This is a genomic window from Carbonatibacter coralli, assembly GCF_039592655.1.
Taxonomy (GTDB): Bacteria; Pseudomonadota; Alphaproteobacteria; order Kiloniellales; family Kiloniellaceae; genus Carbonatibacter; species Carbonatibacter coralli.
In genome coordinates, this window is the sequence record NZ_JBBUTJ010000001.1 from 741,687 (window position 1) to 972,372 (window position 230,686).

At 55.3% G+C, this 230,686-nt stretch carries 207 protein-coding genes, 4 tRNA genes, 1 other RNA gene and 1 riboswitch (2 of these 213 only partly in view); of the genes, 79 read left to right on the forward strand and 133 right to left on the reverse strand.

The features are described from left to right. The 3 genes from atpA to AAAH10_RS03415 form a co-directional block, all read right to left on the reverse strand. A protein-coding gene (gene atpA, locus AAAH10_RS03405) for a F0F1 ATP synthase subunit alpha (protein ID WP_343560543.1) crosses the window boundary here: on the reverse strand, window positions 1–161 show its start. Its footprint begins 1,372 nt before the window's first position; only the first 161 of its 1,533 coding nucleotides appear in the window; it begins with the start codon at window positions 159–161; its stop codon lies beyond the left edge, outside the window. After that, the gene (locus AAAH10_RS03410; RefSeq protein WP_343560545.1) at window positions 161–700 is read right to left on the reverse strand and encodes a F0F1 ATP synthase subunit delta; all 540 of its coding nucleotides are present in this window, start codon (window positions 698–700) and stop codon (window positions 161–163) included. Before AAAH10_RS03410 ends, atpA begins: the two co-directional genes overlap by 1 nt. Before the next feature lie 419 nt (window positions 701–1,119). Beyond that, on the reverse strand, window positions 1,120–3,402 hold the full coding sequence (locus AAAH10_RS03415; protein WP_343560547.1) for a primosomal protein N': 2,283 nt from the start codon (window positions 3,400–3,402) through the stop codon (window positions 1,120–1,122). 218 nt (window positions 3,403–3,620) lie between these two features. Between AAAH10_RS03415 and fsa the strand changes: the two genes are divergently transcribed. The 3 genes from fsa to AAAH10_RS03430 all read left to right on the forward strand — a co-directional run bounded on the left by fsa (window position 3,621) and on the right by AAAH10_RS03430 (window position 6,206). After that, window positions 3,621–4,277: a fructose-6-phosphate aldolase gene (gene fsa / locus AAAH10_RS03420; RefSeq protein ID WP_343560549.1), complete on the forward strand. Its 657-nt coding sequence runs from the start codon at window positions 3,621–3,623 to the stop codon at window positions 4,275–4,277. 151 nt (window positions 4,278–4,428) lie between these two features. Then, entirely contained in the window at window positions 4,429–5,184 is a 756-nt protein-coding gene (locus AAAH10_RS03425; protein WP_343560551.1) for a DUF484 family protein, read from the forward strand. A gap of 29 nt (window positions 5,185–5,213) precedes the next feature. After that, entirely contained in the window at window positions 5,214–6,206 is a 993-nt protein-coding gene (locus tag AAAH10_RS03430; RefSeq protein WP_343560553.1) for a tyrosine recombinase XerC, read from the forward strand. On the opposite strand, the gene AAAH10_RS03435 is transcribed toward AAAH10_RS03430, so the two are convergent. The 3 genes from AAAH10_RS03435 to AAAH10_RS03445 form a co-directional block, all read right to left on the reverse strand. Continuing rightward, window positions 6,176–7,507, reverse strand: a complete 1,332-nt coding sequence (locus AAAH10_RS03435) for an MFS transporter (protein ID WP_343561332.1) — start codon at window positions 7,505–7,507, stop codon at window positions 6,176–6,178. The two genes, AAAH10_RS03430 and AAAH10_RS03435, sit on opposite strands and share 31 nt — an antisense overlap. Before the next feature lie 12 nt (window positions 7,508–7,519). Beyond that, on the reverse strand, window positions 7,520–8,455 hold the full coding sequence (locus AAAH10_RS03440; protein ID WP_343560555.1) for a pseudouridine-5'-phosphate glycosidase: 936 nt from the start codon (window positions 8,453–8,455) through the stop codon (window positions 7,520–7,522). Window positions 8,456–8,517: 62 nt separating this feature from the next. Next, complete coding sequence (locus tag AAAH10_RS03445) at window positions 8,518–9,429, reverse strand: carbohydrate kinase family protein (protein ID WP_343560557.1); 912 nt, start codon at window positions 9,427–9,429, stop codon at window positions 8,518–8,520. A gap of 264 nt (window positions 9,430–9,693) precedes the next feature. On the opposite strand from AAAH10_RS03445, the gene AAAH10_RS03450 reads away from it, so the two are divergent. Continuing rightward, window positions 9,694–10,482 carry a formate/nitrite transporter family protein gene (locus tag AAAH10_RS03450; RefSeq protein WP_343560559.1) on the forward strand — a complete coding sequence of 263 codons (789 nt, stop codon included), beginning with the start codon at window positions 9,694–9,696 and terminating at the stop codon, window positions 10,480–10,482. 61 nt (window positions 10,483–10,543) lie between these two features. On the opposite strand, the gene lpdA is transcribed toward AAAH10_RS03450, so the two are convergent. The 15 genes from lpdA to AAAH10_RS03525 form a co-directional block, all read right to left on the reverse strand. Continuing rightward, on the reverse strand, window positions 10,544–11,947 hold the full coding sequence (lpdA, locus tag AAAH10_RS03455) for a dihydrolipoyl dehydrogenase (RefSeq protein ID WP_343560560.1): 1,404 nt from the start codon (window positions 11,945–11,947) through the stop codon (window positions 10,544–10,546). A 139-nt stretch (window positions 11,948–12,086) separates the two neighbouring features. Next, window positions 12,087–12,455, reverse strand: coding sequence for a hypothetical protein (locus AAAH10_RS03460; RefSeq protein WP_343560562.1), 369 nt, complete (start codon window positions 12,453–12,455; stop codon window positions 12,087–12,089). A gap of 114 nt (window positions 12,456–12,569) precedes the next feature. Then, complete coding sequence (odhB, locus tag AAAH10_RS03465; protein WP_343560564.1) at window positions 12,570–14,237, reverse strand: 2-oxoglutarate dehydrogenase complex dihydrolipoyllysine-residue succinyltransferase; 1,668 nt, start codon at window positions 14,235–14,237, stop codon at window positions 12,570–12,572. A gap of 103 nt (window positions 14,238–14,340) precedes the next feature. Beyond that, window positions 14,341–17,277, reverse strand: coding sequence for a 2-oxoglutarate dehydrogenase E1 component (locus tag AAAH10_RS03470; protein ID WP_343560566.1), 2,937 nt, complete (start codon window positions 17,275–17,277; stop codon window positions 14,341–14,343). Window positions 17,278–17,332: 55 nt separating this feature from the next. Then, window positions 17,333–18,208, reverse strand: a complete 876-nt coding sequence (gene sucD, locus AAAH10_RS03475) for a succinate--CoA ligase subunit alpha (protein WP_343560567.1) — start codon at window positions 18,206–18,208, stop codon at window positions 17,333–17,335. Window position 18,209: 1 nt separating this feature from the next. After that, entirely contained in the window at window positions 18,210–19,406 is a 1,197-nt protein-coding gene (sucC, locus tag AAAH10_RS03480; RefSeq protein ID WP_343560569.1) for an ADP-forming succinate--CoA ligase subunit beta, read from the reverse strand. A 293-nt stretch (window positions 19,407–19,699) separates the two neighbouring features. Continuing rightward, window positions 19,700–20,659 carry a malate dehydrogenase gene (mdh, locus tag AAAH10_RS03485; protein ID WP_343560570.1) on the reverse strand — a complete coding sequence of 320 codons (960 nt, stop codon included), beginning with the start codon at window positions 20,657–20,659 and terminating at the stop codon, window positions 19,700–19,702. 156 nt (window positions 20,660–20,815) lie between these two features. Next, the gene (locus AAAH10_RS03490) at window positions 20,816–21,142 is read right to left on the reverse strand and encodes a TraR/DksA family transcriptional regulator (RefSeq protein ID WP_343560572.1); all 327 of its coding nucleotides are present in this window, start codon (window positions 21,140–21,142) and stop codon (window positions 20,816–20,818) included. 93 nt (window positions 21,143–21,235) lie between these two features. After that, the gene (gene zapE / locus AAAH10_RS03495; protein ID WP_343560573.1) at window positions 21,236–22,351 is read right to left on the reverse strand and encodes a cell division protein ZapE; all 1,116 of its coding nucleotides are present in this window, start codon (window positions 22,349–22,351) and stop codon (window positions 21,236–21,238) included. A 115-nt stretch (window positions 22,352–22,466) separates the two neighbouring features. Then, window positions 22,467–24,545: a sensor histidine kinase gene (locus AAAH10_RS03500; RefSeq protein WP_343560574.1), complete on the reverse strand. Its 2,079-nt coding sequence runs from the start codon at window positions 24,543–24,545 to the stop codon at window positions 22,467–22,469. 278 nt (window positions 24,546–24,823) lie between these two features. Further along, window positions 24,824–25,606 carry a succinate dehydrogenase iron-sulfur subunit gene (locus AAAH10_RS03505; RefSeq protein WP_343560575.1) on the reverse strand — a complete coding sequence of 261 codons (783 nt, stop codon included), beginning with the start codon at window positions 25,604–25,606 and terminating at the stop codon, window positions 24,824–24,826. A 107-nt stretch (window positions 25,607–25,713) separates the two neighbouring features. After that, entirely contained in the window at window positions 25,714–27,522 is a 1,809-nt protein-coding gene (sdhA, locus tag AAAH10_RS03510; protein WP_343560576.1) for a succinate dehydrogenase flavoprotein subunit, read from the reverse strand. 5 nt (window positions 27,523–27,527) lie between these two features. Then, on the reverse strand, window positions 27,528–27,908 hold the full coding sequence (gene sdhD, locus AAAH10_RS03515; protein ID WP_343560578.1) for a succinate dehydrogenase, hydrophobic membrane anchor protein: 381 nt from the start codon (window positions 27,906–27,908) through the stop codon (window positions 27,528–27,530). A 1-nt stretch (window position 27,909) separates the two neighbouring features. Continuing rightward, window positions 27,910–28,302: a succinate dehydrogenase, cytochrome b556 subunit gene (gene sdhC, locus AAAH10_RS03520; RefSeq protein ID WP_343560580.1), complete on the reverse strand. Its 393-nt coding sequence runs from the start codon at window positions 28,300–28,302 to the stop codon at window positions 27,910–27,912. A gap of 514 nt (window positions 28,303–28,816) precedes the next feature. Next, entirely contained in the window at window positions 28,817–29,305 is a 489-nt protein-coding gene (locus AAAH10_RS03525; protein ID WP_343560581.1) for a MaoC family dehydratase, read from the reverse strand. Window positions 29,306–29,406: 101 nt separating this feature from the next. Here AAAH10_RS03525 and AAAH10_RS03530 point away from each other — a divergent pair, with 101 nt between their 5' ends. Then, the gene (locus AAAH10_RS03530; protein ID WP_343560583.1) at window positions 29,407–30,177 is read left to right on the forward strand and encodes a GNAT family N-acetyltransferase; all 771 of its coding nucleotides are present in this window, start codon (window positions 29,407–29,409) and stop codon (window positions 30,175–30,177) included. A 55-nt stretch (window positions 30,178–30,232) separates the two neighbouring features. On the opposite strand, the gene AAAH10_RS03535 is transcribed toward AAAH10_RS03530, so the two are convergent. From AAAH10_RS03535 to AAAH10_RS03580, 10 genes are all read right to left on the reverse strand, one after another. Continuing rightward, the gene (locus tag AAAH10_RS03535) at window positions 30,233–31,252 is read right to left on the reverse strand and encodes an aspartate-semialdehyde dehydrogenase (protein ID WP_343560585.1); all 1,020 of its coding nucleotides are present in this window, start codon (window positions 31,250–31,252) and stop codon (window positions 30,233–30,235) included. 76 nt (window positions 31,253–31,328) lie between these two features. Next, window positions 31,329–31,517, reverse strand: a complete 189-nt coding sequence (locus AAAH10_RS03540) for a hypothetical protein (RefSeq protein ID WP_343560587.1) — start codon at window positions 31,515–31,517, stop codon at window positions 31,329–31,331. A 322-nt stretch (window positions 31,518–31,839) separates the two neighbouring features. Continuing rightward, a complete protein-coding gene (gene leuB / locus AAAH10_RS03545; protein ID WP_343560588.1) occupies window positions 31,840–32,952 on the reverse strand; it encodes a 3-isopropylmalate dehydrogenase in 1,113 nt (370 codons plus the stop codon). Window positions 32,953–33,022: 70 nt separating this feature from the next. Further along, window positions 33,023–33,625, reverse strand: a complete 603-nt coding sequence (leuD, locus tag AAAH10_RS03550) for a 3-isopropylmalate dehydratase small subunit (protein ID WP_343560590.1) — start codon at window positions 33,623–33,625, stop codon at window positions 33,023–33,025. Between the two features lie 18 nt (window positions 33,626–33,643). Then, complete coding sequence (gene leuC / locus AAAH10_RS03555; RefSeq protein ID WP_343560591.1) at window positions 33,644–35,050, reverse strand: 3-isopropylmalate dehydratase large subunit; 1,407 nt, start codon at window positions 35,048–35,050, stop codon at window positions 33,644–33,646. Between the two features lie 138 nt (window positions 35,051–35,188). Next, entirely contained in the window at window positions 35,189–35,473 is a 285-nt protein-coding gene (locus AAAH10_RS03560; protein WP_343560593.1) for an ArsR/SmtB family transcription factor, read from the reverse strand. Between the two features lie 258 nt (window positions 35,474–35,731). Beyond that, window positions 35,732–37,174, reverse strand: coding sequence for a pyruvate kinase (pyk, locus tag AAAH10_RS03565; RefSeq protein ID WP_343560595.1), 1,443 nt, complete (start codon window positions 37,172–37,174; stop codon window positions 35,732–35,734). 116 nt (window positions 37,175–37,290) lie between these two features. Further along, window positions 37,291–38,811: a glycerol-3-phosphate dehydrogenase gene (glpD, locus tag AAAH10_RS03570; RefSeq protein ID WP_343560597.1), complete on the reverse strand. Its 1,521-nt coding sequence runs from the start codon at window positions 38,809–38,811 to the stop codon at window positions 37,291–37,293. 153 nt (window positions 38,812–38,964) lie between these two features. Continuing rightward, a complete protein-coding gene (gap, locus tag AAAH10_RS03575; protein WP_343560599.1) occupies window positions 38,965–39,990 on the reverse strand; it encodes a type I glyceraldehyde-3-phosphate dehydrogenase in 1,026 nt (341 codons plus the stop codon). Window positions 39,991–40,197: 207 nt separating this feature from the next. Next, complete coding sequence (locus tag AAAH10_RS03580; protein ID WP_442490260.1) at window positions 40,198–40,965, reverse strand: DeoR/GlpR family DNA-binding transcription regulator; 768 nt, start codon at window positions 40,963–40,965, stop codon at window positions 40,198–40,200. 239 nt (window positions 40,966–41,204) lie between these two features. On the opposite strand from AAAH10_RS03580, the gene glpK reads away from it, so the two are divergent. Continuing rightward, window positions 41,205–42,737, forward strand: coding sequence for a glycerol kinase GlpK (gene glpK, locus AAAH10_RS03585; RefSeq protein WP_343560603.1), 1,533 nt, complete (start codon window positions 41,205–41,207; stop codon window positions 42,735–42,737). A gap of 77 nt (window positions 42,738–42,814) precedes the next feature. Here glpK and AAAH10_RS03590 read toward each other — a convergent pair whose 3' ends face one another. From AAAH10_RS03590 to AAAH10_RS03615, 6 genes are all read right to left on the reverse strand, one after another. Beyond that, on the reverse strand, window positions 42,815–44,938 hold the full coding sequence (locus tag AAAH10_RS03590) for an RNA degradosome polyphosphate kinase (RefSeq protein ID WP_343561334.1): 2,124 nt from the start codon (window positions 44,936–44,938) through the stop codon (window positions 42,815–42,817). 246 nt (window positions 44,939–45,184) lie between these two features. Further along, a complete protein-coding gene (locus AAAH10_RS03595; RefSeq protein ID WP_343560605.1) occupies window positions 45,185–46,771 on the reverse strand; it encodes a CYTH and CHAD domain-containing protein in 1,587 nt (528 codons plus the stop codon). Window positions 46,772–47,115: 344 nt separating this feature from the next. Beyond that, window positions 47,116–47,472 carry a YdbL family probable chaperone protein gene (locus AAAH10_RS03600; RefSeq protein ID WP_343560607.1) on the reverse strand — a complete coding sequence of 119 codons (357 nt, stop codon included), beginning with the start codon at window positions 47,470–47,472 and terminating at the stop codon, window positions 47,116–47,118. A gap of 52 nt (window positions 47,473–47,524) precedes the next feature. After that, window positions 47,525–47,755, reverse strand: a complete 231-nt coding sequence (locus AAAH10_RS03605; protein ID WP_343560609.1) for a YnbE family lipoprotein — start codon at window positions 47,753–47,755, stop codon at window positions 47,525–47,527. Window positions 47,756–47,833: 78 nt separating this feature from the next. After that, window positions 47,834–50,467, reverse strand: coding sequence for an intermembrane phospholipid transport protein YdbH family protein (locus tag AAAH10_RS03610; protein ID WP_343560611.1), 2,634 nt, complete (start codon window positions 50,465–50,467; stop codon window positions 47,834–47,836). Window positions 50,468–50,577: 110 nt separating this feature from the next. Further along, entirely contained in the window at window positions 50,578–51,237 is a 660-nt protein-coding gene (locus AAAH10_RS03615) for an O-methyltransferase (RefSeq protein WP_343560613.1), read from the reverse strand. 175 nt (window positions 51,238–51,412) lie between these two features. Between AAAH10_RS03615 and AAAH10_RS03620 the strand changes: the two genes are divergently transcribed. Continuing rightward, the gene (locus AAAH10_RS03620) at window positions 51,413–52,258 is read left to right on the forward strand and encodes a fumarylacetoacetate hydrolase family protein (RefSeq protein WP_343560615.1); all 846 of its coding nucleotides are present in this window, start codon (window positions 51,413–51,415) and stop codon (window positions 52,256–52,258) included. A 68-nt stretch (window positions 52,259–52,326) separates the two neighbouring features. Here the strand turns inward: AAAH10_RS03620 and queF are convergent, their stop codons facing one another. Genes queF through queC form a run of 4 tightly spaced genes read right to left on the reverse strand, consistent with a single transcriptional unit; the run spans window position 52,327 to window position 54,705 of the window. Continuing rightward, window positions 52,327–52,794 (reverse strand): preQ(1) synthase, encoded by a 468-nt coding sequence (gene queF, locus AAAH10_RS03625; RefSeq protein WP_343560617.1) that lies wholly within the window; start codon window positions 52,792–52,794, stop codon window positions 52,327–52,329. A 39-nt stretch (window positions 52,795–52,833) separates the two neighbouring features. Beyond that, a complete protein-coding gene (gene queE / locus AAAH10_RS03630; RefSeq protein ID WP_343560619.1) occupies window positions 52,834–53,598 on the reverse strand; it encodes a 7-carboxy-7-deazaguanine synthase QueE in 765 nt (254 codons plus the stop codon). 3 nt (window positions 53,599–53,601) lie between these two features. Further along, entirely contained in the window at window positions 53,602–53,973 is a 372-nt protein-coding gene (queD, locus tag AAAH10_RS03635) for a 6-carboxytetrahydropterin synthase QueD (protein ID WP_343560621.1), read from the reverse strand. Between the two features lie 3 nt (window positions 53,974–53,976). Then, window positions 53,977–54,705: a 7-cyano-7-deazaguanine synthase QueC gene (gene queC / locus AAAH10_RS03640; RefSeq protein ID WP_343560622.1), complete on the reverse strand. Its 729-nt coding sequence runs from the start codon at window positions 54,703–54,705 to the stop codon at window positions 53,977–53,979. A gap of 223 nt (window positions 54,706–54,928) precedes the next feature. On the opposite strand from queC, the gene dapF reads away from it, so the two are divergent. Continuing rightward, window positions 54,929–55,771 (forward strand): diaminopimelate epimerase, encoded by an 843-nt coding sequence (dapF, locus tag AAAH10_RS03645; RefSeq protein ID WP_343560623.1) that lies wholly within the window; start codon window positions 54,929–54,931, stop codon window positions 55,769–55,771. A 145-nt stretch (window positions 55,772–55,916) separates the two neighbouring features. Then, window positions 55,917–57,194, forward strand: a complete 1,278-nt coding sequence (gene mtaB, locus AAAH10_RS03650) for a tRNA (N(6)-L-threonylcarbamoyladenosine(37)-C(2))-methylthiotransferase MtaB (protein WP_343561336.1) — start codon at window positions 55,917–55,919, stop codon at window positions 57,192–57,194. 39 nt (window positions 57,195–57,233) lie between these two features. On the opposite strand, the gene AAAH10_RS03655 is transcribed toward mtaB, so the two are convergent. Next, entirely contained in the window at window positions 57,234–57,590 is a 357-nt protein-coding gene (locus AAAH10_RS03655; RefSeq protein WP_343560625.1) for a hypothetical protein, read from the reverse strand. Window positions 57,591–57,798: 208 nt separating this feature from the next. On the opposite strand from AAAH10_RS03655, the gene ftsY reads away from it, so the two are divergent. Next, a complete protein-coding gene (gene ftsY, locus AAAH10_RS03660; protein WP_343560627.1) occupies window positions 57,799–58,737 on the forward strand; it encodes a signal recognition particle-docking protein FtsY in 939 nt (312 codons plus the stop codon). Here ftsY and AAAH10_RS03665 read toward each other — a convergent pair. From AAAH10_RS03665 to AAAH10_RS03680, 4 genes are all read right to left on the reverse strand, one after another. Continuing rightward, window positions 58,734–59,186, reverse strand: a complete 453-nt coding sequence (locus AAAH10_RS03665) for a YHS domain-containing (seleno)protein (protein ID WP_343560629.1) — start codon at window positions 59,184–59,186, stop codon at window positions 58,734–58,736. The two genes, ftsY and AAAH10_RS03665, sit on opposite strands and share 4 nt — an antisense overlap. 161 nt (window positions 59,187–59,347) lie before the next feature. Then, complete coding sequence (locus AAAH10_RS03670; protein WP_343560631.1) at window positions 59,348–59,806, reverse strand: YHS domain-containing (seleno)protein; 459 nt, start codon at window positions 59,804–59,806, stop codon at window positions 59,348–59,350. Window positions 59,807–60,072: 266 nt separating this feature from the next. Continuing rightward, the gene (locus AAAH10_RS03675) at window positions 60,073–60,645 is read right to left on the reverse strand and encodes a TetR/AcrR family transcriptional regulator (RefSeq protein ID WP_343560633.1); all 573 of its coding nucleotides are present in this window, start codon (window positions 60,643–60,645) and stop codon (window positions 60,073–60,075) included. A 45-nt stretch (window positions 60,646–60,690) separates the two neighbouring features. After that, on the reverse strand, window positions 60,691–61,887 hold the full coding sequence (locus tag AAAH10_RS03680) for a phosphoglycerate kinase (RefSeq protein WP_343560635.1): 1,197 nt from the start codon (window positions 61,885–61,887) through the stop codon (window positions 60,691–60,693). Window positions 61,888–62,049: 162 nt separating this feature from the next. On the opposite strand from AAAH10_RS03680, the gene AAAH10_RS03685 reads away from it, so the two are divergent. Further along, window positions 62,050–62,427 (forward strand): hypothetical protein, encoded by a 378-nt coding sequence (locus AAAH10_RS03685; protein WP_343560637.1) that lies wholly within the window; start codon window positions 62,050–62,052, stop codon window positions 62,425–62,427. Window positions 62,428–62,433: 6 nt separating this feature from the next. On the opposite strand, the gene AAAH10_RS03690 is transcribed toward AAAH10_RS03685, so the two are convergent. The 3 genes from AAAH10_RS03690 to mntR form a co-directional block, all read right to left on the reverse strand. Next, window positions 62,434–64,413 carry a hypothetical protein gene (locus AAAH10_RS03690; protein WP_343560639.1) on the reverse strand — a complete coding sequence of 660 codons (1,980 nt, stop codon included), beginning with the start codon at window positions 64,411–64,413 and terminating at the stop codon, window positions 62,434–62,436. A 218-nt stretch (window positions 64,414–64,631) separates the two neighbouring features. Next, on the reverse strand, window positions 64,632–65,237 hold the full coding sequence (locus AAAH10_RS03695) for a superoxide dismutase (protein WP_343560641.1): 606 nt from the start codon (window positions 65,235–65,237) through the stop codon (window positions 64,632–64,634). A 223-nt stretch (window positions 65,238–65,460) separates the two neighbouring features. Beyond that, window positions 65,461–65,910 carry a manganese-binding transcriptional regulator MntR gene (gene mntR, locus AAAH10_RS03700; RefSeq protein ID WP_343560643.1) on the reverse strand — a complete coding sequence of 150 codons (450 nt, stop codon included), beginning with the start codon at window positions 65,908–65,910 and terminating at the stop codon, window positions 65,461–65,463. A gap of 200 nt (window positions 65,911–66,110) precedes the next feature. On the opposite strand from mntR, the gene AAAH10_RS03705 reads away from it, so the two are divergent. Genes AAAH10_RS03705 through AAAH10_RS03720 form a run of 4 tightly spaced genes read left to right on the forward strand, consistent with a single transcriptional unit; the run spans window position 66,111 to window position 70,086 of the window. Then, window positions 66,111–67,136, forward strand: a complete 1,026-nt coding sequence (locus AAAH10_RS03705) for a metal ABC transporter solute-binding protein, Zn/Mn family (protein ID WP_343560645.1) — start codon at window positions 66,111–66,113, stop codon at window positions 67,134–67,136. Window positions 67,137–67,139: 3 nt separating this feature from the next. Beyond that, on the forward strand, window positions 67,140–68,009 hold the full coding sequence (locus AAAH10_RS03710; protein WP_343560646.1) for a metal ABC transporter ATP-binding protein: 870 nt from the start codon (window positions 67,140–67,142) through the stop codon (window positions 68,007–68,009). Further along, entirely contained in the window at window positions 68,006–69,109 is a 1,104-nt protein-coding gene (locus AAAH10_RS03715; protein ID WP_343560647.1) for a metal ABC transporter permease, read from the forward strand. Before AAAH10_RS03710 ends, AAAH10_RS03715 begins: the two co-directional genes overlap by 4 nt. Continuing rightward, window positions 69,109–70,086, forward strand: a complete 978-nt coding sequence (locus AAAH10_RS03720; RefSeq protein ID WP_343560648.1) for a metal ABC transporter permease — start codon at window positions 69,109–69,111, stop codon at window positions 70,084–70,086. The genes AAAH10_RS03715 and AAAH10_RS03720 overlap by 1 nt, the downstream gene beginning before the upstream one ends. A 36-nt stretch (window positions 70,087–70,122) precedes the next feature. Here the strand turns inward: AAAH10_RS03720 and AAAH10_RS03725 are convergent, their stop codons facing one another. Further along, window positions 70,123–71,073, reverse strand: a complete 951-nt coding sequence (locus AAAH10_RS03725) for a GlxA family transcriptional regulator (protein ID WP_343560650.1) — start codon at window positions 71,071–71,073, stop codon at window positions 70,123–70,125. Between the two features lie 277 nt (window positions 71,074–71,350). Between AAAH10_RS03725 and AAAH10_RS03730 the strand changes: the two genes are divergently transcribed. Further along, window positions 71,351–72,886 carry a trimethylamine methyltransferase family protein gene (locus AAAH10_RS03730; RefSeq protein WP_343560651.1) on the forward strand — a complete coding sequence of 512 codons (1,536 nt, stop codon included), beginning with the start codon at window positions 71,351–71,353 and terminating at the stop codon, window positions 72,884–72,886. A gap of 52 nt (window positions 72,887–72,938) precedes the next feature. Here the strand turns inward: AAAH10_RS03730 and AAAH10_RS03735 are convergent, their stop codons facing one another. Together AAAH10_RS03735 and AAAH10_RS03740 are read right to left on the reverse strand one after the other, a co-directional pair. Beyond that, complete coding sequence (locus AAAH10_RS03735) at window positions 72,939–73,532, reverse strand: LysE family translocator (protein ID WP_343560652.1); 594 nt, start codon at window positions 73,530–73,532, stop codon at window positions 72,939–72,941. A gap of 106 nt (window positions 73,533–73,638) precedes the next feature. Continuing rightward, on the reverse strand, window positions 73,639–74,859 hold the full coding sequence (locus tag AAAH10_RS03740) for an NAD(P)/FAD-dependent oxidoreductase (RefSeq protein WP_343560654.1): 1,221 nt from the start codon (window positions 74,857–74,859) through the stop codon (window positions 73,639–73,641). Between the two features lie 301 nt (window positions 74,860–75,160). On the opposite strand from AAAH10_RS03740, the gene AAAH10_RS03745 reads away from it, so the two are divergent. Continuing rightward, the gene (locus tag AAAH10_RS03745) at window positions 75,161–75,859 is read left to right on the forward strand and encodes a GntR family transcriptional regulator (RefSeq protein ID WP_343560657.1); all 699 of its coding nucleotides are present in this window, start codon (window positions 75,161–75,163) and stop codon (window positions 75,857–75,859) included. Between the two features lie 17 nt (window positions 75,860–75,876). On the opposite strand, the gene AAAH10_RS03750 is transcribed toward AAAH10_RS03745, so the two are convergent. Together AAAH10_RS03750 and AAAH10_RS03755 are read right to left on the reverse strand one after the other, a co-directional pair. Further along, window positions 75,877–76,938: a quinone-dependent dihydroorotate dehydrogenase gene (locus tag AAAH10_RS03750; protein WP_343560659.1), complete on the reverse strand. Its 1,062-nt coding sequence runs from the start codon at window positions 76,936–76,938 to the stop codon at window positions 75,877–75,879. Between the two features lie 45 nt (window positions 76,939–76,983). Further along, window positions 76,984–77,376 carry a DUF952 domain-containing protein gene (locus AAAH10_RS03755; RefSeq protein WP_343560661.1) on the reverse strand — a complete coding sequence of 131 codons (393 nt, stop codon included), beginning with the start codon at window positions 77,374–77,376 and terminating at the stop codon, window positions 76,984–76,986. A 384-nt stretch (window positions 77,377–77,760) separates the two neighbouring features. On the opposite strand from AAAH10_RS03755, the gene AAAH10_RS03760 reads away from it, so the two are divergent. Continuing rightward, window positions 77,761–77,970 carry a hypothetical protein gene (locus tag AAAH10_RS03760; RefSeq protein ID WP_343560663.1) on the forward strand — a complete coding sequence of 70 codons (210 nt, stop codon included), beginning with the start codon at window positions 77,761–77,763 and terminating at the stop codon, window positions 77,968–77,970. Window positions 77,971–78,035: 65 nt separating this feature from the next. Here AAAH10_RS03760 and AAAH10_RS03765 read toward each other — a convergent pair whose 3' ends face one another. Then, window positions 78,036–78,797: a pseudouridine synthase gene (locus AAAH10_RS03765; protein ID WP_343560665.1), complete on the reverse strand. Its 762-nt coding sequence runs from the start codon at window positions 78,795–78,797 to the stop codon at window positions 78,036–78,038. Between the two features lie 96 nt (window positions 78,798–78,893). Further along, window positions 78,894–80,489 (reverse strand): lysine--tRNA ligase, encoded by a 1,596-nt coding sequence (locus AAAH10_RS03770; RefSeq protein ID WP_343560667.1) that lies wholly within the window; start codon window positions 80,487–80,489, stop codon window positions 78,894–78,896. A 238-nt stretch (window positions 80,490–80,727) separates the two neighbouring features. Here AAAH10_RS03770 and AAAH10_RS03775 point away from each other — a divergent pair, with 238 nt between their 5' ends. Beyond that, complete coding sequence (locus tag AAAH10_RS03775) at window positions 80,728–83,601, forward strand: ATP-dependent DNA helicase (protein ID WP_343560669.1); 2,874 nt, start codon at window positions 80,728–80,730, stop codon at window positions 83,599–83,601. 8 nt (window positions 83,602–83,609) lie between these two features. Here AAAH10_RS03775 and AAAH10_RS03780 read toward each other — a convergent pair whose 3' ends face one another. Further along, window positions 83,610–84,275 (reverse strand): ankyrin repeat domain-containing protein, encoded by a 666-nt coding sequence (locus tag AAAH10_RS03780; protein WP_343560671.1) that lies wholly within the window; start codon window positions 84,273–84,275, stop codon window positions 83,610–83,612. A 209-nt stretch (window positions 84,276–84,484) separates the two neighbouring features. Here AAAH10_RS03780 and AAAH10_RS03785 point away from each other — a divergent pair. Beyond that, window positions 84,485–84,561: transfer RNA gene (locus AAAH10_RS03785), tRNA-Pro, on the forward strand. Between the two features lie 45 nt (window positions 84,562–84,606). Here the strand turns inward: AAAH10_RS03785 and AAAH10_RS03790 are convergent. Continuing rightward, window positions 84,607–85,497, reverse strand: coding sequence for a LysR family transcriptional regulator (locus tag AAAH10_RS03790; RefSeq protein WP_343560673.1), 891 nt, complete (start codon window positions 85,495–85,497; stop codon window positions 84,607–84,609). A 93-nt stretch (window positions 85,498–85,590) separates the two neighbouring features. Here AAAH10_RS03790 and AAAH10_RS03795 point away from each other — a divergent pair, with 93 nt between their 5' ends. The 5 genes from AAAH10_RS03795 (at window position 85,591) to AAAH10_RS03815 (ending at window position 91,300) form a co-directional block, all read left to right on the forward strand. Continuing rightward, window positions 85,591–86,094 (forward strand): lactoylglutathione lyase family protein, encoded by a 504-nt coding sequence (locus AAAH10_RS03795; RefSeq protein ID WP_343560675.1) that lies wholly within the window; start codon window positions 85,591–85,593, stop codon window positions 86,092–86,094. 175 nt (window positions 86,095–86,269) lie between these two features. Beyond that, the gene (locus tag AAAH10_RS03800; protein WP_343560678.1) at window positions 86,270–88,339 is read left to right on the forward strand and encodes a methyl-accepting chemotaxis protein; all 2,070 of its coding nucleotides are present in this window, start codon (window positions 86,270–86,272) and stop codon (window positions 88,337–88,339) included. A 182-nt stretch (window positions 88,340–88,521) separates the two neighbouring features. Further along, window positions 88,522–88,926 carry a tellurite resistance TerB family protein gene (locus AAAH10_RS03805; protein ID WP_343560680.1) on the forward strand — a complete coding sequence of 135 codons (405 nt, stop codon included), beginning with the start codon at window positions 88,522–88,524 and terminating at the stop codon, window positions 88,924–88,926. 99 nt (window positions 88,927–89,025) lie between these two features. Beyond that, the gene (locus AAAH10_RS03810; RefSeq protein WP_343560682.1) at window positions 89,026–90,105 is read left to right on the forward strand and encodes a COX15/CtaA family protein; all 1,080 of its coding nucleotides are present in this window, start codon (window positions 89,026–89,028) and stop codon (window positions 90,103–90,105) included. 61 nt (window positions 90,106–90,166) lie between these two features. Continuing rightward, the gene (locus AAAH10_RS03815; protein WP_343560684.1) at window positions 90,167–91,300 is read left to right on the forward strand and encodes a CobW family GTP-binding protein; all 1,134 of its coding nucleotides are present in this window, start codon (window positions 90,167–90,169) and stop codon (window positions 91,298–91,300) included. Window positions 91,301–91,367: 67 nt separating this feature from the next. Here AAAH10_RS03815 and AAAH10_RS03820 read toward each other — a convergent pair whose 3' ends face one another. The 3 genes from AAAH10_RS03820 to AAAH10_RS03830 form a co-directional block, all read right to left on the reverse strand. Next, window positions 91,368–93,539, reverse strand: a complete 2,172-nt coding sequence (locus AAAH10_RS03820) for a sensor domain-containing protein (protein WP_343560687.1) — start codon at window positions 93,537–93,539, stop codon at window positions 91,368–91,370. A 239-nt stretch (window positions 93,540–93,778) separates the two neighbouring features. Beyond that, window positions 93,779–94,021: a hypothetical protein gene (locus AAAH10_RS03825; protein ID WP_343560688.1), complete on the reverse strand. Its 243-nt coding sequence runs from the start codon at window positions 94,019–94,021 to the stop codon at window positions 93,779–93,781. 33 nt (window positions 94,022–94,054) lie between these two features. Beyond that, a tRNA-Gly gene (locus AAAH10_RS03830) sits at window positions 94,055–94,128 on the reverse strand. Between the two features lie 199 nt (window positions 94,129–94,327). On the opposite strand from AAAH10_RS03830, the gene AAAH10_RS03835 reads away from it, so the two are divergent. The 6 genes from AAAH10_RS03835 to AAAH10_RS03860 all read left to right on the forward strand — a co-directional run bounded on the left by AAAH10_RS03835 (window position 94,328) and on the right by AAAH10_RS03860 (window position 100,811). After that, window positions 94,328–95,560, forward strand: coding sequence for an ABC transporter substrate-binding protein (locus AAAH10_RS03835; RefSeq protein WP_343560690.1), 1,233 nt, complete (start codon window positions 94,328–94,330; stop codon window positions 95,558–95,560). Further along, window positions 95,536–97,359 (forward strand): ABC transporter permease, encoded by a 1,824-nt coding sequence (locus AAAH10_RS03840; RefSeq protein ID WP_343560692.1) that lies wholly within the window; start codon window positions 95,536–95,538, stop codon window positions 97,357–97,359. The genes AAAH10_RS03835 and AAAH10_RS03840 overlap by 25 nt, the downstream gene beginning before the upstream one ends. Beyond that, window positions 97,346–98,050 carry an ATP-binding cassette domain-containing protein gene (locus AAAH10_RS03845; RefSeq protein ID WP_343560694.1) on the forward strand — a complete coding sequence of 235 codons (705 nt, stop codon included), beginning with the start codon at window positions 97,346–97,348 and terminating at the stop codon, window positions 98,048–98,050. The genes AAAH10_RS03840 and AAAH10_RS03845 overlap by 14 nt, the downstream gene beginning before the upstream one ends. Before the next feature lie 116 nt (window positions 98,051–98,166). Further along, on the forward strand, window positions 98,167–98,604 hold the full coding sequence (gene apaG / locus AAAH10_RS03850) for a Co2+/Mg2+ efflux facilitator ApaG/CorD (protein ID WP_343560696.1): 438 nt from the start codon (window positions 98,167–98,169) through the stop codon (window positions 98,602–98,604). 35 nt (window positions 98,605–98,639) lie between these two features. Continuing rightward, window positions 98,640–99,254: a GTP cyclohydrolase I FolE gene (gene folE / locus AAAH10_RS03855; protein WP_343560698.1), complete on the forward strand. Its 615-nt coding sequence runs from the start codon at window positions 98,640–98,642 to the stop codon at window positions 99,252–99,254. Window positions 99,255–99,365: 111 nt separating this feature from the next. Continuing rightward, on the forward strand, window positions 99,366–100,811 hold the full coding sequence (locus AAAH10_RS03860; RefSeq protein ID WP_343560700.1) for a TrkH family potassium uptake protein: 1,446 nt from the start codon (window positions 99,366–99,368) through the stop codon (window positions 100,809–100,811). Between the two features lie 36 nt (window positions 100,812–100,847). Here the strand turns inward: AAAH10_RS03860 and AAAH10_RS03865 are convergent, their stop codons facing one another. The 6 genes from AAAH10_RS03865 to AAAH10_RS03890 form a co-directional block, all read right to left on the reverse strand. Continuing rightward, window positions 100,848–101,486 (reverse strand): hypothetical protein, encoded by a 639-nt coding sequence (locus AAAH10_RS03865; protein ID WP_343560702.1) that lies wholly within the window; start codon window positions 101,484–101,486, stop codon window positions 100,848–100,850. A gap of 119 nt (window positions 101,487–101,605) precedes the next feature. After that, a complete protein-coding gene (gene hslO, locus AAAH10_RS03870; protein WP_343560704.1) occupies window positions 101,606–102,670 on the reverse strand; it encodes an Hsp33 family molecular chaperone HslO in 1,065 nt (354 codons plus the stop codon). 138 nt (window positions 102,671–102,808) lie between these two features. After that, complete coding sequence (gene argF, locus AAAH10_RS03875; protein WP_343560706.1) at window positions 102,809–103,720, reverse strand: ornithine carbamoyltransferase; 912 nt, start codon at window positions 103,718–103,720, stop codon at window positions 102,809–102,811. Between the two features lie 63 nt (window positions 103,721–103,783). Further along, a complete protein-coding gene (locus tag AAAH10_RS03880) occupies window positions 103,784–104,989 on the reverse strand; it encodes an aspartate aminotransferase family protein (protein WP_343560708.1) in 1,206 nt (401 codons plus the stop codon). Window positions 104,990–105,186: 197 nt separating this feature from the next. Beyond that, entirely contained in the window at window positions 105,187–106,143 is a 957-nt protein-coding gene (locus AAAH10_RS03885; protein ID WP_343560710.1) for a TraB/GumN family protein, read from the reverse strand. A 20-nt stretch (window positions 106,144–106,163) separates the two neighbouring features. Continuing rightward, window positions 106,164–107,039, reverse strand: coding sequence for an ABC transporter permease (locus AAAH10_RS03890; RefSeq protein ID WP_343560712.1), 876 nt, complete (start codon window positions 107,037–107,039; stop codon window positions 106,164–106,166). A 112-nt stretch (window positions 107,040–107,151) separates the two neighbouring features. Here AAAH10_RS03890 and AAAH10_RS03895 point away from each other — a divergent pair, with 112 nt between their 5' ends. The 5 genes from AAAH10_RS03895 to AAAH10_RS03915 all read left to right on the forward strand — a co-directional run bounded on the left by AAAH10_RS03895 (window position 107,152) and on the right by AAAH10_RS03915 (window position 112,702). Then, on the forward strand, window positions 107,152–107,811 hold the full coding sequence (locus tag AAAH10_RS03895) for a regulatory protein RecX (RefSeq protein ID WP_343560714.1): 660 nt from the start codon (window positions 107,152–107,154) through the stop codon (window positions 107,809–107,811). A gap of 83 nt (window positions 107,812–107,894) precedes the next feature. Further along, window positions 107,895–109,175 carry a threonine ammonia-lyase IlvA gene (gene ilvA / locus AAAH10_RS03900; RefSeq protein ID WP_343560716.1) on the forward strand — a complete coding sequence of 427 codons (1,281 nt, stop codon included), beginning with the start codon at window positions 107,895–107,897 and terminating at the stop codon, window positions 109,173–109,175. Between the two features lie 181 nt (window positions 109,176–109,356). Further along, window positions 109,357–109,629, forward strand: coding sequence for a DUF1289 domain-containing protein (locus AAAH10_RS03905; RefSeq protein WP_343560718.1), 273 nt, complete (start codon window positions 109,357–109,359; stop codon window positions 109,627–109,629). A 205-nt stretch (window positions 109,630–109,834) separates the two neighbouring features. Next, window positions 109,835–111,610: a U32 family peptidase gene (locus AAAH10_RS03910; RefSeq protein WP_343560719.1), complete on the forward strand. Its 1,776-nt coding sequence runs from the start codon at window positions 109,835–109,837 to the stop codon at window positions 111,608–111,610. 144 nt (window positions 111,611–111,754) lie between these two features. Beyond that, window positions 111,755–112,702: a DMT family transporter gene (locus AAAH10_RS03915; protein ID WP_343560721.1), complete on the forward strand. Its 948-nt coding sequence runs from the start codon at window positions 111,755–111,757 to the stop codon at window positions 112,700–112,702. A 13-nt stretch (window positions 112,703–112,715) separates the two neighbouring features. On the opposite strand, the gene AAAH10_RS03920 is transcribed toward AAAH10_RS03915, so the two are convergent. Continuing rightward, on the reverse strand, window positions 112,716–113,177 hold the full coding sequence (locus AAAH10_RS03920; RefSeq protein ID WP_343560723.1) for an Lrp/AsnC family transcriptional regulator: 462 nt from the start codon (window positions 113,175–113,177) through the stop codon (window positions 112,716–112,718). A 129-nt stretch (window positions 113,178–113,306) separates the two neighbouring features. Between AAAH10_RS03920 and AAAH10_RS03925 the strand changes: the two genes are divergently transcribed. From AAAH10_RS03925 to AAAH10_RS03935, 3 genes are all read left to right on the forward strand, one after another. Then, complete coding sequence (locus AAAH10_RS03925; RefSeq protein ID WP_343560725.1) at window positions 113,307–114,461, forward strand: amidohydrolase; 1,155 nt, start codon at window positions 113,307–113,309, stop codon at window positions 114,459–114,461. Between the two features lie 223 nt (window positions 114,462–114,684). Continuing rightward, window positions 114,685–115,221: a rhodanese family protein gene (locus tag AAAH10_RS03930; RefSeq protein WP_343560727.1), complete on the forward strand. Its 537-nt coding sequence runs from the start codon at window positions 114,685–114,687 to the stop codon at window positions 115,219–115,221. Between the two features lie 93 nt (window positions 115,222–115,314). Further along, complete coding sequence (locus tag AAAH10_RS03935) at window positions 115,315–116,115, forward strand: NAD(P)-binding domain-containing protein (protein WP_343560729.1); 801 nt, start codon at window positions 115,315–115,317, stop codon at window positions 116,113–116,115. Between the two features lie 51 nt (window positions 116,116–116,166). On the opposite strand, the gene AAAH10_RS03940 is transcribed toward AAAH10_RS03935, so the two are convergent. Genes AAAH10_RS03940 through AAAH10_RS03950 form a run of 3 tightly spaced genes read right to left on the reverse strand, consistent with a single transcriptional unit; the run spans window position 116,167 to window position 118,691 of the window. After that, entirely contained in the window at window positions 116,167–116,640 is a 474-nt protein-coding gene (locus AAAH10_RS03940) for a flavodoxin family protein (protein WP_343560731.1), read from the reverse strand. Between the two features lie 36 nt (window positions 116,641–116,676). Continuing rightward, window positions 116,677–117,909, reverse strand: a complete 1,233-nt coding sequence (locus AAAH10_RS03945) for an MFS transporter (protein WP_343560733.1) — start codon at window positions 117,907–117,909, stop codon at window positions 116,677–116,679. A 2-nt stretch (window positions 117,910–117,911) separates the two neighbouring features. Then, complete coding sequence (locus tag AAAH10_RS03950; protein ID WP_343560735.1) at window positions 117,912–118,691, reverse strand: class I SAM-dependent methyltransferase; 780 nt, start codon at window positions 118,689–118,691, stop codon at window positions 117,912–117,914. Between the two features lie 175 nt (window positions 118,692–118,866). Here AAAH10_RS03950 and gloB point away from each other — a divergent pair, with 175 nt between their 5' ends. From gloB to AAAH10_RS03965, 3 genes are read left to right on the forward strand one after another with little or no spacing between them, the layout of a single operon-like run. Further along, a complete protein-coding gene (gene gloB, locus AAAH10_RS03955) occupies window positions 118,867–119,721 on the forward strand; it encodes a hydroxyacylglutathione hydrolase (RefSeq protein ID WP_343560737.1) in 855 nt (284 codons plus the stop codon). A 30-nt stretch (window positions 119,722–119,751) separates the two neighbouring features. Further along, window positions 119,752–120,369 carry a glutathione S-transferase N-terminal domain-containing protein gene (locus AAAH10_RS03960; RefSeq protein ID WP_343560739.1) on the forward strand — a complete coding sequence of 206 codons (618 nt, stop codon included), beginning with the start codon at window positions 119,752–119,754 and terminating at the stop codon, window positions 120,367–120,369. A 1-nt stretch (window position 120,370) separates the two neighbouring features. Next, window positions 120,371–120,820 (forward strand): cupin domain-containing protein, encoded by a 450-nt coding sequence (locus tag AAAH10_RS03965; protein ID WP_343560742.1) that lies wholly within the window; start codon window positions 120,371–120,373, stop codon window positions 120,818–120,820. A gap of 43 nt (window positions 120,821–120,863) precedes the next feature. Here the strand turns inward: AAAH10_RS03965 and AAAH10_RS03970 are convergent, their stop codons facing one another. The 8 genes from AAAH10_RS03970 to AAAH10_RS04005 all read right to left on the reverse strand — a co-directional run bounded on the left by AAAH10_RS03970 (window position 120,864) and on the right by AAAH10_RS04005 (window position 127,893). After that, window positions 120,864–121,283, reverse strand: coding sequence for a VOC family protein (locus AAAH10_RS03970; RefSeq protein WP_343560744.1), 420 nt, complete (start codon window positions 121,281–121,283; stop codon window positions 120,864–120,866). Between the two features lie 32 nt (window positions 121,284–121,315). Then, the gene (locus AAAH10_RS03975) at window positions 121,316–121,990 is read right to left on the reverse strand and encodes an HAD family hydrolase (RefSeq protein WP_343560746.1); all 675 of its coding nucleotides are present in this window, start codon (window positions 121,988–121,990) and stop codon (window positions 121,316–121,318) included. Between the two features lie 219 nt (window positions 121,991–122,209). Beyond that, a complete protein-coding gene (locus AAAH10_RS03980) occupies window positions 122,210–123,388 on the reverse strand; it encodes an acetyl-CoA C-acetyltransferase (RefSeq protein WP_343560749.1) in 1,179 nt (392 codons plus the stop codon). Between the two features lie 162 nt (window positions 123,389–123,550). Then, a complete protein-coding gene (locus tag AAAH10_RS03985) occupies window positions 123,551–125,254 on the reverse strand; it encodes a putative bifunctional diguanylate cyclase/phosphodiesterase (RefSeq protein ID WP_343560751.1) in 1,704 nt (567 codons plus the stop codon). A 345-nt stretch (window positions 125,255–125,599) separates the two neighbouring features. Then, window positions 125,600–126,109: a response regulator gene (locus AAAH10_RS03990; RefSeq protein WP_343560753.1), complete on the reverse strand. Its 510-nt coding sequence runs from the start codon at window positions 126,107–126,109 to the stop codon at window positions 125,600–125,602. 223 nt (window positions 126,110–126,332) lie between these two features. Further along, window positions 126,333–126,409: transfer RNA gene (locus AAAH10_RS03995), tRNA-Arg, on the reverse strand. Between the two features lie 158 nt (window positions 126,410–126,567). Continuing rightward, window positions 126,568–126,855, reverse strand: a complete 288-nt coding sequence (locus AAAH10_RS04000) for a putative quinol monooxygenase (protein ID WP_343560755.1) — start codon at window positions 126,853–126,855, stop codon at window positions 126,568–126,570. Window positions 126,856–126,879: 24 nt separating this feature from the next. Beyond that, window positions 126,880–127,893 carry a zinc-binding alcohol dehydrogenase family protein gene (locus tag AAAH10_RS04005; protein WP_343560757.1) on the reverse strand — a complete coding sequence of 338 codons (1,014 nt, stop codon included), beginning with the start codon at window positions 127,891–127,893 and terminating at the stop codon, window positions 126,880–126,882. A gap of 138 nt (window positions 127,894–128,031) precedes the next feature. On the opposite strand from AAAH10_RS04005, the gene AAAH10_RS04010 reads away from it, so the two are divergent. Further along, complete coding sequence (locus AAAH10_RS04010; protein WP_343560759.1) at window positions 128,032–128,922, forward strand: LysR family transcriptional regulator; 891 nt, start codon at window positions 128,032–128,034, stop codon at window positions 128,920–128,922. A 67-nt stretch (window positions 128,923–128,989) separates the two neighbouring features. On the opposite strand, the gene AAAH10_RS04015 is transcribed toward AAAH10_RS04010, so the two are convergent. Next, a tRNA-Arg gene (locus tag AAAH10_RS04015) sits at window positions 128,990–129,066 on the reverse strand. Window positions 129,067–129,421: 355 nt separating this feature from the next. Between AAAH10_RS04015 and AAAH10_RS04020 the strand changes: the two genes are divergently transcribed. The 3 genes from AAAH10_RS04020 (at window position 129,422) to gpt (ending at window position 132,142) form a co-directional block, all read left to right on the forward strand. Continuing rightward, on the forward strand, window positions 129,422–130,615 hold the full coding sequence (locus AAAH10_RS04020; protein ID WP_343560761.1) for a hypothetical protein: 1,194 nt from the start codon (window positions 129,422–129,424) through the stop codon (window positions 130,613–130,615). 108 nt (window positions 130,616–130,723) lie between these two features. Beyond that, window positions 130,724–131,500 carry a TSUP family transporter gene (locus AAAH10_RS04025; protein WP_343560763.1) on the forward strand — a complete coding sequence of 259 codons (777 nt, stop codon included), beginning with the start codon at window positions 130,724–130,726 and terminating at the stop codon, window positions 131,498–131,500. A 162-nt stretch (window positions 131,501–131,662) separates the two neighbouring features. Continuing rightward, window positions 131,663–132,142 carry a xanthine phosphoribosyltransferase gene (gene gpt, locus AAAH10_RS04030; RefSeq protein WP_343560765.1) on the forward strand — a complete coding sequence of 160 codons (480 nt, stop codon included), beginning with the start codon at window positions 131,663–131,665 and terminating at the stop codon, window positions 132,140–132,142. A 57-nt stretch (window positions 132,143–132,199) separates the two neighbouring features. Here gpt and panC read toward each other — a convergent pair whose 3' ends face one another. Next, window positions 132,200–133,090, reverse strand: a complete 891-nt coding sequence (gene panC / locus AAAH10_RS04035) for a pantoate--beta-alanine ligase (RefSeq protein WP_343560767.1) — start codon at window positions 133,088–133,090, stop codon at window positions 132,200–132,202. Between the two features lie 86 nt (window positions 133,091–133,176). Here panC and ggt point away from each other — a divergent pair, with 86 nt between their 5' ends. Next, entirely contained in the window at window positions 133,177–134,931 is a 1,755-nt protein-coding gene (ggt, locus tag AAAH10_RS04040; RefSeq protein ID WP_343560769.1) for a gamma-glutamyltransferase, read from the forward strand. 91 nt (window positions 134,932–135,022) lie between these two features. Then, entirely contained in the window at window positions 135,023–136,270 is a 1,248-nt protein-coding gene (locus AAAH10_RS04045; protein WP_343560771.1) for a class I SAM-dependent rRNA methyltransferase, read from the forward strand. 178 nt (window positions 136,271–136,448) lie between these two features. On the opposite strand, the gene AAAH10_RS04050 is transcribed toward AAAH10_RS04045, so the two are convergent. From AAAH10_RS04050 to AAAH10_RS04060, 3 genes are all read right to left on the reverse strand, one after another. Beyond that, window positions 136,449–137,882, reverse strand: coding sequence for a sensor histidine kinase (locus AAAH10_RS04050; protein WP_343560773.1), 1,434 nt, complete (start codon window positions 137,880–137,882; stop codon window positions 136,449–136,451). Between the two features lie 39 nt (window positions 137,883–137,921). Then, complete coding sequence (locus AAAH10_RS04055) at window positions 137,922–139,337, reverse strand: dihydrolipoyl dehydrogenase family protein (RefSeq protein WP_343560775.1); 1,416 nt, start codon at window positions 139,335–139,337, stop codon at window positions 137,922–137,924. Between the two features lie 97 nt (window positions 139,338–139,434). After that, the gene (locus tag AAAH10_RS04060) at window positions 139,435–140,211 is read right to left on the reverse strand and encodes a TVP38/TMEM64 family protein (RefSeq protein ID WP_343560777.1); all 777 of its coding nucleotides are present in this window, start codon (window positions 140,209–140,211) and stop codon (window positions 139,435–139,437) included. Between the two features lie 394 nt (window positions 140,212–140,605). On the opposite strand from AAAH10_RS04060, the gene rpmH reads away from it, so the two are divergent. From rpmH to AAAH10_RS04095, 7 genes are all read left to right on the forward strand, one after another. After that, window positions 140,606–140,740, forward strand: a complete 135-nt coding sequence (gene rpmH / locus AAAH10_RS04065) for a 50S ribosomal protein L34 (RefSeq protein ID WP_343560779.1) — start codon at window positions 140,606–140,608, stop codon at window positions 140,738–140,740. 5 nt (window positions 140,741–140,745) lie between these two features. Further along, entirely contained in the window at window positions 140,746–141,183 is a 438-nt protein-coding gene (gene rnpA, locus AAAH10_RS04070) for a ribonuclease P protein component (RefSeq protein ID WP_343560781.1), read from the forward strand. Window positions 141,184–141,263: 80 nt separating this feature from the next. Then, a complete protein-coding gene (gene yidD, locus AAAH10_RS04075; protein ID WP_343560783.1) occupies window positions 141,264–141,551 on the forward strand; it encodes a membrane protein insertion efficiency factor YidD in 288 nt (95 codons plus the stop codon). A 225-nt stretch (window positions 141,552–141,776) separates the two neighbouring features. Next, entirely contained in the window at window positions 141,777–143,564 is a 1,788-nt protein-coding gene (yidC, locus tag AAAH10_RS04080) for a membrane protein insertase YidC (protein WP_343560784.1), read from the forward strand. A 74-nt stretch (window positions 143,565–143,638) separates the two neighbouring features. Further along, on the forward strand, window positions 143,639–144,292 hold the full coding sequence (yihA, locus tag AAAH10_RS04085) for a ribosome biogenesis GTP-binding protein YihA/YsxC (protein WP_343560786.1): 654 nt from the start codon (window positions 143,639–143,641) through the stop codon (window positions 144,290–144,292). An 84-nt stretch (window positions 144,293–144,376) separates the two neighbouring features. Then, window positions 144,377–145,282 (forward strand): acetylglutamate kinase, encoded by a 906-nt coding sequence (gene argB, locus AAAH10_RS04090; RefSeq protein WP_343560788.1) that lies wholly within the window; start codon window positions 144,377–144,379, stop codon window positions 145,280–145,282. Window positions 145,283–145,299: 17 nt separating this feature from the next. Beyond that, window positions 145,300–145,947: a LysE family translocator gene (locus AAAH10_RS04095; RefSeq protein ID WP_343560790.1), complete on the forward strand. Its 648-nt coding sequence runs from the start codon at window positions 145,300–145,302 to the stop codon at window positions 145,945–145,947. A 21-nt stretch (window positions 145,948–145,968) separates the two neighbouring features. On the opposite strand, the gene AAAH10_RS04100 is transcribed toward AAAH10_RS04095, so the two are convergent. Then, entirely contained in the window at window positions 145,969–147,294 is a 1,326-nt protein-coding gene (locus tag AAAH10_RS04100; protein WP_343560792.1) for a DUF2336 domain-containing protein, read from the reverse strand. Further along, window positions 147,291–149,111 carry a diguanylate cyclase domain-containing protein gene (locus tag AAAH10_RS04105; RefSeq protein ID WP_343560794.1) on the reverse strand — a complete coding sequence of 607 codons (1,821 nt, stop codon included), beginning with the start codon at window positions 149,109–149,111 and terminating at the stop codon, window positions 147,291–147,293. Before AAAH10_RS04105 ends, AAAH10_RS04100 begins: the two co-directional genes overlap by 4 nt. Window positions 149,112–149,329: 218 nt before the next feature. Here AAAH10_RS04105 and AAAH10_RS04110 point away from each other — a divergent pair, with 218 nt between their 5' ends. From AAAH10_RS04110 to dapE, 3 genes are all read left to right on the forward strand, one after another. Next, window positions 149,330–150,046: a pyrimidine 5'-nucleotidase gene (locus tag AAAH10_RS04110; protein WP_343560796.1), complete on the forward strand. Its 717-nt coding sequence runs from the start codon at window positions 149,330–149,332 to the stop codon at window positions 150,044–150,046. A gap of 152 nt (window positions 150,047–150,198) precedes the next feature. Next, entirely contained in the window at window positions 150,199–151,041 is an 843-nt protein-coding gene (gene dapD / locus AAAH10_RS04115; protein WP_343560798.1) for a 2,3,4,5-tetrahydropyridine-2,6-dicarboxylate N-succinyltransferase, read from the forward strand. Window positions 151,042–151,158: 117 nt separating this feature from the next. After that, the gene (gene dapE / locus AAAH10_RS04120; RefSeq protein WP_343560800.1) at window positions 151,159–152,340 is read left to right on the forward strand and encodes a succinyl-diaminopimelate desuccinylase; all 1,182 of its coding nucleotides are present in this window, start codon (window positions 151,159–151,161) and stop codon (window positions 152,338–152,340) included. A 16-nt stretch (window positions 152,341–152,356) separates the two neighbouring features. On the opposite strand, the gene truA is transcribed toward dapE, so the two are convergent. From truA to def, 3 genes are read right to left on the reverse strand one after another with little or no spacing between them, the layout of a single operon-like run. After that, complete coding sequence (gene truA / locus AAAH10_RS04125) at window positions 152,357–153,196, reverse strand: tRNA pseudouridine(38-40) synthase TruA (RefSeq protein WP_343560802.1); 840 nt, start codon at window positions 153,194–153,196, stop codon at window positions 152,357–152,359. A gap of 5 nt (window positions 153,197–153,201) precedes the next feature. Then, on the reverse strand, window positions 153,202–154,146 hold the full coding sequence (gene fmt / locus AAAH10_RS04130) for a methionyl-tRNA formyltransferase (RefSeq protein ID WP_343560804.1): 945 nt from the start codon (window positions 154,144–154,146) through the stop codon (window positions 153,202–153,204). A 32-nt stretch (window positions 154,147–154,178) separates the two neighbouring features. Beyond that, on the reverse strand, window positions 154,179–154,703 hold the full coding sequence (gene def, locus AAAH10_RS04135; protein ID WP_343560806.1) for a peptide deformylase: 525 nt from the start codon (window positions 154,701–154,703) through the stop codon (window positions 154,179–154,181). A gap of 237 nt (window positions 154,704–154,940) precedes the next feature. On the opposite strand from def, the gene AAAH10_RS04140 reads away from it, so the two are divergent. Continuing rightward, entirely contained in the window at window positions 154,941–156,446 is a 1,506-nt protein-coding gene (locus tag AAAH10_RS04140) for a DNA recombination protein RmuC (protein WP_343560808.1), read from the forward strand. Window positions 156,447–156,556: 110 nt separating this feature from the next. Here AAAH10_RS04140 and AAAH10_RS04145 read toward each other — a convergent pair whose 3' ends face one another. From AAAH10_RS04145 to ffs, 5 genes are all read right to left on the reverse strand, one after another. Beyond that, complete coding sequence (locus AAAH10_RS04145; protein WP_343560810.1) at window positions 156,557–158,020, reverse strand: DUF4139 domain-containing protein; 1,464 nt, start codon at window positions 158,018–158,020, stop codon at window positions 156,557–156,559. 134 nt (window positions 158,021–158,154) lie between these two features. Next, window positions 158,155–158,751, reverse strand: coding sequence for a recombination mediator RecR (gene recR / locus AAAH10_RS04150; RefSeq protein ID WP_343560812.1), 597 nt, complete (start codon window positions 158,749–158,751; stop codon window positions 158,155–158,157). A 45-nt stretch (window positions 158,752–158,796) separates the two neighbouring features. Next, window positions 158,797–159,120 carry a YbaB/EbfC family nucleoid-associated protein gene (locus AAAH10_RS04155; RefSeq protein WP_343560814.1) on the reverse strand — a complete coding sequence of 108 codons (324 nt, stop codon included), beginning with the start codon at window positions 159,118–159,120 and terminating at the stop codon, window positions 158,797–158,799. Window positions 159,121–159,144: 24 nt separating this feature from the next. Continuing rightward, window positions 159,145–161,097, reverse strand: coding sequence for a DNA polymerase III subunit gamma/tau (locus AAAH10_RS04160; RefSeq protein ID WP_343560816.1), 1,953 nt, complete (start codon window positions 161,095–161,097; stop codon window positions 159,145–159,147). Between the two features lie 126 nt (window positions 161,098–161,223). Beyond that, an RNA gene (gene ffs, locus AAAH10_RS04165) (signal recognition particle sRNA small type) lies at window positions 161,224–161,321 on the reverse strand. Between the two features lie 128 nt (window positions 161,322–161,449). Between ffs and nudC the strand changes: the two genes are divergently transcribed. Then, window positions 161,450–162,364, forward strand: a complete 915-nt coding sequence (nudC, locus tag AAAH10_RS04170; protein ID WP_343560818.1) for an NAD(+) diphosphatase — start codon at window positions 161,450–161,452, stop codon at window positions 162,362–162,364. An 8-nt stretch (window positions 162,365–162,372) separates the two neighbouring features. Here nudC and AAAH10_RS04175 read toward each other — a convergent pair whose 3' ends face one another. Then, window positions 162,373–163,245 (reverse strand): prephenate dehydratase, encoded by an 873-nt coding sequence (locus tag AAAH10_RS04175; protein ID WP_343560820.1) that lies wholly within the window; start codon window positions 163,243–163,245, stop codon window positions 162,373–162,375. A 47-nt stretch (window positions 163,246–163,292) separates the two neighbouring features. Next, window positions 163,293–164,081 (reverse strand): 3-deoxy-manno-octulosonate cytidylyltransferase, encoded by a 789-nt coding sequence (locus AAAH10_RS04180; RefSeq protein WP_343560822.1) that lies wholly within the window; start codon window positions 164,079–164,081, stop codon window positions 163,293–163,295. Between the two features lie 336 nt (window positions 164,082–164,417). Between AAAH10_RS04180 and AAAH10_RS04185 the strand changes: the two genes are divergently transcribed. Continuing rightward, window positions 164,418–164,960 (forward strand): c-type cytochrome, encoded by a 543-nt coding sequence (locus AAAH10_RS04185; RefSeq protein WP_343560824.1) that lies wholly within the window; start codon window positions 164,418–164,420, stop codon window positions 164,958–164,960. A 182-nt stretch (window positions 164,961–165,142) separates the two neighbouring features. Next, the gene (hisN, locus tag AAAH10_RS04190; RefSeq protein ID WP_343560826.1) at window positions 165,143–165,940 is read left to right on the forward strand and encodes a histidinol-phosphatase; all 798 of its coding nucleotides are present in this window, start codon (window positions 165,143–165,145) and stop codon (window positions 165,938–165,940) included. Window positions 165,941–166,026: 86 nt separating this feature from the next. On the opposite strand, the gene AAAH10_RS04195 is transcribed toward hisN, so the two are convergent. From AAAH10_RS04195 to AAAH10_RS04250, 12 genes are all read right to left on the reverse strand, one after another. Beyond that, window positions 166,027–166,374, reverse strand: a complete 348-nt coding sequence (locus AAAH10_RS04195) for a MarR family winged helix-turn-helix transcriptional regulator (protein WP_343560828.1) — start codon at window positions 166,372–166,374, stop codon at window positions 166,027–166,029. A gap of 142 nt (window positions 166,375–166,516) precedes the next feature. After that, window positions 166,517–166,963 (reverse strand): universal stress protein, encoded by a 447-nt coding sequence (locus AAAH10_RS04200; protein WP_343560830.1) that lies wholly within the window; start codon window positions 166,961–166,963, stop codon window positions 166,517–166,519. A gap of 105 nt (window positions 166,964–167,068) precedes the next feature. Beyond that, the gene (locus AAAH10_RS04205; protein WP_343560832.1) at window positions 167,069–168,493 is read right to left on the reverse strand and encodes a leucyl aminopeptidase family protein; all 1,425 of its coding nucleotides are present in this window, start codon (window positions 168,491–168,493) and stop codon (window positions 167,069–167,071) included. A gap of 133 nt (window positions 168,494–168,626) precedes the next feature. Next, on the reverse strand, window positions 168,627–169,766 hold the full coding sequence (locus AAAH10_RS04210; protein WP_343560834.1) for a TAXI family TRAP transporter solute-binding subunit: 1,140 nt from the start codon (window positions 169,764–169,766) through the stop codon (window positions 168,627–168,629). A 191-nt stretch (window positions 169,767–169,957) separates the two neighbouring features. Continuing rightward, window positions 169,958–170,653 (reverse strand): energy-coupling factor ABC transporter ATP-binding protein, encoded by a 696-nt coding sequence (locus AAAH10_RS04215; RefSeq protein WP_343560836.1) that lies wholly within the window; start codon window positions 170,651–170,653, stop codon window positions 169,958–169,960. Further along, on the reverse strand, window positions 170,650–171,435 hold the full coding sequence (gene cbiQ / locus AAAH10_RS04220) for a cobalt ECF transporter T component CbiQ (protein ID WP_343560838.1): 786 nt from the start codon (window positions 171,433–171,435) through the stop codon (window positions 170,650–170,652). The genes AAAH10_RS04215 and cbiQ overlap by 4 nt, the downstream gene beginning before the upstream one ends. Window positions 171,436–171,464: 29 nt before the next feature. Continuing rightward, on the reverse strand, window positions 171,465–172,067 hold the full coding sequence (locus AAAH10_RS04225; RefSeq protein ID WP_343560840.1) for a NikL family nickel/cobalt ECF transporter subunit: 603 nt from the start codon (window positions 172,065–172,067) through the stop codon (window positions 171,465–171,467). Continuing rightward, entirely contained in the window at window positions 172,051–172,851 is an 801-nt protein-coding gene (gene cbiM, locus AAAH10_RS04230; protein WP_343560842.1) for a cobalt transporter CbiM, read from the reverse strand. The genes AAAH10_RS04225 and cbiM overlap by 17 nt, the downstream gene beginning before the upstream one ends. Before the next feature lie 63 nt (window positions 172,852–172,914). Next, window positions 172,915–173,703, reverse strand: coding sequence for a DUF4198 domain-containing protein (locus tag AAAH10_RS04235; RefSeq protein WP_343560844.1), 789 nt, complete (start codon window positions 173,701–173,703; stop codon window positions 172,915–172,917). A gap of 218 nt (window positions 173,704–173,921) precedes the next feature. Beyond that, a riboswitch (cobalamin riboswitch) is annotated at window positions 173,922–174,143 on the reverse strand. Between the two features lie 103 nt (window positions 174,144–174,246). Further along, complete coding sequence (locus AAAH10_RS04240) at window positions 174,247–176,721, reverse strand: GcvT family protein (RefSeq protein ID WP_343560847.1); 2,475 nt, start codon at window positions 176,719–176,721, stop codon at window positions 174,247–174,249. A gap of 53 nt (window positions 176,722–176,774) precedes the next feature. After that, entirely contained in the window at window positions 176,775–178,367 is a 1,593-nt protein-coding gene (locus tag AAAH10_RS04245; RefSeq protein WP_343560849.1) for a trimethylamine methyltransferase family protein, read from the reverse strand. A gap of 120 nt (window positions 178,368–178,487) precedes the next feature. Further along, window positions 178,488–179,870: an MmgE/PrpD family protein gene (locus AAAH10_RS04250; protein WP_343560851.1), complete on the reverse strand. Its 1,383-nt coding sequence runs from the start codon at window positions 179,868–179,870 to the stop codon at window positions 178,488–178,490. A 174-nt stretch (window positions 179,871–180,044) separates the two neighbouring features. Between AAAH10_RS04250 and AAAH10_RS04255 the strand changes: the two genes are divergently transcribed. Next, the gene (locus AAAH10_RS04255) at window positions 180,045–180,938 is read left to right on the forward strand and encodes a LysR substrate-binding domain-containing protein (protein ID WP_343560853.1); all 894 of its coding nucleotides are present in this window, start codon (window positions 180,045–180,047) and stop codon (window positions 180,936–180,938) included. Window positions 180,939–181,061: 123 nt separating this feature from the next. Continuing rightward, window positions 181,062–181,634, forward strand: a complete 573-nt coding sequence (locus AAAH10_RS04260; RefSeq protein ID WP_343560855.1) for a TetR/AcrR family transcriptional regulator — start codon at window positions 181,062–181,064, stop codon at window positions 181,632–181,634. 65 nt (window positions 181,635–181,699) lie between these two features. Here AAAH10_RS04260 and gyrB read toward each other — a convergent pair whose 3' ends face one another. The 7 genes from gyrB to mutM form a co-directional block, all read right to left on the reverse strand. Then, entirely contained in the window at window positions 181,700–184,138 is a 2,439-nt protein-coding gene (gene gyrB, locus AAAH10_RS04265) for a DNA topoisomerase (ATP-hydrolyzing) subunit B (RefSeq protein ID WP_343560857.1), read from the reverse strand. A 271-nt stretch (window positions 184,139–184,409) separates the two neighbouring features. Further along, window positions 184,410–185,597, reverse strand: a complete 1,188-nt coding sequence (recF, locus tag AAAH10_RS04270; protein WP_343560859.1) for a DNA replication/repair protein RecF — start codon at window positions 185,595–185,597, stop codon at window positions 184,410–184,412. Between the two features lie 101 nt (window positions 185,598–185,698). After that, window positions 185,699–186,814 carry a DNA polymerase III subunit beta gene (gene dnaN / locus AAAH10_RS04275; protein WP_343560861.1) on the reverse strand — a complete coding sequence of 372 codons (1,116 nt, stop codon included), beginning with the start codon at window positions 186,812–186,814 and terminating at the stop codon, window positions 185,699–185,701. A gap of 262 nt (window positions 186,815–187,076) precedes the next feature. Further along, window positions 187,077–188,597 carry a chromosomal replication initiator protein DnaA gene (gene dnaA / locus AAAH10_RS04280; RefSeq protein WP_343560863.1) on the reverse strand — a complete coding sequence of 507 codons (1,521 nt, stop codon included), beginning with the start codon at window positions 188,595–188,597 and terminating at the stop codon, window positions 187,077–187,079. A gap of 517 nt (window positions 188,598–189,114) precedes the next feature. Next, on the reverse strand, window positions 189,115–189,378 hold the full coding sequence (gene rpsT, locus AAAH10_RS04285; RefSeq protein ID WP_343560865.1) for a 30S ribosomal protein S20: 264 nt from the start codon (window positions 189,376–189,378) through the stop codon (window positions 189,115–189,117). A gap of 183 nt (window positions 189,379–189,561) precedes the next feature. Beyond that, window positions 189,562–190,338 carry an enoyl-CoA hydratase-related protein gene (locus AAAH10_RS04290; RefSeq protein WP_343560867.1) on the reverse strand — a complete coding sequence of 259 codons (777 nt, stop codon included), beginning with the start codon at window positions 190,336–190,338 and terminating at the stop codon, window positions 189,562–189,564. A gap of 62 nt (window positions 190,339–190,400) precedes the next feature. Continuing rightward, entirely contained in the window at window positions 190,401–191,261 is an 861-nt protein-coding gene (gene mutM / locus AAAH10_RS04295; protein ID WP_343560869.1) for a bifunctional DNA-formamidopyrimidine glycosylase/DNA-(apurinic or apyrimidinic site) lyase, read from the reverse strand. Window positions 191,262–191,394: 133 nt separating this feature from the next. Here mutM and ubiE point away from each other — a divergent pair, with 133 nt between their 5' ends. The 8 genes from ubiE to AAAH10_RS04335 all read left to right on the forward strand — a co-directional run bounded on the left by ubiE (window position 191,395) and on the right by AAAH10_RS04335 (window position 198,810). Beyond that, window positions 191,395–192,171, forward strand: coding sequence for a bifunctional demethylmenaquinone methyltransferase/2-methoxy-6-polyprenyl-1,4-benzoquinol methylase UbiE (gene ubiE, locus AAAH10_RS04300; RefSeq protein WP_343560871.1), 777 nt, complete (start codon window positions 191,395–191,397; stop codon window positions 192,169–192,171). Between the two features lie 30 nt (window positions 192,172–192,201). Next, on the forward strand, window positions 192,202–193,749 hold the full coding sequence (gene ubiB, locus AAAH10_RS04305; RefSeq protein WP_343560873.1) for a 2-polyprenylphenol 6-hydroxylase: 1,548 nt from the start codon (window positions 192,202–192,204) through the stop codon (window positions 193,747–193,749). Window positions 193,750–193,968: 219 nt separating this feature from the next. Beyond that, on the forward strand, window positions 193,969–195,246 hold the full coding sequence (gene coaBC / locus AAAH10_RS04310; protein ID WP_343560875.1) for a bifunctional phosphopantothenoylcysteine decarboxylase/phosphopantothenate--cysteine ligase CoaBC: 1,278 nt from the start codon (window positions 193,969–193,971) through the stop codon (window positions 195,244–195,246). Then, entirely contained in the window at window positions 195,243–195,815 is a 573-nt protein-coding gene (gene dut / locus AAAH10_RS04315) for a dUTP diphosphatase (RefSeq protein ID WP_343560876.1), read from the forward strand. Before coaBC ends, dut begins: the two co-directional genes overlap by 4 nt. 42 nt (window positions 195,816–195,857) lie before the next feature. Next, window positions 195,858–196,316, forward strand: a complete 459-nt coding sequence (locus tag AAAH10_RS04320) for an RrF2 family transcriptional regulator (protein ID WP_343560878.1) — start codon at window positions 195,858–195,860, stop codon at window positions 196,314–196,316. Window positions 196,317–196,423: 107 nt separating this feature from the next. Next, the gene (gene cysK, locus AAAH10_RS04325; RefSeq protein WP_343560880.1) at window positions 196,424–197,386 is read left to right on the forward strand and encodes a cysteine synthase A; all 963 of its coding nucleotides are present in this window, start codon (window positions 196,424–196,426) and stop codon (window positions 197,384–197,386) included. Window positions 197,387–197,422: 36 nt separating this feature from the next. Continuing rightward, window positions 197,423–198,196 carry a HesA/MoeB/ThiF family protein gene (locus tag AAAH10_RS04330; protein WP_343560882.1) on the forward strand — a complete coding sequence of 258 codons (774 nt, stop codon included), beginning with the start codon at window positions 197,423–197,425 and terminating at the stop codon, window positions 198,194–198,196. 101 nt (window positions 198,197–198,297) lie between these two features. Further along, entirely contained in the window at window positions 198,298–198,810 is a 513-nt protein-coding gene (locus AAAH10_RS04335; protein ID WP_343560885.1) for a hypothetical protein, read from the forward strand. Between the two features lie 66 nt (window positions 198,811–198,876). On the opposite strand, the gene AAAH10_RS04340 is transcribed toward AAAH10_RS04335, so the two are convergent. The 16 genes from AAAH10_RS04340 to AAAH10_RS04415 all read right to left on the reverse strand — a co-directional run bounded on the left by AAAH10_RS04340 (window position 198,877) and on the right by AAAH10_RS04415 (window position 218,599). Beyond that, window positions 198,877–200,061 carry an ABC transporter permease gene (locus AAAH10_RS04340; protein WP_343560887.1) on the reverse strand — a complete coding sequence of 395 codons (1,185 nt, stop codon included), beginning with the start codon at window positions 200,059–200,061 and terminating at the stop codon, window positions 198,877–198,879. Beyond that, the gene (locus AAAH10_RS04345; RefSeq protein WP_343560889.1) at window positions 200,058–201,056 is read right to left on the reverse strand and encodes an ABC transporter permease; all 999 of its coding nucleotides are present in this window, start codon (window positions 201,054–201,056) and stop codon (window positions 200,058–200,060) included. The genes AAAH10_RS04340 and AAAH10_RS04345 overlap by 4 nt, the downstream gene beginning before the upstream one ends. Continuing rightward, entirely contained in the window at window positions 201,056–203,056 is a 2,001-nt protein-coding gene (locus tag AAAH10_RS04350) for an ABC transporter ATP-binding protein (protein WP_343560892.1), read from the reverse strand. Before AAAH10_RS04350 ends, AAAH10_RS04345 begins: the two co-directional genes overlap by 1 nt. A 163-nt stretch (window positions 203,057–203,219) precedes the next feature. Further along, on the reverse strand, window positions 203,220–204,194 hold the full coding sequence (locus AAAH10_RS04355; protein WP_343560894.1) for an ABC transporter ATP-binding protein: 975 nt from the start codon (window positions 204,192–204,194) through the stop codon (window positions 203,220–203,222). Beyond that, window positions 204,191–205,171, reverse strand: coding sequence for an ABC transporter ATP-binding protein (locus AAAH10_RS04360; RefSeq protein WP_343560896.1), 981 nt, complete (start codon window positions 205,169–205,171; stop codon window positions 204,191–204,193). The genes AAAH10_RS04355 and AAAH10_RS04360 overlap by 4 nt, the downstream gene beginning before the upstream one ends. A gap of 12 nt (window positions 205,172–205,183) precedes the next feature. After that, window positions 205,184–206,092, reverse strand: a complete 909-nt coding sequence (locus AAAH10_RS04365; protein WP_343560898.1) for an ABC transporter permease subunit — start codon at window positions 206,090–206,092, stop codon at window positions 205,184–205,186. Continuing rightward, entirely contained in the window at window positions 206,092–207,012 is a 921-nt protein-coding gene (oppB, locus tag AAAH10_RS04370) for an oligopeptide ABC transporter permease OppB (protein ID WP_343560901.1), read from the reverse strand. The genes AAAH10_RS04365 and oppB overlap by 1 nt, the downstream gene beginning before the upstream one ends. Window positions 207,013–207,082: 70 nt before the next feature. Continuing rightward, window positions 207,083–208,729 (reverse strand): peptide ABC transporter substrate-binding protein, encoded by a 1,647-nt coding sequence (locus AAAH10_RS04375; RefSeq protein ID WP_343560903.1) that lies wholly within the window; start codon window positions 208,727–208,729, stop codon window positions 207,083–207,085. A gap of 367 nt (window positions 208,730–209,096) precedes the next feature. Next, a complete protein-coding gene (locus tag AAAH10_RS04380) occupies window positions 209,097–210,836 on the reverse strand; it encodes a peptide ABC transporter substrate-binding protein (RefSeq protein ID WP_343560905.1) in 1,740 nt (579 codons plus the stop codon). A gap of 314 nt (window positions 210,837–211,150) precedes the next feature. Beyond that, a complete protein-coding gene (locus AAAH10_RS04385; protein ID WP_343560907.1) occupies window positions 211,151–211,792 on the reverse strand; it encodes a hypothetical protein in 642 nt (213 codons plus the stop codon). A 20-nt stretch (window positions 211,793–211,812) separates the two neighbouring features. Continuing rightward, entirely contained in the window at window positions 211,813–212,985 is a 1,173-nt protein-coding gene (locus AAAH10_RS04390) for a glycosyltransferase family protein (protein ID WP_343560909.1), read from the reverse strand. After that, a complete protein-coding gene (locus tag AAAH10_RS04395; RefSeq protein ID WP_343560911.1) occupies window positions 212,978–213,619 on the reverse strand; it encodes a histidine phosphatase family protein in 642 nt (213 codons plus the stop codon). The genes AAAH10_RS04390 and AAAH10_RS04395 overlap by 8 nt, the downstream gene beginning before the upstream one ends. Then, window positions 213,616–214,821, reverse strand: coding sequence for a glycosyltransferase family protein (locus AAAH10_RS04400; RefSeq protein WP_343560913.1), 1,206 nt, complete (start codon window positions 214,819–214,821; stop codon window positions 213,616–213,618). Before AAAH10_RS04400 ends, AAAH10_RS04395 begins: the two co-directional genes overlap by 4 nt. Next, window positions 214,818–216,017, reverse strand: coding sequence for a glycosyltransferase family 4 protein (locus tag AAAH10_RS04405; RefSeq protein WP_343560915.1), 1,200 nt, complete (start codon window positions 216,015–216,017; stop codon window positions 214,818–214,820). The genes AAAH10_RS04400 and AAAH10_RS04405 overlap by 4 nt, the downstream gene beginning before the upstream one ends. An 8-nt stretch (window positions 216,018–216,025) precedes the next feature. Then, window positions 216,026–217,252, reverse strand: a complete 1,227-nt coding sequence (locus AAAH10_RS04410) for a glycosyltransferase family 4 protein (protein WP_343560917.1) — start codon at window positions 217,250–217,252, stop codon at window positions 216,026–216,028. Between the two features lie 21 nt (window positions 217,253–217,273). Then, window positions 217,274–218,599 carry a glycosyltransferase family protein gene (locus AAAH10_RS04415; RefSeq protein ID WP_343560919.1) on the reverse strand — a complete coding sequence of 442 codons (1,326 nt, stop codon included), beginning with the start codon at window positions 218,597–218,599 and terminating at the stop codon, window positions 217,274–217,276. A 318-nt stretch (window positions 218,600–218,917) separates the two neighbouring features. Here AAAH10_RS04415 and AAAH10_RS04420 point away from each other — a divergent pair, with 318 nt between their 5' ends. The 4 genes from AAAH10_RS04420 to AAAH10_RS04435 all read left to right on the forward strand — a co-directional run bounded on the left by AAAH10_RS04420 (window position 218,918) and on the right by AAAH10_RS04435 (window position 226,230). After that, entirely contained in the window at window positions 218,918–221,638 is a 2,721-nt protein-coding gene (locus tag AAAH10_RS04420) for an ATP-binding cassette domain-containing protein (RefSeq protein ID WP_343560921.1), read from the forward strand. A 44-nt stretch (window positions 221,639–221,682) separates the two neighbouring features. Beyond that, complete coding sequence (locus tag AAAH10_RS04425) at window positions 221,683–222,144, forward strand: cyclic nucleotide-binding domain-containing protein (protein ID WP_343560923.1); 462 nt, start codon at window positions 221,683–221,685, stop codon at window positions 222,142–222,144. A gap of 253 nt (window positions 222,145–222,397) precedes the next feature. Further along, window positions 222,398–223,954 (forward strand): trimethylamine methyltransferase family protein, encoded by a 1,557-nt coding sequence (locus AAAH10_RS04430; protein ID WP_343560926.1) that lies wholly within the window; start codon window positions 222,398–222,400, stop codon window positions 223,952–223,954. Window positions 223,955–224,181: 227 nt separating this feature from the next. Beyond that, complete coding sequence (locus AAAH10_RS04435) at window positions 224,182–226,230, forward strand: oxidoreductase (RefSeq protein WP_343560928.1); 2,049 nt, start codon at window positions 224,182–224,184, stop codon at window positions 226,228–226,230. Window positions 226,231–226,243: 13 nt separating this feature from the next. On the opposite strand, the gene AAAH10_RS04440 is transcribed toward AAAH10_RS04435, so the two are convergent. Together AAAH10_RS04440 and AAAH10_RS04445 are read right to left on the reverse strand one after the other, a co-directional pair. Continuing rightward, on the reverse strand, window positions 226,244–227,143 hold the full coding sequence (locus AAAH10_RS04440; protein ID WP_343560929.1) for a LysR family transcriptional regulator ArgP: 900 nt from the start codon (window positions 227,141–227,143) through the stop codon (window positions 226,244–226,246). Between the two features lie 44 nt (window positions 227,144–227,187). After that, window positions 227,188–227,946, reverse strand: coding sequence for an SDR family oxidoreductase (locus AAAH10_RS04445; RefSeq protein ID WP_343560931.1), 759 nt, complete (start codon window positions 227,944–227,946; stop codon window positions 227,188–227,190). 155 nt (window positions 227,947–228,101) lie between these two features. Between AAAH10_RS04445 and AAAH10_RS04450 the strand changes: the two genes are divergently transcribed. The 3 genes from AAAH10_RS04450 to AAAH10_RS04460 form a co-directional block, all read left to right on the forward strand. Beyond that, window positions 228,102–228,734 carry a LysE/ArgO family amino acid transporter gene (locus AAAH10_RS04450; RefSeq protein WP_343560933.1) on the forward strand — a complete coding sequence of 211 codons (633 nt, stop codon included), beginning with the start codon at window positions 228,102–228,104 and terminating at the stop codon, window positions 228,732–228,734. Between the two features lie 155 nt (window positions 228,735–228,889). Further along, complete coding sequence (locus AAAH10_RS04455) at window positions 228,890–230,092, forward strand: argininosuccinate synthase (protein ID WP_343560935.1); 1,203 nt, start codon at window positions 228,890–228,892, stop codon at window positions 230,090–230,092. 163 nt (window positions 230,093–230,255) lie between these two features. Further along, window positions 230,256–230,686, forward strand: partial view of a class I SAM-dependent methyltransferase gene (locus AAAH10_RS04460; protein WP_343560937.1) — the 5' portion only. The gene runs 85 nt beyond the window's last position; only the first 431 of its 516 coding nucleotides appear in the window; the start codon lies at window positions 230,256–230,258; its stop codon lies off the right edge, out of view.

A 230,686-nucleotide genomic window follows, 5' to 3' on the forward strand; every position in this document is an offset into this window, starting at 1 on the left:
ACAACCATCTCACCAGCCTGAACATTGTCCAAACCATAAACGCGTGCCACGCCATCCCCGACAGAAAGAACCTGGCCAACTTCAGCTACATCAGCTTCAGCACCAAAATTTTCGATCTGACTTTTGAGAATGGCAGAGATTTCAGCGGCGCGGATGTCCATCACCCAACCCCTTTCATCACCAGTTCAAGTCTTTGAAGTTTAGTACGAACGGAGCTGTCAAGCATCTGACTGCCGATCTGAACGATCATGCCCCCGATCAGTGATTCGTCAACGGTCACATCAACCTCGACCTTGTCGCCAAACTTGCCAACCAACGCATTGGCGACAGCTTTTTGCTGGGTCGCGGTCAATTCATGTGCCGCAGTAACTGTGGCGCGAACTTCACCGCGGCGGCGGGAAAGTTCGACCAGAAATGTCTTCGCAATGTCTGAAAGTGCAGCCAGACGACGATTTTCGGAAACAACCAGAACAAAATTGCGGGTGATCTCGTGAGCACCGAATTTGTCCAGCATTTCGGAAAGAGCTTTCGCCTGTTCTTCGTGGCTGTAACGAGGAGACTCAAGCAGCTGGCGCAAGTCAGCATTCTCCTCAATCGCGGCATCAAGGCCCCTGAGGTCTTCTGCGACTGCATCCAGCGCGGATTTGTCATCGGCAATATCAAGTAGCGCAGAAGCGTAGCGCCCTGCCAAGCCGTTCAAGCTAGTGTTTACGCCTGCCAAGCTGATAGCCCCCAAATAAATTAAGGCTGAACAGAAACGCCGAAAAGGTGGAGTTCTTCCGGCATCCTCGTCTGTTCTGAAAGCCAAACAACGATCATGATGTAAGACAAGACAGTTCGAACAAACTGTCTCAAGCGCGGGTTTCGTATCACAGACCCATAGGGGTTTCAAGCCGAGTCCGTCGCTTTTCAGCTTTTCTTTGCCGTCTACCTGCGGTTTTTGACAAAAGAAAAAGACCAAGAGCCCTGATCAGGCTTTGGCTGACAGAAACACACGCACCAAACTTTTATTTATCTGCGCTACGAAACGGGGCAACCTTACACAGTTCCCCCCTGTCAGATCAAGTCCGATCAGGTCCTCTTTGCCATTGTTCCCGAAATGTTTTGCAAAACCGCTATCTAGAAGAAGGAATAGGGGTCAACATCCACAGTGACACGAATGGATGAGGGAATCTTTTCCAGATCCAGCCACTGCCTGACCAGCCCCTGTACCGGAACCGAACGGCGGGCCTGCAGCAGGAATCGGCGCCTGTGTTTTCCGCGCAGCATCGCAATGGGTGCAGGGACAGGGCCCAGAACGCGATAGTCCTGTCCTTCCGGTGCTTTCCGTCTCAGCTTCAGACAAAAGTCATCCAGCGCCTGCGGATCTGCTCCACTGACAATCAGCGCCACCATACGCCCGTAGGGCGGAAGACCGCCTCTGGACCTGTTGTCCGCCTCCTCCGCCAGGAAGCGATCGCGATCACCGGAGGCAAGAGCCTGCATCACAGCCTGATCCGGGTCGTGAGTCTGTAAAAGAACACGCCCCTTTTTCTCCGCGCGTCCGGCCCGCCCGGCCACCTGGTGCATCAACTGGAATGTCCGTTCAGCCGCTCTGGGGTCGCCTCCGAACAGCCCGAGGTCCGCATCGACAACCCCCACCAGGGTCAGATCGGGAAAGTGATAGCCCTTGGCAACAACCTGTGTCCCGATCAGGAGATTGACGTCACCCGACTGAACTCTCTCGACCATTGTCCGGGTCATGGCCGGAGACGTCAGGCTGTCACTGGTCATCAGAGCCAGTCGGGATTCCGGAAAAAGCAGAGCTGCCTCTTCCGCGATTCGCTCCACACCCGGACCACAGGGCACAAGCGTGTCCTCGGCTTCACAGGACGGGCAGGTCTCCGGCCGGGCAACCTGATACCCGCAGTGGTGACACTGCAGCCGCCCCCATTGACGATGCTCCACAAGCCAGGTCGCACAGTGGGGACACTGGAAACGGTGCCCGCAGGTTCTGCAAAGCGTCAGAGGCGCATAACCGCGGCGGTTCAGAAACAGCATGGCCTGCTCACCCGCATCCAGCGTCTGCCTGACAGCTTCACGCAGTGTCGGAGACAGAAACGCAGCGGCGCGCCCCTCCCTGGGAGGCTTGTCCACCCGCAGGTCCACAAGCCCCACATCCGGCAATCCCGCACCGCCATGGCGCCCGGGCAGGACCAGATGCTCATAGCGTCCGTTTTGCGCATTGGTGATGGTTTCCAGCGCCGGTGTCGCAGATGCCATGACAATGGCTATTCCCGCCTCCTTTGCCCGCACCACAGCCATATCCCGCCCGTGATAGTGCACTCCATCCTCCTGTTTGAAGCTGGATTCGTGCTCCTCGTCCACCACAATCAGGCCAAGATCGGGGAAAGGCAGAAAAAGCGCCGAACGCGCACCGATCACCACAGGCGCACGCCCCGAGGCAACCGCCCGCCAGGTCTTGCGTCGCTGTGACGGTGTCAGATCGGAATGCCACTGGGCCGGCTCGACACCGAACCTGCTTTTGAAACGACCGAGCCATTGCGCGGAAAGGGCGATCTCCGGCAGAAGAACCAGAACCTGTTTCTGCTTTTCGAAAGCCCTGAACATCGCTTCGAAATAAACTTCGGTCTTGCCTGAACCTGTCACACCATCCAGAAGAATCGGCCGAAACCCCTCTTCATCAAGCGCAGCAACAATGGAGCGTGCAGCACTGTCCTGATCCGGCGACAGCGTCGGACCTGTCATGGAAAGATCCGGCAGGGGAAAGGCGGGTTCACTCTGTTCCTCGTAACGGGTCAGAACCGCTGTCTTTTCCAGTCCCTTTACAACCGAGGGAGATACCCCTGCTTCACGGGCCAGATCTCCCGGAGACCAGCCTCCTCCCTTTTGCAGAACCGAAACAACCTTTCTTCTCGCATCTGTCAGTTTCACAGAAGAATCAAAGGCATCAGAAAGCCTGAGCTGCTGCAACCCCTTCTCCGGAGCAAAGGCCGCCGGAACAGACAGCGCCATCTTCAGGACTGCACCAAGCGGAGCCAGGGTATAATCGGCAACCCACTCAATGGTTTTCATAAGCTCTTCAGTCAGCGGGGGAACATCCCGGACAGACAGAACAGAGCGAAGGCGGGAAAGTGCATAGGCCTCCCCCTTTCCCGTTCGCGTTTTTTCAAACCAGACAACGCCTGTGAGCTTGCGCGGACCTACGGGAACCTCGACCAGCGCACCCGGCACAAGCCCCATGGCCAGACCGTTCGGATCGAGTGGAGCCAGATAGTCATAGGGCTCCTCAACCGGAAGCGGCAGCAAAACACGACAGCGCTCTTCCCGGGGAGGATTCCCTGACGGGAACGCCTCCTGCGAAGCAAAAAGATCTTCTGGGGATTGTTGTCTGGAAGTCACCGCCAATCCAATTCGCCTGTTTTTTCCGGATTCCTGTATCGACAGACTCCCTTTTAGCAGAAAAAGGCTGATCCATAACAAGGCTTTGGAAAACAAAAACAGGGAAGCCGGACCGTCTCCACAGAGGACCTTGACGATTCGGCCCCGGCCCCTCAGTCTGTGCAGGATTCGATTGCCCTCCGGCAATCCCTGCTTTCCCTGTTATCTGGAGCCCTGTAATGGAATTCTTTATTGATACAGCTGACATCGATGAAATTCGCGATCTGGCCAGCACCGGCCTTGTGGATGGCGTGACAACGAATCCGTCACTGATTGCCAAATCCGGCCGCGACATTCTGGAAGTCACCAAGGAGATTGCAGAAACAGTCTCCGGTCCGGTGAGCGCCGAGGTCACTGCTCTGGATTATGACGGCATGATCGCCGAAGGTCGCAAGCTGGCAAAGATTGCCGACAACATCGTCGTCAAACTGCCTCTGACAGAAGACGGCCTGAAAGCCTGCAAGACCTTCAGCGACGAGGGCATCAAAACCAACGTGACACTGTGCTTCTCTGCAGCGCAGGCCCTTCTGGCTGCCAAGGCCGGCGCCACCTATGTTTCCCCCTTTGTCGGTCGCTTGGATGATATTGGCCAGGACGGTCTGGAACTGATCGCGGACATTGTGGAAATCTTCGAAAACTTCGAGGCTCTGGAAACCAAGGTGCTGGTTGCTTCAACCAGAAACCCCTACCACATCGTCGAGGCAGCAAAGCTGGGTGCCCATGTTGCAACGATCCCTCCAAAGGTGCTGCGCAGCATGTACAGCCACCACCTGACAGACAAGGGGCTCGACACCTTCATGAAGGACTGGGCCTCTACAGGCCAATCCATCCTGTAACAGTCCAGGACGGAAAAACAGGGCGATCCCGTCGGGGGATCGCCTTTTTTGTTGGCAAAACAAGGATCAAAAAGGCAGCAGCAAATCCTTAAGATTTATCTGACATAGTTGCTGCTCTCGTTTCCTTGATCCCCGGAAGTGCTTCAGGCCAATGACCAACGATTCTCACCCCCAGCCCATTGACAATGAAGCACAAATCTCCTCTGCCACACCTGAAGACAAAACCGTTTCCCCGCAGGATGTTCTCGCCTTTTTGCAAAGGAACCCCGATTTCCTGATTGCCCATCCCGACCTCCTGCTGAAGCTCGATCTGCCTGGGCGCAGCCAGGAGGACAGACAGGGCAAGGGAAGCGATCTGGCTCTGGTCGATTTTCAAACCGTCCGCATCGAGCGCCTGAAACACGAGATTGCCCTGCTTCAGAAAGAACGCGATCTGGTGATCTCCCGCTCGCATCACAACAAGCTGACACAGGATCGGGCTCACAGGGCTGTTCTCGCCCTGATGCAAACCCAGAGTCTCGAGGACTTCTTCGTCTGCCTTTCCGAAGACCTGCCCCTGCTGCTGTCGATGGACACAGTCGTTATCGCTTCTGAAGAACCCTCGGCCCCCGGCGGGGTTGTCCCCCTGCCAGAGGGAGCCATAAACGGACTTCTTGGCTCCAATCGTTCGCTCTCCCTTCACAATGACATCGACGGCTCCCCCCTCCTTTATGGAAGGGATGCTCCGCTCGTACATTCAGAAGCCCTCGTCCGGCTCTCCCCCTCTGCCGGTGCAGGAGCAACACTTCTGGCCTTTGGTTCCTTCCAGTCTGACCAGTTCCATCCGGAACAGGGCACAGAACTGCTCAGGTTTCTGACATTAATTGTCGAGTGCTGCTTGCACCGCTGGCTCGAACTGTCAGAATAGAGGCATCAGCAACTTCTTCGGACCACACGGTGCCTGAGCAAGACACAAGCGACCATCATCATCTGTTGCCCTGGACAGACAGGCTTGCCCTCCTCGCCACGCAATGGCAGGACTGGCACAGGCTGGAGCGTCGCTCGTCACCTCACACAATCATCGCCTATCAACAGGATCTGGCCGGTTTTATCCGCTTTATGGCCGAGCACAAGAACCAGCAGGTCTCTCCCGCCATCCTCGAAAAGCTGAATCACGGTGATTTCCGCTCCTGGCTTGCCCATGAAGCGGGAAGAGGGCAAACAGCAGCCTCGCGCTCACGCGGTCTGTCTTCCCTGCGCAATTTCTACAAATGGCTGGAACGTGAAGGGCACCTGCGAAACCATGCTGTTCACACCATTAAAAGTGCCCGCAAGGACAGGAACCTGCCCAGGGCCCTGTCTCCCGGCAATACAGCCGATTTGCTGAAAGCTGTCGAAGCCCCGGACAACCAGCCCCTGTGGGTGGAAAAGCGTGATCGTGCCATTCTGCTGCTTCTCTATGGCTGTGGCCTTCGCATTTCCGAGGCCCTGTCCCTTGATATGGAAGACCTCCCCCTGACAGGACAGAAAAGCATCAGAATTCTTGGAAAGGGCGGAAAGGAAAGACTGGTTCCCCTGCTCAACAGCGTGACAGAAACCCTGCAGGATTATACCAAAAGCTGCCCCCTGCTGCCCCAGGGCGAGGAACCCGCAGAAGGCCATCCCCTTTTTATCGGCGTCCGGGGGAAACGCCTGAATGCCAGAACGGTTCAACTCACCGTCCAGAAGCTCCGCAAGTATCTGGACCTGCCCGAGAGCACCACGCCACATGCCCTGCGACACAGCTTTGCAACACATCTTCTCCAGGGGAGTCAGGACCTGCGAGCCGTCCAGGAACTTCTGGGACATGCCTCCCTGTCTTCAACCCAGATTTACACGGCACTTGATCGCGACGATCTGCTGAAATCCTACAGGGAAGCTCATCCCGGCGAACGCGACGCCCGTGACTGAGCAAGGGCCTTCCTCAAAACAAGGAACGCCAGCGGACCACACAGCACACCAACAGCCAGAAGACCATAGGCCAGCAGCCAGGCCACAGGCTCCCGCTCTCCGCCCGCCAGATCGAGCGTCACCCCGAAAAGCAGCGGGGACATCATGCCCACCATGAATCCCAGCAGCGACTGAACCGCCATGGTGGCTCCCTTTCTGTCCGGGTCACTGTGCGCGACAAGACCGGCGGTCAGGCTGCCTGAATCAGCTGTTGCCGTCACGCCGTGAAGGACAAGCAAGGTCACCGCCAGAGACAGGGGCATCCATGCTGACAGCCCCACAGCAAGGGACACAAGACCGGAAGAGATCATCATAACCGTCAGCACCCTGACACGTCCGTAACGGGCAGCCGCTTCATTCGCCAGGACAGAAGACGGCAACCCCAGCAGAAACACCAGTGCCGCAAAGGTCGCAGGGGAAACCGGCAGTCCGGGAAGGAGAGCCTCCTGCTCCCCGCTGTGCCACAGCACAAAGGTCAAAAAGGCAACGAGCCAGGCCCTCATGGCAAAGAGTTCCCAGACATGGGCTGCATAACCAATCACATAGGCCATGGCAGCGTGATTTCTGAAAACCGGCCCGTAATTCAAAAGCCCACGCAGGGAAAGACGGGTCACCTCGCCCGATGTCTCTCGGCTTTTGGCCTCAACGGAACAAAGAAGGATGCCAAGAGCAGCAAAGGAACAGAGTGCCGCGAAAAGAAAGGCAGCGCGCCAGCCGAAAGCCCCGGACCAGAAGCCGGCAGCCATGACCGAGAGGCCACTGCCTATTGCAAAGTGCGCCGTATAGAAAGCAACCGATCTGCTCTGGGGCCATTCAAAAGGCTCCTGCTCCCGATTTTTCCGGTCCTGCTGCATGTCCTCCAGACGGTCTGTCAACAGGCGCAGTCCGACCATGTAGGTTCCGGCCAGGCTGACTCCACCCAGAAACCGCATCAGAAGTGCGGACCAGAAACCGTCCACCCAGAATGCAAAACCGGCTGCAGCAAAACCGCCCAGAACCGTTGCACCGGCAAAGATATGCCGTGCATCAACACGATCCGTCAGGGTCACAAGAAGAGGCACTGCAAAAGCATAGCCGCCGAAGTAAATGCCACTGATCCATCCGGCTTCGGTATTGCTCAGGCCCCAAAGCTGCTGGAGGGTTACAATCAGCGCAGCAAAACTGCCACTGTCCAGAATACCCAGAACCAGCAGGAGGCAAAAGAGAGCCGTCATGCGTCCGGGAGTTTGAAAAACCCTGCTGACTCCGCCGGACGCCTGCATCACCTTTGATCCCTAGCTCTGGTTTTTCAAGGATACTGCAATTTCAGCAGCAAGCTTCGCGTTGTTTTTCACCAGTGCGATATTGGCTTTCAGACTTGCACCGTCGGTCATTTCAACAATTTTCGCAAGCAGATAGGGTGTAACGCCCTTGCCATGAATACCATCGTGAACAGCAGCCTCCAGAGCCTGTGCGATAATATCGTTCATCTGTCCGGTTTCCATCGCGTGGCTGTCAGGGATCGGATTCGCAACAATACTTCCCCCCACATAGCCCAGTGTCCGCTGCATGGAGATCATCCCGGCAATCTCCGCTGCGGAATCAGATCGCAAAGGCGCAGCAAGACCTGAGTCCTGACAATAGAAAGCCGGGAAGACATCGGTTTTGTACCCGACGACAGGAACACCATGCGTTTCGAGATACTCAAGCGTTTTGGGCAGATCCAGAATGGATTTCGCCCCTGCACAGACCACAGCAACAGGAGTCTGGGACAGTTCTTCCAAATCCGCCGAGATATCAAAATCCTGCTCGGCTCCCCGGTGAACGCCTCCGATACCCCCTGTCGCGAAAACACCGATTCCGGCAAGAGCTGCGCAGATCATGGTCGCGGCCACAGTCGTCGCACCATCCCGCTTTTGCGCCATAATCAGGGGAAGATCCCGGCGGCTGAGCTTCGCAACATTTTCGGCCTTGCCGAGATGCTCAAGCTGATCGTCGGACAGCCCGATACAGATCTTTCCTTCCAGAACCGCAATGGTCGCAGGAACGGCACCGTTCTCGCGAATGATCTGTTCAACCTCCCGGGCTGTTTCAACATTTTTCGGGTAAGGCATGCCGTGGGCAATGATGGTGGACTCAAGCGCCACAACAGCCCTGCCCTGCTCAACAGCCTCCTGAACCTCCGGAGAACAGCTCAGCAAACGGGACGGCAGCTTTTTCAGATCGGACATTTAAGGAACTCTTTTCTATCGTTTAAAGAAAACACACAGTTTTTTGAAATTCGGACGGAGCTTCAGGCCATCAGCTCCATTTCTGCAGGGCTTGCACCCCTGTATTGCAAACACAGGGCAGACGCGTTCATCCCGCGCTGGACGGCGTCAACCAGTTCCAGTCCGCGCAGCAAACCGCACAAAGTTCCTGCGATCATTGCATCTCCTGCTCCTGTTACATCGACGATGTAATCCTTTTCCACATGGACAGCAGGCACGTGGTGAGGATTTTTCTTTCCGGTAAAGATCCAGGCTCCGCGCGCCCCGTCACTGACCACGGCAGCCTTGACGGAAAAACGCTCCAGAAGACGGGGGCCAAGCGTTTCAAGCCCGACATCATAGCCTTCTTTCAACAGGGCCCTGATCTCTGCCTCATTACAGAACAGCAGATCGACTCTGGGCAGCAGGTCCACAAGTCTGTGACATTTTGCAACCGACACACAATCAGCGGCAACAAAGACCTTTTCAGGTGCCTGACGGGCCAGATAGGACAGGCTTTCCTCTGGCAGGTTTGCATCCACAAACCAGTGCGAGTAGCGCTGCATTTCCATCAGGTGAGGCACAAAGGACGAAGGAACAAAGGCATCATAAATTGCCATGTCTGCAAGACCGACCAGAAGTTCTCCGTCGCAATCCAGCACAGCCGTGTAACTTGCAGTCGGCAAGGCTCCATGACGGGCGACAGGTACCAGGGAAAGCCCCTGTTCCTGTAGCGAGGATTGCAACTCGTCTCCCGGCAGGTCATCCCCCCAGAGGCTCATCAGGCCGGCCTGATGCCCAAGCCGCCCCAGATCACAGGCAACATTGCGCGCAACACCGCCCATGGACCGGCTGCAGGCAACCGGATTGGAGCTGGCCATCACAACGGGATTGATGGATTTCTGCTGCACATCCCAGTGCGCAGCCCCGATCGCCAATAACTGTTTGTCCGCCATTGATCCTGATTCGCCTTTAACAGAACAGACCCCTGAGTCTTTTTAGAAAAGGAGTGCGCCAAAGGAAAATGCTTTCTGCCCGTTTTTCCGATTTTTTTGCGTGAAATAGCCTCTCCCTGCCCCTGATAGCAAAGACCGATCAAAAGAATGCGACTTCAAATCAGTCGCAACTGAATTTCTGTGTTAAGTCCGGATCGTGATCTTGTCCCACTCAAAGAGAAATAAATTCCCTAGAGGATCACGTAACATCAACAGGATAAAGAAATGCAGAACAGTATGTTATCAGGATTTGATTCCTTCAGTCCTTCAGAAATCGCACACAAGGTGGAAGCCCTCGGCGTCACGAAAGCCAGAACCGCCTGGCCAGCACTGATGATGCTTTCCATGCTTGCCGGCGCCTTTATTGCCTTTGGCGGAGCATTCTACACAACGACAATCACAGGCAGCACTCTCGGCTTTGGAATGACCAAGATGCTGGGGGGAATCACCTTTTCGACCGGCTTGATTCTTGTCGTCGTCGGCGGTGCCGAGCTTTTTACCGGAAACAACATGATTGTCATGGCCTGGGTCAGTCGCAAGGTCAGTCTGCAGGACATGCTCAAAAACTGGGTCCTGGTTTACCTGGGCAACTTTATCGGCGCAGCCGGTGTTCTGGCCATGATGGTGCTGTCCGGAATTCTGGACGGCCCCGTTGCAGAAACAGCCATCAAGGTCGCGGAAGGAAAGCTCAAGCTCTCCACATCGGAAGCCTTCGTCCGGGGTATCCTCTGCAACACACTGGTCTGCATGGCTGTCTGGCTCTGTTCTTCCGCGCGCAATGTCTTCGGGAAAATCCTCGCTATTGTCTTCCCGGTCTCGGCTTTCATCACACTGGGATTTGAACACAGCATTGCCAACATGTATCTGATCCCCGTGGGTTACTTTGCCGGTTCGGAAATCGTCACCCTTTCCGGTTTCCTGCACAATCTGGTTCCCGTCACCCTGGGGAACATTATCGGCGGCAGCCTCTTTGTCGCTCTTTCCTACTGGATTATCTATCTGCGCAAGGTTTGAGTTTTCCAGGCAACAAAAAAGGGCAGTCAGTGACTGCCCTTTTTTCGTTCTCTCGCAAAATCTAGCTGTGGATCGCACGACCATCAACAGCCAGTGCAGCTTCCTTGACAGCCTCTCCCAGGCCCGGGTGAGAGTGACAGGTGCGTGCAATGTCTTCTGCAGAGGCACCGAATTCCATTGCCAGAACAGCCTCTGACAGCAGTTCACCAGCCATTGGCGCAACGATATGCACACCCAGAACCTTGTCTGTAGCAGCATCGGCAATAATCTTCGCATGACCATCGCTTTCGCCCATGGCACGCGCGCGGGAGTTGGCAGAGATCGGGAACTTGCCGACCCTGTACTCGACGCCGTCCTCTTTCAGTGCTTCTTCCGACTTGCCGACGGTCGCGATTTCAGGGTGCGTGTAAACAACACCGGGAACCAGTGCGTAGTTCACATGTCCCTTCAGACCAGCAAGTGTTTCAACACAGGCAACGCCATCTTCCTCGGCCTTGTGGGCCAGCATCGGACCAGGCACACAGTCACCGATCGCATAGACGCCCGGAACGGACGTCTGGAAGTTTTCATCGACCTGGATCACACCGCGCTCCATTGCAACGCCCAACTCTTCCAGCCCGAGACCATTTGTAAAGGCACGACGACCAATGGACACCAGAACCACGTCGGCTTCCAGTTCCTCGATCTTGCCCTTCTTCACAGATTCCATGGACAGCTTGACCTTGCCGTCAGCCTTCTCTGCAGAATTCACCTTCTGACCCAGTTTGAATTTCAAACCCTGCTTGGTCAGGGCACGCTGACCGAGTTTGGCTGTTTCCGCATCCATACCGGGCAGAACGCGGTCCAGATACTCGACAACAGTGACCTGTGAACCCAGACGGGACCAGACAGAACCAAGCTCGAGACCGATCACACCAGCACCGATCACCACCATTTTCTCGGGAACAGACTCGAGAGACAGGGCACCTGTCGAGGTAACGATCTGTTTTTCGTCTGTTTCAATACCGGGCAGTGGTGTGGATTCAGACCCTGTCGCGATCAGGATGCTCTTTGCCTTCAGGGTTTGTTCGCTGCCATCCTCGGCAGCCACAACCACTTCACCGGCAGCCGGGATGCGTCCCCAGCCCTTGACGTAATCAACGCCGTTTTTCTTGAAGAGGAATTCGATCCCCTGTGTCAGATCGGAAACAACCTTGTCCTTGCGCCCCAGCATACCCGGCAGATCCAGTTCCACTGATGCCTTGATACCATGCGCAGCAAAGTGTTTGGTTGCATCTGCATATTTTTCGGAAGATTGCAGCAGGGCCTTGGAAGGAATGCAGCCAACATTCAGGCAGGTTCCGCCCAGTGTACCGCGACCTTCAACACAGGCCACCTTCATATCCAGCTGAGCAGCGCGGATGGCTGCGACATACCCACCGGGGCCACCACCGATCACGACAAGATCGTATTGATTTTCGCTCATATCTTTATCTCCAATAGAATCATATCACCTTTTGGATGACACATTTTTTGGCGGGGACATGGCTGGCACGTTTTTCCGTGCCTGTTTTCGAACACATAAATGCCCTCTGTGCGCCGGAATAACAAGACGTCAGTGATGATCAGTCCTGATTCTCTTTTGTTTCGGGAATTTCCTGCCCCGCAGGCAGGTAAAGAATAAATCCGCTGCAGGTCTCATCCGCATAGGGACGAACCTTTGTAATCATCCCCTTCCTGAGAGCAGCCACCAGATGATCCCCGATGGGGCGGAACAGCGTTTCTCCCCCGCCGGCTCTGGGTGGATCAAGGCGAATCAGAACAGAACGCGTTGTTGTCCTCTGTCTCTGCCTTTCAATCATCTGACGAATGGACTCCAGGGCATGAGCAAGGTCCAGACCTGTCAGATCAAGCTCGTAATCCGCACGTCCCGAGGTGTCGATCAGCCCTTCGACATTCAAGCCTTCACTTGCACCGGAATCATCTTTTGTCATCAAACACCAAACCCCATAGCAGAGAACTGCGTCCCTTCCCTATCGCACTTGCCCTGCAACAGAGAGAAAGGAGCTACCATGTTCAAGGATACGCAACACAGCAGCCCCTTTCAATTACATAGACAACAACAGGCGTTGCGGGTCCTCGATGCACTCCTTCACACGAACGAGGAAGGTCACAGCCTCGCGCCCGTCCACAAGCCTGTGGTCATAGCTGAGAGCCACGTACATCATCGGGCGAATCACCACCTGGCCGTTCACGGCAACCGGGCGCTCCTCGATCTTGTGCAGGCCCAGAATACCGGACTGCGGCATGTTGAGGATCGGCGTGGAGAGCAGGGAGCCAAAGACACCACCATTCGTGATGGTGAAGCTTCCCCCCATCATGTCATCCATACCCAGCTTGCCATCACGGCCCCGTTTGGCCAGCTCGCCAAGATTGGCTTCGATATCAGCAAAGGATTTGCTGTCACAGTCACGGAGCACAGGAACCATCAGCCCCGTCGGCGTGGATACAGCCATACCGATGTTAAAGAACTGGTTGTAGACAATCTCGTCCCCGTCAATGCGGGCATTGATCGCCGGTACATCCTCAAGGGCCTGAACAACAGCCTTGGCAAAGAAGGAATTGAAGCCCAGCTTCACGCCATGTTTTTTCTCGAAGGTGTCCTTGTAGGACTTGCGCAGTTCCATAACGGCCGACATGTCAATCTCGTTGAAGGTTGTCAGCATGGCCGCTGTGTTCTGGGCTTCCTTCAGGCGACGCGCAATGGTCTGACGCATCTTCGGCATGCGCTCGCGGCGCTCTCTCTCACCCGCAGGCTGCGCTGTTGCAGAAGCGACCGGTGTGGCCGCTGCGACAGGAGCCGCCGGAGCAGCGGATGGCGCAGGCGCAGAGGGCAGAGTCCGCGGAGCAGGAGGATTCTCGAGGAAAGCCAGAACATCCTTCTTCGTCAAACCACCGTGCTTGCCCGTTCCCTTGATCAGATTCGGGTTCAGATCGTGCTCGCGCACCAGTCGTGCGACAGCCGGGGACATGGTCATGGAAGACGGAGCCTGTCCCTCTTCGAGATAGGCAATCAGATCGTCTTTGGAAACAGCACCATTGGCACCGCTGCCATTGGGCGTTGCGCCAGCCGGAGCAGATGCAGCTGCCGTTTTCCCGGCTGGAGCGGCAACCGCTTTCGCCGCCGGAGCAGCCGAGACCCCTGCCGCGCCCTCGGTAATTCTGGCCAGCATTGCGCCAACCTCGACATCCGCATCAACTTCAGCCAGGATTTCGTGAATCACTCCGGCCACCGGCGCGTTGACTTCAAGGGTTACCTTGTCGGTTTCAAGTTCGCAAATCGTCTCGTCCTGGGCAACGGCATCCCCAACGGATTTGTGCCAGGTCGCAACGGTTGCAGAGGTCACGGATTCGCCAAGTGTCGGGACGGGGACATCCACGACAGCACCGCTTGTCGCAGCAGCCGGTGCCGATGTCGGCGCCGCCTCTGTCTTCGCCTGGGGAGCAGCCGCAGCCTTTGGTGCCGCCTTTCCGGCAGATGCACCCTCTGCAATGACGCCAAGCAGGGCTCCCACTCCAACGTCCTGTTCTTCGGCTGCTTCAATGGACTCAAGAACACCGGCCGCCGGGGCATTGACCTCCAGCGTCACCTTGTCGGTTTCGAGTTCCAGAAGCGGTTCATCTTTCTCTACGGCATCCCCCGGCTGTTTCAGCCACTTGGCAACAGTGGCCTCTGTCACAGATTCACCCAGTGTCGGGACAAGAATGTCAGCCATTTTTTTCTCTCGCTGTATCTGGCGTTTGAACAACGCCCTCGATCATTCGAAATGGATTGATCCCGGGCTTCAGGTCAGGCCGAAGCCCGGGACTGCAGGAAGGTTACTTTCCGGCTTTCTGGACAGGGCGCAGGCTTTCAACCTTGGCCGCGCTTGCTTCACGGGCCTCGATCTCCTCTGCCTTGCGCGTCTGGATACGGCTCATGGCCTTTTTGCCCAGTGTCAGGGCGTCATCAATCAGGCCAGCCTGCTCGATCACATGACGCTTGCCGGAACCCGTTGCCGGAGAAGCCGCGGTCTTGCGACCGGCGTATCTTGGGCGCGGATTCTGGAAACCAAGCTCTTCTGCGACCTCTTCGATGAAAGTCGATGCAAAGGACCAGGCCCCCATGTTGCGGGGCTCTTCCTGACACCAGACAATATCGCAGTGCTCGTATCCCTTGAGCTCCGTCTTCAGTGCTTCGGCAGGGAACGGATAGAGCTGCTCCAGCCTCATGAACTGGACTTCACGCAGATCGCGCTTCTCGCGTTCCTCCACCAGATCATAATAGACCTTGCCGGTACAGAGGACGATCTGCTTCACAGCAGAAGGCTCCTGTTTTTTCACACGGCACGGCATCACACGGTGGAAGGACGTTCCCGGCAACATGTCTTCCATGTTGGAAACACAGCGCTTGTGACGCAGCAGGGATTTCGGCGTCATCACCACAAGCGGCTTTCTGAAGCCACGGTGGATCTGGCGACGCAGAACGTGGAAATAGTTCGCCGGTGTCGTACAGTTGACAACCTGGATGTTGTCTTCCGCACAGAGCTGCAGGAAGCGCTCGACCCGACCGGAAGAGTGCTCCGGCCCCTGTCCCTCGTACCCGTGAGGCAGAAGCATCACCACACCGGACATGCGGAGCCACTTGGACTCACCGGATGCAATGAACTGGTCAATAATGATCTGGGCCCCGTTTACAAAGTCACCGAACTGGGCTTCCCACAGAACCAGGGCATCCGGTTCCGCAAGGGAATAGCCGTATTCAAAACCGAGAACGGCCAGCTCGCTGAGCGGACTGTCAATGATTTCGGCCTCGGCCTGACTTTCACGGATATGGTTCAACGGCTTGTGCTGGGCCTGGCTTTCCTGGTCAATCCAGGCGGCATGACGTTGAGAGAAAGTCCCGCGGTTGCAATCCTGACCGGACAGGCGAACCGGGTGCCCCTCTACCAGAAGCGTCCCGAAAGCCAGCGCTTCCGCTGTCGCCCAGTCAATGCCCTTTCCTGAGGAAATGATCTCTTCCTTGGCCTTGAGCTGACGCGCAATCTTGCGGTGAATATTGAAGCCTTCCGGTACTCTGGTCAGCGCCTGACCGACCTCGCCCAGAACATCCGGCTCGACACCCGTGTTGCCACGACGGGCATCGTAACCCCGCACAGCCCCCAGGTGAGACCAGGCTCCCTCAAGCCAGTCTGCCTTGTTGGGCCTGAAGCGCTCACTGGCGTCAAACTCTTCTTCCAGATGATCCCACATCGCCTTGCGCATGGCCTCGACCTCATCTGCATTCAGAAGGCCTTCGGCAATCAAACGCTCACCATAAAGTTCGCGAACAGTGCGCTGTTTGGCAATCTGCTTGTACATCAGCGGCTGGGTAAAGGTCGGCTCGTCGCCCTCGTTGTGACCGAAGCGGCGGTAACAGAACATGTCGATCACAACATCCTTGTGGAAGGTCTGACGGAATTCTGTCGCCATGCGCGCAACGTGAACCACAGCTTCAGGATCATCCCCGTTCACGTGGAAAATCGGCGCCTGAATGATACGGGCGACATCCGTACAGTACGGACCTGAACGGCTGTTTACCGGATCCGTGGTAAAGCCGATCTGGTTGTTCACAACAAAGTGGATTGTCCCGCCGATACGATAGCCTTTCAGCTCGGACAGATCGAGTGTTTCCGGCACAAGTCCCTGACCGGAAAAGGCTGCATCACCATGCATCAGAAGGGCCATGGTTTTCGTGAAGTCCTCATCCCCCTTCTTGTGCTGTTTCGCACGGACCTTGCCGACCACAACGGGGTTCACAGCCTCGAGGTGTGACGGGTTCGCCGTCAGGGAAAGGTGGACATTCCTGTCATCGAACTCGCGGTCCGAAGAGGTGCCCAGGTGATACTTCACATCACCGGAACCACCGACATCCTCGGGATTGGAAGCCCCTCCGCGGAATTCATTGAAAATCGCACGGAACGGCTTGCCCATGAAATTGGCCAGCACGTTGAGACGTCCGCGGTGCGGCATCCCCAGAACAACTTCTTCCAGTCCCAGCTTTGAGCCCTGTTTCAGAATCTGTTCCAGCGCCGGAATCATGGATTCCCCACCATCCAGACCGAAGCGTTTCGTTCCGGTGTATTTGGTGTTGAGGAAGTTTTCAAAAACCTCTGCAGCCGTCAGGCGATCCAGGATGGTTTTCTTCCCCTCGTCAGAAAAGGTCGTGGCGTTGCGGAAGTTCTCGACACGTTCCTGGATCCAGGCCTTCTGCTCCGGAACCTGAATGTGCATGAACTCGACACCCACACGCTTGCAGTAGGTCTCGCGCAGCACGTCCATGATCTGATTGATGGATGCGACCTCAAGTCCCACTGCACCGTTGATGAAAATCGGTGTATCCATATCGGCATCAGAGAAGCCGTAGGAGCGCGGGTCAAGCTCGGGATGAGGCTCGATCGGCTTCAGTCCCAGAGGATCAAGCTGGGCCTCGAGGTGACCGCGCACACGATAGGCACGGATCAGCATCAGCGCACGAATGGATCGCAACGCAGAGGCCCGCACCTCGTCACCGGCAAGATCGTTGATTGAAAAGACTGCTGCAGACGATTGGGAGGCGGCAAAGCCCCCCATGTCATTGAGCAGTTCGCGGGCATCATCCTGCAGATTGCCGAAGAATGCCTGCCACTGACTGTCTACAGATCCTGCATTCTGCAGATAGGAAGCATAGAGATCCACAAGTTCAGCAGCCTTGGGACCAAAGTACCGGGAACCGTCACCCGGATGATTATCTACCATCTTTTGTATGACCGGACTGGAAGGTTCCAGTCCGGCTCCCTTCCATCCTGTCCAACTAGCCTTTCATTGCGCGGATCATTGTACTGCCAAGACTGGCAGGACTGTCCGCAACCTCAAAGCCAGCAGATTTCATGGCTTCGATCTTCGCTTCCGCTGTACCCTTACCACCGGAAATGATCGCTCCGGCGTGACCCATGCGGCGGCCCGGAGGCGCTGTTACACCCGCAATAAAGCCGCAGATCGGCTTCTTGTTTTTGGCAGCCTGATAGAATTCGGCCGCTTCTTCCTCGGCCGTACCACCGATCTCCCCGATCATGATGATGCCTTCGGTTTCCGGATCATCCAAGAAGAGTTCCAGACAGTCGATAAAGTTGGTGCCGTTCACGGGGTCACCACCGATACCGATACAGGTGGACTGTCCCAGTCCAGCAGCCGTTGTCTGGGCAACAGCTTCATAGGTCAGAGTCCCGGAACGGGAAACAACACCAATCTTGCCACGCTTGTGGATATGCCCCGGCATAATGCCGATCTTGCACTCGTCCGGGGTAATGATACCCGGACAGTTCGGGCCGATCAGGCGGGAGTTTGATGCACTCAGCGCACGCTTCACACGCACCATGTCCAGAACAGGAATACCCTCGGTGATGCAGACGATCAGTTCGATCTTCGCATCGATCGCTTCCAGAATGGCATCGGCCGCAAAGGGAGGAGGAACATAAATCACCGAAGCGTTCGCCTCTGTTGCATGTCTGGCTTCGTCAACGGTGTTGAAAACAGGAAGGTCCAGATGCTGCGTTCCGCCCTTGCCGGGAGTAACGCCGCCAACCATCTTTGTGCCATAGGCCACAGCCTGTTCAGAGTGGAAAGTGCCCTGTGCGCCAGTAAAGCCCTGACAGATGACACGGGTGTTCTTATCGACCAATACAGCCATCTTACGCGGCCTCCTTCACGGCTTTGACAATTTTTTCTGCGGCATCTGCAAGGTTGTCTGCAGCAATAATCGGCAGACCGGACTCGGCCATCAGCTTCTTGCCGAGATCCACATTTGTGCCTTCCAGACGGACCACCAGCGGAACAGAAAGTTCCACTTCACGCGCGGCTGCGATAACACCTTCTGCAATCACATCACAACGCATGATACCGCCAAAGATATTGACCAGAATTCCTTCGACATTCTCGTCAGAGAGAATGATTTTGAACGCTGCTGTGACACGCTCTTTCGTTGCACCACCACCGACGTCAAGGAAGTTGGCCGGTTCAGCACCGTAAAGCTTGATAATGTCCATGGTTGCCATTGCCAGTCCGGCACCGTTGACCATGCAGCCAATGGAACCATCCAGCGCAATGTAGTTCAGTTCGTGCTCGGCAGCTTCCAGCTCTTTCGCGTCCTCTTCATCCGGGTCGCGCATGGCTTCAACGTCCTTGTGACGATAAAGGGCGTTGCTGTCGAAGTTCATTTTCGCATCCAGGGCCAGAACATCACCGGCACCGGTCACAACCAGCGGATTCACCTCGACAATGGAGGCATCCAGCTCGGTAAAGGCGCGGTACATCGCAGCCATGAACTTCACGGCAGAACCAACCTGCTTGCCTTCCAGTCCGAGACCGAAAGCCAGCTTGCGACCCTGATAGGCCTGGAAGCCTTCAACCGGATCGATCACGGCCTTGAGAATCTTTTCCGGAGTCTCTTCTGCCACTTCCTCGATTTCCATGCCGCCTTCCGTAGAGGCCATGATGGTCACCCGGCTGGTCGCACGGTCAATCAGGAAACTCAGATAAAGCTCGCGTGCGATGTCACAGCCTTCCTCGATGTAAAGCCGTTTGACTTCCTTGCCCGCAGGACCTGTCTGCTTGGTTACCAGTGTCTGGCCCAGCATCTTTTCTGCATTTGCTGCCACTTCATCAACCGAACGGGACAGGCGCACACCGCCATCACCGTCCGGATCATTCTTGAAGCGCCCAGCGCCGCGACCACCAGCATGAATTTGGGATTTTACCACCCAGATTGAACCGCCGAGCTTCTCGGCAGCAGTTTTTGCTTCATCTTTGCTGAAAGCCACGAAGCCACGTGGAACTGCCACTCCATACTTGGACAGCAGCTCTTTGGCTTGATACTCATGAATGTTCATGGATCGTCACTCTTCCTTAGGGACAATAGGAATTAAGACCTCACATTTCCGGGCAAGGTCACAGGTCAAACAACAGAACAGAGCAAGTCACTATCCCGTTCTGCGCTCGTCAGTTTTAACCTTAACACTGCCACTTCAGAGCGCAACAGCCAGAAGGGACTTTTTTGTCGGAAATCAACCAAATTATGCCGGAAATCAATAAATAAAAGGTTAGCAAAAAGGACCAACAGGAAAAGGCCGGGTGCCCTGACGGCATCCGGCCTTTCCAAAAAACATCACAGAAATTCAGTGTCTTATCCCTGAGCCATAATATCCTTACAGGCAGAAACCAGTCCCTGAACGGCCCCGATAGAGCTGTCGAGCAGTTCTTTCTCTGTCGCGTTCAGTTCCAGTTCGACAACGCGCTCGACACCGCCTTCCCCGATCACAACCGGAACGCCGACGTACATGCCGTCAACACCGTACTGACCAGTCAGACAAGCAGCACAGGGCAGAACCCGTTTCTTGTCTTTCAGATAGCTTTCCGCCATCACAATCGCAGAGGACGCAGGCGCATAGAACGCAGAGCCTGTTTTCAGCAGGCCAACGATCTCTGCACCGCCATTGCGCGTGCGATCAACGATGGAGTCGAGCCTGTCCTGGGAAATCCAGCCCATTTTCACCAGCTCCGGCAGCGAGATCCCTGCCACGGTTGAATGGCGCACCATCGGCACCATTGTGTCGCCATGTCCGCCGAGAACAAAGGCGGAAACATCTTCAACAGACACATCCATTTCATCAGCGAGGAAGTGACGGAAGCGGGCCGAGTCAAGGACACCGGCCATGCCCACAACCTTGTTCGCAGGCAGACCGGAAGCCTGCTGCAGAACCCAGACCATCGCATCCAGCGGGTTTGTGATACAGATCACAAAGGCATCCGGACAGTTCTGGCGAATACCTTCCCCAACCGACTGCATGACCTTGATGTTGATACCCAGCAGATCATCACGGCTCATGCCCGGCTTGCGGGCCACGCCAGCGGTGACGATGACAACATCGGCGCCCTTGATATCCGCGTAGTCGTTTGCGCCTTTCAGGCGGGAATCGAACCCTTCAACCGGCGCAAGCTGCGCCAGGTCCAGCGCCTTGCCCTGGGGTACACCTTCCATAATATCGAAGAGGACTACATCACCCAGTTCTTTCATTCCGGCAAGAAGAGCCAGGGTGCCACCGATATTACCTGCCCCGACCAGGGCAATTTTATTGCGTGCCATTGCTTGTTCCTTTGCATCCGCAGAAGGGCGCATCAGAAAAGATGCCACCCATACGACGTGTGGAGTCTTGTTTGCGACAGACATACTAGGCAAGGAGGCGCCATCTGTCAGCACCTCTTTCACACAAGGCTGTGAAGAAATTTCTTTTCGGCAGGATCAGGCCTTGGACTCGGCACAATCAATACACAGCATGGCATAGGGCAAGGCTTTCAGGCGCGCTTCGCCGATATCCTCCCCGCACTGGCGACACTCCCCATAGGTCCCCTTTTCAATGCGATGCAACGCCCCCTGGATCGCAGAGATTTCCTCAAGCCCGACGAACTCGAGCTCTTCAAGAACCTGATCACCCTCATGCTCGGCAGCATCCTCGCCCCAGTCCTTCGAGTGCGGTTCGCGCAGGTCACTCTCGATACGGTCAACACGTCCTTCGATTTCCACAAGGCGAGCCTTCAGGCGGGTTTCAACTTCTTTCAGATCAATCATCGTCTTTTCCGTCCATGGTTTCTTCACGATTCATCCTGCTCCTCCGGGCAGAAAACCGCATTGACCCATGTCATCCGGACGGGGAAACCGATCCTACATGATATGCGGCAGAGCCATGTATTCTGCAGAAGCCATCTCATGCAGCCGGCTGACGGTTCTTTCGAACTCGAACGCTCCATCACCGACCGGATAAAGCTCCTCCGGCAGACCGGCAGCCGAGATCACCAGCTTGCACCGGTGCTCGTAAAGGGCATCGACCAGCAGCATGAAGCGCCTGGCCTCGTTCCGCTGCCCGGATGCCAGCACGGGGATATCCGTGACAATGACAAACTCGTACTTCTGCGCCAGTGTCAGGTAGTCATTGGCCCCCAGCGCATGGCCGCAGATATCCATGAAGGTGAACTGGGCAACCGGGCCTGCGGCCTTTTGGATCTGAAGCGGATGTCCGAGAACCTGCAATTCGACGTGTTCGATCTGGTGATCTCCGGCGAACTCGTCAAAGACAGCATTCACAGCGCGGCGGCTGTCCGCATTCAGCGGACGAAAATAAACCGGGTGAGAGCGCATGCGGTCCAGCCTGTAATCAATCCCGCCATCCAGTTGCAGCACATCCAGCTTTTCCAGCAGGAGATCAATGAAGGGCAGAAAGTTCTGGCGTTGCAGCCCCCCTTCATACAAGCGGTTTGGGGGCCAGTTCGATGTCGCCACCACGACAACCCCCTTGTCAAACAGAGCCGTAAAAAGGCGCACCAGAATCATCGCATCTGCAATGTTCACAACATGGAACTCGTCAAAGCACAGAAGCCAGACTTCCTCGAACAGATCGTCGGCCACCCTGATAAGGATATCCTCGTCCTCTTCTGTCTTTCTCAGGGCATGCAGGCGTTTTTGCACTTCGGCCATAAAGGCATGGAAGTGCACACGTCTTTTCTTCTCAACCGGCACAGTGTCAAAGAAGATGTCCATCATCGTGGACTTGCCCGTCCCGACTCCTCCGTAAAGATAGAGGCCCTGGGGAGCCTGTTGCTGCTTGCGCCGGGTCAGGCCGAGGCGCTCCCGCCAGCCCTTCGTGCCCGTGTCCGGCTCATACCCCCGTAAAGCCATGAAAAGACTCTGCAGTTTTTCTGCGGCAAGTTCCTGGGTCGGATCAGGGCGGAGCTGACCCGCTTCGCGTCTCTCGCGATAAAGTTCAATAGGGCTAATGCTCATCAATCGTTCAACAGGCAAATTCAGATCAACAGGTTCCGGGCTTCAGGCCCGTTCAGGAAACCATAAGGCCAAGCAGCCCGAAAACAAAAACAAAGTTGCAGCACAGAGCTGTAACTTATGCATCAACTGATGGCTCTGTTTCCTCACTGTCCCCCACCAGACACTCTTCCGGCAGGCAAACAAAAGCCTTGAAGCCCTGCCCCAGCTCGCTCTCAATCCGGAAGGTTCCTCCCTGCAGCTCCACCAGCTGGCTGGTGATTGCCAGCCCAAGCCCGGTTCCCTGCTGGGCACGGGTCAGGGATGAATCAACCTGGGAGAAAGGCTGCAGGATTTCATCCAGCTTCTCCGAGGCAACACCGCGCCCGTTGTCCTGGACCACCAGTTCGACACCACGGGTAAAGGGACAGCGCTTACAGGTCAGGATAATGGTTCCGTCATCATGCGTGAACTTGTGCGCATTGGACAAAAGGTTGTTCAGAATCTGGAGCATCGCCCTGTGATCGGCCCGAACAACCGGCAGTTCCTCATCCACATCGAGGATCAGACTCTGATTCGCATTTTTGATTTTGGGTTTGAGGATTCTGGTCGCCGAACGCACAAGCTGGCTCAGATCAACTGGCTCCGGCTGGAGCACCATCTCACCCGCCTCAATCTTGGACAGATCCAGAAGATCATTGATCAGATCCAGCAGCAGATTGCCACTGTCGTGAATGTCCCTGAGGTACTCGCGGTATTTGTCACAGCCAAGAGGACCGTACAGCTCCCGGCGGATCAGTTCCGAAAACCCGATGATCGCGTTCAGCGGCGTTCTGAGCTCATGGCTCATGTTCGCAAGGAATTCAGACTTTGTTCTGCTCGCGATCTCCGCCTTTTCCTTTGCATTTCGCAACGCCTGCTCCGAAGCGATCTGGGAGGTTACATCTTCCTTGTTGCCAACGATATGGGCGATCTTTCCCCTGTCATCCAGAATGGTCGAAAGCGACATACGCTCCCAGTAACTTTCGCCGTTTTTCTTCTGAATCCTGTGAACGGAATGCCAGGAACCTTTTTGTTGCAGAGCCGCAAAAACCTCTTCACGACGACCGGAAGGCAAAAGCAGGCATTCCCCCGTTGCATCAATGTGCTCCTGAACCTCCTCCAGCGAATAGCCCGACATCTCCTCAAAACAGCGGTTCACATATTCGACACGCCCATTGGTATCAGAAATGATGATCGCAGCCGGATTGTTCTCAACCGCGTGAAACAGACGTCTGAGATCCTTGTTTCTGGCCACTCTTTCCGTAATGTTTCGAACAAAGGCAACGCGATAGCCCTCTCCCATCAAAACAACGGGAGCGGAACGCACCTCAACCTGCACCTCGCTTCCGTCAGCATGGAGCAGGGTTGTCTCGTAAACGCGCTGCTCCCTGTTTTCCTCTCCCGTCAGAGGAATGGCACCACGCAGCGCTTCGGGCACAAATTCCAGCAGGTTCCTGCCAACCACGGACTTGTTGCTGTCCAGGCCAACCATGGCCAGCATTTGCGGATTGCAGTCGCGGATCACACCCTGCTGATGGGTAATGATGCCATCCGGAGCAGCACCCAGAATCACACGGAAACGTTCCTCACTCTCACGCAGCTCCTGCGCAACCTGCTTTGTTCCGGTGATATCGACAATACAGCCCGCCAGCCCCATTGTGTTGCCCGCGCGATCCTTCAGGGGCCATTTGTACAGCATGCAGTCCAGCGCCTCGCCCGTTCTGCGATAAAGGCGCTGCTCGTTGACGTGCAAGCCCCCTTCCTCCAGGATTTTCCTTTCCTGGGCAGCAAGCTGATCAGCAATTGGTTCGGGGAAAACATCATGAGCCCTTTTTCCCAGAAGTTCGGACCGGGAAAAGCCGGAACCGATCTCAAGCGCGGCATTGACGACAGTATAGCGCCCCTCCCTGTCCTTGCAGTAGATCGGCAGCGGCAGAGCATCAACCATTTCACTGTTTGAAAAAATCTCCTGCCCGCGCGCCATGATATCCAGCGCCTCCCAGGGGGTTTCTTTCGCTGTTCGCGGCACAAGGAACCAGCCACCTGCACCCACGAACAGGCCTGCAAGCGCAAGCCAGCGTGAATCCACATCAAAACCGTTTGGAAGCCAGAGGGACAGATCGACAAAAACAGACAGGGCAATCAGAAACAGCGAAGCCGAAAGCAGACTTCGCAAGGTCCGGCTCTGCCTTTTGAAAACAGGCACAAAAAAAATCGCCGATGCCGACACAGGAACCAGCAATAAAAAGAGAAAATCCACAACGCCCATTGTTGCTGCCCGCAAACCTGCGAAAACACAGGCTCCCCCAAAAGAGCAGAAATAAATTCGCTACAGTTTCAAATACTGCCCTTCAAAAGGGCAAGAAAAGGTACCCACCATCGACACACTTACAACAAAAACAAAAACGGGGCAAAAGCTCACTGCTCCTGCCCCGCTTTTTTCACAAGAATTTGTCAGATTTTGCGTTCGACCATTTTCTTTTTGATTTCTGCGATGGCCTTTGCGGGGTTCAGACCTTTCGGACAGGTCTTTGTACAGTTCATAATGGTGTGGCAGCGATAGAGTCTGAAAGGATCTTCCAGATCATCCAGGCGCTCGCCTGTGTGCTCATCACGACTGTCCGCAATCCAGCGATAGGCCTGCAACAGGATCGCAGGACCAAGATAGCGATCACCATTCCACCAGTAGCTCGGGCAGGAGGTGGAACAGCAGAAACAGAGGATACACTCCCAGAGACCGTCAAGCTTCGCTCTCTCTTCCGGAGACTGCAAACGCTCGCGCTGAGGAGCCGGAGACGTTGTCTTCAGCCAGGGTTCGATCGAGGCATGCTGCGCATAGACGTGGTTCAGATCCGGCACCAGATCCTTGACAACCGGCATGTGAGGCAACGGGTAGATTTTCACCTCGCCATCGACCTCATCAATATACTTTGTACAGGCCAGTGTGTTTGTTCCATCGATGTTCATGGCACAGGAACCACAAACCCCTTCCCGGCAGGACCGCCGGAAAGTCAGGGTGCTGTCGATCTCGTTCTTGATCTTGAGAAGGGCATCCAGAACCATTGGTCCACAGCTGTCCAGATCAACGTGATAGACATCCTCGTACGGGTTCTTCTCATCATCCGGGTTCCAGCGGTAAACGCGGAAAATCTTTACATTCTTTGCGTCGGCCGGTGCTTCGAAAACCTTGCCGATCTTTTCTATTTTCGAATTGGCGGGCAGTGCTAGCTCAACCATTTCTTCTCTCCTGAACTGAACCGCTTTGCTTTTCCGGTTCTTTATCCGTTCGCAGTTTCTCTATCTGGCGGGACAACAGGCCTCCCCGTCGGAGAAGCCTGACCAAATCAGTAAACCCGTGCTTTGGGCGGGAAGGACTGAACCTCGTCACTCAGCGGCTCCAGATTAACCGGGCGATAAGCAAACTCGACCTTTCCATCCTGACCACAGGTTGCCATGGTGTGTTTCATCCACTGATCATCATTCCGGTCAGGGAAATCCTCGCGGGCATGTGCACCACGGCTTTCCTCGCGGTTGGCCGCAGAGGCAATCGTGACACGCGACTGGAACATCAGATTGTCCAGCTCCAGCGCCTCAACCAGATCAGAGTTCCAGATCAGCGAGCTGTCGCTCACAGAGATATCATCACGCTTGGTCCAGAGGCTTTCCATCTTGCGGTTTCCTTCTGCAAGGCTTTCGCCCGTACGGAAGACCGCCGCGTGGTTCTGCATTGTCTTCTGCATTTCCAGTCGCAGCTCGGCGACGCGCATGTCACCTTTCGCATGACGGGTCCGGTCCAGACGATCCAGCGAATTCTGACCGGCATCCGCAGGAAGCGGAGCCTGGGTCGCACCCGGCTTGACCGTCTCCTGACAGTGCAGGGCAGCAGCACGGCCAAAGACAACCAGATCCAGCAGTGAATTGGACCCCAGACGGTTTGCACCATGGACGGAAACACAGGCCGCCTCTCCGATCGCCATCAGGCCCGGAACAGGAGCATTCGGATCTCCATCCTTGAAGGTCACCACATCACCGGTATAGACCGCAGGCACACCACCCATGTTGTAGTGACAGGTCGGGATCACCGGGATGGGTTCGCGGGTTACATCGACACCCGCAAAGATACGTGCGGATTCAGCAATACCCGGCAGCCGCTGATTGATCAGCTCCGGATCGAGGTGCTCAATGTGAAGGTGAATGTGATCATTCTCTCCACCAACACCCCGGCCATCACGAATTTCCATGGTCATCGCCCGGCTGACAACATCACGGCTGGCCAGATCCTTGGCACTCGGCGCGTAACGCTCCATAAAGCGCTCGCCTTCAGAGTTGGTCAGATAGCCACCTTCCCCGCGAACACCCTCGGTAATCAGGCAGCCCGATCCGTAAATGCCGGTCGGGTGGAACTGGACAAACTCCAGATCCTGCGCATAGAGGCCCGCGCGCAACGCCATACCGCCGCCATCACCGGTACAGGTGTGTGCTGCAGTACAGGAGAAGTAGGCCCGGCCATATCCACCTGTTGCCAGGATAACCTTCTGGGCCCGGAAGCGGTGGATGGTTCCATCATCAAGATTCCACGCGACCACACCACGGCATTCACCGTTTTCCATGATCAGATCAATGGCAAAATATTCGATAAAGAACTCGGCATGCGCACGCAGGCACTGCTGGTAAAGCGTGTGCAGCATGGCATGACCTGTCCGGTCTGCAGCCGCGCAGGTTCTCTGTGCAATCCCCTCGCCAAAGCGGGTGGTCATCCCGCCGAAGGGGCGCTGATAGATCTTGCCGTCCTCCGTTCTGGAAAACGGCATACCGTAGTGCTCCAGCTCGACGATGGACGGCACAGCTTCGCGCACCATATACTCGATTGCATCCTGATCCCCCAGCCAGTCCGACCCCTTCACGGTGTCGTACATGTGCCAGCGCCAGTTGTCTTCACCCATGTTGCCCAGAGACGCAGAGATTCCCCCCTGGGCCGCAACAGTATGACTGCGTGTTGGAAAAACCTTCGTGACACAGGCCGTCCGCAGCCCCGCCTCGGCAAGACCGAGCGTGGCCCGCAGGCCGGCGCCACCGGCGCCAACGACAACTACATCATAGGTATGGTCGACGAATTCGTAGGCCTTTGCGGCATTTTGTTGAGTTTCAGCCATAGAACCTAACCCTTAAACAGAATCATGAGTACCGAGAGGACGCAAACAACGGCAGCCACCATGTGGGCGCCGGAAGAAAGCATCATGACCGGAATCTTGACGGAATCAGCGTGCAGATAATCCTCGAACACAACCTGCAGCCCTTCTCTGGAATGCTTCAGCCCCACAAGAATGAAGAGAATGAGCAGCCCCGCGACAACCGGGTTCTGGACCCAGGCGACGAATTCTGCGTGCGAGGCACCCGCCATTGAAGCGACAGAGAAGACAAACCAGAGTGTCAGCGGCACCAAAGCAACCGAACTGACCCGCATGGACCACCAGTGGGATGTTCCCTCACGGGCAGAACCAAGGCCTTTGACACGACCAAGATGAGAACGCATGGACATCTCAAAGCCCTCCTGTTGAATAAGCCAGGATCCAGAGCCCGAGTGTCAGAGCGACACTGGACACGATGACCATGATGGCTGTTGGCTGAATGCTCTCCAGTGCAAGCCCCTTGCCGGCATCCCAGAAGAGGTGCCGAACACCGTTACAGAGGTGATAGACCAAGGCCAACGTCCATCCGAAGAGAACAAGACGCCCGATGGCCGAACCAAGGATTTCGCTGAAGGTGTTGTAATATTCAGCCCCCGTTGCACCGGCAACGAGCCACCAGACCATCAGGAAGATGCCCAGTGAAGTGGCAACGCCTGCAATACGGAATAGAATGGAAAGGGCCGAGGTAATCTGGGGACGATAGACCTGCAAATGCGGAGAGAGAGGACGCTGAGATCTCGACATGTCTGATCCTGTTATTTTTGCTCCTGACTGGACAAACCAGTGCCCTGATTGTCTCATGACAATCTTTATAATCTTTTACTTTTCCTGATCAAAATCGGATGAATCAAAGAAAAGAATGTTTTGAAGCACAAGCTTGTTGAGTTCAAACCTAGATCGGCTTGAGGCAAAGCGTCAACATAAAATAAATCTTTATCCCCTTGTCAGTGCAGACAAATTCACACCACCAAAACCCGGATAAAATTAAAATAAATGGCCACCACAGATTAAAGACAGTATTTCCAAAAAGTGGAAGCCAAAGCAAATAGACTTTAAATTCGATCAAAGATAATTTTTCTATATGTTTTTTTTAACTTGCCGGATGAGAAAAAAAACCACTTTCTATTCTTACGGGATCACATCCTGAAATTGTACCGATACAATTAATACTCACAGCAAACGCCGTATAATTTATAAAATGCGACACAAAAACTGCGACAGAACAGCCCAGGCCACACCCCGGAAAATCACAAAAGGCCTATATTTCAAAAGCATGATCAAAGCTGTTCACCAGGCATTCAACAGGCCGGCTTTCACGCTCCACTCCCTTCATCAGGGTTGAACGCCTGCAGGACATGACAAGATGCCCATCCTGATTGAGGCAGAAATGCCTGAAGGAAACAATCGACTGACCGGGACGGCTGTTTGATCTCCGGCACTGTTCGATCTCAGTTTCGAACGACAGTGTGTCACCGATTTTGACGGGCTTGCTGTAAGACACCTCATCAATGGAAAGGTTCGCAACCAGTCCCTGCATGGTCAGATCGTAGACAGAAGCCCCAAGCGTCAGGCTGAGAGTATACATACCATTGACCAGCACGCCATCATGCCCCTGCGCTTCGGCCAGGGGTTTGTTCGCATGCAAGGGTTGCGGGTTCCAGGTCAGTGCACAGAAAAGCGAGTGATCCCCCTCTGTCACTGTTTTCGTGAACCCGTGAACAATACGTCTTCCGGTTTGCATCTGCATTTTTCAACCCTTGATTTATTGATATTTATAAAAATCTCCTTAAAGATGATTCGATCATGGATTGATTAAATTAAAAATTCAAGCACTCATGGGTTGAAATCATGCAGAGAAAACTTCCCCCTCAAACCCCGACGACCCTCTGGAAGAACTGGCCTGTTTCAACACACCTGAACGCCGACTTCTTCAGAACTGCCATCCGGTGCTATTGTGAGGATATCGAAAGCCTCGGACTGTCACTCGAACTTTCCCACGACTTCGAGGCTTTCCAGAAAAGCTCCAATGCGATGCCGGACACCAAATACGTGAACCCTGCCTTTGATCCGGCCCTGAACAGCCTGCCTCCCGATCAGACCTTCTGGATCAATGTCTACCAGCATCATCCCGACAACTGTGTCAGCTATATCGCAGCAAAGCAGCTGCCTTACACCAGCCTGCGGCATGCCCTTGAAGGCTTGCGGTTCTGGTATGGAAAAGGCCTCATCCCGGATGGCACAAGCATTCAGGAACTTTCTGTCGACCCCCACAGCAGAATACAGGGTCGCCTGTCCTACAGCGGACGCCTCTACACACACCCCGACTGGCGCAGGAAAGGACTGGCACGCCTGCTTTCCCATCTGGTGCGCACACTTTGTCTGGCACGCTTTGATGTGGATTATCATTTCGGTGTCATGAATCACATTCTGGAGCGCAAGAACCAGAATGCCCAGTACCGCTTCCCGAACATAGAACGCTGGCTCCACCTGGACTTCCGTTACAGACAGGAGGTTCCCATCGACCTCTGGCTGACAGTTCTCTACATGAGTCGGCAGGATCTGCTGAAAGAACTCGGAACAACCCTCGAACAACGACAGTCACTGCTGGCCCGGGCGTGATCCATAAAAAAAGGAGCGGAAAACCGCTCCTTTTCTGCACTCTGAAACACGTCCCTTATGCAGAGAGATGCTCCTTGATCATTGTTTCCGCAATCTGAACCGCGTTCAGCGCAGCACCCTTGCGCAGGTTGTCAGCAACAATCCAGAGGCTCAGGCCATTGTCGACAGTCGGATCAACGCGAATACGGCTCACGAATGTCGGATCCTCACCCGCCGCTTCAGCAGGTGTGACGTAGCCTTCATCCTGACGATGATCAACAACACTGACACCCGGAGTTGCCTTGAGAGCTTCGCGGGCCTGCTCAACAGTCACTTCATCTTCAAACTCGATGCTGACAGCTTCCGCGTGGCCCACAAAGACAGGAACACGGACACAGGTGGCAGTCACCTTGATGGACGGATCGAGAATTTTCTTGGTCTCGACCATCATCTTCCACTCTTCCTTGGTGTAGCCGTCATCCATGAACTTGTCGATGTGCGGGATACAGTTGAAAGCGATCTGCTTGGTAAAGCACTGCTTTTGCACAGGCTCGTTTACATAGATACCGCGCGTCTGATTGAAAAGCTCATCCATCGCATCCTTGCCTGCACCGCTCACAGCCTGATAGGTGGAAACCACAACGCGCTTGATCTTGCCCAGTTCATGCAAGGGCTTGAGAACGTGAACCATCTGGATTGTAGAGCAGTTCGGGTTCGCAATAATGCCGCGATCCTTGTAACCGGCCAGTGCTTCCGGGTTAACCTCCGGAACGACCAGCGGAACATCTGGGTCCATACGGAAGTGAGAAGTGTTGTCGATCACGACCGCCCCTGCAGCCGCTGCCTTCGGAGAATATTCCGCAGAAACAGCACCACCCGGAGAAGACAGGACAATATCAATGCCCTTGAAATCAAAAGTCGCGAGATCCTGAACAGTCAGCTCACCCACATCGCCAAAGGAAACCTTGGTGCCGGCAGAACGGCGGGAAGCCAGAACAGTAATATCATTGATGTCAAAACCACGTTCGGACAGTGTGGTGAGGATTTCGCGTCCTACGGCACCAGTTGCGCCCATGACTGCAATTTTATGTCCCATAATCTTCACTTTCTCTCATAAAAAAAGGCCACCCTCCTTCAGGGTGACCGTTCATTGGTTCACTATCCCGAAAGAACTAGGCGCTGGACAGGGTCTTTGCCCAGATAGTCGTTGCCTTCGTCGTCGTCATCGCAACGGTTTTGGCAACAGCCGCCATCATTGCGGTCATGGCAATCGTCCCCTTCACAGCAGTCATGGCAGCAGAAACAGACAGGCCGGAAGCCCGCTGGTTTGCTTTCAGTGATGTTGCCGCACAAGGAAACATGGTTTGCCCTTTCAAGTTCATCGCCAAGCTAGTCGCGCATGCGCCACGGGTCAACGGTCTTTCTGTTAAAAAACGGGAGTTTTCTGCCTTCCCGCCCCAAAAGGCTCACACCTGAAAGTTGTCTATACAATTTCTTGCCGCAGAAGATACAGACATTCTTCCCCCTCTGACAATCAAAAAACGGAAGCAGTTCCCGCAGATCACAAAAGCGTGCAGGAAATCGCAGAACAGAGCCTGAAACAGAGATTTGTCTATACAAAGTGCCTGCAAAAAGAAAAAACCGGGCTCAAAAGCCCGGTTTTCGCTTGCGAATCGATTCGCCTCAGGCAGAAGCCTCATCCAGTTTGCGGACGAGGGCATCACCCATCTGGCTGCAGGACAGCAGTTCGCAGCCTTCAGCCATGATATCACCTGTGCGCTTGCCTTCTTTCAGAAGTGTCGCAACAGACTGCTCGATCAGATCAGCTTCCTCGCCATGGTCATAGGAATAGCGCAGAGCCATGGCAAAGGAGAGAATGGTCGCCAGCGGGTTCGCCTTGTCCTGACCTGCAATGTCGGGAGCAGAACCATGCACCGGTTCGTACATGGCCTTGCGACGTCCCAGCGCATCAACAGAACCAAGAGATGCCGATGGCAGCATTCCCAGAGATCCGGTCAGCATCGCTGCAGTATCGGACAGCATGTCACCAAAGAGATTGTCTGTCAGAATCACATCAAACTGCTTTGGTGTTCGCACCAGTTGCATGGAACAGTTGTCGGCATACATGTGGGACAGCTCGATGTCATCGTTGCCCTCGCCATGCAGCTTTGAAACCTCTTCACGCCACAGCAGGCCTGATTCCATCACGTTTGCCTTTTCAACGGAACAGACGCGACCATCACGCTTGCGCGCCAGATCAAAGGCCACCTCTGCGACACGACGAATTTCAGACGTGGTATAGACCTGCGTATTGATTCCACGACGCTCGCCGTTCTCCAGATCCTCGATACCACGGGGTTCACCGAAGTACACGCCACCGGTCAACTCGCGCACGATCATGATGTCCAGCCCTGAAACCAGCTCCGGCTTCAGGGAAGACGCTTCAACCAGCGCATCAAAGCAAAGCGCCGGACGCAGGTTTGCAAAGAGTTCCATCTCCTTGCGCAGACGCAACAGACCACGCTCCGGCTTGATGGAGAAATCCAGATTGTCCCATTTCGGGCCACCGACAGCGCCCAGCAGGACAGCATCGGCCTCAAGGGCCCTGTCCATGGTTTCATCAGCCAGTGGCACGCCGTGCCTGTCGATAGCAGCGCCTCCGACGAGGTCCTCGGAGACATCAAAGGTAACGGAACGACGGTTGTCCATCCAGTCCACGACCTTGCGGACCTGGCCCATAGCTTCGGCGCCAATACCGTCGCCCGGAAGAATAAGAAGTGATTTGTTGGAAGCCATTTTTCACTCATCCTGTAAAAGGCAGAGCACACAGAGTGCCCTGCCTTGAATAGATTTCGGGGAATTGCCCTCAGACCCAGGGGCAGCTTGCTTTGCGTTGCTCTTCGTAGCTGTCGATGTTCGCTACCTTTTGCAGGCTCTGACCGATGTCATCCAGACCGTTCAGCAGACAGTGCTTGCGGTGAGGATCCACATCAAAACTGATGGTCTGACCATCAGCACCGGTGATTTCCTGTGTTTCGAGATCAACTGTGATCGTGGCATTTGCACCACGCTCAGCCTCTTCCATCAACGCATCAACTGTTTCCTGCGGCAATGCGATTGGCAGAATACCGTTCTTGAAGCAGTTGTTATAGAAAATGTCCGCAAAGCTTGGCGCAATGACGCAACGCAGCCCCTGATCAAGCAGCGCCCAGGGAGCGTGTTCACGGGAAGAGCCACAGCCGAAATTGTCACCGGCAATGAGGATTTTCGCTTCTTTATAGGCAGGCTTATCAAGGACGAAGTCCTTCGGGTTGCCATTTTCATCTGTTCGAAGCTCAAAGAACAGGCCTTCACGCAGACCTGTCCGCTTCACTGTTTTCAGGAATTGCTTCGGGATGATCATATCCGTATCGATATTCACCAGGGGCAATGGCGCAGCAACAGCTGTCAGTGATGTAAACTTTTCCATCTCTTTTCCTTCCGGCGCTCAGGCGTATTTACGAACATCGTCGATGTGACCGGCGATTGCTGCAGCGGCAGCCATGCCCGGGCTGACGAGGTGTGTTCGACCACCACGTCCCTGACGACCTTCGAAGTTACGGTTGGAAGTGGATGCACAACGCTCACCCGGCTGCAAACGATCAGCGTTCATCGCCAGACACATGGAACATCCCGGCTCACGCCAGTCAAAACCGGCTTCAATCAGGATCTTGTCCAGTCCCTCTTCTTCCGCCTGCTCTTTCACAAGCCCGGAACCCGGAACGATCATGGCATAAACACTGTCCGCAACCTTCTTGCCTTCAGCAATACGCGCAACTTCACGCAGATCCTCGATACGACCATTGGTGCACGAACCGATAAAGACCTTGTCGACCTTGATGTCCGCAGCCTTCATGCCGGGCTCAAGCCCCATGTAGTCAAGGGAACGCTCAATTGCAGACTTCTTGTTGTCATCCCGCGCATCCGACGGTCCGGGAACAGACGCAGAGATGGAGATGACATCTTCCGGAGAGGTTCCCCAGGTGAACTGCGGCTCAATGTCTGCAGCTTTGATGACGATTTCCTCATCATAGCTTGCCCCCTCATCAGACGGCAGGGATGACCAGTACTCGACAGCCTGCTCCCAGGCAGCACCTTTGGGGGCCATCGGGCGACCCTTGATATAATCAAAAGTTGTCTGGTCAGGTGCAATCAGGCCGGCGCGCGCGCCAGCTTCGATGGACATGTTACAGACAGTCATGCGCCCTTCCATGGAAAGGTCCCGCATGGCTTCACCGGCATACTCGACAACATAACCGGTACCACCGGCCGTGCCGATCACACCGATAATGTGCAGGATCATGTCCTTCGCGGTTACACCGACCGGCAGCTTGCCCTCGACAGTAATCCGCATGGATTTTGCCGGCTTTTGAATCAGCGTCTGTGTCGCCAGAACGTGTTCAACTTCGGAAGTTCCGATACCAAAGGCCAGAGACCCGAAGGCACCGTGCGTTGCTGTGTGGCTGTCACCACAGACAATGGTCATGCCCGGCAGGGTAAAGCCCTGCTCGGGACCGACAATGTGAACGACACCCTGACGAATATCCGTCATGCCAAAGAGCTGCACGCCAAAATCGGCACAGTTCCTTTCAAGCGTTTCAACCTGAATACGGCTTTCTTCGTCTTCAATGCCCTTCGCACGATCCGAAGTCGGGACGTTGTGGTCCGGAACAGCAAGTGTCCGTTCCGGACAACGCACCTGGCGACCAGCCAGCCGCAGACCTTCAAAAGCCTGCGGGCTGGTCACTTCATGAACCATGTGGCGATCGATATACAGCAAGCAGGTCCCATCGTCCTGCTGATGCACAACGTGGTCGTCCCAGATTTTCTGGAACAGAGTCCGTGGCTGACTCATCCTGATCTTTCCTTGATTTTTATAGACTGCATTCACCTGAGGCAGCAGTGTCCAGCCGCTTTACGCCTCCGCAGTCCTTTAAATGTCCGCTATCAACATAGCGTCAAGGTTTCAGAATGAAAAGCCTCTGATTTTTCCTTAAGCAGATTTGCAATAATGCTCGTGAAGAATCCCCAGGACACCTTTGGCCACTTCATGCTCCATCCGATAATAGATCGTCTGGGCAACACGCCTGTTGTCGACAAGCCCTTCCTTTCTCAGAATGGCCAGTTGCTGGGATACAATTGCCTGCGGCAATCCCAGTGCATCAGCCAGGACACCGACTGATTTTTCTCCCTCGACGAGCTGGCACAGAATCAACAGGCGTCGTTCGTTTGCCAAGGCCTTCAGCAGACTGCTTGCTTCTGCTGCAGCAGCTTCCATCTCCTGAAGTTGTTCATTTCCCAATATTGTTGCAGCTTCCACCCTACTCTCCCCTGCATAGGTAAAAACAACTTATGGTGTCCCCCGCCCAGAAGCACCGCGAATGGTTAACAAAAATTAACCTTTTTCATTATGAGGAGTTATGATGAGAAATAAAAGAAAAAAATGAATAAAAATATGTACAAAAAAAGGAAGGGAAATCCCTTCCTTTTCAAACCCTTACAGTATTTATCTCTAGCAAATCATCTATACCGAATATCAGTTAAGAACATCCGGCTTTTCATGATCACCCACTATTGCGACGCGCAAATTATTAGTTGCACCCGGCGTTCCGAACGGTACACCCGCTGTCACAACGATTGAATCACCATTTTCAGCAAAGCCTTCTCGTCTTGAAATACGGGTTGCCTTGCCCACCATTTCAGCAAAGGAATTCACGTCTCTGGTGTTAACAGAGTGAATACCCCAGGCCAGAGCCATACGGCGCGCAATACGCAGATCAGGTGTGAGCCCCAGAACACGGGTTTGAGGGCGTCCGCGGGCTGCGCGAAACGCTGTACTGCCGGTTGTGGTAAAGGTCACAATGGCCTTGGCGCTGATCTGCCCTGCCACATCACGTGCAGCATTCGAAATGGCATCCGCCGTGTCCGTTTGCAGATCAGGCTTTTCGGCATTGATCAGCTGGACATAAAGCGGGTCCTGCTCAATACGATGAATAATCCGGTTCATGATGGTCACAGCCTCAACCGGGAAGTCACCGGCAGCTGATTCAGCAGACAGCATCACGGCATCCGCACCATCGTAAACAGCCGTTGCCACATCCGAAGCCTCTGCGCGCGTCGGGGTTGGAGAATGGACCATACTTTCCAGCATCTGGGTTGCGACGACAACAGGCTTGCCAAGACGGCGACACAGGGAAACAATGCGCTTTTGCAGCACGGGCACATTCTCCGGAGGCAGTTCAACCCCCAGATCGCCCCGGGCCACCATGACGGCATCACAGATCTCGACAATTTCCTCCAGCGAATCAATCGCTGACGGCTTTTCAAGCTTTGCCATGATACCGGCGCGCCCCTTGACCAGATCGCGTGCCTGCTGGATGTCTTCCGGACGCTGCACAAAGGAAAGCGCACACCAGTCACACCCCAGCTCAAGACCGAACTCGAGATCCTTCAGGTCCTTTTCGGTCAGGGCAGAAAGAGGCAAGACCGTTCCCGGGACATTGACACCCTTGTTGTTGGACAGTGTTCCTCCAACCAGAACCTCGGTCTGGGCAACCATCCCGTCAACGGACACAACACGCAAACGAATGCGGCCGTCATCAAGCAGCAGTTCGATGCCTGCGGACATCGCTTCGAAGATTTCCCTGTGCGGCAGGTTCACACGCGTCTCGTTGCCGAGCGCATCATCCATGTCCAGCTGGAAGGTCTGACCGTTTTTGAGTTCAACCTTGTCATTTTCAAAGCGTCCAACACGGAGCTTCGGCCCCTGCAGGTCCATCAGAACGGCAATCGGGCGTCCCGTGTCTGCCTCAACCTCGCGGATTGTATCATAACGGGCCTTGTGATCCTCGTGGGAGCCATGGGAAAAGTTCAGACGGAAAGTATCAACTCCGGCTTCGAAAAGCGCTTTGATAGTCTCCTTGTCTGAACTCGCCGGGCCCAGAGTTGCTACAATTTTACAAAGACGATCTCTCTTCATTCGCTTTCCTGCTTCTGCTTTATACTCACCTCGGAGCCTTATACTCCTTCCGCCCGGAAAGACGGAATAAAATACGCCCGCTTTCAGGCATTTTTCGTCTGACGCTCCCTTTCAGGTCAGGCCGCAGCCTGGCCCTGATTTTTGTCCAGCCACTGCCTGAGTGTTTCAACCTCTGACGCTTCAAGACGCAGCCCCATCTTTGTCCGGCGCCACAGGATATCTTCTACAGTTTGCGCCCATTCGCGATCAACAAGATAGCGCACTTCCCGTTCATAAAAATCCGCACCGAAATTCATCCCCATGTCTTCCGGGGATGCTGCATCACCCAGCAGATCAACAGCCTGGGCACCGTAGGTCTTTGCGAAGCGATAGGCCAGAGGTTGAGGCAACCATGGATACTGCTTCAGCAGCTCCCTTTCCATTGCCCCGGCTGAGCCCTCCGGCAGGTCACCTCCGGGCAGAACCGCGTCTCTGGTCCAGGGTTTGTCAGCAACCCCGAGCAGGTCACAGGCCTCCTTCAAAACAGCCTGAGCCAGCTTTCTGTATGTCGTCAGCTTGCCACCCCAGATGTGCAGGGCCGGTGCAACACCGGATTTCTCGTCACGCTCAACGGTATAATCACGCGTTGTTTTGGAGGCATCGGTCTCTCCGTTGTCAAACAGGGGACGGACGCCTGCGTAGGTCCAGACCACATCCTCTATTGAAACGGATTTTTTGAAATAGCGCGAAGCCGACTCACAGATATAGCGGACCTCCTCATCAGAGATACGCGCTGCGGACGGATCGCTTCCATGGTCCTCGTCCGTCGTTCCGACCAGGGTAAAATCATCCTCATAGGGAATGGCAAAAATGATCCTCTTGTCGGGATTCTGGAAGATATAGGCGTGATCATGGTCGTAAAGCTTTGGAACCACAACATGGCTCCCCCGGACCAACCGCAGGTCCATCGCGCTGTCCGTGCCAAGGGAAGACGACAGGAACGACTTTGCCCAGGGGCCCGCGGCATTGATCAGCAGCCTGGCGCGGACTGTTCTCTGCTCACCGGTTTTCTGATCCTCAAGAACAGCTTCCCACTGATCACTTTTACGCTCGGCCTTCACGCAGCGGGTTCGCGGCAGGATTTCCGCCCCCTTGTCACGCGCATCCTGCGCACAGAGAACAACAAGACGCGCATCCTGAACCCAGCCATCAGAATAGATGAAACCTTTTTTGAAGTTCTCCTGAAGCGGGGCACCAACCTCGTGCCTTGTCAGATCAACACCGCAGGATTTCGGAAGCGTCTGTCCCGGACCACCGAGCCAGTCATAGAGGAACAGCCCCAGACGAATCATCCAGGCCGGGCGAAGGGCCGAATTGTGCGGCAGCACAAAGCGCAGGGGCCAGGCAATATGCGGGGACGCGTTGATCAGGACCTCGCGTTCCATCAGCGCTTCCTTGACCAGGCGAAACTCGTAATGTTCCAGATAGCGCAGACCACCATGGATCAGTTTGGTGCTGGCAGAGGATGTCCAGTTCCCCAGGTCATCCTTTTCGCACAACAAAACCTTAAGGCCGCGTCCCGCTGCATCACGCGCGACACCGGCCCCGTTAATTCCACCACCGACGACAATCAAGTCAAAGACATCATTTTCTGACATCATCTTTTCCTTTTATCGGGAAACCACGTCTCCCCGTGATTTCCGCCTTATTATAAAGTCTATCCTTTTATGAATGGTTGCCTTGACTGGTTTACTCCGGAAAAGAAAAACACCGGAGCAGGACCCTCTCCCCTGCTCCGGCGTTTGAGGTTCCTAGAGAGTTCTCCCCAGGACCAAAGCTGTATCGAGCATTCGTGTCGAAAAGCCCCATTCATTGTCATACCAGCTCAAAACCCGAACCATGCGACTGCCCACCTGCTGCGTCTGGGTCAGATCAGCGACGGAACTGGCCTGATTGTGATTGAAGTCACAGGACACAAGCGGCTCGTCATTGACCGCCAGCACCCCTTTCAACGGACCGTTTTCAGAAGCCCTGCGCAGGGCCTCGTTCACCGCATCAACCGTGATGTCCCGTTCGGCTGTCATCACCAGATCAACCATGGAAACATTTGCTGTCGGGACGCGAACTGCTGTCCCGTCAAGTTTGCCCTGAAGCGCGGGCAAGACCTTGCCGACAGCGCGGGCCGCACCTGTGGAGGTCGGGATCATGGACACGGCAGCGGCGCGCGCACGGCGCAAATCCTTGTGCGCGGAATCAACAGTGTTCTGGTCTCCGGTGTAGGCATGAACGGTTGTCACAAAACCGGCTTCAAGCCCGAAGGCCTCGTTCAGCACATGCGCAACAGGGGCCAGACAGTTTGTTGTACAGGATGCATTTGAAACAACCAGATGTTCAGAAGTGATCGTTTGTTCGTTGACACCGAAAACAACAGTCTGGTCAGCGCCATCGCACGGCGCGGAAACCAGAACGCGCTTTGCACCGGCTTCCAGATGAGCGGCAGCGGCAGCGCGGGAGTTGAAGCGCCCTGTGCACTCCAGGACAATGTCCACACCAAGCTCACCCCAGGGCAATTTCGCAGGCTCCCGCTCGGCCAGCACCCGGATGCGCTGGTTTCCCGCCAGAAGCAGATCACCTTCCAGACCAACATCAAACGGCACCTTGCCGTGAACGGAATCATACTTGAGCAAATGCGCAGCCTGATCAGGAGCAGAGAGGTCATTGATCGCAACAAATTCCAGATCTGCCAGAACGTCCTTTCCGGACGCATTTTCCAGAGCGGAGCGAAGAACCAGACGCCCGATGCGCCCGAACCCGTTAATTGCAACTCGCAATGCCATAACTTCTGCCTTTCCCAATTCTGCTTCAACTTGTGAACCCGAAAGGCTCGGAACTGAAAATTTTCTCAGTTCCCGTTGAAGTTCGTTCGTTAGAATCAGAGTATAAGGTTCATTTATGAAAATTCAATGACCAAAATGTTCCAAAATGAAAACAAAGCACCCAAAATGAAGATTTTTCACTTCCCGAACGTCAGATTGATCACAAAACTAACCGGAAATTTCACTTACGGTCTTCAACTCAAGGTCCAGTCCCTTAATACATTTTCCCAGATCACCCTTGGGCATACGGTCCGTCGCAAGAACCTGAATCTGTGACAGGTGTCCCATTCGGACCAGAGCCGTCCGGCCGAATTTGCTGCTGTCCGCAGCCAGTATGGTTGTCCTTGCATTCTCCATAATGACCTGGGCCGAACGCACCGAGCTGTAGTCATAATCCAGAATCGCACCGTCCTCATCCAGACCGCCACAGCCGATCACACCATAATCCGCGCGAAACTGGCGGAAGAAATCCATCGTGGCCTCACCAAGGATACCCCGGTCTTGAGATCTCACCACACCACCCGAGACAATCACTTCAAAGGAAGGGTTTTCAGACATCACATGGGCCACGGCCAGTGAGTTGGTGATGATTCGCAGCCCTTCATGCCTGAGGAGGGCCCGCGCGACACGCTCGCTTGTTGTCCCCATGTACATGAAGACAGAGGCGTGATCCGGAATCAGATCCGCAACCAGACGTGCAATCCCCTGCTTTTCCTCGCTGTTGATCGACTGCCGCTGACCAAAGTCAAGATTCTTCACAGACGAACGGAACGACGCGCCTCCGTGAAAACGATCCAGCAACTTGCCATCACACAGAGCATTGATATCCCTGCGGATTGTCTGGGTTGTCACACCAAAATCCTGCGCAAGCTGCTCAATCGAAACGAAACCCTGCTCCTGCGCAAGTTTCAGAATGTCTTCCTGACGGCGGCTCAAATCTGCCGTCAACACCTGCCCAATCATCGAATGAGCCGTCTTCCTTGAAGCCTGGACCATAAATTCAATAACTACCCTGCTTATTCAAGCCTGCCATCACCAAACGGAGAGCTTCGCACCCAATCCGTTCGCATTAAAACAACACAGCCTTATAATTTTCTTGACGCCCGCATAGTCGCGATGTTCACTTTTGCTCAAAAATGAACATATCATACTTTTTCTGAGCAAGGGAACCCATGATGTCCACAGAGAACAGCCCCTCGACCCGAAACACTGATCATTCGGGTGACTCCCGCGCCATCCTGAGCATTGATCAGGGCACAACCAGCTCTCGCGCCGTTCTCTTCGGACTGGACACCAAACCCATCGCCATTGCCCAGGAAGAATTCACTCAGTACTTTCCCAACGACGGCTGGGTGGAACACGATCCCGAGGAGATCTGGAACTCTGTGGTTTCGGTTTGCCGCAAGGCTCTTGCTGAAGCCCAAGACAAAAGCATTCGCGTCGAGACCCTCGGAATCACGAACCAGCGGGAAACAACGGTTGTCTGGGATCGCAAGAGCGGAAAGGCCATTGGCAACGCCATTGTCTGGCAGGACAGACGCACAGCAGACTATTGTCAGTCCCTCAAGGAAGCCGGAGAGGAAAAAACCGTCACAGCCAAAACAGGGTTGCTGCTCGATCCCTATTTCTCCGGCACAAAGCTGAAATGGATTCTCGACAACACACCGGGGCTGAGAGAACGCGCCAAAGCCGGCGAGATCGCCTTTGGTACCGTTGACAGCTTTCTTCTCTGGCGCCTGACAGAAGGCACAGAACACGCAACAGATGCAACAAACGCCAGCCGAACCCTGCTTTTCAATATTCACACGCAGGAATGGGACAAGGATCTTCTGGAGCTTTTTGACATTCCTGCCGAAGTCCTTCCTGAAGTCAAAGACTCTTCTGCGGCCTTTGGCACAACAAAGGAATCAGCAATTGGCGCCGCACTGCCCATCGAAGGCATCGCCGGTGACCAGCAGGCTGCAACATTCGGACAGGCCTGCTTCAAACCCAGGAATATCAAAAGCACCTACGGCACCGGCTGCTTTGCCCTGATCAACACAGGACAGGAGGCAAAGGCCTCTCAAAACCGCCTGCTGACGACAGTGGCCTATCGCCTCAACGGTGAAACAACCTATGCTCTTGAAGGATCCATCTTTGTCGCGGGTGCAGCCGTTCAGTGGCTCAGGGACGGTCTGCAAATTATCACGTCTTCCGCCGAGACCGGGCCGATGGCTGAAAGCCTGCAGGACAACAGGGGTGTTTATCTGGTCCCCGCCTTCACCGGGCTTGGAGCTCCCTGGTGGGACCCCTATGCCCGCGGTGCGCTCTATGGCCTGACCAGAGACACCGGCCCGGCTGAAATCGGACGCGCCACCCTTGAATCGGTCTGCTACCAGACGCACGACCTGCTCTCTGCCATGAAAGCAGACGGCGGCGCTCCAAGTCGTATCAATGTTGATGGCGGCATGTGTGCCAACGACTGGCTGATGCAGTTCCTCTCCGATACGCTGGATCTGGAGGTCCAACGCCCCGAAATCACCGAGACAACCGCTCTGGGAGCCGCGCTTCTGGCTGGCCTGCAGCATGGTCTTTACAACTCGCTCGATGAAATTTCGGCACTCTGGCATTGCGAGCGCAGCTTCAAACCGGCGATGGACAAGGAGAGGCGGGACAGAAATCTCGAAGGCTGGTCTCTGGCCCTGAAACGAACACGCCTGCAGGACTAGGCACAGACTCATCAGAAAAGCCCGCGCAGCAATCACGCGGGCTTTTTACACCATCCGGTCAACGGAACCGATATATCCTATTTGCCTCTGGTCCGGCGTTTGGTCACAGCCTTTTTCAGAGCCTTCCCCCGCCCGGACAGGCTCGGATTGGTCATGAAGAACCTGTGTGCAGAAAAGCCCTGACCTGCCGGTTCTATCCGTTTGAAATGACCATCCGGCTGCATCAGCCAGCTTTGGGCTTCATCATGCAGGTTGGCATACATCACCTGATTGAGAACCTGCTTCTTGACTGTGTCATTTTCAATCGGAACCATCGTTTCAACACGACGATCAAGATTGCGGGGCATCAGATCGGCGGAAGAGATATAAACCTTTGCTTCCTGTGACGGCAGCCCCTTGCCATTGCCAAAACAATAGATGCGGCTGTGTTCCAGAAAACGCCCGACAATGCTGCGCACCTGAATGTTTTCAGACATACCCTTCACACCGGCACGCAGACAGCAGATGCCACGGGCAATGATTTCAATGGAAACCCCGGCGTTGCTGGCTTCATAGAGAGCGTCAATAATATCGGGATCGACAAGTGAGTTTGCCTTCAGCCAGATCGCAGCTTCCCGCCCGGCCTTGGCGTGCTCGATCTCGTTTGCAATCTCGCGCATGATACACTTGCGAACAGTATCCGGCGCGTACTCCAGCTTCTCCATACCATGCGGGGATGCATAGCCTGTCGTGTAATTGAACAGCGACGCTGCATCGCGAGCCAGAGCCGGATCGCAGGTAAAATAACTCAGATCCGTATAGATTTTCGCTGTAATCGGGTGATAGTTTCCGGTCCCGAAATGGACATAGGTTCGAATATTGTCTGCGTCACGCCGCACAACCATCGAAATCTTGGAATGGGTTTTCAGATCCACAAAGCCATAGACCACCTGGACACCTGCACGCTCCAGATCCTGCGCCCAGCGGATATTCGCCTCCTCGTCAAAACGCGCTTTCAGCTCAACCAGAGCCGTCACGGACTTTCCGGCCTCGGCAGCATCCTTGAGCGCCCGGATGATCGGAGAATCATTGGAGGTCCGATAAAGCGTCTGCTTGATGGCAATCACATCCGGATCGCGCGCAGCCTGACGCAGGAACTGGACCACCACATCAAAGCTCTCATAAGGGTGATGGACGATGAAATCCTTTGCGCGGATCGCGGCGAAACAATCCCCGCCAAAGTCCTTGATACGCTCCGGGAAGCGGGGCGAATAGCTCTCGAACAGCAGATCATGCCGGGAAGACACAATCATCTGTGACAGATCGGCCAGCCCCAGCATCCCCTCAAGGACAAAGACATCACTTTCTTCGGTATCCAGCTGCTTCGTCACAAAATGGCGCAGATTCTGAGGCATCCTTGCATCAAGCTGCAAACGGATCACGGACCCGCGGCGACGACGGCGCAACATGGTCTCAAAGGTGCGCACCAGATCTTCCGCTTCCTCATCCACCTCGACATCCGAATCCCGGATAATCCTGAACAGTCCCTCTCCAAGAAGCTCGAAACCGGGGAAAAGACGATCCAGAAAAAGGTGTATGACCGATTCCAGCGGGACAAAGCGCTGTGCCTCACCGGGCAACTGGACAAAGCGCTTGATGTTGTGAGGGATGGGCAACAGCCCTTTCATGGCCTTGTTGTCACGTGTCGCCAGCAATTCCAGTGCGAGCACCAGTCCCTTGTTCGGAATGAAAGGGAACGGATGCGCCGGATCGACAGCCAGCGGGGTCAGAGCCGGGTAGACCTGCGTGGTAAACCAGTCCTCAAGCCAGTTGCGCTCATCCTCCGAAAGTTCACTGATTTCCAGAAGATAGATATCTTCCTTTCTCAGTTCCTGCAAAAGCTCCAGCAGTGTTGTCTGCTGCAGGGTCATCAGCTTGCGTGCTGTCTCGGTTATGGCTTCAAGCTGCCCTTCCGGTGTCAGACCATCAATACTGGGAGTCGTAATTCCTGCAGCCACCTGTCCCTTCAGACCCGCAGCACGCACCATATAGAATTCATCCAGATTACTGGCTGAAATGGAAATGAAGCGAAGCCGCTCAAGCAGAGGATGCTCCGGATTGCTCGCCTCCTCCAAAACCCGCGTATTGAATGCAAGCCACGACAATTCGCGATTTACAAAGCGTTTTGGCGACTTCTCTGCCAGAAGGTGCGCACCATCCATTTCCGCGGGTTTGTCCTGCACAGTTGTCTGTCCTGCTGTCTGGCGCCCTGTCGTCGATGTTCCGGGAGAAGAACGGCGAGAGCCAGGCGCTTGTTTCGGGGTTACGGAACTGTCCGTCATTGGAAAATCTCATACCTTATGAAAGTGTTTACAGCAAAACAGTCTGCCTTCTTAGCATCCACACATTGCGCTTTTATGTAACCCACTCTCAAAACGGCAAAAGCTTCTCCGGAACCGGCCTGCCCCTCATTTTTTCCAGAAGGGCTTCGCCTCGCAGAATTTCTGCCAGGTTTCTCCAAGCTTTTTCATCTGTCTGGCTTCTGCCTTCTGATAATACTTCAAGGTCAGATCAATTGCACGGTTCAGACTGTCATTCCCCGGCTCCCTCAGGGCCCCCAGCAATTGATCAGCCACAAGGGTATCGTTCAGGCTCCCGAGACGCCCCTGCAGTTTCTTGCACCGCCTGATGAAAAGGGCTGTTTTCTCTTCCTCTCCGAAAGAAGCAAAGAACTCGGACGAATAGCGCATGGTTTTCACCTTGAGGCGCAGCTCATGCAGGGCCTCAATATCCATCACCAAGATGTCCCCCGGAACCTGATAGAGGATGTCGCTCCGGCGATCATTCAAAAGTGTCTTCCAGAGTTCCGACACTGCATGCTCACCCTTTTTGTCTCCCTGCCTGAGGACCAGCGCCGTCACATCAAGCAGAAGCGCCGTAAAGTCCCTTGATTGCAGCCCTTCAAGAATGGTCCTGTAGGCCGCATGCCTTGCCGCTTCAGCCTTTTGGAGCAGCGCCCTTAACGCCGCAGATTTTTCAGCATCACCGGCATGCTTTTCCAGCAGTGGCAAAAGCCCCTCGGCAATCAGCACATCCCAGTCACGCCCCACACCCGACACACGCTGCAAGGCCTTGAGCCTTTTGGCCAGCTTCTTCCTGCCGCTCTTTTTGGGAAAACTCTGGTCCAGCAATCCCAGAACCGTTCTCAGGCGTCTGATCGCAATGCGATACTGATGAAGGATTTCAATCCGGTCTTCCCCCAGAACAGGGAGGAGTTCCGCATTCCTTTGTAACTGTTCAACGGCAGAAGACATGGCCAGCGCCGCAACATCCCAGCCGGAGACACGCTTTTTGAAACGGACATCCCCCGCCCGCACCTCTGCAGTCCCGGTCTCCACACCGAAGCGATAGAGATTGAATCCCCGCTCTGCCTTGGAATACACGCCGATCCGGAACGAATAGTGTTCATTCCACTGCCGGACAAGTTTCAGCACCTTTTGAACAGGACCAGCTTTCAGCTCCAGTTCAACCTCCGAGACGCTCGCACTGACCGGCTCGCCTCCGGAAAACGTTTCTCCTCCGGAACCGGATCTGATGGAACCAGTATCAATAACCATCTCGATTCTGCAGTCATCCACAACCAGATCCCGGATCACCCGCCTGACATCTGTCTGGCAAATCTCTGTCAGTTCCTGCCCTTTGCAAAGCTCCAGAATTTTCTTCCGCACAGCCTTGTCAGCAACAAGGCTCAAATCCGGTACCGGGCCTGAAACCGGCAGATTGATTTCCAGCCGTCTGGCCACAAGACCGGCACCACCGATCTGTCCTTTCAGGGTCTGCACCCACTGGCCCTTTTCCCGGCGAACCCGCAGAGCCATCCCGTTCCGGCTCAGAACGAGGTCAGGCGTGTCAAAATAGACTGCCCGCAACCGGACCTGCCGGGCGCGGCCTTCACTGAAGGAAAGAATATCTCTGGATTTACGAAAGATCGAGAGTTCTGCAGGATCAAAAAGAAGCTTGAGTTCGATTTCCTGGGTACCGGAGGGGAGATTCATCTGTTCGTCTGATTTCCATGTTCGTGTGTCTGTTTGACGTCGCAAGCGTGCTTCTTGAGCAAACGCTTTTCAGAAAACCGGCATCAACAGCAATCAACAGCGCCGTGAAAACGGCGCATACACCCTGAAATCAAAACCTGCCTGCAGAGACCTGCTTTCCATACGTCCCGATCATCGTCGGGAAAAGTTGTGTAATGCGAACAACGCATTCCGTTACTTTTTTGTTATATGAATATAAAATTAACATGACACAGGCCCCTCAGCCAGAAACAAAAGAGCTGCACAACCATGACAGTGCGCAGCTCAAATCCGTGTCACCGAATATCAGAACAGATTACAGGACTCTACTTTTGATTCCATTTGCCCTGGCTGTCCTGATACCATGTCCCACCGGGCGCATCGTTCAGAATCTCGGGTGCAAAAACCCGTCCGACATCATCAGCAGACACACCTTCCTTGTCGGCTCTCTGCTGGTAAATACTCTTGCGCTTTGCATTGACACTCTGTGCGAAATCAACGGCAGCTGCATTGCCACTGTCACGAACGATCAGGTAACCATTTGCTCCCTCACCCAGCGCACCTGACGCTCTGAGACTGTCCAGTGTCGAAGCCTGCGCAGCGCCCGTCGCCATCATCAGGGCTATGGACAACGCACCCAATAACGCAGCTGTTGCGGAAAAATAACGCGATACAAAAGCCATCACAGGAAATCTCCCCAAAAGGCATCTGAAAAACTTTGATAGACAACACTCATCAGAAGATATCCGGATTACTGTCGATATCTTCACGCGCTTGCTCTTCAAGACGAACACGGACATCAGCATCCAGCTTGATGTTCAGATTGATTGTAATCGGCTCCTGGGGCGCCTGCACCTGAACCGTTGGTGTACAGCCCCCCACGACAATCAGACCTGACAGCAAGAGGCAGGATGACAGCATCATCCCCGCCCTGTCCGTTTTCAAAACCCGAGCAGGAAGTTTCATTCCCCGCCTCCTTCGTTCATAGCATTGTTTTTAAATATGCCTGCAATTGTGGCAAAGCCGTGACCTCCTGCCCCTTTTCTATCGGGCAAGCTGTTGCAACAGCCCCTGTGAAACGGACTGTCCCAGCAAAAAAGCCTCAAGCAGGGGCTCAACCCTTGTTTCCAGATTGATGTTGATCGCGAAGGGATAACCATCAAGCACATCAGGATTGCTGCCTTTCAACTCCAGCGTCAGAACAGCAGCCTGGTCTTCCTTCATGGGCTTGTTCAGAACAAGACGCAGGGAAGAATAGCGGAAATCCTGCAGGGCCTTCAAAAGCAGTTCAACCTGCTCACCGCCCCCTCCAAGAGCCTGTTTCACAGCTTCTGATCTCAGGGACAGACGCCCCGGACCGTCACTGGCAAGCACAGCATTGTCTATCGCAAAGGCGTCGCCCAGACGATGCACCGGGATCATCCCCGAGAGCGTCCCTGTCCCGTCCAGATGCTCACGCCCGACCAGATCAAAGACAGTTCGCAAATCCACCGCCTCGACCAGCAACTCAACCATCGTTTCAACCTGGCCAAGACGCACAGTGACAGGCCGGACTGAAAGCTGGCCATCCGCAGCCTTCAAAGTGACCTCTTCCAGAACGAGGGCCGGTTGACCGGAACCAAACAGGCCAAATCTGGCTGACAATGGCCCCAGCGGGATGCCCGAGACATCCAGTTTGTCTATCCTGACGCTTTGTCCCAGAGGAAAGATCGGGGGCTCAAAACGCGACAATGTTCCATCCAGCCTGAAACCGGAAAAGCTCTGCCCTCCGTAGCTGAACTGATTCAGCATGAGATCAAGATCGGCAAAGCCCGTATAGGCGCCCGCCTCTCCTTCAAGGGACACCTGCAGGTCGTACTCACCAGCCAGTTTTTCAAGGCTTTCCGATTCCGGCAGCAATGCGATCAGCCCCAACCCCTCCGCTCCAAGCCATTCCTTTGAAAGCGAAGAAGACGCTGCCCGGACCTCCATCCTCCACTTGCCGGAAACGGGATCCGCCTGCCCGGACCAGCGTGCCACTTCAACCGGCTCTGCTGATGTCAGCTCACTCACACTGCCGGACAAACCGAGCTTGCCGTTTTCCTCCTGCGCTTCAAACACCGCAGCAAGAGGCATCTGTAGTGCCTGCCCCTCCAGCACGACAGTCGGCTTCACCCCTGCCCTGATCTCAAATTTCTTCAGCGTCGGCTCAGGGCCAAGCGCTCCGGCAATCCTTGTTTCGACTGCAGAAAAAACAACCTCTTCCAGTTCCGGGGAAAGCGGATTGAGCATACCGTCCTGAAGCCTGTGCATCAGGCTGACATCAGTTCCTTCAACCCGTGCTTCAAACACACTGTCCCCAAGATCGAGGTTTCCGATATTCCTGAGTTTCAAAGTCACAGGTTTTTGCTGAAGCTGCAGCACAAGCTTTTCAACCTGACCACTGTTGCTGTCAAATTCCGCAGCAAGTTCCGTTACAGACAGAGGTACGGAAAGGCGTTGTGTCTCGAACAGATCGTTTTTTGATGTTGCAAGATCCAGAGAAAGCCCTGCTTCCTGATCCAACCGGAACCCCCACTGATTTTCTGCATTTTCTGCCAGTCTCAAAACAGGACCGGAATCCAGCATCATCAGGGCAGGGCCAGAAAGGTAGGGACTGAAGGCCTCGGCCTTTTGAGTGGAAGCCGAAAACGGCTGCATCAACCGGAATGCCAGAGCCTGCTGTTGTGCTCCGGCCTCAAAGCGCAACTCTCCCCCAAGGGACAGATTGAGGCGCCTTTCTCCGGGCAAAGTCAGGGAATTCACCAGATCCAGCCGGACAGCAGCACGCTCTTGCGCAGCCCTGACAAGGGTTTCCGCCAGATAACTTTCGTTTTCCTGTCTGTCCACTGCCAGAGAGAGCGAGCCTTCCAACTCCCCTGCATACGCCCCTTTCTGCACAGTAAAAGACAGGTTCCCAACAGGCATTCCCGCTTCGGAGCGAACAGAAAAGCGTCCGGCGGAAGACGGCAGGTCGCTCCCCTCAAAAGAGGTAAAATCCCAGAGAAGGTCTATCGTTTCAGCCTCCACGACGAGAGACAGCCCTCCCTTCAGGGCGCCGTAGCGTTCCTGCTCCAGATCGGACAGAGTGAAACTCGCACGCTGAAAGGCAAGCCCCTTTGCCAGAGCCTCGCCGCCAAACCGGGAGAACAGCCGCCCTTCATCCGTGTTGAGTTCCAGCGTCCCGTCCCGAATTTCCAGGGTATAGACTTCCTCCGGCACCAGCGCCAAAAGCCATGACAGATCCAGACTTCCAGACTCATTCTGCCCGGAGGAACCCAAAAGCTTTTCAACAAAGGGCGCTTCACCTGCACGAACATCAGCACGCACGACAGGCCGGTCGACAACAAGCCTTCGCTTTGAAAGATCCAGCGTTATGCGGGAAAAAGTGATCTGATCGCGGAGCCGCAAACCGGACAGCACCAGACCGGAACTTTCAATCTGCTCAATTCTGTAACTGAAATCATCAATGCCACTGGCAGACAGGGCAGCATCCAGCACATCATCAGCCAGATCGTATCGAAAGAACCAGAAGACTGTTGCCAGTACAATCAACAGGGCTGCAGGAAACAGGAGCAACCAGAACCAAAGGGATTTCAAAAGACCCTTTTTTTCAGGTGCAAAGGCCGATGGAGGGCGTTTGGATCGAAAAGAGGCCAACTTGGTTTCTGTCCGGATTGATTCACAGGGAAGCTACGCACCGCTCACCTTCAGAGTGAGTGATATCCTCTGGCCCGTCAATTGCCGAACTTGCTTTTTACACCAATAATTTACAGTTTCCGCACCAGTGTCATGCCATCAGCAAAAGGCAGCAGGCAGTGCTCGACACGCGGATCGTCATGAACCATTTCATTGACCTTGCGAATGGCCCGTGTTGTGTCTTCCTGATGGCTGATTTCCGTCACATTGCCGTACCACAGCACATTGTCCAGAATAAGCAGCCCCCTTGGGGCCAGCAGGGAAAGACAACGCTCGTAATATCCTGGATAACGCCCCTTGTCTGCATCCAGAAAAATCAGATCAAAGGGCTCGACTGTTTCATCTTCACACAGGCGTGAAACCTCCTCAAAGGCATCACAATGGCGCAACTCGATCCGCCCGCTTACACCGGCTTCCTTCCAGTAGCGCTCCGCAATGGCTGTGAATTTCGGCTGATTGTCCAAAGCAAGCATATAGCCGTCTTCCGGCAGGTTACGAGCCATACAAAGAGAAGAGTAACCTGTGAAAACCCCGATTTCGAGAATTCTGCGCACCCCCAGCAACCCGACCAGAAAGCCAAGCAACTGCCCCTGTTCGGGGGCAACCTGCATATGACCGAAACGGATACCACGCGTTTCCTCACGCAGGCGGGCCAGCAAAGCGTCATCCCGCAATCCTGTGCTCCGCACGTATTCCCATACCGAAGGATTCAACATCCAGACCGATGTCACACCACGTCTCCCGCTTGCTCTGTCTGTCAGCAGATACAACCGGACAGCAAAACAAACAAGCTGAAAGCACTTGAAAAGCACTCTGCCCTGAATTAAATTCCACATTACGGAATTCAATTCCATTTTATTCCTCTACTAAGTCATTCCCCTGCACATTCAAACCCGGAGACATTTCATGAAGCTTCTGCGTTACGGTCCAGCCGGACAGGAGAAACCCGGCCTTCTCGACAACGACGGCAACATCCGTGATCTGTCAGCTCACCTCGCCGACATCGACGGCCCTGCACTGGAAGAAGACAGTCTGAACAAGCTGAAGGCCCTAGATCCGCAAAGCCTCCCGCTCGTCGAGGGCACACCCCGTCTGGGTTCCCCTCTGACCCGTCCGGGCAAGTTGCTGGGAATCGGCCTGAACTATTCTGATCACGCCAGGGAAATGGGACTGGAGCCAACACAGGAGCCGCGCCTGTTCATGAAGGCCATATCCTCCCTGTCCGGTCCCAATGATCCTGTTGAAATTCCCCGCAACTCAACACACACAGACTGGGAAGTCGAACTGGCTGTCGTGATCGGGAAAAAAGCCAAATATGTCTCTGCAGAAGAAGCCCTGTCCCATGTGGCAGGTTATGCCGTCGCCAATGACATTTCAGAGCGCCACTTCCAGAACAACCTGTCCGGTCAGTGGGTGAAGGGCAAAAGCCATGACACCTTCCTTCCTCTCGGTCCCTGGATTGTCACAGCTGATGAAGTTGCAGAACCCGGAAACCTGAAACTCTGGCTGGATGTGAACGGTGAACGCAAGCAGGACGGTACGACAGCCAACCTGATCTTTGATCTCAAGACCATCATCAGCCATGTCAGCGCGTTCATGACGCTGCATCCGGGCGACGTCATCCTGACAGGAACACCGGCTGGCGTCGGGCTGGGCCAGAAACCTGAACCACAGTTTCTCAAAGCAGGCGATAGCATGATCGTTTCTGTTGAGGGCCTCGGCGAGCAAAGACAGCTCTGCATCGACGCCTGAGATCCTTCCTCCTCCAAAAAGCGGAGCAGGATCGAAACCCTGCTCCGCTTTCTTTTTCAATCCGTCCGTCAACCGCGACCGCGATAGCCCGGGACACCCTGATCAGGGATCCAGACACCTTCCGGCGCCGGACCGCTTTGATAAAAGACATCAATCGGAATTCCGCCACGCGGATACCAGTAACCGCCGATCCGGATCCATTTCGGCTCCAGAAATTCCTGAAGACGGCGCCCGATAGACACTGTGCAATCCTCGTGAAAGGCGCCGTGGTTGCGGAAGGCTCCCAGGAAAAGCTTGAGGGATTTGCTTTCAACAAGCCACTGATCCGGCACATAGTCGATAACCAGATGAGCAAAATCCGGCTGGGCTGTCATCGGACACAGCGATGTAAATTCCGGCGCGGTAAAACGGATCATGTAGGGTGCATCAGCCTGCGGGTTCTTCACCCGTTCCAGTTCAGCCTTGTCCGGATGATCCGGCAGCACCGTTGCTCCACCAAGCTGTTTGAGATCCGCATAAATATTCTCTTCGTTCATGACAGTTCCTATCCCGTTTCCGTCTTGTTCGGATATCACTTAAACACCGCGCTCATTGCCCCAGATCAGCACATGAAGCTGGGGCAGAACACGCGCTTCATACCAATGATCAGCCTGCGCCCGGTCAATCAGCCAGCGCATGCGCTCCATAATTCCCCGGATGTCGACAGTCTCCTCCTCGCCCGAGGCTTCAGGCGGCGTATGGTTCCCCGGCTGCAAAACAAAGGGAACCCCCGGATAACGGGACGCAACCTCGCGCGCATAGAGATAATCCGCCTCATCAAAAACCACGACCTTCAGGCAAACCTGCGTTTCCACTTCCGGAAAGGCAGCTGTCGCACGGAAGGCCTCATCAAGCTTGTGCCAGTCTGTTTCCATTTCCGATGACGGTGGCTTGGGACTCAAGGTCAGAACATCCAGCAAACCGAACCACTCTTTAACAACAGAGCCCTGTGTCTCCATTCCGAAACGGAACCCTTTGTCATGGCCCTCGCGGATCAGGTCTTCCAGAGGCTGAATGGCCGGATTGCCTCCGGACAGGGTGATCAACAGAGGCTTCCCCCCGGACAAACGGCTGACATCATCAAGAATGGTCTCAACACTCATGGGATGCCATTCATGACGGAAGCTGTTGTCCACTGCATGGAGTGTGTCACACCAGCTGCACCGGTAATCACAGCCCCCGGTCCGCACAAAAACAGTCGGCTCCCCGATCAGGGCCCCTTCACCCTGAATGGTCGGACCAAAGATTTCGTTCACCCTGATCAGGCGAGAAGACAGCAAAGGCGCGGTTGCTTCCGACATGGCTCATCCCGCAGCAGGTGTCGGACGATATTCTGCCCAGGTTTTCGGTGTCTCACTGACGCGCATGGCAGAAACCTCTGGCCACCGTGCAACAGCCCAGTCATAGAGGTGCTTTGCCATCTTTTCAGCCGTGACCATGTCATCACCCAGCACATCGTTCAGATGCCTGTGATCCAGTTCGTCATCAATGTAGCTCTTCAGTTCTGCCAGCTCCAGATAATCGCGGACAAACCCGGCGGAATTCAGCTCTTCCCCTATCAGTTCGACCTCCACGATATAGTTGTGCCCATGCAAACGAGAACAGGGATGTCCTTCCGGAACCCGCAGAAGCTGGTGCGAGGCTGAAAACGCGAACTGCTTGGTAATGCGATACATAATTCAGTCCCTCCCCGCCCCGGGTTTCGTTCCCTCGACCTCTGCCTGACGAACGGCTTCCTTCCAGAAGTCCGGGTCGGCATAGACTGTCGGATCTTCACCACCGGCCAGTTCAAACGCTTCCCGGCGTTCCACGCAGGTTCCACAGCGCCCGCAATGCAGGTCGCCTCCCTTGTAGCAGGACCAGGTTTCCGCATAGGGAACACCGAGCTTCAAACCCTCAGCGGCAATCGCACTCTTGGGTACATGAACATAGGGTGTGTAAAGCCTGATATCCGCATAGCCTTCAAGGGCATGGCGCTGCATGGTTTCAAAGGATTCAACAAAGTCCGGGCGACAGTCGGGGTAGATAAAATGATCCCCGCCATGAACAGCTGTTGCGACGGCTTCAGATCCGTCTGCAGCTGCCACACCGAAGGCAATTGCCAGCATGATGGCATTGCGGTTCGGCACAACGGTCGCCTTCATGTTGTCTTCCGCATAGTGACCATCGGGCACATCAACATCGTCCGTCAGGGCAGAGCCGGACAGAAGCGAACCAACATGAGAGATATCAATAACGGAGTACGGCACACCCAGTGCCCGGGCACAATGTGCAGCAGAATCCAGTTCTTTCCTGTGACGCTGTCCATAGTCAAAGGACAACAATCGCGTCAGGGTATTTTCCTTCGCAACCTTGTAAGCCAGGGTCACGGAGTCAAGTCCGCCAGAGCAGACGACGAGTGTCTTCATTGTCGTATCCTTGTTTTATCCGGGTAGGCTGCGACCGGGGTGGACCACCAATTGACCCACACTGCATTGACCTTGCTCTACACCAACATACACCCATTTGGAAGAGCTTTCATGCAGGATCACCCCTGCAGGGAACACATGGCCTGCTTCACGACTGGACGAGAGCCACTTTTCTTCCTATCTTTCGCATCAGAAAGACCCAAAGCCTTCGACAGGAAACCTCATGAGCCCTTCAGCAATCCCGTTCAGCAAAATGCACGGCCTCGGCAACGACTTCGTTGTGATGGATTTGCGCAAGCTCCCCGATCTTGTGATGAACGAGGAACGGGCGAAGCGTATTGCTGACCGACGCTTCGGGGTCGGCTGTGACCAGCTGATTCTGATTGAGCCCCCCGTCAATGCCGAAGCCGATGTTTTCATGCGCATCTACAACAACGACGGCTCACAGGTTGACGCCTGCGGCAATGCCACACGCTGCGTTGCTGCCGTGGTCATGGCGGAACTGCAAAGCGGCCGGATCACCATTCAGACCAATGCCGGCCTGCTGCACGCCACACAGGCAGAAAATCAGCTTGTGTCTGTGAACATGGGACCAGCAAGGCTGGAGTGGAAAGAGATTCCCCTTTCTGAAGAACGGGATACCCTGAACATGGGAATCGAGCTGCCGCCCCTCAGCAATCCGGTTGGTGTCAACATGGGCAACCCCCATGCCGTTTTCTTCGTCGAGGATCCGGATGCCCTTGATCTGCAGACACTGGGAGCCCAGCTGGAACACCACCCTCTTTTCCCCGAACGGGCCAATATCAACGTCGCAGGAATTACCGCCGAAAATACGTTGCGCCTGCGTGTTTTCGAACGTGGTGCCGGCATCACATCTGCCTGCGGTACCGGTGCCTGCGCAACCGGCGTAGCCGCCGCACGCCGCGGTTTAACAGGACGCAAGACCACGATACATCTTGATGGCGGCCCCCTGCATATCGAATGGCGCGAAGACGGGCATGTCATTATGACAGGTCCTGTGGCCACCGCCTTCAAGGGAGAACTGGATCCTTCCCTGCTGGTCTGAAAGCGCCCAGCCCTGCAGGGAATGCATCGCCGCTATCGCCTTGTCTGACTGGACAGCTCAGACAATCTGGTTCATAAAGCGCTCAACCGCGCGAAAGATGAGCGCCCTTTCCAACGCATTCGAACAAAGCCAGCAGGCCTCTGCCATGACAGACCCCAAGTCTGAAACAGAAATTGTGACCTTTGGATGCCGCCTCAACACCTATGAGTCAGAGGTCATGCGCCAACACGCGCGCGATGCCGGTCTGGAAAACACAATCATCTTCAACACCTGTGCCGTTACAGCAGAGGCCGAGCGTCAGGCACGACAATCCATCCGCAAGGCGCGCCGCGACAATCCGGATGCCAGAATCATTGTCACGGGCTGCGCTGCGCAGATCAATCCGGACAGCTTTGCTTCAATGGATGAAGTTGATCGTGTCCTCGGCAACGAGGAAAAACTGAAGGCAGAGAGCTTCGGTATTCACGAGACAGCACGTGTTGCAGTAAATGACATCATGGAAATCGAGGAAACCGCGGCACATCTGGTGCACGGCTTCGAGGAACACACCCGCGCTTTTGTCCAGATTCAGCAGGGCTGCAATCACCGCTGCACCTTTTGCATCATCCCCTACGGACGTGGCAACAACCGTTCTGTTCCCATTGGAGCCATTACGGAACAGGTACGCGAACTGGTCAGCAACGGTGTTCAGGAAGTGGTTTTCACGGGCGTAGATATCACGGATTACGGGCTCGATCTGCCCGGCACCCCAACACTTGGCCAAATGACCCGCAGGGTCCTCGCACTTGTCCCGGAGTTGCCGCGTCTGCGCCTGTCTTCAATTGATCCTGTAGAAATCGACGAGGACGTCTATCAGCTGCTTGCTGAAGAACCCCGGTTGATGCCTCATCTTCACATCTCCCTGCAGGCCGGAGATGACATGGTGCTCAAACGGATGAAGCGGCGGCACCTTCGCAACGATGTCGAAACCATGGTCAGGCGTGCACGCGCCCTGCGCCCCGATGTGGTCTTTGGCGCGGACATCATCGCAGGCTTTCCGACAGAAGATGACACAATGTTCCGGAATTCCCTGAATCTTGTGCGCGATCTGGATCTGACCTATCTGCACGTCTTCCCCTACTCTCCCCGCCCGGGCACGCCTGCAGCCAAAATGCCACAGGTTCCCGGCCCGACCCGCAAGGCCCGCGCCGCCAGCCTCCGCGAAGCCGGACAGGAAGCGGAAAACCGCTTTTACCAAAGCCTGATCGGCAAGGATGTCGAGGTGTTGATGGAAAAGGGCAATTTCGGGCGCTGTCAGCACTACGCACCGATTGCAGTTGAAGACTGCGAGGAAACAGAAAAACTGCGGGGCACAATCGTCTCTGCTCGCGTTACAGGCTTCAAAGACGGCAAGCTGACGGCCCTGCGAAATCCTTCAGCCTGAAACAGACAGGACCACTGCCTTCCCGGACAGCAGCTGCGATCAGCACTCCCGACGGTAAATGCGATCAAATTCGTAAGCCAGTTCATCGGCAGCATCGATGTAAAGATCCGCATCTTCACTGATCCAGGCCTCTTCCAGCTCGTCAGCAAGCCTGATCAGTCGACGATTGCCTTCTGCCTCTGCTGCGAGAAGAGCAATATCCGATACAAACTCCAGAGCTTCATCATCAGCATTGGAAATATAAAAAGCAGAATCCAGATCATCTGCCGCAGCCTGCAACAGTTCTGTGACATCGTAGAGATCCTCACAGCTCAGTTGCTCCGCCCCCCGGGCATGCCCCGAAGCAAAAACAAACAGTGACAAAGACAAACCTGCCAGCGAAAGAAGCTTCTTCATTCCAGAACTTCCCTATTAATGAAGTTGATCATTAACCTCCTGTCACAGGCAAAGAAGGAAACTTTATGACGCACTTGCAAAGCGCTGTCCCGACGTCAATTTGTTCTCCTGAAACCAAAAGTTCTGTTTGCCTTTCAGGCCCCAAAGTTTACAACTACAAACAACAGATTTCAGAACCCGATCAGACGAGCCCCCGGAGAGAATCATCATGAGCGAGAACGAGAAAAAAGGTTGGTTTTCACGCCTGAAAGCCGGACTCTCGCGTTCATCCAGCAAGATCGGGGATGGCATCACCGGCATCTTCACTAGGCGGAAACTTGATGACGAGGCTCTTGAAGAGCTGGAGGAACTCCTCATCACGTCCGATCTCGGCCTTCCAACAGCCATGCGTCTGACAGGCAATCTGGCCAAAACCCGATTCAACAAGGACGTCGATCCTGTTGAAGTCCGGGAAGCCATGGCCGCCGATATCACCGAGGTCCTCCAATCCGTTGCGCAGCCACTTGAGGTTCGCAAGGAACACAGACCGCACATTGTTCTGATGGTCGGTGTAAACGGGACCGGAAAAACGACCACAATCGGCAAGCTGGCAACCCGTTTCACAGCTGAAGGGCACAAGGTCATGCTGGCAGCGGGAGACACTTTCCGCGCCGCTGCCATTGAACAGCTCCAGATCTGGGGAGAACGCACAGGCTGCGAAGTTATTGCAAAGGATCCGGGTGCTGATGCTGCCGGCCTTGCCTACGAAGCCATCGAACGTGCGAGAAAGGCAAACTGCGACCTCCTTCTGATTGATACAGCAGGACGCCTCCACAACAAATCGGATCTGATGGACGAGCTCAAGAAGGTTGTCCGCGTCATCCGGAAGCTCGATCCCGATGCCCCGCACGACATTATCCTGACGCTTGATGCAACCACCGGACAGAACGCCCTGTCACAGGTTGGAACCTTCAAGGAACTTGTTGATCTGAGCGGACTTGTTCTCACCAAACTGGACGGCTCTGCCAGAGGAGGCGTGCTCGTCGCCCTCGCAGAAAAGTACAAGCTTCCTGTTCATGCAATCGGCGTTGGCGAAGGCGCAGATGATCTCCGCGCTTTCGAACCGCAGGACTTCGCCCGCTCCCTGATGGGGCTTGAACGGAATTAACAGGCCGCGCTCTCATAGCAGCGCAGGTGGGCACCTATATTGCCCCAGTTTTCGTTCGCCTGTGCAATGTAGCCTGCGATATCCTTCGACCATCGCGCACGGACGCCCTTGCTGAAGTTCAGATAAAGTTTCCCGTCAACAACACTGAACGCATGAGGATCGACCGGGACCTTGTATCCCTGGGATACGCCATAGGAGCAGAAACCTCCATATTCAGGAAGATACCGCGAAGGTTCGGCCTCAAAGAGCTTCCGGTGTTCCTCCGAGGCAAAGCGGTACAGTTTTCCATCATGAAGAACCTCATGAGCCTCGCTGCCTTCAACAGCGCTGTCCTGCGTGAAATAGGCAACAGGATCATACCCCTCAATCGCCAGCACAGCCTCCTTTGCCGATGCCGTTCCGGCAAGGATGGAGACGAAAAGAAACACAGTTCCCAGAATTTTCAGCATAATCCTGTCCCTTTCACAGTTTTGAACAGCTTAAGGGAAATCGACCTAACGCCCAAATAACAAGACCCTGATCCTTTGGTGAGGATCAGGGTCCTGTGTCTCTTCCCGGTACTGCGGGTGGGGGATAGTTCCCGGGAAAAGCAGGGGGAGACTTTTAGGTCTTAGAGTTCGCCAGCCGGAACATTTTTGATGTTTTCCCAGTTGTCATCACCAAGTTTGATGTAACCGGCGATGTCAGTGAGCCAACGGTCCTGAACCTTTTTGTTGTTGTTCAGGTAAAGCTTGCCGTCGACAACCTTGAACGCGTGTGGATCAATCGGGAATTTCTTGCCAACAGCAGCGCCAAATGCGCAATAACCACCATAGGCAGGCAGATATTTTGCAGGATCCGCTTCAAAGGCATCCTTGTGTTCTGCCTTGGAGAAGAGATAAGTCACGCCTTCATGAATGGCAGTGTGAGCAGTGCTGCCTTCTACAGCACGATCTTCGGTGAAATATGCAACCAGGTCATAACCGGAAGCGCCAGTAATCAGGGTCTCTGTAGCTTTCGCTGCAACGGTACCCAGTGCGATAACACCAACAAATGCAGCGGAAGCTGCCTTTACAAACGTCTTGAACATGTTGCTCTCCATGTCATTAAGGGCACTCAGACCCAATTAAAGGTAAAAGCAGGAAGAGCGTAATCTCAGACCTCTAATTCGATCACTGCACCAGTACAAAAAGGGACGGATTGCTTCCGGCACTCAGGGCTCCAAAGTAGCGACACCTTTCAAACCCTGTCTCTTCCTTGCTTCACAACAAATATACCTACTAATAGATAGATAACAAAATCACAAAGACGTGAACCTGAAAGAAACAGGAACCCGTCACCTTTGATATCAGTTGATTACCCTGCTCTGACAAGCTCCAGCATGGAGACACAGTGCGCCTTGAAACGAGCGGGATCGTTCTTCCGATAGATCAGCAACCCCCCTTCAATGCCCGAGAAGATAATTGCCGCCATACATTCCGGTTTCAGATTAAACTTGAATGCTCCGGTTTCGGCCCCTTCCCTTAAAAGCTCCTGAAGCCATTTCTGATTGAGCTTGTAGAATGTTTCCAGAGAACAAAGCGTATCTTCTTCCAGACTGTCACACTCCGCGGTCAACATACCACACAGGCAAAAATGCTCATCTTCGATCAGGCCTGAAAAGTTATTGAGATAGGCCTTCAATCGTTCAGCCGGATTCTCCGGATAGTCCCGATCCAGCTTCTCAAGCGCCTCTTTAAAGTCGACCAGATAGTCGTCCATCATGGCCTTTGCCAAATGTCCCTTGGTCGGGAAATGGTAATGGACAGAAGCGGTTTTAATCCCGAGGCCATCGGCAAGCGTGTGAAAACTGAAACCGTTGAAACCGCGCTTCTGCGTAAGATTGCGTGCGAGATCCAACAGTTTTTTTGCAGTGTCTGACCGGGGCATGACTCTTCTGTCCTTTTACCGAAATCGAAAAGCGGCAGGGCCTTATTATTTCATCAAAGCCTTAACACCTGGTAGCGTTTTTCCTTCAAGCCACTCCAGAAAGGCTCCACCCGCTGTCGAGATATAGGAAAAATCGCCTGAAACACCCGCATGGGACAGCGCGGAAACCGTGTCGCCTCCGCCAGCAACAGTCAGCAGCTCACCTTTTTTCGTCTGCTCTGCAGCAAAACGCGCCACTTCATTGGTCGCCCGGTCAAACGGCTCTGTCTCGAAACAGCCGAGAGGACCATTCCAGACCAGTGTCCTGCATGTCATCAGGCGGGATTTGATCTCTTCCGCAGACTGGCTCCCCGCATCAAGGATCATCTGATCCCCGGGCACAGAGGACACATCCACAACAGCCGTCGTCACGCCTTCAGCCAGTGTCTCAGCCACAACGACATCACTCGGCAGGATAACATCGCATCCGGCCGCCTTTGCCTTGGCAAGAATGTCGCGCGCGGTATCAGCCATTTCGTGCTCACAGAGCGAACGGCCAACAGAAAGACCCTGGGCATTGAGGAAGGTATTGGCCATGCCGCCACCAATCACCAGGAGGTCTACACGGTCAATCAGATTCCCGATCAGATCGAGTTTCGTGGAGACTTTCGCACCGCCGACCAATGCAGCTACAGGACGTTTGGGTTGGCCCAGGGCCTGCTCCAGATGTTCCAGCTCGGTTTGCATCAGACGACCCGCAGCGGCCGGGAGAGCCTTCGCCAGTCCTTCTGTTGAGGCATGCGCCCGGTGTGCCGCAGAAAAAGCGTCGTTAACATAGACATCACCCAGCTCTGCAAGCGCACTGACAAAACCGGCCTCGTTGGCTTCCTCACCCGCATGGAAGCGGAGATTCTCCAGCAGGACGACCTCTCCGGGTTCTACAGCCTCGATCACAGCCGCTGCATTCGGACCGATTGTATCCGGAGAAAAGTGAACGGTATCTCCATCAAGCGCCCCGGATACCCCGGCAACAACCGGAGCAAGACTCATTTCCGGGACAACCTTGCCTTTCGGACGTCCAAAGTGCGCCATCAGAACAACCCTTGCACCCTTTGCCTGAAGGTCGCGGATCGTTGGCACCGCACGCACAATCCGGCTGTTGTCCGTGATCTCGCCATCTTTCATTGGAACATTGAAATCAACACGGACCAGAACCCGTTTCCCGGAAAGGTCCAGATCGTCAATAGTTTGGAAGGCATTCATGATTTCAGTGTCCTCGTCTTCTCTTTCGGAGTGTGCTTGTAAGGGGGAAACGTCCTGGTGCGAACCAATGTCTCTTAAGATGTTTCTTCTTTTTTCGTTCTCCCAGTGGTATCCCGAACACTCTAAAAATTCAAGATATCTGAGAAATACCGGAACAAAATTATGAACGAACACCAGTCAGAAGAGCACTTCAAAAACAAAATACGGCTGGCGCTTCAGAATTTGGCAGAAAAGCGGGAAACAGCGAGTTACAGACAGCTGGCCATAGCCGCAGAAATCCCTGGTCCACAGATTATTCACAAGCTCACACACCTGCTTGAGGAGATTCTCAGGGAGGATCACGAGGCTGGCAACTGGCCTTCACTTGCCATTCTGGCCGTCAGCCGGACAGAGCCAGCCATACCCCGCGCAGGCTTCTTTATTTTCCTGCGCGAGCAGCTGGGCCTTTACAGCAGTAAAAACGATGAAGGCCCCGATGCCGAGGCCTTCCATGCTGCTCTGCTTGAAAGTCTCTGGAACTGTCTCAACCAGAAACCCTGAAGGTAACTAACCGCCGCAACTGACGTAACGGAAGCCGCTACACTGGAACGAACTGCAAACCGTGCCATCCCCGATGTTCGCCGTCGGGAACAGAGCGCCAATATTGCGATCCAGCGCCCATCGCGTTGCCGTTTGATAACCCTTGGCCTGACACCATTCTACAGCAGCAGGCTTGCCGCAGTCCTCACCCGGCAGACGGCAATAGTTCAGACGGAAGCTGCCAACGACCGGATTTTCGAAACTGTCCGGATCATTCGCAATCTCCTCTTCTTCAACGGCCTGCGCAGCCTCTGACGGCAGAGTGACTGACTGGGAAGGAGCAGCCGGACTTGAAGGCAGAGTGACAGGGGCCAGCGTAACCGGCGCAGACGAAGGTGCAGGGCTTTCATCAAGAGGCTGCACAGATGAAACCTGCCCTTCCGTATCAGGAGAGAAGAGCTGATAGGACGGCGTGAAAAGCTCGTTGCTTGTTGAAGTCGACGCACTGCTGCGAGGACGCAGCGCTGCTTCCGGAACGGGCTCGGGTTTCGGAATGATGGAATCATCTCCGGCCGGGAAGATGCCGGCAGATTCGTAAAGGGCTGCAAGATTTGCTGTATTGGCAGGAACTGCAGGAGACTGCTGTACAACAGCAGCCGGGACCTGAACCGGCTCTGCAGGCACGACAACTGCTGCCGAAGCTGGCGCTGATGGGGCAACAGAAGCTGCCTCTGCAGTTCCAGACGCAGTCGGGGCTTCAACAGAAGCTGGCGCTCTTTGCGGCAATGTGACAGCTTCGTTTGATGGCTGCACAGCAACGGAACGTGCCGGGGAAGACACAGCAGGAGGAGCCTGAAGTTCTCCGGTAACCTCCGGAAGCGCTTCTGCTGGCTGAACCGGAACCGGCGCAGTTCCTGTGGCTGCTGTATCAACCGGGGCAACCTGATTTTCCACAGCTGTTGCCAAAGCGCTTACTGCCTGTTCTTCAACGGTTTCCGGCAGGGGAGCTGTTTCAACAACTTTGGGCTGAACCTGAAAATCCTGTGCTCTTGGCTGGACAGCAACACTTTGCGTGTAGGAAGCAGCCGGACCGGACAAATAGCGCACCTTGACAGAACGCGCAGTGCGTCCCAGTCCGTAATCATTCAGGTTAAAGCTGTCGAGAGATGTGCCCGGACGCGGAAGTGTCACGCCATTTCCCTGACAATCGAGCTGCTTGTAAATCGTTACACTCACATCATGCTTGATCGGCAGATAACCACGATCAAACTTGCCTGGTCCCATAACATACAGGCGTTCTGCTGCATTGAATTTCAGAACCGTATCTGTGCCGCCATAACTGGAAGGTCCAACCAGATTGCGACAGGAAGCCGTTGCGCCCTGATCCCAGGCCGGAACGAAGAGGCGCTGATAGTTCAGACGATCCAGGGCAGACCGACACCCCTGACTGTAACTGTTAAGCCTTTGCAGAAAAAGCGCTCCGGGAGGAGGCCCCATGTCCCTCTGAAACAGGATCATCGACTGGTAAAAATCATTCTGGGGGGCCTGTGCAGAGACCGGATGCGATCCGGTTTGCGGATTGTCCGGAAGAAAATCAGCCGTTGCGCCAAGCCAGAAAGCCCGGGTGCTCTTCCCATCGCCGATAACAGGAGCACACTGGCTGTCCACGTTTCCAAACTGCGGCTGTCCAAACAGGATAACACCAATTTCACCACCAACCTTCAGTGACGAGACAGCACTGTTCAAACCCGGTCCGAGATCGGGAACAAAACGATAGGGCTGACCCGCCGGCAAGGACCAGCGTCTGGCCTGACCATCCTGATTCTCCCCGTCAAAAAGGGTCACATCCCGCGAACCTGCAACGGCAGCGTCACTTGAAGATGCCGGCAAGGTTACAGCCTGCGCATTGGCGACCTGAACAGAATCGGAAACAACTGCTCCAAATGAAACAAAAGCCACAGAGGCAAGAGCAGTCAAAACGGACGAGACAGAGAAACGGATAGCCACAGGCCTGAACCCCTGATTAATAATCATAAAACAAGACAGACAGAGCCAATCCCCAACCAGACCATGCCTGCACAAAACGCACGTCACCAGATTGGCCTTTATAACCATCCGTCAAACCTGTGGCAATCTCGTGACGCAAAAAAGGGGCCCTGTTAAACCGTTCAGTCTGACAGAGCCCCTTTTTCTGATCTTCTGCGGTGAAATACCGTCAGCAAAACTTAACCGGCGTTGGAAAAACGCTCCGCAACATATTCCCAGTTCACGAGATTGTTCACAAAGGCCGTCACGTAGTCAGGACGCGCATTGCGATAATCGATGTAGTAGGAGTGTTCCCAAACGTCACAACCCAGCAGGGCGTGCTCATCAAAACAGATCGGGTTCACACCGTTTGGTGTTTTCGTAACCTTCAGCTTTCCATCCTGGCCGAGAACCAGCCAGCACCAGCCAGAACCGAACTGGGTCACACCGGCGTTGATGAATTCCTGCTTGAAAGCATCAACAGAGCCGAAGTCCTCAACCAGTTTCTTTTCCAGTTCGCCGGGAATGCTGCCGCCACCATTCGGGGACATCATCTGCCAGAACTCGATGTGGTTCCAGTGCTGGGAAACGTTGTTGAAGATACCAGCACGGGCCGCATCGTTGTATGTTGCCTTGATGATTGCTTCCATGGACTGACCTTCCAGATCAGTGCCTTCCAGCAGTTTGTTTCCGTTCACAACGTAGGCATTGTGGTGCTTGTCGTGGTGAAACTCGAGAGTTTCAGCAGACATGTAAGGGTTCAGCGAATCGTACGCATAAGGAAGGGCAGGAAGTTCAAGAGCCATTGGTCCGTATCCCGTATCTGGAAGTCGTAAGGAAAAGCTGTCAGCCCGATCAGGCCGCAACCATTAAACTGAATGCAAGATAGCCCGATTGTCAGCTGGAACAAAGGCTTTCTTGACCGACACAGATTAATCCCATCAATTTGGTCGGCTTCTTCAAAGCAAATGGCGTAAAGCAGGGTCGGAATCAAGCCCTCATTGACTGAATTTAAAGAAAAAAATGACTTCAGTCCTGCTCTATACGCAGAGTAAGCGCTTCAAGAGCCTTCAGTGTCTCTTCACTGACGTGATGCTCCAGACCTTCAGCATCCATTTCAGCCGTTTCATCACTCACACCGGCAGCCTTGAGAAACCGGACAACAATCTCGTGGCGATGACGGGCCTCGTCAGCCATGGCCTGCCCCTCATCCGTCAGAAAGATTGACCGGTACGGCCGGGAAATCACCAGGCCTTCACGCTGAAGCCGCGCGATGATTTTGTTCACAGTGGCATGGCTGACGCCCATGCGCCCGGCAATTTCGACAACACGCGCCTCGCCATTGGCTTTGATCAGGTCATCAATAAGCTCAACATAATCTTCTGCCACCTCTGTCTTGTGTGCTTCGCGGACCCGCTCGAACTTTGCGGCCTGAAGCTCTGCATCTTCCAGAATGCGGCGGTCCTGCTGATCTTCCATACTGATGACGTTTCCTGAATTCTTGACTGTGCCCCAAATTAACGAAGGGGCACGGGGGACGCAAGAAAGCATTAAAAGCCATGTTCACAAAAATGTGCCATTGACACCTTTTGTAGCCAAGGCTACATTTCGAAGCAATCCATACGTTCTACAGCTGCGTATGAAAACTGACTTTGAATAGAAGAAACCGGTCCCGCCCCATGTTTGAAAAACTGAACCTTCCGGCACAGTTCAAAAGAGCCCTTGCCGCCACAGTCTTCCTGTCTGCCGCGATGACAGCACCCGTCCATGCCACAGAGGATCGTCCAACCGTTGTGGCGACCATCGCACAGATTGCAGATGTTGTGAAAAACCTCACAGGTGACAGTGCAGAGGTGTCAAGCCTGATGGGAGAAGGTGTTGATCCGCACAGCTACAGAATGAACAGAAAGGACATTGCCCGTTTAACCCGCGCGGATCTGGTCCTTTACAATGGTCTCTATCTTGAAGCCCAAATGGAAGATGCCCTGCACAGAATGGGAGAAGACAAGCCCGTTCTCGCCCTCGGCGAGGCCGTCAATCCCCAGCTGCTTCTGGCTTCAGCGGACTATTCGGACAAGTTTGATCCGCACATCTGGATGGATGTCAGCAAATGGACAGCCGTCACGAAAAGGGCCCGCAAGAGCCTGCTTGACACCTTCCCATCGCTCGAATCGGCAATTGAGGCCAATTCCCAACCCTACATCAAACAGCTGAACAGTCTGCAAAACTATGTGGAAACCGTTCTGGCAACAGTTCCCGAAAACAGCCGCGTGGTTATTTCGGCACACGATGCCTTCAACTACTTTGGTGATGCCTATGGTTTTGAAGTGCTCGGCATTCAGGGGCTCAGCACGGCCAGTGAAGCCGGCCTGAAACGCATCGAGGACATGGTCGATCTTCTGGTTGAACGGAAAATCCAGGCCGTTTTTGTTGAAAGTTCCGTAGCAGACCGCAATCTGAAAGCCCTGATTGAAGGGGCCGCAGCACGGGGACACACTGTCCGTATTGGCGGCACACTTTTTTCCGATGCGATGGGAGCGCACGGCACCTATGAAGGCACCTATATCGGCATGCTGGATCACAACGCGACAGTTATCACCCGCGCGCTTGGTGGGGAAGCCCCGGCAAAGGGAATGCAGGGCAAGCTGACCGTAGCACCGGCCCAGGAAATCGAGCTTGCCCGGGAATTCGCAACGGAGAACTGACCCATGTCGAGATTTTCTGACCGCCTCAGGAATCTTCCTGCTTTTTTCAAGGACTGCGCCCTTGCTGTCAGCACTGGCGAGAAAGCTTCCCGGTCAACAGCCTCTCCCTTTGCCATTCAGGGCATGAACGTCGCCTATCACAACAAGGCCGTTGTTCGTGATCTGAATCTCGAACTCCAGCCCCAGCGCCTGACAGCCGTAATCGGCCCGAACGGCGCAGGAAAATCCACCTTTATCAAGGCCGCTCTGGGTCTTGTTCCCAAACTGGGAGGACGGGTCAGCGTTTTTGGCAAGGCCCTTGACCGCCAACGCCATTTGATTGCCTATGTGCCCCAGCGCGGCTCGGTCGACTGGGATTTCCCGGCCTCAGCACTGGATGTCGTCGCCATGGGTCTCTATGGCAGGATTGGATGGATCAAGCCGGTCCGCAAACATCACCTGGACACAGCCCGTCACTGGCTGGAAGAGGTTGGCATGGCCGAGTTCGCTGATCGCCAGATCGGGCAGCTGTCCGGCGGTCAGCAGCAACGCGTCTTCCTTGCCCGTGCTCTGGCCCAGAATGCCGAACTCTATATCATGGATGAACCCTTCGCCGGTGTTGATGCCGCAACCGAGCGCGCCATTATTACAACGCTGAAAAAACTCAAGGCACAGGGGAAAACCGTCCTTTGCGTGCACCATGATCTGCAAACCGCGCCCGATTATTTTGACAACGCCTTTATCATGCGCGTGACAGACATTGCCTCGGGTCCGATCAAAGAAGTCTTCACGATGGAGAACCTTCAAAAAGCCTATGGCGGACGCCTCCCCGAGGCAGAGTTGCAGGCCATTCTCTCCCGCCAGTCCGGTCGCGACGGAATCGCGTTGCAATGACAGACCTCCAGTTCAAACTGTTTCAGGACCTTTTGGGGATTCTGGGCCTGCAAGGCGGTTACAACACCTCCCTTGTCCTGATCGGCTCAGCCCTTCTGGGGGCCGTATCCGGTCTGGTCGGCAGCTTTTCACTGCTGCGCAAGCGGGCCCTGATCGCAGATGCCGTCAGCCACGCAACCCTTCCGGGTCTCGTACTGGGTTTCCTTGTTGCCATTGCCCTTGGATTTGATGGAAAATCCTTGCCTTTCCTCCTGATTGGCTCGGCTGTTTCAGGCCTGCTTGGCGTCCTCATGGTTCAATGGATCAGGGACAACACCCGCCTGCCCGAGGATTCAGCGATTGGCACAGTTCTGAGTTCCTTCTTCGGTCTTGGTGTCGTCCTGCTGAGTTATGTGCAAACTCTCAAAAACGGAAGCCAGGCAGGTCTGGAGGATTTTCTTCTGGGCTCAACAGCCAGCATGCTTCGTTCAGAGGCCGAGCTTATCGCAGTGATTGCCCTGCTTTTGTCCATCCTTGCACTGGCCTTTCGCAAGGAAATGGCTTTGGTCTGCTTTGATGCAGGCTTTGCTCAGGCGCTTGGCTGGTCCGTCAAACGCATTGACCTCATCATGATGGGACTTCTGCTGACAGTCATGGTCATCGGCCTGAAGTCTGTCGGCCTCATTCTTGTGATTGCCCTGGTGATCATTCCCCCCGTTGCAGCACGCTTCTGGAGTGACCGTTTGAGCACAATGCTCATACTTTCAAGTCTCTTCGGGGCTCTGTCCTGCTATCTGGGCGCGGCCCTTTCAGCCCTGGCTCCCGACATTCCATCCGGGGCAACCATTGTTTTGACGGCCAGTTCATTCTTCGTGCTGTCACTGGTTTTTGCCCCGCAAAACGGTGTTCTGGCAGCAGCTCTTCGCTTCACAGCTTTCCGAATCAGACTTTGCTCTGATCAGGTTCTGTCCGAACTGAACAAGGGAGAACCCGTTCCTGACAGCCTCACAAAGGCAATCGGACTCTATCAGCTGAGAAGCAGGGGACTGGTTGCTCCCCTTTCAATGGAAATCACCAGAGAAGGTCATCATTACCTCGCTTCCCTGCAGGAGGAAAACTGATGGACTTTTCTGTTCTGGATATTCCCCTGATCGATTTCCTCCAGATTGATCTCCCTGCCCTGCTCGTCGCTGTCTTTGCGGCCATTGTCTGTGCAATTCCCGGTTCCTTTCTGGTGTTGCGCAAGCAAAGCCTGATTGGCGATGCGATCAGCCACGTCGTCCTGCCGGGCATTGTTGCGGGCTTTCTGCTGTCCGGCACTCTGGCTGCAATCCCCATGACACTGGGCGCACTGGGGGCTGCAGTGATTTCTGTTCTTCTGATCGAGTTAATTCGCGTCCTTGGCAAGATCGAAACCGGTGCAGCCATGGGTGTCGTTTTTACCTCCATGTTTGCGCTGGGTGTCGTCATGCTGGAACAGACCGGATCTTCAGGCGTTCATCTGGATGTTGAGCACGCCCTGTATGGAAATCTCGAAAGCACCCTCTGGCTCGGCCTCGAAAAATGGAGTGATCTCTGGTCAGCCCGGGGCTGGGAAACCATGCCGCTCAGACTACAGCAGCTTTCCATTGCGCTGATCTGTGTGGTTGCCTTTGTCAGTGTTTTCTTCAAAGAACTGAAACTCTCGACCTTTGATCCCCTGCTGGCCACATCCCTGGGATTTTCCGCCCGCATCATGTCTTTCGGGCTTGTCATTGCAACAGCCCTCGCTGCCGTTTCAGCCTTCGGGGCTGTCGGAGCCATCCTTGCAATTGCCATGTTCATCTGCCCGCCCTCTGCGGCGCGTATGCTGACAGACAGGCTCTCGAGCCAGCTCTGGCTCTCGGCACTCTATGCCGGTCTTTCAGCCATTCTGGGATATGGTCTCGCTGCTTTCGGCCCTCTGGTTCTCGGAACCGACTTCGCCCTCAACGCTGCCGGCATGATCGCTGTCGTAGCCTTTGTCCTGCAATTTGTAACGATGCTGCTGGCTCCGCGGTACGGCATATTGAGCAGGCGGATAAAATCTGAAATCGAAACAGAAAAGGCCCCGTCCTGAACAGGGCCCCTTTCCTTTCCGGCACAAGCGATCTGCCTATTCGAAGGCGTCACCCGTCTCGACAATAACATCATCCTCGTCGCGTTCGGCTGGCAGTTTCCGTTCAGACAAGGGCGTACAGCCGAAGAAGTTTCTGTAACTTCTGGAGAAGTGGGCAGAAGAGTTGAACCCGCAGGCCACAGCGATATCGATAATGCGCATACGGGTCTGCATGATCAGTTGTCGGCTTCTGTACAGACGCAGTTCCGTGTAATAGCGCGCCGGAGACTTGTTGAACTGCTTTGCGAACATACGCTCGAGCTGACGACGGGATGTACCGGAAACCTTCGCCAGTTCCGACAGGTCCAGAGGCTCTTCCAGATTTTCTTCCATCGCCTGAATCACTTTCAGCAAGCGCTGGTCCTGGATGGCATAGCGCGCCGACAGCCCGAAATACTGGAATTCCCGGCGATCCCGGATCCGTTCATGCACAAACTGATCAGCCACCATACGGGCCAGATCAAAACCGTGCTCCTCGGCGATGATGTTGAGCATCATATCCAGACCGGCCGTCCCACCCACACAGGTCAGACGCTTGCCTTCGGCCTCGAAAAGCTCATTGGATGTTTCGATCTCAGGGAAGGTCTCATTGAAGGCTGTCAGATATTCCCAGTGCACGGCACAGCGGGATCGATCCATAAGACCCGCAGCAGCCAGAAAGTGGGATGCCGTATAGAGCGCGCCGATCACCTTGTCCTGCCGCCCGATCTGACGGAGCCATGCCAGAAGCGCGCCGGAGTCAAACATCGACAGATTGTGTCCGCCACACAGGATGATTGAAGGCCGTTTTCCAGCCTCTTCAAGCGATCCCATAACCTCCAGCTTCAACTCGTTGGACGCCTCAACAGACTCTCCGTCAATCGAGAAGACCTTGCAATCATAGAGCTTTTTGCGCGCAACCTTGTTGGCAACACGCAGCGGCTCCAAAGCAAAACTGAAGCTGTTCATCGAAAAGCCGGGCAAGAGCACAAAAGATATTGGCCGCTCCTCGCCGGTCTGGGACGGGGTAAACATTGCGACAGCAAACTCCTGAAAGCCTTGAAACAATACTCCACAATACTGAAAAAGCACTTTCCCTAGCAAGTGAAAGGATTTGCCAATCAGTCGAATGCGTTACCTCCTGATAACGTTTTGCTGACCTCCGCTTCAAGAAAATCCTTTTGCATCCCTTTCAAAAAATGTTGTATACATTTTGTATATTTTTCGAATTCAAGAGAGAGATGCCATGAGCACTAGCACCGGCAGACAGGCTGGCGGGCGCGCCGCGCGCCGCGCAGCCCGAACCAAGACCAAGATTGAGCAGCTTCCAGGCCTGAAAAGAGGCATCCCGACTGTGGAGGTTCTCAGTACCGAGGGAATCGAGAAGATCATCAATGCAGCCTATGCCATTCTGGAAGAGGTGGGCTGTGACTTCCGCGATCCGATTGCACCGGAAAGCTGGAAGAAAGCAGGCGCGGACGTCCGCGGAGAAAACGTCCGTATCCCGCGCGAACTGGTCCGGAAGCTGATGTCTACCGCACCAAGCGGCTGGACCCTGACGGCCCGCAACCGCGATCTGTCCGTGAAGGTTGGTGGCGACAACACCATTTTTGTCCCCATGGCCGGGGCACCATTTGTAGAGGATCTGGACGGCGTTCGCCGCTATTCCAAAATCGAGGACCTCAACAACTTCCACAAGCTGGCTCACATGTCACCAGCGCTGCATTCGACCAGCCACGTGATCTGCGAACCGATGGACATTGCGATTCCTCACCGCCATCTGCACATCACCTATTCTTCCATGAAGCATTCCGACAAAACCTTCATGGGCATGTCGACAACCGGTGAAAACGCAGAAGATGTGATCGAGATGGTCAAGATTCTCTTTGGTGAAGACTTCATTAAAGACCATCCGGTTGTCACAGCAAACTGTAACTGTAACTCCCCGCTGGTGTGGGATGAATCAATGCTGGGAGCCATGCGCGCCTATGGCCGCTGGAACCAGCCGGTTCTCTGCTCGCCTTTCGTCCTGGGCGGGGCGAACACACCGGCCTCAACCGTTCCATCTGTTGCGCAGCTCGTTGCCGAAGGCATGGCGGGTATGGCCTATGCACAGTTGGAGAACCCGGGAACGCCAGTCATCTTTGGTCACTACCTCTCCACAGTCTCCATGCAGTCCGGCGCCCCGATGGCCGGAACACCGGAGATCAGCCTGATGAACTTCATGGTCGGACAGGTCGCCCGTTACCTGAACGTCCCATGGCGCACGTCCTGTACACTGGGTGGCGCAAAATCCTTTGATGCCCAGGCTGGCTATGAATCAGCCACAACCATGATGGCCACCATTCTCGCTGGCGCAAACTACGTCTGGCACTCTGCGGGCTGGAACGAAGGCGGCCTCGTCGCTTCCATGTCCAAGTTTGTCGTGGACGCCGAGCAGATCGCCATGGGTTATCGCATGGCCGAGGGGCCGAAATGGGACGATTTCGAAGAAGCCCTTGCCACAATCCGCAACGTGGGTCCGGCTGGTCACTTCCTGGGTGAGCAGCACACACAGGACAACTTCCAGCGTGCCTTCTTCATGCCGAAACTGTTCGACAACAACTCCTTTGAACAGTGGGAAGCGGCAGGGAGTATTGAAACTCCGGAACGCGCAACCATCGCAGCGCGGCAGCTTCTCAATGACTACGAAGCCCCTGCACTGGACCCAGCCATTGATGAAGCCCTCCTTGCCTTCATCAAACGTCGGGAAAACGAGATCAATCCCGACAAAACTCTGTGACGTGATGATCCCTGCGTCCCTCGCCCCGTGTGCTCCGGCACACGGGCTTTTTTTATTCAAAAACAGCAGGCAGAACCGAAAGCAGAAGCAAAACAGCCATGACAGAATTGAACAGCCTGAGATGTGATGGCCTGCTGATCAGCCGGTTCATTCTTGATCCCAGCCACGCCCATGTGCTGACACTCGGCAGGTTCACAACAACGAAAACAGCAGCCACCAGCAGAACCGCTTCGGGCCTCTGATCCGGTGCATAGACCGAGACAGCAGAAAGAGCCATCGCCCAGGCCTTCGGATTGACCCACTGGAAAAGGGCAGCCTGCATAAAGCTGATGGGCTTGCCTTTTTCTTCCACTTTTGTTGTGCCGCTGGATGTTGCAATCTTCCAGGCCAGATAGAGCATGTAGATCAGACAGGCGATGCGAAGGCCGTCATAGACAAGCGGGAAAGCTTCGAAGATTGCCACAACGCCAAGTCCAACCATGATGAGCATGAAGGCAAAACCCGCAGCAATGCCGAGCATATGGGGGATTGTTTTGCGCACACCGAAGTTCGCGCCCGAGGTCATGAGCATGAAGTTGTTGGGGCCGGGCGTAATCGTGCTCACAAAAGCGAAGCTGACAAGCGCCAGAAGAAGATCAATCGGCATAATCTGCAATCCTGTAAAACACCAGAACTGCAGCCAAGCACACCAATTCACACTCCTCAACAGTTATATTGTGCGGATACAAAACGTATCGATACAATCAACTGTATTATTTCTCCACCCCGGCAGAGAGTTCACGCCAGGCCATCACCATCGGCGCTCCCAGAGATGTCAGGGGCGGCAAAGAGCTTGGCAGGCCACAGGATTTGAAGTCTGGCAGCAGCGGGTGCCTACCGCCTGCGACCTCTTCAGCCAGCATCAGGCCGGACAGGGTCCCCTTGGCAACGCCAATACCGTTCTGGCAAACGCCGGCATAAATACCTTCTTCCAACTGGCCGAAGCCGTGCCCGTTGTTCAGGGAAATGCAAAGATGCCCACCCCAGCGATGTTCCATCCCGACGTCATCCAGCATTGGGAAGCGTTTTCGGAATGACCGGTCATGGGCTTTTCCGATGCGCTCAACCTGCTTCCTGCTGGTGGACATATCCGGGTTATAGGTAAAGGTGTTCCGCACGACGATCCTCCCCTCCCGAATACGCCGGACTGTTGAGCCCATCGGATCAGCCGGGATCAGGGCCCACTCGTCCTTTCCTCCCAGTCTTTTCTGTTCAGCATCGCTCAACTGGCGCGTCATGGAACCGTAGGTAAAGACATGCAGGAACTTGCCCTTGAAGAACCCGAAGGATTCAGCCTGGCCATTGACTGTCATGAGAACCCTGCCTCCCTGCACGGATCCCCTGTCAGTCGTCACCAGGGGATTTTTGCCCGGCTGTACGGATCGCACAGGTGAATTTTCATAGAGGGTGACGTTGGCCGGCAAACGCTCAGCCAGCTTTCTGACGTAGGCTGCGGGCTGGATAATGGCAGCTCCGGGCGTGAAGAGGCCCCCGGTATAGAAATCACTTCCTGTCAGGGTCTTCATTTCAGACGCTGTGAGCGTCGAAAAATCCTCTCCCATGGATTCCAGACCACGGGCAAAATCCTGCAAATGCTTTTCGCCCTTGTCAGAAGCTGCACCATGATATTTTCCGCAGAAATTGAAACTGTCTCCCAGTTCCTTCTCTTCTGCCATCTGACGGGCATAATCAATCGCGGCCCGATTGAGGCGAATCTGCTTGAGGTCTTCCTCACGCTTGTTGGTATAGCTGTCGGAATTCAGATCATGCGGCAGATCGATCATAAAGCCTGTGTTTCGGCCGGCGGCTCCAAAACCCACACGCTGTGCATCAATCAGAACAATCGAATCATCAGGGCACAGTTCTGCCAGACGGTTTGCAGCCGTCAACCCGGCAAACCCGGCCCCAACAATAATCCAGTCCGCGGTCTGCATTCCTTCCAGGACCCTTGCGGCTTTGGGTTCAGGCAGGATTTCATACCAACCTGAGCCAGGGAGGTCAGCGGGCAGTCTTTTGGCTTGTCTGATCATGATCGGCCTTTAAAGCATTCATAGAATTATTGTTTTGATCACGTGCAACAAAAGTTCTCTCTATCGCACCCATCTCATAATACAATTTGTATACATTCAGGAATATTTTGTCATTCCAAAAGAGCCAGAAAGCTTTCCTTTCACGACAAACTTTTATAGGCTCACTGCCAGAATCATGTTCAGGGACAGTTTTTACAGGCGCATAATGACCAGAGACAAGACAGCAGGTACTCCTTACGCAGAGCTTCGCACACGGATCATTTCCATGGATCTTTTACCGGGACAGGATCTCGAGGAACAGGCGCTCGTCAAGGAATACGGTGTTTCAAGGACGCCTGTGCGCGAAGCCCTGATTCGCCTGAGCGCCGAGGGGCTGGTCCAAACCAGAAAGAATCGCAGCGCCATCGTTGCACCGCTGGATTTTGTCAGTCTGCGCGCCTATTTCGAAGCCAATACTGTCATTCAGAGATCCATCATCAGACTGGCTGCCCAGCGCAGAACCAAACAGGATCTTGCCGTCATCGAAACTGCAATGACAGCCTTTGAAGAGGCAACAGCCGCTGCAGACCGCGATGCGATGAACCGGGAAAACTACAACTTCCACAATGCAATCGCGAACGCATCACACAACCAGTACCTGATCGCCAGCTATCTGCGACTGCTGGCAGAGCATCAGCGCATCGGACAGCTGATCTATCAGCACAATCTGGTGACAGACGATCAGGCCGCACAGGCACTGGTCATCAAGCAGCACCGGGCAATATTCGATGCCCTCAGAGACAAGGATGCCCTGGCTGCAGAAACGCATTCGCAGGAGCACACGAATCTCTGCAAGGAAGACATTGCCAAGATTCTCCTCAACAGCGATTCAACCCTTGAAGAGCTGATGAACGAGGACGCCTGAGTCCCCGCTTCATCCCGTCAGATCCTCACATCGCTTCCGACGGCCTCCTGCACAGAGGCAAAACCGTCCTGCCTCAGCAGGGTAATCAGCCCACGCAGGATATCGTTCACCAGTTCCGGCCCCCCGTAAACCAGAGCCGAATAGAGCTGAACCAGAGAAGCCCCCTTTTTTATTTTTGTGTAGGCCTGCTCAGCAGAGGAAACGCCCCCCACACCGACAAGAGGAACCTCCCCCTTGGTCAGACGGTAGAATGTTTCCAGAACCTGCGTTGATGCCTCAAACAGGGGGGCACCACTCAAACCGCCGGTTTCACCGGCATGGGCAGAACGCAGGCTTTCCGGTCTGGCAATCGTTGTATTGCTGACGATCAGTCCGCCAAGCTTGCTGGCCAGCGCAACCTCTGCCACATCATTCTGATCTTCCCCGTTCAGATCCGGCGCCACTTTCAAAACAAGCGCAGGGGCCTTTTCCATTGTTGCCAGCACAGACTGGACAGCCCCGATCAGCTTCTCGAGCTCTTCCTTGCCCTGAAGCGCCCGCAGCCCGGGAGTATTGGGCGAGGACACATTGATCACCAGATAGTCAGCGTAGGGCGCGAGGGCCTCTGTTCCCAGACGATAGTCTGCAGCCGCATCCTCGCTGGTTTTGTTTTTCCCGAGGTTCACGCCAACCAGCCCCCCATATCCGGAAGCCCTCAAGGCTTTCAGACGCTCACGGGCAAAAAACCGTCCGCGGCTGTTAAATCCCATCCTGTTGATAACGGCTGCATCTTCACTCAGACGAAACAGGCGCGGTTTCGGATTTCCGGGTTGAGGCTCCGGTGTAATAGACCCCACCTCGACAAAACCGAAGCCGAGAGAGGCAAGAGGTCTGACAACCTCTGCATCCTTGTCAAATCCGGCAGCAATGCCCAGAGGGTTCGGAAAATCCAGCCCCCACAGGGATGTCTGAAGCAGCCCGTCCTCAACACTTTCGCCTCCGGAAACAAAACCACTCTTCAGAGCCCTGATTGCCAGACCGTGTGCCGTTTCAGGATCAAGGCTGTGCACCAGCGGTTTCATCAAACTGTAGATCGACATGTCATTCACACCACAAGAAAACATTTTCAAAAAGAAAAGGGCCGATCAAATCTGATCCAGCCCTTCATCATCAAACCATTCGGGAAAAACGTGATTGCCCTGCTCATCCAGAGGCAAGGGCGCCGAACGCACAACAGCTTCCGTTTCAAAGGCACCATAATAATGGGGGAAGAGAGCCCCGGACCGGGATTCTTCCCAGATGAGCCCCTTTTCACTGTTTCTTCTGGCGCTCTCCTGCAAAGCCTCTTCATCAGCTTCAAGCAAAACCAGCCCATGTTGTCCCGCCCTGTGCCTGGCTGCAGAAATTCTGATCTGTGCGGCGGAGGAGAAATGAATAAAACCGTCAGCCAGATCCTGCGAGGACCCCTGGTATCGTCCGGCCTCACAAGCCTGATCCCATTCATCCTGCCTGCACATGTGATACACAACCCCGGTCATTCCTGCTCTCCAATAAGGCGAAAACCTGAGCCGACACTTATCACCATCGCCGCATCAAAGACAAGCCTTCCCACACTCTTCACCAAACAGCCAAGAACAAATAAATCGCATAATGCAATTAATTTGCCTCATAATTGCATTATGCAAAACACCCCTCGCAAGAATCATTGCAAAATGCAACGATCTTCGAGCGTCTGTCAGGATACGAAAAGCGATCCAACTTTTCCCACGTCGAAAAAAGCGAAAAAATATCTTTTATTTTAAATAGTTTATTTTCAATTCAACAAAATAAACCACCACTGGGGAAAAGTTGGCACGGCTCCTGCTTATATCTTTTCACGGAGGCCTTTTGCGAGTGAGGCTTCCTCTTGTAGGAGAATGAAAATGATTGCAGCCTCATCCACTACACCCGAGATTGGCAGTAAAGCCTTTCAAACAGCTCTTCATGTGGTCGCTGTTATGGGTCAGTCCGGTATGTCGCTCGTTCCTTCTTCACCTACATCCGCGATGCTGGAAGCAGGATCGCACATCAGCAATCTTGGTACGGAAGACCTTCGGGAAATCTATACCGCCATGATTGAGGCAGAGACCTAACCCCCTCCTGCTTTGATTTGATTGCTGCCAGATTGTCTTGAGCCTGTGAGGGCAATCTGAATTCTTTAAGGGCGGGAGGTGCGTTTTCCCGCCCCCTTTTTTTGACTTTTTTTCCTCCGGGCAGGCCTTTGTTTCTCCCCGTTTCCTCCTGAAGCAAGCCGATCACCATCCGTCTGCGCTCTGTTGTTTTTGCGAACGCGGGTTTTCTTACGCTTGCCATCATAGGCCTTCTGAATCTCGGCATCTGCGAGAATCTGCTGCCTCTCTATGGGAACGCTGTGGCCTTCCCAGGCTTCAGGTTCAAGACCTGCCAGAAAATCATTCAGCGTCAATCGACCAATAGAAGCACGAACAAGCCGCAAGGTCGGAAAGCCGACAGCAGCTGTCATCCGGCGCACCTGTCTGTTCTTTCCCTCCGTCAGGGTCATTTGGATCCAGCTGGTCGGAATCGCAGCGCGGTAGCGCACAGGCGGATTGCGCTCAGGCAAAAGAGGTTCACCCTCAAGCTTCGAAACCTTGCAGGGTCTGGTCTGATATCCGCCCTTGATTTCGACACCCGAACGCAAGGCCTCAAGGGCTTCCGGGCCGATATCCCCCTCAACCTGCACCCAATAGCTGCGCTCGTGACCAAAGTCCGGATCCATCAGCAGGTGCATGAAAGGCCCGTCATCGCTCAGAAGCAACAGTCCCTCACTGTCCCTGTCGAGCCTTCCCGCGACATAAACACCTTTGGGCAAGCCAAAGGCAGCAAGGGTTTTCTGCCCCTCATCACCTGTAAACTGGCTCAGAACATCATAGGGTTTATAGAGCGCGATATAACGCGGCATGACAGCTCCCAAAGGAAAAGGAAATCAACTCTAGCACGAATCAAACAGGCCAGCCCTCGAACAAGGGCTGGCCTGTCCGGCATTCAGCTTCAGCTCTTATTCCTGGGCAGAGAGATCTGCGCCCGCGAGAACCCTGTTCACGAGATCCAGTGACGCTTCCAGTCCAAAGAGCGTAAAGAAGGTCCCCATTCGCGGCCCCTGTGGCTGCCCGAGCAGAACCTCATAGAGACACTTGAACCATTCACGCAGATTCTCGTATCCGTGGTTCTTTCCAATGGTAAAGATCTCGGTCTGAAGATCATCCGACGAAATTTCGCGATCAACCTTTTCCAGAAGGCCCTTCAGTTCTTCAAAGGCCGGGCGTTCCTGCTCGGTTGGCAAACGGTATTTCAGGCTCGGGCGAACAAAATCCTGATAGTAGCGTACGGCATAGCCTGCAAGACCATCCAGGAAAGGTGCCGTTTCGGCCGAGGCTTCCGGATCGTAGCGCTTGATAAAGTTCCACAGCGTTTCCTTGTCCTGTGCATTACAGACAGACGCCAGGTTCAGCAACAGACCAAAGGTCACGCTGCCCTTTTCCTGTGGCACAGCTCCGGAGTGAATGTGCCAGGCCGGATTTTCGAAGCGCTGGGCCTCATCCTGCCCGGCAACCTTGCCGCGGAATGTTAGATAGTCATCCACCATGCGCGGAATAACATCAAAGTAGAGCTTCTTCGCCGCACGTGGCTTATTGTACATGAACAGCGACAAACTTTCCTGTGGAGCATAGGTCAGCCATTCTTCCAGAGACAGGCCATTGCCCTTGGATTTCGAAATTTTCTCGCCCTTCTCATCCAGGAAAAGCTCATAGGTGAAGGTCGCAGGCCCCTTGCCCCCCATGGCTTTCTGGATGCGGTTCGCCTGTTTGACAGAATCAATCAGATCCTTGCCCGACATCTCGTAGTCGACATCCAGGGCATACTGGCGCATCGCCCAGTCCGGTTTCCACTGCAGTTTGCAGTGACCGCCTGTGACAGGTGTTTCAACCAGAGACCCGTCATGGTCCCTGTAGACAATTGTTCCGCTGTCCAGTTTCGTTTCAACAACCGGAACCTGAAGAACATGACCTGTTTTGCTGCACACCGGCAGGAACGGGCTGTATGTCGCCTGACGCTCTGCGCCCAGAGTTGGCAGCATGATCTTCATCACATCATCATAATGGGCCAGAAGTTTCAGCAGGGCTTCGTCAAAGCGACCGCTTTTGTAGGTCTCTGTCGAGGAGACGAAATCATACTCGAAGCCGAAGCTGTCCAGAAAACTGCGCAGACGCGCGTTGTTGTGATGCCCGAGGCTTTCGTGAGTCCCGAAAGGATCCGGCACTTCTGTCAGGGGCTTGTGCAGATACTCAGCAAGCATCTCCTGTTGCGGAAGATTTGTCGGAACCTTGCGGAAACCATCCATGTCGTCGGAGAAACAGATCAGCTTTGTCGGAATGTCACTGATCTGCTCAAAGGCCTTGCGCACCATCGTTGTGCGTACAACTTCACCAAAGGTACCAATGTGCGGCAGACCGGACGGGCCATAACCTGTCTCGAAGAGCACGTAGCCCTTCTCGGGTTTCTTGCCACCCACATGAGCCAGAACCTTACGTGCTTCTTCAAATGGCCATGCTTTCGCCTGCATGGCGATATCCCGGTGCGGGTGGTCAGACATGATAGAAATCCTCAAGACTTGCCGGGCACATCACGTGGTCCCCGGCCTGGACAGATTGATAGTGCCCGCACACTATTATCAGCAAGCCCCCGCGTCAATGCAGGGCGCAGGTGAATGTGAAACCACAGATCAGAAAGAGAAGGGAACAGTATCCGGCAGGCCTCTGTTCTTCTCTTGTTCTCAATCCTGCAAAGCTTTAAGTAAGGAAGGCAGATACCTTGCCATCCCGGACACCCCCATGCACGACTCGCCAGACCAGCAGCAAACAGCAGGCTCCCAGCAGGACATTCTCCTGCCGCGTGCGCCCCTGCTCCTGTCCGGTTTGCGATTTTCCGTATGGATTTCACCGGATGGAGAAAGCGAGCGCATTGCAAACTCCGAAGCTGCCGGACGCATCACACTCGAACCACCTGTTGTCTGCCACGGCAAGGCAATCGCACATCGCCTCGGTGTGGACCCCTTTCCCTGCTACGATGTTCTAGAACTCATAGCCTTTACACATCCGGCAACCAGCTGCACGCCGACACCAAGAGGGCTGGCTGCCTTTCTGGGAGCGCCCGAACCAACATCCATCGAACAGGCCACCCTTCTGAATCTTCACACCGCTGAAGCCATGCTGCGTGAACTGGCGGCACGGGGATCGCATTTTGATCCGCACGCCGCTGAAGCAGCCCGCAACATGATGGCGGGAGGATGGCTCTGGGGCTCCGCTGTTCTGGCAGCTCTGGGAGCTGAGGAAATCTACACTCCCAATCCTCACCCCTCGAAAGCCCTGCGTGTATGGGAACGGCTGGAAGAGTGGCAGGAAACACCACCGGAAGTTCCTCAGGGTCACGCTTCTGTCCAGCCGGAGGAAGCCCGCCAGAAGCTGGCCAGCCTTCTTGGAGAGGGATCGGAACAGCGCCTTCAGCAGGCCGACTTCACCTCTGCTGTATCCCAGGCCTTTGCCCCCAGACAGATTGCCGGAGAACCCAATCTGGTTCTTGCCGAAGCAGGAACAGGCGTTGGGAAAACCCTGGGGTACATTGCTCCGGCCAGCCTCTGGGCCCAGAAAAACGAGGCTCCCATCTGGCTCTCGACCTACACCCGCAATCTTCAAACCCAGATTGATGGTGAACTGGATCGACTCTATCCGGAGCCATGGAAGAAAAAGAAAAAAGTCGTCATACGCAAGGGGCGTGAAAACTATCTCTGCCTTTTGAATCTGGAAGAAGCCGTCAGCGCCCTGACGGCACGCCCGCAGGATGCGATCGCCGTGGGGCTGATGAGCCGATGGGCCGCACACAGTCGGAACGGCGACATGGTTGGCGGCGATTTTCCCGGCTGGCTTGCCGAACTGGTTGGACGCCCCAGAACACTGGGACTGACAGACCGCAGGGGTGAATGCATCTATGCAGCCTGCCCCCATTACAGCCGCTGCTTTATCGAGCGCAATATCCGCAAAGCCAGAAAGGCCGAGATTGTGGTTGCCAACCACGCCCTTGTGCTCATGCAGGCCGCCATGGGTGGCGGACGCGATGAAGGCGCCCTGCCAACCCACTATGTCTTTGACGAGGGGCATCACCTTTTTGATGCAGCTGATTCGGCTTTCTCGGCCCATCTTTCTGCCGTTGAATCACAGGAACTGCGGCGGTGGCTGGCAGGAGCGGAAACGACAAGCCGCAACACCAGCCGGGCACGCGGATTGAAAAAACGCATCGAGGAACTTGTCGCCACCGACACAAAAACTGCAGAGCACGTTGAAGATATTCTCTACGCAGCCCGCTGTCTGACCGGAGACGGCTGGGGCAACCGCATGATCGATGCACAGCCCGAAGGCCCGATGGAGCGATTTCTTCTCCAGGTTCGTGAACAGGTCTATGCCCGCAACGGGGAAAACAGCAGTCCCTATTCCCTGGAAGCGGAAACCCACCCTGTCAATCCGGAGCTTCTGAATGCCGCAAAAGAGCTGAAGGAATCCCTGAAAGACCTTCTGGAACCTGTGCTTCGTCTCAGAAAAAGGCTGGACCAGCGCCTCGACGAAGAAGCCGCAGAAATGGAAAGCGAAACCAGACGCAAGATCGAGTCCACCTGCCGCACACTGGACCAGCGCGCGCTTGGGCAACTGGAAGCCTGGATTTCCATGCTGAAGGCCCTTGAAGAGGAAACGCCTGAAGATTTCACAGACTGGTTGTCTGTGGAACGCATTAGCAACAGGGACAGTGATGTCGGACTGCATCGCCACTGGGTCGATCCCATGCGCCCCTTTGCCGGAACCCTGCTTTCACAGGCCCACGGGGTCGTTGTCACCTCGGCCACCCTGACTGACGGCAACATCAGCACCGAGCCCCGGACAGCCACAGACGACGAAATCTCGCCGGACCTGCAGCAGGCTGACCAGGCTGACGGTGATGAATGGCTGCGCGAATGGATCGGCGCGGAACAGAGAAGCGGAGCGGTCTATCTGCCCAACAGCCCCATTCGCGCCCGCTTCCCCTCCCCCTACAATTACGAGGAACAGACAAAGGTTCTGGTCGTTCGTGATGTGCGCAAGGACGATCTTGACCAGGTCGCGGCCGCCTACCGCGAGCTTTTCCTGGCGTCACGGGGTGGTGCCCTGGGACTTTTTACAGCCATTTCCCGTCTGCGCGCTGTCCACGAACGCATCGGGGACCCTCTGGATCGCGCAGGCCTGACACTCTACAGCCAGCATATTGACGGTATGGATACCTCGACCCTGATCGATATCTTCCGCGCGGAGCGGGATTCCTGTCTGCTCGGCACCGATGCTGTGCGTGACGGGGTTGATGTGCCCGGGGAATCCCTGCGCCTGATTGTTTTTGACCGCGTTCCCTGGCCGCGCCCGACAATCCAGCACAAGGCCAGAAAAGCCAGATTTGGCGGAAATTTCTATACAGACAGCCAGACCCGCCTGAAGCTGAAGCAGGCCTATGGCCGCCTTGTCCGCAGAGCATCGGACCGGGGGGTCTTTGTCCTTCTGGACCCGATGATGCCAACACGGCTGACCAATGCCTTCCCCCCCAATGTTGACATCCATCGCTGCGGCCTGGCCGAAGCGGTCGGCCTCACACAGGAATTTCTGAAACCACGCTCCCGACAAAACCCGGAATAGCGCCTCCGCTATTCCCCCTGACGGACAAGAAGCCTGACAAGAGCCCCGTACCCCTTTTGCCGGGCGTGATCCAGAGGCGTCAGTCCATCCCTGTCAGCCTGATCCCGGTCGGCCCCGGCGTCCAGCAGCAGGGAAACAATCTCCACATAGGGCTGACTTCCATCACCAAGGATCACAGCCTCCAGCAGAGCCGTCCAGCCAATGGCATTGATCCGGTTCAAAGGGGCCCCTGCCTCAATCAGCATTCTGACAATTTCCACCTGCCCCCTTGCTGAAGAGTAGATCAGGGCAGATCCACGATACACAGACGTCACCATGGTCGGATCGGCACCGGCTGCCAGTGCTATCCGGGCCAGTTCCGGGGTCCGTGTCGTTGTCGCAATATTCAGAATATCGCGCGCCTTGTTGTTGAGTGCATTGACATCCGCACCGATCGCCAGCAGGTCCCGGACCAGAGACACATGTCCGTTCCGCGCAGCAATGAGCAAGGGAGTATTTCCTTCGGCGTCGCGGGCTTCCAGCAGCAGCATATCCTTTGCAATCCGGTTCAGGACAGTTTCAGCCTGTCCGTTTGCGACCTCTTCGAGGAAAGTCTGATGCTGTGCCTGCGCAGGCTGTAACCCGTTCAAAAGAATGAAAACCAGTCCTGACACAACAATCAAGCCACGCAGCATATCCCTGCTCCTTTTTCACCATCCGTTTCTGAATCCAGCCTTGCCAGAATTGCATCTTTTCACGGGCAAGCAACTGAAAAAAAGACAGAATCAAACGCTTTAAAAACAGCGTTTTACAAGGGGGCGACAGCAATGTTCCATTTTTTTGACGCAGGCTTTTTTTTTGCTTGCAATGTCTGAACGAGAAGACTAAACACACCTCCAGTGAGCGGGGAGTAGCGCAGCCTGGTAGCGCACCTGTTTTGGGTACAGGGGGTCGGAGGTTCGAATCCTCTCTCCCCGACCACTTTAAAAAAGCCTGCGTTTGACGCGGGTTTTTTTATGCCTGAAATCAGCCTGAAGAAGAGACGGATCCCGGATTTCCTCCCAGAACCGATGTGAGCAGGTCAAATCGCGCCGGAAGCTGTCGGCCTGCTCTTTTAACAAGGTATAACGGTTTTTGAACGGCTCTTTCCGGAAAGAGAATTCTCAGCTCCGGGCGTGCCTCAAAGCTCTCATAAGCCGATCTCTGCAGAACAGTAAATCCCAGTCCCAGAGCGACAGGCAACAAAATCTGGTGGATCTGATTCACAAAACCGGATTCCCTGATCTGCTGCAGTGACTGGAAGTGATCAGGAAAAAGCTGCTGCAGAACCTCCTGACCAAAACGACGCCCGTCAGGGTGATTGATGAAACCCAGCTCCAGCAAATCCTCCCATTCCCCCTCAAAGGATTTCGGAACAATCAGGCAAAGCTCTTCCCGGCCTGCTTCCTGAAAATCAACGCCATCATACTCCTCCACACCGGAAACAATCCCGACATCCAGTTCTCTTGAACTGACCAGCTTCAAAATGCGTTTTACAGGAGCAGCTTCCAGCCTGACTGACAGACCGGGATAGCTCCGCTGCAGTTCCAGCAACCGGGGGTAAAGCTCCAGCGCCTGGGCACCGGAACAGGCCAGCCGGCAGTCTCCGGAAAAGGGATCATCGGAAACAATCCGTTCAATCAGACTCTGCTCGTTCTCTTCCCGTTCACAGGCGAAAACAAAAAGCTTCTCTCCGGCAGGGGTCAACTCGAACTGTTTTCCAAAGCGGGAAAGCAGAGGTGTTTCCAGATCGCTTTCAAGCTTGCGCACGTGCTGGCTGACCCCGGGCTGGGTCATGTGCAGGCGCCGTGCAGCTCCGGTAAAGCTTCGCTCTTCAACAAGAGCCTTGAATGTTCTCAGATGGACAGAGTTAATCATAACAAAACATTATCATAAAAATTATGAACGATAATTTTTTATTTCCCTTCAGAACTCCTAAATTTAACGGGACAGACAAACAGGAGACTGATCATGTCCACACCCTATCCGCGTACCTTTTCCCATATCGGCCTGTCCGTTCCCGATCTGGATGCTGCCGTCAGGTTCTACACAGAAGTCATGGGCTGGTATCTCATCATGCCCCCGACAACCATTCAGGAGGACAACACGGCAATCGGGGAAATGTGCATTGATGTCCTTGGCAGGAACTGGGAATCCTTCCGCATTGCGCATCTGTCCACCGGAGACAAAATTGGCGTGGAGCTCTTTGAATTCAAACAGAATGAAAGACCCGAGAACAATTTCGAATACTGGAAAACAGGCCTCTTTCACTTCTGCGTCCAGGATCCGGATGTCGAAGGGCTTGCAGAGCGCATTGTCGCAGCAGGAGGCAGGAAGCGCATGGAAAAGCCGCGCTACTATTATCCGGGCGAAAAGCCCTATCGCATGATCTACATGGAAGATCCCTTCGGCAATATTCTGGAGATCTACAGCCACAGTTACGAACTGCATTATGCCGCAGGGGCTTACAGCTGATCAACAGTCAGGAAAGGAGGTTACGCAGCCTCCTTTCATGCCCTGCAACCGGATCGTGTAAAACAGGACGCCTTAACCCTTTTTTTACTGAGCCAGATCATATCGCTTACATTTCCGCACGCCTATCCTTGGAAAAACTTGCCCTTCAGGACGATCACTTCCAAGGAGATTCCAGGTGTTTTTATCCAGCTTCAGATCACTTGCGGTCCTTATGATCGCTGTCTCCGTCATCACAGGCGGCATTTCGCTTTATAATGCGCAGGATATTCGTTCAAAAATTGAAACAGCCAACAGCTACTGGGCCCATTATCAGGATATTTCCTCGCCCAAGGAACAGGCCCTGAATGCCCTGATTTCAAACATGGGCTACGGAGGCATGATCCATCAGTTCAAGAACTACGTTCTGCGCAAGGATGAAAAGCGCGTCCAGAGGATCCAGAATGCCGTCGGTGCCTCACTTGGCGCCCTACAGGCTTACCGGAATGTCGGTGTTTCACAGGCAGAAGCAAGGGCACTCGACGATATCGAGGGCGTCATCAAGCTTTATGCCAGCAACACAAATCTGGTCAGTTCCCTCGTTGATGCAGGCAGGGATGCTGCCGGCATCGACAAAACCGTCAAGATCAATGACGGCCCTGCACTGGATGGTCTTGCCACCCTGATTGAAACCGTGATCAGCGAGCGCAAGACTTCTGATTTGCAGACCACAAAAACAGAAGTCCTGTTCAGAATTCGCGAAGCCATGGGCTTTGGCGGTATGATCCACCAGTTCAAGAACTACATTCTGCGCATGGACCAGCCCCGGATAGCCAAGGTACAGGCCAGGGCAACCACTGCTCTCGAAGACATTGATCTCTATCGTTCCTTCCCCGTCTCGCAAGCCGAGAAAACTGCTCTTGACCAGATTGAGGGCGTTATTGAGGAATACCTGGGCAACATGGCACTGGTCCAGGGCGAGGTTGCACGAGGAAACAGCGTTGAAGGCATTGATGCTGTTGTAAAAATCAGCGACAGTCCCGCGATTGAAGGCTTCAAGACGCTCATCTCGGAAATTGCAAGCGAGACCGCCGCACAGGGGCTGAGCCTTTCAGAAGATCTCGAAGCCGCACAGAGCGAATCAACCACAATCATGGTAACAACACTGATCTCGACAGCTGTTCTGATCAGCCTGACCATCTGGGTTCTCTTCATTCGCATTGTCCGCCCCGTTCAGAGCATGACCAGCGTAATGCTCAAACTGTCCGAAGGCGATACCTCTGTCGAGGTTCCGGCGCGCAAGCATCGGGACGAGGTCGGCCAAATGGCAGAAGCCATTGCAATTTTCAAGGAACACATGCTGGAAACAGAACGCATGAACATTGAAAAGGAACGCGACCACGAAGAGAAAGAGCGCAAACAACTGCTGCTCGAAGAGCACATTCACAGCTTCGAAACCAATATCCGGACCGTTCTGGAAAGCCTGACACACGCCAATGACGACATGCACTCCACATCCGAGGAAATGAACGGCATTTCCCAGAGCACCAAGGCGCAGTCCCAGTCCGTCGCCAACTCTGCAGAACGGGCATCCTCCAACGTCCAGACCGTTGCCAGTGCTGCAGAAGAGCTGTCAGCCTCGATCCGGGAAATTGCCAATCAGGTCAACAACGCCAGCGGAGCCGCTTCCCAGGCCGTGGATCAGGCCCGTGAAACCTCCGGAACCATCAGGGTTCTCGAGAGCAATGTTTCGCGCATTGATGAAATTGTCAGCCTGATCAATGACATCGCGGAACAGACCAACCTGCTGGCTCTGAACGCCACAATTGAGGCCGCGCGTGCCGGAGATGCCGGAAAGGGCTTTGCCGTTGTTGCAAGCGAAGTGAAAAACCTGGCCAACCAGACTTCCAAGGCAACAGAGGAGATCACGCGCCAGATCGCGGAAATCCAGTCTGCCACAGGCGAATCAGTAACGGCCATCACCTCTGTTTCCAAAGCCATTGAGGACGTCAACGAAATCACCGCCTCAATCTCTGCTGCCGCACAGCAGCAAAGCGCGGCAACATCCGAAATTGCCCGCAATGTTGAAGAGGCCGCCTCGGGCACACAGGCCGTTACAGATGACATTGTCCATGTTCTGGAATCCGCAGAAAAGGTCGAAAACTCGGCCCACCAGATCGACAACGCCGCGAATGACCTCAGCGACAAGTCCAGACTGCTGCGCAGCGAGGTTTCCAGCTTCCTGCAAAACGTCAGAATGGAAGCCTGATACGGGTTCCGGTCTTCACAGGAAACAGGGCCACTTCGGATGTGCGAAGTGGCCCTGTTTGTCTCAAAGGGGAACGGAAGCTATTCCCATCAGATTGAAATTCACGTTAGACTACCCAAATGGATGAAGACCAGTCCGTTTGCCGATGGGCTGACGCTGAAAGTAACTTGAGGAAACCCGATATGATTGATCACAGATCAGCACTGATTTACGCAATGGTTCTGACATCTGCCGCCGACAATGAAATGACAGACTCCGAACTGCAAACCATTGGGGAAATCGTCAAGTTCCTTCCGGCTTTCAATGGCTACAATCCCGAGGAACTTCCGGAAGATGCCAACCGTTGCGCCCAGCTGCTGGCCGAGGAAAACGGTTTTGATCGCATCATCGATGAAATCGTCGCCTCCCTGCCGGAGCGCCTGCGTGAAACCGCCTATGCCCTCGCCCTTGAAGTTGTTGCTGCTGATGGCGTTGCCTCCCAGGAAGAGCTGCGCCTGATGGAAATCCTGCGCCACAATCTGGACATCGACCGCCTTGCTGCCGCTGCGATTGAACGCGGCGTTCGCGCCCGCTATATGAGCGCCTGAGTTTTGTCCCTGTCCTGACAAACAGTTTTTCTGGTCCTCCTGTCCGCTTTTGACGTAAGCTTTCACGGGGATCAGAAAAAAATAAAACAGGGTAAGACGATGAGCACTGCAGAGACGCAAAATCTGCACCCCGACCTGCAACAGGGTCATTCTTCCGACATATCGGCGTCGCATTCAGCCGTTGTTTTGTGGCTGTACCTTTGCTGTGCGATGATTCTGGTGATGGCTGTGATCGGTGCGATCACCCGCCTGACAGAATCCGGCCTCTCCATCATGGAATGGGCTCCCCTTTCCGGCGCCATTCCTCCGCTTTCCCAAACGGAATGGGAGCGCCTCTTCAGCCTTTACAAAACCATCCCCGAGTACCAGCAGATCAACCGGGGCATGGAACTGGAGGAATTCAAATCCATTTTCTGGTGGGAGTATTTCCACAGACTGTGGGGACGGCTGATCGGTCTGGTCTTTGCTGTTCCCCTGGCTGTTTTCTGGATCAGGCAACAGCTGCCGGGCTGGATCAAGCCTCACCTGCTGTTCCTGCTCGCCCTTGGCGGGCTCCAGGGGGCAATCGGCTGGTACATGGTTGCCAGCGGTTTTGCCGATCGAACCGACGTGAGCCAGTATCGCCTGACACTCCACCTGATGATGGCCGTCGGCATCTACTGCTATATCTTCTGGCTGGCCCTGAAACTCGGTGCAAATTCCACAACAGGTGCCTCTTCGAATGCCCTTGGTTCATGGAGCGCAATCCTCGTTGCAGCCATTCTGCTGACCATGACCTCAGGAGCCTTTGTTGCAGGTCTCAATGCCGGGCTGATCTACAACACCTTCCCTCTCATGGAAGGACAGATGATCCCGCCCTCCTACAGTGACGGCAGTCCGTGGTTTATCAACAGTTTTGAAAACATCGCCGCCGTTCAGTTCCATCACAGGGTTCTGGCAACAGCCACAGGCCTGCTGGCAATCGGGCTGGGACTGCTTGTTCTGCTCAAAGGCCGCTCAAGGAAGGTCAGAATAGCCGGGGTCCTTGTTGCACTGGCTTCTGTGGGGCAGGTTAAACTGGGCATCATGACCCTGCTGCTTGTCGTTCCTGTCGGCCTCGCAGCAGCACATCAGGCAGGTGCATTGATTTTTCTGACCACTGCTTTATATCTGCTGTTCCAGCTCAAATACAGTCGGTGAACATTTCGTTCCGCACTGCCTTGAGCCGTGATGTCCCTCTGATCATACACGGAACAAAAACATGTCCGAATACAGCTTTCAGGTTCATGATATGGAAGTCCCCGATGAACCTCTTCCCGTCTCAGTTCTGACCGGATTTCTGGGAAGCGGCAAGACCACCTTGCTCAAGCAGCTGCTGGAACATCCGGACATGGAAGAAACGGCTGTCATCATCAACGAATTTGGTGAAATCGGCCTGGATCACATGCTGGTCGAAGAGTCCAAGGAAGACACGGTTCTTCTTAACAGCGGCTGTCTTTGCTGCACCGTGCGGGGTGATCTGGTTGAAACCATTCGCAAGCTCTACAAACAGCGTCTGCAACACGAGATCCCTCCGTTCAAGCGCGTTGTGATTGAAACCACCGGACTGGCTGATCCGGCACCCATTCTGCAAACACTGATGACGGACCCGCTTCTGAATGATCGCTTCAGACTGGACTCCGTGATCACAACAGTCGATGCCCTCAATGGCAACCTCACGCTTGATCGCCACAAGGAGTCTGTCAAACAGGCCGCTGTCGCCGATCGCATCCTTCTGACCAAGACAGACCTCCCGGACAGCACCGAAAAGCTTGACGAGCTGACAGCACGTCTGAAGACGCTGAACCCTGCAGCCGTGATCAAAAAAGTGCAAATGGGTCAGGCAGAGCCTTCAAGCCTGTTCAATGCCGGTCTCTACAATCCCGAGACAAAATCCCTGGACGTCCAGCGCTGGCTGAAAGAGGAAGCCTATCACGATCATCATCATCACGACCATGATCACGGAGACGAACATGAGCACGGACATGCACACGATCATGATCACCACCATCATCATCACGATATTAACCGGCACGATGATTCTGTTCACTCCTTTTGCCTGATCCACGACAAGCCCATCGATTGGGATCAGCTGAATTCATGGGTGGACATGCTGATCACCCTCTACGGCAGCAACCTTCTGCGCATCAAGGGTATCCTCAATATTGACGGAGACGAGAAGCCCATCGTCATTCACGGGGTTCAGCACGTTTTCCACCCCCCTGTTGCCCTGGAAAACTGGCCGGACGACGATCATCGCTCCAAACTGGTTTTCATCGTTCGTGATCTCAAGAAGGAAATGTTCGAGGAAACCTTCCATTCCTTCATTGTCGAAGGAGGCGATACCCTTCTTTAAGGGAACAGCTCTGACAAAAAAAGCCCCGCCAGGCGGGGCTTTTTTATTGTCTTCTGCAAGAATTTCCCTAGAACACAGCCAGTTTCTCATCTTCCTTGCGCACGCACCAGCGAATGAAATCCTCAGCCGGGATCGGCCTGGCAAACAGGAAGCCCTGGGCTTCGTCACAGCCCTGATCAGCCAGGAACTCGTAGTGTTCAGGACACTCAACCCCTTCAGCCAAAACCTTGATTCCCATTGCCTTCGCAATCGAGATCACCGCAGACGTCAGCGCTGCATCATCGGAATTCTCATGGCTGTGCATCACAAAGCTCTTGTCAATCTTGAGCTTGTTCACCGGGAAACGTTTCAGATAGGACAGGGACGAGTAGCCGGTCCCGAAGTCATCAATCGAGAGACCAACCCCGAGATCAGCCAGCTTGCGCAGCATCAAATCAGCTTCGACGAAATCGTGCATCAAGGCTGTTTCCGTGATTTCCAGTTCCAGGCATTCCGGAGGAACTCTTGTGAACTCAAGCACTTCGCGGATTTTCTGATCGAAATCCCGCTGGCGGAAGCTCACCGAGGACAGATTGACCGCAACCCTCAATCCCGGATAGTCGACCTGCCATTCCTTGATCTGGACACAGGCCGTCGTCAAAACCCAGTCTGTCAGCGCATCGATCAGGCCGGAACGCTCTGCAAGCGGAATAAAGATTTCCGGTGAAATATACCCCTGTTCGGGGTGATACCAGCGCGTCAGAGCCTCACCACCAATGGTCTGACCTGTCTTCAGGTCAATCTGGGGCTGGTAATGGATTTCAAAGTCACCCTCGCGGATGGCCTTGCGCAGATCGCTTTCCAGCAGACCGAGATTCAAACCACGTGTTCCAAGACCATCCGTGTAGATCTCGAAACTGCCCGATCCCTTTTTCTTGGCATGTTCAAGTGCAACTTCCGAACAGCCCAGCAGATCCTCTGCCGAACGGGCATGATCGGGATAGACACTGATCCCGATGGAGCAGCCACAATAGATTTCATGTCCATCGACAGAAAACGGCTTTTCAAAGCGATCCAGTAACCTTCTGGCGATCGCAAGTCCGTCATCGGTGTCCTCGATTTCAGCCACAAGGGCAAAAACATCTCCGCCGATACGCGCACAGTCTGTCGGGTCAGGCACCATACTGGTGATAAAAAGGCCAATCTGGTTCAGAAGATCGTCACACAGATCGTGCCCGAAAGAGGAATTGAGGTTTTTGAAGTTGTCCAGATCCAGTTGCAGAACAGCAAAGCGCCAGTCCCCCTGCATGCCGGGCTCGGCACCGGAGGCATGGAGAGAGGCAAAATCCAGCTGTTGAAGGAACTGTTTCCTGTTGCCCAGACCGGTCAGGCCGTCCTGGAAGGTCACCAGCCGCAGATCGTCACGGGCACGCTGCAGCGCACTCTTTTCTTCCCGCAATTCCTGCTGCTGCTTTTCAAAGCGCTTCTGCAGGTCAAGCTGGATCGCCATCAGCTCTTCCTCGCGAAGCTGAGACGTGATCCGGTTGCTGGCCTCCATCACCCAGGCCTTTTGTCCGTTCATCTCGAAGCAGGAGACAAAGACCTGCGCAGACAACTCTTCTCCCTCCAGGGATTTCAGGCGCACTGGCACCAGTTCGCTTTCGTCGCGCCAGACTTCCATCTGCCCCTGAAAAAGGCTGTGGTAATCCTGATGAATAAAATCGGTAATTTTGTGTGACTGTGCGTCTGCCTTGTCTTTCAGGCCAAGGAACTTCAGGCCTTCCGGATTGACCGAATAAATCGTTTCCGCATCAAAAACGCAGACCAGATTGATACTGAAATCCCGACTGATCTCGCCTGCCTTGGAAACAAGGGGATTCAATTCCTCTTCCGCAGACAAAACCGGTTCACAGGACAGAACACACTCACCATGCTGTGCCTTGGAAACCTCTGTATAGACCAGACGTCCCTGCCCCGATTGCGTGATGAAGCGCAACAGGTGCCGGCCTTTGGCCGTTTCCATAAGGTCGTCAAGATTGTCACAAAAGGCGGAATGGAGATCGTCAACAAGCGACTTCAGGCTTTTGCCCAGCAGCCCGTTGCCTTCCTGGCGATAGCCCAGTCCCTCAAGAGCAGCGGAGTTTGCAAATTGCACCAAGCCCTTGCTGGAAATGACCAAGACCCAGCTTGAAAGACGCGCCCACTGTTTTTCTTCATTATGATTCATAGCGCCATTGTTGTCGTTCTGGAGGCTCTTCATCCAGCTCGGCTTCCCTACAGAAATCTGAACTACCTGTCTGCAAGGTACGAACGCCCTGCTGATCTCACTTGAAGCAAGCTTAAATCAGAGACTCTTACTGTATGGTAAATTCTTCTGTACCTTTTTGCGTCAAAAGGCGACAAGATACTGTTTTGAAATGATAAACACCTGAAAAAAAGATCATTTGAATCCGGAGACAGGATTCCTGTTAACCTTTTGCACTTTTGCCTGAAATGCGTTCAGGATCTCTTCTTTTTCAGATAGCCAAACAGCAGCTTCAAACCGACAAGCGGCAGCACAACAGTTGCGCCCAACACAACATAAGGCCCTGCCCAGTCTGCAAAATCCTGCGCCAGCACCCAGGCCTCACGGAACAGATCTCCGATGGATTTCAACAGGCCAACGGCATCCGTGTTGAAGGCAGCCAGCAACATCCCGACAATCAGGCAAAGCACCAGAACCTTGAGAACATTGGAAAGCATGAAGAACAGACCTGATCCGGTATCGGGAAAAAATGGAGCGGGTGATGGGAATCGAACCCACGTATTCAGCTTGGGAAGCTGATGTTCTACCATTGAACTACACCCGCACAGGTCAACAGGGACTGTCCCGTCAACTCTTTCATTCCTTTTAGCCTTCGCCCCCGATTTTGGCAAGCTGTCAGGGTCACATAAAATTGAAACCCAACAAGCCGGCTTCATGTGATCCATGGCTGACAACATCCTTGAAAACAGGTAGCTTTCTCGACATTGCGTTTCCGCCAAATATCAGAAAAGGCCTGTCTGATTATGTTTTCCGCCTCTCTTTTTCCCACCCTCTTCCGCTCCCTTAAGCTCGGCGCTCTCGGACTGACAGCCATGACGACAGCCGCACTGGCTGCAGACGATCCGCAGAACTGGGACGCTGTCCGGAAAGAAGCAGAGGGACAGACCGTCTATTTTCACGCCTGGGGCGGACAGGAAACCATCAACAGCTATATTGAATGGGTCGGCGACCGGCTTGAAGACGAGTACGACATCACCCTCAAACATGTGAAGGTCACAGACACGGCAAACGTCGTTTCGCAGGTCCTTGCAGAGAAATCTGCAGGCAAGACAGACGACGGCTCCGTCGATCTGGTGTGGATCAACGGCGAAAATTTCGCTTCGATGAAAAGAAACGGCCTACTCTTTGGCCCCTTTGCAGAAAGCCTGCCGAACTTCAAATTCGTTGATGTCGAAAACAAACCCTCAACCCGTATAGATTTCACCGTTCCTGTCGAGGGACTGGAAGCACCATGGGGCATGGCAAAGCTGAACTTCCTTTACGACTCAGCCCGTACCCCGTCGGCTCCCAAGTCTGCGGCAGAACTGCTGGAGTGGGCCAAGGGACATCCGGGTCGACTGACCTATGCGTCTCCCCCGGATTTCATTGGTTCCACCTTTCTCAAACAGGTTCTGTCAGAGGTCACAGCCGATCCGACAGAACTCCAGAAGGCTCCAACCGCAGAAAGCTACAACAGGGTGACAAAACCGCTTTGGGACTATCTGGACCAGCTCCATCCCCATCTGTGGCGTGAAGGCAGGGATTTTGCTGCCAATTCGACAACACAGCTGCAGATGTTCAATGACGGTGAAGTCGATATCCATATGAGCTTCTCTCCCTTTGCCGCCGCCGCCTTCATCGAAAGCGGGGAAGCACCGGAAACAACCCGCTCCTTCGTCTTCAGGGACGGCACAATCGGGAACACACACTTTGTTGCCATTCCCTTCAACGCTGCCCACAAGGCCGCAGCGATGGTCACCGCAAACTTCCTCATGAGCCCGGAAGCCCAGGCCCGCAAGCACAATCCGCAATACTGGGGTGATCCCACTGTTCTGGACACGACACGTCTTCCGGATGCGGACAAAGCCGCCTTTGCCGCAATTGATCTGGGCGCGGCAACCCTGAGCCCGGAAGAGCTTGGCCCAACACTGCTTGAACCTCATCCGGACTGGATCCTCCAGCTGGAGCAGGAATGGCAGATCCGCTACGGACAGTAGGAAAGCACACAGCTTTGCCATCTCGCAAAAGTGCAGCAAACGATCAGCAGCTTCTCTCCTCTTTTTCAGGAGGGAAAACTGCTGACGGCTTTGCAAGCCCCTGGCTTCGGGTCATGCCGGGCTTCACACTGCTTTTGTTTCTGACCCCCATTCTGCTTGGTCTGCTGGGCACTCTGTTGCCTTCATTCGGCTATTTCCCGGCCCTGAACGCCTATGACCTTCATCTGGAGGTCTGGCAGAAGCTGTTCGACATGCCCGGTCTGGCAGGTTCGATACGCCTGTCTCTGACAACCGGCATTCTGGCGACAACACTCTCCTTTTTTCTGGCCTGCCTCTTTCTCGCAGCTTTCCAGCACAGGAACTGGTTTGCCCGCGTACAGGCTGTTCTTGCCCCGCTGCTTGCCATTCCCCATTCGGCACTGGCCATTGGCCTTGTCTTTGTCATTGCGCCCAGTGGCTGGATTGTGCGCCTGCTGTCTCCCTGGCTGACAGGCTGGGACCTGCCCCCAGACCTGATCACCGTTCAGGATCCCCGGGGTCTGTCTCTTGTCTTTGCACTGGTTCTGAAGGAAACGCCCTATCTGATTCTGATGGGGCTGTCGATTGCCCCGCAACTGCAGCAAACCGAGCGCATGCGCGTTGCTGCCTCACTGGGCTACAGCCCGATGGCAGGCTGGTTCAAGGTGATCTTCCCGGATTTCTACAGACTGATGCGGTTGCCGCTGATGGCTGTTCTTGCCTTTTCCCTGTCTGTTGTGGACATGGCACTGATCATTGGTCCCGGCACACCTCCTCCCCTGTCTGTTCTCGTCCTGCGCTGGTATCTGGAACCGGATCTCGGCTTCAGGCTTCTGGCTGCTGCGGGTGGCCTGCTTCAACTGGGACTCGTTCTGGGGACGCTTCTTTTCTGGTTCGCCACTTCCCCCCTTCTCGCTAGGGCCCTGAGGAACAGCCTGACAAACGGAAAGCGCCAGATCCTGGAACGCCTGCTGCCCAAGGTCTCCATGGGCAGCCTGCTCCTTCTGGTGGGGACAGCTCTCTTGTCCATGATCTCCCTGCTCTTCTGGTCCTTCTCCAAACGCTGGAGCTATCCGAACGTACTGCCTGACAGTCTGACCACCCGCACCTGGGAGCGGCAAACAGACACTCTCATCGACCTGGGTTTGACGACAATTATACTGGGGCTTGCAGCAAGCTGTCTGGCCATTGCCCTTTCGCTGGCCTGTCTGGAACTCGAGAAACAGCGCAACCGCAACAGCGGTCAAGGCAGCCTCTATCTGCTGTACATGCCCCTGCTGATCCCACAGGTCACCTTTCTGTTCGGCATTCAGATCCTTCTGATCTCGCTCGGGCTGGATGGCACCTGGATCGCCGTGATCTGGCTTCATCTTATCTTTGTTCTGCCCTATGCCTTTTTGAGTCTGTCCGATGCCTATCACCAGCAGGACAATCGCTACGGCCAGATCGCCCTTTCGCTTGGGCACACCCGCTGGACGACCTTTTTCAGGGTTCGCCTTCCCCTTCTGATTCGCCCTGTCTGCTTCACACTCGCCCTTGGCTTTGCAGTGTCCGCCGCACAGTATCTGCCCACACTTCTGGGAGGAACCGGGCGGATCACTACTCTTGCGACAGAAGCCGTTTCCCTGGCATCCGGTGGCAATCGGCGCGTTGTGTCCGTCGTGACCCTGCTCTATTCTTTTCTTCCCCTGCTGGCCTTTGCCCTGGCTCTCCTTCTGCCCTCCCGCCTTTACCCTCACTCCAGTAAACAGAACCACGCAAACGACCATGAGCCATCCTGATCACACCTCTGCAGTCTGTCCGCTTGTTCTCGATCAGGTTCAAATCCTCAAACGGGACGAACACGGAGTCTTCTGCCCTTTGTTCCCGCCTCTGGAGCGCTCCATCACGCCCGGGGAAATTCTGACGGTCATGGGGCCAAGCGGATGCGGGAAATCCACCCTTCTGAACTGGATCAGCGGCTGGCTCAAACCCGAATTCAAAACCTCCGGGGATATAAGGCTGGGCGATTGCTCCCTGCAGAAGCTCGCCCCGGAAAAACGGAACCTTGGTCTGCTTCTGCAGGATCCGCTGCTTTTTCCCCACATGACCGTCGGGCAAAATCTGGCTTTCGGGATTCCCCAAAGCACAAAAAGCAGAACCGAGCGAAAGGACAGGGTCCGTGCCGCCCTGGCAGAAGCCGGTCTTGAAGGGTTTGAAAACCGTCACCCCGACACACTCTCCGGCGGACAGAAGGCCCGCGTTGCCCTGATGCGCACGCTCCTGTCAAAACCCAAGGCCCTGCTGCTGGACGAACCCTTTTCCAAGCTGGATGAAAACCTCAGGGATCGTGTCAGGCACTTCGTCTTTGAACATGCGCGTTCGGAAAGCCTTCCCACCCTGCTGGTCACACACGATCAGGCCGATGCCGCGCTTGCCTCCCGCTACAATTCCTCACCGGAAACCGCGATTGTTCATCTCACGCCCCCCTGAAAGCCGTCAGCGAACAGAAAGAAGGCGTCGTCTGACTTGCTTTTCATCAGGATTCAGGTCACAAACGCCTATTCGCTTTCAGCCCCTGTAGCCCGATCATACAGAAGGCCCATACAATGAATTCCCAAGCAAGCGGTTCACAGACATCAGCCAAACAGATGGTTTATCAGCAAACAACCGAGTCAGTGGAAGTAACGGTCAAGCCGGTCTTTCTGGAAGAACAGTCCCGCCCACTGGACAATCACTATGTCTGGCTCTATCAGGTCACAATTCGCAACAACGGTACTGAAACCTGCACGCTGCGGAACCGTCACTGGAAAATCGTTGATGCCAACGGGAAGACGCAGGAAGTCAAAGGTGCAGGCGTTGTCGGTGAAGAGCCGATACTCAATCCGGGAGATACCTTCGAGTACAGCAGTGGTACACCACTCAATGCTCCTTCCGGCATCATGAGGGGAACCTACGAGATGGAAAGGTCATCCGGAGAACGCTTTATTGTCGAGATTCCGGCTTTTTCACTGGACAGCCCCCATGATCGTGCTGCATTCAACTAAACCAATTCAAAAATGATGTTCCAAGGATCATTCCCGTGAGCAATTCCAATCAAAACAATGCCGTTCAACGGCCATCCCGCGATGAAGCAGAAGAAGCTGTCAGAACCCTGCTGCGCTGGGCTGGTGACGACCCGACGCGCGAGGGCCTGCTGGGCACTCCGGATCGCGTTGTGCGTGCCTATGAAGAGTTCTTTGCCGGCTACAAAATCGATCCGAAAGAATTGCTGGCACGCACCTTTGAAGAGGTCGAAGGCTATGACGAGATCGTTTTGCTCCGTGACATTCCCTTTGAATCCCACTGCGAACACCACATGGCTGCAATCATCGGCAAGGCGCACATTGCCTATCTGCCAACCAACCGCGTTGTTGGCATCAGCAAACTGGCCCGCCTCGTAGAGGCCTATGCAAAGCGTCTCCAGATTCAGGAAAAGATGACAGCGCAGATTGCCAACACGCTCAACGAGGTTCTTCAGCCCAAGGGCGTTGCAGTCGTTATTGAAGCCAGCCACCAGTGCATGACAACACGCGGCATCCACAAGCAGGGCGTCAGCATGGTCACATCACAGATGCTCGGCCTGTTCAGAACCAACGCCTCCACACGTCGCGAATTGATGGCGCTGATTGGCAACCCGACCAACCGCGCATCCTGATTGTCCTGAAACAGAGGGCTGGCCTGGACCGGCCCTCTCTTTTCCTTTCCACTGATCCAGTGCGTTCGTGCTCCTCACCCAGACGATTTATCGACACAGGAGAAGCAGCTCATGATTCAGTTCCGCCCTATCATCTTTGTTATCGGTCTGCTCCTTTGCATTCTGTCGGTGGCAATGCTGATTCCAGCGGTTGTTGATGCTGCTGCAGGTCATGCTGACTGGACTGTTTTCGTCAATTCCGGCCTGACAATCTTTGCCATTGGTGCCGTGATGGTTCTTGCGACGGATTCAAGCTGGCGCAACTTCAATCTCCGCCAGGCCTTCGTCATGACGAATCTTGCCTGGCTGTCAATTGCGATTGCCGGCTCCCTCCCGTTCATTTTTTCAGAGCTGGATCTCTCTCTCGCAGATGCCTTCTTCGAGTCCATGTCAGGCATCACCACAACCGGTTCCACTGTCATCATCGGTCTGGAAAACACACCACCCGGCATTCTGCTGTGGCGCGCCATTCTTCAATGGCTGGGCGGGATCGGTATCATTGTCATGGCTGTTGCCATCCTCCCCATCCTGCAGGTTGGTGGCATGCAGATGTTTCGTATCGAGGCCTTTGACACCGACAAGGTTCTGCCCAGGGCAGCCCAGATCGCAGGCGCGATTGCCCTGCTCTATGCCGTGATGACCGCCATTGCCGTTGCGATCCTCTCATGGTTGGGCATGTCCGGCTTTGATGCTGTCATTCACGCCATGACCTCTATCGCGACAGGCGGCTTTTCATCCTATGATTCTTCGGTCGGGCACTTCCAGCAGGCCTCCATTGACTGGGCCATCAGCGCCTTCATGGTTATGGGAAGCATCCCCTTCGTTCTCTATCTGCGGGTGATACGCGGCAATCTGCGCAGTCTCTGGCACGATCCACAGGTGAAGGTTTTCTTTGCCATTCTCCTGTTTGCCATCATCACCATGACCGTGTGGCTGGTCAGCAACAACATCTACAACGTGGCAGATGCCCTGCGCTATGCAACCTTCAACGTGATTTCCATCATGACCGGAACAGGCTACGCCACAACAGATTTCGGCCTGTGGGGCGGCTTTGCCATGGCCATGATGTTTATCCTGATGTTCATTGGCGGCTGTGCGGGCTCAACCACCTGCGGCATCAAGATTTTCCGCCTGCAGGTTCTCTATTCGACAGCACAGGCCCAGTTGAACAGGCTTATCCAGCCCAACGGCATTTTCTTTGCCTATTACAACAAGAGCACAATTGACGAGAGCGTCTCCAACTCTGTCATGAGCTTCTTCTTCCTCTTTGCCTTCAGCTTTATTCTGCTTGCCGGTGGTCTGGGCTTCTTCGGACTGGATTTCGTCACAGCCGTGTCCGGCGCAGCAACCGCTATCGCCAATGTTGGTCCGGGTCTTGGCGAAACCATTGGCCCGGCAGGAAACTTCCAGCCTCTGCCGGATGGCGCCAAGTGGCTGATGTCTGCAGGAATGCTCCTGGGACGACTGGAGCTTTTTACAATTATGGTCATGCTGCTGCCACGCTTCTGGCGCGGCTGACAGCAGGTCCGGCTCCCCCCCGACCAGCAAGCCTTCCTACTGCAGATACTTCCCGAAATGTTGCGGGATCGCAGTTTCAAGCTGCTGATCAATTTCAGCCATCAGCTTTTCTGTCATGGAAAACCACAGGGCTTCGCGCTCATTCAGTGTCAAATCCGGCAAAGCTGTCATTTTGCGTTCCGCCTGGGCATTGACAGAAGCCAGGGTAAACCCGCGGGCATCCTCAAGCGACAGATTCACGCGGATCTTTCCGGTGTAGGCCTCTGTCGGGTCCTTGCGAAAGAAGCTTTCAAGCGTCTCTTCACCCGGTTCGATCTTTTCCTCGATCACGGAAGCCTCAAGCACTCTGTAGACCAGACGGCTGTTGTCCTGAACACCGCTTGCTCTCAGACGGTCAAGCGCCCACTGTTCTGCTGTCAACGCAGGTGGAATCGGGAAGATATGCTCAACATTGGGAGCCTGGGCCGGAGACAGATATTCCTGCTCGATCACCAGCTCCTGCGCGACAAGATTGAAGGTTCCCTTGTGACCGAAGGTAATATGCGCATAGCCGGACGGAGACGGCGTCGTCTGACAACCCGAGAGCACAACAGCAGCCAGAAGCGCCAACAGGGATCGCCCCCGTGTCATCCTGAATTCTGTCAAAAGGGAAAAGCGGGTGGCAAATGCAAACATGGACAGGCCTCTGAGAATCGTGGGGATACAAACAGGAACAGGACGAATCACTCCTGTTCCCAAACTACCACAATCAAAGACCTGAAATCATGACGATTTACGGGCAAGGCCCAAAAGGATCAGTCTGCCGCCTGAATCTTTGCGATATCATCGTCATCAAAGCTGTAGGTTCTGCTGCAAAACTCGCAGGACGCCAGAATACGCCCGTCAACCTTGTGCTGGTCCAGCTCGCCAACCGGGATGGTTTTGATCACTGTTTCCAGTTTCTCACGTGAACAGCGACACCCTTCATAAAGCGGCAGACGGTCATAGACACGAACAAGCTCTTCATGGAAGAGGCGATAAAGCAGATCGTTCATTGGCAGAGCCGAATCAAGCAATTCTTCACGGGAGCAGCTCGAAAGAAGAACCATGGTACGGGACCAGTCTTCCTTGCGCTCATCTCCGTCGCGCACCATTCCGCTTGTGGCACCATCCTCAAGCTCAACAGCGTTGCTGCCACCTTCATCCGGCATCAGCTGAACAATAATACCGCCGGCACGCCAGTGCTTTTCACCCTTTTCATCCGCGACCTGATCAACTTTGATGAGAACACCACTTTCAACCTGATCCGATTGGCGGAAATAGTTCTGCAGGCATTCCGCCAGACTCTCGCCTTCCAGCGCAACAATGGCCTGATAGCGGTCCGCGTGGCCGGGTTGATCAACCGTAAAGGCCAGATAGCCCTCACCGACCAGTTGCCCAAGTGTTGGTTCCTGTCCGTCTTCCAGACCCTCCAGCATGGCACTCAGGGCCTCGCGGTTCACATTCAGATAGCCCCGCACAACACCGGCAGAGGTCATATCCGCAACCATGGCAGAGATCGGCCCGTCACTCTTGCTCTGGAGAGTAAAGGTGCCTTCAAACTTCAGAAGGGATGACAGCAACCCTGTCAGAGCCATCAGTTCACCCAGAAGACGCGCCGCCGGTTCAGGGTAACGGTGGCGCTTCAGAACAGCATCTATCGCGCTTTCCAGACGCAGCATCCGGCCGCGAATTCCTGTGTTCTCGAGGAAAAAGGGCTGGACGGCATCCACCTCGCGGTCCTGGAAACCCAGTTCTGCTTCACGCAGGGTTTCTCCCTGGCTTTCCGGTTGTGTCTTGTCGTTCCGCTCACTGCTGGACATGGATGGCTCCGCATTCATAACAACGATGCTCCCTGCTTTGGCAAACAGGGAGCTTTCGCGTTTCTATATAAGCTGGTCTCGAAGATTTCAAAGGCTTTTCACACCGGAGCCACTGCATAGCAGCTATCCCGGCATGACAACAGCGTTTGAACGGATCTACTTGCCCATACACCAGACCATGATGCCCTTCTGGGCATGCAGGCGGTTTTCTGCTTCATCAAAGATCACGGAATGCGGGCCATCCAGAACGGCATCCGTTGCCTCCTCGCCTCGGTGCGCAGGCAGGCAGTGCATGAAAAGGGCATCAGACGCAGCAAGGGCCATCAGGTCTTCATTAACCTGATAGGGTGCCAGCAGCGCCTTGCGACGTTCAGCGCCGTCCTGTCCCATGGAAACCCAGGTGTCTGTCACAACAAGGTCAGCTCCCGCCACTGCAGCCTGAACATCCTCTGTCACCGTGATGTCGGCATTCTGGGATCCGGCCCAGTCGACAACTTCCTGGGAAGGGGCAAGCTCGCGCGGTGTTGCCAGAGTCAGGGCAAAGTTGAATCTCGCCGCACAGTGGATCCAGGAATTCGCAACATTGTTGCCATCTCCAACCCAGACCACACGCTTGCCCTCGATTGACCCGCGATGTTCCTCATAGGTCAGCATGTCTGCCATCAACTGGCAGGGATGGCTGTCATCGGTCAGACCGTTGATAACCGGAACAGACGCATATTCCGCCATTTCCAGCAGCTTTTCCTCACCGGATGTCCGGATCATGATCCCGTTCACAAAGCGGGACAGAACACGGGCTGTGTCAGCAATGCTTTCCCCGTGTCCCAACTGGGAACCGGCCTGATCCATCAGGACAGCCTTGCCTCCCAGCTGTTCAATCCCGACCTGAAATGAAACCCGTGTCCTGGTCGAGGGCTTTTCAAAGATCATCGCCAGATGCTGATCGGGGAGGAGTTCTCCCTTGTAGGTGCCATTCTTGATGGCTTTCGCAAGATCCAGAATCTCGCGCAGGGTTGCCGTGTCAAAATCACGAATGGACAGGAAGTGTTTCGGTTTTGCGTTTGTCATCGTTTCACAATCCAACAAATCGGTCTTTCCGGGACTTGGCTTCCCAACCGATAAAGCTGTTTATCAGGACGCCAGTTCTGCAGCAGCAGAGTTCAGTGTAGCCAGAGCCTCGTCAATCTCGGTCGCACCAGCGACAAGCGGTGGCAGGATCCGGACAACATTGTCACCTGCACCGACTGTCAGAAGCCCCTTGTCACGCAGAGTGTTCACCAGTGTCACATTGGACAGTTCATCCTGACACTTCAGTCCCTGCATCAATCCATAGCCGCGACTTTCGACAAAAAGCCCCGGATAGTCCGCAACCAGTCTTTCCAGACCGGCTTTCAGCCTTTCGCCTGCCCCCGCAACAGAAGAAAGGAACCCTTCTGCCAGAATTTGCCGTACCACTGCAAGTCCTACGGCCATCGCAAGAGGATTTCCTCCGAAAGTGCTGCCGTGACTTCCCGGCCCCATTCCGCCGGACGCCTCTTGCGTCGCCATGAAACAGCCGACCGGGAAACCGCCACCGAGCCCCTTGGCCGTCGCCAGGGCATCCGGACGAATTTCGGACCACTCATGAGCAAAGAGCCTGCCTGTCCGTCCCATGCCACATTGCACCTCATCCAGCAGGAGAAGCAGACCGAACTCGTCACAGACCGCACGCAGATCACGAAGATAACCCGGATCAGGTGTGTTGATCCCGCCTTCTCCCTGAACCGGTTCAACCAGAATGGCCGCTGTCTCTTCGGTAATGGCTGCCCGCAATTCGTTCATGTTCCCGAAAGGCACATGGTCAAAACCGGGTGAAGCAGGACCACAGCCTTCCAGATACTTTGCATTTCCTGCAGCAGACAGGGTGGTCAAAGTCCGACCGTGAAAAGCCCCGCCACAGGCAATGATGCGGTTCCTTTGGGGGTTTCCCGCAGCAGCATGATACCGCCGCGCAAGCTTGATCATGCCCTCCAGCGCCTCCGCACCGGAATTGCAGAAGAACACCCGGTCCGCAAAAGAATTGTCGCAGAGCAGAGCAGCCAGTTCCTCGCTTTCGGGAATGGTGTAGAGATTGGAGACATGCCACAGCTTTTTCGCCTGACTTTCCAGTGCCTCAATCATCGCCGGATGGGCATGCCCCAGCGTATTGACAGCAATGCCGCTGACGAAATCCAGATATCGTCGACCTTCCGTTGAAATCAGATAGCAGCCTTCCCCTCGCTCAAAGGCAAGTTCGGAACGCGCATAGGTCTGCATCACAGCAGAGGGTTTTGTTTCAACGACAGAGGACGTTGCCATAACTGGAAACTCCGGAAAATAATGTTCGAAAAAGAAAAGCCGGAACAGAATCACTCTGCTCCGGTCTTGCTATTGAACCGCTTCAGGCTCTCTTTCACAAGAGGCCGTTATTGGTTTTTCTCACTTATAAACAGGATATTTTAAGGCAGATAAGCCTCTATTCATGAGTTTTCCTAATAACAAGATTTTTCCTGAGATCACTGCAGAGGTGTAACGGTGTATCCAAGCGCCCTGAACTGTTCGACCAGTCCGGTCTCGCCCGGCAGGTGCAGGGCCCCCACGGCAATAAGGACTTCCTGACTTTCAAGGAATCGCATCGCACGTTGCGCCATTCGAGTGTTTCGCTCGTGGATCAGGCTGTCCATAAAAGGTTCAAAAGTCGAAGGGGGAATATTTTCCATATCCGCAAGCATGGCCCTGTACATTCCGGCAAGGTCCCCGAGCAGATAGTTCCTCACCTGAATGGCAAAGCGAATTTCATAATCGTCAGGATTGCTCGGCAGTTCCCCCAGAAGCGCAATGACATCCTCATCACTCAGGTCTTCGAAAACGGAGAGCTGCTCGCGGGGTGTCTCAAGCGAGTTGATTCCGACACCGGACTGACGGGCCTCGATCTGCAAACGCTGGTCAAGATTCAGGCGCCCGACAGAAACTCTGGCCGCTTCCGAGGGAGGAGCCGCAAAAAGCGCGAGCATCGCCCAGGGTTTCAAACCGTTCAGCTGTTCAGGAGACAAGCCATAGCTCCGCGAAAGAGCTCCAACACTCTGGAACAGATCAGGAGGCAGTATCTGCTGCAGGGTACGACCATCAGAAAGAACCATGGACTGGAAAACCTGGGCCTTCAGTGACGGATCATCCTCGACCTCGACAATCAGGGTTTTCACTCGCGCAACAAGGGGCCTGACAGCCTGCGCAACAGCAACAACCTGGTCTTCCGTGGAGTGCATCGTGCCGAGCAGATAGCTTGGCCCGGGTGATCCGTCCTTCTCGATTTTCCAGAGCAATCCCTGCCCGTTGAGATTAAAGGCATCCGGATCCAGCGTACCGCTCGCACCGGCCGTCACAGTTCCCAGCAGAAGCGGAATCAGGAGGGTGAGGATCACAACTCCACGCCCCAGAAGATCCTTTAACATATGGTTGGCGTGAGCAATCATGATCTCTGTCCCCCGTTTGATCAGCTTTTAACCCTGTAGCCTGAAGCAATCAGGCGATAGGTCAGCACAGCGAGGATCACATTGATTGCAGGCAACAATATGGCACCCGCCAGAACGTTTCCATCGGCCTGCCCTATAAAGCCGTACCGGAAACCGTCAATCATGTAGAAAAACGGATTGTAATGCGCCAGAACGGCCCAGTTTTCAGGCAGGCGTTCAATCGAATAGAAGGTTCCTGACAGGAACGAAAGGGGGGTGATCACAAAGTTCGTCACAGCAGAAATATGATCGTATTTCTGCGCCCACAATCCTCCCATCATTCCGAGAAGAGCCAGCATCGAACAGGCATTCACAGCAAACCACAAGGCAATCAGCGGATGCGGCAACTCCATCGGCAGGGCCACAACCATCCCGGCCAGAACAGCCAGACCAACCATCAACCCCCGGGTTGCGCCGCCCAGTGCAATCGCAAAGGTCATCTCGAGCGCGGAAACAGGAGCCATCAGCAGATCGACAATGTTTCCCTGTGCCTTGGAAATCATCAGCGAGGAAGAGGTGTTCGAAAAGGCATTCTGCGTCATGGCCATCATCACAAGCCCCGGCGCGAGGAAGGAAATGTAGTCCACGCCCTGAACAGTACGTCCCAGCCCGCCCAGCGCCAATGCAAAAACGGCAAGGAAGAGAAGCGTTGTTACCATGGGGGCGACCAGTGTCTGACCCGCAACGTTCAGGAAGCGGCGCACCTCGCGCAGGTACAGGGTCCACATCCCGACGACATTGAAGGCCCCCATTGGCCTCGGTCCCAGACCGAGGGAAGCTTCGAAACGCTTGTGATCATGCCCGCAGATATCTGCCGAGCGGGACGTCTCCGCCCGCTCTGTCTGTTCCATAGTCATTTCCCGACGAACCTGTTTTTTCTGGCCCTGAAGCCTTGTCAATAGAACAGGCAATCTTCCGGGCGGGGTTATTTTTGCTGACATCCGCTGACTGCAATGGCAGAACGGTGTCATGACGGATGAACCATACGACGCCAAACCGGACAGGGCAACCCGGGCAGACAGGAAGCCAGCCAGGAAAGTGCCCAGGAAAGCGACCTCCCGTTATCTCAATAACGCAGCCCGCTTCTATCTGGAACGTTATGCGACGTCAGTGGCCGGTTTTCGGGCCTACCTGCTGCGCAAGGTCGACGCCTCTGCGCGGGAACACGGCACATCCCCGGAAGAAGGGCGCGAAGAGATTGAACGTCTGGTCGAACTCTTCACCAACATGCGTGCTCTGGATGACCAGCGGTTTGCCGAACAGCGCGCAGGAAGCCTTCATCGCAAGGGCAAAGCCAAAAGGGCCATTGCACAGGACCTGAAAACCAAGGGTATTTCAGAACCTCTCATTCAAAAGGCTCTCGAAAGTCTTCAGGACGGAGATGAGGCAATTGATCCGGATTTTCAAGCCGCGGTCCGCTATGCACGCAAAAAAGGTTTTGGCCCCTTTGCTGCCCTGAAAATCCGCTCCCTGCGATCTGCAGAGCTCGAAACGGACGAACAGGAAACAAAAAAAATCCGGCAGCGCTCCCTGGCAGCCTTTGCCCGGCAGGGCTTTTCCCTGTCCCTGGCGGAACGCATCCTCAACAGCGAAGATCCCCACGCCCTTGAAGAGGAAGCCGGTCTTTAGGCACAAAACATTTGCTCCGGCTTTCAAAGCATGTAATGCAATTCAATCTGTCCGTGGTTATTGAAAAAGAGTCCCAGTCCCAAATGTCAGACGATAAAACCAATAAGAACTTCGTCACTGCCGTAGAAGACGCCAAGGAAACGCTCAGAGGTCAGTTCAAACCGACGCCTCTTTGGCACAATGCCTTTCTTTCCGAGCGCTATGGCTGCGATATTTACCTGAAACGCGAAGACACAACTCCGGTTCGCAGTTACAAGATCCGCGGAGCCTTCAACTTTTTCGAGCGCCAGATCAGGCGTCATGGCACGGGTGACAGCAAGCCGGCCTTTGCCTGTGCTTCCGCAGGGAACCACGCACAGGGCTTTGCCTATGCCTGTGCAGCCTTTGGCTGTCAGGGCACCATCTTCATGCCCGTCACAACACCACAGCAGAAAATCCAGAAGACCAAAGCCTTTGGACGGGATTTTGTGACCATCAGGCTCGTCGGGGATATCTTTGACGAGGCCCTCGCTGCAGCCATCGATCACTGCGATCAGAGCGGCAGTGTCATGGTTCCCCCCTTTGATCACGAAGACATCATCACCGGACAAGCCACCGTTGCTCTTGAAGTTCTGGATCAACTGGACAACAAACAACCCGATCTGGTCATCATGCCCGTTGGCGGTGGCGGTCTGTCAGCAGGCATGACCCGCTATCTTTCAGAAAAATCCCCGGATACCGGGTTCCTCTTCGTTGAACCCGAAGGCGCGCCAAGCCTCAGGACCTCCCTTGAAGAAGGCAGGCAGGTTACCCTTGGCAAAGTCGACAACTTTGTCGATGGCGCTGCTGTTGCCCGAATTGGTGATGCTCCTTTCAAACAGCTTTCCCGCTTCAGTTCCGATCAGGTCATGCTGATTCCGGAAGACCGCCTGTGCAACACGATGGAAGAGTTCCTCAATATCGAGGGCATTGTTCTGGAACCTGCCGGAGCCCTTGCCATTGATGCCCTGCGCGAACTGGATTACGGGGCGCTGAAAGGCAAGACAATCGTCTGCGTCGTCTCCGGAGGAAATTTCGACTTCGAGCGCCTGCCCGAAGTCAAGGAACGTGCGCTGAAATATGCCAGTCTGAAGAAGTATTTCATTCTGCGCATGCCGCAGCGCCCGGGCGCCCTGAAGGACTTCCTGTTCCTTCTCGGGCCGGATGACGACATCACCCGCTTCGAGTATCTGAAGAAATCTGCCCGCAACTTCGGGTCCATCCTGATCGGCATTCAGACCAATGCCCCCGAGAACTTCAAGATTCTGACCCGCAAGTTCGAGGAAAGCGGCATCCAGTATCAGGACATCACCGAAAACGAGATCATTTCAAACCTGATTGTCTGACCTGTCCTCCACTCACCTCCATGTGACAGGAAAAGTCGCGCAGACTCTTGAAAAGAGTCGCTGACAAGGCAATGTTCCACTGGAAATAAAAATATCCTTGTAGAAAAGTCGGCTATTGCGCTGGTAAAGATTCATTATGTTTTCGACGGCATAATGAAAAACGGAGAGAACAAGAATGGATATGCCTGTACCACAAGACAAAGCCGGTGATGCCCTGTCCAGGGACATTGCTGCTGCCGAGGATCGTGCCGCCCGTCGCGCACGTCGTCGTGCACGTCTTGCCCAGAAACAGGACACGACTGTTCCCTCCCCCTGTGTTGCCCTGTGCCAGATGGACAACAAGACCGGTCTTTGCGTCGGATGCCATCGGAACATCGACGAAATCCGTGAATGGATGATCCTCACACGGGAAGAAAAGCTCGATATCCTCGATAAAATCGAGTCACGCCGCTAGAGACAACAAGGCCAATTGACCGGACGGGCTGGACTCTTGGGAAAAAAAACGCCATAACTCGCGCGAAAACATCAGACCTTTAAACTGGGTTATTCTTCCGGCTTACGGTCCTGATGCCCTGCACACGCTTTGCAGCAGCCCGCCTGTTCATCAATCAGAACAGGCCTGAAGCGCCTGATCGGGCCTTCACCCAACCGCATTACGGATGACAAGCCTGCGACAGAGACAGGCCGAACCACAAGGTCAGGATACCATGGTCAAGAAAGCGCCAAGACCCGAACGCTCCGAACTCTTGATGCCCGCAGGCAATCTTCTGAAGCTGAAGATGGCTGTTCTCTACGGTGCCGATGCGGTCTATCTCGGCACACCGGACATGTCCCTGCGAGTCAAATCCCAGTTCGCACTCGAGGACGTGATCGAAGGTGTCCGCTTTGCACACGAACACGGTGTTCGCGTCTATCTGACCCTGAACCTCTTCTCTCACAACAAGGACATTGTAAAGCTTCCGACCTTTATTGAAACCATCCGCCAAATTAAACCGGATGGCGTCATTATCGCGGACCCCGGTGTCTTCAACTTTGTGGCCATGAATGCTCCGGACCTGGAGCTTCACATTTCCACACAGGCCAATGTCTGTTCCTGGCTTTCTGTGGATTTCTGGGAAAAACAGGGCGCCAGTCTTGTCGTGATGGCCCGCGAGGTTTCTTTCGAGGAACTGGGCGAAATCCGCGAAAAATGCCCGGACATCAAGCTTGAAGCCTTCATTCACGGCTCCATGTGCATGACCTATTCCGGTCGCTGCCTGCTGTCGAACTTCATGGCTGAGCGTGGTGCCAACCAGGGAAGCTGTGCAAACTCCTGCCGCTGGAACTACAAGGTTCACATGAAGCTCAAGGACGGCACAATCAAGGAGCTGGAACTCACAGAGGAAAACAAGGAGCTCTTCGAGTTTTTCCTGGAAGAAGACCACCGCCAGGGCGAACTGCTGCCCATCGAGGAAGATGATCGCGGTTCCTATATCCTGAATTCCAAGGACCTTTGCCTCATGCCGGTTCTGGATGACTATCTGAAACTGGGTGTGGACTCTCTCAAGGTCGAAGGGCGCGGCAAAAGCCCCTACTACGCCGCTGCCGTCGCCCGCGCCTATCGCATGGCCATTGATGACTGGTACAGTGACCCGGAAAACTGGAGCCCGGACATCTACATGGAGGAACTCCAGTCCGTTCCGAGCCGCGGCTATACCTTTGCCTTCCACGAAGGCCGCCTGACCAACCACGCACACAACTACGAACACACAGCGACAATCGCAGAGTTCGAATACGCCGGTCACATTGACCGCGTTGATGAGGAAGCTCTCTATGTTTCCGTCAAGAACAAGCTGGTTGCCGGGGATGTGCTTGAGTTCCTGCCGCCAAAGCACCGCGACACGGTCATGCTGCGCCTTTATGACTATGACATTGTTCAAAAGAATGGCCGTCCGCAACGCCCGGAAACAGCGACAGAAGTCAATGCAGGACCTCAGCCGGTTATCCGCATTCCCTTCAGCAGTTTTGACCGGATGACACCCGATGAAGTTATCGCCATGCTGCCGCCCTACAGCATTGTACGCAAGGAACGCGCGCTGACCCAGGCGGAATGGGATCGCATCAAGCTGGATACAGCCGCCCAGCGTGTAGAACTGGGCGTGGGCAGTGAAGCGCTCTATCGCCGTCGCCTTGACACGCTCAAGGATTCCATTGATGAGGCCAAGACAAACCTGCGTCCGAAGTCTCCGCGCCTTGGCGTTGAAGGTTGCTGCGGACGAGGCTGTAATGGCTGCCTGGTTTTCTGGAATGATCCCAGCTATGCCAAGGCCCGCGAGCTGCTCGCGAAAAAGAAATCCGGGGAAATGCTCAACACAGATATGCACGACAGCAAAATCGACGCCGCACTCAACCGCGGCATTGAGGCAGACGGGCAGGAACAGAAAAAGTCCGCCTGATCTCCCTTCAGGGACAAATCGTCGGAAAGCCGCAAGCCAGCCGGGTTTGCGGCTTTTTGCATGCAGGTGAACGACAAAGCTTCCCATCACCTGAAAACTGTGAGACGGTCACGAAAAGAACAAAAGATCAGGCGGGACCCCACAATGAGCCTAAACAACACAAGCACGGAAGCTCTTCCGCAAAAGCCTGCGCTGGGTGCTGCCCTGATGGTCGGCGCAATGGTTGTGCTCCCGATGATGGATTCCGCAGTCAAGCTGCTCATGGAATCCCTGCCCTTCCCGCAAGTCGTTTTTCTGCGCTACATCGCCATGACACTGATCATCCTGCCAATCATCCTCTTTCTGTACAAAAAGGAAGAGATCCTGCGCGTCGAACGTCCGGTCATGCAGATCATCCGCGGAGCCCTGATGTTCGCGGCAACCTTTCTTTTCTTCGGTGCCATCAATGCCATGCCCCTGGCTGATGCCGTTGCCCTCGCCTTTGTTGCGCCCATGCTGACAACGGTGCTTTCTGCCCTCTTTCTCAAGGAACAGGTAGGCTTCCGACGCTATGCAGCAGTTTTCATTGGTTTCATCGGCGTTCTGATTATCATTCGCCCCGGAACAGAGACCTTTTCCGTCCCTGCAATGATGGCTCTGGGTTGCAGTCTGGCCATGGGTTTCTTCAACATTGTTACCCGTTCCATTGCCTCCAGCTCGCCACCGCTGATCAGCCTCTTCTATACCGGTGTAACAGGCTCGATCATGGGGGCCTTTGTTGCTCCTTTCTTCTGGGAGCCGATGGTTGCCTCGCACTTTGGCCTGGCAGCAGTGATCGGCACTCTCGGGATGTTCGGGCACGGCCTGCTGATCATGTCATTCCGATACGGGGAAGCCTCTTTCGTCGCGCCTTTCATCTATTTCGAAATGATCACGGCAACTGTTCTCGGCTATCTGGTATTCGGAGACTTCCCGGATCAGTGGGTCTGGGTCGGTGTTTCCATTCTTGTCATCTCGGGCATTTACACAAACTATCGCGAGCGCAGCCACAAGCTGCCCGTTTCACCACCGAAGCACCCTGCTCCCCTTGATGATCAGGACAGGTCGGCCTGACTGCTTTTACGTTCTAAAAGCCGAGTGACTGACCAGTCTTGACCTCATCCATTGATACAAAGGTCCTGAACTTCTTGACGTTGTTGTTTTTGAAGAACACCCGCCGGGTAAAGGCTTCATAGCTCGACATGGTATCCACCACAACGACCAGAACAAAATCGGCCTCTCCGGTGACATAGAAACACTGCTGGACCTCCGGTGCCTCACGGAACTCCTTTTTGATACTGTCGATTTCCATGATCGTTTCGCTGACCAGCTCGACCTCGACAAAAATGGTCAGAGGCAGACCAACAGCTTCCGGGGACACCCGGGCAACATTCGCCTGAATAACACCCTCGGCCTCCATACGCCGGATGCGACGCTGTACAGAGGGTGTGGACAGGTTCACCGCTTCTCCTATTTTGTGCTGCGGTGTCCGGTTGTCTTCCTGCAAAATGCGGAGGATCGCCCTGTCAAACTCATCCAGCGGTGTCATGACCATCCCCTTGCTTCACATCGGTGAAAAATTCTTTCATATCACCAATCAAAATTCAGCAGAAATTTCAGAACAAATGAAATAAATTTTCTTCCATCCACAAAATGGACATCAGAGCAGGAGAAAGCGGTGACGAATTTCCCGAAACGGCTCCGGGCCTTGCGACAGGACTTTCACAAACATCCCGAACTTGGCTTTCAGGAGGAACGGACCAAAAGGAAAATCGCAGAGCATCTCAGGCAACTTGGTGTGGAAACACACGAAGGCATTGGCGTCGTGGGCGTTCTCCGGTCCGGCACAGGCAACCGTTCAATCGGACTGCGAGCAGACTTCGATGCCCTGCCCATTGCGGAGCTCAATGATTTTTCCTACAGGTCACAGAACGAAGGCGTCATGCATGCCTGTGGCCATGACGGACATACAACCATGCTGCTTGGGGCAGCAGAACTGCTGGCCCGGTCTCCGGATTTCGACGGCACTGTCATTTTCATCTTCCAGCCCAACGAGGAGCATGGGCTCGGCGCGCAAGCCATGCTGGATGAAGGTCTGTTCGAGCAATTCCCTGTCGAGGAAATTTACGGCGCCCACAACCTGCCCGGAGAACCCGCAGGCAGAATCTCGACACGCCCGGGGGTGATCTGCTTCAGTGAAAACCTCTTTGAAATTGAAATAACAGGTCAGGGCGGACATGCCTCCATGCCGCACGCCAGCTCGGAAACCATCACCCCTGCCGCCGAACTCGTTCTGGCTCTGCAAACCATTGTCGCCCGCAAGCTTCCCCCCTCATCCGGTGCCGTTGTCTCTGTAACGGAATTTATAACAGACGGACAGCGCAACGTTCTTGCGGGCAAGACTCTTATCAGGGGCGATGCGCGCGCGTCCTGCCCGGAACATCGTGCGGCAACAGAAGTCTTTATCCGCCAGATTGCAGCCGGCGTGGCCGCTGCCCACAACATTGAAATTTCCGTGCAGTTCAGAACGGAGTTTGTCGAGGCCATCAACTGCGCCAGTGCCGTGTCCCACGTCAGCCAGACAGCCGAAGCACTTGGGCTGGACTGTGATGATGATCGCCCTCCCATGACCTTTTCCGAGGATTTCGCAAACTTTCAAACCCGCGTTCCCGGTTGCTTCTTTCTGATTGGCAACGGGACAGATGGTGCAAACGGTCAACCCCTTCATGCTGCCAACTATGACTTCAACGACGCGCTTCTGCCATTGGGCGCACAATTCTGGGCTGAACTGGTCAGAAGGCGGCTTCCTCTGAAAACCGCTCAAAATAAATAGCGAGCCTTTGCACCTCTCCTGCACACACAGGCTTTTACAAGACCATTTTTCAAATACAACGGGACAAAACAGGCTTTCACAAAAGCCTTTTGAAAATCTCCCGCCGGCAGGGCTGTCCTCCGTTTTTTGACTATTTTCGCGACAGGACGCCACAGTTGTTTTTCTCTGTTTTCCTCTTTATATGCTTAAATAGCTATTTTTATATTAATTAGGAAATACAAGTATGAACACTTCCATCTCCGCCAAAGATCTTCACAAGGGGCTCCAGCAGGGGCGTTACAAACTGATCGACATCAGATCCCCTGATGAACGCCGGAAGGAACAAATTCCCGGCAGTCTTTCCCTCCCGCTTGATCAAATGGGCGAGCAAAATCTGGAAAACCTGATTCAAAGGTACGAAGACCAGCAATTTGTCCTTCATTGCCTTTCAGGCATCAGAACCACAGAGAACCATGCAACCCTCCAGGGCAGGACAGATCAACCCCTTTACATTCTTGAAGGAGGGCTGAACGCCTGGAAGGCAGCCGGGCTCGACACCACAGTCAACAAAAAGGCTCCTCTCCCCTTACAGCAGCAGACTCACCTGGCAATAGGTTTGCTTGTTCTGATCGCCTGCGGTCTGGGATTCCTCTACAGTCCGATGTTCTTCCTGATTGCTGCTTTCGCAGGTGCCGGACTGACATTCGCCGGTCTCACAGGCTTCTGCGGAATGGCAAGGTTCATTGCCCTGATGCCCTGGAACAAAATCACTCCAGGCTGAATCTGGCCAAAGCGGTCGCGATCATTGACAGCGCCAAAACGAATGGGCAATTTGTATACCAAATAAATACAAAAGACCTATTGGACGCAAGAGATGACACTTCACAATGCCCCATCCTCACCGATTTCAGTACTCGCCTTTCTGGGGACAGGGCATTTTGCCTCCTACACAATTGCTGCCTTGCGCAAAGGGGGATTTGAGGGAAGCATCCTCCTGTCTCCCCGCAACGCAGAGGTCGCCGCAAAACTGGCAGATGTCTACAATTGCGACGTGATGCAGGACAATCAGTCCCTGCTCAACGAAGCAGAGGCTGTTGTTCTCTCTGTGCGTCCCCAGCACCTTCAATCAGCGCTCGAAGGACTGGTTTTCAGGGATGATCACCTGGTGATTTCGGCTGTTGCCGGTATCTCTCTTGAATCTCTCAGGGCACACAGAAATCTGCCTGAAACAGTTGTCCGCACCATGCCTGTTTCCTGTATCGAGGCCGGCGATGGCATCGTGCCGCTCTTCCCTCCTCAAAAACAGGCAGAAGAGTTGCTTTCCCAAGCCGGAGCGCTGGTGAGCTTCGAGACAGAACAAAGCTTTGACCTCGCCATGATTGCCTCCTGCATGAACGGTACGCTTTACCACTGGATGCAGGGAATGGTCGACTGGATGCAGGCCAAAGGCCTGCCCGAACAGGCTGCACGCGATCTTGTTGTCCACAATATCCGCGGGGCCACAGCCTATGCAGACCTGCACAGGGACCAGCATCTCGAAAGCATTGGCAACGGCATTGCAACCGAAGGCACCTACACCAGAACAGCACTGGACCACCTGAAAGAAAACGGGATCATTCAGGGTTGGCCTGACAGTCTGGAAGCCATCTACAAACGCATGACAGACGAAGCCTGACGCTCTTCGATCCACAGCCCCAAAAAACCACACTGAAACGGAAAACCCGCTTTAGTAGATACCGGCTTCCAGCCCGGCTGCCATGGTCATGCCCAGTTCGTGACAGGCGGTCTCGAAGCGGTTGCCCTGATAGGGCCCCCGGCAAATCAACGGCTCCTGAATGGCTTTCCAGCGCAGACCTGTTGTGATGCTTTCAACAGCGCGCCTTGTTCCTGTCCCGTCGTGCCCCGCCCTGATGACCAGGGCATAGGGCAGACCCTGCTTCTCTTCCAGACAGGGATAGTAGCAGCGATCAAAAAAATCCTTCAGCGCCCCGCTCATATAGCCCAGGTTTTCTGTCGTCCCGAGAATGATACCCGATGCAGCAAGGACCTGCTCCGGCTGCGTTTCAAAAGGTGTACGTACGTCCAGATCCACCCCTTCAATTTCAGGGACAGAAGCACCGTCCCGCAAGGCTCCCAGAAGCTTCCGGGTGTTCTCCGACGGGGCATGCATCACAATCAAAAGGCGTTTTTGCTCTGTCATGAGAAACCTCTTGTGAAAACCCGAACATACTGCGGTTTATTCTGCCGGAACCTCTGTCGACGCCGACTGTTTTTTCGCACCCCGGTGCCCCAGACGGACTTCACCGCCGGGAACAGGACGGGATGGAACATTGAAGGACAGCACCAGCGAGATACAGGCCATCCCCGCCCCGATCAGGAAAACCATTTCAGGGGCCGTCAGCCAGACAATCCCCAGACCGGCAGGCAGGAAAACAGCTGCGATGTGATTGATGGTAAAGGCCACGCCCGCTGTCGAAGCAATATCGGCCGGATCTGCAATCTTCTGGAAATAGGTCTTGATGGCAATGGCCATGGCAAAGAAGAGGTGATCCACAACGTAGATTACAGCAGCCCAGAAAGGGTCCTCGACAAAGGCATAGGTGGTGAAGACCAGTATCAGGCCGATGTATTCGCAGATCAGGGCCTTTTGCTCTCCCCAGCGGGCAATAAACCGCCCGATCATGGGGGCAAGCTTGATGTTGATCAGCGCATTAATGAGATAAAGCCCCGCCACAGCCGAAACCGTGTACTCAAACTTTTCCACCATCATGAAGGCGGCAAAGACGATAAAAATCTGTCGGCGCGCACCGGACATGAACGTCAGTGCATAATAAAGCCAGTAACGCTTGCGCAGAACCAGCGATTTGTTCTGGGCCACCCTTTCCGGATAGATGGGGTAGAAGAACCAGCAGAACACGGCCAGCAAAGCCGAACCGCCGCCTGTAATGAGATAGAGCCAGACATAATCCAGTGCCAGAAGCTCGGTTCCGACCCAGATCAGGCCATACATTCCCAGCGACACAGCAGACCCGACAGCAACAATACGCCCCAGGGTTTCAGGTGCCTTTTCCTTGTCGATCCACTGCAGAGCCAGAGAGGTCTGAACAGTCTCATAATAATGGAAACCGATCGACATGATCACTGTGGTGAAATAAAGCCCGACAGCCGAGGGATAAAAACCGGTCAGGGCCGTTCCAATCCCGAGGGCAATCAGGGAAAGATAGGCCAGGCGCTGCTCTTTCAGAAACAGCAGGATAAAAACAACTGCAAAGGCCATAAAACCCGGAATCTCGCGAATGGACTGCAGGATCCCCATCTCGGCTCCGTCAAAATTCGCACGTTCCACGGCAAAGTTGTTCAGCAGCGTCCGCCAGGTCGCAAAACTGATCGGCACGGCTGCAGCCATCGCAAAGAGCAAAACCTCGGGCCGTCTTAACCAGTCCGCAATTTTCCCGCTGTTCTCGTTCATCATCAACTGTCCTTCAGACCCTCAGGCAATCCCGCCCTGTTCAGGGATTGGGGCGCTGTTCCAATAACAGGACGCGGAAAACCCACTGTCGCTTCCTGAAGTCTCTTTTCCCTTCGACGCGGAGTCGGAGCATAAAGCTGCTTTGTTGCTTCCACCATCAGAACGCCTCCGAAACTCGGCGCCAGACGTTTCCCCAGTCGTTCCCACGCCGGAGAAGACCGCAGGATTGCTGCAGAATGACTGGGCGGTGTGTAAAGCGTCCGCTCTGTATGAAGCATCTGGAAAGATGTATCCCGCAAAAGGCTCATCACCTGATGGCGGCTGAAGGGATGCCCCCAGCCAAAAGGCGTTTTGTCGATCCGTGCCCAGATTCCCCGACGCGAAGGCGCAACAATCAGCAAGCGCCCCTCGCCCGTCAGAACACGCCAGATTTCCTGCAGCATGTCCCGGACATATTCCGTACTTTCCAGCCCGTGCACAAGCAGAACACGATCAACGGAGTAATCCGGCAGCGGCAACTGGGCTTCATCGGCCAGAACAACCTTGCCGGCACGATCCCTCGGCCAGTGATGCACGCCCTGGGATGCCGGCATGACAGCCATGAGGTTTTCAACATCCCCCTCGAACATCTCCAGATAGGGGGTCGCATATCCCAGTCCCAGCAGTGTCCGGCCATTCAAATCCGGCCAGATGTCACGAATGGATTGCCGCAGCACGTGACGTGCGACCCGCCCAAGTCTGGAATTGTAAAATTCCTGCAGATCAACAACATCGGTCCACACTGTCCATTACTCCGTCACAGCAAGAGGTTTCCGGGGAAGCCCCCAGCATAGGCCTGATAGCATTGTGACCCAACAAAAAAGTCTTTGATCTTGCTTTCCGCTTCCAGAACGTCACAATCCTGACGTTCATCTGTTTTCTGTTTCCGCACCAAAACAATCAGAGAAAGCCGGATTCATGCGCGCGACGCCAACCTGTGGCCCTTCATCACTTGATCTGAGCACCCTGCCCGGTGTCGAAATTCACCAGATCCCCATCCACACCGACAACTATTGCTATCTGATCAGGGATACCGGGAGCAACACCGTTGCCGTTATTGATCCCGGTCAGGCCGAGCCGGTTCTGGAAGAAGCAAAAAAGCTGCGCTGGACCATTACCGATATCTTCATCACCCACCACCACTGGGATCACGTCGATGGTCTGGAAGAGGTCAAGGCCATGACAGGAGCCCTGGTCACAGGACCTGCTGCAGAACACCACAAAATCGATCACATGGACCGTCTGGTCTATGGTGGGGAAACCATTCCTTTCGGGAACAAAACCATCAGAATTCTTGATGTCCCCGGTCACACCCTGGGGCAGATTGGTTATCTGCTGGAGCCTGATGAAACATCACCAGAAGGCAGCTGCTCCGTCCTTGTTCCGGGAGATTCCCTCTTTGCCATGGGCTGCGGCCGAATCTTCGAAGGCGATCCGGTCATGATGTGGAACAGCCTGAAGCAGTTTGCCCGGGGCAACAATGAAATCAGCGGCAACACACTGGTTTGTGCACATCACGAGTACACGGCCTCAAATGCGGCCTTTGCGCTGAGCGTCGATCCTGAAAACGAGGCCCTGCAGGACAGAAGCCGGGCCATCAATGCTCTCAGGGAGAGCAGCGAACCAACGGTCCCCTACGTTCTGGAAGAGGACTGGGACACCAACCCGTTCCTGCGCCCGGACGACATCCGGATCAGAACAGCACTGCAGCTGGAAGAGGCCGATGATCAGGATGTCTTCACAGCACTTCGCAAGGCCAAGGACAATTTTTGACAGCTTCAAACAGGCAGAAGGATTCACCTCATGAAATTCTACACCTCACTTGCCTCCCCCTATGCCAGAAAGGTCATGATGGTCGCTCTGGAAAAGGGACTGAGCGACGAACTCGAACTCGTCTATCACCCGACAACACAGCCTGATTCCCCGATCTGGCACGCCAATCCCATGGGCAAGGTTCCCGCGCTTGAAACGCGCGAGGGCATCATGATCTGTGATTCCCTGCCAATCTGCGACTATCTCAACACCATCGGTGAAGGTCCCGATCTGATGCCGCGCGAGAACGGTGCTGACTGGGCTGTCCATGCCATGGCCACCCTGGCCAACGGTCTTTGCGATGCCGCTGTTGCCCGGATGCTCAACAAGAAATCCCACCCGCCTGAAATGCAATGGCAGGGCTGGCAGGACATGCAGCTGATGAAGATCAACCGCACGCTGGATATGCTGGAAAAATCCTTTGACTTCCCGATTTTTGAAGGCCTGAACCTTGCCAGCCTGACTCTGGCAATCGCGCTGGACTACCTCGACTTCCGCTTCCCGCAAGAAGACTGGCGCCTCAATCGTCCGAACCTGTCCGACTGGTACGAAAAAGCCATGCAGCGCGACTCTTTCCAGAAAACACGCCCACAGAACCCGCCAGCATAAAATGACTGCAAACGACGACAAAAAAGCACAGGACATCATTGGCAGACTGAACCTTCAGCCCCACCCGGAAGGCGGCTGGTACAGGGAAACCTTCAGAGATGGCAAAGCGGGAGAACGCGGAGCCCAGACCTGTATCTTCTTTCTTCTGGAAAAGGGACAGCGCTCACACTGGCACAGGGTTGATGCCAATGAAATCTGGCACTGGTATGCCGGCTCAAGCCTGCTGGTTCACCGCTATGCCAGCAGCGATGACCAGGAAACAGTCAGGCTGGGCCCCGACGTTTTGTCAGACGAAAGCCCCCAGGCTGTCATTCCTGCAGATCAGTGGCAGAGCACAGAAGCACCCGACGGCTGGGCTCTTGTTGGTTGCACCGTTGCTCCGGCCTTCGAGTTTGAAGGCTTTGAACTGGCTCCGCCCGGCTGGGTTCCCCGGGGGTGGAAAGGCTCATGAAAAAGGGGGAGCAGATGCTCCCCCTTTTTTTCAGCTTTCGATCTTACCAGCTGCCTGTATTGTCCATGGAAGCCCAGGGTTCCTGCGCAGGCAGGTCATCGCCTTCCTGCAGCAGTTCAATAGAGATTCCGTCCGGCGATTTGATAAAGGCCATATGCCCGTCACGAGGAGGGCGATTGATTGTGATGCCCTGATCCATCAGACGCTGACAGGTTTCATAGATATTCTCCACCCGGTAGGCCAGATGTCCGAAGTTACGACCTCCTGTGTATTCCTCGGGATCATAGTTGTAGGTCAGTTCCAGTTCGACCTCTTCCTGTCCCGGTGCGGCCAGCATCACCAGTGTAAAGCGTCCCTTGGGATTGTCGAAACGGCGTGTTTCCCTCAGCCCCAGAACATCACAGTAAAATTTCAGGGATTCATCCAGATTGGTCACACGAACCATTGTATGCAGATATTTCATTGCTCACTCTCTCTTGCTTTTGTCTTTTTTGATCAGGCAAATGATTCGAACTCCTGCAGGAGTTCGGAAACCTCTTTCCAGCTCTTGGCCACCGCAAAGCACCCCGCATCCCTCAGGTTTGCAGACGCATCCGGCCCCAGATGGGAGGCCGCAACAAGGCCGAGGACGGAAATTCCCGCTGCCCCTGCCGCGGTTGCGCCTGTTTTGCTGTCTTCAATAACCAGTGCCCTGTCCGGTTCACACTCCATAACCCTGCACGCCAGAAGGTGCAGGTCCGGTGCAGGTTTTGGACGCTCCACATCACTGGAGGAAAAACGCGCCTCGGATGGAAAGAACCGGTCCAGCCCCGCGGCCTTGAGCGCTGCGTTCAAACGCTCCCGGTTGCTGTTGCTTGCCACACAGATTTTTGTATCACACTGCCGGATAAAGTCCTCAACACCATCCAGGGTCGTCAGTTCCTGATCAAACAGGTCCCGGGTGATCTCGAGCAGGCGCTCATGCAGACCTTCAGGAACCTCTCGCCCCAGTTCCCCGAACAGGGTTTCCAGAATTTCCCTGTCGGTTCGTCCGACAAAATGGTCTGTTCGCACTCCCTGCGGAAAGGCACCGGTCTCGGCCAAAAGCTGCTGTATGGCTTTTTCAGACAGACTCTCGCTGTCAACAAGCACACCATCACAATCAAAAACAATCAATTCCGGGAAAGTCATATGAGATCACGCAATCACAGTTGGGAGAAAAGAAAACCACGGCTGCAATCTGGACACCATAAAAAAATGACTGAAAAAAGGCCCTCCCGGTCGGGAGGGCCAGTTCGGTATCTTGCGGGTGCAAGTACCGTCTTTTCAGCAGAACAGCGAAAGCTGTATTGACCTTTACGCCGCTCTTTCAAATCGGATCACACCCGTATCATTTTTTTATGGGATTTTTCATTTTTCCGCTTCAACACAAAGCGCAACACCCTGACCGCCACCGATACAGAGCGTCGCAAGCCCCTTGCCACCGCCAATCCGCTTGAGTTCATGCAGAAGCGTCACCAGAACCCGCGCTCCGGAAGCTCCGATCGGGTGGCCAAGAGCAATAGCGCCCCCGTTGACATTCACCTTTTCGGGATCCAGTTCCAGCTCCCGGACCACAGAAAGGGCCTGCGCGGCAAAAGCCTCGTTGCTCTCAATCCGATCCAGCTCGGCAAAACTCCATCCGGCCTTTTCAAGCGCCTTTCGGGAAGCCGGGATGGGACCTGTGCCCATAATGGAGGGATCAACGCCGGCTGTTGCCCAGCTCGCAATACGTGCCAGCGGCTTCAGCCCCAGACTTTTGGCCTTCTCGGCAGTCATGAGAACCAGTGCAGCCGCACCGTCATTGATACCGGATGCATTGCCGGCAGTCACAGAACCATCCTTGCTGAAAGCCGGACGCAGGCCGGAGAGAGTCTCCAGCGTCGTGTCCGCACGCGGGTGCTCATCCCTTTCAAAAACGGTGTCACCCTTGCGGTTCTTGATCGTGACCGGAACAATTTCCTCATCAAACCGGCCGGCCTCCTGAGCCGCAACAGCCCGTTGCTGGGACTGCAGGGCAAAGCGATCCTGCTCCTCTCTGCCGAGGCCCCATTTTTCTGCGATGTTCTCGGCCGTAATCCCCATGTGATAATCAGACAGGGCACACCAGAGACCATCCAGAATCAGGGTATCCTGCATTTTGGCATCACCAAGACGGGCCGGTTGACGTGCATTGAAGACATGAGGCGCAAGGGACATGTTTTCCTGACCACCGGCAACGATTACCTCTGCATCACCAAGGGACAGTGACTGCATGGCAAGGGCCACTGTTCTTAGGCCGGAGCCACAGACCTGGTTTACCACCATCGCAGTCGCAGATTCCGGAATGCCTGCCTTCCTCGCTGCCTGTCGTGCAGGATTCTGGCCGTTTCCGGCCGTCAGCACCTGACCGAAGATCACTTCATCCACCACATCCGGTGCAAGCCCAACCTCTTGCAGGGCAGCCCTGATCACTTCTGCACCCAGATCCGCTGCCGGAGTTTTTGAAAGGGCTCCGTTAAAGGTTCCAATGGCGGTGCGTTTCGCTGAAACAATAACGATTTCAGACATTCCGTGCTCCTGTTCTTCTTCTCTTTGGCTCAGTCAGCGACTGGCGAGGACGTTTCAGAAGACAAGGGACACCATTCCGCACCTGCTTGTAAACAGCAAAAGCACAGAACGGCATCCGGTCCGGAGTCATTTTATCGTGTTGGAGATTCGAAACGGATCAGACTATTGAGCGACGTCTTCCAGCGTCTCACTCAAAAGCTTCCATTCGGGATCGATTTCCGGTTTGCCGAAATAATATCCCTGCAAGAGATCAACGCCCTCATTGCAAAGGAAATCGGCCTCTTCCCTGGTCTCGACAAACTCGGCAATGATCTGCAGGTTCAAGGCCTTGGCAAGGCTGATCAGGTTCCGGACGAAAATCTGGTTTTCCGTGTTTTCGACGATGCCCCGGATAAAGGAGCCGTCAATCTTGACCACATCAACAGTCAAAGCCTTCAAATGGCGGAACGTCGTATAGCCTGCACCGAAATCATCAATCGCAACCCGACAGCCCAGATCACGCACCGCAGCAACAAAACGGGCTGATTCCTCCAGATCATGAAGGGCCGCGGTTTCCGTGATCTCCACAACCAGACGCTTTGCAATATCGGCACGTCCCTTGACCCGGGAAAAGAGGACCCGCAGCCAGGAACGATCCGAAGCCGTCAAACCCGAGATATTGATAGCAATCGTGATATCCGGATTGGCCACCAGATCATTCAGGGCCAGTTCAAGCACACGCCGGTCGAGAACACGGATCATCCCCAGCTGTTCCACAACAGGGATGAAACGCTGCGCAGGAACAATGTCACCTTTCTCGTCAATCATGCGCAACAGCGCCTCGACAAGAACAGGTTCTCCGTCAACGGAACGAACAACGGGCTGATAGGCCAGTTTGATTCGACCTTCATTGAGAGCCTGCTTGACCTCCTCACCGACTTCCATCGAAACACGATAGTGCTCACGCTGTTCATCGGAGAGGGTGTAAACCTTGCAACAGTCCCGCCCGTTGGACTTGGCAAAGAGCAGGGCACTTTCCGCCTTTGCAAAGGCGTCATGACTGGTTCGTGTCTGGTGCGGCAGGCGGACCATACCTGCAGAAACCGTGATATAAATGCGTTCCCCGTTCACCTCGAAGGGGGCTTCACGGACAACCTGGAGAATGCGCTCTGCAATGGAAAGCGCTTCATCAAAGGAGACCATGGACATCACGATCCCGAAACGGTCCCCGCCCAGTCGTCCGATAATGTCAGACGAACGGATAACGCCATCCAGACGCTCCCCGACAGCAACAAGAATGGCATCGCCCACTTCAAAGCCATAAGCCGTATTGATCATGCCAAGATGATCTATACCAACAGCGAGGAAAGCCCCCTGACTGTCATAGCGGAGCGTTTGCTGCAGTGCAAAATCGGTCGCCTCTCTCAGGCGGACCTTGTTGAAATGTCCGGACAGCTCATCGTAGTTTGCCAGGAATTCAAGGCGCGCCTCCGCCTGCTTGCGCAGGGTGACCGGCCTCATCACGCCATAGAAACTTTCCGCAACACCCGTGTTGGAGAAAACGACGGACCCCCGGTCATGCACCCAGTGAAAACCGCCGTTCTGATCGCGAACGCGATATTCACATTCGTAGGGCTCTCCCGAGGAAAGATGCTCACTGATCATCCGCATCCGGTTTGGCAGATCCTCCGGACTGATCAGGGCATTCAACCCTTCACCATTCGCAGGAACAGCCTCCTCACTCTGCTTGAACAGAGCATCCGCACCGAACCATTCCAGTGCATCCGTTGCGAGGTCCCAGCAATAGACAACATCCCCTGCATGCCGCAGGGCATTGTCCAGCAAGGTCATTTTTTTCAAAGCCTTTTCGCGGTCAAATTGCTGCATATCCGCTACCCAGCTTTCCGTGTTTTTGTGAAAAGCACCTGTGCCGCCTTTTCATCAATTTTTTATTGTTACTTCCCCAAAAGCAACACCGCGGGATCGGTGATCTTGCCCCCACAAGCCACAAATCCCCCATTGTGTTCAAAAAGAATTACGCTTCATCAGAAGGTTATACAGTCCAGTGTTAAGGAATAGTGAAGCTTCCTGTCCCGACCCGACAGCCCTCATGACAATTCCGGTTTCCCGCAGAACGCGTTCGATCACCACAAAACAGCACGAACAGGAAGAGCGCAACGGGAATTTCAACCAAGAATGACACTTTTTGCCATATTATACCGTTCAGTATGGCTAGCCAATATCAAAGTACTCAACATCATCATCTTCGCTGTCTTCAGGAAGGGTGACTTCCTTTTCCGGCTTTGTCACACTGCCCTTGCGGCTGGAATGCTCCGCAGGAAGCGAGGAGATATCAATCAGCCTGCACAGTCGTCTGTATAGCGTTTCGATGGAAACGGGCTTGGCCAGCACGTCGCTGACCCCTGCCTTGATGGCTGTAACAACGCGCTCGTATTCGGTATGACCTGTCAGCAGAATGATCGGAATGGAGTTGAAACGCTCGTCGTTCTGACCGCGCACAAAGCTTGTGAACTCGATACCATCCACAGGCTTCATCTCCCAGTCTGTGATCACGATATCCGGAACATCGTGTTTGAGCGACTGGAGGGCTTCTTTCACAGACCTCACATACCGCACATTACTGATTTCCATGGCGACAAAGATCGTCTTGAGGATACGCAACATGTAGTCGTTGTCATCAACCACCAGAATGTTCAACCGAGACAGGTCCGGATTAGACACCCATCTTCTCCTTCAAGCTCAACGCCCCGGCTCAAACCGCGAGCACTTTTCCCAACGCACTGGTTTAAAATATGAATTGTCCTTCACATGCAAAGGGCAATCTGTCACAGGCACGATGCAAAGCCGCTTAAGAATACAGTTTTTTGTGACTCTTGTGTGTACAAATTACTATCGTTTTACGCACCAAACGACAAAAGGGCCAGCTTTCGCTGACCCTTTTCACTGGCGCACCCGTGAGGACTCGAACCTCAAACCTCTTGATTCGTAGTCAAGTGCTCTATCCAATTGAGCTACGGGTGCTGCGTCGTTTCGGTCCCCCGAAAACGAGGCGGAACTTAACGCTGCTTTCAGAGTGATGCAAGCAGAATTTTAATCCGGTTGTCATTTTTCTCCATCCGCAAAGTGATGAGCACGGAACCGGTCTTCTGCACCCTGTCATTCAAAAGACACGCCGGGGATCAGACTTTTGTCATTTCATAAACTGTAAACCGCTCGACAGCCCCTTCCGTGGCCTTGATATAGGCCGCCAGATGGGGTGCGTTCATATGGTCCTGCCAAAGCTCCCGGCTTTCCCAGTTTTCATAAAACATGAAATGCTCCGGCTCTTCATTGTCCTGATGCAGGTCATACTGGAGGCATCCCCTTTCCTTCAGGGTAACCGGGACGAGTTTCTCAAGCTCGTGCCTGACCAGATCAGCCTTGCCTTCAATGGCATGAATATGTGCGACAATTGTCAGTTTACTCATTGGTCCCTTCCTTTCAAATCGGGGTTATTCTGACTGGAAACCGCCCAGAACGGTTTTCCCGATGGCCGATGCACTTTCCTGGAAGGCATGGGCCTCCCGGAGGTTTTCAACGCCCAGATCACCGGCGTGGCGCTGCACAGTGGAAACCAGTGTTCCTTCGTCAAGCAGCGCCGATACCCGGTTCAGCAATGCGCGCTGCGCGTCCATATCCTCTGTCTCGAACATGGAGCGGGTGAACATGAATTCCCAGCTGATGGAAACGGCCTTCGTCTTGAGCAAAGAGATATCAAGCACTCCCGGATCATCAATCAGGGCAATGTGCCCGCGAGGTTTGATCAGGCGGACAATTTCTTCGAAATGCTGATCAGTGTGCGTCAGGGCGGCCACATACTTTGGTGTCAGTGCCAGGCGTTCCATCTCTTCGGAAAGCGGTTTGCGATGATCAACCACGTGATCTGCCCCCATTTTCTCCACCCATGCAACCGTTTCAGGGCGGGATGCCGTTGCCACAACAGTCAGGCCTGTCAGTTTTTTGGCCAGCTGGATCAGAATGGACCCCACACCACCTGCACCGCCGATCACAAGGATGGTTTCTCCTGCGCCCTCGCCCTCTTTCAGCGCGAAGCTGTCAAACAGCATTTCCCACGCCGTGATCGCCGTCAGCGGAATGCCCGCAGCCTCGGCAAAATCGAGTGAAGCCGGTTTGCGCCCGGCAATACGCTCATCAACGAGATGAAACTCCGCATTTGTTCCCGCGCGGGTAATGTCCCCTGCGTGAAAGACTTCATCTCCAATCCTGAAATTCCTGACTTCGGAACCAATCTCCCTGACAATTCCTGCCGCATCGAAACCCAGAATTCCCGGTCCCTTCTCCGGCTGAACGTTCTGGCGCAGTTTCACATCAACAGGGTTCACCGAAACACCCCGGACCTCCACCAGAAGATCACGGGGCCCCGGCACCGGCCTGGCAGCCTCGAACTCGATCAGCGCCGTTTCTTCTGCAATGGAGCCTGCTTTTTCATATCCTATTGCTTTCATGAGTGTCTTTCCTTCATTCTTTCAGGGATTTTCCCGGCAAAAACCGCAAAACCGATTGTGTCTTAAGGAAAGATAATCTTTCGAATTAAGAATATAATCCGGCTTGTTTCAAAATTATAATTCGGATATTTTTGAAAAATGGATACACTGTCACTCCGTCTTTTTCTGAGGGTTGCCGAACTGGGCTCCGTGTCTGCTGCAGCCCGGGATCTCTCCCTTTCACCCGCCAGTGCGAGTGCGAGACTTTCAAAGCTGGAGGACACTGTCGGCTTTCGCCTGTTCAACAGGACAACCCGCGCGGTTTCCCCGACCTCTGACGGGGCTGCCTTCATTCCCTATGCACAACAAAGTCTGGAAACACTGCAGGATGGCCTGAACACCATCAGGGGATCGGCAGCAGACGCCAAAGGTCTGCTGCGTATCACCATGCCCGGCTCCTTCGGACGCATGCACATCATTCCCTGTCTGGCTGAATTCAAGCGCAGACATCCGCAGATCACACTGGACCTGCGTCTTTCGGATGAAATGCTGGATGTTGTCGAAGGGGCCTATGACCTGATCATCCGGAATGCCCCGCTGAGCGACAGCAGCCTGATTGCCAGAAAACTGGCCACGGACCGCCGCCTGCTTCTGGCTTCTCCGGACTATCTGGAAAGATGCGGCACACCGTCCTCCCCGGAAGACCTGCAGAATCACCGGTGCGTTATTCTCTCGGAACGCTACCGCCTGAAGTTTCAGAACGGCGCGATCATCCCCCTGCCCAAAACCTTTCTGGTCAACGACGGCGAGGCCATGCGCCTGCTGATCGAGAGTGGAGCGGGGATCGGCATCTCCTCGCTCTGGAGTGCCCACAAAAGCCTTCAAAACAGCAAACTGAAAGAAATCCTGCCGGAAACTCCCCTGCAGACGGACTCATCCATCTGGGCGCTCTATCCCGGCAACAGAATCGTCTCGCCCAAGGTCAGGGCCATGATCGACTTCCTGCTGGAACGCTTCTGGCCCGTCCCACCGTGGGAACAGGAACCCTGAACGCAGGAAAACGCCCTTCAAATTACCGCTTGAAGAGTGTCAGTCTGTTTATTTTTCAAAGGAGAAATGGCGCACCCGTGAGGACTCGAACCTCAAACCTCTTGATTCGTAGTCAAGTGCTCTATCCAATTGAGCTACGGGTGCAGAGTTGCTCAGGTTTCCCTGAAAGCGAGGCGGAACTTAGCGCTGCTCCCGAAGCGATGCAAGAAGAAAATTCACTCTTTTTGAAAGATTCTCTTTTCCCGCAGGGCTTCGACAAAAAAGTAGTCTCAACTCCCGGTGCCTCAACGGGGACATGACACAGTATTTTGACAGGCCGCAAAGCTCCTTAATCTTTTGGCAAGGTTAAAGGGCTTTATTTAATTAGGAAAAACCTTGTGAGCGCTGGGCTCTTCAAGTAGTATCCAGCGAGATATGAAGGGGGAAGCCGCACCATTAACAACGTCGCAGCGTTGAATAGGCGATTTCCGAACAATTGAACTAAACGGATTGCATGATCGTGCGCAGTAAACTTTGTAAATTTCGTTCAACAGCGTCCATTCTGGCCGTATCTTTCGCTCTCTCTGCTTGTTCCTTTACCGAGGATGCCCTCTGGCCAAGCATTACCGGCGATGATGAAGCCCAGGCAGAAGCGCCTATTGAAGAAGCCGTTGACGGCGTCACCCGTGCAGCAGCATCCTCTGCCATTGTACCGGATGGTTCCTCCCCGGTTCAGGACAGCAATGCTCTCCCTCTTCTGGGCACATCCTTCTTCGAATCTCCGGGTGTCACCCCGGGTCAGCCAACAGGAACAGCTGTCGGTGATCGCATCGAACGTCTGCGGACCGATCTGACCCGACTGCAGGCCCGTCTGGTTCACCACAACAAGATGCTGCAGGCCCAGCGTGGCGAAGCCCGCAAGTCTGCTGCAACCTACCAGACACAGATTGCCGCGATTTCAGCGCGCCTCCAGGTCGGCACCACACCGGGCAACCCCATTCTGGTCAACCAGTGGAACACCGCACAGGGTGAGCTGGAAAATGTCAGCAACAGCATTTCCCAGCTGAACAGCCTGGGCAGTGAAGCGTCCAACACAGCAGCCCTGTCAGCCTTTGTTCTCGATTCAGCCCGGGCCACCTACGAGCTGCGCGGCGCTCTGGAAGAGGATCACCGCCAACTGGGCGTGCTGGAAGACGAAGCCAACCAGACTGTTGTGATTCTGGACCGCCTTCAGAACGAACTGACTGAAGACATCATCCGCACACAGAACTTCTTTACCAATGAGCGCAGCAACCTCACAGCCCTGCAAATTGCTGTCGACAGCGGCGAGATCATTGGCAACAGCCTGAACAACCGCGTTTTCGGTCTGCCGGTTCCTCCGTCCCCGAACGGTGCTGCCGGACTGGTGGGACGTCAGGCTCCTCTGGCAATCATTCGCTTTGACCAGCCGAATATCAATTACGAACAGGCGCTCTACACAGCCATCAACCAGACTCTGGAGGCACGTCCGAACTCTGCCTTTGATGTTGTGACAGTTGCGCCGCCACGCAACACAGTTGGCAACACGGCTCTGGCGACCTCTGAAACCCGCAAGTACGGTGAAGACGTTCTGCGCTCTCTCACCAATCTGGGACTTCCGGCAAACCGCCTGACACTGTCCTCAACCAGCAACCCTGGTGCCCAGGTTCCCGAAGTTCACATTTACGTTCGCTGAACCTGACAGGCCACAATGGCCTGAAACAGAACAGACAAAGGCAGCGCTTGAAACGGGCGCTGCCTTTTTTCTTGAAACATCATTGTTCCCTGCCAAAGAAACCCGCCCATGCCGGAAATGATTGCTTCCATCGCGCCTGATCTGAAAACACTCCTCATTATTATGGGCGTGCTGATGACGGCCAGCTTCATTCAGGGAGCCGTCGGCTTTGCCTTTGGCCTCTTTGCCCTTCCCATGCTGGCGTTTATCGGGGTTTCCCCGATGATCATGGTCGCCCTGCTTTCGACCACAGGCTCAATCCAGTTGATGACCAGCCTGAGCAAGGTGCGCTCGCACATCAATTTCCGCGAAGTGACCAAGCCCATCATCATCCGCGCCATCTCCATACCGCTGGGCGTGTATCTGCTCCATCTGTCCCAGAATCTGGGCAAGGAAGACATTCAGCAGGCTGTCGGCGTGCTGATTCTGGTCATCATTGCCATCCAGCTGGTTTTCAGCGCCCAGCCACGGGACAGTATTCATCCCCACTGGGGCACCCTCGCCTTCAGCCTGTCAGGCATCACGCAGGGCATGGCCTCGCTGGGTGGTCCGACGCTTGTGCTCTGGGTCATTGCCCACAACTGGAGCAACCAGCGCATTCGCGCCTACCTCTTTGCAGCCATGCTGGGATCTTCGCCTTTCCAGTTTGCCTTTTTGTTTTACGCTTTTGGCACCTCGATCATGCCAGCCATTGTGCTGGGCCTGATTGCTGCACCAGCCGTCATTGCCGGCGCATGGCTGGGCGTGAAGGCCGGACACGGACTGTCGGCAAGCCGCCTGCGTTCAATCGCAATGGTGATTCTTTCCATCATTGCTGTCATTTCCATTGCGAAGCCCTATCTGTGATTTCCGCACAGCGGAGTTCTCGAAAATGCAACACAAGAAAGATTGAGTCAGCGGCGCTTTTCTGCTTTATTCGCGACTTTCAAACATCATTCCGCAGAATGCGGAACAGCATGAACTCAGGCTCTCACAAAGCTGAGCCAACAAGCACACCGGAGAAAAACCGTGTCTGACGAACAAAAAAGCTACCCAGTGTCCTGGGAACAGATGCACCGCGATGCCAAGGCCCTGTCCTGGCGCCTGATGGAAAAAGGCCCTTTCAAAGGCATTCTCGCCATCACCCGTGGCGGCCTTGTTCCTGCTGCCATTATCGCACGCGAGCTGGACATCCGCCTGATCGATACCGTTTGTATCGTCAGCTACACCGATGACAACAAATCCGGCGAACTGAATGTTCTCAAAGGCACACCGGAAGATTCCGAGGGCTGGCTGATCATCGACGATCTGGTCGACACCGGAAAAACTGCGCGCGCGGTTCGTGAAATGATGCCACACGCACACTTTGCGACAATCTACGCCAAGCCCGAAGGCCGTGAACTGGTCGACACCTTCGTCACCGAGGTTTCCCAGGACACATGGATTTTCTTCCCCTGGGATCTGGGTCTGGAAGCTGTTCCCCCGATCATCAAGTCCCGCAAGTCCTGATTGTTCCAGAGACACTGAAAAAGGCCGCTCCACAACCGGGCGGCCTTTTTTGATGTTTCAAACCGGCAGATTGTCAATCAGCCGGACAGTTCCGATAAAACCGGCCACGAAGAGGCGAACAGCCTCCCCCTCCTTCAGCTCCAAAACCTCTGAAAGATCGCTTTCACGGCGCAGGTCCAGATAATCGAGCTTCGAAAAACCGGCATCGAGAATTTTCCCCTCGGCTTCTGCACGAACCTCATCCCAGCTTTTTCCTGAATGCAGAGCCGCAGCAGCACTCTTCAGTGCCTCCGGAATGGCAACAGCCTGCGCGCGCTGTTCCCGATCAAGACGTCGATTGCGGGAGGAAAGTGCCAGACCGTCCGCCTCGCGCACGGTCGGAATCCCGACAATGGCAACCGGCAGATCCAGATCCGCTGCCACCCGTTCAACCAGCTTGAACTGCTGATAGTCCTTTTGCCCGAAATAGGCATGATCCGCACCGGTTCTGACCAGAAGCTTGCTGACAACGGTTGTCACACCGTCCATATGCCCGGGTCGCGTTGCACCACACAGGCAATCCTGCATGGCTGTTGCGACAATCTTTGTCGCATAGCCTTGCGGATAGATATCCTCGGGGGTTGGCAGATAGACAGCATCCACTCCGGCGGCCTGCAGTTTTTCAAGGTCACTGGCTGTATCAACAGGATAGTTCTGCAGGTCCTCTGCCCGGTCAAACTGCTTCGGATTCACAAAAATCGTTGCAACAACGTGATCATTGTCTTTTCTCGCAGCTTCAACAAGCGCGAGATGCCCCTCGTGCAATGCCCCCATCGTCATGACGACACCGATTGTTTTCCCCGACGTCTTCCACTGTGCAACAAGCCCGGAAAGCGCCTGTTTGCTGTTCAACTGTATCATTGTGCTGTAAGCTCCACAGATCACGATGAAACCAAATAACCAAGCCATCTTCCGAAAAGAAAGACGCGAAAGCAGCACTAGCAAATGCCGTCCGGAAGTGCAACTTGTGACACACAGTCAAACGGGGTCTCCACATGCATTTCAGCAACAGGCACACCATTCCGGGAATGATCGCCTTCTCCAGACTGGTCCTTTCTGTCACTCTGGGACTGTTCCTTGCCCTGCCTCCCCTTGTTCAGGAGGTACAGGCCAGCAGCCGGGACGCGGCACTGGCAAAACAGCACATGATATCAGCGGCCAATCCCCATGCCAGCCGTGCCGGCCTGCTCATGCTCCGGGCCGGAGGCTCTGCTGTTGACGCGGCCATTGCTGCCGAACTCGTTCTCTCACTTGTCGAGCCCCAATCCTCCGGGATCGGTGGCGGGGCCTTCATGCTGCACTATCAGGCCTCGGATCGCTCCCTGCAGGCCTATGACGGGCGGGAAACAGCACCTGCCGCAGCAACGCCCGAACTTTTTCTGCAGGCTGACGGCAGCCCCATGCCCTTCTGGGATGCCGTGGTTGGTGGACGCGCGGTTGGCACCCCCGGTCTCTTCCGTATGATGGAGCTGGCCCACACGGAACATGGTCGCCTGCCGTGGGCCCAGCTTTTTGAACCTGCCATAGAACTCGCCGAGGAAGGCTTCAAGGTCTCCCCACGCCTGCACCGTCTCATTTCTGTCGATCCCTATCTGAAGACCTACAGGAATGCACGGGACTACTTCTACACAGCCGAAGGCGAAGCCCTGCCGGTCGGTACACTGCTCCGCAATAAGCCCTTCGCCGATGTTCTCAGAGCCGTGGCTGAACAGGGTGCCTCTGCCTTTTACGAGGGTGCGATTGCACAGGACATTGTCGAAGCCGTCCGCACTGTTCCGGAAAAACCGGGCCTGCTTGCACTTGATGATTTGAAAAACTATCAGGCCAGGTCCCGCAAGATGCTGTGCGTGTCCTACAGGGACTGGGAAATCTGCGGCATGCCTCCACCAACATCCGGTGGCGTTGCGGTCCTGCAGACCATGAAAATGCTGGAACAGTTCGAACTCTCTGACCTGCCCCCTGACAGTGCCGAGCTGACTCACCTGATTGCCGAAGCAAGCCGTCTCGCCTTTGCAGATCGCAACCGCTATCTGGCTGACACGGATTTTGTTTCCGTCCCGGTCGAGGCCCTGCTTGATCCGGCCTATCTTGCCCGTCGTGCAAGTCTGATTCAGACAGACAAAAGTCTTGGCAAGGCAGAACCCGGCCTGCCCGAAGCGGAACTGGCGCAGACGCTTCTGCAAACAGAACCGCCCTCAACCACGCACCTGTCCGTTGTGGATCAATGGGGCAACGCGGTCTCCATGACGGCATCTGTTGAAAATGCCTTCGGTTCGCGTGTGATGGTCAACGGCTTTTTGCTCAACAACCAGCTGACGGACTTCTCCTTCCGCCCGTTTGACGACAGGGGACAGGCTGTTGCCAACGCTGTTGCCCCCGGCAAACGCCCCCGCAGCTCCATGTCTCCCACCCTGGTGCTCAACAGGGACAAGGAGCTGGTCATGGCGATCGGGTCTCCCGGTGGAAGCCGCATCATCGGCTTTGTCATCAAAACGCTTGTTGCCTCCCTTGATCTTGATATGGACATGCAGGCTGCCATCGAATGGCCACACCGCCTGAACCGGAACGGCAAAACCGATCTGGAAGCCGGTACCTCTGCGGAAAAGCTGAAAGTCTCACTGGAAAAGCGCGGGCACGAGATTGACGTCCGTGCCATGGTCAGCGGTCTTCACGGGATTCGCGTCAGAGGACAAAATCATCTGGAAGGCGGAGCCGATCCCAGACGGGAGGGCATCGCACTGGGTGATTAACAAACCCGGACGAATCGAGTCGTCTTGACAGGCTGTCCGGCGACAGCCAAAAGCAGTGCCATAGAAAAACCGACAGAAGTCCGTACAAAGAATGACAAACCTGACAGAACAAAGCGATTCCCAGACACCCCAAGCCGAGCTTGCCCTTCATCCGGAACAACGCCCGGTAATCCGTCTCAGGGCCAAAGCCCATCGCCGCGTTCTGAACGGCTATCCCTGGATCTTTGCAAACGAGGTTGAGAAAACCGCTGAGAGCAAGGAACTTGCGCCCGGCACCCTCGCCCGTCTGGAAGCACACGATGGTCAGCCCCTGGGCACAATCATCTACAACCGTCTTCCCCTGATCTGCGGACGCATTCTGTCCGGCTCTGCAAAGACCGTGATTGACCGCGCTTTCTTCGTCACCATTCTGGAACGCGCCCTGACGCTGCGTGAACGCTGCTTCAGTGTTCCCTACTACCGCCTGATCCACGCCGAGGCAGATGGCCTGCCCGGTACAATCATTGACCGCTACGGCGATACGGTTGTGCTGCAGGTCAACACAGCCGGTATGGATCACCTGACACCTGTCCTGCTGGAAGCCGTTGAAGAGCTTCTCTCGCCAAAGACCATTGTGCTGCGCAATGATACCCCGGCCCGGTTCCAGGAAGGTCTGGATGCCTATGAACTGGTCGTCAAGGGCGAGATCGCCGAACCGATTCCGGTCATTGAGCACGGAGCAACATTCTTTGCCGATCTGCGCGAGGGGCAAAAGACCGGCTGGTTCTTTGACCAGCGCGACAACCGTGTTCTGGCAGCAAGCTTTGCCCGGGACGAAGATGTCCTGGACTGCTACTCCTTCTCAGGCGGTTTCACGGTTCAGGCTGCCCTGGCAGGCGCACGGAGTGTGACCACAGTTGACCGCAGCCAGCTGGCACTTGATCTGGCTGCCGAAGCTGCAAAGGCAAACGGCGTTTCCGAGCGTTGCACCTTCGTCAAATCCGAAGTGTTCAAAAAGCTTGAACAACTGAAATCCGAAGGCAGGCAGTTTGGCGTTGTCATCGTTGATCCCCCCGCTTTCGTCAAAAACAAAAAAGACCTTCAGCAGGGGGCCAAGGGCTATCGAAAAATGGCACGACTGGCCGCACATCTTGTGAAGCCGGGCGGCATTCTGGTTGCAGCTTCCTGCTCCCACCACATGCCGACAGAGCTGTTTGCCGAACAGATTCGCAAGGGTCTTCATGATGCGACCCGTTCAGCACGCCTGCTTTTCACACGTGGCGCCGGACCGGATCACCCTGTTCACCCTTTCCTCCCGGAAAGCGAATACCTCAAGCTTCAGGTCTTTGCCGTCGACTAGCCGTGCTCCGGACCAGGCCCGATCACATCTGGTTCCCTGTGAACTCTTCCCTCTGAAAATTGCGACATTCCAGGAGGGTGGTCCGGCTGGTCGTCCGGGAAACAGCTGTCAAAGCGGTGGCCCGGAGCATGGGGCGGAAACATCGCGCCCCGCGCAGCTCTTTGCGAACAATCCGGCCTTAGCCAAAAACCACGTCTTCACGGGACTTGTCTGCACGACCGGAGTCTCTTGGAATTTCAAGGCAGAAACAGGCGCCGCCCAGTTCGGAAACATCCAGCCAGATATCGCCGTCGTGAGCCCGCATCAACTCTCTGGTGATCGACAGCCCCAGACCGGAGCCCGTCTTGCGTGTCGAACCCTTGAAAGCCTTGAAAAGCTTGGGGCGCAACTCGTCGGGGATACCGGGACCATTGTCCGCAACTGTCACAATCAGACAGTCCGATTCATCCTCACAGCGGATTTCAACCAGATCAGCTCCGGCCTGCTCTGCATTGCGGACCAGATTTTCAAAGACGCGATAAAGCTGCTCCAGATCAACCGTGATCAGAGTCCCCGGCGGAATGTGGTTCTGGCACACAATGGAGAGACTTTCGGCCAGGCGGATCGACTCGCTCAACTCACCGATCATTTCGTGCAGATCGACTTCGATTTTTACCAGCTCGACCTCACCTTCGCGGGAAAAATTGAGCATCTGCCCGCAGATATGCACAGCACGGTCAATCGCGGACAACAGGGCCGGAGCCACTTCCCGGACATCCGGGTCCTCGCTGTTGGTCAGACGATCTGAAATCAGGCGCGCCGTTGCCAGGCCATTTCTCAGATCATGATTGATCTTTGCGGCTGCTGTTCCCAGCGCGGCAAGACGGGTTTTGTGATCCAGCGAAACCTGAACAGCCTCCTGCATGGAGGCCAGTTCCTGTTCCATAACGCCGATTTCATCGTGGCGTTCGGAAGGATTGATCACACGCCGTCCGTCTTCCGGTGAATCACTGAAGGCAATCATGTTTCTGGTGATCCGGCGCAGGGGCCGCACCATGATGCCGTGCAGGCTGACAAAGACCAGTGCCGCTGTCATCAACGCAATCACAAAGGAAAGCAGGATAATCCTGAAGGCATAGCTGGCCGCTTCTGCCCTGAGCTCCCCGTCATTGAAAACCAGCCCGACAAAGGCCTCGGGATTTTTCGGGGACGGCCCGAAGACACGAACCTTTCTCGATTCATCCTGCGCCAGCAAACGCAAGGCATCGAGAATCAGAACAAAGACATCCTGTTCCAGCAAATCAACCTGGTAATCGACATCCAGAGGCTCGGGATTTGCAAGCACCAGCGTTCCCTGATCAGGACGCTTGAGCGTTATGCTGTCAGCCGAGACATGCTTGAGCAGTTCCATTTCCAGATCTTCAGAGACCATCCGGTCATCTGTTGCATCCAGCGCCAGAATGGCCAGATGGGCATCCGCCATCTTTTCCTGAAGATAGACAAGCCGGAAACGCGCAATGGAGGGCACGAAGATGAAGACCTCGGCCAGCAACACAAAAAGCGTGGTCAAAATCAGCAGCTTCGCAGACAGACTCGATCGGAATGATGGAAACTGTAGACGTTTGACAACCATGCTTTTCCCCTGCTTTTGCGCCTGAACGGCCTGAATATTCTAGCCAAACCGGGCCAGGAATCGGACAACTTTCTTCACCCGGTCACTGAACAGGGCCTCGGTGTAATAGCTGCCCGCCACACGCTTGGAGACCTCGGAAAGGGTTGGATAGGGGGCGATCAGATTGGCCATGGCTCCGATTTTCAGCCCCTGTGAAATAGCCAGAGACCAGGGCATGATCAGCTCACCGGCATTCAGACCGACAATGGAAGCCCCGAGAATCCTGCCTTTCTTGCCCACAACCACCTTGAGCCTGCCTTCTGTCCGGCGTTCTGCCCGGGCCCGGTCATTGTCGGCAAAGGACCATGTCAGCACTCTTGTCTCATGGCCCTGCTCCTGCGCTTCTCTCTCGTTCAGACCAACATGGGCCAGTTCGGGATCCGTATAGGTCACCCAGGGAACCGCATTGTATTTGACTTTGGCCGGCAGGCGGAACAGCGCCGATTTGATCACAATACCTGCATCATAGGCCGCCATGTGGGTGAACTGATATCCGCCTGTGACATCCCCTGCGGCATAGATCCTGCGGTTGCTTGTACGCAAGCCCGCATCAACCGTAATGCCCTGACGTTGACAGGCAACACCGGCAGCCTCGAGATTGAGCCTGTCCAGATTGGGAATCCGTCCGGCAGCCAGCAGGAGGTGGGAGCCTTCGATTTCAACAGTCTCGCCATTTTTCTCGACAGACACAACAAGACCGCTTGCCGTTTTCCGAACAGAGCGAACCTGCGCCCCCTCGTGAAGTTTGAGGCCGTCTTCCATCAGGCGGTTGCGAACGATATCAACAAGCTCGGGATCATCCTTGGGCATCAGACTGCCCATCTCCACCAGATCGACCTGCGTCCCGAGATTGGCAAAGGCCTGCCCCAGCTCACAGCCGATAGGACCACCACCAATGACAATCAGCCTGCGGGGCTGTTCACGCAGCGAAAACACCGTTTCGTTGGTCAGGTAGGGAACAGAATCCAGGCCTTCAATCGGCGGAACGAAAGCCCGTGACCCTGTCGCAATCACAAAACGGCGCGCCTTTATCAGATAGTCTCCGGCTCTCAGAAGGTCCCTGGCTTCAAAAACACCACGTTCCTGGATGACCCTGACCCCCAACCCCTCAAAACGCTCGACAGAATCGTGCGGTTCAATCTGGGCGATAACATCCGCCACATGATCCATAACCGCCGCGAAATCGACCTTGGGAGTCACATCGGCGATCCCGAATTTTTCAGAAGAACTTTGCGCACGCGCTTTCTTGCCCGCCGTCAAAAGGGCCTTGGAGGGAACACAGCCGTAATTGAGGCAATCTCCCCCCATCTTTCCGGCCTCAACCAGAATCACCGAACTCCCCATCTGCACAGCACCCGCTGCAATGGAAAGACCGGCAGAGCCAGCACCAATCACGCAAAGATCACATTTAATCATGGAAATCGTTCCTTCGTCCCCTGAAGCTCACCGATTTAAAAGCGCACTGAAGCTGTCCACCCGCACTGGAACAGGGGTACAGTTCACCACAACTCTCTTAAGCATCCGTTTTCTTTTTGAATTTTTTGTAGACAACCGGGATCATCGACAAACAGGCCAGCCCCAGGATCGGTAGCAGGATTTCCGGCGTAAAGAGAATGGAAAGATCAGGTTCCTGGTTTCTGTCAAACAGGGCACCAAGACCACTTCCGACTGACGTGAAGACAAACGAGCCGGGAATAATGCCCAAAAAGGTGGCCATCACATAGCTGCGCAGCTGGATTCCGGTGAAGGCAGGAACCAGATTCACAAGCCAGAAGGGAAACAGGGGAACCAGCCTCAGAACAAGAAGATAGGAAAAGGCATTGTCTTCAAAGCCTTTGCTCATCTTTGCAAGGTGTCCTTCTGCCCTGGCACGCAAAATGTCACCAAACGCAGTCCGCGCAGCCAGAAAAATGGCTGTTGCACCCAGCGTGGCACCGACAACAGTGTAAAGGCCGCCAAACACTGTCCCGAAGAGGAAACCCGATGCCAGGGTCAGAAATGTTGCCCCCGGAAAGGAAAAGGCGACAGCAACCGCATAGAGTGCAATAAAACCGAGAACAGCAACAAAACCATAATCGGCAACCAGTCCCTGGAGAGTCTCCCGGTTTTCCTTCAGGCTTTCAAAGCTGAGGTATTCGTGCCAGCCCATACTGTAGCCCATAGCCAGACCCAGCACGAGAACAGCCAGGGGAATCAGTCGCTTGATCAAACCTTTGCTTTCTTTTGATTCTGCGCTCTCCATCACTGCTGTCCCTTTGTCTGAAGAGCGTTCCGATGCTTCTGTCATCATGTTTGTGCCCTTTGTCGCCATTCGATAGTTTCAACTCACCTTGATCGTCCTGCAAAGCCGGAACCCTGAAACGACCTGTTCATTATCTGCCGGAACATCTTTCAATTCTGTTGCCCTTTTGCTCTGACAGAGTGATCTTTTTTGATATGTCGGCTGCTTATACTACAATAGCAAGGCAAATGGCGCTCATCACACGCGCTTGTGAAGAGATGTCATGGAGGCTTTAAAAATCATGATGATGAAGGCTTTTGACCCTTTTTTGCGAAGACTCCTCCCAAAAAGACAGGGATTCCGGGTTTAGGGCTCCAATGGAGTTGACAGTTCGGTGACAGGACCGTATACACCCCATCAATCTTATTGAATTTAAATCCTCCCCAAGTATTGGAGAAAAATCGTGAAGCGCACATTCCAGCCAAGCGTACTGGTTCGCAAACGCCGTCATGGCTTCCGCGCCCGCAAAGCGACTGTTGGTGGCCGTCGTGTCCTCAGCAACCGTCGTTCCAAAGGCCGCAAGCGTCTGTCTGCATAAGCGACATGCTGCATATCAGGACACTCAAGAAACGTTCTGAGTTCCTGAGGATAGCAGCTACGCAGCAAAAATGGGTAACGCCGGGTCTGATTCTTCAGGCAAGGCGTCGCCAGACTGAAGGCTCTCTTTCTTCCGAAGGAGGGCTTTTTGGTTCTTCGGAAGACACTCTTCTCGGCGTCGGTTTTACAGTCACCAAAAAGGTCGGCAATGCCGTCGAACGCAACCGCGTGAAACGCCGCCTGCGGGCTCTCGCCTCTGAACTCCTGCCTGAAAGGGGCAAGGAAGGACACGACTATGTGCTCATTGGTCGGCGCCTGACCCTTTATCGCGACTACAGCGATCTCAAAAAGGACCTTGCCTTTGCCCTGAAACGGATCAGAACAGACGGTTCTGTTCCCCGGGAACCCTCTCGCGGCCCAAAGAAAAAAAACAGACAACAGTAGCTGTTACGGCAAAAGAATCCCGAACGGATTCGTCCGGCAGTGTTATCTTCTGCCAGAGACATCATTCGGACAGTTCCATCATGCAAGGCCTCTATTCCCTTCCAAGAAAAGCCGCCCTCTTCTTTCTGAAAGGCCTTGTCCAGCTTTACCGCTACGGGATCTCTCCCCTGATCCCGCCGCGTTGCCGCTATCAGCCGACCTGCTCGGCCTATGCACTGGAAGCTCTGGAAAGGCATGGCCCCCTGCGGGGAAGCTGGCTGGCCTGCAAACGCATCGCCAGATGCCATCCCTGGGGTGGTTCAGGTTATGACCCTGTGCCGCCATCGCCGAGCGGAGAAAAGCAGGAAAAAGAAAAGAAAAACGAATAGCTTCACCGGCTTGTTCCGATACAGGAACACACTGATTGACTTCAGATTGGCTTCAGACAGAAAAAAAAGCGATAAAAAGCGGGATTTTCCATTCGTTTCATGCTATCGACAGCGCAAATTGATCTTGTCTGCCCTCTTCCAAGGGGTGTTTCCGTCTTGAAGAGCAGGAAACGAGCAATAGATTCAGACACAGTAAACCGACACAGAACTTGAGCAAAAAGCGTTATGCAAAAAGACGAGCAACGGAACATCATTCTGGCGATTGTCCTGTCACTGGCAATTCTGCTGGGATTCAATTTTCTGACCGCCCCCAGTGAAGAGGAACTGGCCGCACAGCGTGCAGCCTTCGAAGCGGAGCAGGCACAGCTTGCGGAAGACGCGAATTCCGGCGATCCATCCACGCCACAGCTGGACAGCACCCTGTCTGCCATCGAAAATGCAGCAGCAGGCCTCACAGCGCCTCTTGATCGTTCCGAAGCCCTGGACCAGACGCCTCGTATTGCCATCAGGACCCCGAAGCTGGAGGGAAGCATTTCCCTGCGCGGCGGGCGCATTGATGATCTGACGCTCAGCACCTTTTTCGAAACCATTCAAACAGACAGTCCGAACATTACCCTGCTTTCTCCTGTCGGGAGCCTTGCCCCCTATTATGCAGAGTTTGGCTGGATTTCCTCTGACAGCTCCATCGCTGTACCGGACAGCAAGACAGTCTGGAGCAGCACGGTCGATACCCTGACCCCTTCCCAGCCTGTGACACTCTTCTGGGAAAACGGTTCGGGCCTGCGTTTCGAGCGCGAGATTTCTGTCGACGAAAACTTCCTCTTCAGCGTGAAGCAACGCGTGATCAACAATGGTTCCTCGGCAACAGAACTGGCACCCTACAGCCTGATTTCACGGACAGGAACGCCCGAGCTGCTCGGTTTCTACATTCTTCACGAAGGCCCGATCGGCGTTCTGGACAACAGTCTTGTTGAAGTTGACTACGACGATCTTCAGGACGAAAAGCTGATCCAGAACCGCACAACAGGCGGCTGGCTCGGTATCACCGACCAGTACTGGCTGACAGCCCTGATCCCTGATCAGGAGCAATCTGTTCAGACCCGTTTTGTCTACACAGGCAAGGGCAACACAACACGCTATCAGACGGATTATTTCTACGACCCTGTTGCTGTCTCTGCCGGTGAGACCGTTACCTTTGACAGCAATGTTTTCCTGGGCGCGAAAGAAGTCACGCTGATTGATGACTACCAGGAAGAACTGAACATCACCGACTTTGATCTGGCGGTGGATTTCGGCTGGTTCTATTACATCACCAAACCGATGTTCTTTGCCCTGCACTGGATCACCGGTGTTGTCGGAAACGTCGGCGTGGCCATCCTGATCCTGACACTCGCGATCAAAATTCCGCTCTTCCCGCTTGCCAACAAGTCCTATGCTTCCATGGCAAAGATGCGGAAGCTGACACCGAAGATGACAGCCCTGCGTGAGCGCTTTGGCGACGACAAGCAAAAGCTCAATCAGGAAATGATGAACCTCTACCGTCAGGAAAAGGTCAATCCGGCAGCAGGCTGTCTGCCCATTCTGATCCAGATCCCGATTTTCTTCTCGCTCTACAAGGTTCTCTTTGTCACGCTCGAGATGCGTCAGGCTCCGTTCTTTGGCTGGATTCAGGATCTTTCCGCTCCGGACCCGACCTCCATCATCAACGGTTTCGGTCTGCTGCCATGGGATGTTCCCGAACTCGGCATCCTCGGCTTCATCAATCTGGGTGTGTGGCCGATCCTGATGGGCCTGAGCATGTTCCTGCAGCAACGCCTGAACCCGCAGCCGACAGATCCTGTTCAGGCCAAGGTTTTCATGCTGATGCCGTTCTTCTTCACCTTCCTGCTGGCCACCTTCCCGGCCGGTCTGGTGATCTACTGGACATGGAACAACCTTCTGTCCATCATTCAGCAGGCACTTATCATGAAAAAGGCTGGCGTCCCGCTGGGCAGACAGCCCGACGAAGCCTGATATTGAACAGATCAAAAGGCCCCGTTCCCGGGGCCTTTTGAAAATCCGCACACAAAAGAAAACAGAGTGACCAGATGACAGATTTTGAACAGGACGAACTGGAACGGGGCCGCATCCTCTTTACCAAACCCTGTACCTTCGTTCTCGGTGCACAGAAAGACGAGCATCTGAAGGCCTGGGGCGGTCTGCCGGAAATCGCCTTTGCCGGGCGCTCGAACGTCGGGAAATCCAGTCTGGTCAACGCTCTGACAAACCGCAAGACACTGGCGCGAACCTCCAACACACCCGGTCGCACCCAGCAACTGAATTTCTTCAATCTCGGAGATCGCCTTGTTCTTGTTGATCTTCCCGGTTACGGCTTTGCACAGGCCTCAAAGGCCAACATCGAACACTGGACAAAACTGACCCGCAACTACCTTCGCGGTCGCGCTGAACTGGCCCGCGTGATGGTCCTGATTGACAGCAGGCACGGCCCCAAGGACGTCGACCGCAAAATCATGGACGAGCTGGATACAGCAGCCGTGTCCTACCAGGTTATCCTGACCAAGACAGACAAAACCAAAAAGGCAGACCTGGACAGGATTCTGCAAAAGCTGTCAGACGAACTGATGAAAAGACCCGCAGCGCATCCCGAAATCCTGCAGAGTTCTTCTGCAAAGGGGGATGGTGTTCCTGAAATCAGGGCCTCCATGCTCCGCGTGATCGAGCAGATGAATCAGGGCCATTAGCAATCAGAACGCTTGCCCTCTTTTCTTTTTACAGACAATCTGGCAGACATTTCAAAAGCAATACGAATTTCGGCAGAGGCAAAAATGTCCAATCACAACACCCCTGATCAGCGCAAATGGCTTCGCACGGCACGGACGATTTCCGAGGCTTTGCCATTCATGCGACGATATGCGGGCAAAACCTTTGTCATCAAGTACGGCGGGCATGCCATGGGAGATCCCGAACTGGCGGATCTCTTTGCCCGCGATATCGTTTTGCTGAAACAGATCGGTATCAATCCGATTGTCGTCCATGGTGGCGGCCCGCAGATCGGCGAGATGCTCAAGCGCCTTTCCGTACAGAGCGAATTCGTCGACGGCCTGCGTGTCACAGACAAGGCGACCGTTGAAATTGTCGAGATGGTTCTCTCCGGCCGGATCAACAAGCAGATCACAGCCGCGATCAACAAGGCCGGTGGAACAGCCATTGGCATTTCCGGCAAGGACGGAAACCTCATCCGGGCAGAAAAACTGCAACGCACCATTCGGGACGAAGACTCCAATATCGAGCGTGTGCTTGATCTCGGCTTTGTCGGCCAGCCCAAAGAAGTCAATCCCGCCTTTTTGAAAGATCTGGAAAACTCCGGGATGATCCCCGTGATTGCTCCGATTGGAACCGGTGAAGACGGAGAAACCTACAACATTAATGCCGACACCGCTGCCGGTGCAATTGCCGCTGCGGTTCAGGCTTCCCGCCTGCTGTTGATGACAGATGTCACCGGCGTTCTGAACAAGGAAGGCGAGCTGATCACGGATCTTTCAGTGGAAGACTGCAAGGCCCTGCGTAAGGACGGGACCATTTCCGGCGGCATGATTCCCAAGCTGGAAACCTGTACGGACGCTGTCCAGAACGGCGTTGAAGCTGCCGTGGTTCTTGATGGCCGCGTTGCCCACGGAATGCTGCTGGAAATCTTCACCGACTGCGGACTGGGTACACTCGTCAGAAAATAATCCCAGGGGAAAACCCCATGAACGTGCTCCTTGCGAACTTTTCGGAAATTGCCTTTGCCGTGGGGCTTTTTGTTCTGGCCGCGGCAAGCCCCGGACCAGCCACTCTGATGATCATGGGCACAGCCATGAAACAGGGCAGACAGGCCGCGCTCTTCCTCTCCTCCGGCATCATCTGCGGCTCCCTTTTCTGGGCCGCCTTTGCAGCCTTTGGCCTTTTGGCCCTGCTGGAAATCTCCGAACAGCTTTTTCAGGTTCTCAAGTATGTTGGTGGCGGATACCTGCTCTATCTGGCCTTTAAAAACCTCCGCTCCTCCCTGCGTCCGGAGGTCTCCCTTCAGGACACGGATTTTGGTCTCAGAGAACCTGGCAAGAAGCTTTTTACACGGGGGTTGCTGATTCACCTAACCAACCCGAAGCCTCCGGCTTTCTGGCTTGCCTTGCTCTCAACCACGGCAGGGATCAAGGATTCACAGGATGTTATCGCACTGATCATCAGCCTCTGCTGCATTCTCGCAGCCACAATCTTTGTGAGCTATTCGTTTCTCTTTTCTTCGGAAAAATCCATTCGGCTGTACAAAAACGCGAGACGCCCGATTGAAGGCCTGACCGGTGGCCTGCTGGGGCTGGCGGCTCTCAAGCTCCTCACCCTGAGAACAGGCAGTTAGGCCTGTGAGCAAGAACCGTCTCTAGCCTTCGGTCTGCTCATCGGCATAGATCATCACCTGCCATTCCATTTCCGTGGCCGGCAGCGGGAATTCGCCATCCTCTTCAGCGACCAGAACAGCGCCGGGAGAAATTCCGGCAATGCGCTGCTGCACCTGTTCCGCAAAAGCCATGGACAGGCCTGAACGCCAGACCAGGGCAACGACAACCTTCGGGGAATGGGTCATGATCATTCTGCGTACCGGCACATTGTCCAGTCCCGAGAGCACGGCCAGGGCAATAATGACAGAGTCTCTCTCGCCCTCATCCAGAAACGCCTGAACCCTGGCTTCATCCAGTTTCCCCTTCTCCAGAAGCCGGACCAGCTCGGCTCTCAAATCGTCATCCCTGCTGGTATCCACTTCCTCAAGGGAGGTTTCCTTCTGGCTGGAAACAACCTGATCCAGACGTGTCTTCAAGGTACTGGACACTTCGGCAGCTGATTCAGGATCAAGGGCCTGAACCTTTTTCTCGACCAGGGACAGATACTCCTCAGCGATAAAGCTGGTCACACGCTTCAGCGACAGAACCGACAGATTCGGACGCTGCACAAGAGGAACATGCCACTCGGGAACGTTCTCGGCCTGATCGACGAGAAGATCGAGTGTCTCCTCGCGAATTTGGGCAGAAGAATTCCCCAGCAACACAGCAATCGCATCGCGGTCTTCTGTCTGGACAATGGCGTCCGTCACCGCTTCCCCCAGACCCTTGCGCCCGGAAACCGCAGACAGACGACTGCTTCCAAGGCCACGATAGATCATGGCAATCAGGTCTTCATCACTGAGCAGGGGAGAATATTTCAGAATTGGGCAGGCAACATCGTCATTTTCATCATCGACAAGCGCCTGGATCATCTCTGCCGGAACCGTGCTGGATTCCTTGAGCGCTTCAGCCAGAACGGCCTTGACCCTGGTCGCTTCATCGCGAATCAGGACTTCCAGCGTCTTGGTCAGGTAATTCTGGGCCTTCTTCTGACTGGTATGGTCAAGCTCCGGCGCAAGCTTTGCCACCTTTTCAGCCAGCGCCTGACGAACGGATTCATCCTTGTCGCTCGCCAGCAGCAACCCTGCCTGGGCCGGTGTGTTGACGTTGGAGGCAACAGCCTCCCGCACAGCAGCAGAGTCATCTTCAGCAGCCAGGAAAAACAGAACCTCTGCTTCAATGTCGCTGTTGCGGGCAAGCGCGATTCTGTCCTTTTCAGATCCCTTGAGAATCACATCCTTGCTGGATTTGTAACGCGCAACCTCTTCCTCGGAAACAGGCTGTCCCGTTTTGATCTCGAACTCTGTTCCCTTGAATTTTTCGTTCATGCTTCACCTTCGTCGGGAACCGTGGTCTGCGTATCCAGCTCATCATCCGAAACAATTCGGAATCCTCTGTCATCCAGTCCATCTTTCCCGGCCTGTTTAACTGCATACATCACCCGGTCTGCATGACTGAGCAAAGCCTCAAGGCTGTCCTGCTCGGCAGCACGGAACATAAGACCACCCACGGACACACCCAGTCTGGCTGCCTTCAACTCCAGAGAATCAAAGACAGGCTGCAGGGCCTGAATCAGGGCCTCAACCTTCTGTTCCCCGGCATTCGGGGAAATATCCTTCATGAGGACAACAAACTCGTCACCACCCAGGCGGACTGGCAAATCCTGTTTGCGGACATTGGCTTTGAGAACCTCCGCAAAGTCGCAGAGAATGCGATCCCCCTCCTGATGCCCGAAAGCATCATTGGCCTGCTTGAAGTTGTTCAGATCCATGTAAAGCAGCAAGTGCTGTGCTTCATTGTCATCCTTGCGCTTTTGCAGGAAACCGGACAGTTTCGCTTCAAAGGAGCGACGGTTGAAAAGCCCGGTCAGCGGATCCGTCGCCGAGAGCTTTTCAAGCTCGATAAAGTGCCCGTACTGCTGCAGGGCCGTACCCAGCTCCGAACGGATGTTCTGCAACAGGGCCTGATCACTCTGGTTCCATTCCTGCTTTCTGGAGCTTCGCCCCAGCATGACCAGACCGTTCATTGATCCCTGAAACTGACACTTGAACGCCACCAGATGACAGTCCGCGCAATCCTGCCCCTGTCTGGACGACGCACTCTGCGTCCAGAAGGCACTGCTGTCCGTCAGGGAAGCGACAGCCTTGGAAACAAAGCTCTCGTCAATGGCCTGACCAACATGAGCAACCTTCTGCCACTCCTGATCGTGGTGCAGGATCAGAACAGAATCAGCTGGAACCGCAGGCAACAGACACTCTGCAATGGCAGAGAGCATCCTCTTGGGTTCGAGCTCTTCGCGGGCAATTTTCAGAATTCGTCCAAGCGTCCGTTCCCTGTGCAGGGCCTCCGCCTGACGGAACTCCCGCTGCCTCAGGCTCGTGATATCCTGACAGAAGCCTCTGACCCCCGCCCACTGTCCGGAGGAATTGTAGAGAGGGATGGCTGTCAGCAGAATGCAGACTTCCCGGTTGTCGGCATCAATAAGCCAGTATTCCTCGGTTTCAATACCCGCTCTGGATGTAAAGGGATTGTTCTTTTGCAGGGCTGGCGGCAGGAGAAGCTCTGAAGAGGCACCGACCAGTTCGGAAGCGGAATAGGCCAGACCTCCCCTCGGTGTGACAAAGACAAAGCGTCCGTCCGTGTCCGTTTCCCACGAGAAGTCACAGGCTGCTTCCAGCAGGTCCCGGTAGCGCTGGCGCGATTCAATCAGGGCTGCTCTCAGATTGCGCTCAAGCGTAATGTCACGCCCGATCAAAAGGACAGACCGTCCTCCTTCCCAGGGCAAAAAGGTCGTATCATAGGCCGCCAGTATTTCCCGCTGGGCGGATGCAGGCCGAAGGGCCGCTTCCCCTTCGCCCAGGGCTGCAGATGCATTTTCCTTGGTAACCAGCAGGGGGTTGATCTGCGCAACAGATCCGGAAAGGGCCGACTTGATCGCATCCTCGATATTCCGGGGCATGCCCGCATCAATCATTTCAACCAGCAATCCAGCATGCTGATTGGCTGACAGGACCGCGCCATTCAGGTCAACAACCAGAACAGCACCGGGATACTGCTCAATCACACCCAGCTGCGATACATCCGGCTGGCCGGAACCGGCCATTTCAGCATTAGAGACCACCATGTTGTCCCCGATAGAACTCATAAGCGAATCTTGTCCATTAGGCACATAGGTCTTACCCGTCAGAAAGGGCGAGCAAACCTCGCGTTTGTCATCTTTTCCGAAAGCCTACGCGACTCTCCTTAACGTGAGCTTAAAATCGGAATTATTCCTCTTGCGCAGTGATGAACCAAAAAAGCTCGCAAAGAGTATGATTTCATGCTTAGAGAGAAGCCTTAACATTTGCTTTCAAGGTCTGTTCCATGAAAACCGGTTCTGCTGACACAGCGCTTGCAACACTCAAAGACGAACGCGATGTCTGGATCTTTGATCTGGACAACACGCTCTACCCTGCACACTGCGATCTCTTCACCCAGATCGAGCAGAAGATGGGGTTCTATGTCCAAAAGGCACTTGATCTTCCCCTGGACGAGGCCAAGAAAGTTCAAAAGGACTACTTCCACACCTACGGCACAACCCTGAACGGCCTGATGACAGTCAACGGCATTGATCCCCATGACTATCTCGCCTTCGTGCACGATATTGACCGCACCGTTGTCGGACCGTCACCGGAACTGGATCAGGCCCTGGCCGCCCTGCCCGGCCGCAAGCTGATCTACACCAATGCCTCGCGGAACCACGCGGAACAGACACTGGATCGTCTGGGACTTTCCCATCACTTCGAGGATATTTTTGATATTGCTGACTCTGCCTTTGTTCCCAAACCGGACATGCAGAGCTACGAGCGCATGATGCAAAAGCTGTCCGTCGATCCCAAAAGGTCCGTTTTCTTTGAAGACACAGCGAAAAATCTGGCCCCTGCCCACGATCTCGGCATGGCAACCGTCTGGATTGCAACGGATTTGAGCTGGGCAACAGCAGGTGCCAGACAGGACAACAGCTCCACGCTGGCCGACCATATCCACTTCAGCACGGATGACCTGTCCGCGTGGCTGAAAGAGCTGCATTTATCCAAATAAAAAGGCAGGAAAATTGCCATCTGACGCTTTCATATAAGCTCATGTCCCCCTCGTGATTGACTCTTGCGCCGCCCTCGCGCATCTTCAGCCGGAATTAGAGGTCGGCGGGGACCAATGAACTTCCTTCATTCTGTTTAACAGGGAACCTTTCCATGTCTGCAAATCTGCAAAGCATTATCGAGAGCGCCTGGGACAATCGTGACCAGATCAGCGTGAACACAACCGGTGAAATTCGTGAAGCCGTTGAGGAAACACTCCTGATTCTGGACCGTGGCGAACGCCGCGTTGCCGAAAAGGGTCCTGATGGCTGGGTTGTAAACCAGTGGCTCAAAAAGGCCGTTCTGCTGTCTTTCCGCCTGAACGACATGGCAACAATCGCCGGTGGTCCGGGTGAAAACACAAACTGGTGGGACAAAGTTCCTTCCAAGTTTGAAGGCTGGGGCGCAGACGAGTTTGCAAAAGCCTCCTTCCGCGCGGTTCCCGGCTCCATCGTTCGCCGTTCCGCCTTTATTGCATCAGGCACCGTTCTGATGCCAAGTTTTGTGAACCTCGGTGCCTATGTTGACAGCGGCACCATGGTTGACACCTGGGCAACTGTTGGTTCCTGCGCCCAGATCGGCAAGAACGTTCACCTGTCCGGCGGTGCCGGCATCGGCGGTGTTCTCGAGCCACTGCAGGCCGGCCCGGTCATCATCGAAGACAACTGCTTCATCGGTGCGCGTGCAGAAGTTGCCGAAGGCGTGATCGTCGAGGAAGGTTCCGTTCTGTCCATGGGCGTCTACATTGGTGCCTCCACAAAAATCGTTGATCGCGAAACCGGCGAGGTCCACATGGGTCGCGTTCCGGCTTATTCTGTCGTCGTTCCGGGCACTCTGCCAGGCAAGCCGCTGCCGGATGGCACACCGGGCCCGAACCTGTACTGTGCAGTGATCGTAAAACGCGTTGACGAGCGCACACGCTCCAAGACCTCTATCAACGATCTGCTCCGCGACTAATCACTTTCCACAGTGAAAAAAATCGTTACAAAGACGGGGCAAACCGACGTTTGCCCCGTCTTTTTTTAGCCGCTTGAAAGGGTTCCAGAGGCAGCAGGGAACCGGAAAGAAAAAGAAATGACCGAAGCTTCCAGCCCCGACACCCAACGCCTGCGTGACGCCGTGGCCTTTACACAGGACCTCATCCGCTGTCCCTCTGTTACTCCCGAGGAAGGCGGCGCCCTCGACCTGATGCAAGAGGCCCTGACATCGCTGGGTTTTGAATGCACGCGCATGACCTTTGTCAGCGAAGGCAGCTATGAGGTCGACAACCTCTTCGCCAGACGCGGTTCCGGCAAGGGCCCCGTTTTTGGCTATGCCGGTCATACCGATGTCGTTCCCATCGGCGATCCTTCCGACTGGTCTGTCGATCCCTTCTCTGCCGATATTGTTGATGGCCGCCTGATCGGTCGTGGTGCCGTCGACATGAAAGGCTCCATTGGCGCCTTTGTGGCCGCTCTGGCGCGTTTTCTGGACCAGCGCCCGGACTTTGATGGTGACATCATGTTCATCATCACGGGGGACGAGGAAGGCATTGGCATCAACGGAACCAAACGGGTTCTGGAATGGATGGAGGAACAGGGCCACAGGATGGATCACTGTCTGGTGGGTGAGCCAACCAGCAATGACACCCTTGGCGACATGATCAAGATCGGCCGACGCGGCAGCATCAACTTCAAGCTGACGGTCAACGGCATGCAGGGCCATGCCGCCTATCCGCAACTGGCCGACAATCCGGTTCATCCGATGGTTCAGATGCTGACGCATCTGACAACCGAGCCAATGGACAGCGGAACAGAGCACTTCCTGCCCTCTTCCCTGCAGGTCGTGACTGTCGATGTCGGCAATCCGGCGACAAACGTCATCCCGGCTAAGATTACCGCGAACTTCAACGTCCGCTTCAACGACATCTACAATTCGGATCAGGTAATCGCATGGGTGAGGGAACGCCTGCACAGGGTTCGCGATGACTACGCGCTGGAATGGCGTGTTTCGGGCGAGTCCTTCCTCTGCCCTCCCGGAAAGCTCAGCGACCTGCTCACAGCGTCCATCGAAGCCGTCACAGGCATCAGGGCCGAACTGGGAACATCAGGAGGAACATCCGATGCCCGGTTCATCCGCAGCCATGCCACCGTTGCCGAATTCGGTTTGCTCAATGATACGGCACACAAGGTCGACGAGCACTGCACGGTTACAGAGCTTGAGCAGCTGTCGGAAATCTACGAGCACCTTCTGGAGGGTTACTTTCCGGACGCATAAAAGCAAAAAGGAAGAGCTATTCCTCTTCAGGCGCAGGATCGGGGTTCAGGCCCTGCTCTGCGCCTTTTTCATAGTCAACGGAAACAAAATAAAGACCTGCTGCCGGAGCCATCATTCCGGCCCTGTTCCTGTCTCTTGCCTCCAGAACCGTCCGAAGGTCATCCCTTGTCCACTTGCCCACGCCAACATTCTTCAGGGATCCAATGATATTGCGAACCTGATGATGCAGGAACGAACGGGCGGAAATGGTCATCTGCACCTCTTCACCCACGCGCCGGATCGCGATCTCATCAATGGACTTTACAGGGCTTTGCGCCTGGCACTCGGCTGCCCGGAACGAAGAAAAATCATGCTGTCCGACAAGAATCTGGGCAGCATCGTGCATGGCGTCGGCATCCAGAGGCTGGGGAACGAACCAGGCGCGATTGAAATCCAGAACCAGATGCGCCCTCCTGTTCACAATCCGGTAGAGATAACTGCGCTGAATTGCAGAAAAACGGGCGTTGAATTCGGGATGAACCTCAAGGGCCTCGCGGACACAGACAGACTGAAGCGCGCCCTTGCGAAGCTGATCGGCAGAGGGGCGCAGGTGAAAGTTCAGGCCATCACGCACCTTGTGTGCCGGAAAGGCACGGTTCAGATCAAAGGTGACAACCTGCCCCATGGCATGAACACCGGAATCCGTGCGTCCCGATGCCGTGATCACCGGACGTTCCTGTGAAAAGCGGAAGATTGCCTCTTCCAGCGTTTCCTGGACAGAAGGCTGACCCTGCTGCCTTTGCCAGCCGCAAAAGGGCGTCCCATCATATTCGACAATCAGTTTGTAACGGGTTTTGCGCGCTTCAAAATGGCTCATGGAGTTCAGGCATCCTCCGGCAGGGGAAGCATTTCTCCCCTTTCAAAGGCGTATCCGTTTACAAAGGCTGCAATCTCCATGGGGCCCTTGCCCGGACGTTGCAGTGTTTCAAGGACCAGCGCTCCTGAACCACAGGCAACAGCCAGCGGAACACCCGGCAGGTCAAGAACAGTTCCCGCCTCTGCCTGCGGTGCCTCATCCAGCACACGGACTTTCAGAACCTTTATCCTCTGCCCCTTGTGGAGGAACTGAACACCCGGCCAGGGTGTCAGGGCCCGCTGTTTTCGATCCAGCTCTGCAGCTGTCTGACGCCAGTCCAGCAAACCTTCAGCCTTTTCCAGCTTGTGAGCATAGGTAATACCCTCTTCAGCCTGGGTAACAGCCCTGATCTCTCCGCGACCCAACTGTTCCAGTGCATCCACAACAGCCGCACCTCCAAGCTCCGAGAGCGCATCGTGCAGGGAGCTGGCTGTTGTCTCCGCAGTAATGGGGCAACGCCTTTCCAGAAGGACAGGCCCCGTGTCCAGCCCCTGTTCCATCTGCATGATACAAACACCGCTTTCGCTGTCACCGGCTTCGATTGCACGCTGGATCGGCGCAGCCCCGCGCCAGCGCGGCAACAGGGAAGCGTGAATGTTCAGGCAGCCCAGACGCGGCGCTTCAAGCGCGGAAACAGGCAGGATCAAACCATAGGCAACAACAACAGCAGCATCAGCTTCCAGAGCAGCAAACTCTGCAATAACGCTTTCATCCCTGAAGCTTACAGGTGTACGTACGTCCAGCCCCTGCTCTTGCGCAAAGGCGTGAACCGGGCTGGGACGTTCCTTTTGTCCGCGGCCCGCCGGACGCGGTGGCTGGCTGTAAACAGCAAGGATTTCATGACCTGCTTCAATCAGTGCCCCTAGAGCCGGAACCGAAAAATCCGGAGTACCCATAAAGACCAGTTTCATATCGGATCATCCTGCTGTTTTTGAACGGTCCCTCAGGCGTCTTCGCGCTGGGAGAGAACCTTCTTCAACCTCTTCATCACCATGCCGCGTTTGAGCTTGGAGAGGTAATCCACAAAGAGAACACCGTTGAGGTGGTCAATCTCGTGCTGGATGCAGGTCGCCAGCAATCCGTCAGCATCCAGTTCCTGCGTTGTTCCTGTGCGGTCCAGATAACGGACGCGCACGGCAGCCGGACGCTCGACATCGGCATACTGCTCAGGAAGGGACAAACAGCCTTCATTGTAGGAGGAAAGCTCTTCAGAGGTCCAGATGACCTCCGGGTTGGCCATCAGCAGGGGAGCCGGTTTTTCCTCACTGTCTGAATCCGCGACATCAACAACAATCACGCGGTCCGTTTCGCCGATCTGGTTGGCAGCAAGGCCGATACCCCTGGCGGCATACATTGTCTCGAGCATGTCATCCATCAGCGTCTGAACACGCGCATCAACCTGCTCTACAGCCTTACAGACCTCTTTCAACACCGGAGCGGGGGCATAGACAATCTTGCGAACAGCCATCTTTCTGTCTTTCTGGCAATCTTTTCAACAGGAGAACAAAAATTCGGGGATCATCCCTTTTCTCATAGGCTTTTAGGTATTCTCCCCAGCGCGTCCGGTCAAGGAAAACAAGAGAAAAGCAGATCTCCCCACAAAGAAAAAGAAGTCTGGTCACGCTTTTTCCAAGCTGCTAGTCTTTGGGGAACAAAACAGGAATATTCAACCCTGTATCACTCCCTTGATGACGGATTTGATTTGATGGACTTGATCATCGCCGCTGCTGCACTGGTTTCAGGATTGCTTGTTGGAGGCCTCGCGATCTCGCTTCGTGCCGGCAAGGCACGGCGATCACTGGAACAGGATCTTCAGGAGCAGGTCTACAAAGTCAAAAATCTGGGCAGCCAGCTGCACAAACAGGAACAGGATTTTCAGCAGCAGTCGGAAAAGCTCCAGTACATTCAGGGCGTCTATGCAGAGGCCCGCGAAGCACTGGCCGCACAGGATGAACGCCTTTCCCAGCTGCCCCGGATTGAACGGCAGGAACAGGACGCCCGTCAGACCATCGAGGAACTTCGGCAGGAGCTTTCCACCCAGGGACAGGAAACGGCTGAACTCCGGACTGCCCTGAACAAGGAACGACAGCACCATCAGGAAAAGCTGCAACAGCTGGAACAGGCCAAAAAGGACATGAGCCAGCAGTTCGAGAATCTGGCCAACCGCATCCTTGAGGAGAAAAGCAAAACCTTTCAGGAACAGAATCAGAATTCCCTTGAAAATCTTCTCAACCCCCTGAAGGAAAACATCAGTTCCTTCCGCAAGAAGGTCGAGGAAACCTATGACAAGGAAACACAGGATCGCATCCGGCTGCGCACAGAGATTGAAGCTCTCGCCAAATCCAACAAGGTGATCAGTGAAGAGGCCACCAATCTGGCACAGGCCCTCAAGGGACAGAATCAGGCCCAGGGTGCCTGGGGCGAGATGATCCTTGAAAAGGTACTGGAAAAATCAGGTCTGGAAGAAGGCCGGGAATACAGCGTCCAGCTCTCCGTCACGGGCGAGGATGGCCGCAGATCACGCCCTGACGTTGTCGTCCATTTGCCCAACGAACGCGACATTGTCGTCGATTCCAAGGTTTCCCTAGTAGCCTATGACCGTTACCAGAACGCCGAAACCAACGAGGAACAGGCCCAGGCGCTCAAGGAGCATACACAGTCGCTGCAAAATCACATCAGAGGCCTTTCCAGCAAAAACTATCAGGATCTCGATGTGGTCCGCACACTGGACTATGTCTTGCTCTTTGTTCCGATCGAAGGAGCTTACAGCCTTGCCGTCCAGCACCAGCCGGAACTGATGCAACAGGCGCTTGAGCGCAACGTGGTGATTGTCACGCCGACAACTCTGCTTCTGGCCCTTCGAACTGTGGAGAACATCTGGGTTTACGAACGCCAGAATCGCAATGCTCTCGAGATCGCCGAAAAGGCCGGAGCACTCTATGACAAGTTCGTTGGCTTCACAGACGACCTTGCCAGAATTCAGAAATCCCTCGGTCAGGCGCAGGATGCAACAGACAAAGCCATCAACAAGCTTTCTGACGGCCGCGGCAATCTGGTGCGCTCAACAGAACAGCTCAAACTGATGGGCGCCAAGGCGAAAAAGGCGATTGCTGCCACCCTTCTGGAAGAGGCCAGCGCGGAAAGCGCAGAGGACGCCGATACAGACAGGCCCGAACCGGAAACAGAACAGCCTGCCCTGCTGGAGCAGTAAGACAGGCTGTTTCACAAATCCGGCACTCCGGGAACAGTTGCAGTCTGACGACGGTTTAAAGCCCGGAGAACTTATTCTCAGGAACGACACCCATGCACCCGGCAGTTTGATCAGCGCATTCTGACGCGCAGGCGATAGGCCAGGGTTTTGCTTTGACCTTTGGGCAACTCGACGGTCCAGCCAATGCGATTGGCCGCCAGCTTTTCCGACGTCAGGCTTTCTTCCAGAACCTCCCACTCGCCGTTTGGCATCCAGCCGCGCAGCTCGGCCGTCACATCACTGTCCCCGCTGTTGGTCAGGGTGATTTCCTGCGCCAGTTCATAGGATTTCTTGGAAAGCTGCTGATAGTCTGTCTGACGGGCCTTGCCGAAGACCGCATTGGCCTGACCGATAGGCAACTCTGCCTTTGCATCAACCGGAAGACTCTGCAGAGGCACCTCGCCAACAAAGACCGGACCGATTGCACTGGCCTGATAGAGGCTGAAAAGCCCGGCAGGCAGAGCCTTGCCCAGACCTTTGGCTTCCTCGTTGTCCAGCTCCAGCGCCAAACTCGCCTGCTGACGGCCGCTTTGGTGATTCTGTGGCCATGCAGAGACCAGATTGTCAAAGCGATAGTGTGTTTCTGTCTGAACGTCCTGGGCGGTCAGGAAAGGCACCTGCATCGACTGGTTCGGCGCCAGTGTCACAGCCCGGGGAAGGCTGTAGAGATCACGATCCGACACAGAGCTTCTGGTTTCCGCAACATCACTGTAGGCAGCCTCTGCTTCCAGTGACTGGACCGCCGCCCCGCGGGCAGCAGCGTGCAGCTGCTGTTTGGGCTGAAAGCTTCGGTTTACCTGCCCGGCGAAAAGATGCACTCTGGCATCGCTCAGACTCAGGCCCGTCTGGTTGTGAAGGGTAACCTGGGCCTGCAAATCAAGCTTTTCACCCTTCTCGTCCAGGATACCGATGTAGTTCATATCCCAGCCGAAGCCATTGGCAAGATAACGCAGATCCAGCGAAACAGGGCCATCCTCGTCCACAACCGCATCAGCCAGCAATGCCGTTTCAGCGCGCAGGTTATCCGGTACAGATTCAAAAACCAGTCTTCCCTTCGGATTGGTCTCGATCCGGTCCCCGACTTTCAGGATCAGCCCCTGTTCCAGAGACAGGACCAGAGCCTCTTCCACCTTTTCCTCACCGGTAACAGGATTGTCGCGCACCAGCTTGATCGTCTTGCCCAGATTGGCTGCCAGCAGGGCACGCTGCGACAAGGTCGCTGCCTGCAGACGTTGGGAATTCACACGCAGGCCGTCACCGCTCAGCCACAGGCTTGCCGGGATCAGGCCGTCCGGAACATCCTCAAGGATCAGAGTCTGTCCACCCTGTTTCATGTCCACCGAACGGGTTTCGTTGATCTGCGCCAACCCGCCTTCATAAAGAATCAGGGAAAGCTCCTCCCGGTTGCTGTCATCAACAACCACAGACTCAGCAGCCTGTGCCAGGGAAACCGACGCCAGGGAAAGTGCAACAACCGCTGCACCCGCTGCGGGAATATAAAAGGAAGAAGAGCGAAGATTTCTGCGGCGAGTCATGGGAAAGCCTTTCAGGGAGACGTTTCTTTTCAGCCTAGAAGCTAAGAAGCGATCAAGTCCCAAGCATGAAGACTTTTGGGTTTGTTTGCCACTATTAAGGCAATCTGCCCCAATGATTACCAAAAGATGATTTTCTATTCGGCAGAGCGACGGGCCCGAAGGGCAGCTGTCAGGGTTCCGTCATCCAGATAATCCAGGGTCCCGCCGACAGGGACACCATGAGCCAGACGGGTGAGCTTCACCCCGCAATCCGCCAGCCTCTCGGTCAGATAGTGGCCTGTGGTCTGTCCCTCGACAGTCGCACTCAGCGCAAGAATGACCTCGTTTACATCCGGAGCCGCAGCCCTCCTGAGCAAACCGTCAATGGCAAGCTGCTCCGGACCGCGCCCATCCAGTGCGGAGAGCGTTCCACCCAAAACATGGTAGCGCCCGCGATAGGCCCCGCTGCGCTCCAGTGCCCAGAGGTCTCCGACCTCTTCCACCACGCAGATCTGGGAGCTTTCACGCTTCTCGCTTGCACAGATTGCACAGGGATTGCTGTCATCCAGATTCCCGCAGATCCGGCAGGTCTGGACAGCATCGGCAGCGCGCTTCATGGCCTCGGCAAGGGGAAGCAGAAGCGTCTCCCGCTTTTTCATCAGGAACAGGACAGCCCGACGGGCAGAACGCGGCCCCAGCCCCGGCAAACGTGCCAGCATCTGGGCCAATCTGTCTATTTCACTCTGGGCCATGCAGTATGATCTCCAAATGCAGAAACTGTCCCGAACATCACATGATCAGAACGGCATCTTCATACCGGCCGGCAGGTTCATGCCGCCTGTGACTTCCTGCATCTTTTCCTGTGCCACCGCTTCAACACGCGCGTTTGCATCATTGATTGCCGCAACCAGCAGATCTTCCAGAACCTCGGCCTCATCAGCCTTGATCAGGGTCGGGTCAATGGAAACACTGCGCACCACGTGCTTGCCGTTCATTGTCACCTTGACCATGCCGGCCGCTGCATTGCCTTCAACTTCAAGGCTCTCGAGCGAGGCCTGCATTTCCTGCATTTTTTCCTGGGCCTTCTGGGCCTGTTTCATCAGGGAAGCGAGGTTTTTCATGGTTTTGTCTTCTCTCGTCGTCAATCACTCTTCGCCGCTTTGAAGTCTGGCTTCAAGGGCACTGTCATCCAGATCAAAATCGTCATTCGGCAGCAAAATGTCCAGCGAATCATCATCATAAAAACCATCGACGACAAATTGCCCTGCATCCAGTCCGCTCCGGCTGACGAACTGCGCTCCGGGGAAAACCTTCAGGACAGCCTGAACCATCGGATCCTTCATCGCCTTGCGGTCGAGTTCGCTGCCGATATCCTTTTCCTGCTGCCGAATTGTCTCAACACCGCTCCGTGCCGAAGCGCGCACATCCCAGACGACGCCCGTCCATTCCTGCAAATGCCGCTGCAAACGACCTTCGAGATCGGACGGCGCACCCTTTCCGGGATTGAACTCGATGTAACCCGGCTCATAGCTGATCAGATGGACATCGTTTGCCAGATAGGCCGCAAAGATACGCTCGTTTTCCTTGCGTGCAATCGTCACCACATCCGCAAAGCGCAGAGGCACGGGGTAATAGCCCCGTTCATCCTTCTCCATTGGCGTGTCGGCGTCGGTCGCAACCGTTACGCTGGCTTCATTGTCAACAACCAGGCGCGGGCCATCGCCGCGTCGTGCCGGATCATTGGCTCCACCCTGGCGCACCAGTCCGCCAACAGAAGCTCCCGCGGCCTGTGAAAAGCCGCCCGTGCCACCGTTCGCAACCATTGCGCCAGCCTGTTCACCCGTTTTTGTCAGGACGTTGCTGGCCGGGATTTCAGCTGCCAGAACGTCCTTCAGCTTTTTTATGACTTCCCCCGGCGTGGGAAGGCTGCTTGCATGGGTCAGCCGCACCAGCATCATCTCTGCAGCCTGGAGCGGTTTGGGTGCACGCTGTACCTCTTCCAGCCCCTTGAGCAAAAGCTGCCAGGTCCTCGCCAGAACAGCCAGCGACAGCTCCTGCGCCATGCCTCCACCGCGTTCGCGCTCTGCTTCCGGGACGCCCGGAGCGTTGAGGCTTTCGGGAACCAGCTTCGCACGTGTCAGGAAGTGTGACAGCTCCAGCAGGTCCTGAATCACAACCACCGGATCGGCACCACCGCTGTAAAGATCGGACAGAATCTCCAGCGCTCCGGGACAGTCTCCCTGAAGCGAGACTTCCATCAAATCGAAAACCCGCGTCCGGTCTGCCATGCCCAGCATGTGGCGGACCTGATCCAGTGCGATCGTCGCTCCACCACCCAGTGCAATGGCCTGATCGACAAGGGAAAGTCCGTCACGGACGGAGCCGTCAGCAGCACGGGCCAGAAGGTTCAGCGAATCGTCATCCGCCTGAACAGACTCCCTGTCCAGAATGCGTTTGAAATGCTCCATCAGTTCGTGATGCTCCACGCGTCGCAGATCAAACCGCTGACAGCGGGAAAGCACCGTTACAGGAACCTTGCGGATTTCCGTTGTCGCAAAGATAAAGATCACATGCTCCGGCGGTTCTTCCAGCGTCTTGAGCAGCGCGTTGAAAGCGCTGTTGGACAACATGTGAACCTCATCAATGATGTAGACTTTCTTGCGCGCCGATACAGGGCGATAGCGGACGGATTCGATCAGTTCGCGGATGTCACCCACACCGGTCCGGCTGGCCGCATCCATTTCCATCACATCGACATGGCGATCCTGTGCGATGGCCTGACAGGATTCACACACGCCGCAAGGGTCGGGCGTTGGGCCACCCTCACCATCAGGCCCGACACAGTTGAGGGCCTTGGCTATGATCCGTGCAGAGGTCGTCTTGCCCACACCCCGAACACCGGTCAGCACAAAGGCATGGTGGAGACGGTTTGTTTCCAGTGCGTTTGTCAGGGTGCGCACCAGTGCGTCCTGACCAATCAGGTCGCGAAAGGTGGCCGGGCGATATTTTCGCGCCAGAACCTGATAGGCCTGATCCTGATCTGTTTGATCACTCATACGGTGAACCTGTTTTGTCTCTTGATTCTTATCGCTTTGCATCACTGCAGGCCCTCACCATAGACCATGCGTTCGGAGCATCCAAGCGGCAGACGCAAAAACAGGACATAAAAAAACGGGTCGAACCGGAACGGCCACCCGCATAGACAGTTTTCTCTGTTTTATTTAGGTGAGAGGCTGAACCACGACCCGTAAGCAATTCGTTACGGCTGCTTCCTTCCGGACCTGACCGGGTTGGCGAACGCTGCGCCCGCAGCCAACCTCTCGGTGCTCTATATCGACCCTGTCTTTCGAAAAGGCAAGCTTTTTTCTTTTCTTCTCTCACCAGCTTTTCACTCGACAGTTCTCCGGAAAGACGCAAGGCTGTGAAAAAAGAATGCCGGAAACCAAAGAGATGACGTCACAGCCACACGATCCCAGAAATCTGATGTATATCAGCAGCAGCCTGATTCGCGGCCCTGTTGCCCAACAGGGCGATATCCGGATTCTGGTCTGTGTTGGTCAGGACCTTTTCATGCCGACAGAGCAAAGTTGCCTTTTCACGCTGCCGGATCAGGAAAGACAGGGCCTTGCCAACATGGCGGATGAAGTGCTTTGCCTCGGTGAAGTCTCCGGCTCGCTGTGTCTGGCTCTCTGTTTTGCGGATTCCCAATCAGCTCCTGAGCGCTTTGTCGGAACACTCCACAACCTGCGCAACGTCTGGCGCCTGCTCCCGCGGGAGGAAGCCTCTCTGGCAGCCTATGCCCGCGGCCTCTATCACTGGCACCGGACCCACCGTCACTGCGGGCGCTGCGGCTCCACAACAGCCTCGGTCAGGAACGGGCAGGAACGCCTGTGCAACAATCCGGATTGCAGCGCGGCGCACTTTCCGCGGACAGACCCGGCTGTCATCATGAGAATTACCGACGGTGACTGGTGTTTGCTGGCCCGCAATGCCAGGTGGCGCAACGGGATGTATTCCGTTCTCGCCGGTTTTGTGGAAATCGGGGAATCCCTGGAACAGGCTGTTGTCAGGGAGACCCGCGAAGAGGTCGGCATTGCCCTGCAAAGCGTCAGCTACTTTGCCTCCCAGCCCTGGCCCTTCCCCTCTTCCCTGATGGTCGGCTTCTGCGCCACGGCAGACCGCCACCAGCCCCTGAGCATTGATCCTCACGAGATCGAGGACGCCCGCTGGTTCCATCGCAATGAACTGCTGGAAGCCCATCACAAAGAGCAAAAAGGCGAAGTCGAGACTCATCCCCTTCGCCTTTCCTCACAGGATTCCATTTCCCGTGAACTGATCAACGACTGGCTTTTCAGCCAATCCTGATACCGGATTTACTGCGCAGCCACCTGCTTGCGGAACGGGCTGGCCGGGTAAACGCCCAGAATCTTCACTTCCTTGGAAAAGAAGCTGAGTTCCTCAAGTGCCAGACGCACCATCCGGTCATCCGGGTGGCCTTCGATATCGGCATAGAACTGCGCCACGGCGAAACTGCCGTCCGTGATATAGCTTTCCAGCTTCGTGATATTGACCCCGTTGGTCGCAAAGCCTCCGAGCGCCTTGTACAGAGCTGCCGGGACCGAACGCACACGAAAGACAAAGGTCGTGACAACGGTTGATTCTGCAGGATCAGGGTCAATCGGCTCCCGCGCCATGATCACAAAACGCGTGGTGTTGTCATCCGTGTCCTGAACATCCGTTGCCAGAGTCTCCAGATTGTAAAGCTCAGCGGCCAGCGGCGGAGCAATGGCAGCATCCTCGATGGAGTTCTTTTCAGCCACCTCGGCTGCAGCACCCGCAGTATCCGCGGCGACCAGTGCCTCAAATCCGTGTTCGCGAATCAGGTTCCGGCTCTGACCGATTGCATGAACATGGCTGTGCACCCGTTTGATCGTCTCCATTGTTGCTCCCTTCGGAGCGAGCAGGTGATGACGAATGCGCTGATAATGTTCCCCGACGATATGCAGACCTGAATCAGGCAGAAGGTGATGATTGTCAGCCACCCGGCCAGCACGGGAGTTGTCAATCGGGATCATGGCCAGCTCGGCATGCCCGTTTCGGACAGCCGCAAAGGTGTCTTCAAAGGAATGACAGGGAAGCACCTCCATCTCCGGATACACCAGATGGCAGGCCATGTCGGAGTTCGCTCCGCGCGCGCCCTGAAAAGCAATAATGCCCTTGCCGTTTTTCCCCGTCTCTTCACTCATCAGTCTGCTTCCCATTCAGTCAGTCTTCTTTTCAACAGCCCGTCACATCAGCCCTGCTGCGCCAGCAGGGCACGAGCACGTTCCAGATCGTGCGGTGTATCCACGCCGAGCGGGACAGTGTCCACCAGCGCTACATCAATACGCATCCCCGCTTCCAGGGCACGAAGCTGCTCCAGACGCTCCCGCTTCTCCAGAACAGAGGCAGGGAGGGATACAAAAGTCTCCAGCGCAGAGCGGCGATAGGCATAGAGCCCGATGTGATGATACAGCGGCGCTTCGCTCTCATCACGCCCCTCTTCACACCAGGGCGCCTGTGCCCGGGTAAAATAGAGAGCCGTCGCAACAGTCTGCCCAGCATCAAACCCCGCAACAGCCTTGACAACATTCGGGTTCGTCCGCTCTTCCGGGACAGTGATCCGGGCGGCGAGGGTTCCGATATCAACCCCCGGCTCCCCAAGCAGGGCAGCACAGCGCCTGATCAGTTCCGGTTCAAGTGTTGGCAGATCGCCCTGGACATTGATGACGGCATTGTACCTGCCCTCGGGATCAAAGGCCTGAAGAGCTGCATGAATCCGGTCGGAACCGGATGGCAGGTCAGGGTCCGTCAGGATGGCTGTTCCCCCTTCGCGTTCAACAGCTTCAGCAATGCCCTGCTCTGCACAGGCCACCACGACAGGTCCCAGTGCGGCCTCTACAGCACGGCGATAGCACTGGACAATCATCGGTGCACCGGCAATCTCTGCCAGGGGCTTGTTCGGCAAGCGTGTCGAACCAAGGCGGGAGGGAATCAACACCACCGGTTTGAGGGGCGCTGCTGCAACTGTTTCCTGCGTCATGAAAACCAAACCTGAAAAAGAACGTAAGACAAAAGAGACCGCAAAGGAGCCTGATTATTTTTACAGGACTTTAATGCGATCCTGCAGTTGCGCAAGATGCGAATGGAACCGGAAGACGCGAAGGTGCGACGATTCGTCAAACCTGACTTTTCCGATGTGATTGAGTAGAAACGCATCAAACCGAAGAAAAAATGGCAATGTTTAAGGCCTTTTTATCTTTTCTATTGTTTTACTGGGTTCCAAACACAAAAAACAGCCTCGGACTTGAACAGAAAGCAAGGGGACTGTATTGTCGCCTGCAAAGATCAAAAACATGCCCAAAGGGTCAGGAAAGATATGTCTCTTGAATTGAACAAGATTGCAGCAGCCGTTCTCAGCGCCGGTATCATCTACATGGGGTCCGGTTTCATTGCAGACCTGCTCTACAAGCCCGAAGACCTTGAGAAAAACGTTTACGTTGTTGATCTGGGTGACGGTACAGCAACTGCTGCGCCTGCCGCTGAAGAACCACAGGGTGCCGAGCCTGTCTCTCCTCTGCTGGCTTCCGCATCTGTTGACAAGGGCGCCAAGCTCTTCAAGAAATGTGCGGCCTGTCACTCTGTTGACGAAGGCGGCCCGAACAAGGTTGGCCCCAACCTCTGGAGCATCGTGGATCGTGCGAAAGCTTCCCACCCGGGCTACAGCTATTCAGATGTCCTCAACGGCATGAGCGCCCAGTTGTGGGACTACGAGGCCCTGAACGAATTCCTGTACAAGCCGAAGGAATACGCTCCAGGCACAAAAATGAGCTTCGCCGGCATGAAAAAAGCCGACCAGCGTGCAGACCTGATCGCCTACCTGCGCGCCCAGGCCTCTGCTCCGGTCGCTCTGCCGCAATGACAAGCGAATTAAATTACAGCGTTTGAAAAAAGGCAGCGACAAATCGCTGCCTTTTTTGTATTTCTTTGAGGACATCAAAGCCTTTCCGGGAAGGCGAGAAACCAAAAAGATTCCGGGTTCCACGCCCTTCTGCAGCAACACTTCTGAAGCTTTGCAAAGCTCTACAAGGACAGGTATTTCCCATGGCCGAAGCCACTTGCCCGCAGCACTTCATTGATCTGGGCCACCGTCTGTGTGACGAGGCAGCAGTTGTTATCAAGGAATACTTCCGCCAGAACCCGGATATCGAGGACAAGTCAGATGCCTCCCCCGTCACTGTTGCAGACCGCGGCGCTGAATCCGTGATGCGCAAACGGATCAACGAGACCTTCCCCGATCACGGCATTTACGGCGAGGAGTTCGGTTCGGAAAACACGGATGCCGAATTTGTCTGGGTTCTGGACCCGATTGACGGCACGCGCAGTTTTATTTCAGGTCATGCCATTTTCGGCACACTCGTTGCCCTGCTGCAAAACGGTTCCCCGATCATAGGCATGATCTCCATGCCAATCCTGAACGAACGCTGGGTTGGCGCGGCCGGTCAGCAGACAACCTTTACAGACTATCGCGGAACCCGCCCGGTCCAGACCCGCGCCTGCCCCGACCTGAAGCTTTCCACAGTTGCGACGACCACGCCCATCCTCTTCAGAGATGCCGAGGAACTGGCGCACTACGATCGTCTTGCTGCAGCTTCCAAACTCCCCCTGATGGGTGGTGATTGCTACAACTATGGCCTGATTGCCAACGGCACAATCGATATTGTTCTGGAAAGCGGTCTGGGACTTTATGACTACATGGCCCACATCCCGGTTATCGAGGGTGCAGGTGGCCGCGTGACAGACTGGCAGGGCAACCGCCTGAACATGAACTCTGACGGTCAGGTTCTCGCAACTGGCGATGCCAAGCGGCATGCTGCTGTGGTCGAGTTTGTCAATTCCTGACAAAAGTCATCAAAAGACACCATATTCCCCGAACAACAAAAGCGAGGCTTCCTGCCTCGCTTTTTTGCTGTACAGGAATCGCCCCCTCAGTCCTGAAGCTTCTCGCTGGCATAGCTTTCGATCATGTCCCCGTAGGTTCGCAGGAACACCGAACCTGCAATCGTTCGCTGAACCAGAACAGAGCGGCGGTCGCTTTCATCTGTCTTCCGGCGGATGTAATCGTATCTGGTCAGGCGATCCAGTGCACGGGTCACAGCGGGCTTGGACATGTTCAGTTCTTCAGCAAGGCCGCGCACGGTATGGGGCGCCGGCGTCAGATAAACATGCATCAACAGGGCAAACTGGCGAGACGTCAGATCGGGAAAGTCTGCCTTGAGCGCTTCCACCATAACCCCGCGCCAGAGATCCAGCGCCTGTTTTGCGGTAATGTCCATGACAGCTTCATTCCTCGGTTTTGTCGAGGCCTCTCTGTTTCGCTTACGGAATGATTCTGCGCAAAAAACGACTCCAAGACAAGCAAAAAGAAAAGCCCGTCAGAAACGGGCTTTTTCAATTCACTGTTCAGGCCTGAGCCAATCAGCGAACGGTCACGCAGGTCACCTTGGAAAGGCTTGAAACCTTGTGGGACACAGAGCCCAGCAACAGGGATTCAAAATCGCCATGACCACGGCTGCCCATGACAACACAGTCCATCTTGTGGCCTTCTGCATAATCCACGATAGATCGTGCAGGCGGGCCAACCTTGACCTCGGTCTTGACGTTTTCCAGCCCGACACCCTTTGCAATGTCAGAGGCTTCCTCGAGGATTTCCTGGCTGTAGGTGTCCAGAACGTACTGGGCATCGTGGCCGGAAAGATGCTCGACTTCCATGAAACGCCGCAGGCCATCGTTCATCTTGACAGCCTTGGCAACAGTCAGAATGGTCAGTGCAGTTTCAAATTTCAGGGCAATTTCAGCTGCAATCTTCACAGCGCGCTTGCTGTGTTCGGAACCATCGACTGCACAAAGAACATTGGTAAACATTGATCCGTCTCCCGTTTTCAAGATTTCATGATGACGACCCTAGAGGACATCACTTTACAGAACATTGACAAAGCTCAATTTCCCGCTGTTATTCTTCCTCTTTTTTCAACTTTCCCCAACCATTTCCTCAACAAGTGCAAAAGCTGCACGAAGGCCAAGGGCCTCTCCTCCTTCCGGGCGTCCGGGACGGGAAGAGGCATTCCAGGCCATAATATCCAGATGGGCCCAGGGAATTTCATCCGGCACAAACTCGGCCAGATAGAGTGCTGCGGTAATGGCTCCGCCAAAACCACCGCCCGAGATGTTGTTGATATCGGCAACAGCGCTTTTCAGCAGCTTGCGATAAGGCCTGTGCAGCGGAAGCTGCCAGACCTCATCCTCCTCCTGTACGGAAAGTTCGCGAAGGCGATGTGCCAGATCCTCACTGTTGGAGAAAAGAGCAGGAAGATCAGCCCCCAAAGCCACCCGGGCCGCCCCTGTCAGGGTTGCAAAGTCCAGAATGACATCCGGATTTTCGGAAGCCGCCAGATCAAGGACATCGCAAAGAACCAGACGCCCCTCTGCATCGGTGTTGCCCACTTCGACTGTCATGCCCTTTCGCGTGTTGATCACATCACCCGGACGAAAGGCATTGCCGGCTACAGCGTTTTCAACAGCCGGGATCAAAACCCGCAAGCGACAGGACAGACCTGTTTCCATAATTGCGGACGCAAGCCCCAGAACATGGGCGGCTCCGCCCATATCCTTCTTCATCAGCAACATGTTTGACGCCGGTTTGAGGTCCAGACCACCGGTGTCGAAACAGACCCCCTTGCCAACCAGTGTGATCGCAGGACCGCTGCTCCCCCATTTCAGATCGACCAGACGCGGAGCACGGGTCGACGCCTTGCCCACCTCGTAGATCGCCGGGAAGTTTTGAGCGACCAGATCGTCACCGACGATTTCGCTGTAATCCGCACCATGACTGTCAGCCAGTGTTCTGGCCGCGGCGGCCAGCTCTTCCGGTCCCATGTCATTGGCGGGGGTGTTCACAAGGTCACGTGTCAGGAAAACAGCACGGGCCAAAGCCTCGACTCTCGGCTGATCGATGTCCTCCGGCCAAACCAGTCTGACAGTCTTTTTGTTCCCGTCCGGATCACCCGCCTTGTAGCGACTGAAGCGATAGCTCCCCAGGGCCCAGGCCAACGCAAAGCTTTCTGCTTCTTCCACGGAGAGATCACTGTCCAGAACATAGTCTCCCTCCGGCAGCTGGGTGGTCAGGCCTGCACAGCTCCAGAAACCGGCATCATCGCCCGTTCCAGCGAGAACCGCGGAAAGTCCCTCGCCAGCCTCCGGGCCAGAGGCAACATCCATCAGGGCTGCAGGCAGGAGGCAAACAGAGCCTTCAGCAGCAGTAAAGCCACAGGATCTGACCCAGGCCGCAACAGAAGCGGTTTGCAGCTCCAGCCAGCTTTCCAGTTCCTCCTTCCCGATCAGAACGAGGGAAATCACATTGTCATCACTGGATTCACAAAAAGGCAGGCTGTGCATGTCAGGTGTCCTGATTCAAAACAGCACAGTCTGCAGACCGTGCTTTGTTGTTCGCAAGGACTATACGGTATCAGCCAACAGGCTGAAATGAAAGTATTCTGTCGTTCGGGAAAGGGCAGAATGCTCCGCAGGATCAGTCGCGGGAATGCAGTTTTTTACCGCTGAGCAAACCGATTTCACTGTAGAAACGCAATGCGCCGGGGTGCAACGGGACAATCATGTCATCAATGGCCATTTCCACATCGATGGTCTCGTCCAGAACCCGTTCGTCCCCGATCTTCTCGACAGTGGTCTGGTGCCAGAGCGCCCGGGTGATCTCGTACACCAGTCTGGCATCAAGATCGGAACGGACAATCAGCTGCCCTGGCGTCCTGATCGTTTCGATCGGCGGAACACTGCTGTAGGTCCCGACAGGCAGGCGGTGATCGGAGAACGCGCGGTTGCTGTCGATCAGAGCCATCCTGACCGCTTCGGGAATTTGCAGCATGATCACCCGGTTGCTGGTCAGAAGCAGCTCTGCGAGCCTGGACGGTGCTGAATCGAACATCACAACAGCATCCAGTGATCCCTCATTGATGCTGAAATAGGCTTCTTCTGCTGTCATGAAGACCAGCTCGAGATCCTTCTCCTTCAGCTCCAGCTCCCCGAGCATCACATCAACCATCGGACGCATGCCGTCACCGGGCAAACCGATCGCCACCCGCTTGCCCCTGATGTCTTCCAGCTTGCGGACGTCACTCCCCACTCTCGCAAGGATCTGCAAATATTGCGGATAGAGATTGGCAATGGAGCGCATGGAGGTTCCGTAGACCGGTGTCAGGTCATTCTTTTTCCGGCGTACCGCATCATAGGCCACATCGGACCGCATCACCCCGGCTTCCAGCCGCCCTTCCTTCATGCGCTCAAAGGTCTGCAGGGAGCCTTCTGTTGATTGCGAGGTCGCGATCAGTCCCAGAACACCACAGCCTCCCCCCCTGTTGCAGGGACGGGAACCATAGGGCTTGCTGATTGCACTGGCGATAATGCGTCCCAGCTGGAAGGAACTGGAAACAGTGCTGCCTGTTCCCATCCGGAAAAAGGCGCTGCCTCCCTCGACAACGGGCTGCATGGCCATTGCCACTTCAAGCTCTTCTTCAAGGAAACGCTCTTCCCCCTTTTCCACCAGCGGCCTCTCTTCCTGCTCCTGTGCAGGGGAAGCTTCAGGCAAAAGCAGCGAGAACCCCAAAGCCAGGAAGGCTCCGGGAGCAAAAAGGGAACGCAAAAAATGTTGCAAGACGAACACCGGTTAATCAGCCAAATCAATCAAAAGAGAATGACGCTCACAAACCCTGTTTCCAACACCGTGTTTCGAATTCACAAACGCCTTTTTCAAAGGGCCTTCATGATACGCCTATAAAGGTTCAGAAAAAGTTTTTTTCTGGCGAAAAAGAGGCAAAATCCGAAATAAAACAGTTTTTTCTGTCTTTATGCGCCTTCAGCGCTTTCTTCCAGCACTCTGGACTGCTCTTCCCTGGGCGCAAGCACCCCGTCTTCCAGCACAACATGGCGAGTCGCAACCCGCTTGAGGAAATGATGGTTGTGGGAAATGATCAGAATGGCCTGTGGCAGGGATGTCAGGATATCAATCAGGTGCTGCTTGGTTTCCCGGTCCAGATCATTCGTCGGTTCGTCCAGCAGCAGAACATCCGGCTTGAGTGCCAGCACGGATGCGATGGCAACCAGTCGTTTCTGCCCGCCTGACAACTTGTGCGTGATCCGGTCCTTGAGATGATGCAGACGAAGCATGGAAAGCGTCTCATCGACAATCGCCTCCACCTCCTCGCGACTCTTGCCCTGATTCAGCGGACCAAAGGCAATGTCCTCGGAAACGGTCGGGGAAAAGAGCTGATCGTCCGGGTCCTGAAAGACAAAGCCCGCTTTGAGGCGAACATCATAAAAATCCCTTTCCTTCTCCCGAAGTGCGCCAAAGGCATGAACTTCGCCGGATGTCGGGCGCTCCAGCCCGGTGATCAGGCGCAGAAGAGTGCTCTTGCCTGCACCGTTGCTGCCAACAAGGGCTATGCGTTCTCCGGGATGAATGTCCAGGGACACACCTTTGAGAACCTCCACACCGTTCGGGTAGGAAAAGCTCAGATCCTTCAGGGAGATCAGTGCAGTCATGCCAGATACTCTCCCCAAAGAAGTCCGAGGGAAACCAGCCCCAGAAAGGCAGCCAGCACAAAATCGCGTGGCCTGGATTCAAAGGCGACAAGAACGTGAAAACGTCCGTCGAACCCGCGACATTTCATGGCTTCCATAATCCGGTCCGAGCGCTCAAGGGAACGCGCCAGCAGCATCCCGACCAGATAGCCGATGGTGCGCAGGGTGTGCAGATCTGTTCGCGCCCTGAAACCGCGGCACTTCATCGCCGTCCTCAGGGCCCTGTACTCCTGATAGAGCACATCAATGTAGCGCACGGTAAAGAGGAAGATATGCACCAGTTTCTCGGGCATTTTCAAATGGTGCAGGGCATGCCCGAGCGTTGAAGGTTCCATGGAGCCGACCATGGCAATCAGCATGAAAAGGATGCCATTGGCCTTCAGCCCGACTTCAGCAGCGCGCAAAAGCCCCTCTTTCGAAACGGGGAGGCCTGCAACCGTAAAAAGCGTCTCGCCTGCCATGGTAAACGGCAGCGTGAGAATCAGAACCAGAATGAAGGATTCAACAACCGCAATGTGCAGGAGCGTCTTCATCAGGGGCAGACGCGCCATCGCGGCACAGACCAGCGAAACAATGAAGGCTGCGATCAGCATCGGCAGACTGTGGAGAGCAGCAACAACAGCCGCGAAGGCAAAGGCACTGGCCACGCGCATGCGCGGATCAAAGGATCGCAGCTGCGGCAGAAAGCGGAAGCTGTCCACGCCTTCCTTTTCAGCCAGAATATTTGCCTGAACACCACCCATCTCAGTTCCTGCTCTCTCTCATTCGAAGCCTATGCTTTCCTGCGACTCATAAAAAAGGCCACAATACCGAAAATTCCAAGGATAAATCCAATTCCGCCCAGAATATCCTGCATGCGCTTTTCTTCCTTGAAGGCGGCAAGATCCTTGCGCAGGTTGCGAATTTCCCGCTCAAGGCCTTTCAAATTTGCCCCTGCCGCACCCGCTGCTACCGGTGCCGTGCTCGCAGGCTCCTGACTGCCGGATACGGAAGACGCGGCACCGCCATCCACTGCGGCCAGCCCCTCGGGCAGTTCATCCGCCTCAAGTGTCGCCTGCGCAATGTGCCCTGCGGACAGATCAGCGCGGAAAGACAAAGCCTGACGCGATGTTGGCCTGAAAGTAAAGAAGCCTTCTTCATCCGTCGTGGCCTCACCCAGCTTTTCACCGTTCTCGCCAAAGATCTCTACCAGGACGTTTTCAGCCATCTTGCCGTTCGAGAAGCCGATTTCACCCTCAACGATATCATCAACGGCATAAACAGAGGTAATGACCTTGTGCGCCATGGCTCCATTGATAGCAAAGACGGACAGCAAAAGACTGCCCAAAAGCGCACAAGCGATTTTCACAATTTTGTTTTCAAGAGCGCGCAACATGGAAGAGCTCCGGTTTTACCTTGTAAATCAATTGAATGGTCGAAGCGGTCAGCACACCTTCCAGCGCCATGACAGGGAAATGCGCAACGACGACAAACTCTGCAGCCTTCAGAAATTCATCACCCGACAGCGCCAGCGAGCCGGCCACCATCAGTGCTGTCAGCAGAATGGACAGCGATCCGCCAAAGAACCCCCACATCCCCGCTTCGCTCAGGGTTCCGCGATAGAACAGGAAAGCACCGAACAGCATCACCAGGGCAAAGGACAGGAGCGCAACAACATTCACCCAGAAGGACCAGCCAGTTTCCCCGGTCTGATAGCGAGCAAAAAGCTCTTCCCCGGCAAAGACACAGGCTGCAGCAAAGCCCAGCAGAAGAAGAACAGCACCACGGCGCGCCCAGTCACGGTTTTCAGGCAGCATGCCCCAGCGACAGAGATAGAAGACTGCCACAGCAGGCGCAGCAATGTTCAGCGCATTGACGCCCAGAACTGTCAGACCACCGAAACCGAAGAAGACAGCCTGAAGGACCAGCGCGACAAAGAGCGCAGGGAAGGCTGCCCACCCAAGCACGACCCCCAGAAGCCCGTTCAGGATCAGGTGAACAGAGGAAAATCCGAGAGGAACATGGATTAGCGAAGCCACAAAGAAGACAGCGGACAGAACCCCCACCCGCGGCAGATTTTCAGGCGTGACCTGTCGGAGACCGACGGCCAGACCACCGGCGGCCAGAACAGCTCCGCCAATCAGAACCGGGTTGGATAGTGCGCCATCAACAATATGCATAAGACTTCGACCTCTTGTAAGAACCGGGTGTCGGGCCCTGACCCGACACCCGTTCTGTCCGCATTACTTCAGTTCGTTTGCCTGGATCCAGATTACAGCATCCTGGGACAGTTCCTTGCCCTCGAATTCTGTATCAGGACCTGTTCCCAGAGCAGCAAAACCCCAGTGACCCGCTTTTGGCAGACCAAATGTAAAGGCGCCGGCGGCATCAGCACGGATAGAGAAAGCCGGTGTGCTTTCCCAGGCACCGTCCTTGGCGAAAGAGTTTGTTTCCAGGTTCGGCTCGAAGTTCATGTACTCGACCTCGATCTCGGCATAAGGGACAGGCTCGCCTTCAGAAAGAACAACACCGCTGAAGGTGCTGCCCGCAACAGCTGCATAAGGTGCAATCAGTGGAACGATCTCTGTTTTCAGGCCCTGTGGCTGATCCCAGTCTGTCGGCAGTTCACCAACGTTGACGTAGGACTTGGTGATCTGCTGGATATAGATGTCTTCGCTGCCTTCAAAGTAGGGAGCAGGCTGAACAACGAAAACGTTGTCGCCCAGACCTTTAAGACGAACAGTCGCTTCATAGGCTGTGTTCGTGTTTTCGGCAGACGTCCAGTCGATCACAGACAGTTTGTCCTTCAGATCGGTTTTCTTGCCTTTTTTGATCACGAAGAATTCTTCCGGCTCAACCATTTCCATAACATGGCCGGACTCAGCCGGGTGCGTGAAAGGCATTTTCAGTGTGATCTCGCCACCTTTTTCAAGCGCTGTCTCAGGGGTATAGACCAGCAGGAAGTGTGCAGAAGCCGGCACAGTTGAGAGCGCTGTAAAAGCAAAAAGGGAAGCAAGGAAAGTCTTTTTCATGGTTCGGATCCCGATGTGGTTTTGCCTGTGCATCAGACAAAAATCAGCACAAGCGTTTCAAAGTTGACGCTTGTCTTCTGAAACCGGGATCAGTCAGAGAGTCTGGCAGGCACAAACAAACACACCCGCCTGCAAAGCAGAAATCCAACGGCCTCAAAAAACAGGTTGAGGCACGTCACACAACGGAAACCGCTTTTCTGGATACCCCGTCCGGAAAAATCAGTGACGCTGTACGGGCAGGTTTCCTGGCTCAGGATCATCGCTGGCTGTTCGCCTTCCCTGCAAGACAGCCTTGCAAGTGGCCTTGTGAACAGTTGGCTCACCTTCACAGTTGCGGGGACAGCCCCGGCTTCGGATTCCCTGATGGGCAAATCCAACCGAGTTCCCTTTTAAGCTCAGGGCTGCTTCACCCCTGGAGCACCAGTACGGCGGCGATTTTTACACCTCCGGGTGGTGACTCGCAAGCCCTGATTCAAACCACACAACGAAAAAGGGACACTGTGTTTTCACAGCGTCCCTTTCCTCTCAATCTGCGCCTTTGCCTCAGCTTCTCAGGCGCTTGCCTTCAGCATCAAAGGGCGGTTTCTCCAGAACCGTCGCCTTGTGAGGCAGGCCAAGAACCGCCACATCCAGTTCGGTTCCGGGCTTGGACTGGTCAAGGTTCACATACCCCAGCGCCAGCGACATCCCGACAGAGTGCCCGTAGCCACCGGATGTGACACGTCCGACATGATTACCCTTGCTGTCAAAGATCGGCTCACCGCCAACCGCATCCGCATCATGCGGTGTCTCGACAGACATCAGAACAAGACGGTAACGGGCTTCCCTGCCCTGAAGCTCGGCAAAGGAGTCTCTGTTCAGGAACTCCTTGTCCATTTTGATCAGACCATCCAGACCGGATTCATGCGGCCAGTATTCTGTAGAATACTCCCGTCCCCAGGAACCATAGCCCTTCTCCATTCGCAGAGACAAAAGCGCCCGGCTTCCGACGGGACGGACACCCAGATCACCACCGCTTTCCAGAATCAGATCATAGAGCTTCACCTGATCCTCTTCCTTCATGTAGATCTCGTAACCCAGATCCCCTGTGAAGGACACCCGCAGGACCAGAACATCACAGCCCGCAATGGTCATCCTGCGCGACCGCATGAAGCGGAAAGCCTCGTTGCTGAAATCCTCCTGCGGAGCCAGTCGGGACATGATCTCCCGCGCATTCGGTCCGGCGAGGTTAAAGCCGCACAGGGCATCCGTCCTGCTTTCAAAGGAAACGGTGTCAGGGCGTGGAACAGCCTTGAAATAACGCTGATGATAGCGCTCTGCCATACCGGAACCGAACATCATGAAGTGATCATCGCCCAGTTTGGTGATGGTAAAGTCACCGGCAACCCCGCCCCGCTTGGACAGCAACGGTGTCAGGCAGGAACGCCCATCCACTGTGGGCACCCGGTTGGCCATCATCGCATTCAGCCAGTCTGCAGCCCCTGCACCCTTGATCTCGTATTTGGCAAAGTTGGAGATATCGATCAGACCCGCAGAGGCACGCAGGGCCTTACACTCCTCTCCCACCTTTTCATGCCAGGGCTGGCGGCGGAAGCCGTAGGTCTCCACAACATTCCCCTGCTCGTCCCGCGGCCAGCTCTCATCCGCAAACCACAGGGGATGTTCCCAGCCATAGTTCAGACCGAAGGCCGCGCCCAATGCCTTCTGACGCTCATAAAGCGGGCGCACGCGGGCGGGACGCCCTGCCGCACGTTCCTCGTAGGGATAGTGGATCTTGAAGCGGTGTGCATAGCGATCCAGCGTCCGGGCCTTGGTGAACTCCCTGTCTGCCCAGCTGCCGAAACGCGCAACATCCCAGACAAACATGTCCAGTTCGGGTTCGCCGTGAATGACCCATTGCGCCAGCATAAGTCCCAGACCACCCGACTGGGAGAAACCGGGAATAATACCGTTGCAGCAATAGTAGTTTTCCAGCTCCGGCACCGGCCCGTAAAGCGCTGCAGCATCCGGTGTCCAGATCATGGGGCCGTTGATCATCTTCTTGATGCCCGTGTGCTCCAGATCGGGGATACGGGTCATGGCGTTCATGATGTTGGGCATGATCCGGTCCAGATCATCCGGCAGCAACTCGTGGCCAAAATCCAGTGGCGTGCCCTTTTCCGCCCAGTATCGTCCGTCCTTCTCGTAGGCTCCAACCAGCAGCCCCTTGCCTTCCTGGCGCATGTAGTACTCGCCATCCCAGTCACTGACAGCAGGGATGCGCTTGTCACCAAGGGCTTCGATTTCAGGCATGGTCTCCGTGACCATGTACTGGTGCTCCATGGTCATGAGCGGCAGTTCATACCCGCCAAGCCCGGCAACCTCGCGCCCCCAGAGACCAGCTACATTGATCACCACCTGCGCATGAACCGTTCCGCGCGGCGTGACAACATCCCAGCTGCCATCCTCGCGCTGGACTGTCTCTGTCACCGGTGTGAAGCGGTGAACCTGCGCACCACGCTTGCGGGCGCCCAGTGCATAGGCATAGGTCACACCCGATGGATCAACATAGCCTGAATCAGGTTCGAAGAAGGCGCAACGCAGGCCTTCCGTGTTGATCAGGGGATTCATTTCCTTGAGCTCTTCCATGGACAGCTCGTTGAACACCACACCGAAAGCCTTTGCCTTCGCAGCCTGAATCCTCAACTGGTGTTCACGATCCTCTGTCTGGGCAACATAGATGTACCCGTTCTTCTGGAAACCAACGGACTGCCCGGTTTCCTCTTCCAGCTCCTCATAAAGCTTCATGGTGTAATACTGAAGCTTCGAGATATTGCTGTTGTCATGCAGGCCGTGAACAGAAGCCGCAGCATGCCATGTCGAGCCTGATGTCAGCTCGGAGCGTTCCAGCAGCATCACATCGGTCCAGCCCAGTTTGGCCAGGTGATAGAGGATGGAGCAGCCCACCAGACCACCACCGATCACAACAGCCTGAGCCGTGGGCTTCAAAGGTGTTGCAGCGTTATTCTTTTCATCCATGATTTCAGTCTTTCATTCGCTAGACGGTGCAGAGACAACCAGCCCGGGCAGGGTCAGGGCTCACCCAGTCCGATTTCCTCGACCCGTTTGGCCTTGTAGGCTTCCAGTTCCTCGACGACAGCCGGATCCAGTTCCGGCTCCTCATATTCATTCAGCGCCTGCTGCCAGACTTCGGTTGCCCGGCTCAGGGCATCCTTCGCACCATTTGCTTCCCAGTTCTCGTAGTTCTGCCAGTCCGAGAGAATGGGCTGATAAAAGGCATCCTGATAGCGGGCCATGGTGTGATCCGTACCAAAGAAATGACCACCCGGCTGAACAGAGGCAATGGCATCGAAGCCCAGCTCGTCCTCGGCAAAGTCCACCGGTGTCATGAACGCCATCATCTGCTGAAGGATTTCCACATCGAGAATCAGCTTTTCGTAAGAGGCCGTCAGCCCTCCTTCCAGCCATCCGGCAGAGTGATAGATGATGTTGGCTCCCCCCAGAACAGCTCCCCAGGTTGACATGCCCGTTTCATAGGCTGCCTGCAGATCCACAGCATTCGACGCATTGGCATTGGAGGTCCGGTAAGGGATACCGTAGCGCCGTGCCAGCTGCCCGCCAGCGATGTTCGCCTTGGCATTTTCCGGTGTGCCAAAGGCCGGAGCACCGGAGCGCATGTCCACATTGGAGGTAAAGGAGCCGTACATGACCGGCGCACCCGGATTGACCAGCTGTGTCAGGACAACACCAAAGAGCGCCTCGGCATTCTGCTGCGCCAGAGCCGCAGGCAGTGACACGGCCGTCATGGCTCCCATCAGAGTGAAGGGCGTGACGGAAACAGCCTGTCCGTTCCGGGCCATCGCGATCAGACCGTCGCTCATGGCCTCGTCCAGCAGGCGCGGAGAGTTCACGGAGATAATCGTGATCAGCCCCGGTTCCTCTTTCAGCTCTTCCGGTTTCTTGCCTCTGGTGATCGCCAGCATGTTGATGGCATCCATCACCCGCCCCTCGCCAATGGCTGTACAGTGAAAGGCAATATCGCTGTAACGCAGGTTCGCCATATAGGTGTCCATATGACGGGTGTTGGCTGGCAGCTCGATCGGCGCGACCACCTGATTGCCGATCAGATGGATCGCATTGAAGTGGTGTGCCAGCTTGATGAAGTTGCAGTAGTCGGTGTAGTTGCCCGAGCGGCGGCCATTGATGCAGTCATGAACATTCGGAGGCCCGGCAACCAGACCAAAGGTCATGTGATTCCCGCCCATGACAATCCGTTTTTCCGGATTGCGCGGGGTCAGTGTGAACTGCCCGGGAACCGTTTTGAGTGCTTCTTCGACAAGGCTTTCATCAATGCGGATAAAACCGGTGGAGCGATCAACAATGGCCCCCGCCTTTTCGAAAATGTCCATCACGGTTTCAGACATCACCTTGACGCCCAGCTCCGAGAGAACGCGCATGGAGGTTCTGTGGATGGCCTCTATGTGCTCATCCCGGAAAACCTTGAAGGGCTGGTAAGGATTGCGGACATCCTGCCATTTCAGTTGTGGAATGGAGCTTGCCGCCCCTGACGCACTGCCCCGACGTCCACCGCGGCGTCCGCCACGCCCGGAAGAGCGGGATGTGCGACCTTCGCTTTCAGGATTTGCGGTTGTTTCTTCAGACATCTTGCTGTCCCGGATTGTGAAGTTTTCATTGCCTCAAGGCTACCCACGACGGGAGGAGGAAGCACGAAAGGAAAACGCGCAAACCTCCATCGTTTTTCTTATGGGCCCATAAATAAAGCGCTAGCCTTCCAGAAGCCTCAACAGCTCTGCAACATGGCCCTGATCAAGGTTCATCACAGCATCGGCAATGGCCTCACTGCGTTCTGTGCCCAGATTCGGAGCAGAATAGTGCCTGTACTTTGCCAGCATTTCCTCATCAGAGAAGGGAGCATCCCCGTCCCCGCGCGTCCGCTTCTCGCCGGACGCCACCCGACTGCCGTCCCTGAAGTTCAGAGCAACTTCAGCCCAGCGCTGCTGAGGGAAGCGTTCGTTGAAACGGTCTTCATCCAGAAAGACCATTTTCCCGATCACAGAGCGGCAGGCCCGCGCCCAGTCACTTTGTCCGGCAGCCAGTTCCGACAAGCGCGATTCCGCAATGGCCTCCGGCCCGACCTTCCCCTCGAGCAGCATGACAGCAACAGGATAGGCCAGGGAATACTGCGATTGTTCCGGGGAAGCAGGGATCTCGTTAAAGAGTCGAATCCCCTCGTGGAACGACACAATCTCGATGGTCTCCAGCTCTTCCGGTCTGATCTCCCCCAGTTCCTGTCGCAGGGAAGAAGCCGCTTCAATGGCAGCGTGCGCCCAGCGACAGATCGGATAGGGTTTTACATACTGGTCCATGATCAGCCAGTGTTCCCCCAGATCGTCCCAGGTGTTCTGTACATCGGGAGCCTCGACCGTGATGGCCGGTGCCCCTCGGAATCCCTTGTCTGCCATCAGGGCTGCCGTCATTCCCGCAAGGGCGCCCCACGAAGACCCGTCGTGAAGCATGGTGGGGTGATCGATTTCACGCATCATCTGACTGCGCGGACCATGATATTCCGCAATGCCCAGGGCCTGACGCAACTTTTCGGCATCAAAACCCATAAAACGCGCAGCGACAGCCGCCACGCCAAGGGCATTCCAGGCCCCGGAAGTGTGATAGTCACTGACCGTTGCATGAAGGACTCTGCCAGCCCGACCGGCAATTTCATAGCCCATCACCATCGCACTCAGAAGATCGCGCCCTGTCATCTCCGGATAACGGTGGGCAAGCGCCAGAACAGTCGGGACAATCACAACGCCAATGTGCCCCTTTGTCAGGTTGTAGCCATCGTGCGCATCCAGATTGTCAATCTGGGTTGCCGCGGCAAAGAGGGCGCCGGGCAGACTGGCCCTGCGGTGATCAAACAGGATGGGAACGGCCTGATCATCAGGTGCGGCGTAGAGCTCGACGGCGGTGTCCCGGCCAATGACGCCGGCCCGCAGGTCAATCGCCCCGGCAGCCACCCCCAGCGTATCCAGCATCAGGCGTTTGGCCTGGTGCAAAACGTGATCCGGAACGGGGGTATCCCTGTCCAGAACAAAACGGTGAAATTTTTCAGATTGGTGCAGGGTTTTCACTGCAGCTTGACCGGACATTGAAGAGGTCTCCTGTTCGTTTGTTGCAGGAAGCCTAGGACATATTCTTTCCGTTGCCTCATAAGATTTTTGCTGATGAGACCTGTGCTTTCTTTATGGAATTTGAAAATAAGGCTGGCTCTCAAAGGATTTGTCTGCTGATATAAAACAGAAAGTTGAAGTTACCCTGTTGCCATGAAAAACCGTCCGCCTCTTAATTTCCTCCGTTCCTTCGAAGCCTCTGCCCGACATCTCAGCTTCACAGACGCGGCCAGAGAACTGAACTGTACGCAGGCGGCCATCAGCCAGCACATTCGATCTCTCGAAACCTCCATTGGACGCCCCCTCTTTGAACGGACTCCCAGAAGCCTGACCCTGACCGAAGTGGGTGAATCCTATCTGCCTGCCGTCAGGGATGCCCTGACCCGCATTGATCTGGCCACAGAAGCGATTCTTGCCCAACCGGGAAAACAGCGGGTTATCGTCTCCTGCCCGGTTACGCTGGCTGCCTTGTGGCTTACTCCGCTTCTGCATGAATTCAACCAGCTTCACCCGGACATCGAAGTCACAGTCCACGGAACCGTCTGGGGAGGCAGCGGACCGGAAATGTCCGATCTTCACATCCTTCTGGGCCGCAAAGACGTCGAGATTGACAAGAACAGCATGATCGTCAGTGACGAGCTTGCTCTGGTGTGCGCTCCTTCCCTTCTTGAAGGGGACAAACCTCTCGGGAAGCCGGAAGACATCCACAATCATACGCTGATTCACGTTCTGGGATACGCCGATCACTGGTCCCTCGTTGCCCGCACCCTGAATATCGGGGAACTGCATCAGGAAGGCGGCCTGAAAACCGATTCAACCACAATCGCCCTGGAATATGCAACAACAGGTGCAGGCCTCATTGTCACCCAGCGCATCCTTGCTCAACGTTACATTGAGCGCGGTCTTTTAATTGAACCCTTCCCCGTCAAACTGCATAGTAAGGTAGGTTATTACCTTCACAAGGACGCAAAGCTTCGCCTGCGCCCTGCCGCGAAGACCTTCCACAACTGGCTTATCGAACAAGGAAACAAGACACTCGGCGATTGAAGGCAACAATTGGAATCATCAAATCTCACCTATAAGTTAACGATGAATTCATGATTTGTTGTTAGTCAGTTTGCCCGCATCTGCTTAACTAGTAACTTGATTATGCAATAAGGTTTAAAAACAATGGGTCAATCTGGAGGAGCGCGTGTTCGACGCGCCTGGCTGGAAACAGGCTACAAGCTGCTGGTAGAGCGTGGTGCTGCAGGATTAAAGCTTCCCCTGCTGTGCGAAACGATGGGACTGACCAAGGGGAGTTTCTATCATCATTTCAACGGTCTGAGTGATTACAAGCTCGCCCTGGTCAAGGCCTGGGAAGAAGAGTTCACACTGGACGTATTCAATGCGGCATCGCAGAACGAGGATCCGGACCAGAGTCATTACGATATTACTCTCTTCTTCATGCAAAAAGACAAGGCCATTGATCACGCTGTCCGCACCTGGGCCATGACAGACAAGGTCGCGAAGGACCACCTGCACCGTATCGATAATCTGCGCATTGAATTGCTCGCCAAGCTCTTCGAGAAGTCCTCCGGACTTTCCAGCGAGGAAGCCAGGCTTTATGCATTCCTGCGCTATGCCTGCTTTTTGGGCGTCAACTGTCTCAATCCCAATATTGATGACGACAAGGCCCGGGAGATCGGCCGGATACACAGCCGCGCCATGCTGAATGACAGCAAGCTGGCAAAGGAAAACTGAAAGAGAAAAACCGCATCCTTCCGGGTGCGGTTTTTTTTGAATTGTCCGGTTTCAAACGGTCAGACTCAGATGTCCAGGTTGGTGACTTCCAGCGCACGGGACTGAATGAAGTCACGGCGCGGTTCGACCACATCGCCCATCAGGGTCGAGAAGAGGTCAGAAGCATCATTCACATCGGAAACCTTCACCTGCAGCAGGGCACGGGCATTCGGGTCCAGTGTCGTCTCCCACAGCTGGTCAGGGTTCATCTCGCCCAGCCCCTTGTAGCGGGAAACGGAAATCCCTTTCCGGCCAATCTCGAAAACGGCATTGGCCAGTGCGTTCGGGCCATTGATCGCGATTTCCTGCTCCTTGACCTGCAGGGTTGCAATCGCATCAAAAACACCCGACAGCTGGGCTGACATTGCATTGAGGCGACGCGCCTCACCGGTTCGCACCAGCTGCAAATCCAGCATCCGGCGCTCTGTCAGACCACGAAGCGTCCGTGTGAAGACCATGACCCCGTCCAGGGAATTTGCCTCTGCCGACCAGCCACGCTGGAGTTCGGGAAGACGCTCATCCATGCGCTGGGCAATGCGATCTGCCAGAGCCTGCGCCTGATCGGATTGCAGGGCTTCCTCGTTGAGAGCACCGGCCATCGCGGCCTGCTCGACAACCTCTGCACTGCCAACCCTGCGCACCATGACCTCTGTCAGGTTGCGCGCGGCAACACAGTCACGAACAAGCTGTTCGAGATCCCCGCTGGCATGCGGGCCGTCAGAAGCGTTGAGGACAGCGCCCTTGCAGCCGTTTTCAATCAGGTGTGTCTCCATCTCCGCATCACCTTTCAGATAGCGAATGGATTCACCCCGTTTGGCACGGTAGAGCGGCGGTTGCGCAATATAGAGATGACCCCGTTCAATCAGCTCGGGCATCTGGCGATAGAAGAAGGTCAGCAGCAGCGTACGGATGTGACTGCCGTCGACGTCCGCATCGGTCATGATGATGATCTTGTGATAGCGCAGCTTGTCGATATTGAACTCGTCACGTCCAATCCCGGTGCCAAGTGCTGTGATCAGCGTGCCGATCTCGGCAGAGGACAGCATCTTGTCAAAACGCGCGCGTTCAACGTTCAGGATTTTACCACGAAGGGGCAGAATCGCCTGGGTTCCACGATCACGTCCCTGCTTGGCAGAACCACCCGCGGAATCACCCTCGACAATAAAGAGTTCGGACAGGGCGGGATCACGCTCCTGACAGTCTGCCAGCTTGCCCGGCAGGGAGGAGATGTCCAGTGTTGATTTCCGGCGTGTCAGTTCCCGGGCCTTGCGGGCCGCCTCACGGGCAGCAGCAGCCTCGACAACCTTGCTCACAATGCGTTTGGCAACGTTCGGATTTTCCTCGAAAAACTGTCCGAGACGGTCATTCACAATGTTCTCGACAACCGGGCGGACCTCGGAGGAAACAAGCTTGTCCTTGGTCTGGCTGGAGAACTTCGGATCCGGAACCTTCACAGAGAGCACACAGGTCAGACCTTCACGGGCATCGTCACCGGAAAGGGAAACCTTCTCTTTCTTGAGCAGACCGGAAGAGGTCGCATAACCGTTCACCTGACGGGTCAGCGCAGCCCGGAAACCGGCAAGGTGTGTCCCGCCGTCACGCTGGGGAATGTTGTTGGTAAAACAGAGTGTGTTTTCGTGATAGCTGTCTGTCCACTGGAGCGAAAGCTCGACGGTGATACCGTCCTTTTCCGATCCCATGGTGATAACGTTGTCCAGAATGGAGGTCTTGTTGCGGTCCAGATACTCGACAAACGCCTGCAAGCCGCCTTCGTAGAACATCTCGACAACACGGGGTTCGGCGCTGCGATTGTCTGTCAGGGTCAGGCGAACACCGGAATTCAGGAAGGCCAGCTCACGCAGCCGGTGTTCCAGTGTGTCGAAGTCAAACTCGACCATCGTAAAGGTCTCGGGGGACGGCAGGAAGGTGACATGTGTTCCCTTCTGTCCGTTTGCAGGGCCCGCCACCTTGAGCGGAGCAACAGCCTCACCGTGCTCAAAACGCATGAAGTGTTCCTGATCATCGCGGAAAATGCGCAGATCAAGACGGATGGACAGGGCATTCACAACAGAAACACCAACACCGTGCAGACCACCGGAAACCTTGTAGGAGTTCTGGTCGAACTTGCCGCCGGCGTGAAGCTGGGTCATGATCACCTCGGCAGCAGACACGCCTTCCTCGGCGTGAATGTCGACAGGAATGCCGCGACCATTGTCGGTCACAGTGACAGAGCCATCCCCGTTGAGCACAACGGCAACGGTATCACAGTGACCCGCCAGGGCTTCGTCGATCGCATTGTCCACGACCTCATAAACCATGTGGTGAAGACCAGTGCCGTCATCCGTGTCGCCAATGTACATGCCCGGACGCTTGCGAACAGCTTCCAAACCACGCAGAACCTTAATGGATTCAGCGCCATAGTCAGCACCGCCCTCTGCTGTTGGCAGCTCACCTGTATCTGTCATGCATCTTCACTTTCTTTATTCTTTACGGGTCTTTTCTGAACACCGGAAGATCACCCGGAAATCCCTGTCGCGACAAACAGGCAATCACACTGCTTTTTCAGAGACTTAACCAATGTCACATCAAAAAGGCAAAGCATTCGGAAATCCATCGGATCATTTTGAAGCTTTCGCACCGAAATCACAATGTTTTCCTGCATAAAAAACCGATTTTCATGATGTTTTTTTGGTATGGGCCGGACCACCAGCGAACAGAAAAAATCTTCCCTTGCTGTCAGAAGGATATCTGCACGGATCCTGCCGTGACTTCAGCCCATTGGGCACGACTTCCCAGAGCCTCGAAATCGTTGCGGTCCGTGCCTGTCATCCAGGCCTGACACTTCAACTCCAGCAGGATCGCAAAAAGAGCTTCCCGGCGTTTGACATCCAGATGCGCGACAATCTCGTCCAGCAGCAAAAGGGGCGCCGCCCCCAGATCAAAAGCAACCATTCTGGCATGGGCGAGAATGAGGGAAACCAGAAGCGCCTTTTGTTCTCCGGTCGAACAGAACTGGGCCGGGGTGGACTTTTCCCGGTGCTGCACCAGCAGATCACTGCGATGCGGACCGACAGAGGCACCACCGCTTTGCCTGTCCCTTTCCCTTGATTGCTCCAGCGCTGCACGCAGCCGGTCTTCAGCCACGACGGCAGGTGCCTCGGACAGCCAGCCCTCTACAGCCCCCTCAAGACGGGCTGCAGCACTCGGAAAAGGTCCCTCAGGCTGTTCCCGCTGGATTTCATCCAGCCTTTCCACCATCTGCTGGCGTGCTGCTGTAATGGCCACACCGTGCCGCGCCATGGAATCCTCCAGAACAGTCAGCCATGTCGCATCACGCGAACCGCTCTTCAACAGGCGTGTGCGCTCCCTCATGGACTGCTCATAGGCCTGGGCATGCCCGGTGTGTTCCGGATCAAAGCTGATCACCAGGCGATCAAGAAACCGCCGCCGTCCGGACGCTGCATCGCGGAAAAGGCCGTCCATCTGCGGGGTTAGCCAGACAGCAGACACGACTTCCGACAAACTCTGCTGGGATCGTCTCAGATCTCCGTCAATCTTGATCAGGCGACGCTCTCGCGCTGCACCAATTTTCGCGGCATCGCGCGCTGTTCCAACCTCCCGCACGCCCAGCGGCGTCTCGACCTCGGCCGCAATGCCCCAGATATTTGGCGGGGACGCCGCCGATGCTTCCACCATCTCCCCGGCGAAATCCTGATAGACCAGATCAGAAAGAGGTGCGTTGCGCAGCCCGCGGCCGGGTGTGAGCAGGGAAACGGCCTCCAGCAGGTTTGTCTTGCCCGCCCCGTTGTTGCCAACCAGCACCAGCGGGCGCCCGTCAAGTTCCAGTACCGTGGAACGATGGTTCCGGAAAGCCGTCAAGGTCAGACGGGAAACCCAGAGACGATCATTGATCTCCATAGTCATCCTGCTTTCAGACCTTCAAACCTTTCCGGATCAAAAAACCTGCTGCTCGCAGAAGGGCAAGCAGCAGGCTCTTCTCTTTTCAAACCAGGGCGGCCGACAGCCTACACGCGCATCGGCATCAGAACATAGAGCGCTGCCTCTTCGGCAGAGTCCTGGACAATGGTGGGCGAAGCCGCATCAGCCATTGTGAAGATCGCTTCGTCCCCTTCAATCTGCTGTGCAATATCCAGCAGATAGCGGGAGTTGAAGCCGATATCCATTGCCGTGCCGTCGTAATCGACTTCCAGCTCCTCAACCGCGGAACCGTTCTCCGCCGAGGTGGCAGACAGTGTCAGCTGGTTGCCATCCACAGACAGCTTCACAGCCCGGCTCTTTTCAGAGGAAATCGTGGACACACGATCCACCGCAGAGGAGAAGACCTTGCAGTGCAGAACCAGACGCTTGTCATTACCGGACGGGATCACACGCTGATAATCCGGGAAGGTCCCGTCGATCAGCTTGGAACTCAGAACCGTGTTGCCAAAGGCAAAGCGGATTTTCGTATCCGAGAGCGACACCTCGACAATGGCATCGTGTTCATCAATCAGCTTGCGCAGTTCATTGACAGTCTTGCGGGGAATAATGACACCCGGCATGTCTTCCGCACCATCGGGAAGAGCCATTTCAAAGCGCGCCAGACGGTGGCCGTCTGTCGCAACAGCGCGAAGGACCTTCTTGCTGTCCACCTCTGTGGCATGCAGATAGATTCCGTTCAGATAATAGCGGGTTTCCTCGGTCGAAATCGCAAAACGCGTGCGATCAATGATGCTCTTGAAATCATCGACCTGCACACCGAAGACCTGAGGTAAATCCTGAATGCCGGCCGCGGGGAAGTCTTCCTGCGGCAGCGTCTGGAGCTTGAAGGTGGAGCGTCCGGCCTTGATGGTCATCTGTCCGGCATCCTGCGCATCAATTTCGACGTCGGAACCATCGGGCAGCTTGCGCACAATGTCATAGAGCGTGTGGGCCGGCGCGGTTACCGCAGCGGCAGAGGAAACAACGGCCTCAACAGAATCAACAATGGTCAGATCCATGTCCGTCGCGGTCAGGGACAGACGACCATCCCCGGCTTCCATCAGCACGTTGGACAGAATGGGAATGGTATTCCGACGTTCAACAACAGACTGAACGTGGGCCAGTGTTTTCAAGAGTGCGGAGCGTTCAATAGTAAGCTTCATAGACCTGACTGAGTCCGTGTTTGGTGTATCGCGTATAATGATCAACAGCTTTACAGGGAACCAAGGTCAGAGCAAGCGTTTTGCCACTCGAATCAAGGACTTTTGTCCCTTTTCCCCGTTCTGTTGCCCCATCCGGCATGAAGCCTTCCAATGGGGTCAGCAGTATAGCCTCTCAAAACCATATGGAAAAGAGTTGTTATCAGAAAAGATTAACCATTTTCAGGCACCAGTCCCCGGGAGAGGCCGGGGCGGGGCAAAGGCCCTAGCTTTCCAGCATGCGACGAAGCAGTTCAACGTCTTCGGAGAACTCCAGATCCGTCTCGACAAGCTCTTCGATCTTGCGCACGGCATGCATCACGGTCGTATGGTCCCGGCCACCAAACTTGCGGCCGATATCCGGCAGGGAGCGCGATGTCAGCTGCTTGGACAGGAACATGGCAATCTGGCGTGGCCGCGCAACGGCACGGGCACGGCGGGAGGAATGCATGTCCGCCACCTTGATGTTGAAATGCTCCGCAACCCGTTTCTGGATTTCCTCGATCGTGACACGGCGGTCGTTCGCTCTAAGGAGATCCTGCAGGACCTCCTGTGTTGTCTCGATCGTCACCGGACGGCCCACGAGTGTCGCATGGGCCACAATTCTGTTCAGGGCACCTTCGAGCTCACGAATGTTGGATGTGATCTTGTGCGCCAGAAACTCGATAACCTTCTGGGGAATCCGCACATCCATCTGCTCGGCCTTGGATTCCAGAATGCCCAGACGCAACTCGTAGGTTGTGGGATGAATATCAGCAACCAGCCCCCATCCCATCCGGGACTTCATCCGCTCTTCCATGCCTTCCAGGTCACTCGGGCTCTTGTCAGCCGAGATGATCACCTGGCGGTTCTGGTCAACCAGCGCATTGAAGGTATGGAAAAACTCTTCCTGGGTTGCCTCCCGACCACCAATGAACTGAACGTCATCGATCATGAGAACATCAACCGAACGGAACTGCTCCTTGAAGGACATGGTGTCCTTTGTCCGCAAGGCACGGACAAACTGATACATGAACTTTTCCGCGGAAAGGTAGATCACCTTCTTTTGCGGGTGCACGGCCTGAATCTGCCAGGCAATCGCATGCATCAGGTGTGTTTTACCAAGGCCGACCCCACCATAGAGGAACAGTGGATTGAAAGGCACGGCCTCAGCCTCGGCCACACGCCTTGCTGCGGCATAGGCCAGTTCGTTCGGCTTGCCCACAACAAAGTTGTCGAAGGTAAAACGGGGATCAAGCGAAGCCTGCAGGGACGACACGGCATCCGGGATATCGGCTTCAGCAGCAAATTCAATAACGGTCGGGCTTTCAGAAGAGGCTGACGGCGTTCTTTCAACCGAGTCATTGGCTACGGCAGGCGTTTCCTCTGCCTCATCCGCGATCAGGGATTCAGACGGGGACTCCGATACTTCCGGAACGATGGCAACAGGTTGAGCGGGTTTCTGCTGGGGACGGGAGGCCGGCTGCACAACAATCTCGACCTGCACAGGGAAACCGGCCTGCTCTGCCCAGATTTCCTTCACACGTTCCAGATAGTTCGCGACAATCCAGTCGCGCATGAAACGGGTTGGCACCGAAAGGCACAGCCCGGCATCACTTTCCCCGACAACGGCCAGCGGTTTCAGCCAGCTGCGATAGGCAGCCTCACCAACCTCGCCACGCAGTCGCGCAGCAACAGAAAGCCATTGCTCGTTCAAAGCATGCAGCACATCCGAATCAACAGGATGCAATCCAGCATCAGAAGCCATTGCCTACTCGCCAAACCCCTCGGTTCACCAGACCGATCAAAAATCTCACACCAGGACGTCTCTCAATGGCTGCCAGTTCTTTTGCAGGCTCACAAGACCAAACCGAAGAAGTCCCAAACGAACACAAATAAAATCCCGCCCTGCGCCAAACAAAATGGGCACAAGTGAGCAAAATTTTAAATAAAAAGACAGTGAGTTAACTTCAGAAGCAGCCCTTTTTATTTCCCCGCGCTTGCTTTACTGAACCTACTCTCAAGGTTATTCAATGTACCGAACAACTCGGTTTGAAGCAATCACCGCAACAGGCTTTTTTTTGTGTTTTTTCCACAGGCCTTGTCTTGACTCTCATCCCTTGGGGTCACGAAAAGATTCGGCACACCAGATGTAGTATTAGCTTTTTTTGTTTTTTAAAGTTATCCACATTCGGGCAAAGAATCCACAGCCTTGCAGGCACAAAAAAAGCTGCACCGGAAGGATGCAGCTTTTCGTAACTTTCCCAAGAGGAAAAGTCGAATTCTTATGCCATTGCTTTAACGCTGGCACTCAAGCGGGACATTTTGCGGGAAGCTGTGTTTTTGTGCAGAACACCAGCGCGAACACCACGTGCGAGGTGAGGCTGTACAGCTTTCAGTGCGGAAGCAGCTGCTTCCTTGTCACCGCTTGCAACAGCCTTCTCAACACCTTTGATGAAGGTGCGGATGGCGCTGACGCGGGATGTGTTCAGATCGTTACGACGCGCATTGCGGCGGATCCGAACTTTTGCAGAGTGATGATTAGCCATCTGTAGACGATCCATCTCGTATTAAAAGAGTTCAATTGGGACGGCTTATAGCCGCCCGTCTCCCGGGCGTCAAGGACTGAATCCCTTCAAAAGCCTCGGGTCGAGTCTGTTCGGACCCGATTTCGAGGGCGGTTATACGCACTGCCCGGCTTTCGGGCAAGAAGAGTCTTCCACAAAAACGCATTAACGGTGCTTCCAGACGGGCTTTCTCTTCTCGGAAAAGGCCTTCATCCCTTCCCTTCGATCCTCAAGGGCGAATGAAGCATAGAAATGATTGCGCTCCTGAAGCAGCCCCTCTTTTTGCGTTGTTTCAGCCGCCGTGAGAACCGCAGCCTTGACCAGACGGGAAACCGGAATGGAAAAGGAAGCCATGGCTTCAGCCATCTCAAGGGCTTCTTCCATCAGTCTGTCTGCCGGGACCACACGAGCAACCAGTCCGCAGCGCTCGGCTTCATCGGCCTTCATCATTCGGCCCGTCAGACACAGGTCCATCGTTTTTGCCTTGCCAATAGAACGCATCAGTCGCTGTGTCCCCCCCATGGCGGGAACCGTGCCGATGGAAATCTCCGGCTGTCCGAAACGCGCGGTTTCAGAAGCAACAATGGAATCACACATCAGGGCCAGTTCGCAGCCGCCTCCGAGAGCATAGCCGGAAACGGCTGCAATGATCGGCTTTCGAAAGCGTTCCACAACAGTGTGCGTTTCTGCGAAATGATTGGCTTCCGTGATCGACTGATAGTCCTGATCCGCCATTTCCCTGATATCGGCACCGGCGGCAAAGGCCTTTTCAGAACCGCTCAACAGGACAGCGCCGATGGCAGGATCACTTTCATAGCCGGAAAGCGCACAGGCCAGTTCCCCCATCAGAGGTGTGTTCAGGGCGTTGAGGGCCTCAGGACGATCAAGTGTGATGACAGCAACCCGTCCTCTGGTTTCTGTCCTTATAAACTCATAACTCATCAAAATAATCTCCCTGTTGTGCTGTCAACCGCACTTTCAGACAGTCTATCATGACAGCTCTCTCAATGCTGACAGTTTTCACACCAGAATGTGGAGCGCCCGGACTGTTGAATGCGCTGGATCAGAGCCTTGTCTCCGGCACGCTCGCCACAGGCCGGACAGGCTTCGCCTTCCTTGCCATAGACCCGCCACTGGTGCTGGAAATACCCCAGTTCACCGGAGGCCTGCACATAGTCCCGCAAGGATGATCCTCCGGCTTCAATGGCCTGCTCAAGGGTCTGGCGAACGGCAGAGGCCAGGCGGTCGGCCTCATCGGCAGACAGGGTGCCTGCAGGACGAAGGGGCGACAAACCGGACAGGTTCAGAGCCTCGCAGACATAGATATTGCCAAGACCGGCAATATTGCGCTGATCCAGCAGAGCCGCTTTCAGCGGGGCTTTCCGGCCCCTGAAGATTTCAATAAGTGCCGGGCCGTTAAAGGCATTGCCCAGCGGTTCCGGCCCCAGCCGGGCAAAGGCCCTGTCCCGGAGCAGGGCTGCGCGGTCATCCGCGATATCCATCATGCCGAAACGGCGCGGATCGCAGAAACGGACCTGATTCTCAAAGCCGTTCTCTCCGGACATGTCAAACAGGATATGATCGTGCTTGCCCGGCTCGGGGAGCTCGTCTTTCCCGTGAATGGTCATCCGCCCCGACATTCCCAGATGGAAGAAAAGAATCTGGCCATCATCCAGAGTGATCCAGATATACTTTGCACGCCTTTCCAGAGTGGAGACCTGCCGGCCTTCCAGCCGCTGCGCCAGATCGGGTTTGAGCGCAAAGCGCAGATTGGGCCGACGCACAGCGACTCGTTCAAAACGTCTGCCCTCCATCACAGGGCGCAATCCCCGCATCACAGTCTCGACCTCTGGCAATTCGGGCATCTTCTTTCTCCTGCATCAAACGGCGCCTGTGACGCTATGTACTGTCTTTTCTTTTGCCTTCAATCCCCTTGCACTCTATATCATTCGATAATCCGCTTGTCCCATATCATGACAGAAACCGGGTCCTATCAAAATGCAGCCTTCCGAAGACAACAAAGATCAAGGTCAGACCACTCACTTCGGCTATGAAGAAGTGGACGTGAACGAGAAGCGCCATCGCGTGCGCGGCGTGTTTGAGTCCGTGGCCCAGAAATACGATCTGATGAACGATGTCATGTCGGCCGGTGTTCACCGTCTCTGGAAATCCTCGCTTATTGACTGGCTCAACCCGCGCGCGGGAGAACGCCATCTGGATGTTGCCGGCGGAACAGGTGATATCGCCCTGCGCATTGTTGAACGCGTGGGACGCAACGAGGTTGGCCCCATTACCGTTTGCGATCTGACACCGGACATGATGCTGGTTGGCCGTGATCGCATGATCGACAAGGGCCTGCTGCGCCAGATCAACTGGTCCTGCGGCAATGCCGAATCACTGCCCTTCCCTGATCGCAGCATGGATTCCTACACCATCGCCTTTGGCCTGAGGAACGTCACCCATATTGACCGGGCCCTCAGCGAAGCACGACGCGTGCTCAAGCCCGGCGGACGCTTTTTCTGTCTGGAATTCTCCCGCGTTGTGATTCCTGTTCTGGCAGAAACCTATGAAAACTATTCCTTCAGCCTTCTGCCAAAAATGGGCGAGGTGATCGCCAATGACCGCGAATCCTATCAGTATCTGGCAGAATCCATTCGCCGCTTCCCTCCACAGGACGAACTGATAGCAAAGATGCAGGCTGCAGGTTTCCGGCAGTGTTCCTATCGCAATTACAGCGGCGGCATCGCAGCCATCCACTGTGGCTGGCGCATTTAAAACGATCTCCTCTGCAGTTGGACAGCCCTGATGATTCGCAGCCTGAAAACCCTTCGCCGTCTTTTCCAGATTGCCTTTGCCTTTGCACGGCATGACGCCCTTGCTGTTCTGGAAGAACGCCGCCTGATCCCGGGCAGGGCCGCAGCCTTTGCCGTCTGGTTTGCACGGCTCTTTTCCCTGCGCAAATCCGGAGATCGGCCCGGGGAAAAGCTGGCGCGCGCCCTGACAGATCTGGGCCCGACCTTTATCAAGCTCGGTCAGTTTCTCTCAACCCGGTCCGACCTGCTGGGTGATCAGCTCGCCGCCGATCTGGCCCGGCTTCAGGACCAGCTCCCCCCCTTCAGTGGCAGCGAAGCCCGGAAGCTTGTCGAAAGCGAGCTGGGAGCCTCCCTGGACGAGCTGTTCGAAAGCTTCGATCCGGAGCCCGTCTCGGCGGCCTCAATTGCCCAGGTTCACTTTGCCGTCACCACATCGGGTGAGAAGGTTGCCGTCAAGGTTCTTCGCCCCGGAGCGGACGAACAGTTCCGTCGCGATCTGGCCCTGTTCCATCATCTGGCAGAGCTGTTGACCCGGACGCGTCCGTCCCTGAAACGCTTCCGGCTTCAGGATGTCGTCCAGACCTTCCACGATACCGTGAAACTGGAGATGGACCTGCGCATGGAAGCCGCTGCAGCCTGCGAACTGTCCGACAACTTCGCCGGTGACGACAGCTACGACACGCCTTCCATCGACTGGGAGCGAACAAGCCGCCGCGTCATGACCATGAGCCGTGTTTCCGGAATCCCGATGGATGACAGGCAGGCCCTGCTGGATGCAGGACACGATCTGGAAGAAGTCCTGACCGTTGCCGCGCGGATCTTCTTCAATCAGGTTTTCCGCGACGGTTTTTTCCACGGTGACCAGCATCCCGGCAACATGTTTGTCGGAGCCGATGGCCAGATTGTTGCCGTTGATTTCGGTATCATGGGCCGCATGGATCGCCAGACCCGCTATTTTCTGGCCGACATGCTGCTGGCCCTTCTGGAAGAGGACTATTACAAACTCGCCCTCGCCCACAAAACAGGCGGACTGATCGACGACAGCATTCCTCTCGATACCTTTGCGCAGGCCCTGCGCTCGGTCTGCCAGCCCATCATGGGCAAATCCCTCGACGGCTTTTCCTTTGCCAGCCTGCTCGGGCAGATGCTGCATCTGACCGAAACCTTCGAGATGAAAGTCCAGCCCCAGCTGCTCCTGCTGCAGAAAAACATGGTCATGGCCGAAGGCGTCAGCCGTCATCTGGATCAGGATCTCAACATCTGGACGCTGTCCCGCCCCCTGATCGAACAGTGGATGCGGGAAAACAGGGGACCACAGGCCCGCGTCAGGGATGGTCTGAGCGATCTGGCCCAAAGTCTGGAGCGCCTTCCCCAGTTCATGAACAATCTCGAGGATCTCAGCGACAAGCTGCGCCAGGGAGGACTCAAGCTCGACGAGAAGTCGATTGCAGACTTTTCACAGGGAAGCAGCACGACAGCAAAATGGGCTCTCTTTGTCTCTCTGGTCGCCCTTGGCTTCGCAGCCGGAATCGCACTGTAGATTTCCCGTCCGGAGCCACATACCTTTTTACCGGAAAAAGGATTTTATTTTCAATCCTTTGAGGGAAAAGCCAAACAACATTATTTTTAAGTTGATAGATATTTATAACACTAAGTTATGTCATAACACTTCCTTTTCTTGCGCATGAACTGTTGAAATGATAATCATTTCACTCACATTTTGAGTAAAAAGAATTTCAGCGCGAAAGCGAAACGACACGTGACAACTCCCTCTGTGCTGCTCATCCTCTCCGGAGGCATTGCAGCGTACAAGTCATTGGAACTGATCCGCAGGTTGCGCGATGCATCTGTAGAGGTCACCTGCATCCTGACCAAAGCCGCCGAGGAATTTGTAACGCCCCTGTCCGTCAGCGCCCTGTCCGGCAACAGGGTTTACCGCGACCTTTTCTCACTCACCGATGAAGCGGAAATGGGCCACATCCAGCTGTCCCGCCAGGCTGATCTGGTCGTTGTTGCTCCGGCCACAGCCGACCTGATGGCGCGCCACGCACAGGGAATGGCCAACGATCTGGCAACAACGGCGCTGCTGGCGACAACAGCACCGGTCATGATGGCACCGGCCATGAATGTGCAGATGTGGCTGCATCCGGCCACACAGCAGAATGTCGGGCTCCTGAAAACGCGTGGTGTGGAAATCCTTGAGCCGGATGAAGGGCCGATGGCCTGCGGAGAATTCGGCCCAGGCAGAATGATTGAGCCGGACACCATCTGCAGCGCTGTTCTTGACAGACTGGCCTCCCTGCAAGGGGACGAGCATCCGGAGCCCGTGAAGCTTTCCTCCGGATCGCTGAAGGGACTGCGCGCCCTGGTGACCTCCGGCCCGACACACGAGCCGATTGACCCGGTCCGCTACATCGCCAACCGCTCCAGCGGCAAGCAGGGCCATGCCATCGCAGCGGCACTGAGAGCCCTTGGCGCAGAGACAACACTGGTGTCAGGTCCGACCGATCTTCCGGCGCCTGCCGGGGTGAAACTTGTTTGCGTTGAAACCGCGCGGGAGATGCTCGCAGCCTGCCGCGAAACCATGGGCGAAGGTCCCGGCATTCTTGATATTGCGGTTTGTGCCGCCGCTGTTTCCGACTGGAGTGTCAAGGAACAGAGCAACCAGAAGCGCAAGAAGAAGCCGGGCGAGACCGCCCCCACACTGGAGCTTGCCGAAAACCCGGACATCCTTGCGGACATTGCCAAACCCGGAATTTCACGACCGGCTCTGGTCGTCGGCTTTGCTGCCGAGACAGAAAATCATCTGGACAATGCAAAGCAGAAGAAAATCCGCAAGGGCTGCGACTGGATCCTGCTGAACGATGTCGGCACCGGAACCGGAACCTTTGGAGGTGACGTCAATCAGGTCCACGTCCTGACCGATCAGGATGTCACGCTGTGGCCTTCCGAAAGCAAGGAAAAGATTGCACGAAAACTGGCAGAACTGATCGCCTGGCACTTCCGCAACACAGACACGACAGGCGCAAAGCCATGAGCCAGCAGCAGGAAACCGTCATGCCTTTTGCAGAGGCTTCTCCGTCCTTGCAGATCAAAGTCCTGCCTCACGGCGAAGGCCTCCCGCTTCCCGCCTATGCCTCGGAACAGGCGGCCGGTATGGACGTCCATGCCGCGCTGGATGCTCCCCTGACACTGGAAGTCGGCGCCCGCGTTCTTGTTCCGACCGGCTTTGCGATGGCTTTGCCGCCCGGGTTCGAAGCCCAGGCCCGTCCGCGCTCCGGTCTGGCGATCAAGCACGGCATAACACTGCTCAACAGCCCCGGCACAATCGATGCCGATTACAGGGGCGAGGTCAAAATCATCCTGATCAATCACGGTCAGGATCCCTACACCATTCAGCCGGGTGACCGCATCGCCCAGCTTGTGATTGCTCCGGTTCATCAGGCCCGGATCATACCCGTTCAGGAACTGGATGAAACTGAACGCGGAACTGGTGGTTTTGGTTCGACAGGATTCAAACAGGCTCCTGTTGCTGCCCCTCAGAACGCAGACCGGAACACACCATCATCCACCCCGCTATCAAATCCAATGATCCCGAAAAAATAGCCTCCTGAAAAAGTGAGTCAAAATAACAAGGAACCGAGGTCAATGTTGCGTTTATCAAAAAAGCTGCTCTTTGCCATCGAAGCTGTGGTTGATATTGCCTACCACGCAGGAACAGGTCCTGTGCGATCCTCAGACATTTCCCGCCGCCAGGGCATTCCCCGGCGCTATCTGGAACAGGTTCTCCAGCAGCTTGTCCATCACGAGATTCTGGCCGGGCAGCGTGGTCCCAAGGGCGGTTACCGTCTGGCGCGCGAACGCCGCCGCATTTCCGTGGGGGAAATCATCCGTATTGTCCGCGATCTGGAAAGCTCTGCTGATCCGGCCAGTGAAATGGAAGGTTCCGAAATCGGCATCAAGGTTGTGCGACCGCTCTGGCTGGATGTGCAGCAGGAAATCATGGAGCGCTTTGACAGGATCACGGTCGAGCAGCTCTGTGATGATGCCCGCCGCAAGAATATCACAAGCGAGGCGCAACCCATTATGCCGGACTTCAGCATTTAACAGTGACCTTTTGTCATTGAAGGCAAAAACATCTGGTTTTCCCGGAAATCATTGTTAAATATGGAGTTATAAAATTCCAAAGACCGAATAGCCCGTAAAGGATCACCATGAGCTCCATGTCTCTCCCGACCCCGCCACGTGGTCGCGTATACGATTCCATTCTGGACACCATTGGCGCCACACCTCTGGTTCGCATCAGGAAAATGACTGAAAAGGAGGGTGTCAAAGCCGACATCCTCGGCAAGTGCGAGTTCTTCAACCCGCTGGCCTCTGTCAAGGATCGTATCGGTTACGCGATGATCGAGGATATGGAGCAAAAGGGCCTGATCAGGGAGGGCAGCACGCTGATTGAGCCAACCAGTGGCAACACCGGAATTGCGCTCGCCTTCGTCTGTGCGGCCAAGGGTTATCGCCTGATTCTCACCATGCCGGAAACCATGTCCGAGGAACGCCGCAAGATGCTCCGTTATCTGGGGGCCGAGCTTGTTCTGACCGAAGGACCGCTGGGCATCGGCGGTGCGGTTCGACGCGCCCAGGAACTGCTGGAGGAAATTCCCGGTGCCGTGATGCCGATGCAGTTCCAGAACGAAGCCAACCCGCGCATTCACGAGCTGACAACGGCCGAGGAAATCTGGCAGGACACAGACGGCAAGGTGGACGTTGTAATCAGCGGTATCGGTACAGGTGGAACCCTGACCGGAATCGGCGCGGTTCTCAAGGCCCGCAAACCGTCGGTACAAATGGTCGCAATCGAGCCGGAAGACAGCCCTGTTCTTTCCGGTGGACAGCCCGGTCCGCACAAGATCCAGGGCATTGGCCCGGGTTTCGTGCCTCCGATCCTGAATACCGACCTCATTGACGAAGTGATCCGTATCGGCAACGATACCGCCTTCCGCACCGCGCGCGAGGCAGCTTCCAGTGAAGGCCTGCCCGTCGGAATTTCCTCCGGTGCTGCCATTGCAGCCGCTCTGGAAATCGGCGCGCGTCCGGAAATGGAAGGCAAGACCATCGTGACCATCCTGCCCTCCTTTGCAGAACGTTATCTCAGCACCGATCTTTTTGCCGAGTAACCGGCGCGAAAGGTCGCCCAGCACGACGGAAGACCCATGACACAGCTTGAAGACCTGACCGATGAACAGATGGAACGCTACGCCCGTCATCTGGTCCTTCCGGAAGTCGAGGAAGACGGTCAGCTCAGGCTCCTGAACTCTTCCGTTCTGGTCATTGGCGCAGGAGGGCTTGGCTCCCCCCTGCTGCTCTATCTTGCAGCCGCAGGTGTCGGCACCATCGGCATTGTCGATGACGACAGTGTCGAGCGCTCCAATCTTCAGCGCCAGATTGTTCACTCCGAAGAGTCTCTCGGCACCACCAAGGTGGCTTCGGCGCAGAAACGTCTGCAGGCTCTCAATCCCGATCTCCGGATAGTCATCCACGAAACCCGGATCACTGCGGACAATGCTCAAGAGATCATTGCGGACTACGATCTGGTTGCAGATGGTTGTGACACCATTGCCACGCGCTATGTGCTCAACGACGCCTGCTTTGCCCGGAAGAAAACCCTCGTCTCTGCCGCCATCCTGCGATTTGACGGACAGATCACCACCATCAAGGCCCACGAGCCGGGCAACAATCCCTGCTATCGCTGCCTCTTTGGCAACGACCAGCCGGACGGCCGTGATTCCTGCGCGGATGTCGGTGTTTTCGGTGCGCTGGCTGGCACCATGGGCAGCCTGCAGGCCGTCGAGGTGATCAAGGAATTGCTGGGCATCGGCACGAGCCTGTCCGGTCGCCTGATGCTCTATTCCGCACTGGATGCACAGTTCCACAGCATGAACACCAGACGCGATCCGGCCTGCCCGGTCTGCGGTGGCGTCGAATAGAATCCACTTTCACGCATACGCATACGCATACGCATACGACCTTTTCACAGGGGGCATCTGCTCCAGAGCCCCCCATTCAACACAAAGCTCCGGGTGCTGTCATGATCAAGTCTTTCCTTTCTGTCCTGCTCTGCACATTGCTTCTGGCAGGCATCGCCACAACAGCTCCGGCACAGGACACCTCAAACGGTGCCCTGATTGCCTATGAACACGGCCCCGGCGCCCTTCAGATCTTTGACGAGGAAGGCCGCGCCAACACGCCGGAATGGGTGCAGCACTGGCTCATGGTCATGCTGGGGTCTTTTGCCCTGGGACTGGTTTTTGTCTGGAAAAAAATCGAAGCCCGCTGGGTTGTTGGCGGGATCGTCGCCACCTTTGTCGCCGTTCAGATCCTGGTCAAGGCCTTCGGACTTCTGCCTCTGGGGGGCCTGCTGGCACTGGTTCACATCGTCACCTGGTCACCAGCGCTCTACATCCTGCTTACCCGCAGGCCCTTCCTCGCCAAACCAGGCTTCTACAGCCTCTGGAGCGGCTGGATCACCGCCGTGATCCTCTTTTCCTTCGTCTTCGACATCCCCGATGCCCTGACCTACCTGCAGCACATGCTGGGGTAAGGACAGGACTTCAGAGGCAGAAGGCTCAAAGAGTCTTCGGTGACAACACCCGGTCTTCAGCAGGGATTACGACTTGTACGGATCGGCAGCATCGCGCAGGCCGTCGCCGAGGAAGTTGAAGCAGAGCACCACCAGCACGACGGGCTGGACAGGCAGCAGAAGCCAGGGGTAGAGCACCACAGCGTTGATGTTCTGGGCCTCGTTGAGCAGAACGCCCCACGAGGTCACAGGCGGTCTCAGCCCCAGTCCGAGGAAGGAGAGCGCTGTCTCGCCCAGAATCATGGTCGGGATCGCGAGGGTGATCGAGGCAATCAGATGACTGCTGAAGGATGGCAGAAGATGGCGCCCGATCACGCGGGCATTCGAGGCCCCCATCAACTGGGCGGCGGTACAGAAATCCTCCTCGCGCAGACTGAGCAGCTTGGAGCGCACCGCCCGCGCCAGTCCGGGCCAGTCCAGCAGACCGAGGATCACCGAAATTCCGAAGAAGACCCCCAGCGGGCTCCAGGACACAGGCAGCAGGGCGGAAAGCGTCATGAACAGCGGCAGCTCGGGGAAGGATTTCAGCACCTCGATGGCGCGCTGGACGGAGTTGTCGATCCAGCCGCCGTAGTAGCCGGCCAGGCCACCCAGCACCGTTCCCAGAACGAAGGAAATCGCCACACCGATCAGACCGATGGTCAGGGAAATGCGTGAGCCATAGATAATCCGGCTGAAGATATCACGCCCCAGACGGTCTGTGCCCCAGACGAAGAAGGTTCCTCCCTCCGCCGGGCAGACAAAGTGGAAATCAGCCTTGAACAGTCCCCAGAACTCATAGGCTTCCCCGGGATTGCTGCAGAAGAAGCGCAAAGGCTGGATATCGCTGGTATCGGGTGTGTAGACCCGCTCCAGATTCTCCATGTTCAGCTCGTAGTCAAAGCCATAGACAAAGGGTGTTCTGAGCTCCCCCTCATGGAAGAAGTGGATGGCCTGGGGCGGCGCATAGATGTGTTCGATGTGACGGCTGTGCAGGGCATAAGGTGAGACAGCCTCTGCCAGCGCGGCAATCAGGTACATGCACAGCAGAATGATCCCGGAATAGAGCGCCAGCTTGTGCCGCTTGAACTTCCACCAGATGATCTGCCACTGGGATGCGGTGTAGTAGCGTTCCTGTGCAGGGGTCAGGGCAGTGACCGAATGGGGATCAAAAACCGCTGTGTTGACGTAATGGGGCAGCTTGTCCTGCTTGCCTTGTTCAGACTGGCTCATTTCGAAGCTCCTCCACCCAGACGGATCCGCGGATCAACAGCCGCCAGCATCAGGTCAGACAAAAACACCCCCAGCACAACAAGGCCGGCCTCGAACATCAGGAAGGAACCTGCCAGGAACATATCCTGCGACTGCAGGGCCTTGACCAGCATCGGCCCGTTTGTTTCCAGCCCCATGACAAAGGAGACCAGCACCGCGCCCGAGAACAGCGACGGCAGGATGGAGCCCAGATCAGCGATAAAGGGGTTGATGGCCAGACGCAGGGGATACTTGATCAGAATGCGGATCGGACTGAGACCCTTTGCCCGTGCCGTCACCACATACTGCTTGCTCAGTTCGTCGAGCAGGTTCGCTCTCAGGCGACGGATCATGCCCGCCGTTCCGGAAGTCCCGATCACAACAACCGGAATCCAGAGATGCTCGAGCACAGAACCGACCTTGCTCCAGCTCCAGGGCTCGCCGACATACTGCGGGTCCATCAACCCGCCGATGGAGGTTCCGAACCAGACATTTGCGGAATAGAGCAGAATCAGCGCCAGCATGAAGTTCGGCGTCGCCAGACCGATAAAGCCCACGACAGAGACAATATAATCCCCGACCGAGTACTGCTTGACCGCGGAATAGATGCCGATCGGGAAGGCCACAACATAGGTGAAAATCGTCGAGGCGAACGCCACCACCAGTGTCAGAAGCATCCGGTCCCCGATCACCTCTGTGACCGGCAGCTCGTGCTCGAAGGAATAGCCGAGATCACCCTGCACAAAGCCGGCAATCCAGCCGAGGTATTGCAGATAGGGTGGCTGATCAAGACCGTACTCCTTGCGAAGGTATTCGATCTTTTCCAGATCAACGTTTTCCCCCTGGGCCTGCATCTCGGCGATCTGGGTTTCCAGAAAGTCGCCCGGCGGCAGCTGGATAATGGTGAAGATGATGATCGAAATCGCCAGCAGCGTCGGGATCATCGTCAGGATGCGGTTGATAATATAATTCAGCATCAGCGCACGCTCTCTCCCGGACCAGGTCCCTGCCTGTTCTCGATTTCCTGTTTCAGGGCCGCGCCTTCATCAACACAATCACCTGTTTCGCAATATTCCATCAGATCCGGTCCATGCCCTTCATGTGCACGGACATAGTGCCCTTCGCCCAGATCGATCATGACCGCCCTGTGCTCTCCATCAACAGTAAAGGGTGCAGGCCAGAGTTCGGGGATCGAGGCCTTGCCTTCCATCAAATCATTGAGGTTGAGCAGATTGTGCAGGTCGGGCTCGGGGACGGCACGCAGAAGAGCCCTGGTGTAGGGGTGAACCGGATTGCGGAACAGCTGGGCCTTTGGCGCCAGCTCCACCAGACGGCCCCGGCACATGACCGCAATACGATCGGCGATGTAATCCACAACAGCCAGATTGTGGCTGATAAAGATATAGGTCAGCCCCAGAGCTTCCTTCAGATCGGTCAGCAGGTTCAGAACCTGCGCCTGCACGGACACATCCAGCGCGGAAACCGGCTCGTCACAGATCAGCAGATCAGGCTGAAGCGCCAGTGCGCGGGCAATGCCGATACGCTGGCGCTGACCGCCCGAGAAGGAGTGCGGATAACGGTTCATGTGCAGCGGTGACAGCCCGACGACATCCATCAGGGCCGCCACGATTTCCCGGCGCTCCGTGCGGTCTTTCATTCCGTGGATCAGAAGGGGTTCGCCGATCAGATCCTGCACGGTCATGCGCGGATTGAGGGAACTGAAAGGGTCCTGGAACATGAACTGCATGCGCTCGCGGAAACCGAAAAGCTCATCACCGTCCATGGACAGCACATCGCGTTCGGTGCCGTCCGGTTCATAGAACTTGATCGACCCGTTGTCCGGGGTCAGCGCCCGCATAATGATCTTGGACAGGGTGGTCTTGCCACAGCCACTTTCGCCAACCAGACCAAGGCATTCCCCCCGGCGCACCTCAAAGGAAATGTCATCGACGGCGAGAACACGCGGCGCGTCCTCTTCCTTTTTGAACATCCCGCCCTTGCGCGTCTTGTAGGTCTTGGTGAGATTTTTGATCTCGAGAATCGCAGAGGTCTGGGCCGAATGGTGAACCGAGCGGTCCCGTTTGGTCCGCAGGATTGGATTGTTCCCATCCGGTTTGATCTCCCGGATGGGAACCAGACGCTCGCCCGGCTCCATGTCAAAGCGCGGAACAGCGGCCAGCAGAGCCTTCAGATAGGGATGCCCGGGATTTTGAAAGATGTCCTGCACATCGCCGCTTTCCATAATCTCCCCGTGATACATGACCACAACTTCATCGGCCATGTTGGCGACCACACCCAGATCGTGCGTGATCATCAGGATTGACATCCCCAGTTCTTTCTGGAGATCCTTCATCAGCTTGAGAATCTGGGCCTGGATTGTCACATCCAGTGCCGTTGTCGGCTCATCCGCGATCAGCAGCGAGGGGCGGCAGACCAGTCCCATGGCGATCACAGCGCGCTGGCGCAGGCCCCCTGAAAGCTCGAAAGGATAGGTATCAAGGGTTTTGAGCGGATCGGGAAAGCCGACCAGCGTCAGCATGTCCAGAACGATCTTGCGCGCCTCTTCTCCGGAAACGTTGCGGTGGATCATCAGGGCTTCGCAAATCTGGTCACCGACCGTATGGACCGGAGACAGCGACGTCATGGGCTCCTGGAAGACCATGGAGATACTGCCTCCGCGGATGGACCGCATCTCCCTGCCATCGGCCGCGAGAGAGGCCAGATCGACGATCTTCGTTTCCCCACCGGCGCAATGCCTGTCCCTGAACAGGATGCGCCCGCCGGAAATATAGGCTGCACGGGGCAGCAACCGCATGATGGCCTGGGAAACAACGGTCTTGCCCGACCCTGATTCGCCGACCAGAGCAACTGTTTTGCCTTCAGGAATGCGAAACGACACGCCCTTAACCGCTTGCAGATCCCCCTCCGGCAACCGGAAAGAGACCCGAAGGTCTTCAATTCTCAGCAGATCGTCCACCCTGCTATCCCTTTTCGCTTTAACGCGTCTACCCGCAATCGGTTTGATCCGACCTGCATACAAAATGTCTGTTAAACTTTAATGCATAAAAAAAAGAAGGTGCAAGGCCCATCAGCAGCCTTGCACCTTCCAAAAGGTCATGAATTTCACTTTCCAGTCTGTTTTATCCTCCGCGGTGACAGGCGATTGTCCGTTCTCCCCTCTCTTCAAGAAGCGGAATCTTGCGGGCACAGCGTTCTTCCGCGTAGGGACAACGTGTCCGGAACACACAGCCGGAAGGCGGTGCTAGCGGACTTGGCAAATCTCCGCCAAGGGTGATGCGTTCCCGGTTTCTTTCCTTTCGCGGATCAGGAGACGGCACCGATGCAATCAGCGCCTGGGTGTAGGGATGCTGAGGTTCACTGCAAATCAGGTCACGCGCGCCCAGCTCCATGATCTTGCCCAGATAAAGAACCATGATGCGCTGGGAAATATGGCGCACCACACTCAGATTGTGGGAAATGAAGATCAGACTCAGCCCGAACTCTTTCTGAAGCTTCATCAGCAGGTTGATGATCTGGGCCTGAATCGAAACATCCAGCGCCGAGACAGCCTCGTCACACACAACCAGCTTCGGTTCCAGAATCATGGCTCTGGCAATCCCGATCCGCTGACACTGTCCGCCCGAGAATTCATGCGGATAGCGGTTGATCTGCTCCGGCAGGAGCCCGACCTTGCCCATCATGCTCCGCACGCGCTCGCGAACATCGTCCTTTGACAGTTCGGGTTTCTGCGTGATCAGGGGCTCTGCGATGATCTCCCCGATTGTCATGCGCGGATTGAGCGACGCCAGAGGGTCCTGAAAGATGATCTGCAAATCGGAGCGAACCGCCCGCAACTCTCTTGAAGACAGCTCATCCAGAGCCTCCCCCATCCAGAGGACAGAGCCATCTGTCGGCTCGATCAGATGCAGGATTGCACGCCCCAAAGTCGACTTGCCACATCCTGATTCACCAACGATACCCAGGGTTTCCCCCTTGCGAACCTGAAAGGAAACATCATTCACGGCCTTCAGGTCGGCTGTCCCCCCAAAGAGGCCTCCCTTCGGCACCTTGAAATAGACCGAGAGATTTTGGACATCCATTAAAACTTCGCTCATGACGCACTCTCCCTGAAACAGGCTGACATCCGGTTCCCCTCCAGCATGAAGTCGGGGGGCTGATCCAGCAGGCAGCGCTGCTTCACATGGTTACAGCGCGGTGCAAAGGAACAGCCCTTTGGCAACCGCTGGAGATTGGGGGGCTGACCGGGAATGGTGACAAGCTCGTATCCCTCCTCCACAGAGTTCTCCATCGAGGGCGAAGAAGCCAGAAGCCCCTGACTGTACGGATGGCGCGGATCGTCAAAGAGGGAAAGAATGGGGGCCTGCTCCACCACGCGACCACCGTACATGACATTCACCCGGTCGCAGATATTGGCGATGACACCCAGATCGTGCGTGATCATCACCACAGCCGTGCCGAAATCATCCTTGATCTGGCGAATCAGATCCAGAATCTGTGCCTGGACCGTCACATCCAGCGCCGTTGTCGGCTCATCCGCAATCAGCAGGGCCGGTTCACACAGCAGGGCCATGGCAATCATCACGCGCTGGCGCATCCCGCCCGAAAACTCGTGCGGATACATGTCAAAGCGCTTTGATGCCTCGGGAATTCCCACTCGCTCCAGCATTTCCAGTGCTGTCCTTCGGGCCTGTTCCTTCGAAAAGCCCTTGTGGAGTTCCAGCACTTCTGTGAGTTGCCTCGAAACCTTGAGATAGGGATTGAGCGACGTCATGGGGTCCTGAAAGATCATGGACATGCTCTCGCCCCTGATCCTGTTCAGGCTTTTGACATCCAGCCCCACCAGTTCCTGTCCCAGCAGCCTTGCGCTGCCGCGAACCGTTCCGTTCGAGGCCAGCAACCCCATGATGGACAGAAAGGTCTGGCTCTTGCCCGAACCTGACTCCCCGACCACCCCGAGCGCTTCACCGGCATGAACCCTGAAATGAAGATCGCGCACAGCGGTCACAGGGCCTTCGGGTGTTTCAAAGTCGACAGAGAGCCCCTCGACCTCAAGAATAATCTGATCTGCCATAGTGAACCTCCTTTAGCGATCATGCGGGTCGAGCGCATCGCGCAGACCATCGCCAATGAAGTTGAAACAAAAGAGAATGAGCGCCAGCGCTGTTGCCGGGAACAGCAGGGTCCAGGGGGCTGATTCCATCTGTTGTGCCCCTTCGGAAATCAGGACACCCAGCGAAGTCATGGGCTCCTGCACCCCCAGTCCGAGGAAGGACAGGAAGGATTCAACCAGAATGACACCCGGAATTGTCAGGGTGACGTAGACAATCACCGGTCCCATGACATTGGGAATGATGTGTCGCCGGATAATACTGAAACTGCTGACACCTGTTGCCCTGGCTGCCTCGACAAACTCGCGGTTCTTGATGGAGAGGGTCTGACCACGCACGATACGGGCCATTGTCAGCCATTCGACAGCCCCGAGCGCAGCGAAAATCAGGAAGATATTCCGCCCGAAGATCACCATCAGCAGAATGACAAAAAACATGAAGGGCATGGAGTAAAGGATGTCCACGATGCGCATCATGATATGGTCGGTGCGCCCGCCGATGTACCCGGCAATGGCGCCATAGGTCACCCCGATCACGAGGGAAACAGCCGTCGCAATCAGGCCAACCATCATGGAGATGCGGATTCCGTAAAGCGTCCGCACAAAAAGATCGCGACCATTGGTGTCCGTGCCGAAATAGAACCCCGCCTCCCAGTCGGGCGGGGCCTGGATATAGTCCCAGTAAACCTCGTCAAAAAGGTGCGGATGCAGCCAGGGGCCCACAACAGCGACAACAACCATCACCGTGAGGATCACCATACTGGCAACAGCGGCCTTGTTGGTCAGCAGGCGGCGCCTGGCATCATCCCAGAGGCTCCGTCCCTGAATCTCTTCGCCTTCGCGCTGTTGCACAGCAGTCTCTTTGGAAAGTTGGTCCAGACTCATCAGCTCATCCTCACTTTCGGATCAAGCAGGCCATAGAGGATATCGACCAGCAGATTAAAGAGGATGATCAGCGAACCGTAGAAGATCACCACACCCATCACGAGCGTGTAGTCACGGTTGAGTGCCCCCTGGACAAAGTAACGACCAATTCCGGGGATACCGAAAATCTGCTCGACCACGACAGAACCTGTCAGAACGGCAGCCGAAGCCGGGCCCAGATAGGACACCACCGGCAAGAGCGCCGCCTTGAGCGCGTGCCGGGCAATCATCAACTGCTCGGGAAGTCCCTTGGCCCGGGCAGTCCGGACAAAGTTGGAGCGCAGGACCTCGATCATTGATCCCCGCGTCAAGCGCGCCACAATAGCGATCTGGGGAAGGGCAAGTGCAATGATCGGCAAGATGGCCTGCCGGTATCCGTCACCCCAGCCTCCGGCAGGAAGCCAGTTGAGATAGACACCAAAAACAAGGGTGAGAAGCGGAGCCATGACAAAATTGGGGATCGTGATGCCGGTCATGGCACCAGCCATAACGCTGTAGTCTGTCACAGTGTTCTGCCTGAGCGCGGCAATGGCTCCGAACAGGGTGCCCAGAACAAGCGCAAGAACGATGGCGCTCACTCCGAGGGTCAGGGAAACCGGGAAGCCATTGGTAATCAGCTCTGTCACGCTGAAATCCCGGTACTGGAAGGAAGGCCCGAAATCCCCCTGGAGAACTTTCCCGAGATAGAGGAGGTATTGCTCCCACAGGGGCTTGTCCAGATGGTAAACGGCGTTCAGGTTGGCCTCGACTTCGGGTGGAACGGACCGCTCCTTGTCAAAGGGGCCTCCGGGTGCTGAACGAATCAGAAAAAAGGCCAGGGTAACGATCACAAAAAGAGTCGGAATCGCCCCTGCCAAACGCTTGAGAATGTAGGTTGGCATCGCATTGTCCTGACGTATGAAAACTGCCCCGGAGCCAAAGCCCCGGAGCAGTCTTCATGCGGTTCAAAGGTTATTTTTCAATGGTGATGTATTGGGATCTGACGTGATCCATCACGTTGCCATGCCAACCCTTGACGTAGGGCTTTACCATGCGTTTTGTCACATAGTGGTAGATTGGTGCGACTGCATTGGCATCCAGGAAAATCTGTTCTGCCTCTGCCAGCAGCAGCTTGCGCTTGTCAAAGTCCTGCTCGAGACTCGCCTGCTTCATCAGGCTGTCAAATTTGGGATCGTCGAAACCGGTGTCATTCAAACCGGAATCAGACAGCCAGAGTTCCAGGAAGGTATTGGGGTCGTTGTAATCGCCAATCCAGCCTGCGCGGAAGGCCTGTGTGACCTCTTTCTGCTTGCGGGTTTCCAGATAGACTTTCCACTCCTCGTTCACGAGGTTGACCTTTGCACCCAGTGCTTTCTTCCACATGCTGGCGATCGCAATCGCAATTTTCTTGTGGTTGTCATTGGTGTTGTAGCGCAGCTCCACTTCCAGCGGATTGTCTTTTGAAAAGCCTGCCTCCTGATAGATTTTGTAGGCTTCAGCGTCGCGTGCCGCCTGATCCATATCCTTGAAATCAGCATAGACAGAGTCATAGCCGTTCACGCCGGGAACCACGAAAGCATAGGCGGGAACCTCACCCGCAGTCAGGATTTTCGAGGCCAGAATGTCACGGTTGATCGCCAGGGAGAAAGCCTTGCGCAGCTTGGGGTCGTTGAAGGGCGGCTTTGTCATGTTGAAGCCGTAGTAGTAGGTGCCGAGGTAGTTGGAAACCTCGAACTCATCCCCCAGATTTTCACGGATCCACCTGATCTGGTCGTTTGGAACCTCGTAGGTCCAGTCCAGTTCACCGGCACGATAGCGCTTCAGTTCGGACACGGCACTTTCAGTCGGATAGAAAACCACCTTGTCCAGCTTCACACTGCCGCTGTCCCAGTAGCTGTCGGACTTTTCGGCGACAATGCGGGATTGCGGTGTCCACTCAACCAGTTTGAAAGCTCCGTTCGAAATCATGTTTTCAGGGCGGGTCCACTGTTCGCCGTTGCCTTCAACGGTCCCCTTGTGAACCGGATAGGCCACAGAGTGCGTGAGCATGCCCAGCAGGTAGGGCGCAGGGCCTTCAAGCTGGACTTCCAGAGTCTTGTCATCCAGAGCCTTTGCACCAAGCTGGTCCAGATCCTTGATACCGCCACTGGCAATAGCCTGGGCATTCTTGATCGGGAACAGCAGGAAGGAGTATTCGGATCCTGTTGCCGGCGCCAACCCGCGCTGCCAGGCAAAGACAAAATCCCCTGCGGTTACCGGATCACCGTTGCTCCAGCGCGCATCATCCCTGATTTTGAAGGTGTATTTTGTTCCGTCCTCACTGACGGTCCAGCTTTCAGCCTGCCCCGGAATGATCGTTCCGTCAGCATGCTCGGCCGTCAGCCCCTCAAAAAGATCTCGCAGGATATGAGCCGAGGGAACCCCTTCGCTGATCTGCGGATCAAGGCTGCCAGGCTCCGCACCATTTCCGCGGTGGAAAACCATTTCTGCCGAAGCAGACGACACGACAGAAACGGAAGCAAGAGCCAAAGCTCCCATCCCGATCAGCGAGCGCCTGACGCCCCGAAGAAAACCCTTACGAGAAAAACACACCGAATCATTACGCAGTATTCCAGTCATAGCCAGAACCTCCCGTCTATTCGAATTGATTGTATTACAATTTGTTCCTGTTCAATTCTGCCGGTCCTGCAACCGAGGCCAGCAGTTTTTCTTGCTTCTTAACATTTCAAGCAAAACCCAATAACAGGCTTTTGTCCAGAGCAATAAAATTACCCGCGACACTTTTTGGCTGTCTGATCCAGCCTCCGGAGACCCCCTGTTCTTTCGATACAAAAGGGCCGTCTTTTGATCTTCTGATCACTTTTTTCACATCATCGCCTGTCACACTCCAAGGTTTTATTTTTGATTTATTGAGGTAAAAGCAATGACTTAGACACAGCAAAAACTCCGGGGACAGCTTTTGTCTCCAAGCAGGTCTCTTCCTTGTTCATTTCTCGACAGAGATGTACTGGGATCGCACGTGGTCCATCACATTTCCATGCCAGCCCCTGACGTAGGGCTTGATCAAATGGCGCGATTTCCCGTGTGTCATCGGTGCGACGGCATGGCTTTCCAGAAAGACACGCTCTGCATCAGCCAGCAGGGCCTTGCGTCTGTTCCGGTCAAGCTCCTGCCCCGCCCTTTCCAGCAACTTGTCAAAGCGCCGATCCGAAAAGCCGGTGTTGTTCAGCCCGGAAGACGAAGCCCAGAGTTCAAGAAAGGTGTTGGCATCATTGTAATCCCCAACCCAGCCCATCATGAAAACCTCGGTTTCCCTCTTGCGCTTGATGGTTTCCAGAAAGACCTTCCATTCCTCGTTCACCAGATTGACCTTTACGCCCAGCGCCTTCTTCCACATGCTCGCAATGGCAACGGCCAGCTTCTTTCCGTTTTCACTGGTGGTGTAGCGCAGCTCCACTTCCAGCGGATTGTCCCTGGAATAGCCCGCCTCCTGATAAAGCCCGTAGGCTTCCAGATCCCGTTGCGCCTGTTCCTGCTCTCTGAATTCGAGGAAAACCGGGTCGTAGTCGTTCACTCCGGGAACAACAAAGCTGTAGGCCGGTGCTGATTCCAGAATAATTTTCTCTGTCAGGATGTCCCTGTTGAGAGCGCGGGAGAAAGCCTCGCGCAGCTTTGCATTGTCAAAGGGCGGCCTGGTCATATTGAAGCCCAGATAAAAAACACTGAGAGAATTCGAGACCCTGAATTCATCCCCCAGATTTTCCCGAACCCACCGGATCTGGTCCAGCGGCACCCCGCCGGTCACATCCAGTTCCCCTGCCCGGTAGCGCTTGAGTTCGGACGCGGCATTTTCAATCGGATAATACAGAACCTTGTCCAGCTTCACCTCTTCACGATCCCAGTAATGGTCCGACTTCTTCAGAACAATGCGGGATTGCGGTGTCCATTCCACCAGTTCGAAGGCCCCGTTCGAAACCATGTTTTCGGGTCGGGTCCACTGCTCGCCATGACTTTCAACCGTTTTCCGGTGAACAGGATAGGCGACGGAGTGGTTGAGCATTCCCAGCAAATAGGGCACCGCACCTTCCAGATGGACCTCCAGCGTCTTGTTCCCGAGAGCCTTTGCCCCGAGGCGGGAAAGGTCCGTGATCTCGCCACTGGCAATGGCACGGGCATTTTTAATCGGGAACAGCAGGAAGGAATACTCGGACCCGGTCGCAGGCGCCAGCGCCCGCTGCCAGGCATAGACGAAATCCCCGGCAGTAACCGGATCGCCATTGCTCCAGAAAGCATCATTTCTGATTTTGAAGATATATCTGGTTCCGTCTTCATTGACGGTCCAGGCTTCTGCCTGCCCCGGAACGATCTCGCCCTTTGCGTCGGAGGCCGTCAGTCCTTCAAAGAGATCCCTGAGAATATTGGCCGAGGGCACTCCCTCGCTGATTTGCGGATCAAGACTGCCCGGCTCGGCCCCGTTCCCGCGGCGGAAAACCATTTCCCCGGCCGAGGCAGGGACCGAGGTCAGCGCCACAACCGCCCAGAGCACCAGCAAAACCAGAGTAAAAACCACCGCTGTCACCACAATGGACTGCAGGAATGCCTCCATAAAGCCAGCGAAAAACCTCGGGTCTCCGGCGACACTCCGGCCTGCGGGATCCCCGCCCATGCAGGAATCACCACTGTCCTGCCTGCCTTCATTCAGGCGTCTGTCATGAAGTGCTTCCATCCTGTCCCGCATCACCAAAGAGCATCCGATTTCTGCCTCAACCTCCAATTTGTCACGACAATTCATATGCGCCACCTCAATCAGAGTGAGTGCCTCTCAACTCCGCTCAGGCAAACGCATCCATCAGATTTTGTCCACGACTATAGAGTTACAGAATCGTCCCTTTTGGTTACAAAGCATGAGGCAAAAAATAGGGAAAAATATAATAAACTTTTGATATAGAACAATATTATGGAAGCAGCGCTCTGAAACAGAACGTTGCAGCCTGATCCGGGGCACAAGACAGTTAAAACAGCTTCGGGAGCCTGCGGCCTTCAGCTCTGCTCCTCATCCAGCCCGAGATCGCTCACGTTGGCCAGAGTGGTTGCATCCAGTTCCAGTTGAGCAGCTCTGGCCACCAGCAGGGCAAGACGAAGCAGGCCCTCAAAATTTTCAATGGATGACTCAAACGCCATTTTCAGCGGTTTTCCCTGTCCGTCACGTCGCCCTTCCAGCGTCAGCACCATAACTCCCTTGGCCCGATCGACAGGTTCGCTTTTCTGCTTCAAGGGCTTGCCGTAATAGCGCAAGGCCACGCGGCCAACATCGTCCCAGCGCAGCATCACGGCAGGCATGCTGCGGGATGCCACTCCATCAGCGGAAATGGCAAAGGAAGACTTGTGACGCTTGAAAGCATTGAGCCCGTAGATCGCAAAAAGCAGAAGAAGGCCGCCAAAAACAAGCAACCCCAACCAGTGCGCCGCAGTCAGGGACAGCAGAACGGCAGAGAACACCAGCCCGAAGGACGCCTTGGCATAGTCCCAGACAGCCTCGGAAGCCGGATAGCGTACAACGGCGGGTTCTCCCTCAAGTTCCGGGAAGGCTTTCAGAAGCTGTTCCCTTAGCGTCACCTGTTCCGAAGCCTCTGCCACAGGCTGCTGTTCCAGCCCTTCGTCCTTCAATTCGCTTTCCTGCATGATTCCGTCCCTGTCCCTGTTCAGCCCCTGTCCAGCAATTGCCCTATAATATGGGCCGACTCCCTGGCGCCATCCACCTTTAATGAAAGTCCGGGCACTCTTTTTCGTCTCTTCAGAGCTTCCAGCAGACTGTTTGCAGAGAGTTCCTTCTCTGAAACAACAGACAGGAGTCCGCGCTCTGCAAGCTTTTCAGCCCGGGTGGTCTGCTCACTCTGTGTATCGGCATGGAACGGGACGACAATAGCCTCTGTCTGCGCCTGGAGTGTCTCCATGATGGTGTTGTAGCCTGCCTGGGAAATGGAGAGCCTTGCCCTGCCCAGAAGTGTTGTAAAATCGGAGCGGTTCCGTTCGATCTCGACCCCTGCCGAAGCAGCCTTCGCGAAAGCGGCGAAGCTTTCTTCAGAAAGGTTTGGCCCGAGCAAAATGCGCCAGGGGCAGTTGTCCGGTTTGAAGTCATCGGGCAAATCCGGGTGACAGCTCAGCTCCAGAACCGCCGCGATCAGAGGCTCTGCAACCGCACCTCCTCCGGCAGACACCAGAACACCCTCGCGTCTGTCCTGCTCCACCGGACCCGAAACGGCCTCGGTTTCTGACAAAACATACCCTGTGTAGTGGAGCTTCTCCGGAATGTGAACGGCAAGGGGAAAGGACTCTTCCAGCCGGATAAAGGCAGGATCGCCATGCACCAGAACAGCATCGTATTCCCCTTGCACCTTCTCCAGAATCCATTCTCCCTTTCCAGGTGTCTTGTGTGTGGTCAGGACATCCCGGATGGATGAAATCACAAGCACTCCTGCATCCCTGGCTGCGGCAACCAGAGGATCGAGCTCGAACCGCATCTGCCGGCGACCAAAGGGAAACATCTCGGTCAGAAGGGCGGCCGGTCTGCAGTGCTCCAGAAGCTTCAGCAGCTGCGCCCGGCGCCCGGCACGAAAGGCCTCGTCCACCTCCTGCCCGTCTTCCCCGATCAGGACGCGGAAATTTTCACCCTCCACACGCACCGGCGGAAGCTGGATGAAATCCGCTCCTTCCGGCTCAAGCCCCGGTACAGGGAAGCCACCGCTGACAAAGGTAACCTTCAAGCCACTGGCGACAAGGGCGTTGCTCAGGGCAACAGCCCGTCTCAGATGCCCAATTCCCAGCAAGTGCTGCACATAGATGAGAACATCACTGTTCTGCTGCGGATTACTCACGGCTTTCCCTTTCCATCAGGGGAATGTTCAACCTGTCCGGCTCCAGCCTGACGCCCTGACCATCATAGCGCGACAGCCTGAAAAGATGCGCCGTGTCATTGTGAAGCTTCTCGGGCGGTTTTCCGACCATGTCCCAGCCTGTCGCAAGGGCATAGAGCGCCCGGAGAATACCCTTGTGAGCCACCAGGACACCCGGGGTTCCGACACGGGCCACCCTTTCCAGAAACGGCATGATCCGCCTTTGCACATCGCGGGGGCTTTCACCTTGCGGAGGACAGAAATCAAGCCCCAGACGTTCCATCCGGCGCATCTCCTCGCCCAGCCTTTCCCTGAGATCCGGCAAACGCTCGCCCTCCCAGCTGCCCCATGACATCTCCCTTGCAAGGGGTTCACTGCAGACAACGGGAACTTCAGGCAGCTTCGCACTCAGGATCATGGCTGTCTCGCTGGCCCGGGAAAGCGGACTTGCGAACCAGCTCCAGCTTTCAAGCGCGTGCCCGACTGTTGAAAGATCCCACTGGGCCACACGAACACGACCCGCCTCGGACAGGGGAATATCACTCTGTCCCTGCAAACGCTTTTCTGCATTCCAGACCGTGGGGCCATGGCGCAGAACCAGAAGTCTCACCGTCATCTCGCCCCGGCCCTGTCCAGAAGCTCCTGCAGCAGGCGAGCCGTTGTTTCCGCGCCGGAGGTGTTCAGCTCTTCCGGAGGTGTCTGCGGGACAGCAAGCGCCTGTTCCAGCGCGTCCAGAACGATCTTTCCGCTCAGGGTTTCCTCGTCCAGATTGATCAGGGCTCCGCTTTCTGCCAGCAGGGCCGCGCGCAGGGTCTGTTCCGTTTCAAGCCCTCCGGAGTAGGGAACAACAACCCGCGGGCATCCGGCACGCAGGGTTTCCATGATGGTGTTGTACCCGCCCTGTGACAGGGACACAGCACAGTGCTTCAGGAGAGAGGTAAAGTCCGCACGGGATCGCTCCACAACGACAGAAGCCCCCAGCTGTTCTGCAGTTTCAACAAAGGCCCGAAAACGCGCTTCGGGAAGGCTGTGCCCGACAAGGAGCCGCCAGTTTTTGCGTGCCAGAACCGACCCCTTCTGCCTCGCCAGCCGGCAGGCCTCCAGCGCTGCACTGACAAGGCGTTCACTCACAGCCCCGCCGCCTGTTGAAACAAGGACTTCATCCCTGCCATCAGAGGTGGTTGCCGCTTCATCAACCTTTTCGTCCACCACATAGCCTGTGTAGGACAGCCAGCTTTCAATTTCCCGGGCAGGCTCGAAGGTGCGATCGAAGGGGATCAGCTCCGGATCGCCGTGAATCAGAACGGAATCAAAGGACTCCCGGACAAGAGACAGCATTTCCTCCAGCCGTGAGGGCTTGGGAACCTTGACCAGAATATCACGGACAGACGAGACAATCAGCGGCCTGACCGCAGACGCCTTTGCGGCCTCCAGCAGGGGAAGAAGCTCAAAGCGCATCTGCCGGCGACCAAAGGGGTACATCTCCAGCAGGACCAGACGCGGCTGAAGCTGTTCGTAAAGCGCAAGCAACCGGGCTGTTCTGGCCTGTTTGAAAACCTCATCGGCTTCAAGCCCCTCCTCTGTCAGCAGCGCGGTGAAGTGAATCCCGTCCGCCTTGAGCGGAGGAAGCTGGAAGAAATCGGCCGTTCCCCAGTCCAGTCCGGGCACCTCCTGTCCCCCCGAGACGAAGGCCACCTTCAACCCCGCGCGCTCCATGGCACGCGTCAGCGTCGCAGCCCGTTTCTGATGGCCGATGCCCAGCAGATGCTGAACATAGAAAAAGACGTCAATCTTGCGGGGAGAATTGCTCTCGGTCATTCATCAGGCCTGTTTCGGGTTGGACTGTGCGCAAAATCAAACAGGGGGAGCCCCGGTGCAACATAATTCCGCCGTGCAGCCGTTAAAATCGCATCCAGACGCTGTGCTCCGACGGTCAGATCGTGATGCGACGCAATGCGCTGCCGTGCCGCTTCTGCATAGCCGCGACGCTTTGCCGGTGTCGTCAGCAGCAGCCGGACAGCAGAGGCAAATCCGGCAACATCCCCCTCTGTCGTCAGGATCCCGGTTGCATTGTCCGCAACCACAGAGGAAACCCCGCCTGCATTTCCGGCAACAACAGGCAGACCGGCGGCCTGGGCCTCCAGAAAGGCCATGCCAAAGGCCTCGCGGATTGCAGGCCAGACATAGAGGTCACAGGCCGAAAGGGTCTGGGCCAGCTCTGCCTGTTCAAGGCGCCCGGTAAAGACAACCTTGTCCTGTCCGGCCCAGCGAAAAGCCTCCTCGACATCGGAGCGGGCCTGTCCGTCGCCGATAACCAGCAGCTGCCATTGCAAGTCCGGCATTCCCCGCAAGGCAGCCGAGAGCGCCCGGTAGGATTCAAGCTTGTCACCGGGGCGCATCATCGCAACGCAGGCCATAATAGGGCGATCACTTCTGAGATTATAACGTCCGGTTATGGTTTTCCGGTTTTCCATAACCTGATCGGCAGCTCCGGAAAAAAGACCGGAGGGAATAAAGGGCGGCAGATGCCACGAGGGGACGTGATCGGGAATGCAGCCTGCATCATGAGGGTTCAGCGTCACAACACCCTCGACAAGGTTCAGGGCATCCAGAAGGGCCCAGTGGCTGTAGTCCCAGGGGCCGCCCACGCGTTTGTGGGCAACAGACGCTTCTGCCACGACATAGGGAATCTCGAGAGCCCGGCAGACATGCGGCCCAATCCAGTCCACCGCCTTGTAATAGAGATGATAGGTAAACCAGAGGTCAGGACGCTCGCTGTCCGGGCGGTTTTCCAGTCTGCGCACGTAACGTTCCGCCAGTTTCCGGCCGATCCTGTCCAGCCGTTTCTGACGAAGGACATCACCACCGGAATCACGGCTGCGCAGGGAGGCCGCCAGCTCAACCTCGTGACCGGCCTCTTCCATGGCACGAATCAGCAGGCGGGCAAGGTAGCGGTCACCAGAAGGATTGGCGTGATGCGGGGGTTTCAGAGGTGCATAGAAAGCAATCCGCATACCATCCCTTATCCATTAAAACGTTCCACCAGTCGGGCAATACCCCTGTCCATCGTGAACTCGGCACGCACCCGTTTCTGCCCTGCAGAACCCAGTCGGTTTCTCAGTTCCCGGGATCGCACCAGCCGTTCCAGCGCCCCGGCAAGACGCTCGGGATCCTCCGGCGGAACCATCAGACCTGTTTCCCCTTCGACCAGAAGCTCCGGGATGGCGGAGATTTCAGTCGCGAGACAGGCCAGTCCTTGACTTTGTGCTTCCATCAGAACATTCGGCAATCCGTCACGATCACCATCTTCCGTGATTCTGCTCGCCAAAACAAATATATCAGAAGATCGGTATTGCGCCAAAACTGTCTGTTGGGACTGTGCGCCCATCCAGTCAATCCTGTCCTGCAAACCCAGTTCTTCTGCCTGCGCCATCAGGCTTTTGCTCAGGCTTCCCCCGCCGATGTGAACAAAGCGCCAGTCGAGCTCTGCCGGCAGTTGCGCAAGGGCCTTGAGGATCAGATCATAACCCTTCTTCGGAACGGCGCGGCCGACCGACAGAATGACAACGGGCCCCTTGTCCGGCTGTTCCGCTCCGTCTGCCACAACAGCGGCCTGTTCCCTGTCGAAACGGTTGAAATCCAGACCGTGATAGACGAGATCAACCTTGTCCGGCTCCGCGGCCAGTCCCCGCAGATGATGGACGTTGAAAGAGGTGCAGGTGGCCAGCCACTGAATGTCATCCAGCTTTTCGCGCAGTTCCCACTCGGGGGAGGTCCAGATATCCTTGGCGTGGGCCGAGGCCGACCAGCGATGCCCTGTCATGAGAGAACAGTACCGCGCCACCGAAGAGGGCGTGTGCAGGAAATGGGAATAGATCCAGTCAACCCCGGAAGGAAGTTCTGCAGCCATCACACAGGCCTGCCCGAAGCGCCGAACACGATTGGGCGTGATATCCCGCCGAAGGTCCTTGAAAAAGGTCTTCAGGGCCTTTGAATAGCCGGGCAGACGACGGGCTTTCCACCAGCTTTTCAGCACGCGCAGGGGTTCCTGATAGAGATACTCCGGCAGATAGCTGACCGGTGCACGGATTTCCTGGTGGATCGGATGGGTGCTCTTGTCGGTTGGATGTCTCAGGGAGACCAGCCGCAAGTCAAAGCCCTGCCGTTCCAGCGCCAGCAGTTCCTGCGCGATAAAGGTTTCGGACAGGCGGGGATAGCCTTTGAGAACAACAGAGATTGTCTGGGACATAAAACCGGAAACTTCTTGAATTCAGGACATTCTGTGCTGACGCAGCGGTGTGATCTTTGCTTCAGTCACGCTGGAGCACTCTGTTCTGACTTCCCTGCGATGGCGAAACCATTTTTGTGCAAGGCGGATGACATTGCTCTGGCCGTCCAGAAGCCCTTCCACAAAGGCCTCCGAGGGCTTTGGCTGTTTTGAAAGATGATGAAGGGCTGACGCCATCTCCTGCGCCGGGGCATCCTCGTGGTATTCAAGCATGGTCAGCAGGCCCATATCCTGCGCCCGGCTGGCGCGGATAAACTGTTCCATCCGCGGAACCGTCCGCGGCACGATCAGCGCGCGCTTGTCAAAAGAAAGAACCTCGCAGAAGGTATTGTATCCCCCCATTCCGACAACGCCGACAGCGCCCTTGACCAGACTTTCCATCTGCGCATCAAAGGTCAGCGCCTCGACATTGTCCAGATTGCTGACCCGTCGCAGGAAATCGTACTGAAGTTCACTGCCCATGAAAGGACCGAGTACAATCAGCGCCGGATAGGGCAGCGTCTTGTCTTCCTCGTAGGCCCGCAAAACCCAGTCGATGATGTTTTCGCCATCTCCACCACCGCCAACGGTCACAAGAAGATAGGGTTCATCCTCGGCAATCTTCTCAAGCACGGGCTTCATGTCGCCGGCGCCCTCGCTGGTGCGGCGCAGATACCCCGTGTAGGACATCTTTTCCGTCACGCGCTCCGAAAGGGTGATCCCGTCAAGCGGATTGCAGACCTCCGGCAGGCCATAGACCCAGATATCGTCGTAGTATTCCTCCAGCGCCGGCGCCGTGTGCTTGCGCTCCCATTCCTGGGCCAGAAGCTCCGGATCATCCATGACATCGCGCAGACCCAGAATGCAGGGTGTGCCGCGTTTCTTGAGGAACTTGAGAGTATCCTCGACCTCACCGCGCAGACCGAGGGGTTCCTTGTCCACGATGAAGAGGTCAGGATCATAGAATTCTGCGGTGTGCAGGATGATTGAGGATCGAATCGCAAGGGTTTCCTCAATATCAATGTGCAGATTCAGGGAGGTGTAATCGCCATTGCGCAGCTTGATCACACCGGGGATCCGGACAAAATCCACACGGGAACGAAAGCCGAAAGACCCGATAATGGGAGAGCCTGACAGAATGATGACGGAAAGATCCGGATCAGCTTCTACAAGTGTGTGAGCGATTTCACGGCAGCGGCGCAGATGTCCCAACCCGAAGGAATCATGGCTGTAAATCAGGACGCGCGTACCGCGCTCTTTTTTGACATCACCCAACTGGCTTCTCCCCGCCCCTGCGGCTCTGAACTCTCGCCCGACGAAACGCTTCACTGAAGCAATTCTGACTGCACCGCTGTTCTGTCCGGTGCCTTTCACACTTCATCAGCCCGCCCCTTGCGACAAATTCAGGCGAACCCTTTTGTTGCTGAAAAGCGGCTGTTCATGCAAGCTTTTCTTTCAAAAAAAGCCTCTTTTCCGACCTGAACAGCGAATAGATTTCGCTTTTTTCAATTCAGGAACGTATAGTCGGTTCTCTATGGAATCTTTAACTTTTTGATCTGCAAACTATCTTCAATACGATTGCCTTGAAAAACAATTTGGGCGATCATCTCCCTGCCTCCGGCCGAACTGACAGGACATCACTCTGGTATGGAAGAGAACCTCTTTCGATATATCTGGCGTTACAGCAAAGCTGATCAAATCAAGACACTGTTACTGGTCTTGTTATCACTGCCTTTCTACTTTCTGGCACTGGACCTTCCCAAGCGCATCGTCAACTCGGGCATATCCGGTCAGGGCTTTGAGGAAGAAGGCGCCCTGCAATCCTTCATGCAGTTCAGCGTTCCCTTTGGTGAAACGCTCTTTGGGCAGGAAGTCCTGCTTTTTGAAGGTTTTCTTCTTGATCAGCTCGGTTTGCTCTTTGCCCTGAGCTTCGCCTTTCTGGGCCTTGTGGTTGTCAACGGGCTCTTCAAGTTTGTGATCAACACGCTCAAGGGACAGCTGGGCGAACGCATGCTGAGACGCCTGCGCTTTCAGCTGACAGACAGGGTTCTCCGCTTCCCCATCCTGCACATGCGCAAGGTCAAGCAGGCCGAGATCGCAACCATGATCAAGGACGAGGTCGAGCCTCTGGGCGGTTTTATCGGCGAGGCTTTCATCACACCGGCTTTCCTCGGAAGCCAGGCTCTGACGGCCATGATTTTCATCATGATCCAGAGCTTCTGGCTCGGTCTGGTTGCCATGTCCATTGTTCTGGTTCAGGCCTTCCTGATCCCGAAGCTGCGCAAGCGCCTGCTGACACTGGGACGCGAGCGCCAGCTGACGGCCCGTGCCCTCGCCGGACGGATTGCCGAAATCGTTGACGGTTCGACCGTTATCCAGGCCAACAACACCTCGAATTTCGAACGTGCGGAAATCAGCAGCCGTCTCGGTGTGATTTTCAAAATCCGCTACGAAATCTACCAGCGCAAGTTCTTCGTCAAGTTCCTGAACAACTTTCTGGCACAGGTGACGCCTTTCATTTTCTACGCCGGGGGCGGTTACCTCGTGATTCAGGGATCTCTGGATATCGGCTCCCTTGTGGCCGTCATTGCCGCCTACAAGGACCTGCCTCCGCCCATCAAGGATCTCATCAACTGGGATCAGCAGCGTCAGGATGTCCAGATCAAGTACGAACAGGTTATTGACCAGTTCCAGCCCAACGACCTGATTGCCTCCGAGCTTCAGTCCTATGATCCGGAAAAGGGCAGGACCCCGCTGAGCGGAAGTGTGCAGGCCTCCAGCCTTTCCCTCGTCGACGAAAACGGCAGCAAGCTGCTGGACGGCACCTCCTTCGAATTCGATCTTTCAAGGCGCGTCGCCGTTGTCGGTGCGCCGGGGAGCGGCAAGGAATTCCTCGCCATGTTCCTGCCCAATCTGATCAAGGCCAGCAGCGGGACACTGAAAATTGCCAACGAGAATGTGGAGCGACTGCCAACCTCTGTGACAGGGCAGCGCATTGCCTATGTTGGCAGCGACGCCTTTCTCTTTTCGGCCAGCATCCGGGAAAACCTGCTCTACGGGCTGCGAAACTACCCCGTGACCTCTTTCGAACCGCTCGAGGAGGAGAAGGAGCTCCATGCCTTCGAGCAGGAGGAAGCACAGCGAACCGGCAACTCGACAGATGATCCGCGCGCCGAATGGATCGACTACGAGGCCGTTGGAATGGGTTCCAAGCGAGAGGAGATCAACCGCCTGATTGACGTCCTCCGGATTGTCGATCTGGAAAACGACATCTACAGGTTCGGCCTGACCGGCAGTCTGGATCCCGATGCGGAACCGGAAAAGGCCAATTCGATCCTGCAGGTCCGTGCCGCTCTGGCTGAAGAGCTTGCAAACGAGGGCGCCAACGATCTCGTTGTTCCCTTTGATCCCGAGCAATACAACAAAAGCGCGACGCTTGCAGAAAACCTGATGTTTGGAACGCCCCGTTCCAAGCGTTACAAGGGCAAGATGCTGATCCACGCCCCCATCATGAGGGAAACGCTCGAGGAAGCGGGCATGCTGGATGGCATGATTGACCGGGGTCTGGTGATCGCCAAGACGATGGTTGAAATCTTTACCGATCTGCCGCCCGATCATCCTTTCTTCTCCCAGTTCAGCTTCATTGAAGCCGACGACCTCCCCGAGTTCAGTCAGATCGTCAAGAAGGCAGAGCGCCTGTCCCTCGATGACCTGAACGAGGACGAACGCGAAAAACTGCTGTGCCTGCCCATGGACTACATTGAGGCGAGGCATCGTCTGGGGCTTGTTACGCCCGAAGCGGAAATGCGTGTCATCAATGCCCGCAAGATCTTTGCAGAAAAGATACAGGCCAAGGACCCGGGTGCTGTCGAATTCTATGACCCTGACCGCTACAACGCAGCAGCCAGCCTGCAGGATAACATCCTGTTTGGCCGCATCATGTACGGTCGCGCCGATGCGATGGAAATCGTCGGAGAGAAACTCTCCTCTGCCATTGAAAATCTGGGCCTGCGCAAAACCGTTCTGGAAGTCGGACTGGACTATCATGTGGGAACCGCAGGCAGCAAGCTGAGTGCCGCGCAGCGCCAGCGTCTGGCAATTGGCCGCAGCCTGATCAAGAAACCCGATCTGCTGGTGCTGAACGAAGCCGCAGCAGTCCTTGATTCCATTGCACAGGAAAAACTTCTCGTTTCCGTCCTGAAAGCCCAGGAAGGGCGCGGTGTTTTCTGGACACTCCAGCGCCCGGTCATGGCGAAGCACTTCGATGATGTGCTGGTGATTCAAAACGGACGTCTGGCTGAAAGCGGACCCTATCCCGAGCTCGCGGACAGGGGGCGCCACCTCCCAACCATGCTGGCCGCTGAATAAAATCAGGAACAGGACACAACAAAAACCCGAAACTGGAGCTGCAAATGTCAATCGAACAGGAAGTCGATATCCTCAGGAATATCCCGCTCTTTTCCAATATCGAGCCCCCCCGTCTGAAACTTCTGGCCTTCACCAGTGAACGCCTGACCTTCAAGCCGGAACAGATGCTGTTCAAACAGGGGGATTCAGGTGACGCGGCCTATATTCTGATTGATGGCTCGGCTGATGTCATTGTCGACACCCCCTCCGGACCGCTCAGGGTTGCTTCTGTCGGCAACTCCGATTTTGTCGGTGAAATTGCAATCCTTTGCGATGTTCCCCGCACGGCTTCCGTTCAGGCGACATCCGATCTGACCACGCTGAAAATCACCAAGGACCTCTTTATCAACATGCTCAAGGATTTCCCCGATATGAGCATCGAGGTCATGCGCGTTCTCGCCGGACGCCTTGAAACAACAACAGCTCAACTCACAGCGGCAGAAAGAAAACTGGCCGAACTGTCCTGAGCTCTTTTTCAGGCTCCGAGTTTCCTGATAGAACCGGAAGATTGACCAATAGCGACATTGAGGCTCATGAGTTATTTCATCTAACTCATGAGCAAATTTTTTCCCTGATTACAGCCCGTCTTTTCAGCCTTAGACTTGGTTTTTGAGGGATTAAAGGCTTCAAGAAGACACAAACAAAATTCAAGCCACTCTGAAGAACAGAGCAATCCCTGTCCCACAAGAACAAACAGAGGTCACACAAGGGATTGCACTTATGAGTACAAGTCAGGAAAACGCTGCTGCGCCCCGCGCACGCAGAGGCCGCAGCAAGCGCCAGGACAATTCGGCAGAATCAACCGCACAAGCCAACTCCGTCCCCTATATCAAACGCAAACTGGCCCCCTTTGAGGCCGTTGATTCCGCAGCAATCGACAAGATTGAAGCCGCAACCGACAAGCTGCTGGAAGAAACAGGAGTCGATTTCTTCGATGATGAAATCGCACTTCAGCTCTGGAAGGATGCCGGTGCCGATGTAAAGGGCAACCGAGTCCGCTTCCCGAAAGGCCTGATCCGCCAGATCCTCAAAACAGCACCATCCTGCTTCACGCAACTGGCCCGCAATCCGGCGCGCTCGGTCGAGATCGGTGAAGACAACATCGTCTTTGCCCCCTTTTATGGCGCGCCGTTTGTCCGCGACATGGAAAAGGGTCGCCGCTATGGCACGCTTGAGGATTTCCAGAACCTCGTGAAAATGGCCTACTCCATCCCGACGCTTCACCACTCCGGCGGAACGGTCTGCGAACCCGTCGACATTCCAGTGAACAAACGTCACCTCGACATGGTCTATGCTCACTTCAAATACAGCGACAAGGCCATGATGGGTTCGGTCACAGCGCCGGAACGTGCAGAGGATTCCATTGAAATGGCCCGCCTGGTCTTCGGTCGGGAAACCGTTGAACAGAACTGCGTGATCCTCGGCAACATCAACGTCAACTCGCCTCTGGTTTTTGACGGGACAATGTCCGGCGCGCTGCGCACCTACGCAGCAGCCAATCAGGCCGCTGTTGTCGTGCCCTTTATCCTCAGCGGTGCAACAGGCCCCGTGACCCTGCCCGGCGCCATCGTTCAGGCCCATGCCGAAACACTGGTGGGCTGCGCTCTCACACAGCTCGTTCGACCCGGCGCGCCTGTCATCTACGGAAACTTCCTGTCTTCCATGTCCCTGCGCACAGGTGCCCCGACCTTCGGCACGCCGGAGCCTGCCCTGGGTTCCCTGATCGTCGGACAGCTGGCCCGTCGCAACAAGCTGCCCCTGCGCTGTTCCGGCGGCTTCACAACCTCCAAGGTTGCCGATGCCCAGGCCATGCAGGAATCTGTCATGTCCATGCTGGCCGCCGTCCACTGCGGGGCGAACTTCATCCTGCACTCTGCGGGCTGGTCTGAAAGCGCGCTGGCGGTTTCCTATGAAAAATTCATGATCGATTCAGACTTCCTCGGTGCGCTGCATGTCTATCTGGCCAATGTCGATATCAACGATGACAGTCTGGCCGTTCACGCCTATGACGAAGTCCAGCCCGGTCAGCACTTCATCGGCTGTGCCCATACCATGCAGCATTACAAGACAGCCTTCTGGGATTCCGCACTGAGCGACAACAACTCCTTCGAGCAGTGGTCGGAAGACGGCAGTGTGCAAAGCGAGGAGCGCGCCCACAAGGCCTTCCGGAAGATTCTGGCCAATTATGAGGCCCCTGCACTGGATCCTTCCATTGACGAGGCCCTGATCGACTTTGTCGACCGCAAGAAAAACAGCATGGCCGATTCCTGGTACTGAGCCTTTCACCGGGAAAACCACTTGCGCAGCAAGGACATCCTTGTTCGCGTTCTGGATGGCTCCGGCTGGAGCCATCCTCCAGATTTCAAGACAACGGGGACAGCACAGGTCCCTGAAATACAGGGTGTTACATACCGCCTGAAACAAACCCGGACCCTTGCAAAACAGGTTCGGGAAAAACAAGAGGCAGACGGGAACAAGCCTGTCTGCCCTGAGGAGAGAGCCCAATGTCCAGCCGCGACCCTCTGTTGCAGCCGTTCAAACTGAAGAACCTGACTCTAAAAAACCGTATCATGACCACCAGTCATGAACCCGCCTACCCGGAGGACGGCCTGCCCAAGGACCGCTATCGCGCCTACCATGTCGAGCGTGCGAAATCAGGCATTGCCATGACCATGACCGCCGGCTCTGCCGCGGTTTCCAAAGACAGCCCGCCCGTCTTCAACAACATCCTCGCCTGGAAGGACGATGTTGTTCCCTGGATGAAAAAACTGGCGGATGAATGCCACGAACACGATTGCGCCGTGATGATCCAGCTGACACACCTTGGCCGCCGCACAGGCTGGAACAAGGGCAACTGGCTGCCTGTTGTCTCTCCCTCCCACAGTCGCGAGGCTTCCCACAAGGCCTTCCCGAAAAAGATGGAGGACTGGGACATCAGGCGCATCATCCGGGACTATGCCGACGCGGCCGAACGCATGAAGGCCGCAGGTCTGGATGGTATCGAGCTTCAGGCCTACGGTCATCTGATGGACCAGTTCTGGTCCCTGCGCACCAACAGTCTTGACGCCCCCTATGGCGGAGATGAACTGGACAACCGTCTGCGTTTTTCCTTCGATGTTCTCGAAGCCATTCGCGAACGCGTCGGCGACGATTTTATCGTCGGTGTCCGCTACACTGTCGACGAGTGCGATCTGGAAAACAACGGCATCAGTTTCGAGGACGGCGTGGAAATCTCGAAGCGCCTGAAAAATTCAGGCATGGTCGACTTCCTGAACGTCATCCGCGGTTCCATTGATACAGACCCCGCTCTAACAGATGTGATTCCGGTTCAGGGCATGGCCTCGGCTGCACATCTGGACATCGCAGGCGAAATTCGTCGCCAGACCGACTTCCCGACCTTCCACGCCGCACGTATCCCCGATGTCGCCACCGCCCGCCACGCAATCGCGGAAGGTCTGATCGACATGATCGGCATGACCCGGGCCCACATGGCCGATCCGCACATTGTCAAAAAAATCATGGAAGGCCGCGAGGACGATATTCGCCCCTGTGTTGGCGCAACCTACTGTCTGGACCGTATCTATCAGGCCGGCGACGCGCTTTGCATTCACAATGCGGCCACCGGGCGCGAACTTACCATGCCCCACACCATTGAAGCGGCAGCAGAGAAAAAGTCTGTCGTCATCATTGGCGCAGGCCCCGGCGGACTGGAAGCCGCACGAGTCTGTGCAGAACGCGGCCACAAGGTGACCGTGCTGGAAGCCGCAGCCGATCCCGGCGGACAGGTTCGTCTGACCGCAACCGACAAGCGCCGCGCCGAGATGATTTCCATCATCGACTGGCGCATGGCACAGTGCGCAGCACGCGATGTCGAATTCCAGTTCAACACCTGGGCCGAGGCTTCCGATGTCACAGCCTTCAATCCGGACATCGTGATTGTTGCAACCGGTGGCCTGCCTGACACTGAGGTTCTCCACTCGGGGAATGATCTTGTGGTCTCCAGCTGGGATATCATTTCCGGCGATGTAAAGCCCGGCCAGGACGTTCTGGTCTATGACGATGCCGGTGACCACTCTGCCCTGCAGGCAGCCTCTGTCATTGCCAAAAGCGGTGCAAAAGTTGAAATCATGACCCCGGATCGCAGCTTCTCCCCGGATGTCATGGCCATGAACCTTGTTCCCTACATGCGCACACTTCAGGAGCTGGATACGACCTTCACGGTGACCTATCGCCTGAAAGATGTAAAACGCGACGGCAACCGCCTGCTTGCCTCAATCGGCACCGACTACAGTGATCTGCGCAAGGAACGCAGCTATGACCAGATCGTGGTCAATCACGGCATCATCCCGCTGGAAGATCTCTACTACGATCTGAAACCGCTTTCGAGCAACCTCGGGGAAGTCGATTACGAAGCCCTCATCGAGGGGCAGCCCCAGAAGGTCAGCAGCAACCCGGATGGAGCCTTCAAACTGTTCCGGATCGGTGATGCTGTCTCGGGACGCAACACCCACGCCGCGATCTACGATGCGCTGCGCATCTGCAAGGATCTCTGAACCCGGAAAGTTCTCAGGGCTCCAGCAGCTCTCCCGTGAAGCGCCTGACCTCCTGCGTCAGGCGCTTCAGCTTTGGAGAGGCCAGAGACCAGACATGCCAGTAAAGCTCCACCTCCACGGCTGTGTCCGGGGCAATTTCCACAAAGGCCTCCGCCCCTTCCGGCCAGCTGTGACGCTGAAGGTCTGGGACCATGCCGTAAGCCAGCCCACGGCGCACCATTTCCCCGAACTGAATGGAATCAGGCACCCAGTGTTTGGGAACAGAGGCAAAGAAAGCCTCAAGCCCTGCCTGTTTCATGGCTTTGCGGTGCAGGTCATCATCCCTGTTGTAAATCACCGCCGGAGCCTCTTTCAGAAACTCCCCCGGTTCACCTTTCCCGAAACCGTATCTGTTCGAAAAGGCAGACGACATGACACAGCGATAAACCATGCGCCCCAGCGGAACCATATCGCAGCCCTGAATGGATCTGGACCGCGATGACAGACAGGCTAGGACATGCCCGGAGGTCATCAGTTCTTCGGTTCTGTCCTGATCAGCAACCTTGAGATCCAGCAAAATCCTGTTGTCCTGAAGGAAAGGTGCAAGGCCTTTCAGAAACCAGAAAGCCAGGGAATCAGCATTCACAGCCAGCGGAATGGTCATCCATTCCGAAAGCCCGGCCCCTGCATCATCGCTTTCAAGAGCCTGCTCGAGATGCCGGACCTGCAGGGCGTGACGGAAAAGAACCTGCCCCCGCCCGGTCGGCCTGCAGGGCTGTTCACGGATCACCAGCAGCTGGCGCTCCTGCTCCTCAAGCTGCCTGATTCGCTGGGAAACCGCAGACTGTGTCACGCAAAGGCGCGATGCCGCTGCTTCAAAACTGCCTTCCTCTATGACCGCAACCAGCGCTTCAAGCTTCCTGTAATCCAGCATTGTTCAGACTTTCCCGTTACACCACAAAAAGGAAACAACAGACCTCACGGCGCCAACCCGCCCGCCACAGTCAGAAAGGTTCCGGCCACAAAGCCGGACTGTTCGGATGCCAGCCAGAGCGCAGCCTTTGCGATATCGGACGGATCGGCAATGCGCCCCATCGGAGTCATCTGCGCCACCTGCGCCGGGCGATCGGGATTGCCACTGGTTTCGTGCATTGTGGTGTTGGTTGTACCAACCCGGATTCCGTTCACGCGAATGCCATCGGGAGCCAGCTCCTTGCCTGCGCCCGATGTCAGGGTATCAAGTGCTCCCTTTGTGGCTGCGTAGTGCACATACTCGTTGGGGCTTCCGATCAGGGATGCGAGAGAGGAAATGTTGATGATGCTCCCTCCCTTGCCTCCCCTGCTGCGGGACATGCGCGCAATGGCTTCACGAACACAGTAGAAGGCCCCGAAGACATTGGTTTCAAAAACGGCATGCAGCGTTTCATCATCCAGAGCCTCAAGTGTGCTTCTCCCGCCGATGATCCCCGCATTGTTGATCAGACAGGACAGGGTGCCCAGCTGCTCATCGCAGGAACGGAACAGCCGCTCGACATCCGCCCTGCTGGCAACATCCCCCTGAACAGCAACCGCTTCCGCACCCAGAAGCCGACAGCTTGCGACCACCCTTTCCGCCCCCTCGGCATCAGAGTGGTAGTTGACACAGACGTCATAGCCCTCCAGCGCAAAGTGTTTGGCAACAGCAGCACCAATTCCCTTGCTGGCACCTGTAACGAGAACAATCGGGCGGTGTGTCATGGCAGTCCCTTTCAACAGGGTTCAAGGCAGGAAAGGCAGGAAAGCCCCATTCAGTTTTTCTTATGAAACATAAAAATTATAAGCATTACTTTTGGAATTGGGAAGGCTAGTCTGAGCTCAGTTCTTCCCCCTTCTTCCGGATGTCTGTATCAAAAATGTCCCTTCAACTCCTGCCAAACCTTGCCGAAGGCTTCGCAATCGGTGCCGGACTGATCATCGCCATCGGTGCGCAGAATGCCTATATTCTCAAGCAGGGCCTGCTCCGCCAGCACCACATCCCACTGGCCCTCACCTGCAGCCTGATTGACGCCATCCTCATCACACTGGGGATCGCCGGAATGGGAGCCCTGATTGCCTCCCACCCGGTTTTTCTGGATCTGGCCCGCTGGGGCGGTGCCTGCTTTCTGACCGTTTACGGCGCACTGGCCTTTCGTGCCGCTTTCCGCTCCGAGAAGCTGACGATTGAAGAACAGCAGAAAAGCGGACTGACACTGGGCAAGGCCCTTGTCACTGTTCTGGCCCTCTCCCTGCTCAATCCACATGTCTATCTGGACACTGTTATTCTTCTGGGCTCGATCGGCGGACGCCACGAGGGGGATGCCTCTCTGGCTTTCGGCACCGGTGCGGTGATCGCATCCTTCGTCTGGTTTTTCTCTCTGGCTCTGGGTGCGCGCTTTCTCTCCCCGCTCTTTGCGAAACCGGCAGCATGGCGCATCCTGGATCTGATCATTGCCGCCATCATGTGGTCCATTGCCTTCGGTCTGGTTCACTCGTCCTTTCAGAGTTAGGCCTTTTTGCCACCAAGCCCTTATCTCCCCTTGTCTTGGGAAGACTTGCGCTATACTCTGCCGCAGAAAATTGACCGCTGCCCGACCAGACGTTTCAAAAGGGTCGAGAACAAAGCTCTGCGGTCTCACGGACAACCTCAGCAAAGGGCGAAGCAATGAGCGATATCAAAAAAGTCGTTCTGGCCTATTCCGGTGGCCTGGACACCTCTGTCATTCTCAAATGGCTGGAAGAAACCTATCAGTGTGAAGTCGTGACCTTCACAGCCGATCTTGGTCAGGGTGAAGAGCTTGAACCAGCACGCAAAAAAGCGGAAATGCTGGGCGTCAAGGACATCCGTATCGAAGATGTCCGCGAAGAGTTCGTTCGCGACTTCGTCTTCCCGATGTTCCGCGCCAACGCACTGTACGAAGGGGTTTACCTGCTGGGCACATCCATTGCCCGCCCGCTGATCTCCAAGCGTCTGATCGAGATTGCAGAGGAAACCGGTGCGGACGCTGTCGCCCACGGTGCAACAGGCAAGGGCAACGACCAGGTTCGTTTCGAACTGAGCTGCTACGCCCTGAACCCGAACATCAAGGTTATTGCGCCATGGCGCGAGTGGGATCTGACATCCCGGACACGCCTGATCGACTTTGCCGAGAAGCACCAGATTCCGATCGCAAAGGACAAGCGCGGCGAAGCGCCCTTCTCCGTCGATGCCAACCTCCTGCACACTTCTGCAGAAGGCAAGGAAATGGAAGATCCGTGGGTTGCACCGGGTGAGCACGTTTACTCCCGTTCCGTTTCCCCGATGGACGCCCCGGATGAAGCAACAGAAATCACTGTTGAATTCGAACGTGGCGATGCTGTTGGCATCAACGGTGTCCGCATGAGCCCTGCTGAAATCCTGACCCGCCTGAACGAGCTGGGTGGAGCAAACGGCATTGGTCGCCTCGACCTGGTGGAGAACCGCTTCGTGGGCATGAAGTCCCGCGGCATCTATGAAACACCGGGCGGAACTGTTCTTCTGGCAGCCCACCGTGCCATTGAGTCCATTACCCTTGACCGCGGTGCAATGCACCTCAAGGACGACCTGATGCCGCGCTATGCAGAGCTGATCTACAACGGCTTCTGGTTCAGCCCGGAGCGTGAGATGCTTCAGGCCCTGATCGACAAGTCCCAGGAAAACGTTGAAGGCACTGTCCGCCTGCAACTCTACAAGGGCAACGTGATCGTGACAGGACGTGAGTCCGGCAAATCACTCTATTCCCTGGAGCATGTCACCTTCGAGGAAGACAGCGTTTACGACCAGCGCGATGCAGAGGGCTTCATCAAGCTCAACGCCCTGCGCCTGCGCCTGCTGAACAAGCAACGCTAGTCTCCCGGCCTCTCCCGAAAAAGCCCGTGCAGCAGCGCGGGCTTTTTTATTGTCTGCCAAAGTCACAGAACTTCACAACAACTTGTAGGGCTAAAAACTTGAAAATCCTTATGGTATCCTTATTTCTCAGGAAGATGGGGAACGGATTTCGGAAGGTAGGCTCATGAGTCGTCTGGACAGCTTTATACGCCGCGTTACTGCACAACGTGAAATTCTCAACTTCATGATTGAACAGGTGCAATCTGTGCCGGGAACAGTCCTGGAACTGGGATTGGGCAACGGCAGGACCTTTGATCACATTCGCGAAGCCCTGCCGGATCGGGAAATCTTCGTCTTCGACCGCGCCATTCGTGCAAACCCGCGTTGCGTTCCGGATGGCGAGCACATGATACTGGGCGAAATTCGCGACACTCTCGAGTTTTGCGGTCCCCGAATCAGGGAAAAGGCCGCTTTCATTCACTGCGATCTCGGCTCGGGAGATCCAACCACGGATCTGGCAACACAGAGCTGGATTTCCCCTTTGATTGCCCTGCACTCGGCACCGGGCGCTCTCATTGCTTCAGGACTGGCCCTTGATCTGCCCGGTTATGAGGT

Excerpts from the sequence above, each read along its gene's own strand:
- AAAH10_RS04380 (WP_343560905.1), bottom strand. The coding sequence starts at position 210,836 with ATGGAAGCACTTCATGACAGACGCCTGAATGAAGGCAGGCAGGACAGT.
- AAAH10_RS03915 (WP_343560721.1), top strand. The coding sequence starts at position 111,755 with ATGAGCCTAAACAACACAAGCACGGAAGCTCTTCCGCAAAAGCCTGCG.
- AAAH10_RS03890 (WP_343560712.1), bottom strand. The coding sequence starts at position 107,039 with ATGACTATGGAACAGACAGAGCGGGCGGAGACGTCCCGCTCGGCAGAT.
- dapE (WP_343560800.1), top strand. The coding sequence starts at position 151,159 with ATGACCGAAGCTTCCAGCCCCGACACCCAACGCCTGCGTGACGCCGTG.
- AAAH10_RS03470 (WP_343560566.1), bottom strand. The coding sequence starts at position 17,277 with ATGGTAGATAATCATCCGGGTGACGGTTCCCGGTACTTTGGTCCCAAG.
- AAAH10_RS03885 (WP_343560710.1), bottom strand. The coding sequence starts at position 106,143 with ATGATTGCTCACGCCAACCATATGTTAAAGGATCTTCTGGGGCGTGGA.
- AAAH10_RS04420 (WP_343560921.1), top strand. The coding sequence starts at position 218,918 with ATGGAAGAGAACCTCTTTCGATATATCTGGCGTTACAGCAAAGCTGAT.
- AAAH10_RS03450 (WP_343560559.1), top strand. The coding sequence starts at position 9,694 with ATGCAGAACAGTATGTTATCAGGATTTGATTCCTTCAGTCCTTCAGAA.
- ggt (WP_343560769.1), top strand. The coding sequence starts at position 133,177 with ATGCATTTCAGCAACAGGCACACCATTCCGGGAATGATCGCCTTCTCC.
- AAAH10_RS04440 (WP_343560929.1), bottom strand. The coding sequence starts at position 227,143 with ATGCTGGATTACAGGAAGCTTGAAGCGCTGGTTGCGGTCATAGAGGAA.
- AAAH10_RS03665 (WP_343560629.1), bottom strand. The coding sequence starts at position 59,186 with ATGCTGAAAATTCTGGGAACTGTGTTTCTTTTCGTCTCCATCCTTGCC.
- nudC (WP_343560818.1), top strand. The coding sequence starts at position 161,450 with ATGACGTCACAGCCACACGATCCCAGAAATCTGATGTATATCAGCAGC.
- AAAH10_RS03835 (WP_343560690.1), top strand. The coding sequence starts at position 94,328 with ATGTTTTCCGCCTCTCTTTTTCCCACCCTCTTCCGCTCCCTTAAGCTC.
- AAAH10_RS04375 (WP_343560903.1), bottom strand. The coding sequence starts at position 208,729 with ATGACTGGAATACTGCGTAATGATTCGGTGTGTTTTTCTCGTAAGGGT.
- dnaN (WP_343560861.1), bottom strand. The coding sequence starts at position 186,814 with ATGAAGCTTACTATTGAACGCTCCGCACTCTTGAAAACACTGGCCCAC.
- AAAH10_RS04185 (WP_343560824.1), top strand. The coding sequence starts at position 164,418 with ATGTCTCTTGAATTGAACAAGATTGCAGCAGCCGTTCTCAGCGCCGGT.
- AAAH10_RS03895 (WP_343560714.1), top strand. The coding sequence starts at position 107,152 with ATGACGGATGAACCATACGACGCCAAACCGGACAGGGCAACCCGGGCA.
- rpsT (WP_343560865.1), bottom strand. The coding sequence starts at position 189,378 with ATGGCTAATCATCACTCTGCAAAAGTTCGGATCCGCCGCAATGCGCGT.
- AAAH10_RS04145 (WP_343560810.1), bottom strand. The coding sequence starts at position 158,020 with ATGACTCGCCGCAGAAATCTTCGCTCTTCTTCCTTTTATATTCCCGCA.
- AAAH10_RS03960 (WP_343560739.1), top strand. The coding sequence starts at position 119,752 with ATGAAATTCTACACCTCACTTGCCTCCCCCTATGCCAGAAAGGTCATG.
- AAAH10_RS03755 (WP_343560661.1), bottom strand. The coding sequence starts at position 77,376 with ATGACCGGGGTTGTGTATCACATGTGCAGGCAGGATGAATGGGATCAG.
- AAAH10_RS03710 (WP_343560646.1), top strand. The coding sequence starts at position 67,140 with ATGTCGAGATTTTCTGACCGCCTCAGGAATCTTCCTGCTTTTTTCAAG.
- leuD (WP_343560590.1), bottom strand. The coding sequence starts at position 33,625 with ATGGAAAAGTTTACATCACTGACAGCTGTTGCTGCGCCATTGCCCCTG.
- AAAH10_RS04200 (WP_343560830.1), bottom strand. The coding sequence starts at position 166,963 with ATGTTTACCAATGTTCTTTGTGCAGTCGATGGTTCCGAACACAGCAAG.
- AAAH10_RS03760 (WP_343560663.1), top strand. The coding sequence starts at position 77,761 with ATGATTGCAGCCTCATCCACTACACCCGAGATTGGCAGTAAAGCCTTT.
- hslO (WP_343560704.1), bottom strand. The coding sequence starts at position 102,670 with ATGAATGCGGAGCCATCCATGTCCAGCAGTGAGCGGAACGACAAGACA.
- queD (WP_343560621.1), bottom strand. The coding sequence starts at position 53,973 with ATGTATCGCATTACCAAGCAGTTCGCGTTTTCAGCCTCGCACCAGCTT.
- lpdA (WP_343560560.1), bottom strand. The coding sequence starts at position 11,947 with ATGAGCGAAAATCAATACGATCTTGTCGTGATCGGTGGTGGCCCCGGT.
- sucD (WP_343560567.1), bottom strand. The coding sequence starts at position 18,208 with ATGGCTGTATTGGTCGATAAGAACACCCGTGTCATCTGTCAGGGCTTT.
- AAAH10_RS04355 (WP_343560894.1), bottom strand. The coding sequence starts at position 204,194 with ATGAGCGAAGTTTTAATGGATGTCCAAAATCTCTCGGTCTATTTCAAG.
- AAAH10_RS04205 (WP_343560832.1), bottom strand. The coding sequence starts at position 168,493 with ATGCACAGCCTGCCTTTTTGTGAATCCAGTGATGACAATGTGATTTCC.
- AAAH10_RS04100 (WP_343560792.1), bottom strand. The coding sequence starts at position 147,294 with ATGAACGAAAAATTCAAGGGAACAGAGTTCGAGATCAAAACGGGACAG.
- ubiE (WP_343560871.1), top strand. The coding sequence starts at position 191,395 with ATGCAGCCTTCCGAAGACAACAAAGATCAAGGTCAGACCACTCACTTC.
- AAAH10_RS03820 (WP_343560687.1), bottom strand. The coding sequence starts at position 93,539 with ATGAAGAGCCTCCAGAACGACAACAATGGCGCTATGAATCATAATGAA.
- AAAH10_RS03535 (WP_343560585.1), bottom strand. The coding sequence starts at position 31,252 with ATGGGACATAAAATTGCAGTCATGGGCGCAACTGGTGCCGTAGGACGC.
- AAAH10_RS04105 (WP_343560794.1), bottom strand. The coding sequence starts at position 149,111 with ATGAGTTCTATCGGGGACAACATGGTGGTCTCTAATGCTGAAATGGCC.
- queC (WP_343560622.1), bottom strand. The coding sequence starts at position 54,705 with ATGAAGACACTCGTCGTCTGCTCTGGCGGACTTGACTCCGTGACCCTG.
- AAAH10_RS03435 (WP_343561332.1), bottom strand. The coding sequence starts at position 7,507 with ATGCAGGCGTCCGGCGGAGTCAGCAGGGTTTTTCAAACTCCCGGACGC.
- AAAH10_RS03490 (WP_343560572.1), bottom strand. The coding sequence starts at position 21,142 with ATGATTGATCTGAAAGAAGTTGAAACCCGCCTGAAGGCTCGCCTTGTG.
- AAAH10_RS03445 (WP_343560557.1), bottom strand. The coding sequence starts at position 9,429 with ATGGCGGACAAACAGTTATTGGCGATCGGGGCTGCGCACTGGGATGTG.
- AAAH10_RS04360 (WP_343560896.1), bottom strand. The coding sequence starts at position 205,171 with ATGGCAGATCAGATTATTCTTGAGGTCGAGGGGCTCTCTGTCGACTTT.
- AAAH10_RS03945 (WP_343560733.1), bottom strand. The coding sequence starts at position 117,909 with ATGAACGAGAACAGCGGGAAAATTGCGGACTGGTTAAGACGGCCCGAG.
- AAAH10_RS03525 (WP_343560581.1), bottom strand. The coding sequence starts at position 29,305 with ATGCAGATGCAAACCGGAAGACGTATTGTTCACGGGTTCACGAAAACA.
- AAAH10_RS03540 (WP_343560587.1), bottom strand. The coding sequence starts at position 31,517 with ATGTTTCCTTGTGCGGCAACATCACTGAAAGCAAACCAGCGGGCTTCC.
- AAAH10_RS03605 (WP_343560609.1), bottom strand. The coding sequence starts at position 47,755 with ATGAAACTTCCTGCTCGGGTTTTGAAAACGGACAGGGCGGGGATGATG.
- AAAH10_RS04290 (WP_343560867.1), bottom strand. The coding sequence starts at position 190,338 with ATGAGTTATGAGTTTATAAGGACAGAAACCAGAGGACGGGTTGCTGTC.
- AAAH10_RS03865 (WP_343560702.1), bottom strand. The coding sequence starts at position 101,486 with ATGTTTGCATTTGCCACCCGCTTTTCCCTTTTGACAGAATTCAGGATG.
- cbiM (WP_343560842.1), bottom strand. The coding sequence starts at position 172,851 with ATGCATATTGTTGATGGCGCACTATCCAACCCGGTTCTGATTGGCGGA.
- AAAH10_RS04425 (WP_343560923.1), top strand. The coding sequence starts at position 221,683 with ATGTCAATCGAACAGGAAGTCGATATCCTCAGGAATATCCCGCTCTTT.
- ftsY (WP_343560627.1), top strand. The coding sequence starts at position 57,799 with ATGAGCGAGAACGAGAAAAAAGGTTGGTTTTCACGCCTGAAAGCCGGA.
- AAAH10_RS04410 (WP_343560917.1), bottom strand. The coding sequence starts at position 217,252 with ATGTCCCAGACAATCTCTGTTGTTCTCAAAGGCTATCCCCGCCTGTCC.
- AAAH10_RS04005 (WP_343560757.1), bottom strand. The coding sequence starts at position 127,893 with ATGAAAGCAATAGGATATGAAAAAGCAGGCTCCATTGCAGAAGAAACG.
- AAAH10_RS03935 (WP_343560729.1), top strand. The coding sequence starts at position 115,315 with ATGACACTTCACAATGCCCCATCCTCACCGATTTCAGTACTCGCCTTT.
- AAAH10_RS04240 (WP_343560847.1), bottom strand. The coding sequence starts at position 176,721 with ATGGATGAAAAGAATAACGCTGCAACACCTTTGAAGCCCACGGCTCAG.
- AAAH10_RS03655 (WP_343560625.1), bottom strand. The coding sequence starts at position 57,590 with ATGAAGAAGCTTCTTTCGCTGGCAGGTTTGTCTTTGTCACTGTTTGTT.
- AAAH10_RS03600 (WP_343560607.1), bottom strand. The coding sequence starts at position 47,472 with ATGGCTTTTGTATCGCGTTATTTTTCCGCAACAGCTGCGTTATTGGGT.
- AAAH10_RS04365 (WP_343560898.1), bottom strand. The coding sequence starts at position 206,092 with ATGAGTCTGGACCAACTTTCCAAAGAGACTGCTGTGCAACAGCGCGAA.
- yidD (WP_343560783.1), top strand. The coding sequence starts at position 141,264 with ATGCAAGGCCTCTATTCCCTTCCAAGAAAAGCCGCCCTCTTCTTTCTG.
- AAAH10_RS03970 (WP_343560744.1), bottom strand. The coding sequence starts at position 121,283 with ATGAAATATCTGCATACAATGGTTCGTGTGACCAATCTGGATGAATCC.
- yidC (WP_343560784.1), top strand. The coding sequence starts at position 141,777 with ATGCAAAAAGACGAGCAACGGAACATCATTCTGGCGATTGTCCTGTCA.
- AAAH10_RS04050 (WP_343560773.1), bottom strand. The coding sequence starts at position 137,882 with ATGGTTGTCAAACGTCTACAGTTTCCATCATTCCGATCGAGTCTGTCT.
- AAAH10_RS03880 (WP_343560708.1), bottom strand. The coding sequence starts at position 104,989 with ATGGCAACGTCCTCTGTCGTTGAAACAAAACCCTCTGCTGTGATGCAG.
- AAAH10_RS04160 (WP_343560816.1), bottom strand. The coding sequence starts at position 161,097 with ATGCAAAGCGATAAGAATCAAGAGACAAAACAGGTTCACCGTATGAGT.
- AAAH10_RS03715 (WP_343560647.1), top strand. The coding sequence starts at position 68,006 with ATGACAGACCTCCAGTTCAAACTGTTTCAGGACCTTTTGGGGATTCTG.
- AAAH10_RS03750 (WP_343560659.1), bottom strand. The coding sequence starts at position 76,938 with ATGTCGATCTACAGTTTGATGAAACCGCTGGTGCACAGCCTTGATCCT.
- ubiB (WP_343560873.1), top strand. The coding sequence starts at position 192,202 with ATGATTCGCAGCCTGAAAACCCTTCGCCGTCTTTTCCAGATTGCCTTT.
- argF (WP_343560706.1), bottom strand. The coding sequence starts at position 103,720 with ATGACAAACGCAAAACCGAAACACTTCCTGTCCATTCGTGATTTTGAC.
- AAAH10_RS04010 (WP_343560759.1), top strand. The coding sequence starts at position 128,032 with ATGGATACACTGTCACTCCGTCTTTTTCTGAGGGTTGCCGAACTGGGC.
- AAAH10_RS04395 (WP_343560911.1), bottom strand. The coding sequence starts at position 213,619 with ATGACGGTGAGACTTCTGGTTCTGCGCCATGGCCCCACGGTCTGGAAT.
- gloB (WP_343560737.1), top strand. The coding sequence starts at position 118,867 with ATGCGCGCGACGCCAACCTGTGGCCCTTCATCACTTGATCTGAGCACC.
- AAAH10_RS04330 (WP_343560882.1), top strand. The coding sequence starts at position 197,423 with ATGACACAGCTTGAAGACCTGACCGATGAACAGATGGAACGCTACGCC.
- AAAH10_RS04450 (WP_343560933.1), top strand. The coding sequence starts at position 228,102 with ATGTCCCTTCAACTCCTGCCAAACCTTGCCGAAGGCTTCGCAATCGGT.
- AAAH10_RS03720 (WP_343560648.1), top strand. The coding sequence starts at position 69,109 with ATGGACTTTTCTGTTCTGGATATTCCCCTGATCGATTTCCTCCAGATT.
- AAAH10_RS04215 (WP_343560836.1), bottom strand. The coding sequence starts at position 170,653 with ATGACTGCACTGATCTCCCTGAAGGATCTGAGCTTTTCCTACCCGAAC.
- apaG (WP_343560696.1), top strand. The coding sequence starts at position 98,167 with ATGAATTCCCAAGCAAGCGGTTCACAGACATCAGCCAAACAGATGGTT.
- AAAH10_RS03735 (WP_343560652.1), bottom strand. The coding sequence starts at position 73,532 with ATGCCGATTGATCTTCTTCTGGCGCTTGTCAGCTTCGCTTTTGTGAGC.
- AAAH10_RS04335 (WP_343560885.1), top strand. The coding sequence starts at position 198,298 with ATGATCAAGTCTTTCCTTTCTGTCCTGCTCTGCACATTGCTTCTGGCA.
- argB (WP_343560788.1), top strand. The coding sequence starts at position 144,377 with ATGTCCAATCACAACACCCCTGATCAGCGCAAATGGCTTCGCACGGCA.
- AAAH10_RS03810 (WP_343560682.1), top strand. The coding sequence starts at position 89,026 with ATGAGCACTGCAGAGACGCAAAATCTGCACCCCGACCTGCAACAGGGT.
- AAAH10_RS04245 (WP_343560849.1), bottom strand. The coding sequence starts at position 178,367 with ATGTCTGAAGAAACAACCGCAAATCCTGAAAGCGAAGGTCGCACATCC.
- AAAH10_RS03530 (WP_343560583.1), top strand. The coding sequence starts at position 29,407 with ATGCAGAGAAAACTTCCCCCTCAAACCCCGACGACCCTCTGGAAGAAC.
- fmt (WP_343560804.1), bottom strand. The coding sequence starts at position 154,146 with ATGAAACTGGTCTTTATGGGTACTCCGGATTTTTCGGTTCCGGCTCTA.
- AAAH10_RS03685 (WP_343560637.1), top strand. The coding sequence starts at position 62,050 with ATGAACGAACACCAGTCAGAAGAGCACTTCAAAAACAAAATACGGCTG.
- AAAH10_RS03920 (WP_343560723.1), bottom strand. The coding sequence starts at position 113,177 with ATGACACCGCTGGATGAGTTTGACAGGGCGATCCTCCGCATTTTGCAG.
- dut (WP_343560876.1), top strand. The coding sequence starts at position 195,243 with ATGAGCCAGCAGCAGGAAACCGTCATGCCTTTTGCAGAGGCTTCTCCG.
- AAAH10_RS03770 (WP_343560667.1), bottom strand. The coding sequence starts at position 80,489 with ATGTCTGACCACCCGCACCGGGATATCGCCATGCAGGCGAAAGCATGG.
- AAAH10_RS03680 (WP_343560635.1), bottom strand. The coding sequence starts at position 61,887 with ATGAATGCCTTCCAAACTATTGACGATCTGGACCTTTCCGGGAAACGG.
- AAAH10_RS04025 (WP_343560763.1), top strand. The coding sequence starts at position 130,724 with ATGCCGGAAATGATTGCTTCCATCGCGCCTGATCTGAAAACACTCCTC.
- AAAH10_RS03780 (WP_343560671.1), bottom strand. The coding sequence starts at position 84,275 with ATGCTGCGTGGCTTGATTGTTGTGTCAGGACTGGTTTTCATTCTTTTG.
- AAAH10_RS03765 (WP_343560665.1), bottom strand. The coding sequence starts at position 78,797 with ATGCCGCGTTATATCGCGCTCTATAAACCCTATGATGTTCTGAGCCAG.
- AAAH10_RS03930 (WP_343560727.1), top strand. The coding sequence starts at position 114,685 with ATGAACACTTCCATCTCCGCCAAAGATCTTCACAAGGGGCTCCAGCAG.
- cysK (WP_343560880.1), top strand. The coding sequence starts at position 196,424 with ATGAGCTCCATGTCTCTCCCGACCCCGCCACGTGGTCGCGTATACGAT.
- AAAH10_RS03695 (WP_343560641.1), bottom strand. The coding sequence starts at position 65,237 with ATGGCTCTTGAACTTCCTGCCCTTCCTTATGCGTACGATTCGCTGAAC.
- recR (WP_343560812.1), bottom strand. The coding sequence starts at position 158,751 with ATGGCCCAGAGTGAAATAGACAGATTGGCCCAGATGCTGGCACGTTTG.
- AAAH10_RS03505 (WP_343560575.1), bottom strand. The coding sequence starts at position 25,606 with ATGGTTGAGCTAGCACTGCCCGCCAATTCGAAAATAGAAAAGATCGGC.
- AAAH10_RS04320 (WP_343560878.1), top strand. The coding sequence starts at position 195,858 with ATGTTGCGTTTATCAAAAAAGCTGCTCTTTGCCATCGAAGCTGTGGTT.
- sucC (WP_343560569.1), bottom strand. The coding sequence starts at position 19,406 with ATGAACATTCATGAGTATCAAGCCAAAGAGCTGCTGTCCAAGTATGGA.
- AAAH10_RS03775 (WP_343560669.1), top strand. The coding sequence starts at position 80,728 with ATGCACGACTCGCCAGACCAGCAGCAAACAGCAGGCTCCCAGCAGGAC.
- mntR (WP_343560643.1), bottom strand. The coding sequence starts at position 65,910 with ATGGAAGATCAGCAGGACCGCCGCATTCTGGAAGATGCAGAGCTTCAG.
- odhB (WP_343560564.1), bottom strand. The coding sequence starts at position 14,237 with ATGGCTGACATTCTTGTCCCGACACTGGGTGAATCTGTGACAGAGGCC.
- yihA (WP_343560786.1), top strand. The coding sequence starts at position 143,639 with ATGACAGATTTTGAACAGGACGAACTGGAACGGGGCCGCATCCTCTTT.
- AAAH10_RS03620 (WP_343560615.1), top strand. The coding sequence starts at position 51,413 with ATGAAGCTTCTGCGTTACGGTCCAGCCGGACAGGAGAAACCCGGCCTT.
- leuB (WP_343560588.1), bottom strand. The coding sequence starts at position 32,952 with ATGGCTTCCAACAAATCACTTCTTATTCTTCCGGGCGACGGTATTGGC.
- zapE (WP_343560573.1), bottom strand. The coding sequence starts at position 22,351 with ATGAGCATTAGCCCTATTGAACTTTATCGCGAGAGACGCGAAGCGGGT.
- AAAH10_RS04140 (WP_343560808.1), top strand. The coding sequence starts at position 154,941 with ATGGACTTGATCATCGCCGCTGCTGCACTGGTTTCAGGATTGCTTGTT.
- fsa (WP_343560549.1), top strand. The coding sequence starts at position 3,621 with ATGGAATTCTTTATTGATACAGCTGACATCGATGAAATTCGCGATCTG.
- AAAH10_RS04180 (WP_343560822.1), bottom strand. The coding sequence starts at position 164,081 with ATGACGCAGGAAACAGTTGCAGCAGCGCCCCTCAAACCGGTGGTGTTG.
- truA (WP_343560802.1), bottom strand. The coding sequence starts at position 153,196 with ATGAGCCATTTTGAAGCGCGCAAAACCCGTTACAAACTGATTGTCGAA.
- AAAH10_RS03730 (WP_343560651.1), top strand. The coding sequence starts at position 71,351 with ATGAGCACTAGCACCGGCAGACAGGCTGGCGGGCGCGCCGCGCGCCGC.
- AAAH10_RS03560 (WP_343560593.1), bottom strand. The coding sequence starts at position 35,473 with ATGGAAGCTGCTGCAGCAGAAGCAAGCAGTCTGCTGAAGGCCTTGGCA.
- AAAH10_RS03985 (WP_343560751.1), bottom strand. The coding sequence starts at position 125,254 with ATGCAGCAATTTGACCGCGAAAAGGCTTTGAAAAAAATGACCTTGCTG.
- AAAH10_RS03910 (WP_343560719.1), top strand. The coding sequence starts at position 109,835 with ATGACAAGCCTGCGACAGAGACAGGCCGAACCACAAGGTCAGGATACC.
- AAAH10_RS03740 (WP_343560654.1), bottom strand. The coding sequence starts at position 74,859 with ATGCAGACCGCGGACTGGATTATTGTTGGGGCCGGGTTTGCCGGGTTG.
- AAAH10_RS03590 (WP_343561334.1), bottom strand. The coding sequence starts at position 44,938 with ATGGATGGTGCGCACCTTCTGGCAGAGAAGTCGCCAAAACGCTTTGTA.
- AAAH10_RS03965 (WP_343560742.1), top strand. The coding sequence starts at position 120,371 with ATGACTGCAAACGACGACAAAAAAGCACAGGACATCATTGGCAGACTG.
- AAAH10_RS04260 (WP_343560855.1), top strand. The coding sequence starts at position 181,062 with ATGGGTCAATCTGGAGGAGCGCGTGTTCGACGCGCCTGGCTGGAAACA.
- sdhD (WP_343560578.1), bottom strand. The coding sequence starts at position 27,908 with ATGTCCATGCGTTCTCATCTTGGTCGTGTCAAAGGCCTTGGTTCTGCC.
- AAAH10_RS03705 (WP_343560645.1), top strand. The coding sequence starts at position 66,111 with ATGTTTGAAAAACTGAACCTTCCGGCACAGTTCAAAAGAGCCCTTGCC.
- glpK (WP_343560603.1), top strand. The coding sequence starts at position 41,205 with ATGTCCACAGAGAACAGCCCCTCGACCCGAAACACTGATCATTCGGGT.
- AAAH10_RS04340 (WP_343560887.1), bottom strand. The coding sequence starts at position 200,061 with ATGAGCCAGTCTGAACAAGGCAAGCAGGACAAGCTGCCCCATTACGTC.
- AAAH10_RS03840 (WP_343560692.1), top strand. The coding sequence starts at position 95,536 with ATGGCAGATCCGCTACGGACAGTAGGAAAGCACACAGCTTTGCCATCT.
- queE (WP_343560619.1), bottom strand. The coding sequence starts at position 53,598 with ATGTCGGAAGCAACCGCGCCTTTGCTGTCTTCTCGCCTGATCAGGGTG.
- AAAH10_RS03905 (WP_343560718.1), top strand. The coding sequence starts at position 109,357 with ATGCCTGTACCACAAGACAAAGCCGGTGATGCCCTGTCCAGGGACATT.
- def (WP_343560806.1), bottom strand. The coding sequence starts at position 154,703 with ATGGCTGTTCGCAAGATTGTCTATGCCCCCGCTCCGGTGTTGAAAGAG.
- mutM (WP_343560869.1), bottom strand. The coding sequence starts at position 191,261 with ATGCCCGAATTGCCAGAGGTCGAGACTGTGATGCGGGGATTGCGCCCT.
- mdh (WP_343560570.1), bottom strand. The coding sequence starts at position 20,659 with ATGGCACGCAATAAAATTGCCCTGGTCGGGGCAGGTAATATCGGTGGC.
- queF (WP_343560617.1), bottom strand. The coding sequence starts at position 52,794 with ATGAACGAAGAGAATATTTATGCGGATCTCAAACAGCTTGGTGGAGCA.
- rnpA (WP_343560781.1), top strand. The coding sequence starts at position 140,746 with ATGCTGCATATCAGGACACTCAAGAAACGTTCTGAGTTCCTGAGGATA.
- oppB (WP_343560901.1), bottom strand. The coding sequence starts at position 207,012 with ATGCCAACCTACATTCTCAAGCGTTTGGCAGGGGCGATTCCGACTCTT.
- sdhC (WP_343560580.1), bottom strand. The coding sequence starts at position 28,302 with ATGTCGAGATCTCAGCGTCCTCTCTCTCCGCATTTGCAGGTCTATCGT.
- AAAH10_RS04455 (WP_343560935.1), top strand. The coding sequence starts at position 228,890 with ATGAGCGATATCAAAAAAGTCGTTCTGGCCTATTCCGGTGGCCTGGAC.
- AAAH10_RS03675 (WP_343560633.1), bottom strand. The coding sequence starts at position 60,645 with ATGCCCCGGTCAGACACTGCAAAAAAACTGTTGGATCTCGCACGCAAT.
- mtaB (WP_343561336.1), top strand. The coding sequence starts at position 55,917 with ATGACAGACCCCAAGTCTGAAACAGAAATTGTGACCTTTGGATGCCGC.
- AAAH10_RS03975 (WP_343560746.1), bottom strand. The coding sequence starts at position 121,990 with ATGACTTTCCCGGAATTGATTGTTTTTGATTGTGATGGTGTGCTTGTT.
- AAAH10_RS04235 (WP_343560844.1), bottom strand. The coding sequence starts at position 173,703 with ATGAAAAAGACTTTCCTTGCTTCCCTTTTTGCTTTTACAGCGCTCTCA.
- cbiQ (WP_343560838.1), bottom strand. The coding sequence starts at position 171,435 with ATGGGTGGTGTTCAGGCAAATATTCTGGCTGAAAAGGAAGGCGTGGAC.
- AAAH10_RS04060 (WP_343560777.1), bottom strand. The coding sequence starts at position 140,211 with ATGATGACAGAAGCATCGGAACGCTCTTCAGACAAAGGGACAGCAGTG.
- AAAH10_RS04385 (WP_343560907.1), bottom strand. The coding sequence starts at position 211,792 with ATGCAGGAAAGCGAATTGAAGGACGAAGGGCTGGAACAGCAGCCTGTG.
- AAAH10_RS04055 (WP_343560775.1), bottom strand. The coding sequence starts at position 139,337 with ATGATTAAATGTGATCTTTGCGTGATTGGTGCTGGCTCTGCCGGTCTT.
- AAAH10_RS03815 (WP_343560684.1), top strand. The coding sequence starts at position 90,167 with ATGTCCGAATACAGCTTTCAGGTTCATGATATGGAAGTCCCCGATGAA.
- AAAH10_RS04405 (WP_343560915.1), bottom strand. The coding sequence starts at position 216,017 with ATGCGGATTGCTTTCTATGCACCTCTGAAACCCCCGCATCACGCCAAT.
- leuC (WP_343560591.1), bottom strand. The coding sequence starts at position 35,050 with ATGAGTCAGCCACGGACTCTGTTCCAGAAAATCTGGGACGACCACGTT.
- AAAH10_RS04045 (WP_343560771.1), top strand. The coding sequence starts at position 135,023 with ATGACAAACCTGACAGAACAAAGCGATTCCCAGACACCCCAAGCCGAG.
- dnaA (WP_343560863.1), bottom strand. The coding sequence starts at position 188,597 with ATGGCTTCTGATGCTGGATTGCATCCTGTTGATTCGGATGTGCTGCAT.
- AAAH10_RS04110 (WP_343560796.1), top strand. The coding sequence starts at position 149,330 with ATGAAAACCGGTTCTGCTGACACAGCGCTTGCAACACTCAAAGACGAA.
- AAAH10_RS04250 (WP_343560851.1), bottom strand. The coding sequence starts at position 179,870 with ATGTCCGGTCAAGCTGCAGTGAAAACCCTGCACCAATCTGAAAAATTT.
- AAAH10_RS03460 (WP_343560562.1), bottom strand. The coding sequence starts at position 12,455 with ATGACAAAAGATGATTCCGGTGCAAGTGAAGGCTTGAATGTCGAAGGG.
- AAAH10_RS03980 (WP_343560749.1), bottom strand. The coding sequence starts at position 123,388 with ATGTCTGAAATCGTTATTGTTTCAGCGAAACGCACCGCCATTGGAACC.
- AAAH10_RS03595 (WP_343560605.1), bottom strand. The coding sequence starts at position 46,771 with ATGAATCTCCCCTCCGGTACCCAGGAAATCGAACTCAAGCTTCTTTTT.
- AAAH10_RS04155 (WP_343560814.1), bottom strand. The coding sequence starts at position 159,120 with ATGAAAAACCTCGCTTCCCTGATGAAACAGGCCCAGAAGGCCCAGGAA.
- pyk (WP_343560595.1), bottom strand. The coding sequence starts at position 37,174 with ATGAAGAGAGATCGTCTTTGTAAAATTGTAGCAACTCTGGGCCCGGCG.
- AAAH10_RS04345 (WP_343560889.1), bottom strand. The coding sequence starts at position 201,056 with ATGCTGAATTATATTATCAACCGCATCCTGACGATGATCCCGACGCTG.
- AAAH10_RS03845 (WP_343560694.1), top strand. The coding sequence starts at position 97,346 with ATGAGCCATCCTGATCACACCTCTGCAGTCTGTCCGCTTGTTCTCGAT.
- AAAH10_RS04430 (WP_343560926.1), top strand. The coding sequence starts at position 222,398 with ATGAGTACAAGTCAGGAAAACGCTGCTGCGCCCCGCGCACGCAGAGGC.
- AAAH10_RS04175 (WP_343560820.1), bottom strand. The coding sequence starts at position 163,245 with ATGAGTGAAGAGACGGGGAAAAACGGCAAGGGCATTATTGCTTTTCAG.
- AAAH10_RS04000 (WP_343560755.1), bottom strand. The coding sequence starts at position 126,855 with ATGAGTAAACTGACAATTGTCGCACATATTCATGCCATTGAAGGCAAG.
- AAAH10_RS03670 (WP_343560631.1), bottom strand. The coding sequence starts at position 59,806 with ATGTTCAAGACGTTTGTAAAGGCAGCTTCCGCTGCATTTGTTGGTGTT.
- AAAH10_RS04445 (WP_343560931.1), bottom strand. The coding sequence starts at position 227,946 with ATGACACACCGCCCGATTGTTCTCGTTACAGGTGCCAGCAAGGGAATT.
- AAAH10_RS04435 (WP_343560928.1), top strand. The coding sequence starts at position 224,182 with ATGTCCAGCCGCGACCCTCTGTTGCAGCCGTTCAAACTGAAGAACCTG.
- AAAH10_RS03795 (WP_343560675.1), top strand. The coding sequence starts at position 85,591 with ATGTCCACACCCTATCCGCGTACCTTTTCCCATATCGGCCTGTCCGTT.
- dapD (WP_343560798.1), top strand. The coding sequence starts at position 150,199 with ATGTCTGCAAATCTGCAAAGCATTATCGAGAGCGCCTGGGACAATCGT.
- AAAH10_RS03745 (WP_343560657.1), top strand. The coding sequence starts at position 75,161 with ATGACCAGAGACAAGACAGCAGGTACTCCTTACGCAGAGCTTCGCACA.
- AAAH10_RS03860 (WP_343560700.1), top strand. The coding sequence starts at position 99,366 with ATGATTCAGTTCCGCCCTATCATCTTTGTTATCGGTCTGCTCCTTTGC.
- AAAH10_RS03805 (WP_343560680.1), top strand. The coding sequence starts at position 88,522 with ATGATTGATCACAGATCAGCACTGATTTACGCAATGGTTCTGACATCT.
- AAAH10_RS03790 (WP_343560673.1), bottom strand. The coding sequence starts at position 85,497 with ATGATTAACTCTGTCCATCTGAGAACATTCAAGGCTCTTGTTGAAGAG.
- AAAH10_RS03425 (WP_343560551.1), top strand. The coding sequence starts at position 4,429 with ATGACCAACGATTCTCACCCCCAGCCCATTGACAATGAAGCACAAATC.
- hisN (WP_343560826.1), top strand. The coding sequence starts at position 165,143 with ATGGCCGAAGCCACTTGCCCGCAGCACTTCATTGATCTGGGCCACCGT.
- AAAH10_RS04255 (WP_343560853.1), top strand. The coding sequence starts at position 180,045 with ATGAAAAACCGTCCGCCTCTTAATTTCCTCCGTTCCTTCGAAGCCTCT.
- dapF (WP_343560623.1), top strand. The coding sequence starts at position 54,929 with ATGAGCCCTTCAGCAATCCCGTTCAGCAAAATGCACGGCCTCGGCAAC.
- AAAH10_RS03825 (WP_343560688.1), bottom strand. The coding sequence starts at position 94,021 with ATGCTTTCCAATGTTCTCAAGGTTCTGGTGCTTTGCCTGATTGTCGGG.
- panC (WP_343560767.1), bottom strand. The coding sequence starts at position 133,090 with ATGGCTTGGTTATTTGGTTTCATCGTGATCTGTGGAGCTTACAGCACA.
- AAAH10_RS03725 (WP_343560650.1), bottom strand. The coding sequence starts at position 71,073 with ATGAACAGCTTCAGTTTTGCTTTGGAGCCGCTGCGTGTTGCCAACAAG.
- sdhA (WP_343560576.1), bottom strand. The coding sequence starts at position 27,522 with ATGGCTGAAACTCAACAAAATGCCGCAAAGGCCTACGAATTCGTCGAC.
- AAAH10_RS04400 (WP_343560913.1), bottom strand. The coding sequence starts at position 214,821 with ATGACCGAGAGCAATTCTCCCCGCAAGATTGACGTCTTTTTCTATGTT.
- AAAH10_RS03440 (WP_343560555.1), bottom strand. The coding sequence starts at position 8,455 with ATGTCCGATCTGAAAAAGCTGCCGTCCCGTTTGCTGAGCTGTTCTCCG.
- AAAH10_RS04195 (WP_343560828.1), bottom strand. The coding sequence starts at position 166,374 with ATGGACATTACCGCAAAACAGGCGCTGGATCTCTGGCGCGGGGTTATG.
- recF (WP_343560859.1), bottom strand. The coding sequence starts at position 185,597 with ATGACTATGGAGATCAATGATCGTCTCTGGGTTTCCCGTCTGACCTTG.
- glpD (WP_343560597.1), bottom strand. The coding sequence starts at position 38,811 with ATGTCAGAAAATGATGTCTTTGACTTGATTGTCGTCGGTGGTGGAATT.
- AAAH10_RS04225 (WP_343560840.1), bottom strand. The coding sequence starts at position 172,067 with ATGTTGCGCGCTCTTGAAAACAAAATTGTGAAAATCGCTTGTGCGCTT.
- ilvA (WP_343560716.1), top strand. The coding sequence starts at position 107,895 with ATGTCAGACGATAAAACCAATAAGAACTTCGTCACTGCCGTAGAAGAC.
- gap (WP_343560599.1), bottom strand. The coding sequence starts at position 39,990 with ATGGCATTGCGAGTTGCAATTAACGGGTTCGGGCGCATCGGGCGTCTG.
- AAAH10_RS04095 (WP_343560790.1), top strand. The coding sequence starts at position 145,300 with ATGAACGTGCTCCTTGCGAACTTTTCGGAAATTGCCTTTGCCGTGGGG.
- AAAH10_RS03940 (WP_343560731.1), bottom strand. The coding sequence starts at position 116,640 with ATGACAGAGCAAAAACGCCTTTTGATTGTGATGCATGCCCCGTCGGAG.
- gyrB (WP_343560857.1), bottom strand. The coding sequence starts at position 184,138 with ATGACAGATACAGGTGAGCTGCCAACAGCAGAGGGCGGTGCTGACTAT.